The following is a 230686-nucleotide window of genomic DNA, read 5'->3' on the forward strand; positions in this document are numbered from 1 at the left end:
TTGACGGTAGATTACGGCTATCCGGCGTCTCGTTACTACGCCCCGGCGCGCGATCGCGGGACGTTACAATGTTATTATCGTCACAGCCATCACGATAATCCTTATCTGTATTTAGGGCAACAGGATATAACGGCGCATGTCGATTTCACTACGTTAGAACAACGAGGCCAAGCACGGGGGTTGGAAACTCTCGGATGGACTCAACAGGGATTATTTTTGATGGCGTTGGGATGGGGCGATCGCCTCGCGGCCCTGTCTCGGGGTGAAAATTTGGATATTTCTACGGTTCTGCAACGTCGGGAAGTCTTGCATCGGGCGATCGATCCGTTGGGTTTGGGCGGGTTTGGGGTGTTGGTGCAATGCAAGGGACTCGATGCGAACCGACGCCAACAAAGCTTGCGCGGGTTGAAAACACCGCCGATGGTCTAGGGCCGATCTCAGGTGCAATCTTAAAGTTGAGCTTAAAATTCAGAGGCGATCGCAAGTGTAATGATATATTGCGTCTGAGAAGCTTGTTAGATTTTGTAATACATTTCCGGGTTGCGGCGAAAAACCCCCGCGCAAACCGGGAATTTTCAAGGGTTCGGAGGCTTCTCGTTTGGCGGATCGCGATCTCGGCGATCGCCCGCTCTCTGCTCGGGATAGTGCCTTTTTCTCCTCAAAGATCCTAACTTCTCTCTCCCTATTCCTTCAGACAAGATTTTCCAAAATTTTCGAGCGATCCCCATTTAAAAGGTCAAGAAAACTTGAAATTTTTGGGAGCAATTTGTCAAAATTACCGTATTTTTTTGCAATTTGTAACCGTCGTATCCGTCAATGAGAACCAGCCAAAGGAGTGCAGGAGGGGCAGCTTCATAAACTTATCTAAACTAATTTTAAAATCTAAGAAGAAATGGGGGGGGAAAGCGCCATCTGCAAAAAAAAAGGCGCTACTATTTCGATCGCGGAGGGAAACAAAAGCCCGCAGACTTTACAGGAAGGAAACGTCGGAGTTAAGGAAAATCCGAAAGACCGAATTGTGGAAATTAAGGCAGTATGGAGCGCTTAAACGGCAAAGTTGGTGATTTTTGACACTTCGTCACTTCTTAAGACAAGGTAAAAATCTAAACAGCAGTTTTGGGATCGACTAGGATGCAAAGGTTAGCACTTCAACGAGTCAGACAACCGAGGTTTCAATGCGATCGCGGCGCAGAACAACGAGGGAGCCGACGGTCGTCCCCCTTCAACCTTTGAGGGTTTAACGATCCTCCTTTTCCATCAAGAATCGAAGCGAGTTCGCGTCATCGAAAGCGATCGCGCCTCGTCGAGTGCCGATGGGTCGTCGTAGTTATCATGCAAGAGGAAAGTCGAATGAGAATTGCGCTAGCAAAAGAAATCGAAGTCGGCGAGCGCCGGGTAGGTTTAATCCCCGATCTCGTGGCTCGATTAGTCAAACAAGGACTCGAAGTGGGCGTCGAAGCTGGGGCGGGAGAGAAATCCTTCTTCTCCGACGAAGCCTACGAAAAAGCTGGGGCAACCATATATGATGACAAGGCCAAATTGTGGGGCGAAGCCGGGATCGTCGTCAAGGTCGCCCCTCCGAAAGACGAAGAAATCTCCCTCCTGCACGAAGGGAGCATCGTCATCAGCTTGCTCAACCCGTTAGGGAAGCCGGAAACTATTCAAAAATTAGCCGATCGCCGGGTCACCGCCTTTGCGATGGAGACGATCCCGCGTACCAGTCGGGCCCAGAGTATGGACGTGCTTTCCTCGCAAGCTGCCGTCGCCGGGTACAAAGCGGTCCTACTCGCCGCCGCCACCGCGCCGAAATTCTTCCCGATGTTGACCACCGCCGCCGGAACCATTCGTCCGGCGAAAGTTTTCGTCATGGGCGCTGGTGTGGCAGGCTTGCAGGCGATCGCCACCGCCCGCCGTTTGGGCGCCGTCGTCGAAGCCTTTGACATCCGTCCCGCCGTCAAAGAAGAAGTGCAAAGCCTCGGGGCGAAATTCGTCGAAATCAAACTCGACGAAGACACCGTCGCCGAAGGGGGCTACGCCAAAGAAATTTCGGAAGAATCGAAAAAACGCACTCAAGAACTGGTCGCCGAAACCGTCGCCGGGGCCGACGTGGTGGTGACCACCGCCCAAGTGCCCGGGAAAAAAGCCCCCTTACTGGTGACCGAAGAAATGGTCGCCCGCATGAAACCCGGCGCGGTCATCGTCGATTTGGCTGCGGAACAAGGCGGGAACTGTGCCTGCACCGAAGCCGGGAAAGATGTCGTGGTCAATGGCGTGACCGTCCTCGGGCCGATCAACTTGCCCTCGTCGATGCCCGTCCACGCCAGCCAAATGTACGCCAAAAATATTTTGACCTTCTTGCAGATTTTGATCGACAAGACCGAAGTCAACTTGAATTTTGAAGACGACATCATCGATAACACCTGCGTCACCACGGGCGGTGAAATTCGCAATGCCCGAGTGCGCGAGGCCCTCGATCGCGTGAGTTGCTAGATCGAACGTTCGTTGTTGCCTCAATGAAGTTTTGAGGGGAGCCGACGATCGCCCCCGGGGATCGCAACCTCCGGCGATCGCCGCCCCCTCGTCCACAGGAGAATTGAGTGATATGACAGAAGCCTTGATTTCTGCCTTATTTATCTTCGTCCTGGCCACCTTTGCCGGGTTCGAGGTCATTACCAAAGTTCCGCCCACCTTGCACACCCCTTTAATGTCCGGCGCCAATGCCATTTCAGGAATTGCCATTCTCGGCGCTTTGATCGTCGCAGGCGATAAAGATTGGAACGTCACCGTCATTCTCGGCTTAATTGCCGTCGTCTTCGCCACGATTAACGTCGTCGGTGGCTTTTTGGTGACCGATCGCATGTTGCAAATGTTCAAAAAGAAAGAGGTGAAAGCATGAGCGACCTGATCCCAACGGGCATTCAGTTGAGCTACTTGGTGGCCGCTTCCTTATTCTTCGTCGGTCTGAAAAAACTCAGTTCTCCGGCGACGGCGCGATCCGGTAACACGATCGCCTCGGCGGCGATGCTCTTGGCGATCGTCGCCACCCTGCTCGATGCCAAAGTCCTCAACTACCCGATGATTTTCCTCGGCATCGCCATCGGTTCGGGGATCGGCGCCGTGGCCGCCCAAAAAGTCGAAATGACCGCCATGCCGCAAATGGTCGGCCTCTTCAACGGCTTGGGGGGTGCCGCTTCCGCCTTAGTCGCCGTCGGCGAATTCTGGCGCTATTTCGGCACCCTGCAAAACCCCGGCATCGACACCACCCTCGTCGTCCTCCTCGGCGTCCTCATTGGCGGCGTCACCTTCACCGGATCCTTAGTCGCCTTCGCCAAACTGCAAGGACTCATCAGTGGCTCCCCGATCGTCTTCCCCTTGCAGCAACCGTTTAACGCGACCCTGTTCGGCGGTTTTCTGGCCTTGAGCGTCTATCTGTGCCTCAACCCGCTCAATACTCCCATTTTTCTCACCCTCGTCGGCATTTCCCTGGTTCTCGGGGTGATGTTCGTGATCCCCATCGGCGGCGGCGATATGCCTGTCGTCATCTCCCTGTTGAACTCGTTCTCGGGTTTGGCCGCATCGGCTGCCGGGTTCGTGGTCATGAACAACATGTTGATTATTGCCGGGGCTTTAGTCGGCGCTTCCGGGATCATCCTGACCGTGATTATGTGTAAGGGGATGAACCGATCGCTGACTAACGTCCTGTTCGCCGCCTTCGGAACTGGAGAAGGAACCGTCTCAGGCGGCGGCGGTGGCACCACGGGCGATCGCGTGGTTCACAGCATCGACCCGGAAGAAAGCGCCATGATGCTCGGTTACGCGCGATCGGTGGTCGTCGTTCCCGGTTACGGGATGGCCGTCGCTCAAGCACAGCACGCCGTCCGCGAACTCGCCGACCAGTTGGAACGTCTCGGCGTCGAGGTCAAATACGCCATTCACCCCGTCGCCGGACGGATGCCGGGACACATGAACGTACTGCTCGCCGAAGCCAACGTGCCTTACGAGCAACTCTACGATATGGAAGATATCAACAGCGAATTCGAGCGAACCGATGTCGCTTTAGTCATCGGCGCTAACGATGTCGTCAACCCCGCAGCTCGCGAAAATTCCAGCAGTCCCATTTATGGAATGCCGATTCTCGACGTGGATAAAGCAAATCACACGATCGTGATCAAGCGCAGTATGAGTACGGGCTTCGCCGGAATTGAAAATGACTTGTTCTATAAGGACAAAACCATGATGCTCTTTGGCAGCGCTAAAGATGTGGTGACCAAACTCGTCGGTGAAGTCAAACAGCTCTAAGCTTCGAGCACCTGGGGCGCGCGATTCTCCTTGAAGAGACACTACGCGATCGCCTCACTTAGACAGAAACAGTACCGAAAGATCGCAGAGAAAGGCGGGCATTGAGCTCGCCTTTCTCTGTGAGAAAATCAAAAAAAATCCCTCGACTGGACGAGAATATCCGAGAGTTTGTTACAGCACTCGGGCGTCTGATGAGGGACAGTGCCGATCCCCCTATCCCCCCTTCGCCCCCCTTTGAAAGGGGGGCGAAGGGGGATTTCGGGGGGAACGAGGAAAGTAGGGGTTTGGTTACCAAACCCCTACCTAGCGAGAGGGATTTAGGCGGATCTAAATGTCTTGCATCGCAGAGGAAAATACTATATTGCTTTTTTCAAGATCGAATTACGACGAATCTTGACAATGGCGATCGAGGAGTTCGATGATTTTATCGTAGGCAAAATTATCGATCCAAGTCCGCAAGCAATTCACTAGAGGAGCTTCTCGGTCCGAGAGTCGGTCGAGTAAAGCGAATAGGGCGCGATCGTCCAAAACTAAGGCCGCTTTTCGTAACTCTTGTTTCCAGGAAGTAGATAAATCGGCGAGCAACTTCTCAATTTCTAATTCCTCCGCCGTCGGCGACGCGACAGGGGGGGAAACGGGATTGACGATCGCCTCCTCGGTCCCTCGAACCTCTTCGCTAATGGTTTCCCCCTCGATCGCGATCTCGAATGCAAACGTCGATCCTTTCTCCAGTTCCGAGGACAATTCGATCGCGCTGTCGAGGAGTTCGAGATGCTTGCGAACCAGCGCCAAACCCAACCCCGATCCCGTCGAACCCTTCGTCCCGACACGCTCCGCCGTAAAGGGATCGAAGATGCGATCGCGATTTTCCTCGGCGATCCCGATCCCCGTATCGCGCACCGCAAAGCGCAGGCGTTCCCGTAGGGTCTCCCCGGGACCATCCCCCGCCACCGGACATACTTCTAAGCTCACTTCACCGCGATCGGTAAATTTAATCGCATTTTCTAATAACTGGATTAAAACTTGAGTTAATTTAAGGCGATCGCTGCAAACGTATCGAGGCAAATTCGGCGCGGCGATCGTTTTAAACCCTAGATTTTTTCGACGCGCCTGCACCCCGAAGATCTCTTCTAACTCCTGCAACAATCGGTACAGGTCGAAGCGCTCCAGTTTCAGCAATCCCCGTCCCACTTCGATCTTGGACAAGTCGAGAATTTCATTAATCAAACCGAGCAGATTTTCCCCGTTGCGGCGCACGACCTGCAAGTGTTCTCGTTCGATCTCCGATAAATTCGGACTGTGACGCAACAGGTCGCTAAAGCCCAAAATCGCATGTAACGGCGTGCGCAGTTCGTGACTCATATTCGCCAGAAACGCACTTTTGGCCCGGTTGGCGGCTTCGGCAGCTTCTTTGGCTTGGACTAATTGTGCTTCGGCGGCTTTACGCGCGCGGATATCCTGAATTTGACCGATCGCGTAACGTGGCTTCCCCCGTTCGTCTTTGAGCAGGGAAATACTAGCCACTGCCGCAATTTTTTTACCGCCTTTATGTAAATATTGCCTTTCTTGAACCAGCGACGATTGTCGTCCCTCGAAAAGCGCTTGGAAAGTATTTGCAGAAAAATGCTCCTCGGGATCGACGATCGCGCAAACATTCAATTTTAATAATTCGTCGGCGTCGTAACCGAGTAAGTCGCACAAAGCCGGATTCACTTGAATAAAATTGCCTTGTAAATCGACGATCGCCATCGCCACCGCCGCATCGTGAAAGGCCCCGCGAAAATGCTCCTCACTCTCGCGTAATTGCGCTTCGGCGAGCTTGAGTTCGGTAATATCGACCTCGATCCCATCCCAGATCGTGGTTCCGTCGGGCAATCGTCGCGGAACCGATCTCAGTTGCGACCACTGTAGGGATCCATCCGCTTTGCGTTTGCGCATCTGCATCGAAAACACCGACAAATTGCGCCACGATTCCTCGGTGAGGCGATCGTATAAAGGACGGTCTTCTTCGGCGATTAAAGCATACAGACAACTCGGATCGGCCTTGACCTGTTCTGGCGTCAGTCCGAGCAAGCGTTCGACCCCGCCACTGATATAAGAAAAGCGATAGCGTCCGTCCGGGTCGCGCACGAGTTGGTAAATCAAACCGCGATCGAGATTGTCGCCGAGGATTTGTAACTGGGTTTCTCGTTCTTGCAAGGCGAGTTCGGTTCGTTTGCGATCGCTGATGTCTTCGACATGACAGATAGCATAAAGCGGTTCGCCGACTTCGTTGCGAACTAAACTGACCGCTAAATTGCCCCACACGATATGTCCTTGCTTGTGGATGTAGCGTTTTTCGATCTGGTAGCGATCGATGTCTCCGGCGAGCAGTTGGTAGGCTAAATCGAGATCGATTTTCCAGTCGTCAGGATGACTGATACTTCCGATCGTCAATTGTTCGAGTTCGGCATGAGAATAGCCGAGCATCCGGCATAATGCCCCATTGGCGCGTAAAAGCGTACCCTTTTTTTCCGGTTCCAAACTCGCGATCGCCATTCCAATCGGCGCATTTTCAAACGCCAGCCGAAATCGTTCTCGATTCTCGAAGAAAAATTGTTCTTTGGCGCGGAGATCGCTGGCATCGGACTGTAACCCCACAATGTGAGTTACCGTTCCCTCGGCGTCGCGAAACGGGCAAATTTGAACCTGATTCCAAAAACGAGTGCCGTCTTTACGATAATTTTCTAAAATCACCTCGCACGCTTCTCCCGTGGCGATCGCCTTTCGGAGGGTAGCGATTTGCGGTTGGTTGCGGTTTTTTCCCTGCAAGAAGCGACAATTTTGACCTTTCACTTCCGCAAAAGTATAACCCGTGAGTTGCTCGAATACGGAATTGACGTAAATAATGGGGTAGTCGGCACGAAGGGCGTCGGAAATGGTCACCCCGATGCCGACTTGGGCGATCGCCCGTTCCAAAATCGTCCACTGCTGCTCGATTTGTGTCTGTTGGCGCCTGTACGTTCCAGATTGCAGCAACTTTTCGACCCGCACCAGTAAATCGGTCGATTCAAAGGGTTCTCTGAGGTAATCGACCCCTTCGCGTTCTAAAACGATCGTCGGATCGAATGTTTCTCCGACCCCGATCCGGATTAAAATCGGGATCCGGCGAACGCGGGCGCCGAGCATCTGCCTAATCGGCTCGAAATCTGCCCCTTGCACCACGATCGCGATCGGTTCGATCGAGTCCGTTCGGTTGTGTCCATCTACGATCCAGCGTTCCGCCTCCAGGCGCCCCGCGCGAAGAGTGTAGCCGCGATCGCCCAACATGACTTGGTGTTGCTTCCAGTATGACCCGCGATCGCCCAACCATAAAATAATGGAATTGTCCGACAAAGATAAGCGAGAATTGGCGCGGGGTGAAACCATCAACGGTACTCAAACTTCAAAGTAACTTTAGTTGTATCAAATCCAGGTCCCAAGTCGCAATTCGACACTTATGCTTAGACTCTAGTTATTCTCAGCAATTCAATCGCTTCGATCTAGAAACCCCTCAGTTTCGAGCCAATGAGTTTCCCAGATTTTCCCTGAATGATTCACCCTTGCAATTCTGCAACAATTATCCACAAAAAAGAAGGGAGAAAACGACCGTCATCTCCCTCAGATACATTTCTTAATTTTTCTTGACAAAATCTTAGATTTTAGGCGATCGCCCTCCCTTGAAAACCCCTCAGCTTTGTAGGGGAGGGCGATCGCATTTCCTAGTCAATTTTCACAGATTTTTGCTCATTTTTCGGCAGGCGATCGCCGTTTGGCAAATTTTGCACCTAGAAATCGCCAAATTCCCCGATTTGCGATCGGGATATTGCCCCCTAACGATAATCCTGACGTTGAATATCGCGCAAGCGCGCTTCCGGACGTTTGAAGCGATCGAGTTGCGCCTCAAAAAATGCCCGATTGGCTTGTAAGTGTTTCGGATTGGGATCGTCTAAAGGATAGAGCAACGCCGTGCGTAACGCTTGAATTACCGCCGAGGTCACGCAATACATCGATCGCTGAAATGTAATTCCCAATTGAATTAACATATCATCTTCCCCGCGACAGTGTTTTTGATAGTAATCCACCAAATAGGGCGGCAAGAAATGTAACATATCCTGCATCAACAACGTCGGCGGAATCCCTGCAGTTCCTACGGGGAAAACATCGGCGTAGAGAATCCCGTAATGAAAGTCTTTTTGTTCGTCTGGAACTTCTTTCGCCTGGGCGTTATAAGATTTCGTTCCTCGGAAAGGCGCCGTGCGATAAAATACAGCTTCCACATAAGGTAAAGCCGCTTCGTACAGCCACATAAAACCTTTAGATTTCGGGATAATTTCGTGAACTTCGCCGCGAATGTGAGCGTGATGGTAAATCGGGCGTCCGGCGATCGCAAAAATGCCATTGACTAAGAAATTCATCGCTTCGGGAACGGTCGTTAACTTCCCTTCATCGTACAAGTCCGACATTTCAAAAAAGACCGGAGCCATCACTTCCCAGAACAATCCGAGATTGCTGTAATAAGACAATTGACGAACTTGTTCGATAAACATGTCGGGAAACGCTTTATAAAGCCCCAACATCATCGGATTCCCTTTGAAATAGGCTTTAATCGCGCGATCGGCATTGGCTTTATATTCGTCCGTATCGAGATAGGCGTCAAACTTGCCCCATCCCATATCTCGACCGTGCCAGAGCATGGCTCTCATGCAGGCTTCGGCAAATTCCATATTGACGCGATCGTGCAGCCAATGGTGAAGTAACCGGGGTAATTTTTTGTTGATTTCTCCTTTTTCAATAAATTCTAAAAGTTCGGGATGAGCCGTCGCTTCGCCGCGCCAAACTCGCAGATCGGCATCGTCTCCGGCGTAGTGATTGTGAAGGTCTAAATAATGTTGGGGAAGGAAGTATTTAAAAAAGGGTAAGGGGTTTAAAAAGACTTCTTCGGCGATATAGAGTAAATCGCGCCAGTAAAAGTCCATCGGCACTGCATAGGCTTTATAAATGCCGATAATTTGCATTAAGTTTTCCGGCGTATCCGGCAACATGGCACCCCCCGCTTCCAAACGGTGTACGATCGGGGCAAATTCATGTTGCGAGGGGGGTAAGGTCGGTTTCGTCAGGGTCGCACTCATGGCAATTGATGGGTAAATTTGAGGGGGATTAAATCTGAAAGTTGTACGCGATCGCGGGCGGAGTTGAAAGGCGATCGGTAGGGTGAAATTGGCAAACCCTACCGATGGGTTTCGGGCTTAAAATTGAACCGAGTTGAGTTGAGAAACAGTGGCGCCGCGACGCGAAAGTGTCTCCAAAGGAGAATCGCCGCGATCGATGTTTTTTCCTAAAGCGACGGGGGTCGCGATGGGCGCTTTTAACGCCAACGCCATGGCATTCGTCGTGGGTTCGCTCCAGCGTACCAACCAGGCGGGGCTAATTCCGAGAACGAAGATGGTCGCGGCTAAAATAAACGCCGGAACTCGTTCGCGCCACAGCACTTTCGGATAGTACGCCGTGGCGTTATCCAGCCGTCCGAAACAGGTGCGGTTGAGGAGAATGACGAAGTAAACCGCCGTCAACCCGGAGGCGATGATGCATAACAAGGTCGGAACCGGGAAAATGTCGAAACTGCCTTGAAAAACCATAAATTCGGCGATGAAACCGACTAAACCGGGGATTCCGGCACTGGCCATTCCGGCTAAAACGAGCAAGCCACTGGTTAAGGGTAAACCGCGCACCGGACTCATCAACCCGTTAAGGCGAGCCAGTTCCCGGGTACCGACTTTGATTTCGACGATCCCGACTAGGTAGAACAGTAAGGCGAGGATCAAGCCGTGGCTGACCATCTGGGTGACGGCGCCCAAGGTACTCAGGGCCGTACCCGCCGCCGTGGCGACCAAGATATAGCCCATGTGTCCGATGGAACTGTAGGCGACCATGCGTTTGATATCTTTTTGAGCGATCGCGGTCAATGCCCCGTAAAGCACGCTAATCACGCCGACGATCGCCAATCCGGGGGAAACCAACTCCCAAGTCCCGGGAAAGAGTTGTAAACCGAAGCGAATTAAGCCGTAAGTACCTAATTTGGCCAAAACACCGCCTAAAAGAATGGCGATCGGCGGGGACGCTTCGACGTAGGCATCGGGCAACCAGGTATGCAGGGGAACCAGGGGGATTTTAATGCCAAAACCAATTAACAGGATGCTTAATAAAATGAATTGGCTCTTTAAGGAGAGATTTTGAGTGGCGATCGCCTCCCAATCGAAACTGCTGGCGCCGCTAAGCCATCCCATCCCCAAAAAGGCCGCGAGAATCAAAATCCCCGAAATCGCGGTGTAAATGAGGAATTTCATCGCCGCATAACCGCGTTTCTCACCGCCCCAAATAGCAATTAATAAGTAAAGGGGAATCAGTTCGAGTTCGTAAAAAAGGACGAATAATAACAAGTTTTGGGCGACAAAAGCCCCAGCAATCCCGGCATTGACTAATAAAATCATCGGGTAGTAAAGCCGGGGGCGCTCGACGCCATCGCCACTGCCATAAATGGCAATCCAAGTTAGGATGGCCGACAGCGCTAAAAGGGGAAAGGATAACCCGTCGATCGCCAAATGATAGGTCAATCCCAGTTGAGGAACCCAAGGGGTAAATTCCTGTAACTGAAACCCGGAAACGCCGAGATCGAATTGCATGGCGATCGCCAAGGTCCAGCCAAAAATGAGGGTGGCGATCGCCAGCGCCACGGTTCTCAACCAGGAACTATTGGCTTTTCCCGGCCAAAAGCCGACAATTGCCGCACCGATAAGAGGTAAGCAAATTAATGTAGTTAGCATTGTTATTGGAAGTGGGGAATGGGAAGTGGGCAGTAGGGACTCAGAAGCTGCAAGCTAGGAGACAAGCTAGGAGAGTTGCTGGCGGGCAATCGGCCCGCCCTATCGTTCCTTTTCAATTCGATTTCGCGACTTGTGCGAACCTACAACCAGATGGCTAAAGTGACCAAAGTGGCAACGCCAAATAAAATGGTCAGGACATAAAATTGAGTTTGTCCCGAAACGTTATATTTCAAAGTTTGGCCGCTAAATACTGTGGCTAAACCGACGAGATTGACAAAACCATCGACGATATAGCGATCGAACCAAGAAATCAAACGGGAAACGATCGTCACCGCAAAAACAATCGTCAATTTGTACAGTTTGGCCGTATAAAAATCGTAGGCGAAAAAGTTTTGCAGGGAAGCGGAACCCAAACGCACGGGTTTTTCCCAGCGATCGCCGATATATACGAACGCCCCCAAACCGAGACCGATCGCGCTCGAAACGGACAGCAAAATCGCGGCGGCGAGATTGAAACTCAAGCCGTCGGGGAGCAGTTGCCACTGCCAGAGCAAAATAGGCACGTGCAGCGCAAAACCTGCCAAAATTAACATCGGTAACACCATCGGCCAGTGAACTTCGGGCGATCGCACGGTCATCGGTTTCGTTTTTCCGGCAAATAACAAGCCGAATTCGCGCGTCACGCTAAATGCACTCAAGCCGTTGACGAGGAGGAGAACCGCAACTAATTCCGGTCGGGTTGCCCAGAGGCGATCGGCCATTTGTAGCAACGCCCAGAAGCAGCCAAACGGCGGTAGAGCAATCAGTCCGGCACCACCGATGATGAAGGACAGACCGGAGAGGGGACGGCGAGACCACAAGCCGCCATATTGGGTTAAATCTTGGGTGATGTTGTTCCAGACGATGCCGCCGACACTCATCACTAACAGGGCCATCGCTACGGCGTAGGCGAATAAGAGCATCAAGGCGGTATCGGTTTGTCCGGTGCCTACGGCGATAAACACCAATCCCATGTAGGCGCTGACCGAGTACGAGAGGGAACGCTTCATGTCGATTTGGGCGATCGCGATCGCCGAGGCGCCCACTGCCGTGACCGAGCCAATCGCGACCGCCGCCGCCAAGCCGATTTCTGAGAGGGCTAAAACGGGTTCTAATTTAATCAATACCCACGCCCCCGTGGCGACCACCACCGAGTTTCGCAAAATTGTACTCGGGAGCGGTCCTTCCATCGCTTCGTCCAGCCACAGGTGCAAGGGAAACTGAGCGCATTTGCCCAACGGTCCGGCAATCAGTGCCAAACCTAACAAGGTGGCGACGGTCGGATCCAGTTGGGCGGTTTGGGCCCATTGCGCTAATTCCGTAAAATTCCAAGTTCCCGCGAGGGGTAAGAGGGCAACCACGGCCATGAGCAGCACTAAGTCGCCGACCCGTTTGGTTAAAAATGCATCTCTAGCCCCGGTCACCACCAAACCTTGGCTGAACCACAAGCCGACGAGGAGATAAGTCCCCAGGGTGAGGATTTCTAAAACCACGTAACTGAAGAATAGGGAATTGCACAAGATTAACGAGCAAATCCCCGCTTCAAATAAACCGAGGAGGGCATAAAAGCGCGCCCATCCCCAGTCCATTTCCATGTAGCCGACGGCGAAGATTTGGGCGAGTAGGTTGAGTCCGGTCACCAGGGCCATCGCCCCGACGCTGACGGCAGAGATTTCTAAATCGAGGCTCAGATGCAACCCGGCGGCATCTAACCAGGTCCAAGATAGGGTTTGAGGGGGTTGGTTCCAAATCCCGGGAAGGGCGAACAAGCTGTGCGTGAAAGCCAGCAAGGTCATCAAGGCATTGGCATATCCGGCGGGTCGCGGACCGATGCGACGGAGGATCCCGGGCGACCACATCCCGGAAATAATCCCCCCGATTAAGGTGTAGCAAGGTACGAACCAAACGGTTGTACCGAGGAAGTGATCCATCAGTGACGACCTCTAATAAACGGCAAAAAGCAAAGCTTACAAGAGCAAGGGAGGTCGGCGATCGCCCCTCAAACTACCCGCTTTGTAAGAAAAGTTAATTATTTTTTAATCTTGCTTTTAAGGGTACTATCCTCAAGGCGATCGATCCAAGAGATTGTCCAAAAAAATCGGTAATCTGGCGTCTAAGCTCGACTTATAGAAGGCGATCGCGACCGATTTAAGGGGGGATTTAAGGCGATCGCAGGGAATTAATAGATTTTAATTTATTGTTATTATTGTTATTATTGATTGTTTTGAGTCATTTTTTTTAAAATCGAAAAAAGAATTAACCTTTGACGACGATCGCCCGGCGATCGCCCGGAGACACCATAGGCCGATCGCGCCGTCAAACTCAAACGATAAAATCTAAAAATCTAAAAATCTAAAATCTAAAATCTAAAATCCAAACATGGGATCGAATCCAATCGCCGATAAATTCTCCCAACCCCTAGATCGCGTGGCGTGGGTCGCGATGGCGATCTTGACCGTTATCATTGCCGCGATCTTGCTCACCGGAGAACGAACCGCCCCCTCGGTCAGAGAATTTAGCTGGGACGAGCAGCAAATTGGAGCGGACGATCGCGCCTTCATCATGACCTTTTCCCGACCGATGAATCGGGAATCGGTCGAAGATCACCTCAAGATCGAACCGCCGTTACCGGGAAAAATCAGTTGGGCGGGTCGGCGGATGGCGTACACCCTCGATCGCCCCGCGCCTTACGGCTTTGAGTTCCGAGTGACCTTGGACGGCGCCCGCGATCGCTTTTCCGACCCGGACGACGAAAGCGCCCAAATCCAACCCTTTCTCAGTCGATTCCGCAGTCGCGATCGCGCGATCGTCTATCTCGGCGTCGAACCGGAAGAACGGGGGCGCTTGATTCTCTACAACCTCAGTACCGCAGACGAAACAACGCCAAGAAAAACGATTCTCACCCCGAAAGAATTGTGGGTGACGGATTACGAACCCTATCCCGAAGGCGATCGGATCTTATTTGCCGCCAGCGACCGCCTTTCGTTCTTCCAAGGTCGATTCGAGCAACAACTGTACACCGTCACCACCGGAATTCATCCCAACGTTCCCGGCGAACCGCCCCCCGATCCCAAACCGCCGGGAAAAATCGAGCGCATTTTAGACAGCCAAGAGTATCAAAACCTCAGTTTCGACCTAGCCCCCAACGGCCAGATCGTCGTCGTCCAACGGATTCCCAAAGACAATCCGGGTCAAGTCAGCTTGTGGAAAATCGAACCCGGGAAAGCTCCGGAACCCCTGGGGAACGAACCCGGTGGGGATTTTATGATTACCCCGGACAGCACGGGGGTCGTCGTCGCCCAAGGGCAAGGCTTGGCGAACTTACCCTTAGAACCGAATGCCGAACCGTTGGATTTCATGGCAAAATTCGGTCAGATCCTCAATTTCAAGCGGGACGGAAGCGCCGCCGCGATGGTCAAGTTCAATACCGACTACACGCGATCTCTGTTCCTGGTGATTCCCGCCCAAGGGGTTCAAAAAGAACTGTGGCGGACCAACGGCTCGATTTTAGACGCCCAATTTAGCCCGAATGGGGAGATTCTCTACTGTTTGCTGACGAAATTGATTCCCGGCGACGAGTATCAAGAAGAACCGTATATCGCCGCGATCGACCTCAACACCGAGCAGTTACAAACCTTAATCGTTTTACCCCAACAACGAGAAATTCAGATGAGCTTGTCCCCGGACGGGTTGGGGTTGCTCTTCGATCAAATTTTTGTCGCCAGTGGGGAGGAGAACGCTGCCGTATCCAGCGACTTACCGCGCACCAGTTCGGGAGCGACGGTCACGGGCAGTCGGCTGTGGTTGTTACCCTTGACCGGGGCGCCTCCGGAAGAAGAGGTGAAGGGAGAACTCAAACCGGAACAATTGCCGTTTAGCGGATTGCAGCCGGATTGGTTGCCTTAGAGGTCGAGACGATCGCGCAAGTTCGCCAGTTGTTGTCTGGCTTTGGTGTGGTTGGGGGTAATTCGCAAGGCGCGATCGTAAGAGGCGATCGCCTCTTCGTAGCGTTCGAGTAATTCGAGGGCCACTCCCCGGTTGTACCAGGCACTGGCCGGGCCAGTCGTTAAGCCCCAATCCCCCTGACTAGCTAAGGCGCGGTCGTAAGCGGCGATCGCCTCTTCGTAGCGACCTTCTTGCAGCAGGGCCGTGCCTTTGTTGTACCAAGCCAAGGCAAATTGATCGTCGAGGGCGATCGCGCGATCGAAGGCATCGAGGGCATCTTCGCGACGATCTAAGCGCCACAACACCGAACCGCGATTGATGTGAGCGTCTGCGGCCCGATTGTCCCCCCAACTGCCATCTCCGGCCAAGGCGCGATCGAACGATTCTAGAGCGGCTTCGTGACGGTCGGTATCTTTGAGGATCATGCCCCGACTGAGCCAAGCGAGGGAGTATTGGGGGCGCAATTCCACCGCACGGTTGAGTTCGGCGATCGCCTCGTCGTAGCGTTGTAACGCCGCCAAGCTCATTCCCCGACCGATCCGAGCATCCACATTATCCCCGTCGAGATCGACGGCGCGATCGTAAAGATCCAACGCCGCATCGTACTTTTTAGAATTGAGTAAAAATTGCCCTTCCGAAAGCAAGGATTGCAACTCGCTCGGTTCTGCTGCTGGCATCTCCGGCAGATCTTCGCTCGCAGGTTCCGGGGAGGGCACCGCCTCGGACTCCGGCTCGGGCGCCGCCGTCGGCATCGGCGTCGTCTCTTCATCGGTGATCTGACCGGAATCCCGACTGCCCGTCGGATCGGTTTGAGCCCACACTGGAGCGGTCAGACCCGTCGTCAGCGCTGCCATCATACCGATCCATTTAAAGGAGTTCCGCATCGCTCTAGCCTCTAGAAATCATCGGGTTTTCACAAACACAAAAAATTGTAACAATCTCTCGATCCCCTCGGCGCGGGTCACGATCGCCCCGGTGGGGGGGTCAAATCCGCTCCATCGTTCGGGCTTATCCCGTAGCCTCCAGGGAAGAAGACCCGGAAATCGAACGGCGATCGTCGAGAGAGGCATTTTGGCAGAGGCGCCGCGCGGGTAAAGTCACCGTCACCGTCGTTCCCACGTCGAGTTCGCTGTCAATTTCAATTTGTCCCCCGTGCAGTTCCACACACCGTTTGACAATCGCCAATCCCAACCCAGTTCCCTGAATCGTCGAAACATTGCTGCCTCGGTGAAACGCTTGGAAAATCGCCCGTCGTTCGGTGGCAAGCACCCCGATGCCGCGATCGCGAACTTGCAAGCACACGATCGCCGAGGACGTATCGTCCGCAGGCTCTAACGGCGCCCCCCCCCCCGAAATTTGGTAACGGTTCTTTTCCTGGCCGTCGCTCCCGAAATGCGCATCCTCCCGGTCGAGGTCGCGACAACTGACAGTTAACTCGATCTCTCCTCCGTCGGGGGAGTATTTAATCGCATTAGACAATAAATTGGTTAAAATTTGTTGCAATAGTTTGCCGTCGAGGATTAAATTCTGGCCGTCCCCTTCAAAGTGCAACGCGACTTCGCGGCTACGATCTCCCGCTTCGGCTACTAATGACCGACACCATTGTTCGAGATCCAAGGCCAAAGGATTGAACTCCAATTGACCCGATTCGGCCAGATCGATCGACAAGACATCGCGAACTAACTGACTCAAGTGCCCGGCGGCAGTTTGAATGCGTTGTAAATGTTTTTTTCTTTTTTCTTCATCCCACCTCGGCCAATAACATTCGAGCAGTTCTGCCGAGGAAATAATGGCTGTTAAAGGCGTTTGATATTCGTGAGAAATCATCGTCACGATCCCGGAGCGCAAAGCGTTGAGTTCTCGTTCTCGCTCCAAAGCTTTGAGGATTTCTCTTTCCGCTTGCTTTTCCTGTAACAAACGCTGGACGCGCCTGCGTAAAACTGCCCAGTGGATCGGTTTGGTGATGTAGTCCGTAGCACCCACTTCAAAGGCTCGGTCTACGGAATCTTCGTCTTCTAAACTGGTGATCATTAAAATCGGCGTACTTTTGAATTCCGAGACCGCTTGTATTTGCTGGCAACAGGCAAACCCATCTAAACTGGGCATTCGCGCGTCGAGCAACACCATGTCGGGCTTGACTTGGCGGTACGCTTCAACTCCCTCCAATCCATTACTGGCTTCGGCGACGCGATACCCTTCTTTGATCATGGCGCGACGCAACATCATGCGAGTGGTGCGATCGTCGTCCACGAGGAGAATGAGAGGGGAGTGGGTCGGTGAAAAGTTAATATTCATATTTCAAAAACTTGCCAGAATGACGAGGTTTTGAGCAATTGGTCGCTCTCCTCAAACGAGGCGATCGCCCCTCATGTCAATGGCACTCGGTAGAAATCCGTAGAACTCTATTGTCTCTGGAATCTCCCTCAATTGCCTAGATTGGAATGGGCAGCAGCGATCGCTTCTTTCTTTTTAGTATGCCCTCGCTTGTGAGTTCGTTGGCCGTTCTCGATTTCACGAGATTCGAGACACTCTACCCCACTTAACACTCAATACTAAGATCGGGTCCGGCCTTGAAGTCGTTACGGAGCTTAGAGAGATGGTGACATGAGATGGACAATTCCCACGGATTTATTTCTAAATCCTCATAACTTCCTTCTCCTAGGAGATAAGATCGGGAGGCTCCCCGAGTAACCCGTCCCGATTTGTGTGACCATGGGTAAAGCTCAGAGAGCAACCCGTCCCCTTTTTTAAGGGCAGCGTTCTCAGGGGTTCCGCTATTCCTGGGGGCTAGCTCGAATCGAGTGGGGGCAAACGGCTCAGGCAATCTCATCTTTGGCTCTACCCTTACAGATTTCCTTTCCCCAAGAGATCGAATGGCTCGACTTATCCGATCGCATAGGCGAGATCTTCTCCATTTAGAATGGCAAGATAGTGCTGAGGTAACCACCATTTTCGATGCTGATGCGACCTGCCAAAAAAGGGGACTCAAAACCTCCGAAGACCTCGGGACGATTTTCTGCCAAGCTGGGAAGCCCGCCTCGTATCCGGTAGGCTTGGGGTCAGGAAAATGTCACAATGCTGGATAAATGATTGTTAGTTTTGTCCGGTTTTCGGGAAATCGTGTAAATTTCTCCAGTCTGGCATCCGATCTCAGATGTCAGCGTCTTCGATCGTTCTTACCCAGTTCACACCGCATTTGTTGTAGCTATGGCTCCTGCCAAGATTCTTGTCGTTGATGACGATCCTGCCATCCGCAATTTGATCTATCGCTTTCTGAGTCAGCAAGAGTATCAAATGGAGTCGGCAGAGGATGGAAAAAAAGCTCTAGAGAGTTTTGAAAAATTTAACCCCGATCTGGTGATTCTTGACGTTAATTTGCCGGATACCACCGGGTATCAGCTTTGTCAGGAAATGCAAAAACGCACGGGGGTTTTTGTCTTGATGCTCACCAGTCGCACCGATGAAGCCGATAAAATTCGAGGGTTTAATTTGGGGGCGGATGACTATATCACCAAACCCTTTAGTCTGGTCGAACTCGGGGCTAGGGTGGGGGCGCTTTTGAAACGACAGCGTGTCGTCCAAACCGCCGAACAGCCGTCTCTGACCTTCGGCGCGATGTGTATCGATCCGGTGCGTCGGGAGGTGACCCTCAACGAAAAACCTGTTTCTTTAACGGCTTTGGAATTTGATTTACTTTACTTTTTGGCCAGTCATCCCGGTCGCGTTTGGCGGCGGTCGGAATTGTTACAGGAAGTTTGGGATTATGACTACGTGGGTGACCAGCGCGTGGTAGACGTTCATATCGGCCAAATCCGACGCAAAATCGAACCGGATACGGGGAGTCCTTCACTGATTCAAACCGTCCGAGGGGTGGGCTACAAGTTTGAGATCCAAAGTTCGGATCGATCGCCGGAAATGGAAGTATGAATGGGAATGTCGAGCGGTTGCGGGGGGCGATCTCTGGAACCGTCTCAATCTTTGTGGGTTTCGGTGGGTGTCGGACGGTCTTTTGGGGGCGATCGCCGTTGGCGTCCGCGATCGGGTCTCGCTGCAATTTGCCCGAGATCGATTGACTATTTTACAGGGTGCGATCGACGGCTCTAAGTAGCAATTTCGATGGTTCGATTAGGCTTTAAGGGGGTCAGCAAATTGGATAAAAATTCGAGGCATATTTTAGTAATATTCGACCTACGATGTAGATTGAGGGGATAAAGATAAAACTATAGATCGAGGCAATCGATGGGCGAATTTTTATAGATTTTTTTGTGAATTTTTTTGTAGTATTTTTTTGTAATATTTTTGTCTTTTAGATCCCCCTAAATCCCCCTCGCCAGGTAGGGGTTTGGTAACCAAACCCCTACTTTGCTCGTTCCCCCCCCTATCCCCCCAACCCCCCTTTCAAAGGGGGGTTGGGGGGATAGGGGGATCGGCACTGTCCCTCATCAGACGCCCGAGTGCTGCAAATTTTTGCTAAATTTTCTGAAAAACCGCTCTCATTGACCGCGACGATAACGAATAAGCGGCGATCGCCCAACCGCTCGCTCGATCGGACAAACGAGCGGTTTTCGAGGTCAAAAAATTAAACCGTCGCCGAGGCCAAATATTGGCGGATCTGCGCAGCGCGATCGCGCGCGCGGCGAACGCAATCGCCAACCGCTACCCCGTCACTGTAATTTCCGCACAAATAAAGACCGGGAAACTCCTGCAAACCGCGATCGATCTGCTCCCAGCGCTGGTGGTGACCCAAGCAATATTGGGGAATCGCCCGCTTCCAGAGATGAACCGCCAACACCTTCGGGTCTACATCTCGCGCGAGCAGGGTTTTGAGTAAATCTCGATGCACGACCCGAACGATCTCCTCTTTCTCTAACTCGGCGATCGCCGGATCCCCCGTCCCCCCAATAAAATTAATCAACAAATTCCAACCCTCCGGCGCCCGCCCGGAAAACAAGGACGAAGACCAAATCGTCCCCAGGGTGCGAATCCCCTGATTTCGGGGAATCAAATTACCAAAGCCATTTAACGGGCGTTTGAACGCCGAAGTCGGATATCCCAACACCACACAAGCCACCGACGGATAGACAAATCCCCGTAAGGCTCGGGCAATCTCCCCGTGGAGGGGATCGAATAAATCAGCCGTCACGTAAGTTGGGGTGGTCAAGACCACGCTGCGCGCTTCTACCCGCTTCGGACCGTCCGGCGTCGAAAACTCGGCGATGTAGGTTCGTCTTTCGGTGGGGCGCACCCGAATTAAGTGCCAGTTGAGTTGGACTGCGTCTCCGAGGCGATCGGCGATCGCCTCGGGCAAAGTCGCCAATCCCCGACGAAAAGAACCGAGCTGTCCCCGTTTGGGCTGCGGGACGTTCGGATCTGGGGTAGCTTTCGTTTTCGGTTTCTGGCGGCTCGTGCGGATTGCTCCCGCAACCAGTCCGCCCCCAGCTTCGGCCATGCGCGCCACGCGCCCGAATGCCGCTCGGGCGCTTAACTGTCGCGGATCTCCGGCATAGACTCCGGACACGAACGGTTCGACTAAGCGCCGCAGCACTTCGCGGCCCAAATGGCGCTCGAAGAAGGAGGCGACAGTTTCCTCGGAACCTACATCGGCCATAGCCGGAGGGACAAACCCCAAAGCACCGAAGAAAGCGCGCAGTTTCCCCCGCCAAGTGAGCAGTTTCGAGCTAACGATTGCCGGGGGACTCATGGGAACGGGCATTAATTCCCCCTGCCAGTAGACGAAGCGAGGGAGTTTGCCGTCGGCGAAGACTAATTCATCTTTTAAGCCGACTTCAACGGCTAATTGTAATAACTCTGGGGTCGGCGCAAAACTGTTGGGGCCTTCTTCCCAGAGAAAACCATCTCCCGATGCGGTAACGATGCGACCTCCCACCCGAGATTGACTTTCGGCGATGAGAACTTTCGCTGGATGGGCGGTGCCGCTCGATTTCTGTTGCAAGTCGAATGCAAGCGTCAGACCCGTAATGCCCGCACCGACGACGAGGGTATCGAGTAAGGTCGATGGATTCGCTGGTTCACTCATTTCAATATTGACGTTGGATGTTTAGCGGTGACATCCTCCCGACGCTGACCCTACGGGTACAGCGCGGGCTTCCCAACCTCACGATTGGGTATTCCTGACCCACGCCACTTGTCTAGGTCGTTAAACCCCGACAGACCGACTTGACAGGCGGTTTCCTTTCCCCAGAGTCCCTGGGTTACTCGATTCTCTACTTTACTACAAGCTATGGCTACGGGTTGCTGGTCTCATCCGCATTGTAGGGCTTCGCCCTTCCTGCCAGGCAGCGAATCGACAAGGGTGGGGGATCCGTGGATCCCCCACCCTTCCATTTAATGAAGAGCAGCTCGCTTCCCTATTCCATGGGGTGCGATCGCTCGAAACCGATCGCTATGCCGGATTGTGGAATAACGTTTCGAGATACACCCGTGCCGCTCGATGGTAGTTACGCGATGATTCTGGGGTGCAACTCTCCCCATTTTGGAGTAAAAACAGGGACAGAGCGGCACAAAATACGCGGTCTTGATCCCAATCGGGATGGGTTTCTAAGTATCCTTTGAGCGATTCGTGCAGTTCTTCGGGGATTTCAGCCAGGATGCTGACGTTGGCTTTCATGGGCAACCTCTCCTTGCGCGCGGGGCTGGAACAACCTCGGGTCTGAGGGTTTGCCGATTGGGGCGATTCTCCTGGGGAGATGCTACGCGAACGCCCCCGGTTCCCTCAGCCCATCGAGGCTAGCGGCTTTATTGTGCGCCGAGAAGGGGTGGGATTGTCAACGTTGCGAAATGTTAAAAGTGACGATTTTGAGTGTCAACCCTTACGAGATAATAGGGGTTTGAGTACATTTTTTGTGACTTAATTTAACAATTTGACCCCACGGAAGCGGAGGCTCGGGCGATCGCCACGAAATCCCCAACTCCACCAAAAGAGTGCAACTCGACCGGGATAGCTTGTGGAAAAGACTGTTTAATTTGTGGAAAACGACGAACCCCTTGTGGAAACCGATGTGGAATCTTTGGGGAAAACGAGGACGAAGAATAAGAATTGCAAAATTGAGCAAATCCGGGCTTGTAAAGTTATAAGACAGTTTCTTGACGGAGAACCTCTTAATTTTGTAACTTCCGATACAGACAAAATTAAGATTTAAGCAACTTCGGGGAAGATTGAGGGGGAAGCGATCGCCTTTCCCAGTGGATCGGTCATTGAGCAAGAGGGAAGGATAAGTCGATGAAAATTGAAAATCGCCAGGTCGAATTCAAACGAGTGAGAGACCGACTCGATCGCGATCGCTTTCACGCCAACACCTGGGTTTTACTCCTACAACGTCCCACCCCTTTTTGCTACGACGAAGCCTTACTTTTGTGTCGTTATAGCGAAACCGAGTGGCTGACGTGGATTCCCGAATATGGAGAAGCGATCCTACCCGAACGCCAACTTTCACCAAGTTACGAATAAATTGGATTGATTCTAGGGTTTCGGATTCTCCGATGGTGCAATGATGAGAATCCGAAAGCCACCCTACTCAACCCATTAACAACACCGTATCGATCGCGTGAATGACACCGTTATCCGCTTCGATATCCGCCGCGATTACGGTGGCATTTTTCACTTCAAAACCGTCGCTACAGTCAATCGCAATTGGCGATCCTTCCACAGAGGTGAGTGATGGCATGTCTTTGAGTTGAGCTCGAGTCAATTTACCGGGAACGACATGATAGGTGAGAATTCGGGTAAGCTGAGGGATATTTTGCAATAAAGTTTGAATCGTTCCCGGGGGAAGTTTGGCAAATGCCGCATCGTTGGGCGCAAAAACGGTAAACGGACCGGGACTTTTGAGAGTTTCGACTAAATTAGCTGCTTTCACGGCAGCAACGAGGGTCTCAAACCCCTCGTTGCTGACTGCGATATCGACAATATCCGCCATTGAGTAACCTCCGTCGATCCTGTATGGATGTTGAATTGCTTAGAAGATCTTAAGATCATAGTTGAAATTCATGTTAGTCCGATCGCTCAGATAGGAAGAATTAATGTCTCAGCCCCCCGATTTCAGAGGAGAGATCGCGGTTGCATTGGGATGGCGATCGCTGTGGGAGCAGGTTAGGTTGACGAACTTCACCGTTGAGAAGGAGAGCGCCATCTCAATGTTAAATGCTAATGTTAAATTCTTTCTCTCGCTACAAGCGGCGTTAGATTATGCTGGAAAGGAAATCGACGTGGCGATCGAAATTTTTGAGTTCTGCTTAGAATTACTTTAGGTATCGGTGGAGATGGCGGCGATCGATGGTTATTAAAATTCATAAAAAAATGAGAGAAAATGAGAAAAAATTGAAGGAAAAGATCCAAATTCTTTGCATAAAAAATAAATAAGAGAAAATAGATCGTCGAACGATTGGGCGATCGCGACGGGGAAGACTTCGGCGATCGCGAGTTGAGGGAAGCCTAGTAAATTTACGGGGCGATCGCGGGTTGCCAAGGGGTGAGGGGTGAAGTTTGGAAAAATGACCGAATCAGATTTAATGTCAATTTCTACAAAAAAATGTTAAATTTCAGAAAATGCGGTGTTTGCTGTTATTGAACGTTGAATGAATCGACCATTGCCACTCAAAAGCTCCCGACTGCGATCGCGCCCCGAGGGCGATTTTTTCTCGATCTAGTCGAGCGGGGAATCTAACATGAAAACTGTTCTCATCGTTGAAGATAATCCGATCAACGTCCAAGTTTTTTCCAAAATCTTGACCAAGCGAGGCGGTTTGGCAGTCAAACATACGGAAGATGTCGAAGAAGTGTTGCAAATTGCCCACACCAAGACAGCCGACGTCATTTTAATGGATGTGGCCTTGGCGAACAGTCGCTACCAGGGTCAACCCATCGACGGGGTGCAAATCACCCAAATGCTCAAAGCCAACCCCGCCACGGCTACATTACCCGTAATTTTAGTGACCGCCAACGCCATGGCAGGCGATCGCGAAGAACTGCTGGCGCAAAGTGGTGCAGATGGTTATATTGCCAAACCCGTGATCGACTATCAAGCCTTTTTATCAGAAATTCTGTCTAAAATCGATCCAAAATAACCTCGATCGAGACCCCCTCAATGGAGCGAGGGAAATTCGAGAGCCGAATTCGGGGCGATCGCACCAGTCCAAACCACCGAATCTACAGCCCTAGTGGCGTTGTCGTTGGTTTTGGCTAGAATCAGGACTCGACTACCCGACCCGACGGCTAAAAACGAGCATGAATAAAGATCGACGATCGCACTGGAACCAGTGGCGGCGAAGACGGCGAACGATCGCCTCCGTCTTAGTCGCCTTATTGACCTGCTTAATCTTAGTGAGTGAGGCTCGTGGAACCGCCAAACCGAGTTTTTCTCCAGAATCGGCGATCGCCGTGTCCGAGTCGGTCGAAAATGGACGGGAGCTATTCGAGCAGGGACAGTACGCGCAAGCGGCGCGCGTGTGGCAAGATGCGGCCACACGCGCCGACGATCGCCTCGATCGCGCCTTGAGTTTGACCTATCTGAGTTTGGCCTATCGCCAATTAGGGGATTGGTCCGCCGCGCGCGATACGATCTCACAAAGTTTTGAAATTTTAGAAACGTCGCCGTCGGGAGATCGCCGCGAAGCTGCCATTTTAGCGAAAGCGACCAATGCCCGAGCTTCGGTGTCGTTTGCCATCGGCGAGATCGAAGGGGCGGTTCAGACATGGGAGTTAGCGCGCGATCGCTACGCGGCCCTCGGCGATCGCCTGGGGGTACTCGGCAGTCAAATCAACCAAGCACAAGCCTTGCAAATGTTGGGAGACTACCGACAGGCGAACCTACGGTTAGAACAAGTCGAAACACAACTCCGGCAGCAGACCGATTTATCCCTCACTGCCACGGGGTGGCAAAGTTTGGCGTTAGCCGTGCAGCACGCGGGGGAATTCGAGCGCGCTCGCGAACTGCTCGAAAAAAGCCATCAATTGTTCGAGCGCCTCAATTCTCCCAATCCCCTTGCCACCAGTTGGATCGATCGGGGTAACAACGCCCATTTGCTCGGCGACGACGACGGCGCGATCGCCTACTACCAGAAAGCCGCCGCTACGGCGACTCGTCCTTTATTGCGGGTTCAAGCCAGACTCAACCACTTGCATTTACTGATCCGCCAGGATCGCGGTGCCGAAATCGAAGCCTTGCTAGCGGTTCTCGAACCGGAACTCAACGCCCTCGATGGGGGAGGACGGGAGGAAATTTACGCCCGCGTCAACTACACGATCGCCCTCTTGGACGATCGCCGACAGAGCGATCGCGATCGCCTCGCCGACGCGGGGGAACGGTTGGGGCGATCGTTTAGGGAAGCCGAACAACTCGGCGATCCGATCGCCCAATCCTATACCCTCGGCACCCTCGGAGAACTTTACGAACGTACCGGACAACTCGACAGCGCGCGATCGTTGTTCGAGCGAGCCCTCGCTCTGGCGTTGCACAGTCACGCCGACCATATTGCCTATCGCTGGCAGTGGCGTTTAGGACGGGTGCTAGGGCGCACGGGCGATCGCGACGGGGCGATCGCCGCCTATGGCGAAGCCGTCAATACCTTACAATCCTTGCGCCAGGAACTGGTCGCCATGAGTCAGGAAGTCCAGTTTTCCTTCCGCGAACGAGTCGAACCGATTTATCGCGAATTTATCGACCTGCTGCTGCAACCGAAGTTCGACGGCGGCGCGATCGCCCAAACCGAGCTCCAACAAGCCCTGAAAACCCTAGAAAACCTGCAACTGATCGAATTAGAAAACTTCTTGCAACAGCCGTGCTTGCAGGCGAAACCGCAACCGATCTCGGGTCTCGACCCCCATGCTGCGGTGATTTATCCGATCTTGCTCGATCGCCGTCTGGCGATCGTCGTTTCCCTCCCGGACGGTACCCTGAGCTATCACGAAACCCTCGTGTCCCAGACCGAAGTCGAGGAAGCGGTCGAAGGGCTGTTGCGATCGCTCAATCCGGCCCTTTCCGACCGCCAACGCCTGCAACTGTCCGAGCAACTCTATCGCTGGCTGCTCGCTCCCCTGGAGCCCGAACTCGTTCGCGCCGAGATCGAAACCCTGGTGTTCGTATTAGAAGGAGCGTTAAAAAATCTGCCGATGGGGGTTCTTTACGACGGCGAACGTTACGCGATCGATAAATATGCCCTCGCCGTGGCCCCGGGACTGCAATTACTCGGCGACACCTCCCTGACGCCCCATTCCTTACAAGTGATTGCAGGAGGACTGGCCCAAGGTCGGCGCGGCTTTTCTCCCTTACCGGGGGTCAAATTAGAATTAGAAAAAATTGCAGCCTACACCGAGACTCAAACCTTTCTCGACGAAGCGTTTACCTCGACGATGCTGCAAAAACAAGTTGACGATTTACCCTTTCGCGTCTTACATCTGGCAACCCACGGCCAGTTCAGTTCTCGTCGGGAAGAAACCTATATTGTCACCTGGGACGACCGTCTCGATCTCGAAGAGTTCGGCCAACTTTTAGAAAGTCGTCAGGAGCCGTATAAAACTCCCATTGAACTGTTAGTGTTAAGCGCCTGTCAAACCGCACTCGGCGACAAACGAGCGGCGCTCGGTTTGGCAGGGGTGGCGGTCAACTCCGGCGCCCGCAGTACGGTAGCGAGTTTGTGGTCGGTTCACGACGGCTCGACGGCGATGCTGATGGAAAAGTTTTACGAGTTTCTGGCTCGACCCCAAACGAGCAAGGCGCAAGCACTGCGTCAGGCGCAATTATTTTTAAAAGAACAGTCCCGATACGAGCATCCTTTTTATTGGGCGGCCTTCGTGTTAGTGGGGCACTGGTCTTGAGAAAATTGAGCGCTTAGAATTGAGGAGTGAAGGGGGATCGAGCGACTAGGGCGATCGCCGATCTCTACATCGGTGAAGTTGAAAAAAACTTGGAGTTTACAATCGGAATCTTTCATCTAGTCGTTAACAAAGCGTGTAAGGAAGAGAAAAATGATGAGCCGTCAGTCAAAGATTTGGTCTGCAATGCTGGTAGGAATTGGACTGAGTATCGCTCCGATCGCGACCGCTCCAGTCTTGGCCCGACCGCTTGCCGTAGAACTCGATGGATTTACCGTATTGGGCTTTTTCGAGCCTCCCGGAGAGGGGGAACCGGAACAAACCGAAGGGGCCGGAACTCGTCCCGCTTCCGTGGGGCTGTGTCCGGGCGATCGCCCGACGGAAAACGCCTCGTTAACCCCATTAGTTCCCCATCGCGACCAAGCCTTGAGTGCGCGAGAACGTCCGACCTTTTTTGTTTACATTCCCGAAACTTCGGCCCGTCAGGCGGTGTTTACCCTGCGCGACGAGGGGGAAAGCTATTATTACGAGCAGTCGATCGCCATCGAGGGCACCCCGGGAGTCATCGAAATTCCACTCCCCGCCGACGCACCGGAATTGGTGGCCGATCGCGATTACACCTGGTTCCTCAGCGTCGCCTGCGATCGCGCCTTGCGTCCCGGAGATCCGATGGTTTCGGGACATGTCAAACGGGTGGTGGCCGATCCGTCACTCTCCAATCCCTGGAGCGAGACAAGCACTTCGGTTCCCCAGGATGCCACCGCGCGGCACGCACAATTGACCCCTTATTTACAAAATCATTTGTGGTACGATGCACTCGCGATCGTGGCTCAGTGGCGCCAGGCGCCAGCGACGGACAATCAAGATCGGATTTGGGAACAACTGCTCGAATCGGTCGGTTTGGAGAAGATAGCCCGAGAACCCGGGATCCCAGTCAATACCCGTTCTTCTCCCCGCTAAAATTCTCGGTATAGATAGAGCATGTCAGTCGTGCGAGGCTTCAACAAGGATCGTTGGCAATACGGGGGGCGCGTTACTCTGACTAGTCTAATTGTCGCTACGTTAACCGTGGTGACCAGTTGGCTCGGGGTGTTTGAATCGATCGAACTGAACCTTGTAGACCGCTTTTTTCAGTGGCGGCCCCTCGAACCGCCCGATCGCCGAATTACCCTCGTCACGGTGGACGAAGCGGATATCGAATTCTTACAAAAATGGCCGATGAGCGATCGGGTTTTGGCTGAGGCGATCGCCCATCTCAAAGCTTACGAACCTCGGGCGATCGGGGTCGATCTCTATCGAAATTTGGCGGTCGAACCCGGTTCCGCAGAACTTCAAGAAATTTACCGATCGACACCTTATTTAATCGGTATTGAAAAAGTTGTCGGTAACGACATTCCCCCCGCGCCAACTTTGGCGCACTTAGGACAAATTGGGTTTTCCGATATCGTTTTAGATCCCGATGGAAAAGTACGGCGGCATTTGATGTCTATTCATCGGAACGAGGCGATGAAAAATAGTTTGTCCGTTCAACTTGCCCTGTTGTATTTGAAAGCTGAAGGAATTGCGCCGGAAATTGTCGATTCCCAGACGAAAACTTATCGTTTGGGTCGGGCTGTTTTAAAACCTTTGTCCAGTCATGGCGGTGGCTACAGTAACATCGATACCGGGGGCTATCAAATGCTCTTAAATTTTCGTGGCGATCGCGACCAATTTACCTGTATCTCCCTCACCGACGTCTTGGAAAATCGGTTTTCTGGCGAATTTATTCACGATCGCGTCGTCTTGATCGGGGCGATCGCGCCGAGTCTCAACGATATTTTTCATACCCCTTATAACTCTAAAAACACCACGTTCGACAACCGTTTGGCCATGGAAGGGGCGATCGTTCATGCCAATGCAACCAGTCAATTACTCAGTGCCGCCCTTGACGGTCGTTACCTCTTGTTGACCGTCAATCAAACTCAGGAAAAATTATGGGTTTTCCTGTGGGCGGCTATCGGTTCGGTGGGCAGTTTTGTCGTCTTAAATAGCAAGTTTTTTAAGAAAAAAAAGATCGGCATCGGTCGAATTTTACTGGCAGAAATCACCGTCGGCAATGTCGGCGCGATCGCCACGAGTTACTGGCTCTTTTTAAATGGTTGGTGGTTGCCGGGTTTTACCCCCGCGATCGCCTTGAGTGCGGCGGTGTTGGCGGTGGCTTTCGACTACACGCGACAGTGGAAAAATTTAGCTTTTATCGACGGACTGACTCAGGTCGCCAATCGGCGCTATTTTGACGAGTATTTACAACAGGAATGGCGCCGTCATGCCAGCGATCGCAAGAGCTTATCTCTGATTTTGTGCGATGTCGATTATTTCAAACACTATAACGATACCTACGGACATCTCGAAGGCGATCGCTGCTTGCAACAAGTAGCACGGGAGATCGAACGGGCCGTGCGGGCCGGAGATTTTGTCGCCCGCTACGGTGGCGAGGAATTTGCCGTGATTTTAGGCAATACCGACGCCCAAACCGCTCTCGGCGTGGCCGATCGCATCCGCACTCGCGTGCGATCGTTGGCACTTCCTCATGCGACGTCAGAAATTGACGAGGTGGTCACCCTCAGTTGTGGGGTCGCCAGTTCGATCCCCAATGGGGAAGGGGACCCCAGCCATCCGATCGCGATCGCCGATCGCGGCTTGTACGAGGCGAAGCGACAGGGCCGCGATTGCGTGTCCCTCGGTTATCCCCCCGTCGGCGATCGCTGCAACTAAGGCGCCGTGACCCGCGCCGTCAATCGGGGCGACCTGCCGGATCGTCCAAGCCCAAATACCCTCGGGGGGTCACGATCCAGTCTCCATGCCGCCGCGTGCTGCGGTTGCCGATTAACACGGTGGTCAACATGTCGATCTCACAAGTTAAGAGGCGATCGAGGGTCGTCAGCACGATGCGCTCGTCTTCGCGATACGCCGATCGCACCAACGCCACCGGGGTATCCGGCGATCGCTCCTCTAGCAGGATTTGCCGCGCGATCGCGATCTGTTCCGTGCGGCTGCGCGATTTCGGATTGTACAGTGCCACGACAAAATCCGCCGCCGCCGCCGCTCGCAAGCGCTTCTCGATGACCTCCCACGGCGTCAGTAAGTCGCTCAAGCTGATCGCACAAAAATCGTGCATCAACGGCGTTCCCACCCGCGCCGCCGCCGCGTTGACGGCGCTAATCCCGGGAAATACTTCGACTTTTGGCGTTTTACCGTCCCAACCCTTGGCGGCGAGCTGTTCTAACACCAATCCCGCCATGCCGTAAATTCCCGCATCTCCCGAGGAAATCACGGCCACTTTTAAACCCCGATCCGCTAAGGCGATCGCCCGTTCGGCCCGTTCTCGTTCTCGGGTAATCGGCAAGGATTCGACGATTTGACCGGGACGCAAAAGTGGAGAAACTAAATCTATATAAAGAGTATAACCCACGATCGCATCGGCTCCGGCGATCGCCATTTGAGCGGCGGGGGTCATCAGTTCCAGGGAACCCGGCCCGGTGCCGACAAGCCACAACTGACCCGGGCGATCGCTGTATTCCTGTCGTGCACGGGCGATCGCCACCGTCGCCGCCCCCGGTTCGCCGTCGATCCGACAGATTTGCTTGGCGACGACCAGCGCCTCGGCCCGTTCGCTGGCTCCGGCGGCCCTCAATGCTGCCGCTTCCGCCACGCTGGGGGTGCCGACTTCCGCCTCGACGATGGCGGACGGCGTGGGAACGGCGATCGCTCGTAAGTCCTCCGCCTCGAAGGTTTTCAAGGGCCAGTGGCGATCGCGGCTCAGTTCGAGTAAGCCGATTTCGTCGGCTTTGAGGGCGATCGTGGCCAGTCCGGCGATCGCCTCGGGCGCCAACCCCGCTTGGGATAAGGCCCGCTCGATGCCCGTCTCGATAACGCGAGCTGAGGTTCCCCGTTCGCAGCCGACCCCTACCCACAACACACGCGGATGCCAGTGTATTTCGGGGATCTCGGATTCGGGATGGTCCGGGACGCGGCGATCGCTTATCCAGATGCGGGCGGCGAGGTCGGCAACGGGGGGCATCGGCTTCAATCCCTCGCCGACAAAGGGATGCGACGGCGGCAGGTGCTGCTGCCAAATCTTCCAGCCGACCTCCTGCACGACTTCGACGGCTTCAGAGCGCGCGATCGCCGCACTCGCCGCATTCCAGTCCCCGGCCCCCCGTTGCCAGCCGAAGGGTTCGCCCAAAACATCCGCACCGGGCAATCCCAGGGCGTTCGATGCCCCGGTCAACACTGCCGTGGCGCCCAGTTGGCGGGCGATCGCCTCGCCGAGTCGATCGGCCCCCCGTTGATGTCCGCCACACAAGCTGATGACGTATTTACCCCCTTCGTCGATAACGACGATCGCCGGATCTTGTTGTTTGTTTTGTAATAAGGGGGCGATCGAGCGCACGACGGCCCCGGTCGCCAAGCAAAAAATAAGGGCGCGGGTCTCGCTCCAGATCGCGCTCAAATGGTCTTTGAGGGAACCGGAGTAAACGCGAGTACGGGGCATTTCGCCGAGGGCTTCGCCGACCCAAAGGGTCATCTGGGGATCTTCCCCCAGCCGTTGCAAGCATCGGACGCCTCGTGGGGTGGTCGCTATGGCTGCAATGGGTTGAAATTCTTCTAATACAGAGGCCATGGTTGGCGATCGCTCCTCAAAATAGTTTGCTCAGTTCGCAAGAATGTTTCAGCATCAAGGGTTCTCAGGGGAAACCCTCAGATGTTAGCGGTTGCAAGCGCAGCGCCCCCCTCTCAATCTGAAATCTCCAATTTCAAATCTCTCAAAATCCTGCCAAAACGCATAATAATAGGGCTTCCGTCCACTCGACGACGGCGCCGTAAGTATCTCCGGTATGACCGCCGAGTTGCTGGTTAAACCAGGCTCCGGTGAGAATGGCGATCGCGCTGCCCGCACTCGCCATTCCGATCGCCAAACTCCAGTCCCCACCGCCGACCGACCCTTGAATGACGCTCAGGGCGATCGCGATCGCCAAACCGGGCAGTAAATCCCACGGCGAGTGCATCGACTCTTTATGAAAGGCTCCTTTTCCCGTGGCTTTCAAGTACGGATAGCGGGCGATCGCCACCAATTGTCCCCAGCGTCCCCAGGTGGCGGCAGCCATCAGGGCGATCGCCCGGGAACTGTCCAAATCGTTGAGGGCGGCGGTTTTCAGCAAGATGATGGCGATCGCCGCGATCGTGCCGAAGGCCCCCGTCCGGCTGTCTGCCATCACCTCCAATCGCCGTTGCGGATCTTGCACGGCAAGTCCGTCGGCAGTGTCCATTGCCCCATCGAGGTGCAGTCCTCCGGTAATCGCGATCCAAATGCCGACGATTAAGACGCTGCGCGTTAAGATAGGCATGTCGAGCAGATGCAACAGGGCATCGAACAAGGCTAGCAAGGCTCCGACGCCCAAGCCGACGAGGGGAGCGAAGCGGGCAATACCGCGAAACTCTAGGGTCCAACTGAGCGGCACGGGCAAACAGGTATAAAAGGCGATCGCGGCGGCCATTCCCGCCCGCAGTTTTTTGGCGGTTTGGGCGATCGCTTCCCAAGGGCGAGGTTTGTATTTATTCATCTGAGCTCCTCAGTTTCTCACTACACGATTGGCGCAACTCGCCGGAGGAGTGAGCGAGGGCTAGCGCACCGATGTCAGTTGATGAGTATTCCTGCTGGATAGGGCGATTGGGTCGCGAACGGGCGATCGAATAAACCTGCAATTTTTCAGCCATTTTACGGATACCTCCCATCGGGAACCTGTGCCAGAATTGTATCGATCGTGCCGGGTCTAAATTCGATCCGGTTCGGCATCGAAACACAAAAACTTTTAAAGACCCCCTCTTGATGTCCGCCATCAAATTCTTGGAATTTTAGAGGGGTGAAGATTGTACACCAAAGGTGGTTTTTTGCAATGAGTCACGATCCATTCAATACCAGGGTGCCACCTCCTTGCATTGTGGATACTGGTATTGTCGTCAACAAACAAGATATGCTCGGAGTCCTCGGAGATTTGGGGCGAGTTCGTTACGTCCACTGGTACGGCAACCAACTGCACAGTGAAGGCGACGGTTACATTATGGAAGTGTTTGCCGATCCCAACCGCTCGACCTTGATCGCCAACCACGGGATTTATCTTAACGTCTGTAGTTTTGACTGTCTCGAACTCCAACAAGCTCCGGATTCTCAATCTTATTTTGATTTAATTCAAGAGGGGCAAGTTTTGCGCTTAATTCCATTATCTAACCCGCTCAAGGATCGCGCTGCTCGCCAAATTGAAACTTCGGCTCTCGAAGCGGTTTTACGGGAAGTGATTTCCGCCAAACTCGATGCCGAAATTGACGACGAAGGGCCGTTATTGTTTTGACAAGGGGCGGGAAACGAGGAAAGATTGAAAAGCTATCTAGATTAACCGCGAAATTTGGGTCACCATTTTACGTTTAACACCCAGGCAAAGTGCAGCCATACCGAGGCGAGGGCTGGACTGTTCGAGACGCCGCACGGCTCGGTAGAAACACCGATCTTCATGCCTGTAGGCACTTTGGCAACCGTGAAAACGCTGACGCCAGCGCAGTTACGATCGACCGGGGCGCAGATGGTGTTGGCCAATACGTATCATTTACACCTCCAACCGGGGGAACGCATCGTGGCGAAAGCAGGTGGACTGCACGAGTTCATGCAGTGGACTGGCCCGATGCTGACGGATTCCGGTGGATTTCAAGTTTTTAGTTTGAGTTCTTTACGGACGATCGCGGAAAAAGGAGTGACGTTCCGATCGCCGCGCGACGGTCGCACGATCGAGTTGACGCCGGAAAAGTCGATCCAGATCCAACACGCCCTCGGCGCGGACGTCATTATGGCGTTTGACGAATGTCCGCCCTATCCGGCGACCTGGGAGGAAGTGGAGTTAGCCACGGCCCGAACCTATCGCTGGTTGGAACGGTGCATCGCCGTCCACGACCCGCGCGATCGCGCTTTATTCGGGATCGTCCAAGGTGGCGTTTACCCGGATTTGCGCGCCGAGGCGGCCCGGTCTCTGGCGAAGTTGGATTTACCCGGCTACGCGATTGGCGGGGTCAGCGTCGGGGAACCGCCGGAATTAATTGAAAAAATTGTTAAGGTGACCACGCCCCATTTACCCGCAGACAAGCCCCGTTATTTGATGGGGGTGGGAACGCCGAGGGAAATGGTCCAGGCGATCGCGGCGGGGGTAGATTTGTTCGATTGCGTGATTCCGACGCGCTGGGCCCGTCACGGTGCGGTGTTGGTGGGCGGCGATCGCTGGAATATTAAAAATGCCCGCTTTACGGAAGATTTTACCCCCCTCGACGGGGACTGTCCCTGTTATACTTGCCAGAACTTCAGCCGCGCTTATCTCAATCACTTGTGGCGATCGCGCGAAATTTTGGTTTATACTTTGCTCTCCATTCACAATATCACCGAGTTAATGCGCTTCACCCGCCGCATTCGCGAGGCGATCGCCCGCGATCGCTTTACCGAAGAATTTGCCAGTTGGCTCGCTGCCGCTCCCTCGTAAAAAGTAAAATCAGATCGCCAACCATGTTAAAATCTGTTTCAATTATGAAATCTGTGTTGGAGAGGTAGATATCAAGATGGAAGCAGCAATGCTGTTGGCAAAACTGCCGGAAGCTTATTCAATCTTCGATCCGCTCGTCGATGTCATGCCAGTTATTCCGGTGTTTTTCTTGCTGCTGGCTTTTGTTTGGCAAGCTGCAGTCGGTTTCAAATAAATCGAATTCTCGCTTTACGGGCTTTCCTGGGGCGCCGCGATCGGCGCCCTTTTTAATACCCTGGGGTTCAATTAAGAATGAGAACGCGCGCCGATCGTCTTTTTAAACGCCGGGCGATCGCCAATTCGTTGTAGGTAATCCTTCAACGCCGGATATTCGTTGAAATCGAAATTCAACATCAAGCTCGCATAAATCAACATCGACCCCACAGCGACATCGGCTACACCAAATCGATCGCCGATCATATAGGAATGTTGCCCTAAAATTTCATCGAGCGGACTCAACAAACGCCGCGCTTCGCGATCGCGACTCGACTCGACAAACAACCCCGGACCGAGGGTTGCATTCGCAAACAGCACCCATTGACAAATTTCTGCTTCTTCCGTCACCGATCTCGATGCTCGACCGTATTTTTGGGATAAATAGATCAGAATTGCTCCCGATTCCCACAGCTTGAAATCGCCATCGACAATTCCGGGAACTTTCCCCATCGGATTGATCCCTAAATATTCCGGTTGTAAATGTTCTCCCCCCTGCATGTCGAGGAAAACAAATTCGTAATCGATCCCTAATTCTTCTAAATACCACTGCACGATCGAGGCCCGACTGCGGGCGCCACCATAGAGTTTTAACACCAATCACGCTCCTGAGTAAAAACTCTTACTATTGTAGGTTTTTGAGAGGCAATTGGGTTTTTCTCCGGGATCTCTTTCTCCTCGGGTGGCTAAAATCCTGCCAGGCAATCAAAGGGTAAAGCGACTCAAAATAACAAACCCGCCCCTTACTCGCTAAGTCATCTCCTTTCCTTCTCAAGCTTTCCTAGAGTTGCACTCACTCGAACTCAATCGGTCAGTTGCATTGCTCTCTCTTGGCTAAATAAGGAGATATTAGTCTTCAGGTCGGGTTTGTTCGTTTGACGAGACAGATGTGTAATGAAACAGCGTTTACCTCTTCAGTGAAACGAATTGAACATTAACTGTTCGATCTGCCAGGGAAGCTCGGTTGCTTCACTTATTAATGTACCATTGCTTTTCCAAAAGTCTCGTCAATGACATCAAACTTTACCAATTAATCAGTAGGCACTTTATCCTCGTTAAACGAAGATGTCAGTCCTGCGGTTTCCGCCGACGCCGAGAGGCCAGAAGAGCGCCAATTCCGCTCAAGGCCACGATCGCCCTCGGTTCGGGAACCGATTGAGATTGGCGGGCGATCGCCTCGGAAGGATAACCGACGTACAAGGGGAGCAAACTCCCGTTGACGCCGCCTCGGGCTTCTTTCCAGACGAGCGATCGCGTGGTTCCATCTCGGGTTTCTTCAACCACCGTGCGAAAGAAATTGCCGTTAAAATTGGTTTCGCGAACCCCAGCGAAAGACACCCACGAGTCAACACTTCTAAACATCAACTCCGAGGGAAAATCGGCAGTGGAATAAATATGGGCTCCCAGTACCTCCGTGCGCCCCCCATTTAGGGTGTCGATCGCCACATTCCCCCGTTCCGTTTTTAAGCCTAAAATCCACAAATTACCGCCATTATTCGTAATTTTGGCGGTTTCGTCCGATTCCACGTTGAACTGGCGCGCCCAAACATTTTGACCGTTAAACGTCCACGGGGAAGCGGCTACATCTTCGATAAACACGTCCCCCGCCCCTTCCAAAGCACTTTGGTAACTGTCGAGGATCGAATGACGCAAAACCAGGGTGCGCGAGGAAGTATGGACGATTCCTCCGGCTAAACTCGCAAATCGCTCGATCTCGACCACGTCCGAGCTTCCATCGACGATCTCGAAATAGCCGTTACCGTTGACTCGTCCCTCGGTTCCGATCAACCGTCGCACGTTCCCGCCGATGCGAACCGTACCGTTGACGGTAAACGTCCCTTCTGAAGGAAAAAAGAGGGTTTGGGCGCCCGAGTCGATCGCCGCCTGAATTGCTGTGGTATCGTCGTGTTTGCCATTTGCAAACGCTCCAAAATCCATGACATTCACCCAACGGTCGGGATTGTCCCAGGGAACCTCGGGAGTTTCGCGAATTGGCAAGTTGAGCGATCGCGGCGGACTGGGAAACAGGCTCAAGACTTCTTGAGAAACCCACTCGTCGATCTCGGATACTCCCGGTTCGACGGCTAAAACGCCATCATTTTCGATAATGCCACCATAGCCACTCGTGGTGATGTTGCGCGCAAACAGAGTTCCTTCATTTTTAATCGCGATTTGTCCCTCGTCGCTGCCGAGTAATAAAGCATCGATGAGGGTAATGGCGCCGTTATCGCTGGCGTTGTACACTGCCGGAACCCGATTGTGACTGGTCAAGCCCCGAATGGCAAGGACTTGAGACCCATTGACGAGACCGTATTGGTTTTGGTCGGTTAGCAGAATATTCTCGAAGGTGATGCTATTGACGGTAAATCCAGTGCGGATACCGACGTCAAAGCCTTCAATTTCGACATTTTTAACCAGTAACGGTCCAATTTCGTCGGTAAACCCGAAGTCCAACCCGTACAGTCCCGATCCATCTCCGGAACGGATTTTAACGTCGCGCACGGTTCCTTGATTGCTGGCATTGAATTGGATGGCGATCGCGCCGGGATTGCCGTTCCCGGTATCGACACTCAGGTTGCGGATGCCATTGCGAAATCGTTGGGCGGGTGCGGGTCCGGTGTAAATCAGACTTTGGGGATTGTCGCTGTCTTGGTAAGCGGGGGCGTCGTCCTGGAGTTTGATAACCGTACCGTTGGTGCTGGCGCCTTGTAAAATCGTGCGCTTGTAGTCGGTGGCTCCGGGGCGCCCTTCGGGCCAGGTGAGGCGATCGGAGATTAAATAGGTGCCTTCCGGGAGGTAAATGATTTTGTTGCCGTTGGGGTAGGCGTCGAGGGCGCGTTGGATGGCTGCCGTATCGTCGGTAATGCCGTCACCCACGGCGTTGTAAGGCGCTTGCGTGACATCGACGCTCGCCGCATCTTGGGGGAAGGAGATCGCTTCACTTTGGATTTGACTCAATTCGGCGATCGATTCGGCCAATTCTGGGATCGATTCGGCGATCGATCCTTCGGTCGTTTGCGCGATCGCCCTCGGAGCGATCGCCCCAATCCCAACTGCACTGAGGAACGTAGCGATCGACAATAAAGATCTAATCGATAGAGAGGTCAACATCAAAATCTTGGGAGTTCAAAAGTTAGTCATAGCATGGGGGGAATTGAGATCGATCGGGGTATGCAGTCGCGATCGCCCGAGATCGCGATCGTCCACAAATTGAAAGGTTGCTAATGGGACAATTCTCTTAATTTGTAACCTTTTGGTTGCAAGGAAATGAAAAATTTCACAGGGTGACGATCGCGCCCTCCTCCGGGTGGAAATGTTCGGCCTTTTCCCTTAACTTTTGAGGGGTTCGGGGAGCTATAAGTCCCGCGCTGTATGCGAAGCATCAGCGTCGGGATCCATGGACTCCCCGAGCTGGTCTCATCCCCACCCTACGGGAAGGGTCAAGCCCTACGATGGGGATGAGACCAGCATTTATCAGCAGCTATAGCCTGTGGTAAATTATAGTCATGCTGACTATGAACTACACTTACCGAATCGATCCAGACGCCACCGGGCAGGCTGAGCTGTTGGAGTGGATGGAGACGTGCAGAGGCGTATATAACTACGCTTTGCGCGAACTCAAAGACTGGATTGCTTCTCGTAAGTGTCAGGTAGACCGATGTTCGTTGGAAAAGGAATACATCATTCCCGCCGATGAACCATTTCCGTCCTACCACCGTCAGCAGAACGACCTGCCCAAAGCAAAGAAGCAATTCCCGCATCTGGGTAAGGTGCATTCTCAGGTGTTGCAGACCACGATTCGCAGACTGCACGATACCTGGGAAGCATTTGTGAAACGGGGATATGGATTTCCGCGTTTCAAAAAGTTCGGTCAATTCAAATCCTTTGTGTTTCCCCAGTTCAAGAACAATCCCATCAATGGCTTCACAATCAAATTGCCAAAGATCGGGGAAGTACCCATCAACCTGCATCCCCCCTTCGCCCCCCTTTCAAAGGGGGGTTGGGGGGATACAGGTAAGGGTACTTTCCAGGGTGCGAGGAACACAATGGTATGTCGTCGTCACCATTGAATCGGATATATCGGTTCCCGATATCCCGGTTCACGGTCGGGCGATTGGGATTGACCTGGGATTGGAGCGATTCTTGACCGCTTCCGATCGCTTTTTCCAAGAGCGACCCAAGTTTTTCAAGTCGATGCAAGGCAAGCTGAAATTGCTGCAACGCAGAGCGGCTCGAAAACAGAAGGGTTCTCAAAACTGGGAGAAGGCACAAATCGAAGTGGCTAGAATGCACCATCGGATTGCGAACCGTCGTAAAGATTTCCATCTGAAAACGGCTCATCAGCTTTGTGACCGGGCGCCAACCATCTTTGTAGAAGACCTCAACGTCGAAGGCTTGACCCGAGGGATGTTGCGAAAAGATTGTGTAGATGCTGCTTTCGGGCAGTTCTTGTCTCTGACGGAATGGGTTTGCTGGAAACGGGGAGTCTACTTTGCTAAAGTCAACCCCAACGGCACCAGTCAAACCTGTCCATCCTGCTTTGCTACGGCGAGCAAAGGATTGGAAGTCAGAGAGCATCATTGTCCTGAGTGTGGGTATCGAACGCATCGTGACCGTGCCGCAGCAGAGATGGTTTTGGATCGTGGACTAGAGAATGTAGTATCCCAGGGACTCTGGGGAACGGAAACCGCCTGTCAAGTCGGTCTGTCGGGGGTCTATGACCTAGATAAGTGGCGTGGGGCCCGAACACCCAATTGTGAGGTTGGGAAGCCCGCGCTGTAATCTTTGATTCAGCATCGGGAGGATGTCACTATTCAAGTCCTTGAGAATATTTCTCGGGGCAAACTTGCCCGATTTGGCTATCCAAAAGGCGTGCGAACTCGAAGCGATCGCCCCAATTGCTCTCTCGACATTGGACGCATCAAAATCCAAGGGATTGGAATCTATGCGACGGCGATCCCTTTCCTCCAGTGCGATCTTCCCCGAGTGAAAATTTGGCAAAACAACACCCAACCATTTTTCCTGCTAACTCTTCCTCTTATGGGCCTTTGCCTTTAGAGCTGGACTGAACCCCGTAGAGATCGGACAGATCCTTCGTTCCCCGTTCAGTCCCCGTACTCTCTTGTCGCAAACTGAGGAAAAATCCCAGTGGGTTGGGTGTTGTGGTTGGACGAGACAGATATGAAACGAAACAGCTTTTACCTCTTTGCTTGTTGTGCGGTGACACTTGGCTGCTTTATCTGCCAGGGAAGCCTCTCGGCTTCACCTAATAATTTAGCATGGGATTTAAAGAGGGGTGAAAAATGCAAAGAAAGTTTACGATCGCCCGTTTCAACTAGAAAAAAGCTCCTCAATTATACGGAGGACTCAAGCCGTTAGTGCCGTTCTGTGCTTGGCCGGGCGATCGCTGTTCGAGAACACCCCCGCCTGCACCACTCCAACCCCTCGTCCGCCAAAGGGAAAAACCTAGAAATTGCGGGATGACTCCTCACCGGAGCACCTCTAGAGACCGGGAAGGAATGCGCGGTAGATTGAGGGGGACTCTACGAGAAGTCGCTTCGCGCCTGCGATCGCCCCGGAATCGAATTCTAGCACTTTAGAAAAAGCGGTAAAATTCAACCATGATTGTGAAGTGCACCTACCGAATTTACCCCGATCGCCAACCAACCCAACTTCTCGATGAGTGGTTGGAAACGTTATCGGCATCCTACAGCTATGCGTTGCGCGAACTCAAAAATTGGATCGCGTCTCGCAAGTATGCGATCGATCGGTGTAGTTTGGAGTCGGAGCGCATCCTCAGTGCAAACTAGCCCTTCCCTGGCTCCCACCAACAACAAAACAATCTGCCAAAAGCTAAAAAAGAATTACCTCGACTCAAATCCGTTCCCTCCCAGGTACTACAAGCCAACATTTAGAAGGTTGCATGATACTTGGAACGAGCATGTCACCGTTGTTGCAAACCCATACCCCATTGACCAACCACGAACTCAGTCTGCAGAAACCGCTTGGAAACGACTTCATTCCCGCCAACCTCACCGGGGAAGATCTTCGCGGTGCCAACCTCCGAGGTGCTTACCTGAGAGAAGCCAACCTCACCGGGACGGATTTGAGCGAAGCGACCATTTCCTATGCCGATCTGATTAGTGCCAATTTAGCAGGGGCCAACCTCACCGGAGCTGACCTCAGCGAAAGCAACCTCAATTTAGCCAACCTCAGCGAATCTATCCTCAGTGGCGCCAACCTCAAAGGCAGCAACTTAGTCGGAACTGACCTCACCGAAGCCGACTTGCGCGGGGCTAACTTACGCGGTGCCAATTTAATCGGCGCCAAACTTAACGAAGCGAACCTCAGTGGCGCCAACTTGAGCGGCGCCGATCTCAGTCAAGCCGACTTGCGCGGGACGATCCTGCAAAAAGCGGTCTACGACTTGCGGACCCGCTTCTGTGACGGACTCGACCCCAAAAATACCGGGGCCTATTGGATTACTTCCGATATTTCCCTCCCGGGGGGCAACTTCAGTGGGGTGGATTTGAGCGGACTCAACCTCAAACGGGCGGATTTGCGCGGTGCTAATTTGCGTTGTGCGAAGTTGGTCGAAACCAATTTAGAAAGTGCCAATTTATTTCGGGCTAATCTCAGTGGCGCCGACCTCACGGGTGCCAATTTAAAAGGCGCGATCTTGCACAAGGCGGTTTACGATGTCAAAACTCGGCTCAGTGAAGGGATAGATCTGACCCTCGGCGGTGCGTATTGGATTGCGCCGAATGTTTCTTTGGCTGAAGTTAATCTCAGTGGGGTCGATTTGATTGGGGCAGATTTGCGCGGTGCCAATTTAAGCAGTGCCAATCTCAGTGGCGCGGACATGATGGGGGCAGATTTGACTCGCGCCAATTTGCGAAAAGTGTATTTGGCGGATGCGAATATGAAAGGGGCGGATTTGCGTTGGGCCGATACGATTGGCGCCAGTTTGAATCAAGTCAATCTGACCCAAGCGGATTTGCGCTGTGTCGATCTAACGCGCGCGGATTTGAGGGGGGCGAATTTACGCTTGGCGGATTTACGGGAAGCGGATTTGACGGGGGCGAGTTTAAATCAGGTGAATTTGAGTGAAGCGGATTTGCGAGGGGTGGATTTAACTCGGGCGGATTTGAGGGGCGCGAATTTAAGTGGGGCGGATTTAAGAAAGGCTGATTTAACGAAAACGAATTTACAGTGGGCGAATTTAGAGGGAACGAATTTGGATAATGTGGATTTGAGTACGGTGGTGAGGTGAGGGCAAGAGGTCGAAGGTGGACGGGGAAAGACTGGAATCTGTAGCGCCGCGATCGGATTGGCGCCAGAGTGACGGAACAGGGGTAGAGTTGCAATTCTATTTTTCGGGTTGGGCGATCGGTAAAATTACTTGTACTGTCGTTCCGTGATTCTCTTGACTTTTAACCCGAATGTAACCGTGATGACTCTCGACGATCGCCCGAGCGATCGCCAGTCCTAACCCCGATCCAGCAACCGTTTCACGCGATCGCCCGTTGTCCCGAGCCCGGGCCGGATCGACCCGATAAAAGCGCTCGAAAATGTGCGGTAAACATGCTACGGGAATGCCTATTCCGGTATCGGCGATCGTCACCCGTAAATTTTCGGACGGGTTGGACCGATTGGCGGCGGGAAGGTAGTCCAACTTCACCTCGACTTGACCGCCATTGGGGGTGTACTGAACTGCATTGCTCACTAAATTGGTCAATAACCGCGCCAAGCGATCGCGATCGCCGGATAAGGTAAAGTCCAGGTCGGCGGGTGGGGTGTATTCCCCCGATCGCCGTTCCTCCGCATTCGATTCCGGCAAGGCGTCGAGTATATCGAGTGAGAGGAAAACTTGCTTGTCGGCGGCGATCGCGCGCTGTTCTTCTACCACCTCGATCGCCAACTCGTCTAAATGTACCATTTCCCAAGTCGAGTGGACTATTCCGCTATCTTGTCGTGCCAAAAATAGCAGATCGTCCACCAATTTTCCCAACCGTCGGGTCAGTCGTTCCACCAGTAAAAGCTGTTGTCTTTGTGCACTATTGTCGAGATCGGGATCTGCCAAAGCTACTTGAACGTTGGTTTGAATCGTGGCGATCGGATTTCGTAACTCGTGAGACGCATCCGCCGTAAACTGTTTTAAATGTTGGTAAGATGCTTTGACAGGTTCCATCGCCAACCCGGATAACAACCACCCGATCGCCGCCACTCCAATCACCATTAAAATCGTCCCCACGGTCAAATCAAAAATTAATTGGCGAATCGGTTTGGTGACCTCAAACCAGGGATGACTGACTCGTAAATATCCTAAAACTTCCCGTCCGATTTGCACGCGATCGGTGACTTGTCGCAAAAGCTGACCGCTTTGCAATTGTACGGTTTCGCCGACGCGATCGGGATGGAGGGGAATGTCGAGAGGTTCCCACATCGTAGACCACAACAGTTCCCCCATCGGACTGAACCATTCGATATCGATGCGATCGTCTTCTATGGTTTCGGGAGTATTGCGAAAACTCGCGACAATATTGACACGAAAATGGTTATTTTCTCCCGCAACAGGTTCGATCGCCAGCGATCGTTCTACTACCTCGACTACATGTTTGAGGGTATCGTCGATCCGTTCGATCAACGTCGTTCGGACGTAAACATAAAATCCAGTTGCAAACAATAACAACAAAACCGCCGTAACCGTCGCATACCAAATCGCCAATCGCCGCCGAGTTGCTTGAAACATATTGGATTTTAGGTTTTATCTTTTAGATTGTATTATCTTTTGGATTGTATTATTTTTAGATCGAATTGGATTTCTCAGTTGTGATTTGCTGCACGCAAATCAACGGTCAGTTCCGTGACAGCGATCGTCCATTTATAGCGATTTTGTCTGGGCTACAGCATTTTCCTCTGCCATGCAAGATATTTACATCCCCCTAAATCCCCCTCGCCAGGTAGGGGTTTGGTTACCAAACCCCTACTTTCCTCGTTCCCCCCTTTGCCCCCCTTTCAAAGGGGGGCAAAGGGGGGATAGCGCGATCGGCACTGTACCTCATCAGATGCCCGAGTGCTGTACTTGCTTGAAGATTATGATAGTGAAATTTTATAATTATTTTTTGTTTGATGTACTTTAAATTTAGGGGATGTTTTAAAAAAGCTGATGACTTTTTTACTCATTCCGAACTTTACCAAGAACGAACTGAGTGATTTATTATATTGTTTATGAAATTCCGTTCCGATCGTGGATAGATCGACAGTTTTTTCAGATTGCTTTTGTCTTAAAGAAACAACAAGTTTCTGCAAAGCCTGTTCCAAGTCGGATTGTGAAGAGATATTAGTCGATTGTGCGGACTTTGAACTGATGCGAGAATCGGCGGACTGTGTTTGTTGTGATTTATTTTGAGACTGTAGATAGATTCGGTAAGGATTGACCGATTTATCGAGTCTAAATTCCGATCGCTTTTCACAGAATTGAGTTAAATTTTTGGCAAATTTTGACTCTTTAACAATATTTCCTACACTTTTACTGTAGATTTCTCGAAATTCAGTTCCCAATTCAATCAAATTCATCGGAGAATTCGGCGATAGTTTCTGGCGATCGCGGATAATTGCAACTAAAGCTGTAGCTAAATCGGCTTCACTTTTGAATTGACTTGTTTGAGTTGCGGTCGCTTCCTCTTCTTGTTTGACTTTTTGACTATTATTTGAAGAAACTGTTTCCGTCGTTGGGCGATCGCCCCCCAAATTTCCCTGTTTAGCAATGTATTTTTGTATATTTGTAACCGAACGCTCTAAAGATGCAAGCGTTTTCTCAATTTTCTCAATTTTTAGATCTTGAGACTTTAATTTCTGTTGAATTGAATCACTGGATCTTAATTTATCTTCAATCGGCTCGTAATCTTTTAAAGAATAAGTTTTAGTTTCGCCATGATTTAGATGTTTGAGGGTAATACGATCGCCCTTAATCCCTACCTGATAAACAATCGACCCTTGATTGAGTAATTCATTACATAAATGATCTAATAAACGATCGTTAGAACTAATAAAAACTTCCTTAATTTGGCGATCTCGAATTGATAGAGAACTGCCCATCGCGATCGCCTTTGCATCCGCCCCATCTTTCCCTTTCGGAACGTGAATTAATTGATATCCGCGACTGTAAAGCTGTCTGTCCCAATCTCCCAGAGAAGGATTCGACCAATTAGCAAAAGCGATTTTAACTTCTAACGGGTAAGCCGCTCGATCTTCTAAAAAACGATCGGTATTTTGATTTATTTTTAAATTTTCTGCATCGACTAAAATCATAGAAATTGATCGTGGCTGCTCGCGATCTTCCAGACATTCGCTGAGTTTTTCAGCAATAACCTCGAATGCTTTCGTCTGAATAAACTTATTTTCAAAAAACTGCTCTAATTTCCGAGAGAGATCGAACTCGTCTTGTCTGAAAATCGGATAAACGCGATCGTCACCAGTCACGAGATCGACGATCTCACTCTCTACTTTTTGATGGCCGTTATTGTCTTCTAAATCCTCAAAAAATTCACGATTTAGGTCAACTTCAACTTCTCTTCTTCCATCTTCCACTGGACTGCAAACCTCCCGAGCACACTTTAAGGAATATTCGCACGACGTGCCTTTTATTCTGTGAGTTTTGGAACTCAAATTATTGTTTTAGATAAAGAACGAGGGTGAAAACCCCTCCATCTCTTCAGGGTCATGACATCGAGGCACTATGCTTAGGAGTTGAGTATACTCGATCTATAAGCGATCGCGCCAATGTCCATCCTCTACGCCTTCCGGGATAATAGAAGTACAAACTCGATCGAATCCTTCAATCCCAACCCATGGCTAGAGACTTACGCGGATTTCTCCAATTCCTCGAACAACGCGGACAATTGCGGCGAATTTCCACCCCTGTCGATCCCGATTTAGAAATTGCCGAAATTTCCAACCGGGTCTTACAAGCAGGCGGTCCCGCCTTACTGTTTGAAAACGTCAAAGGATCCGATTATCCCGTCGCCATCAACTGTTTGGGAACCGAGGAACGAGTCTGCTGGGCCATGAATATGGAAAAACCCGCCGAACTCGAAACCCTCGGTGCAAAACTAGGGATGTTGCAACAACCCAAACCGCCGAAAAAAATTTCCCAGGCGATCGAATTTGGGAAACTTCTGTTTGACGTTCTCAAAGCTAAACCCGGACGTAACTTTTTCCCTCCCTGTCAGGAAGTTATCGTCGAAGGGGATAACTTAGATTTAAACAAAATTCCGATGATTCGACCCTATCCCGGCGATGCGGGACGAATTATTACCCTCGGATTGGTGATTACGAAAGATTGCGAAACGGGAATTCCTAACGTCGGCGTTTATCGCTTGCAGTTGCAATCGTCCACGACCATGACCGTCCATTGGTTATCCGTTCGTGGGGGGGCGCGTCACTTGCGCAAAGCCGCCCAACAGGGGAAAAAATTAGAAATTGCGATCGCCCTCGGAATCGATCCCTTATTGATTATGGCCGCCGCCACGCCAATTCCCGTGGACTTGTCCGAATGGTTATTTGCGGGACTCTACGGCGGTTCGGGGGTGGCGTTAGCGAAATGCAAAACCCTCGATTTAGAAGTCCCCGCCGATGCCGAATTTATTTTAGAAGGAACGATTACCCCCGGGGAAATGTTGCCCGACGGTCCGTTTGGCGATCACATGGGGTATTACGGCGGCGTCGAAGATTCGCCCTTGATTCGCTTCCACTGTCTGACTCACCGCAAAGATCCGATTTACTCGACCACGTTTAGCGGGCGTCCGCCGAAGGAAGAAGCAATTATTGCGATCGCCCTCAACCGGATTTACACCCCAATTTTGCGCCAACAAGTCTCGGAAATTACCGACTTTTTCCTCCCGATGGAAGCCCTCAGTTACAAAGCGGCGATTATCTCCATCGATAAAGCTTATCCCGGTCAAGCCCGCCGCGCCGCCTTGGCGTTTTGGAGTGCGTTACCGCAATTTACATACACGAAGTTCGTGATTGTAGTCGATAAAGAGATTAATATCCGCGACCCGCGTCAAGTGGTGTGGGCGATTTCGTCGAAAGTAGACCCGAGTCGAGATGTTTTTATTCTGCCCAATACGCCGTTTGACACGTTAGATTTTGCCAGTGAAAAAATTGGTTTGGGCGGACGCATGGGGATCGACGCGACCACAAAAATCCCCCCGGAAACCGAACATGAATGGGGGGAAGCCCTCGAATCCGACCCGGAGGTGGCGTCAACGGTCGATCGCCGTTGGGCGGAATATGGGTTAGCCGATTTGAACTTGGATGAGGTCAATCCCAATCTGTTTGGGTATGAAATTGGGTCTTGATCTTCACTCTGTGGGAATTCAATCTCGGGAATGGGGAATCGAGATCCCGACTCCCCACTCCCCACTCCCGAGTACTCAAACTCTCATCCCCTGCAAATGCGCGCGCGGATTGTAGCGACGGGTGGCGCGAATTTTTTCGTAATATTCCCGTTCCGTGGCGCTGAGATCGCCATTTTTCGGGGGGGCGATCGTAATCTTTACCAGTTGGTCGCCGCGACCGCCTTTGAGATTCGGCCATCCTTTCCCGCGCAATCGCAGGGACTGACCGGATCGAATTCCCGGCGGGATATTCATTTTCACCGTACCGTCCGGGGTGGGGACTTCGATGGAGGCACCCAATACCGCTTCGTCCGGGGTGATGGGGACTTCGCAAACGAGATTGTCTCCTTCAAATTGGAAGAAAGGATGATGTTGGAGGTCTACGTTTAAGTAGAGATCGCCGCGTTCTTGACTGTAAGGACTGTATTGACCTTTACCTCGGACGCGAATGCGCCTGCCGGGTTTGGCGCCTGCGGGGATGCGGACTTCGATGGTTTCGCTACCGATACTGAGACGTTTGGTGACGCCGCGAAAGGCTTCGCCGAAGTTTAAGGTAATATTGCCTTCGCGGTCGAGAGAGGCACTGCTGGTACTGGTGCGATCGCCGAATCCACCAAAATCGTCAAACCCCGTTCCAAAGCCACTCGGGCCGGAATTGTTGGTGCGATATTTATAATTCCAGCCGCCCCCGCGACTGCTGCTTCCTCCCCCGACGCGACCGAGTAACTCGTTGATAAATTCGTCAAAACTACTAAACTGGCTGAAATCGAAGTTGCCAAAATCGACGCCGACGCCGGATCCAGCACCGCCAGAAGGCCATCCGGCACCGCCGGAGGTACTCGCTTGCTTCCAATATTGACCGAATTGGTCGTATTTCTTGCGTTTTTCCGGATCGGATAAGATTTCGTAGGCTTCGCTGATTTCTTTAAAGCGGGCCTCGGCTTGCTTGTTGCCCGGATTCATATCCGGGTGATATTTTCGCGCTAATTTGCGAAAGGTGCGTTTGATTTCTTCGACGCTGGCGTTTTTACTGACGCCGAGGATTTGATAGTAGTCTTTAAAGTCGGTCGCAGCCATCGATCTGCCTCCTCATCGATATTCAGTTACAGCGTTTTAGGGGTTGGGGGGGTTAGATTTTTAGATTTTTAGAGTTTAGAGTTTAGATTTTTAGATTGGGGGGGCGATCGCGCGCGATCTCTGGGGGATTGGACTGTTCGCCCGTCGCGAGTCGAGGTCGAGTCGCCATTCTACGCTATCGAATTTGTTCGTTCGGGAAAGTTCGGTTCTTGCACTGGAGAACTAACGCAATTTCCGTACCTGGAGGCGATCCGTGCAAGTAGACAGCGCGATCGCCCCTCAAACAGGGACGTACTCCCCGGTGCGATCGCGCCGCCTGTCATCGCGCCAACTGGGCAATCGGCAATGCCGTCAGTCCAGCTTTCCGACCAGACAATTAGATAATCGTTCCATCCTTAATCGTGGCATTCTTCAAAACCACCACGATGCCATTGCGGATGTAGAACCCTTCGCTTTCGCGATCGGCCTCTTCCACGTGGTCTTTATTGATAATTTGCACTTTCCGACCGATGCGAGCGTTCTTATCGACGATCGCGCGGCGGATGGTGGTATTGGAGCCGATCCCTAACGGAACGCGCCCTTCTTGCAAGCCCGATTGACGTTCGGCAAAGGGTTCGTAATAGTCGCAACCCATCACCAACGCATCTTCGATCGCGCATCCGGCTTCCACCCGCGAGCGAATGCCCAACACCGAGCGATCGATGCGACATTCTTTAATAATGCACCCTTCGCCAATAATCGACTCGGTCACCTGAGTATCGAGCAGCTTCGTCGGCGGTAAGAAACGAGAACGGGTGTAAATTGGCGCTTCTTCATCGTAGAAGCTAAACGGCGGTTGCGGCTGCTTGGTCAGTGCCAAGTTCGCCTCGTAGAACGCCTGAATCGTTCCAATATCCTCCCAATATCCCTTAAATAAATACGCTTGGACATTGTAGTCCTTCGCCGAAGCGGGAATAATTTCTTTACCAAAATCCGTGCGATCGGGAGCCTCGCGCAACAGGGTATTCATGACCTCTTTGTTGAAAACATAAATCCCCATCGATGCAATATAGGGGTTTTGCTTGGCTTCTTGCTCGCTCAACCCGAGAGTGGTGGTATCCACCGCCATTTGCTTGAGGGCGTCCCCTTTGGGCTTCTCGCTAAAATCGACGACCCGTCCGGTGTCGTCGATCTTCATCAATCCGAAATCGGAGGCGCGTTTTTCGTCAATCGGCAGCACCGACAGGGTAATATCGGCCCCGGTCTCTTCGTGGCGATTGATGAACTCCCGATAGTCCATCCGATAGAGGTGATCCCCGGACAAAATTAAATAGTGGTCGATGTCCCACTCTTCAAACAGCCACAGGTACTTGCGAACTGCATCTGCAGTACCTTGAAACCAGCTCGTGGGGTTGTCCGCAGTCTGTTGGGCGGCGAGGACTTCGACAAATCCTTCGGTAAAGCCTGCAAAGCTGTAGGCTCGGGCGAGGTGACGATTGAGAGACGCCGAATTGAACTGGGTCAGGACGTAAATTTTAAGGATATCGGAGTTGATGCAGTTACTGACGGGAATATCGATCAGGCGATATTTTCCCGCGAGGGGAACGGCGGGTTTCGCCCGCATCTTGGTCAGTGGGTAGAGACGGGTACCAGCACCCCCGCCCAAAATAATCGCTAAAACTCTTTTCACAAAAAACCTCTCAACAGCATCTACTCGGTCAGTGGGTCGAGTCAGCCGTTCCAACCGGGTGGGTGAGTGTCTGGGTCAGACAACGGGACCGTCGCCCTCGACGTTCGATCGCGTTTAATTTTCTGATTCGATGGTGACACGGGTCGCTCTGACTCAGAGCGAACGGCTGACGGCAGTTCTCACCTCAAGTGTCCGATCCCCCGGAAAAGTTGACAAGGGGGTGGCGCATTTTTGAATGGCTTCCCCAGCCCTCGCGAACGCTTTCAGTCGGGGGCGATCGCCCGTCTTGGGTTCATAATAGAGGGGATCGCTGCCCTTTGTTGACTGAGAATAAGGAGAACCCGTGCTGCTATCGAAAGGCTTCGAGGTCGAAGTGTACACCGGGACGCCTCACGGCGAAATTGTCGGTCTGTCCGACAAAATTGTGGCGGCCCTCAACCGATTCGTGAGGGAGCCAGATAGTCGCAATGTGGAATATACGACGGCGCCCCTTTGTCGTTACGAGCATTTACTTTGCGATTTGGTGCGTCCGCGTCTGCGGTTGCGCGACTATCTCAAAACGTTGGGGGATTACACCCTGATTCCGGGCAGCAGCCTGTCTTTGGGTCGGAGCGATCGCTTCTACCGTTCCGATCCGGGCAATCCCTACCATACTTATATCGAGCAAACCTACGGCACGGATGTGGTCACTGCCAGCATCCACATTAATATCGGCATTGACGACCCGGAGGTGCTGATGCGTGCTTACCGTTTGATTCGGGTCGAGGCGCCCCTTTATTTGGCCTTAAGTGCCTCGTCTCCGTTCTTGGACGGTCGGGTGAGTGGATCCCATTCGACCCGATGGCAGGTGTTCCCGCAGACGCCCAAACACGTGCCGCTTTTTGAAAGTCACGACCACTTCATTCGCTGGACTGAGGAGCAACTGGCTGCGGGGACGATGCAGAATGTCCGCCATTTATGGGCGTCGGTGCGTCCGAACGGCGATCGCCGCCCGTACAATATCAACCGTTTGGAATTGCGGATTTGCGACCTGGTCGGCGACCCGATCTTGCTGCTGGCGATCGCCGCTTTCCTCGAAGCGCGCTTGTTACAGCTCTTTCAGGATCCGGGGTTAGACCCGCTCCAACGCAGTCGATTGCCCGCCTCCAACCGCGCCGAAGACTTGCTCGCCCTCACCGCCGCCAACGAGGCGGCTACCGCCCGCACCAGTTTGGATGCTAAGTTGTGCCACTGGTACGACGGCCAACCCCTCGCCGCCCGGGAGTGGATCGAACAGCTTTACCAAGAGGTAGCCCCTTTCGCTCGCCACTACGGTTTTGGGTGCTTTTTGTCTCCCGTCAAGAAAATTTTGCGCCAGGGCAATGAGGCCCAACAGTGGCTCGCCCAGATCGATCGCGGTCTCGACCCGGCGCAAGTGGTGCAAGGCGCCATCCGTCAGATGCACCAACAAGAATTGGAACTCGAAGGGCAGCTCTGTCCCCCTTGGGTGGCCTAATAGACAAGGGCGATCGGGGGTGAAATCGGGACTGCACTTTTCGCTCGCCCTGTCAAATAAGAATATCTAATCATTTAAAAAATTCCCGTTCGTATTAAAAATCCCAATCGTTGGGCGGCGGCGAAGCCGAGGGGCGATCGCCGCATCCCAGCGCGATACGATGAGATTCGTGCGCGAATCGAGAACCAGGAATTTATGCCCCAAGTTGTTCTAGTCAATCCACAAATTCCGCCCAATACAGGCAATATTGCCCGAACTTGTGCGGCCACTCAAACCCCCTTGCATCTCGTCGGACCGTTGGGGTTTGAAATTAGCGATCGTTATCTCAAACGGGCGGGGTTGGACTACTGGCCCTATGTAGATTTCCACTACCACGAAACCCTCGAAGCCTTTACCCAGTTCCACCGCTCCCTCGGCGGACGCTGGTTGGGGTTTACCACCGGGGGAACGGACAACTACATTCATTTTCAATTCCGCGATGACGATTGGCTGTTGTTCGGCGCCGAAACCACCGGGTTATCGGTAGAGGTCTTAGCACGTTGTGACGCGACCCTTTACATCCCGATGATCCAAGCGGGGGTTCGCAGTCTCAATCTCTCTGTCAGTACGGCGTTAGGGCTATTTGAGGCTCGCCGTCAGTTGGGCTATCTCGAAGGAGGCCCGCCGAAACCGCCCAGGGTTTGAGGGGAAAGCGTCGCGGCGCCCCGAGGTCTCGGTCGAGGGTGAAGCGATCGCGCTCTAAGCAGAATGAGACGATCGACCCTCGGGTTTTTCAATACGGTTGAATTTTTTTTCTAGAAATTAAATCAATCGATCTGATGAATGACATAAGTAATTTTTCAATTCCCCCGTCATGTCGCTCGAAATACAGGGGTTGGCGATCGCTACAAGCCCAAGCCCGTCAGAGGTCGAGCCATCGAAAGACCTAGTGAAAATACGTAATTGCTCCCGAGAGTATCCGGAAATAGAGGGACAGACCATTCCGCTATCGATAAGAAATTTATATACAAGAAAACCGGAGAAGTGGGAGTTTGATTGATAGATTTTAATCATCTCCAGTTCTGGAGAACGATCGCAAAAAAGCTCGATTTTCTAAGCAAAATCAAGGCGATCGCCCGGATCGATCGGCGATCGCTGCCGAGAATTATGGAAACGAGCGAGGGGGATCGTCGAGAGTTGTACGGTTGTGGTTTGAGCGGCGATCGCTTTACAGTCTCCTGTGGTGCGAACGGCGATCGACATCAAGATCGAATTCAAGATCGAAGTCCAATTTCACCCGATTGAAATTGAGATTGAAATCGAGATCCACGTTCGTCCCCAACCCGGAGATCGGTTGAAGCTCTCCTAAGTGCTAATACCGACAAAAGAGATCCGAGTCACGACCTTGCTCGATCCTGTTGCAATTAGCTCGCAGGGTAGAACTTGCTAGCAGCATGACAATTCTGTAGGGTCGCAGGCATCGAAATCGGCGGTCGGGTTTCCGTAACGACGGCAACAAGTCCCGCCACATTCATGACCTATACTCGCCGAAAATCACTGGATACCTGGTTCGAGTCAGGGTGCTACTCGGTCCAACTTGCCAGTCCGACTGGCGAGAGACAACAATCGAAACCCACGCTAGTTTAAAGAACGTAATTATCCCGTTCAGTTTTGCCAAAGAACTTGAGCTTGTCTAAATCAAAAAACCAGGGTAATCTTGCCTAAGTATCTTTTCTGTCAGTGACTTCGGTCTCATATTGATTGCGATCTCGATCGCAGACGGGTGGTACATTGATTGACTCAAGGACAGTTGAGCGCTGGTCATTAGGAGGTCGTTTTTTGAAACGAGCATTTCCGAAAAAGATGAAGCCTGTTCCCCTCTCCGTTGCCGACACTGAGGCGATCGGGGGCGAGAACAAACAGGCGGTTTCCGGCCCCCGCAGGGCGCGTACCTCGGCGGCCATGCTTGGACTTGCCCTTTCCATGGGGGCATCGAGCATCTTGCTCCCCCAACAAAGTGATGGAGCCGTTGCAGCCGAGCCGCTAGCCGCCGTCGATTCTTCGACTCCTAGAGTTCCTTCTTCCCCCGCCCAAGTTCCCGCATCGGGTGAGGCGGTCAATGAGGACGAAGTAAGAGCCTCCACAACGCCGGAGGACTCGGCGACGTCGAACTCTACAGGAGCGGTTCCGTCGGCTACGTGGGTTACACCCGTGCGGAGAATGGAAGCCGGGGTCGATACCGAGCATAGTCTTTCGGTAGAACCCAGGGAGGTCTCGAACACTCCATCCCTTCGAACTCCGTCCGCCGAAACGGCGATCGCCGAACCCGTCGATCCCCTCGGTTCCGGTGTGGGCGAAGTCACGACAGAGCTGAGATTCCAACAGGAAAACGCCTTAGAGAATTTACGCCTCAAACGCACTCGCCTGCAAAACTCCCTGGATCGGTTCGAGTCGGAGGGAGAAGCGATCGCCACCCCTCAAGAGGAACGCGAAGCCAGTGGCACCCTGACGGTCGAACCCGTCAACCCGATCGCTCCCGTGTCTCCCCTGGCGTCGGAGTCGCCGAGCGAACCGGAAACGAACCGCACCCGCGATCGCCTCCCGAGTTTGGAAGACGTCCCCACTGACAACGAAGGGGAAACTGAAGCCGTCTCTTCCGAAAGCGCGATCGTCGCCCCGACAATTGACGAACCGACGGCAACCCACGAAGAAGCCGGACGGGTTCGTGCTTCAAGTTTGCAACTCCCCAATCGGATCGAGCGCGCGTCACAAGCCGCTCGCGATCGCGCCAACGCCATCGAAGAACCGGACTTAAACAACGCCATTATTATCGAGCCGGAAGCCACCGACGTCGCCGCCTCGAAAATTTACCAAGTCAATCCGGGAGATACTCTCGACGAGATCGCACGCAATAACGGGATTTCCCCCGTCGATTTGATCGCAAAAAACCGTCTGAGCGATCCGAACTTTATCAAAATCGATCAGAAACTGAAGATTCCTCTGGTTTCTGAGGAAAGCGCCGCTCAAAAACAGCTCGACACTTCAGAAAAAGAAGAGCTGGCAACCCCTTCCCTACCGATCGGCTATAGCGGTTTCCAAGCTGCAACCCCCTCTACCGAAAACTTGGAATTTCCTGCTGCGATCGCCCGCAGCTCCGAAGTCGAGATCGCCGATGTTTCCACCGTCGAACCAGGAGATCGCGTGCAGACGACCGCATCCGCTCGCGTCGATCTGCCCTTAATTTCCGGTTTGAGTCCGTCGGAACCCGTCGGCCCGATCGCCACTCCTTCCCTCTCCGAAAATCCGATCGCCTTAGAGCTGGAAGCTCCCAAAAAAGGCGATAAAATCGACGGATTACTCTCGGATATCGACAAGTTGCGCGACAAATATCGCAACCAAAATGCCGAGTTCGGAACCGCTAGCGAAACCGAAACCGAAGAACCTGCACCAGATAACGTCGCTTTCGGCGATCGCCAAGGGCGATCGGCAGATAGCGAAGCCACCGCCAACTACTACGTTGACGGCTTGCGGGCCGAAATCGAACGCCTGCGCGAAAAATATCGCACTGAAAACGCCGAACTCGACGTTTCCTCAGACGCAGACGCCGAAAACGAATCCGCAGCGAGCCAACTCCCCGGACGGCAGCGCAACCCCGAATTCGACGGCGTGCAAGGCGATCGCTCCGTTCCCAATCCCGGAACCCAATCCACCCCGGACACCACCGCCCTTCCGGTGCCGAGTGCGGATCCTAGAGAACGCGAACAACAGACGATCGCCGCCGCTCCCCTCGATCCGGAAACTTACGCGCCGATCGTGCAACCCACCATCGGTCAGACCGTTTCCCCGTCATTGCCGCCCTTAAAAGGCCCCGAGAGCTATCTTCCCGACGCTCCAGCGCGCTTTAACGGCTATACTTGGCCTGCCCAAGGGATTTTAAGTTCTGGCTACGGCTGGCGCTGGGGACGGATGCATAGAGGCATCGACATCGCCGGACCGATCGGCACCCCGATTTATGCCGCCGCCGATGGCATCGTCACCTTCGCCGGATGGAACGCGGGCGGTTACGGTAACTTAGTCGAAATCGAACATCCCGACGGCAGTTTGACCCTGTACGCCCACAATCAACGCATTTTGGTTCGCGAAGGCCAAAACGTCTCTCAAGGCGAGCAAGTGGCCGAAATGGGCAGCACCGGATTCAGTACCGGACCCCACCTGCACTTCGAGATCCATCCTGCCGGACAAGGTGCCGTCAATCCGATTGCCTATCTACCTGCGGAATAAGCTGCGCAATAACCATAAGGGCGATTGATTGGCATTTGCTCTCTATACGCTGTTATAAGAGGGAGATCGTGTTAGCAAATGCTTCCCGGGATGGGTCCTCCACCCATCCCCCCTCCAAATGCCATTGGAGTTAAAAAATTTGATAAATCATCGAGATCTCAAAAGGGAGCCAGGTGGCTCCCTTTCGCGGTTTAGAGGTAATTTTGAGCTGTTATTTTTCGATCGCCCGTACCGCCTGCCTGAATCCCAAGACAATTAAAATATTTGACAGGGTTAAAAAGATTTCCGCACTGCCGTGTAAAACGTCAATATTGGCCAAACTTTCTCCATAAGCCACTTTTGCATAAATCCCGGCAGGAATGGTCACCGCCACAAATACTAAAGTCCCGTAAAAGCCGATCAGGGCTAACCGGGGCATTTGACCGGAACGGGTGAGAAACCATAAAAAGCCGAGGTAAGGAAAGAGGGAAATCGCAAATAAGTTGTCTTTGGACAGCATGAATCCTTAAACCATTGATTTTGCCAGACAATACCCGTCCGTTCGCCCGTCAATCGGCATCGGAATCGGTTTTTGTTTGTTGTGTTTGTCGCCAAATCCACCACGCCGCCCCACACAGGGTGCAGTTTCCTAAAACCGTCATCGACGCTTGTAAGGTGACCAGCCAAGCGAGATCGAGGGGATTGTCAAAATAATGCCAGGTACAGGCACACATGGCACTGACTAAAGCGGGTAGCATCGCCGCCGCCAGTCCCCACCAATAGCGATTGCCCGTGATTTCGCCATACCGCCAGATAAACCAAATTGCGGCTATCCATTCGATGACGCTGGAAACGTGAACCATCCAGGTTGGAATTGATAAAGCGTGCACGATCGGTATTTAGAGTTTAGAGTTTTTAGAGTTTAGAGTTTAGATCTTAGAGCTTTTTGGAACGGGCGGGCGATCGATCTGCGCGAGTCCCGCCTACCGATCGCCAGACAGTTTCGATCGGTGCCGTTATGGGTTATGTGTAGAGTCTACGAGACAACATCGATCGCAAAGGGAGCAAACGAGATCGTGGGGCAAATTCGGGCGGTATTGTGCGGCTATTACGGTAAAGGAAACGCGGGAGATGAGGCCCTGTTAGCCTCCTTATTGCAAATGTTGCCCCCGGAGGTCACCCCAGTGGTCCTGTCTGGGGATCCGCAGGCGACCCGCGATCGCTACGGCGTCCAAGCCACCAACCGGATGTCTGCAATCCGCGTCTGGCAAGCTTTGCGGCGATCGCAGGTCTTTATTTGGGGCGGCGGCAGCTTGATTCAAGACGCCACCAGCTTCACCAGTCCCCTGTACTATGCCGGATTGATGGGTTTGGCGCAACAGTTGGGCTTAACAACGATCGCCTGGGCCCAAGGAATCGGCCCGTTAGAGCGATCGTTCGTCCGCCAAATCGCCCGTCACGCCTTCCGAGGGTGTGACGCCGTCAGCGTCCGGGACGCCCGTTCCGCCCAGTTTCTCGTCGATTGGCAGGTTCCTTTCACCCTCGCCCCCGATCCGGTCTGGGCCCTCGACTCCAAACCCGTCGAGGGATTGTGGGACCTTCCGGCCCCTCGGGTCGCTGTCAACTTGCGATCGCACCGCCATTTGACCCCAGAACGCCTGGAAATCCTCACCCAGGCGATCGCTCAATTCCAAAAAGCCACCGATACCTTTATTCTGCTCGTTCCCTTTCAAGCTTCTCAAGATTTGGCGATCGCCCAAGGTATTCACGCCCGACTTCCCGAAGTCAGTTCTATCTACAATCTCGACGATCCACGGCAAATCAAAGGATTGTTTCGCGGCGTAGAAATGGCGATCGGAATGCGTTTTCACAGTCTGATTATGGCCGCCGCCGAACACTGTCGCTGTTTCGCCCTCAGCTACGATCCAAAAGTCAGCCAACTGATCGCCGATTTAGACCTTCCCGGTTGGGAATTATCCGACTTACCCGCCGATCCTGACACCATTGCCAAAGCCTGGATCGAACATTACGCCAACGGCGATCGCCTCAACGAGATCTCAATTCGTTCCCGCGTCGATCGCTCCTTAATTCATCGAGAACTTTTGTGTAAAGGCATGGAGAAATTGGGAATTCTATAAGTAAGGGACAAGGGAAAAAGCATAGCAGCAGAAAGCACAAGCGGGAACCGGGCAGATTACCCGCCCTACGGACTTACTGATTCCCACTCCCTCCTTCTCAATTTCATTCAGGAACATAAAACAATGGACGCGATCGCTCGCCTTATTCGCGACATTCCTAAAGCAGAATTGCACCTTCATATCGAAGGGACTCTCGAACCGGAATTGATGTTTGAAATCGGACGGCGAAATGGCGTAGAACTCCCCTTTGAATCCGTCGAAGCTGCCCGTCGAGCCTATCACTTTCACGATCTCCAATCTTTTCTCGATATTTATTACGCTGCTGCCAGCGTTTTACAAACAGAACGAGATTTTTATGACTTGACCTGGGCCTATTTACAACGAGCTGCCAAGGATAATATTAAACATACAGAAATCTTTTTCGATCCGCAAACACACTGCGATCGTGGGATTGAATTCGACCCGGTCATTCGTGGCATTCATCGCGCCTTAGAAGACGGTAAAACTCAACTGGGAATTACCTCCCATTTGATTTTATGCTTCCTGCGCCATCTCAGCCCCGAAGCGGCCATGAATACCTTAGAAAAGGCATTACCTTATCGACATTGGATAATAGCCGTCGGTTTAGATTCTTCCGAATTCGGACATCCACCCCGTAAATTTAAAGCTGTATTCGATCGCGCCAGAGAAGAAGGTTTTTTAAGCGTGGCCCATGCAGGAGAAGAAGGACCGCCAGAATATATTTGGGAAGCCTTGGATTTGCTCAAAGTTTCGCGCATCGATCACGGCGTTCGCTGCTTGGAAGACGAGAAACTCGTTCGACGCTTAGTCGCCGAACAAATCCCCCTCACGGTTTGTCCCTTATCTAATATTAAATTATGCGTGTTTCCATCAATGAAAGACCACAATCTTAAAAAGTTATTGGATTTGGGAATATGCGCGACTATTAATTCCGACGATCCGGCATATTTTGGCGGTTATATCGTCGAAAATTTCCAACAAGCGGCAACGGCTTTAGATCTGGACGAGAAAGATATCGAAACATTAGCAAAAAATTCGTTTAAAGCTTCTTTTTTAAGCGAAACTTGCTAATTTTTAGAGGTTGTTTCTAAAAGAAACATAAAAAATCTTGTAGGGGTTTGGTCACCAAACCCCTACAGGGCATAATAGAAATGTCGAGAACGTTGCGGTAAACCGATGGCAGCCATCGGTCGTTTGATACTCCGGCGATCGCCTCCTGTCAAACAGGGTTCTTAATGTTTATTTTCTAAACAGTCTCTTGCCGCACTGTATTACTATCAAAATAAAGATAATTTTTTATTTTAAATGCCACTCTAGCGATTTTATCAACTAGACAGGGATAGTCAGGCGATAAAATATCTTCATTCTTCAATATTTTTAAAACAGGCGATCGCCTTTACTCACTCTATTTTTGGGTTTTAAAATTGTTAGATTTTAAAATTAGAAAATCTATCCTTGACAAGATCTAGATCGATCTCAGACAATAATAAATTCTAAGAAGTCGATCGCCTAAACGAACTTTTAGCATGAGAAAGTCTGGAGTGGGACGGGTACGAGTTCGCCAACATGTCAATCCTTTGAGTAAAGCTTACCAAACTCCGGTCACGCCGCCGGATTGGTCGCAGATTTACGCCGAAATAACGAAACCTTTACATCTCGATATTGGTTCTGCTAGCGGTGGCTTTTTATTGGAAATGGCCCAACTCGAACCGAACTGGAATTATTTAGGTTTAGAAATTCGCCAGCCGCTTGTAGAAAGATCCCTGAGTATCCGCGATGAAAAAGAACTTGAAAACCTTCATTATATCTTCTGCAATGTCAATAATTCGTTTCAACCCTTGGTAAACTCTCTCCCGAAAGGAGTCTTAAAAAGAATTTCGATACAGTTTCCCGATCCTTGGTTTAAAAAGCGACATCAAAAACGGCGGGTTGTCACGCCGGAGTTTGTGGAAGAAATAGCGAATGAGATTGAATCCGGTGTCGAAATTTTTCTGCAATCTGACGTGTATGAGGTAGAAGTTGAAATGCGCGATCGCTTTGCGGAACATCCGGCATTTTTTCAGCCTCATGGCGAACGATGGTTATCGAATAATCCGTTTCCCGTGGCGACGGAACGAGAACAGTCAGTATTAGAAAAAGGCGATCCGGTGTATCGGACAATCTTTAGGAAGCGGTAGAACGAGAAAGCTTGTAGGTCGGGAGTTTCGATCGCTTAAACGTCTGTAAGAGACTGTTTATAAAGAAAAGATCGAAAAATTTAGTAGGGGTTTGGTTTCCAAACCCTAGAGAAGTAGGGGTTTGGTTTCCAAACCCTAGAGAAGTAGGGGTTTGGTTTCCAAACCCTAGAGAAGTAGGGGTTTGGTTTCTAAATCCTAGTGAAGTTTGGTTTCCAAATCCCTACCTGGCACTTCCTCTCAAACCAGGTTGTTAATGTTTATTTTCTAAACAGTCTCTAAGGGTTACTGTTTCTATCTAAAATCTAAACGCTAATTTTTTTAGGTTAGAGTACTTGAGTTAAATCCACGAGGGTAACCACATTCTGAGTTGCCATTGTTTTAGGGAAATGGGTAATCCTAAATAAACGGGAAGCCAGAAGCAAAAGGCGATCGCGATCGCCCCAATGGCAGCGATCGCTAAAACTCGTAAATAGCGGCGATCGCTATGCAACCATAAATCGACAAACCAGGCGATCGCCATAAACGAAAATACGGACGCACTCATATAATGATATAAAAATGTACAGCGAGTGACGATCGCCCAAGGTAGCCAATTTGCTAAATAATTGCCACCTAAATAAATCCCGATCCAATCGTAAGCGATCGCGGAATCTTGGGGCGATCGCCAATGCTGCCAACAGCGATAGGCGATCGCGAACATTAAAATAAAAATGGCTACTGTAGAAAGCCACGATAAAATCGGATTGCCCATGGCGTGAACGGCAAATACAACCGGGGGCGAATTTTCCGGTAAGGGGGGCAATTCCGGGTTTACGGGTAAATCGCCTCCAGCTTTTTCGTAGTAGTACAACACCGGACGCCACATCCCTACCCAACTCAACCAATTGGAACAATAGGGATGAATATCCGACCCGTTCCCCAAGCGGCGATGGTACCCAAAAATTTGGTCGTGGACTTCTATAAAATCATATTTGGGATTGAGTTGAATATGGGGAATCCAAAATAAACTATAGGCGATCGCCGGAATGACAATCAGGGTGAATATAACCGGGAAAATCCTTAAATTGGCTAACTTTTGCAAGGGGGGAACCGTTAGCATTGAAGGCGAGGATCGCCGCCACTGCCAAATTTTTGCAGCGATCCAAACGGCGATCGTTCCCAACCAAAAGCCTAAACCGTTCCACTTCACCGACGCCGCCGCCCCAAAAAATACACCAGCCAGAGTCAACCACCGCCAATCCGGTTCTCCGGATTTAAGGACGGCCCGCAAAAAAATCCATTGTCCGAGAAGTCCGAAAAAGACGAGAAATAAGTCGATCAGGGCGTAGCGAGATTCGACGAGTAAGAAGCCGTCGGCGGCGGTAAAACTGGCGGCGAGGAGGGCGAAACTGCGGCGGCGATTGAGTTGATAGGCGATCGCCCCCACAATAATCGGCAGGAACGATCCGGCGAAGGCATTCGACCAACGATAAGCCCAGGGGGTCAGTAGGGAACCTGTCAGGTCGTTGGTCGGATCGCGATCGAAGGGGAGAAACTGGCCGATCCAAATCCCAAGGGCAATCATATATTTGCCCAGAGGCGGATGGGCGTCAAAAAATGGGGTTTGGGTCAGATAATGGTTGCCAAATTTGGCAAAATAAATCTCATCAAACACTAAAGTATTAAAGCGGCTTAGCCCCCAAAAGCGCAAGGCGAAAGATACTGCAAAAATCGCCGCCATACCGAGAGGAAATGAGGCGGGATTTTCGCTAACTTTTGCAAAAATTTTGCCCATGAGTGCAAGTTATAGCGATTCTTCAGATCGGCTACAAATCCGTCGGCCCGATTCCCGGTTGGCAACGATCGCAAAATCAGATCCGGGATCGGGCGACGATCGATAATCTGTTGCACTCAGGCGATCGCTCACGTGGGGACAAAGTCTGCTGGAGTAGCACCCCGCGATCGCACCTGTAAGCAAGCGGCTGCCTGGGATTGAGGCGATTCTTCTTCCCCGTGGAATAACGGTGCAATGACGCCGAAGATCAAGCCGCCAAAAACGATAATTTCAACAATTACAAGTACGGGAGAACGAGAATTCACGATCGCCCCTCCAAAGATTACAAAATCAACACGAAACAGGCAAAAATTAAGGCTTCCAAATCCGTTGGACTTGCTGCCACCACGTTTGCGGGGTGTCATTTTCACGCATCCGCCACGACACCATCGATCGCATCAGGGCGATGCCGCCGACCCATACTCCAAGTGCTATATGTAAAATTAGGGCAATTCCAACAAAAATCCATCCCCATAAATGTATGGTATACCAAAGCTCCTGTAAATTACCTTGGGGCAACCAGTCTTCTTTCATCATACGCCCGGAAACGAAGGCAACGGTTGTGGCGAGGAGGATCAGTGTATTGGCAATCCGGTGCAAAGCGTAGCGACCGGAGGGGCGATCGAGGTGCTTGAGTTGTCGCCACGAATCGGACTGGATCAAGCGTTTGGAACCGAGATGAAAGCTATAGAGGGCGAAGGGGGGGAGGGTCAACAACAAACCCACCGCAAAGGTGCCGTGAATGTCGATGCTTCCGGGAATCTCCGGTAGCGGGAGTTGGACGAATCGGCGATCGTAGGTGTTGTAAACCAGAATCGCACTCAACCAAGCACAGAGGACGACCAGCGCATTCGCGGCGTGCAGCAGTCGCAATAGGGAGGGTTGATAGGGACGCGATCGCTCGCTCATGAATTTAACCTATTTGGGATAAACCTTCTCAAAATTGGAGAGGATAGCGTGGCGCCTCAGTGAAAGTTACCGGGCGATCGCCAATTTGATAACCCTTATACCATATTTGTCCGACCCTGCGGCTTGTCCTCGACTCGGTCCGTGACTCCAAAAGCATCGGATCCGCGATCGATCTTAAGTACAACGTTTTCTCAGCCTTCGATTTTAAAAACGCTTTGAAACCGATTAGAGGCGCGATCGCTCGCGCCTCTAACAATAGATTCGAGAAAATGCATTTTCAATCAATCGGATTGGCGATCGAACTTCAAAGGAAAAACCGAGGAAAAAATAGGCAATACCTTGGCAAACCTTGGTTGTTTTTGAAGTCGTGGAAGGTGGGCAGTGGCTCCGACCTTCCCAGATGACTTCAACGGAAATGCGATAGCACTCTCCTGATTTACCTTAACTCAAGACTCTTCAAGCGGGCTTAAATTTAAAGCATCGGGATGACTGTTTCGATTTTTAGCATCCCCTTTGACGAAAGCAATGGCCTGTCGTAAAGCAATCAGTCGATCCATCAACAAGTTTTGCGGCGGAATTAAATCGAGAATACCGAATTTTTCCAAACGTTTTTTAATTTTGCCAGTAGCTCCGACAATAAACACTTGACATCCTTTTTCGCGCGCTTCTTGAATCGCATTTTCGATCGCCAGTGAAGAAGTCACCCCTAACAAAGGAACGTCACTTAAATCGAGAATCAAAACATCGTAGTTATCCACCACCGCTTGTTCGCGAGAAATCGCCTTCGAGACTCCGAAAATCATCGGACCGCTCAAGTGGAAGAGCAACACGCGACCCTCAGCTTCTTGCAAGAGCGCTTTCTCTTCATCTTCAAGGAGAATTTCGTCATCCGCATCGGTAATCGCTTTGACATCTTTCGCTTGCAGATCGCTCAAGCGCTGAATCGTCAAGACATTGGCGACGAACACACCCACACCCACGGCGACCATCAAGTCCACCAAGACCGTCAGGGCAATCACGCCGTACATGATTAACGCACCTTTCCAAGAAACGTGATGGGCACGTTTTAAGAAACTCCAGTCAATAATATCGATCCCCACCTTGAGGGCAATTCCGGCTAACACCGCCATCGGAATCGTTTCGGTTAAATCCGCAGCCCCGAGGATGACCACCATCAGCACGATCGCGCGAGTCAAACCGGAAAGGGCAGTGCGACCGCCAGTTTGAATGTTGACCACCGTACCCATCGTGGCACCCGCCCCGGGCAGTCCGCCAAACAGACCGGACATGATGTTACCGATCCCTTGACCGATCAATTCTTTATCGGAGTTGTGGTGGGTGCGAGTCAAACTGTCGGCGATCGTCGAGGTCAGCAAGGCATCGATCGCCCCTAACATCCCGAGGATCATCGCATCGACCAACATGGTGCGAATTTGAGCCAGGGTGAAGAAGGGCATTTGCATACTGGGTAAGCCCGTGGGAATCCCTTCGCCTTGGTTGCCAATCCGACGGATGGCGTCAATGTCTCCAAAGAAGAATAGAGAAAGAACCGTACCGAGAATTAAGGCCACTAATTGCGGCGGAACTAAACGACCCCATTTCGAGGGCATCAACCACAGAATCGCGACGGTCATTACCCCCAATGTGGTTTCTGCCGGATTCATGGTCGAAATCAATTCCGGCACTTTCTGTAGGGTCGCCAACACGCCGCCCACGCTGCCATGTCCGAGGAACGGCGCGATCTGAAGCACGATCAGAATCAAGCCAATTCCCGACATGAACCCGGAAACCACGGTGTAGGGCATCAGGGTGATGTATTTCCCGAGTCCCAACGAACCGAGCAGGATTTGGAAGATACCCCCCATCATCACGACGGTAAACGCCATTGCCATACCGTTTTCCGGATTGGCTGCCACGAGGCTGGCGACGATCGCCGTCATGATCACGGTCATCGGCCCGGTCGGTTCGGAAATCAAGGTCGGCGTTCCACCGAATAAGGAGGCGAAAAATCCGACGAGGACAGCTCCATATAAGCCTGCTTGTGCGCCTGCTCCGGAGGCCACCCCGAAGGCGAGAGCCATCGGCAGGGCGATTACGGCAGCCGTTACCCCGCCAAAAAGATCGCCCCTTACGTTACTTAAATTTATACGATTGGTCAATTGCATAGGGCAGTCTCGAAATTGGAGGAAATTTGGAAGATATGACTACAGTATTATAAGTTTTTACTTATCTCAATACCTCAATAAGTTTTTATGGATCTGACTAGGGCGTGCCATGAATTAAAAAGGTTGATAAATAGAAGGCAGTATGTCAAGTCAAGAGAAGTCTAATTCATCAATAAAACAGAAACCACGATGGGCCATTCCCTTCTTGGAGATCGCCAACGGGAAAAAATAGAACCTCTTCTCCCGGGTTGAAAGGGGTCGCACGGGGGAACGGCCAAAGATAATCGTTGATTTGTCTGAGCGGTTCTCTATCGTTATCGTGCAGGGATTTCTTGGCAAAATTTACCGGAGTGGTTTGACAATTTTTGGGTTATTCATACCCGCCATACCCGGGGATCTAAAAGGGGGTTTGGAAGCAGGTTTTCGAGGTCTTAGCTGAGGATGCCGATAACGAAGATGCTGCCTTCGATTCAACCATTGTACGCGCCTATCAACAATAATGCCGAGGCCAACAAAATAGGGCAATTGCATACTAATTTTGCCTTAACGAGAGAATCAGCATTTCAGCGATCCGTCGGTCAAGATCGACCCCAATAATTCTCAACAAGCCCACAATGCGGGCAGTGATTTAAATGCTCGGACGCCTTCAAAAATGTAGCGATCGCCGTCATCTCCCGGCGATCGCTACGTTTCGATTGAGGCAAAAACCCTTAAATATGCGGGTAAATATGCGGGGGCTATGCCTCCGGGAAGCGACCTTCTTTAACTTCCGTGCTGTATTGGGCGATCGCCTCGCCAATGGTGTGCTGCAAATTGGCATAAACCTTGGCAAAGGGCGGCTGGCGATCGCTCAGTCCGAGTAAATCGTGAGTGACGAGAATTTGACCGTCACAATGGGGACCCGCACCGATGCCGATCGTCGGAATCCCGAGGCGATCGGTAATGCGCTGGGCTAGTGGTGCTGGAATATGCTCCAACACCACCCCAAACGCTCCCGCTTCTTCAAGGGCGATCGCCTCGTTTAAAATTCTTTCCCCCGCTTCCGGGGTTTTTCCTTGCTTGCGATAGCCCAACTTATGCACCGATTGGGGGGTCAACCCCACGTGACCGAGTACGGGAATTCCAACGCGAACCAGACGGCTGACTGTAGCGACCATCTCGGGATAACCCCCTTCTAACTTCACCGCTTGCGCCCCGGTTTCTTTCAAAATCCGTCCCGCACAGTGCAAAGCTTGTTCGGGACTTTCTTGATAGGTCAAAAACGGTAAATCCACTACGGTGAGGGCATTGACCACCCCGCGCCGCACGGCTTTGGCATGGTGTAGCATTTCATCGAGGGTGAGGGGTAAGGTCGTTTCATACCCCAACGACACCATCGCTAACGAGTCTCCAACGAGGATCAGATCGACTCCGGAGCGATCGAGCAACCGCGCCGAAGCATAATCCCATGCGGTGAGCGCCACAATCCGACGCCCCTGCTGTTTCCATTGGTTCAAATCCTGGGGGGTAACTGGCATAAGGAGATTTTAGATTGTAGATTTTAAATTTTAGATGGGGGACGTGGGGAGTGGGGTAGGTATTTTGGCGGGAAGTTGGAGGATGCCGATGTTGAGGAGTTGCGGGACAGTTCGCCAATGACTTATTGTCTCTTGTCTCTTCCTGCTTCAGCGCCAACCGAGCAATCGCAACAAGGGAACGAGGAGATAATAGCTAACGCCGAGGCAAAAACTGCCGAGAATTCCCAAAAGGCTGAAAAAAACGAGACTTTCCCAAAATTCAGGCCAACCGGGAGCGGTGGTTAGGGTGAGAAAGGGAAACCAGGCGGGGGCGGAAAAAGCGTATAAACCCACCATTAATAAGGTGGCGGTGCCGATCGCGCTGACGGTGGCGTGAAAAAGCTGGTAACGCGGCAATCCCAAACCGAGGGCAACCGAAGCGATCGCGATCGCGCTGAAAATCACTAACTCCGGTACGGCGATCGCCTCACCAAATAAACTCCGATTTAAGGTCAACGCCCCACAACTATATCCAAAGATCCCCATCGCCCCGGCGATGATAAAGCGGCGATGTTGTCCGAAACTCCCTGCTTCGGTCAATCCCAGGGCGGTTCCGAGTCCGGCGAAGGCAAACAGTAACACCACCGGATCGATCGCCACCTCCGCCCCGGGAAACCATTGCGCGATCGCGCCGGAGAGGCGATCGCTCAGTCGCAGTCCGACCCGGGATCCGTAAGTCAGACCGAAGCCGACACTCGCCCCAATGCTGGCGCCGAGTCCGCCCAGCAACATTCCCATCAGCGTATCCCAACAGGCGCGCCAACTCCAACCGAGGACGCTCAAGCTGGTTTGCACGACGGCGGCGATCGCCCCACCAGCGAAGCGAGTGACCCGGGCGATCGCTCCTCCTCCTCGTTTGAGCGCGGTTCCCACGACTTGCAAGGCGATCGCGGTTTGCTTCCAGGCGATCGCCCCCAGACTCGGTTTTCGCTGGCGGACGAGGGTCTGGATTCCCGAGAGATTGCCCAAAATGGCACGAAATTCGGCGACATCGGCGGGGCGCTCTTCCGGACGCCCGGCGATCGCGCGATCGATTGCGGCTCCCAATACCGGGGAAACCGCCACCGCCTGACGCCAGCGACATTCGAGGGTCATCGGATCGTCGAATTCTCCCGGCGGTTTTCCAGTCAGTAAGTGAACGCAGGTGCGACCTAACGCATAGAAGTCCGCCGTCGGGCCGACCGATCCTCCGGCGATTTGTTCCGGGGGACTGTAGCCCGGAGAAAATAAGCGGGTCGAACTCCCCTGGACGGCGCCGAGATGTTTGGCGCCGCCAAAGTCGATCGCCACGATCTGTCCGCTTGTCGCCCTCACCATCAAATTCGCGGGTTTGAGGTCGCGGTGGATAATGCGATGTCGGTGCAACTCTTCTAAAATATCGAGGGTTTGGTTGAGCCAGTCCACTACCTGAGATTCGCTAAAGCCCTGGGGATGGCGATCGAGCAGATGTTGTAAGGTTTCCCCCTCGATTTTTTCCATCACCAAACAGGGCAGCGATCGCGCCTGGGGAAAGTTCAGGTGAAGGAGAAAATAGCCGTCTGCTTCTACCCGAGGGACTCCGGGATGGCGCAAATTCATTAATACCCGCGCTTCTTGCTCGAACAGTTCGACGGCTTTCGGTTGGGTTTCGGTTAAGACTTTGAGTACGCATTGGCGATCGTCGCGACTGTCGTGAGCGAGATAGGCGATCGCAAATCCCCCGGTTCCTAATTTTTGTAAAGCCCAGTAGCGCCGCGCCACGCACAAGGGCGTGCCACAACTTTGACAAAATTGATTCCCCCCACTTTGAGGGAACGGTCGCGAACAATCGGGATTGATGCAGTGAAGCTCGGTGAACTGCATGAAAATGCTCGACAGTCAATAAATAGTTGATTCTCGATCCAATCGGGGCGATCGCAACCACGCCGTCCCCCTCCCGACTTTCGATCCCCCAGTCGCGATCCCCGGCGTCGATCCCCTTCGTAAAGATTTATTGTTATGCCCTCGGCGATCGCCCCTTCTTCAGTCAAAGACGATCCCTTTCCGTCCGCACTCCCTTTCCATACCATAAAAAGGCAATTTTAAGATGTAACAAAAAATTAAGTTTTGCTACAGGGGATAAACAATAATTATCTGAGAATAAAAGATATTTGAAGTTTATCTTATCGGATTCCTGATATATTTAATTAGCAAACGAACGCAAGCAGCCTGCTGATTCCGTGAACCCCCCCAGAGCAGGAGCTAGAGACTTACAGGTTCCACCACCTGGGAGCGCGAAAAGCACTCAAAAGGGAACTGGGAGACAGGCGAGGCTGCGGAAAGTTTAGAAGATTCCTAGGAAGGGGGATTATGTCTTACAGTTCGACTCAAACGCAGTCAAAATCCGGCTACGACGCTGGGGTAAAAGATTATAAACTGACTTACTACACTCCGGATTACACTCCCAAAGATACCGATATTTTGGCAGCGTTCCGGATGACCCCGCAGCCTGGAGTGCCGCCGGAAGAAGCAGGAGCTGCAGTTGCGGCTGAGTCGTCCACCGGGACCTGGACCACTGTGTGGACCGACTTGCTGACCGATTTGGATCGCTACAAAGGTCGTTGCTACGACATCGAACCTGTTGCCAACGAAGATAACCAATATATTTGCTACGTTGCTTATCCGTTGGATCTGTTTGAAGAAGGCTCCGTTACCAACATGTTGACCTCGATCGTGGGGAACGTGTTCGGGTTTAAAGCCTTGCGTGCCTTGCGTTTGGAAGATTTACGGATTCCGGTTGCTTACCTGAAGACCTTCCAAGGCCCGCCCCACGGGATTCAGGTCGAGCGTGACAAGATCAACAAATACGGTCGTCCCTTACTCGGTTGCACGATCAAACCGAAACTGGGTCTGTCCGCGAAAAACTACGGTCGTGCGGTTTACGAATGCTTGCGCGGCGGTTTGGACTTCACCAAAGACGACGAAAACATCAACTCGCAGCCGTTCCAACGCTGGCGCGATCGCTTCTTGTTCGTCGCCGACGCCATCCACAAAGCTCAAGCGGAAACGGGCGAAATCAAAGGTCACTACCTCAACGTCACCGCCCCGACTTGCGAAGAAATGATGAAACGGGCCGAGTTCGCCAAAGAACTCGAAATGCCCATTATCATGCACGACTTCTTGACGGCTGGCTTCACCGCCAACACTACCTTGGCGAAATGGTGCCGCGATAACGGCTTGTTGCTGCACATTCACCGCGCCATGCACGCCGTGATCGACCGTCAGAAAAACCACGGGATCCACTTCCGCGTCTTGGCGAAATGCTTGCGGATGTCCGGTGGCGACCACATCCACACCGGAACCGTCGTCGGTAAACTCGAAGGCGAACGCGGCATCACCATGGGCTTCGTGGACTTGCTGCGTGAAAATTACGTCGAACAAGACAAGTCTCGCGGGATCTACTTCACCCAAGACTGGGCCTCGATGGGCGGCGTGATGGCCGTTGCCTCCGGTGGGATCCACGTGTGGCACATGCCCGCGTTGGTCGAAATCTTCGGCGACGACTCCGTGCTGCAGTTCGGTGGTGGTACCTTGGGTCACCCCTGGGGGAACGCTCCCGGTGCGACCGCGAACCGTGTCGCTCTCGAAGCTTGCATCCAAGCCCGTAACGAAGGCCGCAACTTGGCTCGCGAAGGGAACGACGTGATCCGCGAAGCCGCGCGCTGGTGTCCCGAACTGGCTGCCGCTTGCGAACTCTGGAAAGAAATCAAGTTCGAGTTCGAGGCGATGGATACGGTCTAATCGAGATCGTTGGTGGGAGGGAAAGAGCAAGAGCGCATCTTGTACCTCCCCCGAGATCGCCTGTTAGCCGCAGGTGGACGGAGTGCCTGAAGCGTTGGCAATCGGGCGCGATCGCCTCAAAGGGAGTTGTGGATTTCAAAGTATCCCTCACTGCTGTTTGCCGCAGGGAAAGGGGGTAAGGTGGTGTATCCAAATCGAGCATTTGGCTCCATCTGATTTGAGAAGAATAAAAAACTTCGCTACAAGCAACTCACGCGATCGCCATTGACAACCGTTATGGATATCAAACAGATTGCCAAAAGTACGGCCAAAGTCCTCGCCAGCTATTTAACCTATCAGGCGATGCGAACCGTGATGGCTCAGTTAAGTGAAACGAATCCACCTTTAGCTTACTGGCTGCAAAGCTTTTCCAAAAGCGACAAAATGCAAGATGGAGAAGCCTATCTGGAAGATTTGATGCAGGCCAAACCCGATTTAGCCTTACGGATGATGACGGTAAGAGCGCATTTGGCGGAGGAAATTTCAGATTTTTTGCCGGAAATGGTTCGCACGAATATCCAACAAGCCAACATGGAACATCGACGGCAACATCTGGAGCGGATGACCAGCATTAGTGTTGGCGATCGCGATCGCGAAGACACCGCCTCCAAGCCGAACGCAGACGAGCATTCCAGTTGACCCTTCGGGTTTTGGCTCCGGCCAACCCCATCAAGCATTCATCGTAGATCCACGAGCATATCGAGTAAGCAACCCATGAAAACTCTGCCTAAAGAGCGTCGTTACGAAACTCTTTCTTATCTTCCCCCCCTCACCGACGCCCAAATTACCCGTCAAGTCCAGTACATCTTAGACCAAGGTTACATTCCGGCGATCGAGTTTAACGAAGACTCCGATCCCACGGTCTACTACTGGACCATGTGGAAACTGCCCTTGTTCGGCGCTCGCTCTACTCAAGAAGTGCTCAGCGAAGTTCAAGCCTGCCGTTCCGAGTATCCCAACTGCTTCATCCGCATCGTCGGTTTCGATAACGTGAAGCAGTGCCAAATCCTCAGCTTCATCGTTCACAAACCCGGTGGCAGTCGCTTCTAAATTCTCGCAGCCCTGAAACGGAGCGAAAATTAGATCCAGTTTAGAAAAGGGACGAAACTCCCGGTGAGTTTCGTCCCTTTTCTATGGTTATTGTTTATTTTTAGAAAAAAACGCTACACTGACCTCCTTTGTGGTTCGTGGAGTGCGGCAATTTGCACCTTTTGCAGGCACAAAACCGAACTCGGGCGATCGCCGGACCTCGATAAAGTAAATAACAGAAAGAGGTACAAACCAACTCATCCAAACCTACCTCATCCACTTACAGCAGCGAAACTCAGGAGGTCGAGAATTATGGCACTGATTCGTTGGGAACCCTTCCGGGAAATCGATAGCCTGCAACGGGAAATGAACCGCCTGTTTGAAAGTCTCTCCCCCGACGGAGAACGCACCGGAATCGCCTTTGCCCCCCCTGCCGAACTCGACGAAACCCCAGACGCATTCGATTTGAAATTAGAAGTTCCAGGAATGGAACCGAACGATCTCGATATCGAAGTCACCGCCGAAGCCGTCCGCATCAGTGGCGAACGCCGCAGCGAAACCCGCAGCGAAGAAGGTGGAACCACCCGCACTGAATTCCGCTATGGCAAATTCAGCCGCGTGATTCCCTTACCTGCGAAAATCCAAAATACCGAAGTGAAAGCCGACTACAAAGACGGCATTCTCAAAGTGCACCTACCGAAAGCGGACGAAGAAAAACATAAAGTCTTCAAAGTAAGCGTCAGCTAAGGGCAAATTCACTCCAGTAAGGGCCAAACCGTCCGTTTCGACGAGACAAGCTCGATAAATCGCGGACGGTTGGCCACCGAAACGACAACAAACGACAACAAGGGTTAAGATTCCAGAGGGGAAATGCGATCGCACTTCCCCTTTTTTTGATTTGATTGGTTTGAGTTCAAATTGTTGCAACTTGATTGTCTGGCGGAGGGGACTGCGATCTGGGGCGATCGTTCGCTGAGGGTAGTGCAAACGGTTTTGGAACCCCCTAGTGCCAGTGTCGCCTTCGAGGACTATCAAGTGATGTTGGCGAGGAAACATAAGCAAATTCCGCCTGGGTGTTCGGTGACACTCCTGGCGGATCGCGGTTTCAATCCTAAGCACCTGTGGCAACGGCTACAGATCCATCAGTGGGAATAGGTCGTGAAACTCTCGGATTGAGTTCTCAACGCTGGTGACGTTCTCACGATGAAACCTTTGACCGTAGACGACTTTTCTGCACCACTAAGGGGTTTTGGGTCAGAACGTGTGCGCGTGTAGCACCTCCGCGTCACAGATATAGGTGATGCCCGAATAATCGTCGAAAAACCGCGCTGCAACCTCATCCGAGATCTTCAAGGCGATCTCTCGATTGGCGGTGAGTATCTCGATTTTTATATTCGAGTAGAAATCGCCAACGGTGGGTTGTCCCGACGATCGCACGTTGCGACTCCCTTTACCGCCAGCAGCCACCACCGTATAACCGGTAGCCCCGGCTTCGTCGATGATCTTGGCGATCTTTTTCAGCAACAACTTTTCCGTGACAATGACGAGCTTGCTGGTTTGCTGGGTCATGTGGGTTACCTCTTGTTGTACTTAATTAACGCCTTGATTATACATCAAATACCCAAGACAGTTAATTCGCACGAATTGAACGGTGCGAATTGCCTCATCAATGGCAGAGTATTGAGTTGTACTTGCTTTGCTTTTGTACTCGTTGACATACCTCACCGTCCTCAAGGAGCGGTGATTCCTTGACACTTCACCGAGACTGGCTACTCAGTAGTGTTACCGTCTCTCCACGCCCGTTTAAAGTCTCCCAATGCCCTATGGCGACTGACTGTATTGTAGGGGAAAAATTGTCAAAGTCGTTCCGCAAGGACGGGGTTTTAGACCCAAGTTTTTTTGATAACAAACATTACTTTACCTTTTGAAGCGTAACTGTGCAATAACATCAAAGTAGCTGTGTCAGGGCCGATACAGCATTTTCCTCTGCTATGCAAGACATTTAGATCCCCCTAAATCCCCCTTAAAAAGGGGGACTTTCCTCGCTGACTGCCTGACAGAAGTAGGTGAAAGCCAAGAAGCACGAGGACATGAGCGAAGAGGGTAGAGAATCATGAGAAGCTAGAGTTACCACACAACAGCCTAAACACATGAGAACCTCTACCCATTTGTATGGTCAACTATTCAATCAATTAAGTCAACATAGCCGCGTCTGCGATTGGCGCCACTTAAAAGCGCTGGCATGGATGGTGAGTGCCTTGCTCTATAGCGGAGAATTGAATCTGGCTGCATGGGAGCCATATGTGTTGAGTCGAGCGAAGAAAGCGCAAAGTACGGAGCGGCGCTGGCAACGATTTATGGACAATAACCGCATTCGCGTGATGGCGATTTACTTACCGTTGGTGCTAGCGGCTCTGAGTGGATGGAAGCAACAGCGATTGTATTTAGCCTTGGATACGACGGTTTTGTGGGAGCGCTTTTGCATGATTCACCTGTCGGTAGTGTGCTGTGGACGGGCGGTTCCCTTGTTGTGGCGAGTCCTAGAACATGGCAGTGCCACTGTTGCCTTTGAGGAGTACCAACCGGTTTTGCGCCGTGCTCGATGGCTGTTGCGGCATCATCAGGATGTGATGCTCTTAGCCGACCGAGGCTTTGCCAATCATGAATTAATGAAATGGTTACGGCACAGCCACTGGCATTACTGTCTGCGATTACCCTGTGATGTCTTGATCCACACCACAAGACGTTATCCTTTGAAGGTTGGGACGCTTTATCCTCCCCTCGGCGAAGCCAGACTTTATCAAAATGTGGGCTTGTGGCTTGACGGCGAGCATCGCTGTAACTTAGTCATTGCAACGGTACAGGGAGCTAAAGAATCTTGGGCAGTGGTCACTGATGAACCTCCGAGCTTGCAGACACTCTGGCAGTATGCCAAAAGGTTTCAGGTAGAGGAATTATTTTTGGATAGCAAGTCGGGTGCTTTTGAGTTAGAAGACTCACGCTTGCGCTCTGCTGCCGCCCTTGAACGCCTTTATCTGGTCGCTGCTATTGCCTTGCTGTTTGCTACCTCCCAAGGCATGGCGGTGCAGATCGCTGGCTTCAGGCAACAGGTAGATCCGCATTGGCGACGTGGTATAAGCTATCTCAAAATTGGACTCCGCTGGCTGCGAGGGGTAATTCATAAAGGACGGACTTTGCTGCCTTGCGTTGCGTTGTTACCCAATGACCCTCAACCTTGTTTCGCCTCCCTCAAAGCCAAGCATCACTATTATGACCACATCTGGTTTGATCGAGTTCGCTCCATTGTTTGTAAACCTGGTCATACTGTCAATTAGAAAAGATGTGTCAGGCAGTCAGCTTTCCTCGTTCTCCCCGAAATCCCCCCAACCCCCCTTTGAAAGGGGGGCGAAGGGGGGATAGGAGGATCGGCACTGTACCTCATCAGATCGCCCGAGTGCTGTAGGGGCAACAGGTTTCTGATGTCGTTGTTGTAGAGAGCCAGGATCTCGAAGGTAGTCAATTCACTCAGAGGCACTAAATCACGAGTGGCATTGTTGCCGATGAAGAGATGTTTGAGGTTTTTGAGCGATCGCAACGGGGTAAGATCTTCACTCTGGTTGATGCTTGGCGACACTTAGGTGAGTTGAGTCAAGCCAGGCAGTGGTTGTAAGTTCTGCAACTCAAATCACTCTAGCACCAGAGTATCTTCTTAGCTTACGAGCGCATCCGCCTCGGCGCAATCTTGGGGGCCAACGATGGTTAAGAGTGGGTCAACTGTATGTTGAGTGGCAGGCGGCAGGTCCGATCGTTCTTCGCACCACTTGGTAAAGCCCTTAATTGATTGATATTTCATTAATGGATGTTTGCTAGGGGGATAAGCTGGACACTCCGAGTCCGATCGCCACAAAGGACGGCGCAAATCAGCCAACAGAGGGAATGATACTCATTTTACTCTTTGGTAAACGGCATGTCCCATTGAGAAAGGCGATCGCAATTCAGATTAACCAGAAGCGGGGATCTCCAAACAAAAAAAAGAAAAACTTATGATTTGAATTTGACATTGTATTTCAAATCCATGTTAGAGAGCGCAAAAATCTGTACATTTCAGGATAGACTTAAACACATCGAGATTCAGGTCTTAATAGATCTCGATCTATAGGAAGTCCTGCACGACAGCGACACCTTCGATCCCCATTCGGAGAACAACCCTCTCCGAACCCCCTGTCAAAAGGTTCTAGCATAACCCCTGTGTTGTAGGGGGGAAGCGCTTTACCCTTAATTTTTAAAGCTCACTTATCACAATAATCACTCCTCGTTAGAGGAGGTGGAAGGAGGTATTCGATTCGTGGATTTTTTATCCGAGTTCTTGACGAAATTCGGGGCGCAGTTGCAGTCCCCGACGCTCGGCTTTCTCATAGGTGGTATCATCATTGCCGCCTTCGGTAGCCGATTGCAAATTCCAGATGCGATCTATAAATTCATCGTCTTCATGCTGCTCATGAAGGTCGGCCTGAAGGGCGGCGTTGCAATCCGCAATGCCGATCTGGCGCAGATGCTCTTGCCCGCGCTGTTCGCCGCAGTAGTCGGGATTCTGATCGTGTTCATCGGGCGCTACACACTAGCCAACTTGCCGGGTGTCAAAACCACGGATGCCATTGCGACCGCAGGCTTGTTCGGTGCCGTGAGTGGCTCTACCCTCGCCGCCGGAATCACGGTACTGGAAGCGCAAGGTATCACATACGAGCCCTGGGCCGGCGCACTCTATCCCTTCATGGACATCCCGGCGCTCGTGACGGCGATCGTCGTGGCCAGCATTTATACAAGCAAGCAGAAGCAGCGCCGTGCCGCAGAAGAGAATCTCAGCAAGCAGGAGGCTCTCAGCAAGCAGCCCGTTGCCGCAGGCGGCTATCCCAGCGAGCCGGAGTATCCCACCACCCGGCAGGAGTATCGCAATCAGCAGCGCGGTGCCGCAAGCAATCGGGTCGAGATCTGGCCGATCGTCAAGGAAAGCCTCCAGGGGTCTGCCCTCTCGGCACTGCTGCTCGGCCTCGCTCTTGGCCTGCTAACCCGTCCGGAAAGTGTTGTTGACAGCTTCTACGAACCCCTCTTCCGAGGCTTGCTTTCGATCCTGATGCTGGTCATGGGTATGGAGGCTTGGTCGAGGATTAACGAGTTGCGTAAAGTGGCTCAGTGGTACGCTATATATGCCTTCGTGGCACCTTTGCTGCATGGGTTTATCGCCTTCGGTCTCGGCATGATTGCCCACTACGCTACGGGATTCAGCCCTGGCGGTGTCGCTCTCCTGGCCGTCATCGCCGCCTCCAGTTCGGACATCTCCGGACCGCCCACTTTGCGTGCTGGGATCCCGTCGGCCAATCCCTCCGCTTACATCGGCGCGTCCACAGCCGTCGGCACCCCGGTTGCGATTGCCTTGGGAATACCGCTCTACATCGGGCTCGCTCAGACGCTGATCAGTAGCTGATTACAGACCGGTCGCAGTCTGCCGGTGCTACCCCAGCCCGGCGACCGACCAACCCGGTGACGATGTCAAGGTCTGCGTCGTCTCCATTCAGCAGACGGGTGGTTAGAAATAGTAGACCTTTTGCCAAATTCAATGGGCGCTCTATTTAGAAGTTTATTTTTCGTCTTCTTCAGAATTTAATAAGTTCGGATTGAAGGGGTTGGTATTGTCTTCTTGAGAAGATATTGGCGGTTGAATTAACGTGTTTTCTGCGGATTCGGGACTGTTTAAAGACTGGACGAGTTCGGTGAGTTGTGCTTGTACGGAATTGAGATCGTTTCCGAGTTTAGAAATACGAGAGGCGACGACTTGTCCGCGATCGCGATCCGGGGAAGTTTCTTCTCGCCAAGCAGCGACGAGGCGATCGCCTAATTTTGTTATTCCGATATTCATTTGTTCCGTATAAACCTGTAAAAGATCCACCAATCGCGTCAGTTCTCCCTGGACTTCTACAAAGCGATCGCCCCGCGTTGTCATCCGTTTTTGTAAAGCGTCGATGGTTTTCATCACCGAATGGAAAATCTCGGCGCTTTGTTGCAGTTGCGCCACAATTTGACCCAGGGAGGCTTGGTTCGCTTCGGTGACGTCGAGAACTTGAGTGGATTTTTTACTAATCTTGCCGACTTGTTCGCCTAAATGAATCATTTCTTGACTCGTACTTTGTAGGGAGGCGATCGCCAGTTGGATCGCCTGAGTCGATTGATTTAACACTGCAGCCGATCGCGATAAATCGCGCTGAGTATTGGCTAAATGTTCCGTCGAATTCGCTAATTTATTAGCAAATTGAGTGCGTTCAAAGGTTTGCGCGGATTCGCGAAAAATAGTTGCGCCAGACATCATCGAACTGGCGGATTCCATAAAGCGATTGTACACTTGTGTCGCTAGGTGATTGGCTTCGCGATTTCCTTCAACGATTTGGTCTACTTTACCCCCTAAAGAAGTTTCGACAGCTTGACTGACCGCGATCGCAAATCGATCCCCTAAGTTATTTAATAACCCTTCTATGCGATCGACGGCTTTATCGAGAGGCGATCGCTTGCCTAATGCAGGTTCGTAAATATTGGTCAAATAGTCTTCTAAATTTCCGATCAGTTGGTATTTAGCAATTGTCGTATTTCGTAATAGATTGACAATCGTTAAAATGGCACTACAAGTGACTGCCGTCAGGCTACTAATAAAAGCAATCCCCATCCCTTGTAACGGTCGCTGAACCTGGGTAATCAAATCGTCAATACTACCTACCCCAAATTCGTTAATCGTTTGACTTAAAAGATTGAGATTGATCGTAATTCCGAGGAAGGTTCCGAGGAGTCCTAATGCGAGTAATAAATTGGGAAAAAAGCGACAGAGATAATCTAATTGTTCGTTGCGATAGAGATATTGACTGTAAACGCGATCGATGAGGGCGGAAGTATTGAGTTGTTCTAAATTGGGGTGCATTTCATACACCCGGCGTTCGAGTTCTTCGACAATTTTCGGCTTTTTGCCGCGCGGTTCTTGGTCGATTAAGTAACTGACGCGGTGACTGAGATATCGCAAATGCTGATAAATTCCGAGGCGAATTAAAATGGCGATCGCCGTCAGAATGACGAGAATAGCTGTAAAAACAATCAAATAAGGAGGAAACATTGAAGATCCTTCAAATAAGGGGGGAAATAAAGCAGAAACGACGATCGTTCCGGCGATCGCGCTGATATATTTGTACATCGTCTATCAGTTGAATTGGAATATTTTTATCTTTGTAGAGTAAAGATCGATCGATGTTAAATAGAGAGACATTTACAGACCTTATCTATTATTCCTGTATTTATTCCTGCATTTAGGAGAACGACTGTAGGGGTGAAAAACTTTTGGCTCTTTCTGAGGTTTACTAAACAATTCAGGAATCTTTTAAATTATTGAAAATATTTCTAAATCCATGAACTTACGGTAAGTTGTGACGCGATCGCACAATTTTAGTTTCAAGTTATTTTTACAGGGAGGAATTCCCAGATTCCGGGACGCAGGTCGCGCGTCCCTTTCTCGATGGATTTTAACTCTATTCTAACTCGCGGCGTCCTTCTAAAGCGCGGGCTAAAGTGACTTCGTCCGCATATTCTAAATCTCCACCCATCGGCAATCCAAAAGCAATTCGAGTTACTTTCGTAAACGGTCTTACCAATTGTCCGACATAGAGGGTTGTGGTTTCTCCTTCGACACTAGGATTAATTGCCAAAATAACTTCTTTCACTTTTTCCTGACTGACTCGGCGCACTAAGGCTTCGACGGTTAACTGTTCCGGTCCGATACCGTCCATCGGCGAAATAACGCCCCCCAAAACGTGATACAGTCCTCGATATTCGCGAGTTTTTTCTAAAGCAATTAAATCCCGCGATTCCGAGACGACACAAATGGTACTTTTATCCCGATTGGGATTGCGGCAAATTTCGCAAATGGGTTCGGCAGAAAGATGAAAGCATTGCTGACACAAACCGACTTGTTGTTTGGCTTGAATTAGAGCTTCGGCGAGGGCTTCAATTTCGGCATCGGGACGCTTTATCAGATATAAAGCCAATCGTTGAGCTGATTTGGGTCCAACTCCGGGTAAACGTTGCAGTTGCTCGATGAGGCGAGCTAAAGGACGAGTATAAACGGGAAGCCTCCTATTTAGGGGATAAAGGTCGTTTTTTATTGTAGCAATTGGGATGGGGTGTGGGGAGTTGGAAGGGAAGGGATTAGAGGTTATAGCCAACAGCCAAAAGGTAAGAAGACCCAAGCAAGAAGAGGTGAGAAGTTATTAGAAGTTGGGAGGGACGGCCTTTTTTACGATCGCGAGTTACACCCACTCGACCTATCCTTCCGGTGGAAACACTAACTCAACCAATCGATGATGGCTTTGACAACATTGACAACATTGAGAATTGCTATATTAAAATTTGGCCAATTTTGCGGAATAGTTAAAGTGGGTCTTGTAGTCTTTCTAGAGATGAAAATCAATGAGTGAGTGTAGGTTTATGAAGATCGAGAAATAATTAATTTTCAATTCATTTAAGCCATTAAAATTAGGCACTAATAAAAATAGGCACTAAAAAGGACAAGCGATCGCGGCGATCGCCGAATGTTCAATCTCGATTCAATCTACATCCTGTATGGAGGCTTAAATTTCAAATTTTTAATCTAAAATCTAAAATCTAAAATCTCAACCCAGGACGCGGCGAGGGAGTTCGATCCGAAACGTCGAACCTTGCCCGAGTTCGCTTTCGACCGTGATTTTCCCCTGCATAAGGGAGACCAAAGAATTAGCGATCGCCAATCCCAAACCCGTACCGGAATACTTGCGGGTCGTGGTTTGATCCACTTGTCGGAAAGCTTCAAAAATATGGTGGAGATCGGCTTTAGGAATGCCAATCCCCGTATCGATGAGGGCGATCGCGATCGCCTCCGAACCGATTTCGCTCACTTCAACGCGAATCGAACCGGATTCGGTAAATTTAATCGCATTGGAGAGCAAATTGGCGATCGCCTGTCGCAGGCGGAGGCGATCGTTATAAACCGTCGCATCGCTTAAATCGATGTCGATTTCCAACGCTAGATTTTTGCGATCGGCCAAATTTCTCAACTCCTCGCAGGTAGCGCGCACGAGCAAATCTAACTCGAACTCTTGCAACTTGAGTTGAGAATTGCCCGCTTCGATCTTCGATAAATCGATAATATCGTCAATTAACTGCAGCAAATGCCTGCCATTTTCGACAATCCGCTCCACCATTTGCTGTTGTTGCGCCGCAAGGGGATGGCGCCGCGATCGCAACAACACTTGAGCAAAACCGAGGGCCGCATTCATCGGCGTTCGCAGTTCGTGAGACATGGTGGCCAAAAACTGGGATTTGAGGCGGGAGGCTTCGCGCAATCGGGCATTTTGTAACTCAATTTGCTTTCGTTTGGCGTCGAGTTCCTGATTTTGCTGAGCCAGGATCTGATTCTGCACTTCGAGCAATTGCTCGCGTTGTTCGAGGATCTCGATCGAGCGGGCATTATTAATAGCAATCGCCGCTTGTTCGCCGACCGCAACCACCATTTGACGGCGACTTTCGAGATCGAAACTTTCCGAATTTTGCCAGTTACCGACCAACAGCACCCCCAACCGTCCCGCTTGCGCCGATTCAATCGGAACCGCGTAGACGGCGGCGGGAATTTCACCTACGTCTATCCCCTCACCTTCGCTACCGACGGCGATCGGGTGCTGGCGCAAGTGAGCCGTTCCCGTAGAAAACACCTCGTGCAGTAGGGAATCCTGGGTCGCCAACGGTTTACCCAGGGGTAAATGTTCCGTACCGCTTCCGGCGGCGGCGCGCAATTGCAGCACGTCGCTGTCGTGGTCGTGCAGGACGATCGCGCAGAACTCGGCGCTGGGAATCGCATTGCAGACACTTTCGACCATTAATTGCAACAACTCCGGCAAATCGGCAATCTGTTGGTTGAGCCGATTGGCTAACTGCTGCAACGTACTTAGTTGCCGTTTCTGCTCGTCCAAACTGGCAACCGTTTTGCGCAACCGTTCCCCAGTTTCTTGCGCCTCGCGATAGAGGAGGGCTTTTTCGATCGCCAAAGCGGCCCGACGGGCTAAATCTTCGGCAACGGCGAGATCGGCTTCCGTATAACATCCCGGAGTGGACGACGACGATCGACCGGACGGCCCGCGCACCAACAGGATCGAGCCGAAGGTTTGATGTCCGAAGCGAATCGGCAGGCAAATATAAGCGCTACAGCCCAGCGATCGCAGTAATTCCAACTGTTGCGGATCGACGGCGACGCGATCGAGTTCTTCCGGTTCGATCTTCAAACAATAATCCGCCGCTTCGGTCAAGTGAAACACCGCATCCGGTCTCACTCCCGTAGAGGCGCCGGGACTGGGGGAATGGGATGCCGCCAGAGATTTGAAATAGGGATAGGTGCCGTCCGCATCCACGGGATAGCGCCGTTGCAACTCCCAGACTTGCTCTTTTTTGGCGGGATCGACGTGACCCACGGCCAAGCAGCGACTGGATCGGGTCGCTCCCCGGGTCGTTCCGGAGGGAGTTTCGATCGCGTCGATCGCGCACCAGTCGGCCAATTCCGGCACGATCGCGTCGGCGAGATTTTCTAAGGTGGTTTGGTAGTCGAGGGAGGCGGCTAATAAGGTGCTGGCGCGGGATTGAAACAGGCGCGAGGCCGCGATTTGCGCTCGTTCGTCACTCAAGCGCGCTTGGGCGGCTTCGGCGGCTTGCAGGGCCGACTTTTCGCGCACGACTAATTCATCTTTGAGTTGTTTGGTGGCTTCGAGTTGTAAGCTTTGCTTGCGTAGGAGGCGATCGAGTTCCGCATTGAGGGCGCGAATTTCCGCTTCTTGTTGCTTGCGCGCGGTGATATCGCGAGAAACGGCGATCGTTTCGGTTTCTTGGATGCCGTGGCGATCGTAGCGCACCCGTCGCATGGTGGTCTCGAACCAGATGTAGGTGCCATCTTTGCGACAGTGGCGGTAAGTCAAAGTACGGGAGGGGTCGCGATGCTCCTGGGGAGACCCTGGGCGATCTCCGTTACCTGCTCTATTGTCGGCGAAATCGTCGATCGCGCAGGCGGCGAGGTCTTCGGGATGGAAAAACTCGCGCCAGTCGTGTCCGACCAGTTCTTCCGGTTCGTATCCGAGCAGGTGACGACACGCCGGGGAAGCGTACAGGTAAACCCCCTCGCGATCGTGCCGCGAAATCAGATCGGTGGAATATTCGGCGATCGGGAGATCGCGTGGTTCGCGCTCTGGCAATGCTCTTTCCCGTTGCCGATCTTTGGCAATTTCGGTAAACGCGGAAACCACCGCGTAGGGCCGGGGTTCCCCGGGATGGAATAAGGGGATGCAGTCGAGAGAAAGCCAGCAGAGCTTACCGTCGGGCTGGTGGATCCCGATGGTGCAGTCCAATTGCGATCGCCCGCTTTCCAAGGTGACTCGTACCGGGTGCGTGTCGGCGTTAAAGGGGGAACCGTCTTCGCGGATCGCCCGCCAACGGGAGTCACCGTAGGAACGACCCTCGATTTGCTCCGCCGACAGTCCTAAAATCTGTTGGGCGCTGTGGTTGCTCTCGGCGATCGTCCCGTCGGTGGAATGGACGAGAATCCCTTCTGTGAGGGCATCGACTACCGCACGGTAAAGCCGTTGTTTCTCCCGCCAGGGTGTCCTGACTGCGTTAGGTGTAGGATCGTCATTCATACGTCGGAAATCGGGCATATTTTCGGGTTGGATCGCTCCGAAATGCCCGTTGTGTTTGAGGGCAGGATGGCTCGGCACGCTCGAAGAAGATCCGATGCTCGGCAGCAGTAAACTCCACCCCGAACCGCAGCGTGTCTCGGTTCCCATACCAAAGGGGGAAAAAGCGTGCAAGTGGTGGGGGAGGGATCTGATCCGGTTTGGGGAGTTCGGGTCGTGGGGTCGTGCGTTGTTGAAGCCGTCGTCGGTCGAGCTGTTTTCGATCGCGCAATGCTCCTGGGGAGACCCGGCGCGATCGCCGATCCCCAATCCATCATTTTCTCGGAAGAATTGCAAGAGTAAGGCCATCCATCGGTACGTTTGGCGATCGGACGGGGAGAAGGATCCCTCGGCATCTTTGAGGGGAAATTGGGGGCGATTCGCGAAGGCGCTGCTAATTTCTTGCAACCCTTGGCGCAAATACTGTTTGCCCTCGAACCCCTTCGGATTGTTGTTGAGATTCTCCTTGGAGTTCGACTCGTTGCCCCCCATCCATAGGGAAAGCTGTTGCAAGCATTCGGCGAGGTAACTTTGTCGTCGTTCGATGTAGCGAATCGCTTGTTTGAAGGGATGAATATCGGTGTAGGTTCCCCACCATTCGACAATTTTGCCGTTTTTGTCGTATTTCGGGTTCGCCTGCGCTAACATCCAACGATAGGCTCCATCCCAGCCGCGCAAGCGAAAGGCGACTTCTTGGCAATCGCCGCGCTTTTCCTGGGGAGACCCGGCGCGATCGCGGGCGATCGTACTTTGGAGGTTATGGCGGTCTTCAGGATGGACCGCTTCTAAAAAAGCCCATCCCAAACTGCGCTCCGGTTCCAAGTGCGTATAGGCTTGCCAACGTCGGTTGAAATAGCCGATCGCCCCGTCGGGATTGGCTTTCCAGACGATTTGAGGTAACAGGTCGATCCAGTCGTCCTCGGCGAAAGAACGCCCTGATTTACAGTTCGGGCGATCGGCCAACCTTGAGAGTTGAGGTTCCGGATCGGCGATGGGATCTCGACGTTGTTTCATCGGTCTTTATCTGCTTGTCAACTGTTTTTAAATGACAATATGCAATTCTTTTATTTAGCCCTTGAATCGAATGAATCGAGAGTAGGGGCGATTCGCGAATCGCCCCTACGGCGATCGCGCCGGGTTTCTCCAGGAGAATCGCGACTTGACCCCGGAAAACCGATCGCTCCTTGCCAAAAGTAATCGGCAATTCAAGACCCGATTCTACACTTGGATCGATTTAAAATATAAGCTAGTTTAGTTTCATTTTTGTCTCTAAAAAATGGGTCTTCTTATTTTTTATTCCTTGTCAATAGGCTTTCCTGATTTTCATGGTTCGCTTGTTCGATTTGTGCGATCGCCCGGAAGAGCGATCGACCCTACGAACGGTTCGACAAAACCCTCGATTTAGGCCAAGTCCTCTTAACCTTTTGGGTAATTCTCCACAACTCCGTCAGTGCGACAATCAGAACGGCGATCGCTACAATTGAGCCGTTAAAATTGCAAATTCACCCTTTTGGTCAACTTCCAAAAAGAACGGCAATCCCCCCTTTGCGATCGAATTTTCTGTAGGGGCGATTCGCGAATCGCCCCTACAACCGCGATAAGGTATCATTATCTAAGGTGCCGAAACCAGGAGATTGAAAAACGAATTTCAACGTCCCAACATTTGCCGATCGCTCCCTTCCAAACCAACCCATCAACAAACGCTAAAATTACCTCAAGTCTTCTCGAATCACTTTATTGCTTTTAATTCGGGAAAAACGCGCGACCGCCCCTGAATAAAGCCAATTCGAGAGTCTTGTGGAGGCCGAGGGTCGAAGGGTTCGACTCCCGGAAGGATGGAAGATCGGCAAAAATGCCTAAGATCTAGATAACTTAACTGTATCGAGAGGGTTGCCCTCTTAACCTCTATCTGTAGGGGGAGTTTCCCAGTTCTTCAGTTCAAAGTTTCATTAAAGATAGGTGGAAAATGAGTGAAATTCGCGTGGCTCTAGTCGAAGATCATGACTTGACCCGGATCGGTATCCGAACGGCTTTGCAGCAGTCGGACGAACTGGAATTTATCGGAGATGCGCCCAACGGCAAGTCTGGGTTAAAGTTAATTCTCGATACTCATCCCGATCTGGCGATCGTCGATATTGGCTTGCCAGATATGGACGGGATCGAGGTGACCCAACGCCTCAAACAAGCTCAGGAGGACGACAAAAATCCGACCCGAGTACTAATTTTGACGTTTCAGGATAGCGAAGATGCCGTCTTGGCCGCTTTTGCTGCCGGGGCCGATTCTTATTGCATGAAAGATATTAATTTTGACGAGTTGCTAGAAGTCGTCAAAGTGACTCACGAGGGGAATTCCTGGATCGATCCGGCGATCGCGGGGATCGTTCTCAAACAGGCACGTCAATCGCAAACGGAACGAGAGACGGCGGACAATACGGTGAGCATCAAAGGTCCCAAACCGGAAGTCAGCCAAATCCTCGAAGCCTATCCACTCACCGAGCGCGAGTTGGAAGTCTTGGAGTTAATCGTGCAAGGCTACAACAACGCCGAAATTTCTGAAAAACTCTACATCACCGTGGGAACGGTCAAAACTCACGTCCGCAATATCTTAAATAAACTCTGCGCCGACGATCGCACCCAAGCGGCAGTCTTGGCGTTGCGATCGGGTTTGGTCGGCTGATATTGCGGAGGCTTCCCTCTAGAAACAACTGGACGACGATCGAGAAATCTAGAGGAATCTTGAGACAGTGGCGGGCATCTTGCCCGTCCCACCGGGGGAAAGATCGGCCCTACAGGCTCGATTCGGCGTTTATTTTGATTTTATAGATAACCCAGTTTTAGAAGGAACCGATCGCAGACGGTGGCGACGGCGGGACTTCCCGGTAAATAGGCCGACGATCCACCGTTGTAACCCGTCGATGTAGGTAAACAAAACCGGAACGACCACTAACGTGAGCAAGGTAGAAGTCGAAAAGCCGCCGATTACCGCGATCGCCATCGGGGAGCGCACTTCAGCCCCCGCCCCCAGTTCCAAGGCGATCGGCATCATTCCGGCGATCGTCGAAAGAGTCGTCATCAAAATCGGACGCAGGCGGGAGATCCCCGCCTCCACGACCGCACTAAATTGCTTCATCCCCTGCTGTTGGTTGGCGATTGTACAATCGACCAGCAAAATCGCGTTTTTGGTCACCAATCCCATCAACATCACGATGCCAATTAACGCGAACAACCCCAATTCTTTCTGCATCAGCATCAGCCCCAACAACGCCCCCCCAATCGACAAGGGCAGCGCCGCCATAATCGTCACCGGGTGCAAAAAGTTGTTATACAGCAGCACTAAAATTGCATAAATTGACAGGATCGCCAATCCCAACGCCCCTAAAAAGCGGCTGAAAATATCGCGCATGATCTTCGCATCTCCCGAAGGTTGCTCGGAAACCCCGGGAGGTAAGGGATTCATCGCAGGTAAGCCCTGCACTTCGGCTAAGGCATCCCCGAGAGAAATTCCCTGTAAATTGGCTTCGACCACGACCTGACGGGCGCGGTCGTAGCGATCGACCTGAGCCGGACCACTGCCGATCGAAACCCGGGCTACCGCCGCTAATGGCACCGTTCCCCCGGTCTGGCGGGGAATTTCCAAATTGTTAATCGTATCGAGATCCTCGCGGAAGCGTTCGGCAATTTGCACCCGAATCGGGATTTGACGGTCCGGCAAGTCGAATTTGGCCAAATTCGCCTCGTTATCCCCGATCGTCGCCAGGGAAGCGGTGCGGGCGATCGCCCGCACGGAAACCCCCAAATCTCCCGCCCTGGCAATATCCGGCTCGATTAAAATCTCCGGCTTGACCAAACTCGCCGTCGAGCTGACTTCCACCAAGCCCGCAATCCCGCGCATTTGCGCTTCTAGGGCATCTGCCGCCTGTTTCAGCGCCGCCGGATTCTCACTTTTAAGGACGATCGATAAATCCTTGCTGCCGCCCCCGGCCCCGGAAGACTGGAAACTGACCCGCGCCCCGGGAATTTGCAGGAATTTTTGACGACTTTGCTGCTCGAATTCCTGCTGGGTCACCGGGCGTTCTGCCTTCGGTTTTAAATTGACGTAAAGGGTCGCCTGATTGACCGCGCGATCGCTGCCTCCCGTTCCCGCAGTGGCTAAAATACTCGATACTGCCGGGTCGTCCTGTAATAACGCCATCGTCTGCTGCATGGTGCGATCGGTGTCTTCGAGGGTCGAACCGGGGGGCCGTTCGATATTGACCGTACTCAGTCCCGTATCCCCGTTACTGAATAAGCCTTTGGGAATATACGGCACCAATTGCAAACTGCCGATAAATAACGCCACTGCAATTAACAAGGTCGCGATCCGATGACGCAATCCCCAAGTGAGCAAACGACGGTACAACCCGAGTTTGGGGACGGCGATCGCCCCTTCGGATGTACTCGTTTTTACCTTCGGCTTTAACAAATACGCCCCTAACATCGGCGTCATCGTCATCGCTACCAAGGTCGAGAACATCGTCGAAACCGATACGGTCACGCCGAAGGGCTGGAAAAACTGACCGGGAACGCCCCCCATAAATGCCACGGGTAAAAAGACCGCTACGATCGTCGCCGTGGTCGCCAGGACCGCCAAGCCGATTTCCCGGGCCGCATCCATCGCCGCGCGATAGGGCTTTTTCCCCATCGTTAAATGTTGGTCGATATTTTCGATCGTGCAAATGGCGTCATCGACTAAGTTCCCGACGGCGAGGGATAAGGCGAGCAAGGTCATCCCGTTGAGGGTATAGTCGAGCGATCGCATCACCATAAAGGTCGGGACGATCGACAGGGGTAAAGCAATCCCGGTAATTAAGGTCGCGCGCCAGTCGCGCAAAAACAGACCGACCACGCACACGGTCAACACGCACCCCGCCACCAACGCATCGATCGACGCTTGATAAGAATCGCGAATCGCATTGGCCCGGGTGAAAATCAGCTTGAGATCGAGATCCTCCGGTAAGGTTGTTTGCAACTCGGCGACCGCTTCGCGCACCCCTTCTTCCACGGTGACCAAGGTACTCCCCGTCGATCGCAGTACCGAGAAAGAGACCACCGCGCGGGCGATTTCGCCGTTCTCCGACGGGGATTCGCCCACCTCCCAAAACCTCGCCAGTTGGCGGGCTTCGGCGAACCCGTCGCGGACTTCGCCCACACTGGACAAGGGAACCGATTCTCCCGACGGTAGGAGAATTTCATAATTGCTCAGGGTGGCGACATCCGGGGCGCTACCGAGGGTGCGGATCGTTTTTTCCCGTCCTCCGGCGTCGCTGCGACCGCCGGGAAGGTTGATATTGAGGGCGCGGATTTGGTCGTTGACTTCGGTAGCAGTAATTCCGAGGGCTTTGAGGCGATCGGGATGGAGTTCGACGCGCACTTCCCGGTCTAAACCGCCGACGCGATTGACTTGGGCGACGCCGGGAACGTTGAGTAAGGCGCGGCTGATGGTGCGATCGACCAAATCGCTCAATTCTTCGACCGATCGCCCCTCGGAACTGACCGCGTAGGTCATAATCGGTCCCCCGGCAAATTCCAACCGTTGCACGATCGGATCGTTAATATCTTGGGGCAGTTCTTGCCGAATTTGGGAAACGGCATTGCGAACGTCGTTGGTGGCGCGATCGCTATCCGTTCCTAAAACAAAACTAATGGTGGTCGTCGAGATCCCGTCGGTCACCGTGGAAGTGAGTTCGTCGATATTCCCCAATCCCGCGACCGCATCTTCAATCGGTTTGGTCACCTGAGATTCGAGTTCCGACGGTCCGGCCCCCGGTTGGGTGACGGTGACGGTGACGGCGGGAATGTCGATATTGGGGTTATTGTCAATTCCCAATTGTCCGAAGGACATCAATCCCACCACGGTCAGAATTAAAAAGGCGACTAAGGTGGGAACGGGTTTTTTAATTGCTGCGGTGGAAAGATGGAAAGACATTGGGGAATTTTTTGAGATTTTTTTAGCGTTTGAGATCGGGGGCGATCGTCGGTTAGGTATTAAAGGTCGGAGGTGAGAGATTCGCCCTCAGCAGCGCGCCGAGGTTCCCACGTCCCGACTCCCTATTCCCCACTCCCCACGATCCGAACGCGATCGCCGTCTTTGACGTAGGTCGCACCTTCGACCACGACGCGATCGCCGAGTCCCAAGCCCGATTTAATTTCGACTTGGGCTTCGTTGACGTTTAATTTCGACCCGGCAACCAGTTCGCCGACCTCCACGGTTTGGGCGCTGACAGTCTCGTCGGGATTGAGCAGATAGACGATCGACCGCTTGTCGCTTTGCGGTAAAACGGCTTCGGCGGGAACGCTGAGGGCTTGGATTGTCCCCGTGGCGATCGCGCCGCGCAGGAACATCCCCGGGCGCAGCAGGTCGCTGGCGGGCAAACTGACTTTGACGGTGGCTTGACGACTGTCGGCGTTGACCAGGGGCGCGATTTCGCGCACGGTTCCCCGGACTTTAATGCGCGGGTCGGCGTCGGAGGTGACGTTGACGGCGCTGCCGATTCTCACTTGGGGCAGTTGGGTTTCCGCGATCTCGAGATGCAGTTCGAGTTCGCCGCGATTGACGATCGAGAACAGTTTTTGCGACCCACTGGTGACGTCGCCGACCCGGGCGATCCGTTCGGCAATGATGCCGTCGGCGGGGGCACGCACCACGGTTTGGTCGATTTGGGTTTTGACTTGTTCGACTCGGGCGCGATCGTTGCGGACGCTGGCGGTGGCGCTGCTGGCGGTGGCGCGGGCGCTTTCGACTTGGGCGCTGGCGATGCTGACGTTGGCGTCGGCGCTTTTGAGGCGGGCGCGGGCGCTTTCGACTTGGGCGCTGGCGCTGGCGATTTTGGCGTCGGCGCTGCGAAGGTTCGCTTCGGCGACGCGGACGGCTTCGCGGGCGTTTTGAGCGGCGGTGCGTCGGACTTCGAGTTCTTGTTGGCTGACGGCGCCTTCGTCGGCGAGGGTTTGGTAGCGATCGCCTTCCCGTTCGGCTTGGGCGAGGTCGGCTTTGGCGCGGGCGAGATTGGCGATCGCCTGTTCCCGGGCGGCTTCGGCTTCGAGTTGTCCGGCGCGGGCATTTTCTTCGGCGGCGGCAGCTTCGGCGCGGGCGGCGATCGCTTGTTGGACGGCGGCTTCCGCTTGGGCGATCGCCGCCTGGCGTTCGCCGAGCATCGCTTGCTGGGCTTCGACTTGAGCTTCGGCCCGATCGATTTCCGACTGCAGCACCGCATCGTCTAAAATCGCCAAGACTTGCCCGCGTTCGACGTAATCGCCTTCATCGACTAAAACTTCTTGAATTTGCAAGCCCGTGGCTTGGGGCAGAATCGGTAACATATCGTAAGCGTTGACCGTTCCCGTCGCGTTGAAGGTCCGCGCGATCGTCGTCGCTTCCACCGTCGCCACGCTCACCGTTTGGGTCGCTTGCGCCTCAGTCTCCGTCGGGGCCATTTCTGCGGGCGCCGGAGTCTCCTGGGCCGTCGAGTTGACTTGCGAGAGGATTTGGATCCCTCCCAAGGTGGTCGCGATGCCGATGCCGATGCCGATCGCGATTCCTCGCCATTTACTCCCCCCCGATGCCGTTGGAGGTCTCGACTCGCTCCCCTCTTCGTCGGGATCCGACGCCGGATCGTCTACGGGGACGGCGATCGGTTCGAGGTCTTCCGGTTCGGAGAAAGCTGATTTGGTCACGAAAGTCTACCCCAGCTCTACAGACAATTGTTAACGTCGCGCAAAGAAACATTAAAAAATGTTTCGTTGTTTTAATTGTAATCTCCAGCGTTCTAAAGGCAAAGGGAGAAGGTAGGCTTTTTCCAGGGGGCGATCGCCGATCGAATCTCGGCAGGTCGGCGCCAAGTCAACGGTGGCGATCCGCCTTTGGCGTTGCGGAGCTAACGCGCTGTATGACAAAACGAGCCAGGATGCTTTATCAAAAATTTTGGGTTGAAAACCCCGCCCTTCAAGGGCGGCTTGACCGTAAAATGGGCACAGAGGATTAAACTGCCTTTCATGACACTTCGAGCGTTCCGATATCGCTTCTATCCCAATTACGAACAAGAGTCCCTCTTGCGGCGGACTCTAGGCTGCGTGCGACATCCCCCCTTCCCAAGGGGGGCGAAGGGGAGATGGCGAGGCGGTTCTCTGTGTTTGGCAAAAAGCCAAGAAGCCCTCAACATCCGATGGAGTCGTCAACGTCCCAAGGGTGCAGAACCCTCTACCGTCACGGTACGACTCGAACCCTCGGGATGTTGGCACATCTTCATCTTGGTAGACGACGATACCATCCAACCGCTTCCCCAGTCCGATAAAAGTGTCGGTGTCGATGTGGGAATCGCCCACCTCACCATCACTAGCGATGGTGAAAAGGTAGACAATCCTCGTCAACCCCCCTTTGAACCCCTTACCAAGGGGGGTTGGAGGGGATGCCTGAGACGCGCCCACAAATCCCTGTCTCGTAAGAGGAAGGGTTCTCGGAATCGAGAAAAAGCGCGTCGCAAAGTTGCTAAAATTCACGAACAAATCAAAGACGCTCGGAGTGACTGCCTGCACAAACTGACAACCCGCTTGGTGAGTGAAAACCAAACCATCGTCGTGGAATCCCCCCTAACCCCCCTTAATAAGGGGGGTTAGGGATGGTAAGAAATCACAAACTTGCCAAACACATTTCCGATTGTGCGTGGGGAGAGTTGGTTAACCAACTGGACTATAAATGCCAGTGGTATGGACGAACTCTCGTCAAGGTAGACAAATGGTTTCCGAGCAGTAAACTGTGTTCGAGCTGCGGACACAAAGCTGATTCGATGCCGTTGAGTGTCAGAGAGTGGACTTGTCCCAACTGTGGGACAGTTTACAATTGCGACATCAACGCCGCACAGAATCTTTTGGCGGTGGGACATCCCGTTACAGTAGGGGGGGTTCGCGAACCCCCCCTACTGCGAAAAACCCGTCAGGGACAGAAGCTCCGAATCTAAATCGCGAGGTTTAGGAATCACCGTCCTTCCTTCGGCGGTGAGGATGTTAAAGATAAAGAAGGAGCATCTGCCACTCCTGCACGTCCCCGAGATTTGCAATTGCGCACGAGCGAGCAACCAAGCTATGTTGAATGCTACTGAAATTCTGATTGACGCTTTTGTTCAACGGCTCAGAGACGGCTATCATCGAACCTATGGGGGGTATAAGCCGGATTATGAAGACATCATTGCTTGGGCCGGAAGCATGGCGCTGGAAAATATCGCCAACAGCGACGCCCTCTATCACAATGTCGAACATACCATCTTGGTCACGCTTGTCGGGCAGGAGATTTTACGAGGGAAACACATCCGCGAAGGCGGCGTTTCCTGCGAAGACTGGCTGCATTACATTATTTCTCTGGTCTGTCACGACATCGGCTATGTCAAAGGGGTTTGTCGTCAAGACCACGACGGACTCTATGCGACCGGGAAAAACGGTCAGATGATTCCCCTCCCTCCGGGTTCCTCCGATGCGGGTCTGACCCCTTACCATGTAGACCGGGCCAAACTGTTTATCGAGGAACGCTTCGGCGGTCACAAATTGATCGACGCGGAAACGATCAAACGCAATATCGAACTGACTCGTTTTCCCGTTCCCAAAGCGGAAGACCATCAAGATACCGTTCGCTATCCCGGATTGGTGCGCGCGGCAGATTTGATCGGACAATTGAGCGACCCGCGTTATCTCAAAAAAATCGGTGCTTTATTCTACGAATTTGAAGAAACAGGAACCAATAAAGCCCTGGGATATCGACATCCGGGAGATTTACGCAAAAACTATCCCAAATTTTATTGGCACGGGGTTTATCCTTACGTGAAAGATTCGCTCAGCTATTTAATGTTGACCCAACAAGGAAAACAAGTTGTCGCTAATTTATACTCCAACGTGTTTGTGGTCGAACATGAAAAACCTGTAGAAGAATAGTTGTCTTCTTAAATTCAGTCAAATCAAATTCAAAGGGTTGGGAATCGAGGGGGGACGGTATGTGTCGCCCTCATCGAGCATCCCCCGATTTACCTGTGGTTGCCGTGGGGTAGCGAATCGGACGGCAAGTTGGTACCGGAAGAAATTGAAAGTTGCTAGAGTGAGGGGCGATCGCCACCCCCTCCGTTTGCCCGATTGTTGCAGAGAAACAGCCCGCAAACTGACATCATGAATCGAGTTTTTTCGCCCCTCCAACAGTCTTTAATTACTTGGTTGTTAATCCTGCTGACGGGATGGGCAACCCTCAACGCCCTCAGTTATGTAGGCGAAGTGATCGCGATTCTCGTCACTGCCGGGTTGATCGCCTTTTTACTCAATTATGCAGTGATTAAACTGCAAAAGATCGTTCCGCGTCCCCTCGCGGCGATCGCCGTTTATTTGACGGCGGGATTGGTCGTCGTTTTTATCGCGCTGACCGTAGTTCCTCCGGTCTTCAACCAAGCCCGACAATTAGTCAATAACTTACCCTCTTTATTTCAATCGGGACAACAACAACTCGCCGAATTTCAAGCCTGGAGTGCGACGCATAATTTACCTTTCGACGTCGGTATTTTAGAACAGCAACTCGTCTCGCGCATCGAAGGGCAAGTTCAGGCGATCGCCGCGCGAGGGTTAGGCTTAGTGATGGGAACCTTCAGTTGGTTTCTCGACCTCATTTTAATCTTAGTCATTTCCTTCTACATGCTGATCGACGGCGATCGCGTTTGGGGAACCCTCACCGCCATGGTCTCCCCCAACATCCGCCAAAATCTCACCGAATCTCTCCAGCGTAACCTTCAGAAATTCGTCACCGGACAACTCCTCCTCGGCCTATTTATGGCCGTTACCCTCACCGTCGGCTTTTGGTTGTTAAAAGTCCCTTTTTTCCTCTTATTTGCCGTCTTTATCGGCTTGATGGAAGTCATTCCGTTCGTCGGCGCCACCCTCGGCATTGGCGCCGTCTGCATAGTCGTCGCCTTCCTCGATTGGTGGCTGGCCCTAGAAGTGCTAGCGGTTGCCGTCGCTTTACAACAAGTCAAAGATAACCTGATCGCCCCTCGGATTATGGGCAACTTGACCGGACTCTCCCCGGTCATTATTTTTGCCTCTCTCCTCTTGGGCGCCCGGGTCGCCGGGTTACTCGGCGTGATTTTGGCCATTCCCCTCACCGGAGTGGTGAAAAGCTTGCTCGAAATTGTCCTAGATCCGACGTTGCCGCCCCAAACGGGCAGTTTTTTCCACAATCCCGCCGTCGAAGCGACCCCGACGGAGGATTTAGTCGGATCTAGCGCTGCAAACTCCGAGGATCGAGGGCATCGCGCAGACCGTCACCGAGCAAATTAAACGCTAAAACGGTCAGAATAATTAATAAAGCTGGGGGCCACACCAACCAAGGTTGTTGCAGCAAAATCGAGGCGTTGGTGGCCAGAGAGAGCATATTTCCCCAAGAGGCATCGGGCTGTTGAATCCCCAAACCGATCAAACTGAGAACGGATTCGGCGACGATAAAGCCGGGGACGGATAAGGTGGCGGCAATGATGATGTAGGTGGCGGTTTGAGGGAGGACGTGACGGACGATGATGTAAAAGGGTTTGGCGCCCATCGCCCGTGCGGCTTGTACGAATTCCCGTTCTTTAATCGAAAGGACTTGTCCGCGAATCACCCGCGCCAGTCCGGCCCAGCGAATGAAGGAGGTAATTAAGACAATCAGTAAGAAGCGTTGGGCGCTACTCAATCCCGGGGGCAAAACCCCGGCGAGGACGACGAGGAGGTAAATCCCGGGAATGGTCATCAGCACTTCGACTAAGCGCATGAGGACGCTATCGACCAGTCCGCCGAAATAGCCGGAAATCCCGCCGACGAGCATCCCGAGGGGAAAAGAAATGGAAATGCCGACTAAGCCGATAAAGAGGCTGATGCGTCCGCCATAGACTAAACGGCTGAATTGGTCGCGGGCTTGATCGTCGGTACCGAGAAGGTTAAAGTGAGCTTCGCCGAGGCTGCCGAACAGGTGGCGATCGCCCGGAATGCCCCCAAACACTTCGACATCACCCCATTTAATCTGCGGCCAAATTGAAAATTTCTGTTGTGCTGCAGGGTCTTCGGTGGCTTCGTCCGTAGCTTCGGGGGTTGTCGGGGGACTCGGCGCGCTGGCTTCCCCGGGATTGGCGTCGGACTCTTTCTCGGCGGGGCCTGGGGAAGACCAGGAAATCTCCTCGGGCCACGGGAGACGAATTCTCAAAAAGGTGTATTCGGGTCCTTTGACGAACAGACCTAATTGAGAGGGGCGATCGAAGTCTTGAATTAATTCACGATCGCCCGTTTCTAAGTCGATTGCCCCTTGCCGAGTGGGATAAATATGCGGTCCGAGAAATGCTCCCGTCTTTTGGTCGCGCCAGTAAATTTGAGTCGGTGGCAGCAGGGATCCGTCCGGTTGCGAAACGATGGGATCGTAAGGGGCGACGAATTCGGCGGCGATCGCCGTTAAGTAGAACACTAATAATAAGATCGCTCCAAATCGAGCTAGAGAATTCTTTTTAAATCTTTGCCACCAATTCATCGAGTCCGAACCTCTTTAGATTTTAGATTTTAGATTTTAGATTGGCTGATTTCTGCTGTTTACTTTGCGCCTTTTGCTTCTCCCAACTGCCTCTTAACCTTCCCCAGCTCAATCATCCAAACACCACACTAAAAATAGCGCGATCGCCCCCCACCCTAACCATTGGGGAAGATGCAGGGCATGGAGAAAGGCGATCGGTTGGATGACTAACAGTTGAGTTAATAACCAACCGATAAACGTAAAAATGGCGCTAACAATCATGGCAAAACGTTTAATAACTCAACAATTTTGGCATGGCTCGCGCGATCGCCGGGGGACGCCGGAGACGGATCGCCTGTTTTCGGGTAAGTTTTCTCGTGACAGTTTTCAAAAGTGCCACTCTCGTTTAGTTTAGACCCTTGGTTGTCGGCCAAAATAAAAGTGGAATCAGTCCCCGCGTCAGCTTCGCGAGCGATCGGGCGGATCGCGGGACGGTTTCCAGTTTGCTCACTTCACACCCCTATTCAGGAGGTCGATCGCCATGAGGTTACATCATCGGATCGAATCCATTCACCGTACTGTTTTCATTCTCGGGACTGCGATCGTTCTGGGCAGTTTACCCGTTTTAGCCGAACAGGCCAATTTCGATCGCCTGACCTTAGCGCGAGGGTTCAGCCCCAGTTCGGCGATCGTTTCCGGACAAACCGGAGGGTCTACCTCCCTTCCCGCCGTGGTCGGCAAGCGCGATCGCCTCGGTAACCCCTGTTTGGGTTTTGGCGACCCCACACCGGATCATATTCTCGAATTGCAAGCGGATTTTCGCAATCTCACCGTCGCCGTCGATAGTGGCGGTTCGGATACGACTTTGATCGTTGAAGCCCCAGACGGATCGTTACTGTGTGGGGACGACACTGGATCGAGTCGCGATGCGAGCGTTGCAGACGGTCAGTGGCCCTCTGGCAGTTATAAAGTTTGGGTCGGTTCGATCGACTCTGGGGCGCGTCATAGCTATACCCTTTCCGTCGCGCGCAATTGAGGGCTTTGGTGACGCCCGAGGCGATCGCTTCTTCAATTTGCAGTGGTTGGCAAGGGCAACGAGAACGATAAGATAGAAATTGACTTATCTGCCGAAAGTGGTCAAAAAGCGTGCTGAGTACCCTCGTAACTGACTTCCGGATCGTTTTCGATCGCGATCCAGCCGCCCGCAACTGGTTAGAAGTTCTCTTCTGCTATCCAGGACTGCAAGCGCTGCTATTTCACCGCATCGCTCATTGGCTCCACCATCTGGGCCTTCCCTTCATTCCCCGTTTGATGTCCCATTTGAGCCGATTTATTACTGGAATTGAGATTCACCCCGGCGCCCAAATCGGTCGGGGGGTGTTTATCGATCATGGTATGGGTGTGGTGATCGGGGAAACGGCGATCGTCGGCGATTATTCCCTGATTTATCAGGGCGTTACCCTCGGTGGAACCGGGAAAGAAACGGGCAAACGTCATCCGACCCTCGGTGAATGCGTCGTGGTCGGCGCTGGGGCGAAGGTGTTAGGGAATATTCAAATTGGGAATAACGTGCGCATCGGTGCGGGATCGGTGGTGTTGCGCGATGTCCCGTCCGATTGTACGGTGGTCGGCATTCCGGGGCGCATCGTTTATCGTTCCGGGGTGCGAGTCAATCCTTTGGAACACGGACAACTTCCGGATTCGGAAGCGGTCGCCATTCGGGCGCTGCTCGATCGCATCGAAATGTTAGAACAGCAAGTCGAACAGATCCAACAGAAACCGAAAGTGCTGGTCGGCGCGATCGCCCCTCACGATGCTGCTGTCGAGTTCTCCCGCGCTCCCAATTGTCGCCTCCAAGACCGCGAAATTCAACAGTTTTTAGATGGGGCGGGTATTTAACAATGGGAGCGGGAATTCCCCGATTCTACCGAAGGTGAATCGTGGGATGAAAGCGACTCTTCGGCAAATCAGTGATAATCCGATCGTCTGGCTATATCGGCGATAATGTTCAAGGCGTACAAATACCGCATCTATCCAACCCACGAGCAACAAGCGACTTTAGCCAAGAGCTTTGGTTGCTGTCGTTGGTATTGGAACTATGCGTTAAATTTGTGCCAAGAGACTTATCGATCGACCGGAAAAGGTCGATCGAGGGGTTATCTTCAGGGATTATTACCTGCCCTCAAAAAGGAATACCCTTGGCTTAAAGAAGATGTCTATTCCCAATGCTTGCAAGTCGTGGCGTTGAACTTATCAACCGCTTATCGAAACTTCTTTGAGAACCGGGCAAAATTACCCCGATTCAAATCCAAGCAGGGAAGGCAATCTATCAGTTATCCTCAAAATGTTAAGTTTGAGGGAAATTACATCAAACTGCCTAAAGTTGGGTTAGTGCGTTGTCGTCAGCATCGAAGTTTTGAGGGAAAAATCAAAACTGTAACCCTCTCCAAAAATCCAGATGGTAAATATTATGCTTCAGTTTTGGTAGAGGGTAAAAAAGAACCTCCCCTTCTCTCAACTGAAGGAAAAGCCATTGGCATTGATTTAGGGCTGACCGATTTTGCGATTACCAGTGAGGGGTCGAAATATAATAATCCCAAGCATTTTAATAAACACGCGCGAAACCTCAAAAGAAAACAGCAAAAACACGCTCGAAAAAGGAAAGGCAGCAACAACCGCAATAAATCGCGGGTAAAAGTTGCCAAGATTCACGCCAAAATAAGTCGCTGTCGTGAAGATTTTCTCCACAAGCTATCCCGTAAGATAGTGAACGAAAACCAAGTGATTGTGGTCGAGAATCTCAATGTTAAAGGCATGGTTCGCCATCACAAACTCGCCAAAGCGATTAGTGATGTCGGTTGGGGAATGTTTTGTACGATGTTAAAGTACAAGGCTGAATCAGAAGGAAAAGTTTATCTAGAAGTCGATCGATTTTTTCCTTCTTCTAAAACCTGCCATGTATGTCTCAATCAAATCAAAAGCTTGTCTCTTGATGCGAGAAGCTGGACTTGCGAACATTGCCAAACCCATCATGACAGGGATATCAATGCCGCCATCAATCTCAAAAATGAAGGCTTACGGATATTAGAGTTAGGAACTCGCTCTACTGCCCTTGGAGGGGATGTAAGACGAGGTGGTAGAACTTCAGTTCTATCTAGCGCAGTCCCCAGTGAAGAGGGAAGCCGCTATTGTAATCTTTGATTCAATAGCGGTAGTTCACTTTTCTGGTTTTTTCGTGAATTTATTCTGAATTTGAATTGAGCGATCGCCGTCGGTTGGATTGGAGTTAGCAACCGACGGCGTTTGTTATGGTTGGGTGATTTTTATTGGGCGGTTCGCTTCGGCTTGAATAGGGCGATCGCCACGGCGAAGGTGCCGCCAATCGCGGCGAGGGGAATCCAAACGAGCAAGTCAAATCCTTTGGATTTGGCCAGGGCGATCGCCACTGCGGACATTACAAAATGACCCGTCATCAAGGGGTAGAAAAATGGATCGTTGACCAAGGTTTCGAGCATAAAATTTAACAAATTTGTGAAATACAATTCCCCCTTTTTCAGGGGGATTCGGGGGGTTTTCTTGACGAGATCGAAGTAAAAACCCGCCCGACTATTCACCAGATGAAGAGTTTAAGGCGCGATCGAGGATCTGGCGCGCCTCTTGCGCTTGTTCTCTAGCCGCTTTATAACGCTGATTCGCTTGAGCAAAGGATTTGAGAACTTTAAAACCGTCTTTGAGACTGGCAATATCTTCTTCACTTATCGGCTCGTCTTCAAAGAGTAAATCGATTTGCTGGCGGACTTTGAGCGCTTCAGTCCGCGACGAATCGAGTTTTTCTTTGAGCGTCACCAGACTACTGAGAATCTGAACCGCTTCGGTGACGGCTTCGTCAGGATCGGGTTCGATTTTGGGTTCTTTGACTTCGATAAATCGTTCGGGACTAAAGCCGTCGGCGAGTTTGGTGGGTAACTCTCCCGCGTCCATCAGTTCGACCAAGCGATCCATTGCTTTCGCGCGAGCTTTAGCGGAATCTCTTCCCGGAACGGTCAGGATGATTTCGGGAGATTCGGCGAGGGTGTATTGAACCATTGATATTCAGAGGGAATAGATATCGATTCTATTATCGGCATTTCCGGTACCCTTGGATCACGGCGATCGCGGCGCCGGGGTATTGTTCCGGTCAAAGCGATTAATTTTTGTTGATAACACTACTTTTGGCGGCGATCGATACAAGGCCGATCGAAATGGGCGATCGCTTCTGAGATCGAGATTTGCTTGCAGGATGGTTCTCGATCGGTGCCGATCTCCTTTTGAAGCTTTTAAATCTAAACTTAGATCGATTTTCCAATCTCACGGCGATCGGAAACAAGATGCCATATCGGGGAAAATACAGAGACCATAGGTTTAAGTCTAACTGATTTATAAAAATTCATATATTTTTACCGCCGAAATCAATCGGGAACGTTCTGTTTTAAAAAGAAGAATGCTATACTCCGATCGAACATTTCGACCGACTGCGTAAATCTTTATTTTTCCTGAAATCTAATAAACAATGAAGCTTCGATTCTTGCCTACTTCTTTGGTGACAGTCGTGGCGATCGCTTTTGCTGCCAATAGCATCCCGCTCACGTTGAAGTCCGTACAGGCTCAGAGTCCCTCGGGTTCTGAATCTGAGGCATTCTCTCAACAGGGGGCGCCGGGGGAACAACGAGTTCTCTATGTGAACCCCAACCCCGCTAAAGCGATCGCCAATGGGGTCAAAACCCAAGTCACACCGCTCACGACCATTACCGCAGCCCTGCAACAAGCGACCCCCGGAACGGTTATCGAACTGGCGCCTGGGCAGTATACCAACGAAAGCTTTCCGCTCACCCTCAAGCCTGGAGTGAGCCTGCGAGGGAACGAAAGCCAACAAGGACAAGGGGTTACCATTGTCGGCGGCGGTAACTACAACAGCCAAACCTTCGCCCGTCAGAACGTGACCATCGTTGCGGCAGATAACAGTGAAATTGTCGGGATTACGATTAGCAACCCGAATACACGAGGGACGGGGATTTGGGTGGAAAGTACCCAACCCGTGATTCGCAACAATACCTTTACCAATAACCACCGGGAAGGGGTTTTTGTGACCGGAACGGGCGCGCCACGCATCGAGAACAATCGCTTTATTAATAATGGCGGTAATGGCATATCCCTTGCCCGCCGAGCCACCGGACAAATTCAAGGAAATCTGTTTGAAAATACCGGATTTGGGATTGCGGTTGGTGGAAGTTCCGCTCCGGTTATTACTAACAACCAAATTCGCAGCAATCGTGCGGGAATTATTGCCACCCAAGATTCCCGTCCGAGTATCTCGGGAAATACGATCGAAAATAACCAACAATATGGTCTCATTGCGATCGCCAATGCCCAACCCAGTCTCGGTCAAAATACCATGCGCGCTAACGGCCAAGGCGATAGCATGTTGGCGAATGCTCCTCAAACCGTACAGGCTAGCAATCCAAGTAATTCACAACCGACCAATTCTAGTGCTATTTCTAGCAGCAATAACTCTAAAGCAATGTTTAGTTGCGTAGAAAGTGGTGCTGGATATGCCACGGTTGCTCAACGGGGAAATGCCACCATTCCTCAACCGATGATTACCTGGACACGCACGGATTTAGGCCCGGAATTAACTCCAGAACGGCGCTGTCAAATTGTCACCCAACGAATTAACGAAGTGGTCGATCGCAATGGCGGAACGCTCGATAATTTAGTCTTTACTGTCGGCCCCGTTCAGCGACAATTAGTTGTCTGTTTGGTTGATAGTATGTCGTCGAGTTGTAGCTCGAATAACATGCTATTTACCCTCAGTCGGGAAAATGCAAGAAATCCCGAAGAAGTCGTACGACGCTTAGTTACTTTTAGTGTAACTGGCTCAGGACGAGCAGTTGGCGAATCTTCCGGACGTCGAGTTCCACAAGTTCGCGCCCCTTTGTCCGAGTTTGCACAACGACTCCAACCCGAAGAAAGTTTGTGGTTTGTCGATAATTAAGCCATAGGGGAAAGTTAAGTTGTTTAGATCGCTAATTTAGGGATTTAATCGTGTCGTAAAACTCGCGATCGAACATGAATTAACTTAGCTTTTCCCAGTTTTTTATTCGAGACAAGCTTTATTTTTATTTCAGGGTGTTTCACCTGTTATTGTTATGTTGTTTATGTCCCTGACACCTCACCTGTAACATTAGGGCGAAGTTGAATTCAAATTGACAATTAAAATTTGAGATCGATTTCGCTCTTTTTCTTAGAAGAGAGGATATTTTTAGCCATGAAATTAGCATCGATCCTCAATGTTTTCGTGATAGGAACTCTTTTTGCGATCGCCGCCCCCAAGCCGATTGCTGCTTTAACTCCCGAAGAAGTACAGGAGATCGCCGAAGAAGTCACGGTCTTAATTCCCGCCGAATGGGTGAACTATTTGGGTGAACGAGAAAAAGCGAATGGTTCGGGATCGATTATTGCGAGAGAAGGCAATACATACACGGTTTTAACTGCCAATCACGTGGTCTGTGGCGACCAAAATCCCGTTTGTGAAAATTCTAATGACTTAAAAATTGTTACTCACGATGGGAAAAGTTATGAAGTCGATAATCGAACCATTAAAAAATTGCCAGATGTCGATTTAGCGGTACTCGAATTCACGAGTAATCGTAATTATAAGCTGGCTACATTAGGGAATTATCCATTAATCGACGAACAATATGTTTTTGCGTCCGGATGGCCCGCCCCCAACCGCTATTTCCCTAAACGAGAATACTTTTTCAGTGTGGGAAAAGTGCTTCCTAAAGATATTATGAATTTACTTAAAATTTTCCCTATCGAGTTGGGGTATGACTTGGTTTATACGAGTTTAACTTATGGGGGAGTCAGTGGCGGTCCAGTGTTTGACTCCAAGGGTCAAGTAATTGCCGTTCATGGAATGAATGAGAAGGAAGAAATTGAAGAGTACGGTGAAGAAAAAACCCTTTTCCTGCCAATTGGATTTAGTGCTTCAATTCCTATCAAAATGTTCTTCGAGTTAGCTCCTCAAGCTGGCATTGAGGTAGATTGGCAAGAAAGTACGACGCCACCAGATGTTCAAAAAGCGAATGTTGAGGTCGGTATTTCCTTTGTGCAACAGTTTGAAGAATTGACGTCTTTAGAATCTGGTAGTTCTACATCAGTTGACTGGGCAAATTATGCAAATCGTATGTGGCGTAGGGGGATGATTACTCAAGCTTTAATGGGTTACGATCGCGCCTTAGAAATGAATCCTAATTTTTATCAAGCTTGGTATGGAAAAGCGCTGACTTATACGTATTGGCGAAAATATGACGAAGCTTTGCAAGCTTACGATCGCGCCTTGGAAATGATTCCAGATGATGCAGACAATAAACAAAATATTGTTGCTTTACGTCAAAAGTTGGTAGATTTTCTAGAGAGTAGAGCTAACTCTAACTAAGCTGTTTGTTTTTGGATTTCTAAATATATCTTTGCAAAAAAGTGGGCAGTATGAAAGCACAAATTGATGATGTTTTCATTGAAGTTACGGGCTTAATTTTAACATTTAACAGCTTAAATAGAAAAGCCTTATTTTTTTTGTGAAGAAAATTAACAAAGCGGCGATCGCGACCCAAGTAAGATTTATTTTTATAAAAACATAAAAGCTGAATAGGGGGGATTGAAAGGTGGATTAATTGTTTGTTTGGGGTTCGAGATAACTAGATTTAACGGTCTTAAAATTGGGGGGTCGCACGGGCGATCGCAATCTCTTAAATTGCTTACGGTGAGGAGTGGTATGAAAATTTGGAAAAACCGCGATCGTATTGAAGGCGAACGCTTCGGTTTGTGGCGTTATCGCTATTTAATTTTAAGTGTAATTTCCCTGTTCGGTCCGCTATTGTGCGATCGCGCGATCGCCTTCGATAACCTTTCCCCGGAACAAGCCTTAGAACATTCAACTGCTCGGGAGGACGCGATCGCTTTATCGACCCAAGATCGAGGGGTTCTCGACAACTTACAAAGCGAAAGTGAGGCGGGGGAAACCACTCAATGGGATCGAATTCGCCCTCTGACAGTGGCGCCGCCTCCAGAATCCCTCACAGAAACCCCGGCGCCGGGAGAACGGGCGATCGCCTCGTCGGCTGAGCAGTTGGGAACGCCGAGTCGATCCCTAACGGCTCTCAATAATGGGGATTCGGGCGATCGCGACCGCTTTGACTTACAAGAGATCGTAGAAACAGGCGATCGGGTGAACCCCATCAGTCCTACCGCCGACGGCTCAATTCTCGCCCAGCGCGTCACCTTCCCCGACATTCAAAACCACTGGGCCCAGACGTTTATCGAAGCTCTCGCGGCGAGAGAAATCGTCGTCGGCTTTCCAGACGGTACCTTCCGCCCCGATCTTCCAATTATCCGTGCCGAATATGCGGCGACTCTGCGCAAAGCCTTCCCCGTCGCCAAAGTCCGCGATGCGATCGCCTTCAACGACGTTCCCACGGACTATTGGGGGTATAACGCGGTACGGGATGCTTATGAAATCGGGTTCATGGAAGGCTATCCCAATCAACTTTTCAGACCCAATCAAAATATCCCGCGCGTCGAGGCATTAGTATCCCTAGCGACCGGGTTAGATCTCGATCCAGAAGATCCGATCGAAACTATTTTGAGCAATACCTTTGACGATGCTGCAGAAATTCCTAATTTTGCGCGGAGTCAAATTGCCGCCGCGACGGAAACGGGTTTAGTCGTCAACTATCCCGACAGCAACACGCTCAATCCTAACGAAGCAGCGACCCGGGCTGAGGTGGCGGCTTTTCTCTATCAAGCTTTAGTTCAAACCGGGTTGATGCCTCCCCTGAGTGAAGCGGAAACCGCCTCGCGCTATGTGGTTCGCTATGAAGGGGCGATCGCCGATACGGATCCCTCTCCAGAACGACCCACACAAACGCAAGATCTCGCCGCCTTACGGCAAAGGTTTTTAATCGACCCCGAACCCCAAGTGCAACTGATTCCCACCGGAATTGGCGGCGCCGCACCGGGATCGAGCTCTGGCAGTCCCACAGCCTTCGGCACGAATTTCGGTCGCGCGTTTGTCGCTACAGGTTTTCAAGGCCGAACTCGCTACACCGACGAAGTGGACGGAACCGTTTCTGCCGGGTTTGGCTTGGGTAACTCCCGCGAAAACATCGGCGTCGAAGTCACTGTTTCCGTTCTCAGTTTGCTCGGCGACGATGCGGGGGAACGCGGCAGTGTCAGTTTCAAAGTTCACCGCCTGTTACCTAATGGTTTTGCGATCGCAGGTGGCGTCGAAAATGCGATCGTCTGGGGATCCACCGATGCGGGAACCAGTGGCTACGGCGTCGTCAGCAAACTGTTTCGCCTCAAAGAAAGTCCCGCCGAACCCTTCAGTTCGATCACCATGTCCGTCGGTGTCGGCGGCGGTCGCTTCCGTTCCGAAGACGACTTTCGCAACGACGAAGGATCGGTCAATGTCTTCGGTAGTGTCGGCGTTCGCGTCCTGCGACCGATGTCTCTGATTGCCGACTGGACCGGACAAGACCTCACATTAGGCGCGTCTTTCGTTCCCTTCCGCAGCATTCCTTTAGTCATTACCCCCGCCGTGACCGATATTACAGGCAATGCTGGAGATGGCGCCCGCTTTATTCTCGGTGTCGGCTACGGATATCAACTGCCGTTTTAACACAAAGCAGAACAAGAGACCCTGACAGTACGAGAGAATCACGATGAAATCTATCCAAGACCTGCTCTTAATTTCGACCTTGGGAGGCAGTTTGAGCGCTGTCGCCCTCTTGTTGTCCCCATCTGGGGCGATCGCCCAAACCAATGGTTCGGACATTCCCACGGTTCAACCCCCAACCATCGAAGCTCCTCCAGAGATCCAACCTCTGGAAGCGGAAACTCCGGTCGTCGAACCGGAAATTACCCCCACGACAGAAACGACCCCACAGGTCAGTGCACCTGTCGAACCAACGGTTACAGAGCCCACCACAACGGATCCAACCGTAACGACTGGCGATCCAGTCGTTACCGATACCACGGTAGATCCGGGAACGGATACGGCCCCTATCGATACCGGGACTGACACGACTCCCGTCGATACCACGGTAGATCCGGGAACGGATACGACCCCCATCGATACGGGAACTGACACGACTCCCGTCGATACTGGAACCGAAGCGACTCAGACCACAACGGGCGCCGAAACCTCCGGCGTTGAATCGTCCTCTTCGTCTTCCTCCTCTTCTTCTTCCGATGGTGGCGATGATGTGTCTGGCGGTCCGATTCCTTCCACGGGAGATAGCGTAGGAACCCAAGCTGTCACGGGTGGCGGCGGCGTCGAAACGGTCTTTCAAGGCGGTTCGACTTCACAAACGGCAGTGGATAGTGCTGGGGTGAGTGTCAGTTCTGAATTGAGTTCGGGGAGTTTTTCCGGTTCCGGGGGTGAAAGTATCCCCGCCAGCACCCAACAGACGATTCAAACATTACTGTCTTCTACCAATAGCGCCCAAGTTGAGGCCAGCATCCAAGCGATTACGGAAGCGTTAACCGGAACTGCAGGCGGTCCCCCGAGTGGTGTAGCGCGGGATTTAGCCAGGAAGTTGCGCGGTTTGTTGGCTCAAAAGAATATTAGCCCGACTCAATTGGTTGCGGCGGTGGAAGCGTTTAACTCGATGGTCAATCAAAGTAACGTGGAGTTTCTCAACGATCCGCCTGCGGAGTTTTTGGCGATTCATGCTGCTTTAATAGAGTTATCTACGGCAGTCAATGCGACGGCATCCAATCGCTAAAGCTGTTTCAAGGTTGTACAAAAATGATACAAGAGGTAGGGGCGCTGGCCAGCGCCCCTACCAAATCTAAGGATCGTGCGGCTATTTTGGCCGCGCTTTCATGTGGGACTTATCCCGCAGGGGCGATCGCCTCGCGAAGGCGCGCCACCACCACCGGATCTCGTTCCCGCGCGATCGCCTCGTGCAATGCCCCAGCCGCTTTATCGGTGCCAATTTCACTGAGAGACACGCAAGCGGCGTAACGCAAGGCCCAATCTTCCGTATACATTAACGCCCAGGTTAATTTATCGATCGCCGCTCCCACGATCGCCGGATCGTCGCTGTTACATCCAACTTGTCCGAGACCTCTCGCCGCCACCCGGCGGACGTTTCCCTGGCAGTGGTTGGCCATTTCGACGCCGACGACTTCGACGAGCAGATCGATCGCCCTCGGATCGCCAATCCGGGCTAACCCTTGAATCAGATAGGCTTGCACCATTTGATCGATGCAACGGTGATAGGCGGCGATCGCCCCTTCCACACTCTCGGCGCCGACCTCGACTAACCCATCGACGGCAGCTTTAGCGACCCCCGGATGATGTTGTTCCAATTGTGCGATTAACGCCGCGATCGCCTCGTCCACTGCCGTTCCGGGGTCGTTCTTCACCCCCTCGACCAACTCCGCGATCGCCGCTATCCGTTCTGGCGGGGTGATGGCGCGATCGAGTCGCGTCAACCGATCTTTCAAGCTCGAATCCGCTACAGTCATTTTTATACTTATATCTGCTGGAGGTTTTAGGTTTTATACTTGAATCAATAAATTATCGATCGCCTTCATCAACACCCGGCATTTTTGCCGATGGCTGGCCATGGCTTCGGGATCTTCCGGCGAATGTTTGAGCGCCGCTTCGAGAATCCGCTTCAAATTCAATAACTTCAAACTATTCGCGACCTTCGCCTCGACGATCGCCTGCGCCGCTTCCACGTGGGCGATCGCCCCGAGATCGAACGCTGCCGCCCAGCGCAAGTATGGATTTTCGTGGTCGAGATTGGCAATAATACGTTGTAAATAGTGAGAATCTTTCGTTTTTAAAAATAAATAGCGGGCTGCCGCACATTGAACCCGTTCCGATGGATGGCTCAAAAAAGTTTCAATTCTCTCACTCACAGACCACACTTGCAGGCTCGCCAAGGCTTCGATCAGCGCTTCGTAAGGTTGCTCCCCGCCGCGATCGAGCAGCGCCACCAACGGCGTCACCGCGCGCGGGTCGGCGATCGCCCCCAACGCTTGAATCGCCGCTTCTTTCAGTTGCGGGTCGCCCTCGCACGCCAACGCCTCGACCAGGGCTTCCACCGCTTCCGAGGCTTTCAACTGTCCCAAGGCCCGCGCGGCTTGTCTTCGCAAGGGATAGCCCCCTTGAGCCGTGCGATAGTCCTCATCTTCGAGCGCCTCACATAAAGCCGGATAGGCGGATTTTACTTGATGTTTGCCCAACCACCAAGCGGCATAGTAGCGAATTTGATTGTCATCGCACTTTAAGGCGGCGATCGCCGCTTCAGGAGAGGCGATCGGTTGGGGAGGAGAAGACGTAGCACTCATCAGTTCAATTCAAAATAAGTTCTTAAAACTAGCTCGAAAAGGTTGCCAGTTGTTGGCCGACAACTGGCAACCCGCTCGCCGATCTCGGGGCGTTACCCCACCTTATACAGGTTCGATATTGATGATTTTGCCACCGCGACGGTGGATCTCTTGGTAGGTAGTGGAGAAGCGATCGTAAGGTACGGTATACGTCCGCTTGCTGCGGCGCACGCGCGGCCCGGTGCCAGCGCCAACCAGTACCTCAATCCGGTAAACTCCACCTTCTTGCAGCACGGTTCCCCGGAACGTCCGACTCGGCGCGTAATCCACCCGATCGCTTTGGGCCGAAGACGGCATACGAATCGAATTGCTCAAGTTGAGCGCCACTTTCTTCTGTACCCGCGAATTTTTGCCGCCGACTTGGGCGTTATCGCTGTTCCCCGCACCGCGATACAGCTCGAACAAGCGCGGATAACCCACCATTCTCATCCCCGGATGGGACTGAATGTCGCGATAGTAAGGAACCACGTTATCGCCGAAGGCTTGGTCGTACTCCGGCGAATCGATATAAGCATCGATATCGGCGTCGTAGCCTTTGGCGTTGTAGAGATCGAGGTGATGTTGGATCTCGGACTGATCGTAAGGAGAACGTCCCAGTAAATGTTTGTAGTTCAGCTCGATGAAGCGAACGTGATAGTTACTGTGGAAAAAGTACTCTTTATAAAAGTCCGATTTGGCCAACGCCCGGATGAATTGACGGACATTAATTTTACCGTTACGCAGCAGGGATTCGAGGCTGGTAAATTCCGAGGAAGCATAAACTCCCTGGCGCCCGAATACTTGCTGGTAAGCGGTCCGAAAGACCAATTGCAACTCGTCTTCCGTGTAGTTGGGTCGCAGTTCGACCCGGCTATCCACGATCGAATCGAGTCCGAGCCGGGATTCAACTAACGTACTCATTGATGCGAAAGCTCCTTTGAACGATGGCGGTCTGAACGAATGCGGTCGGCGCTCAACCGTTCGGGGGGATGACCCGGCAACGATCGACCGCCAACCCGAATCGGTATGCCGATTTAGCTCAGAGCGTTAATCGCGTAGTTGAGGTAGATGTTGACTTCCCCGGCGACGTCACCACTGAGACCGTGGTTGTCGCGGACGAATTCGAGAGCGGCGACGTACCAGCTCGGAGACAAGCCGAGAGCGGCGTTGAATTCTTTGACGCCAGCCAGGACGTATTCATCTAACGGTCCGGTTCCGCCGACGACGCAGCAGTAGCTGACGACGCGCAAGTAGTTGTTGATGTCGCGCACGCACTTGGATTTCCCTTCGGGGGTGGAGGCGTATTGAGAGCCTTCCATTTGGGTGGTGTAAGGGAATTTTTTGTACACGTGCTCGGCGGCAGCTTCCGACCAGCTTTGTCCGTTTTTGGCAAAGGCGCGAGCAGCTTCGAGTCCGGCTTTGGCGCGATCGAAACGGCCAAAGATCCCTTGCATTTCGGTGTTGCTCAGGTAGGAACCGCGCAAGTCGGCAGCAGAGATGGCTTCAGTCAAAGGGGTTTTCATAGCGATTCTGATTTCCTATTTCCTAATGGGTTAGCGACGTTGTGAGTTTGAGGAAAGTGGGTGTCGGGATGGCGGAAAAGATGCGCGCGAGGCGATCTCCGGCAGACTCCCGAACCGACTTTTATTCGACGGCGCTAGCAGCGCGATCGAAGTATCCGGCTAATTCGGAAATTAAGGAGCTGCAATCCCCTTTGCTGATGCCGTTGGGATCGTTGGCGATTCCGATCGCCGCGTCTTTCATTTTTTGGATACCGGAGGCGACCGTACCGCCGGGAGTGCCTAACGCTTGGTAGGTTTCGCGCAGACCGTTGAGACAGCGATCGTCGAGGACGCTAGCATCTCCGGCGAGCATCGCGTAGGTCACGTAACGCAGGATGAAACCCATGTCGCGAATGCAAGCGGCGTGGTTGCGATGGTGGTCGCACTGTCCGCCCGCGCCGAAGACTTGCGGTTGTTCGGCGACTAAGGCGCGGTAGGCGTTAGAGACGATCGAGGAAGCGTTGCAGGTGAGGCGGTTGACGACATCTAAGCGCTTGTTGCTGTCGGCAACCATCGCTTGCAAGCCGTTGATTTCATCTTCGCTCAGGTAAGCCCAACGTTTGTCCGCTTGGTTTACGACTTTAGAAAAAGCGTCAAGCATGTTTGTTAATACTCCTAACTACAGTTTTTTTTGAAGCTCGACCCCACAGGTGGGCCTAGCGATATCCGAACAACCCGGCGATTCGTCGATTCTCCCGGGGCGATCGCCCCGCTTTCTCCTCTGACGCGATCGCTCGCTGTCAGATTGATGAGAACGATAACCTCCAGTTTATGAGAGGTGCGTTAACACGACTCAATATTTGCGTTACCGGGCTGTCGGTGGTTTCATGTGAATCTTCAGCCTTTATACCCTGAGATTTGCGATTTTTTTATTAAGAGATGTTGCGATTATGGGCGGGGATCGCAGGCAAATAGGCTCAATTCTAAGGTTGTTTGCCCGAAACCGATCGCCGTACCCCCATTTTTGTAATTAAAATTAATAAAAAAACTCATACCTTAATGTTTTAACTTTAATTTAACTTTCGTAGCTTTTGTAACAAAAATGCGGCTTTGAGGGTGATTTTGCGGGCGCCACGAGACCAAAAATGTAACGCAATATATCTCAATGTAAATTTACGTAAACTTTATGAAAACAATGAACATTTGTTACAAAAAATGCCCCAGGGGGGGAATTTGTGCATCCTGGGACAAAGCAAATAGGGGTTAACCCTTCAATCGAGACTCTTCAATCGAGAGTCAGTCCGTTTTTTGTTCCACACCAAAACCGACGAGCAGAACCTGTTCGAGAGGCTGACCCTCTGGGGGGCGTTGGTAGTTGACGATCTGACGCAGACGCAAACTCGGATTGACTAAAGTAATCGAATCCACCGAAACCACGCGGGTGTAGTGAGTAGTCATCAGCAATTCGCGGGTAAAAGCATTAAAGCGAAAGTGGGCGACCATCGGTTTAGCCTCCTCGTAGGCGCGATCGCGCAAATAATCGCCCTCGATCGCCCCGCGCTCTTCCCTCGTCGGAACGAACAGTAAATTAAGCTGCTGCGAAACCTGCTCCCCGGTTTCCGAAACTGTATCGAACTGGAGATGGTACCCCTGCAAGCGGTCAACTTGAGGGTGAGGAGGTCGTCGATTATCTTGCAACACCTTATTTTTTTGAACGGACGAAATCGGTTCGACCCGGAATTGCGTATGCGATCGCTCCACCTGCGATCGCTGTAAAAAATGATAGGTACGTTCGCTACTCCAACTCCCCACACAACACTCGAAAAAGCGTTGAAATTCTAAAACACTCATGAGGCGCGACTCCTAAACTAAATTTTCCGGTCTAGTTGAAGTTTAAAGTTGAACTCGCCGTTCGCCCGCCTCGGGAGAGGAACCCCGACGAGACCCGATGAATTATTTTCGTGAAGCCAACCCCGGCGATCGCCCCGATTTGCGCGACATTTCGACGGCGGCGACCCCAAAGATCGGAGGAATTTTTAGTGAAATTGAGAACCCGGCGGGTCAGAAGGTTCGCCTAACTTGGTAGCATCAAATCTAGATCGCTTTGACGCTCCCTGACTCGCGTTTTTCCCGTCATCGTGCGCGAGTCCGTTCGAGCCAGTCTAAAACGCGACAGGCGATCGTTCACGAAATCACTGCGCCTGGGGAACGACAAGTGCGAAGCGGTGGCATCCCCATCGGGCGTTCTTGAGGTTTTCGACTCGCACTTCAATCCTACAATTTCAGCCCGTATTAGAGCAATGCAGCTTGAGTGTTTAGCCTACAGCGTCGGTCATGCAGATGAAGGAGTCTGTGTGGGGATGCAAATGGGACCGTATCGCATCCTGCTAGACTGCGGCTTACCCGACCCCTCAGCCTTGAGAGAATTATTCCCGCCGGATCGAACCGCACCCGTAGGGGAGACGAGGCGAAGGCAACCCGTCGATTTCGTCTTAGTTGCCAACGCCCACGCCGATCGCGCCCGAGGCTTGCTCTACTTGCATCGAGCCTTTCCCAAATTGCCCATTTACGCCAGCGAAGTCACCACGGAATTAGTCCATCTCAACTGGCCCGAAGTCGAACGAGAACAGACGCGCTTTTGTCAGGCATTACCCTGGCAAACCCCGGTAGAATTTCGCGACGGACTGACCGTACAACTGTTTCGGGCCGGACATTTGCCCGGTGCGGCGGCGATCTTGTTGACCTACCTCGATCCCGACACCGGGCGCGCGTATAAAGTCTTGCATACGGGAGATTTTTTCTTATCCAATTCTCGTTTAGTGGAAGGCTTACCCTTAGAACAGTTGCGCGGTTTGGATCCGGACGTGGCGATCGTCGAAGCCAGTTACGGAACCGCGCGCTTTCCCCACCGACGGGCCCTCGAAAACGAACTCGCCGAACGGATTAATCGGGCGATCGCCGAGCAGAAACGGGTTTTGATGCCCACTCCCCCATTAGGATTGGGACAGGAATTATTGATGTTACTGCGATCGCACCATCACTTTACCGGGCGCGATCTAGATATTTGGGTCGATGGCAGCGTCGCCGACGGGTGCGATGCCTATTTAGCCCTCTTGCCGCAATTGCCGAGTTCCGTGCAGAATTTCGCCCGCCATCAAGCCTTATTTTGGGACGATCGCGTGCGTCCGCGCGTGCGCCGGGTCGTTCCCGAAGAACGCGGCGAACTGGGAAAATCCCCGTCGATCGTCTTGTGCGATCTCGCGATCGACTGGCAGCAATATTGTGCCCCCGACACCGGACCGTGGCTGGTGTTGCTGCCCGAACATCCCGGTCAACCGCACCCGGAACTGGAGCGGGCCGTGCTCGATCGCCTTCCCGTCCGCGTCGAAGTCGAAACCTATTTACTCACCGATCGCTGCGACGTTAACGGAACCACCCAACTGATTCACAATCTCCATCCCCAACACGTGCTGTTAGTTCGCGGCGCGCCGAATTATCTCGCCGACCTGAGTAATTTAGACGAATTACGCAACCGCTACCACTTGCATACCCCCCACGCCGGAACCGTCGTGGAATTGCCGATCGGGGAAATTTTGGTGCAGCCGAGTGAAGAACCGGAGGTTTACGAGGGGGAGCTGACCGAACATCCCGGCGAAATTGCCATGACCTTTCCGGAGGCGATCGCCCGCGATTCGCGCTGGCAAAATTTTGCCGATACGGGCTTGATCGAGGCGCGCTGGCAAGGGGACGAGTTAGTCATTCGCGGGTTGTCCCAACGGGAAGTTCTCTCACAAAGGAGCGCGGCGCGGTTCGACCCGGCGATCGACTGTTGCGGGACCTGTCGTTACTATCGCGGTCGTCGTTGCTGGAATCGGGGGTCGCCTCTATACGGGTTCAAGGTCACCCCGGACGGCTACTGTCCGGCGTTTGAAGCGTTACCCAGCGAGGGAGAAGTGTGGGAAGACGGAGAACCGACGCCGGAATAGGGAGGCGATCGCGCGGCGCGCCGATCTAAAACTCCCCCCGGAACTCGCAGGGAGATCCGAGGGGAGGGGATAAGGGGGTGCAGGTCGGAATTAGTCGCGATCGGAGTCGGGAGAGGATTTGGGCAGTTGTTCCGCTTCCGGACAGTCGTCGGAAATTAGAGGTTCGACATTTCCCCGAGGAACCGATGCGAGTTTTTGAGTAATGGCGCCGATACTTTCGAGACGAACCATTTCCTCCCAAGAGCAAATTTCGTCTTCTTCGTCCGTTTCGTACCGGACGGTCACCAAGTCTCCTTCGATATCCAGGATCCGGGCGCAATCAATCCAACGTTGCTGATCCCGCAAGAAAATACTGACCTCACGACCGTCGCAACAGAGTTGATAAATCTTGCGGTGTAGCATGGGTGGCTTCTCCTGAGCAGGTAACTTTTTCAAATGCGTTGTGCCGTTTTTTTCAACAGGGAGAGTGCGGGCAAAACCGAACTCTGTATGGTTTAACGCGAGTTTTCCGAGAATTTCGGATTGACTTCAGGGAATTCGAGATCGTCCATTCGTCGCCGTGACTTGTTAATATCGTCCACCTGAAATACGAGCCTCGATCTTTTTATTTGACAGTCTAGCTTAAAAATCGGCTCATATTGGGCGGGGGTGATGAAATTCAAGGAATTTAGACCGCAACGATCGCGGGCGATCGGCGGCGACAATAGGGGGAGTCGGAAGGACGAACTCAAGGGTTCGGTCGCTGGACTAACAATTGCGGATAACCGATAGAGACATCGGAGTTTGAGGGGATCGCGTTAGAGAGCGAGAAGGCTCGGACGGATCGATTTGGGCGAATTTAGCTTAATTGTAAGGCGGATCGCTCGCGTCCGAGGGAGAAATGGCGGCGGAGGGATTGAGAAACTGGGGGCGTTGGCGATGGGTGCGCTGGAGTTGGGTTTCTAAGGCGGGCCAATCTTCGCTTTCGATCGCGGCGATCGCGCGATCGAGGGTTTGACGGTAAGCGTGCAGCGATCGCAGCAAACTGTCGCGGTTGTAGCGGGCCATCATCACCCCGAGTTCGGGATTGCCGCCACCGACGCGGGTGGTATCGCGAAAGCCACTACTGGCGAGCGCCCGGGCGAGTTGTAACACGTCGGGATCCGGTTCGTCGAGACAGGCATCGATCGCACTGGCGCTGACGATGACGGGCAGGTGGGAAATCCAGGCGACGGCGCGATCGTGGGTTTGGGGGGTGCAGCGATAGATCCGGGCGCCCAAGGAGGCGACGAGGGTTTCGACCCGTTCCACGGCAAAAGTCGGCGTGGTCGGTAGGGGGGCGATCGCGTAAGGACATCCGGCGAATAAATGCCGTTGGGCCGCTTCGATGCCACTTTCGGCGGTGCCCGCCATCGGGTGCGCCGGGACGAAGTTCGGCCACAGGGGGGCGACGGCTTCGACTACGGAGACTTTGACGGAACCGACGTCGGTGATCGCGGTTTCCGGCGCGAGGTGAGGAACCAGACGGCTGACCGTGGGGGCGATCGCGGCGATCGGGGTGCAAACGAAAATGACGTGGGTCTCGGCGAGCAGGGACAGCTCGACCCCGGCGACATCGACGACGCCGCGATCCAAAGCCGTTTGGCAAGTTTGCGGACGGCGGGACACGCCGATCGTCTCGTGACCGCGATCGCGCAAATCCAAGGCGAGGGAGCCGCCAATCAACCCCAATCCGATAATGCCTATCTTCATTCAATCTCGGTGTTTGTCGATCTTCTGGAGACACGGAGCGGTCCGATCCGGATCTCATTATAACGATCGCCTCGGCACAAGAGAACCGCATCCGGGGGCGGTCGTGCGGGAGAGAGCGGGCCGTCGGCGGATTTTATCGCGGGCGAGGAATCAGGCGCTAGCATGGTAGTACCCACTCTGGTGCGGCCCGATCGCCCCTTTGGCTTTCGTCCGACACGACCCGCAGGTGCGGCGACGCCCCATCGGCTGTCGTGTCTCCTTCGATCCGACGGAAAAAGAGTGGGGTGAGGCTCCACAGGGGTGTCGTACCCGGTTGCGCCTCAGTGCGGGTAAGATGGACGGGGTGTTTCAACGAGAGGAGCGTCTGTCGTACCGCTTGTCTGTCCCGACAACTCGCTATCGCCAGTGGTCTGCTGTCGTGGAGAGATCGTCGCGATCGCCCGAGCCGGAAGGGGGAGTGGGGAGCTCCCGTCATGGGGCGGCGATCGGCAATTTTCCCCCAGCTCGTCTGTTAGTTATATTGAGAACAATTCAAGCGGTTTCTGGGTCAAGTCGCCATGACATCAGGGTTCCCCGATGGAAGCGGAAGAAATCATCAAAAAATATGCCGATGGCGTCAGAGACTTTGTTGGTTTGAACTTGACTGAAGTTAACCTGAGTCAACATCAACTCAGTGGCATTAATTTCAGTGGCGCCAATCTGAGCATCGCCAACCTGAGCGGTACCGATCTGAGCGCAGCCAATCTCTCCCACGCCAAACTCAACGTTGCCAAACTCAATAGCGCCCATCTGAGCGGAGCCAATCTCAACGGAGCCGATTTAAACGTCGCCAATCTGATTCGTGCGGATTTGCGCGGCGCTCAACTGATCCAAGCTGCTCTCATTCGAGCCGAATTAATGCGCGCCGAACTGAGCGGCGCCAACCTGACTCAAGCCAATCTCAACGGAGCCAATCTCCGCGAAGCCAAATTGAGACAAGCGTACTTAGTCAGCGCCAATCTCAGCGAGGCGGATATGAGGGGAACCAGCTTGACGGCGACCAATCTCGAACAGGCGAATTTGAGAGAAACCAATCTCAACGGCGCCGATTTGAGCGGCGCCAATCTCAGAGATACGGAATTGCGCCAAGTCGATCTGTCTCATAGCAAGCTGATGGGGGCCGATCTGAGTGGGGCAAATTTGCGCTGGGCGGATTTGAGTTGTGCCAATCTCAAAGGGGCCGATCTGAGTGGGGCGAAGTTGAGCGGGGCGAATCTGCGCGGGGCGAATTTGAGTCAAGCGAATTTGCTCGATGCGAGTTTGGTCTATGCGGACCTGACGCAAGCCAATTTAAGTCACGCCGATTGGACGGGAGCGGATATTTCCGGGGCGACCCTGACCGGGGCGATGCTCTACGGGGTATCGCGGTTTGGCTTGAAGACCGAGGGGATTACGTGCGAATGGATCGATTTGAGTCCCGAAGGCGATCGCACTCAGGTGTATCGGTTGACGCCGGAAACCACCGACGAATTTTTCCACCAAACCCTGCCGACGGTGGCGATCGAGATCGACGCGCCTCTCGACCCGGACGCCCACCTGGCGCTCGCTTTAGCCTATCACCAAATTGCCCAACGCCATGCCGGAGCGATCGCCCCGCCGAGTATCGATGTCGGGCCTCGACGCACCACCCTCAAATTTAAAATTGGCAGTGACGCCGAATTATTTGCAACCGCTTTCGTGGCGATCGTTCCGTTTAAAGACGCTCAAATGACCCAGGAAAATCTCTTGCAACTGGTGCAAACCATCGGGGCGCCCGAAGTCGATCGCCTCTTGCAAGAATCCGAAATCAAAGTGCGCGAAATTAGAAATTCCCCCACCTTCGCCCGCATCGTACAAAAAGGAAAGTTCTTTCACGCCCCCACTCAAACCATCTTGACCAATTCCAGCGATCGCCCCTTGAACATTCACCATCACCCTCACTTCGGCAAGCGCTTGATCGACTTTTCCTATGCCAATAATGGCTTCGGACCCGATTCGGTCGGTTCGATGCCGAACTTGACCCTTCCTCCAGTCAGTCTGATGGTCAATTTTATTAAAGGCTTGCATCTTTCCTCATCCGGTGTCGCCGGGTCGCAATTCCCAGGGCGCTCGACGTGAACCCGATCCCCTCTACGATCCCCTCGGGGCGATCGTTGCCTCGATTCGAGAAGTCGCCGAACCCAAGCCCGGATTTCTTATTTCTCACTCCCGGCTTTGTCAGTTTGACCGTCCCGGTATTTAATTCTCCTATGGAAACGCTTTTTGGGCGATCCCAGCCGTGACAATACCCCCTTAGACTGTCTGAAAGGTAAACCTTATGCAAGCAGAGGAAATCCTCAAACGATACGAAGCCGGAGATAAAAATTTTACGGCGATCAACTTGACGGAAATCAATCTTAGTGGTGTCAACCTCAGTGGCGCCGATTTTTCCGGCGCCAGTTTGAGCATTGCCAACCTCAGTGGCGCCAACCTCAGTGGCGCCAATTTTACAGGGGCCAAACTCAATGTCGCCCGCATGAGCGGCGCCAATCTCACGGGAGCTAAATTAAACGGCGCCATTCTCAATGTCGCTAACTTAGTCCGCGCCAATCTCAGTGGCGCCCAACTCAGTCAGGCGGCGTTGATTCGTTCGGAACTGATTCGCGCCGACCTCAGCCGTGCGATCCTCACCGAAGCCAATCTCAGTGGGGCTGACTTGCGAGAAGCCAAACTCCGACAAGTCAACCTTTCCGGGGCCAATCTCAGCGAAGCGGATATGCGCGGTTGCTCCCTCGTGGGCGCCAATTTAGAACGGGCGACCTTGAGCGGTACCGATTTGCGGCGCTCCGATCTCAGTGGGGCGGACTTGTGCGATACGGAACTGCGACACGCGAATTTAAGCCGGGTCAACCTCAGTGGCGCCAATCTCAGTGGCGCCAATCTCAGATGGGCCGATTTGAGCGGGGCGAATTTACAACTCGCCGACTTGACCGATACGAAATTGAGCGGTTCTAACTTGCTCGGCGCCGATCTGAGTAACGCGAATTTGGCCAATGCCAGTTTAGTTCATGCGGATTTAACCCAAGCCAATTTAATCCGTGTCGATTGGGTGGGAGCGGATTTGAGTGGGGCGACTTTATCGGGAATTAAACTATTTGGTGTCTCCCGATACGGACTGAAAACGGAAGGGATCACCTGCGAGTGGGTCGATTTAAGTCAACACGGCGATCGCAGTCAAATTTATCGCCTCACTCCCGATGAAGCGAAAAAGTTTTTCAACCAAACTCTCCCGACGGTTCGCATCGTTATCGATGCCCCCCTCAACCAACAAGCAAATTTTGCCCTCGCTTCCAGCTATTACCAAATCTCCAAAGAAGGCAATTTATTGAACTTGCCTCCGAGTATTGATGTGGGTTATCGCCGTACCGAACTCACCTTTCGTATTGACAACGACGAGCAGATTTTTCCCACGGCGTATTTGGCGATTTTACCGTTTAAAAATGCAGTGGCAACGCAAAAAAACATCATTACTTTGATGAAAATGCTGCAAGCTTATGCCATTAACAGCCATAGTATGGATGCGTTGCGACAAATCAAACAATTGAGTACGGCGCTCAGTCAAACTATTCATAAAGTTAATGAAATCAATCTGTCGGCAATGACAGATACCAGTGAGGAAACGCAACAGTTTTTTGAGGCGCCGACTCAGATGGCTCTCAATAATTCTAACGATCAAAGTTTGCAAGTCTATTACGATCCCAATTTTGGCAAACGCTTTTTGCCGTCTTCCGGTTCGCTCAAGCCGACCAGTACCGGAACCAATATGAAAGCTACTAAATTTTCGTTGCCGTCGGTGGAAGAATTGGTCGAATTTATCGAGGGATTTTACTATCTGCAACCGTGAGGGGCGATCGCCGAGCCTCGACTCTATCGGAAAGGGATAAGCGGTTTCTCTTTTAAAATGCATAGGAGTAGCCTCATAGCCACTCACCTCTAGCGACCCGGCGAGCGGGCGCGATCGCCGTGCTGTCGTTCTCTGTGGGGAACTCACCTCCGGGATAGGGTGGCCTCGATCCGTCAGTCCTCATTCGTGTAGGTCATTTGTTGCATCCGTGATTGAAGTAGAAGTCCACCAACAACTGCGCGCTTTCTTGCGATCGCAAGGAGAACCGTATTGGCCCCATCATTTGACGATGGCCAGACTGGTGGCCCGGGCGTTGCGCCTGGGGCGCTCGTCGTTGATTCAGACGGGTATCCCGACGGTTGGCAGTTACGGACGCCACCACCTCAGCTACCTCACTCCGGTCTTGATTTGGTCCGGTCCGGCGATCGTCGTGGCCCCGGTCGCGGTTCAGCAGCGTTTGTTATTGGTCGAAATTCCCCAGCTCCAACAGTGGATTCAAAATCGCAAGGCGATCCGAACGGGCGATCGCTGGCCGGGAGAGGACTTTGACGGGGTGCTGATCGTCTCGCCCCAAACCTGGTTGGACAACGCCCTCGCGGGTTACCCCCGCATCCCCAAAGGGATTCCGACGATTATCGATGGCGCCGACGATCTCGAACGGTGGGCGCGCGACTATCTCCGGGTCAGTCTCAATGCAGAGGATTGGCACCAATTGATGTTGGCCCGACCCGATCGCGCTGCCGCGATTCGCGATGCTCGGGTTCGCATGACTCGGGCGATCTTCCAACATCCGCCCAATCCGTATCAATGCTGTTTGCTCGAAGGCGAAGAACGCCACCTGCTCGAACAACTTTACGGGATCTTGGGCAAGAGTGGCGCCACCCGGGAGGCGATCGCCTCCCCTCGCAATTACCCCTCGGATCCCCTCGCTAACGGCACCGGGATCGCGGGCGCCAACGACGCTTTACCCCACCAGTGGGAACGCTTTTGGCAGGAGTTGAACCGCGCAGATCGCTTGCTGTGGGCGTCGGTGGATCGCGGTGCGGGTCAATTTCAACTAGAATGCACGCCGATCGAGCTGGGCCCTTTGCTCGGGCCGCTTTGGTCGCAACAGCCGTTAGTGTTAGTGGGTGGGGCGTTGGATCTCGATCGCGAGGCGACGGTCTATCGGGAGCAATTGGGCCTGGGAGATATGACCTGTGTCAAGTTCTCGCGCGATCGCCACGCCGACTCGATCCGCCTCTATTTACCGGAAGGCTTGCCGATGCCGAATACTCCGGAATATCAGGCCGCCGCGATCGCCGAAATTCGCACGATCTTATGCATGAGTGCTGCCGGAGCCGGGTTCACGGCTATTTTAGTCGAAGATATTCCCTTTAAAGGCAAGTTAGGCTCGATTTTGGCCGCAGAATTCGGTTCTCGGCTGCAAGTCGAGAAAATCACTTCCGAACCGCATGGAATTTTAGTCACGGGTTGGGAGTTCTGGTTGGAACATCAAGGCAGTCTACCCCCGCCCATGTTATTGGCGATCGCCACCTTGCCCCTGCCGTCTTTAGAAAACCCCCGGGTGGCGGGTCGGGTCGCTTATTACAAAAGTCGCCGTCTCGATTGGTTCCGTCAATATTTGTTACCGTCGGCCCTCAATACCCTGCAACGGGCGATCGCCCCGGTGCGCGAACGTCAGGGCGTTGTCGCCCTCCTCGACAGCCGCACCATCCATCGGACCTACGGTCGTCAAGTCTTAGAGGCCCTCGGTCCGTTAGCTCGCATTGACTATTTAGATGCGACCTGGTTCAACCCCGAACGATCGATTCTTTAGGGAGGAGGAGCCCTCGCGTTACCGCCACGACTCCCCACCCCCATAACTGTAGTTTTGTTAACGATCGCGCCAAGGCGGCAAATGCAGGCGCTATTATCAATGGGTAACGAGAGCGAATTGCATTCAATTATGGGTGAGGCCAAACGTCGCAAAGAAGCCCTGGGAGAACGATACGGTCAAGAACCTTACATTCTGCCTTGGTTGCCAATTACGAAAAGTCAATCCCGTCAGTTTGTCACGTGGACGACGCGCGGGGCGTGGGGTGGAATTATCTTGTTGGTCGTTCTCTGGCTGACGGTTCGCTTTATCGGTCCGGTCTTCGGATTGTGGCAAGTGAATTAGTCGGCGTGTCTCCGTCGAGCCGAGTGACTTGAGGGCGATCGCGAGAACTCAGATAGAGGTCGATCGCCCCCGCTCAAGTCCACTCAACTGAGACAAATTTGCAATCGATCCGATAAGTATTTCCAATCAATTGCGGGGAAAGGAGCGCACTCAAGGTACGGAGAATAGGGGCTGAAGGTTTCTCTAGTGAGGGTTTGACGCCGCAGTCCCCATCTCGGTTCGATCCTCCGGAACCCCGTGGTTTGCGGGTGAATCTAAAAGGGTGAAAGCAACTGAGTGTCGTTCCTGATACTTTGCTCGAGGTGAAGGTCGGGTTAAGTTGAGGGCTGAGCTAGCCCGAGCAATTTTGCGAACGGGAATGGGCATTCTAACTGATAAAGAGTTACACCACAATTGGCAAATTGTTAAGAAAATCTTAAAAAGAGCTAAAATGTGGTGTGGTGATTGGAGGACAATTGTGTTTATAAGACTCGCCGAACAACACCGTCAATTCGTCCGGGATCTAGTTATGAATTTGCAAGCTCTGGCGATCGTGCTGGAGCGACGGGGTTACTTAGCATCCTGCTATACCTGTGGCGGACAAATGAACAGCGCCTCTTTCATGGTGAGTCTGGGAGAAAATCATCTGATCCGGTTTTTGGTGTCAGATTACGGAATCACGTGGACCGAGATGCGCGACGATCGCGAACTGATGAAATTGGAAGGGGCCGAAGCAATCGGCCAATTGCAAGAATTGGCAAATTTGGTCAAGTACCAAGTCAAGCCGGAGTCGGAGCCGAACGAGATCGCCGTGGAACCGTGCGTGAAAGGGTAAATCCGTTGGTGCGACTGTAGCGATCGCCTCGGGAATCGGGGAGCCATACCGTTACCGAGGATGAAAACGCCGCTCAGTTCGAGTCGGGCGCTCGGAAAGTGCTACGCTTAAAACAGAGGCCATCGACCCGCCGACGGGCAACTCGTCCGGTCGAGGGTGAAGGGTAAAGCTCCTCCAACCGCAGAAAATTGCTGGAGTTCGGCATCTTCGTCGTCCGATTTTTTCATGTAAAAGCAGGCAATTTTACCCGAACCCTGCGGCTTCGATTTCGGCTCGTTCGATCCACTTCCAGAGCCTTGAAAAGCGCACGATCCATGAGTGACTTAGTAGAGAATCACTGGCAACACCAGTATATTGAAACGAACCGCATCCGTCTACACTGCGTGACCCAAGGTGAAGGAGACCTCGTGATTTTACTGCACGGGTTTCCAGAATTTTGGTATTCCTGGCGCTACCAAATTCCACCGTTGTCTCGTTATTTTAAAGTCGTCGTGCCGGATTTGCGGGGCTACAACGATTCGGATAAACCCCAGAGCGGCTACGATCTCGATACCCTCAGCGCCGATATTCGCGGTTTGATCGCCAGTTTGGGGTACGCCAAAGCGCACGTAGTCGGACATGACTGGGGCGGGGCGATCGCCTGGCACCTGGCGGAAAAATTTCCGTCTTGTCTCGACCGACTGGCGATTCTCAACGCCCCGCACCCGCACCGTTGGTTGCACGAAATGGCAGGAAATGTAGACCAACTGCGCCGCAGTTGGTACGTGTTTGCGTTTCAAGTTCCCGGGATTCCGGAGTGGTTGATCCACCAAAATTTAAAGGATTTCGTCAAGAAAGTTTTTCAGGAACAGGCGATTCGGAAAGGGGCCTTTACGGCGGAGTTAACGCGAATTTACCAAGAAGCGCTCGAAAAGCCGGGGGTTTTATCGGCGGCGATCGCCTACTATCGTCAGTTGATGGCTCCTCAGAATTGGCTGAGTCAGTGGGGGCGATCGCCGGATCCGGTCACCGTTCCCACCTTGGTGTTGTGGGGTGAAGAAGATTCGTTTTTAAGCAACCGCCTCACCGAAGGACTCGACCGCCTGATTAAGGCGCCGTTCACGCTCAAATTCGTTCCCCATTGCGGACATTGGATCCAGCAAGAAGTCCCGCATTTGGTGAATCGAGAATTAATCAACTTTTTGCGAACCCCCGCCAACGCCCTCAGCTAAGGGACGGCGATCGCGCCGAGAGAGTCCGCACTTCGCGCGCGATATTTTGGCGGGCGATCGCCTCGAACTGGCAAAACATCGGTTCGGTCAGGTAGATGCGATCGCGCTCTAACAACTGCCGGAGGATCTTGAGGCGCCCCTCAACATAGGCGCGATCGGACAACCAGGAATACTCCCGCCGAATTCCCTGGAGATAAATCTCGTATTCCGACGGTTCCACCCCTAAAACCGACAGATCCGCATCGAGCAGAATTTGGGTGTCGATGTCGAGATCGGTTCCCTGATGCTTTTCCGTACTCAGAATCATCCGGACGACCCGTTCCACCGTCCCCGTCGGAATCTGCAACTGTCCGAGGACGCGGCGCGCATACTGTGCACTTTGGCGCTCGTTATCCGTCGCCGTGGGATCGTAAACCGCATCGTGAAACCACGCCGCCAGTTGGATCGCGTCCAGATCGCGGGCGAGCGATCGCAATCGGTCAATCGCATTCAAGACCCGTTGTAAGTGCGCCAACGTATGGTAAAAGCGTCCCGCGCTACAGTAAGCGCTGACTAACTCGAATAAAACTTTTTTCCCCAACGCCCGATCTACTCCAAACGCGGCGATCGAACCTTCCCAACTGGCTTTCAGCGCCAAACCATCGACATATTCCATGACTGAACCTACCCCAAACCCATTGATGTTCGTGGGAAAAAGAACGACCCCAAGCGAGTGATGTTGGGTAAAATTTTAACCAAGCTCGGCGATCGCGATCTAGGCGATCGCACCCCCCAGTCCGTCTCTAGTCCCGATCTATTCTTCAACTGCACCCGTCCATGTTTAAGAAAGAACTCTGGATCGATCGCCAATTTATCAATAATTTTTATAAAGGTTCCATTTACGATTTAGTCTTTCTCGATCTCGAATTTTGGCCCGATCGCGATCGCGGGAAATCCGTGCAACGCATTTTCGGCTACACCCTGACGCGCTTGCTCAAATCCAACAAACAACAACACATTAAAATTCACCTCTTAGAATCCCGTCAGGAAGAAAAAGAACTCATTCAATTCCTGATGCGCGATCTGTCCGTCTTGCACAAAAAGATCTTTGTCGGATTTAATATCGTCCACAGCGATATTTACGTCCTCCAAAAACGGCTCAAACACTTCAAAATTAAGCCAAAAATCGATAAAATCTCCGTTTTTGACCTCGAAAACAAGCGTAAAGAAGGACTGAATCGCGGCTTAAATAACTTATTTAGTTGCTTGGAGATTCCGATCGCCAAAGAAATCGACGGCCTTTATTTCCGTCTCAATTGCAACAAAGTCTTTTCTCAAAGCCGCGATCGCGATAACATCCTCGAAACCATGTACGAATACTGCTTAGAAGATGCCCGCAATTACTTTCATATTGTCTCTAACTGGAACAATAAATTTCCCCTCATCCTTCCCGAACGCTTGCTCGAATTAGACTTATCCCATTCGGGAAGGCGATCGTCCAAACCGCGACCTAAATTAAGCGTCAAACCAACGCAACGCGATCTTTAACTGACTTCAACCTAAAACAACTCCGCCCCTTCAAACTGCTTCGTTTTAAACGCATTCGCCGCTTCCCCACAAGTGCGCGGCGTCGGGAACAACTTCTCGGGATTCGCCAACCCTTTCGGATTAAACACCTCGCGAATCCACTGCATCGTTTCCAAATCCTTCTCGGAAAACATCTCACTCATATAACATTTCTTATCTGCCCCGATCCCGTGTTCTCCCGTCAAACTACCCCCAACTTTGACGCATAACTTAAGAATTTCTCCCGCCAACTCTTCTACTTCTTCCAATGCCCCCGGCACCGCATTATCGTATAAAACTAACGGGTGTAAATTGCCATCCCCGGCATGAAAAACATTCGCCACCCGATAGCCGTATTTTTGGCTGAGATCTTCAATCTCTTTCAGAATAAATGCCAATTGCGTGCGCGGAATTACCCCATCTTGGACGTAATAATCCGGGCTGAGATGTCCCGCCGCCGCAAATGCAGCTTTCCGTCCTTTCCACAATTTCAGCCGTTTTTCCGCTTCGATCTCGGCGGTGACATGGCGCGCGCCATTGGCTTTACAAATTTCTACAACTCGGGCTTGATTGGCTTCGACTTCCGCTTGCAATCCGTCGATTTCAATTAATAAAATTGCCGTTGCATCTCGGGGATAACACCCCGTCCCTACGACATCTTCAACGGCGTTAATACTGAGATTGTCCATCATTTCCATCCCCGCCGGAACGATACCCGCCCCGGTAATCGCAGAAACTGCCGCCCCCGCATCTTCAATTCGGGTAAAATCGGCGAGTAAAACACAAACGGCTTCCGGGGCTTTGAGAATGCGCAGGGTGATTTCTGTGGCGATGCCTAACGTCCCTTCAGAACCGACAAATAACCCCGTAAGATCGTAACCGGGCATCTCGGGAATTTCGCCGCCGACATCGACAATGGAACCGTCGGGCAAAACTAATTTTAAACCTAAAACGTGATTGGTAGTGACGCCATATTTGAGGCAATGAACGCCGCCGGAATTTTCGGCAACATTGCCGCCAATCGAGCAGATAATTTGACTGGAAGGGTCGGGGGCGTAGTAAAATCCAGCCCCACTTACGGTTTGAGTGACCCAGTTATTAATAACGCCGGGTTGAACGACGACGAGTTGATTTTCGAGGTCTACTTTTAAGACTTTCCGCATTAAAGCGGTGACGATTAAAACGCAGTTTTCGATAGGAAGGGCGCCGCCAGATAAGCCCGTTCCCGCACCTCGGGCGACCCAGGGAACGTCATGACGATCGCAGATTTTTACGGCTTCGGCGACTTGTTCGGTGGTGCGCGGTAAAACGACAATGGCGGGACGTTGGCGATAACTGGTCAAGCCGTCGCATTCGTAGGTTAGCAGTTCTTCTTTGCGCCGGACGACGCCATCTTTTCCGACGATCTTCTCGAATGCTTTGATAATAGGTTGCCAATCGCGTTGGGGTTTTCGATCTTGGGCGAGCATAGGTTAATAAAGGTAGGAAATAGGGCGCTAGTTGGGAGGAGTCAAGAATAGGAATAGGGGATCGAGTTAAGAATTTTGACGGCTTTCTCGTCGGGCGATCGCCGATTCTAATTTTTCGAGACACTCGCGTTTGTGCGGTGCCAGTCGGACGGCTTGTTTATAGATAGAGATAGCTTCTTCAATTCGATCGGTTTGAGTTAAAAATTGACCGAAATAGAGATAAATTTCAGCCGTTTTGGGATGGGTGGCGATCGCCTGTCGGTAGCATTTTTCAGCTCCTTCAAGATCCCCCATTTTTTTCAGAAGTTGACCGAGGCGATCGTAAGTTTCCAGGGCATTTGCATCGAGTTCGATCGCTTTTCGATAGGCGGCGATCGCCCGAGGAAGGCGATCGAGTTGTTCTAAAAGTTGTCCGAGGCGATCGTGAATGCTGCTGCGGGTTCCTTGTTGTTCTAAGGCTTTTAATAAAGCGGCGATCGCCTCCAAATTATCACCTTTTTGACGGGCGACTTCCGCCAGATTTAACCAGGCATCCACCGCTTCCGGATGCCATAAAAGATATTCTCGATATTTAACTTGAGCGAGGTCTAAATCTTGTTGTTGCTGGCAGCGAATCGCCTCTTGATACAGCCGTTGTAAATCCCCTTGGTGACGGGCGAGTTCGTCGAGGGGATAAAGAGACCGAAGGGCTGCGGGAGTCATTTGCTGGCGGGCTTTGGCGCTAGACGGGCGATCGCTTCTCGACGCATCCCAACTGAGAATTAAAATGCCGTTGCCGAAGCTAGGATAAGCCGCACCCGATGCGGATAATTCTAATAGCACTTGACATTGGGGATGGGCGGCGACAAAGTCTTTTTGTGCTTGTTGTACGGTTTTCCAATTGGAGTTATTGAGAACGATTAAGGCGCGATCGGCCAAAATCGATTTAATCAACAGTAAGCCGACTAATTGGGAGCGATAATCGTAAGCGCAATCGTAGAAGTAAACGCCGATGCGACCGTTAATTTCTTGAGGCAGTTCTAATAAAAATTCTTCAAAATCTTGGTTTTGAAAAATAACGCGGTCTTTTAAATTAAATTGGTTTAAGTTTTGCTGTAAGAGGTCGAGAGTTTCCCCGGGGTCGTCTAGTTCGGAAAAGTTATCGACGGCATACGCTGGGCGGTCGTCGCGATCGAGGAGGGCGCCGATCAAGGTCGAACCTTGATAGGTACCGATTTCGCAATAATATTCCCCTTCCTCCATACATTCGACGGCAAAATTGAGCAGTTGCATGACCGTGGTGGTGGTCATGCTTTCGACTTGTTCGAGGACGCGATCGAAGCGAGGGGACTTGGGTTTGACCGTATCGGTTCCCCAGTCTTCGTATAATGTCGGAAGCTGGGTAATAAATTTTTGGTAATCCATCAGCTAACTCGATGAGTGCGTAAAGCGATCGCTCGAAACGGCGAGCATTTTAAAAATTGCGAAATTGTATGTTAATTTAGCATAAATTGTTGCCGCGATCGCCAAAAATCGAGGGAAAACTCTTTAACCGTTCGGTCTATAAAGGTTGGACAAATCGATCGACGCGGTGCCAGACTTTTTCGACTAAATCGGGGGTTTCGAGGTCAAACCATTCGATTTCGCGGATGCGGCGAAACCAGGTGCGCTGGCGCTTGGCAAATTGGCGGGTATGGAGGACGATCGCAGCGATCGTCTCGTCAAGAGTGACCGGGGGATCTTGGTAAAGATACTGTTTGATTTCCCCATAGCCGAGGGTATCGAGGAGGGGTAAATCGGGGCCGTATTTTTGACAGAGGGCTTCGACTTCGGCGATCGCTCCGGCGTCGATCATCTGGTGGGTTCGTCGTTCGATGCGGCGATCGCCCGTGGCGGGATCGCCATCCAAACCGATCTGTAAAATGGGATAATCCGGCGGATTTTCGCCTTGTTGCTCGGAAATGGGAATTCCGGTGACGTAATAAACCTCTAGGGCGCGCAAGGTTCGCACCGCATCGTTTGCGTGAATTTTTGTAGCGGCAACGGGGTCAACTTGTTGCAAAATGGCATAACATTGGGATTGGCCGAGGGCGGCGAGCTGCGATCGCAATTCGGCAACGGGAGGCACCCGAGGAATTTTCATCCCGCGCGCGATCGCCTTAATATACAAGCCCGTACCCCCGACCAACAACGGCACCCGTCCGTTGCGATGGTAGCGGGCGATCGCCGCTCTCGCCTGCTGTTGGTACTCCGCCACTGTGAGGGTTTCCGTCGGATCGCAAATGTCGAGCAACTCGTGGGGGACGATTTGCCGTTCTTCCGGCGTCGGCTTGGCAGTGCCGATGTCAAATTCGCGATAAACTTGGCGCGAATCGGCGCTGAGGATCCCCGTATCGAGCCGTCGGGCGATCTCCAACGCCAATGTCGATTTACCCGATGCCGTCGGCCCGCAGATAATCACTAAACCCGGCATTCGCATTTCTGGGTAGCGATCGCCCTTCCCCTCAATTTTTGCCCTCGCCTTTCTAGCTTCATCCAGTGCATCCCCCCTAAAAAATGTTCGTGAAATAGCGCTCTCGTCGCCTCTAACGGTTTTGTGCTAAAATTTTGACAGTTTTTGTATTCTAATGCTTTAAGGGGCTTAAATCCCATTATTGGAGCGATTTCCTATGACCAGCAATTACGGCGCCGAGCAAATTCAAGTTCTCGAAGGACTCGAAGCGGTACGCAAGCGACCGGGGATGTACATCGGCTCAACCGGGCCGAGAGGACTCCATCACCTCGTTTACGAGGTCGTGGACAATGCCATCGACGAGGCGCTGGCTGGACACTGTACCCATATTGAAATTGACCTCAACCCCGACGGGTCCGTGACCGTCACCGACGACGGACGGGGGATTCCCACCGACGTTCACTCGAAAACCGGAAAATCAGCCCTCGAAACCGTGATGACCGTCCTCCACGCCGGGGGCAAATTCGGCGGCGGCGGTTATAAAGTTTCCGGCGGCTTGCACGGCGTCGGCGTTTCCGTGGTCAACGCCCTCTCCGAATGGGTCGAAGTCACCGTCTGGCGGGAGAAAAAAGTCCACGTTCAACGCTACGAACGCGGCAAAGCCGTTGCGGACTTACAAGTCACGCCCATCAAAACGAACCAAACGGGAACCTCGGTGTGCTTTCTGCCCGATACCCTTATTTTTACCACGGGAACGGAGTTCGATTACAGCACGATCGCCTCGCGTCTGAGAGAACTCGCCTATCTCAACGCCGGAGTCAAGATTACCTTTAGCGACAAACGCCTCGATCTCATCAAACGGGAAGAACCCCGGGTCGAAAGCTACTGCTACGAAGGTGGCATTCGCGAATATATCAGCTATATCAACTCCGACAAGCAAGAACTGCACGAAGAAATCATCTATATCGAAGGGGAACGCAACAACGTTCAAGTAGAAGTCGCCTTGCAGTGGTGTACCGACGCTTACAGCGACAACCTTTTAGGATTTGCCAATAACATCCGTACCATCGACGGGGGAACCCACCTCGAAGGCTTGAAAGCCGTCCTCACCCGGACGATGAATTCGATCGCGCGCAAGCGCAACAAACTCAAAGAGGGCGATTCCAACCTCGGCGGCGAACACGTCCGCGAAGGCTTGACCGGAATTATTTCCGTGAAAGTCCCCGACCCGGAATTTGAAGGGCAAACCAAAACCAAGTTAGGCAATACGGAAGTACGCGGGATCGTCGATTCCCTCGTGGGAGAAGCCCTCGTCGAATATTTCGATTTTCATCCCCAAGTCGCCGACGCGATTTTAGACAAAGCGATTCAAGCGTTTAACGCGGCGGAAGCGGCCCGGCGAGCTCGGGAATTGGTGCGGCGCAAGTCGGTGCTCGAATCGTCGCCGCTTCCGGGGAAATTGGCCGATTGCAGTACGAAAGATCCGTCAGAATCGGAGATCTTTATTGTAGAAGGGGATAGTGCGGGCGGCAGTGCCAAACAAGGGCGCGATCGCCGCTTCCAGGCAATTCTGCCCCTACGCGGTAAAATCCTCAATATCGAAAAGACGGACGACGCCAAGATTTACAAAAATAACGAGATTCAAGCCTTGATTACCGCCCTCGGTTTGGGGGTCAAAGGGGAGGAGTTCGACTCGGCGCAACTGCGCTATCACCGGATCGTGATCATGACTGACGCCGACGTGGATGGGGCGCACATTCGCACCTTGCTGCTGACGTTCTTCTACCGCTACCAACGAGCGTTAATCGAGCAGGGATACATTTACATCGCCTGCCCGCCATTGTATAAAGTCGAGCGCGGACGCAGCCATTATTATTGCTACAGCGATCGCGAACTGACCAATTTAATTCAGAACGAGTTTCCCGGAAATGCCAATTACACCATTCAACGGTTTAAAGGGCTGGGGGAAATGATGCCCGTTCAGTTGTGGGAAACCACGATGAATCCGGACACGCGCCTGCTCAAACAAGTGGAGATCGAAGACGCGGCGGAAGCCGATCGCATCTTTACGGTGTTGATGGGCGATCGCGTGGCGCCCCGTCGCGAATTCATCGAAACCTACGGATCGAAATTGAATCTGACCGATCTCGATATTTAAGGCGAAGCGAGGGAGTCGTTCCGACGACGGCTTCCTTTTCCCGCCTCCCCCGAACGTGGGAAGGAGTCGAGATCCCCTCAAAAAACCAATAAAAAAAGAAGAGAACTCCGGTTCTCTTCTTTTTATCGGGTTGTTTTCCGTCATTTTTGAGCTGCTTGCGAAGCATTTGCTGTTGCTTCTTCAGTTGGCGCGCTCGGGCGCTGCCGCCTTTCCCTTTGGAGTTCCGGCCTTTGCGACGCGGAGACTCCCAGCTTTTGAGCTGTCGAGCCATTGCACGGGGCCTCTCGGTCTAATGGATGGAGAAACATGGGCGAGGCGAGACTCGAACTCGCAAGACCGGAGTCGCCACATTTTGAGTGTGGTGCGTCTACCAATTCCGCCACTCGCCCGTGGCTTCAGTTTCACCATCATAACCCATTTTTCCTTTTTTTTGCAATAGAGATTCGTAATCTTTGCTGCTCGACCAGCGATCGATTTCGCGGGCGCGCAGAACGGGTAAGGGATGGGTGAGTTGTCCGGTTTGGGCTTCTTTCAATAAAATCCCGAGATCGGTGTTGCTACTTTTATCGTAAGCCCGAGCCTGATCGAGAAAGGCGTCCAAGTTAAGTTGGGGGGACAAGCTGGGGGAACCGCCTGCCAATTTCATCAGCACGGAGCTGACGACCCGGGGATTTTGGGTGGCGAGCAAAGCCGCGCGATCGCAGGTAAACTCGGCACATCGGAGCCATTCTAAAATTTGACTTTGCAATCCTTGGGCGAGAATGGCGCCCCAAGGAGAAAGCTGTCCCGCCGCCAGGACGATTAAATTGGCCAGGGTTAAGTAAACCCCGTGTTCGCATTTGAGATGGCCCAACTCGTGTGCGATGACGGCTTGGATTTCGGCAGGTTCGAGCAGCTCGATCAACGAGGTATGCAGAACCAAAAAGGGCTGTTTGCCGCGCATGGCGAAGGTGTACGCATTGGGGATCGGATGTTGGCGCACGTACATTTGCGGCAGTTCGAGGTCTAAAACTTGGCAGGCTTCTACTAATAATTGGTACAACTCGGGTAACTGGCGATCGCCGACCAAAACGCTGGAGGCGATGTTATCCAGGTAAAAGAATTGTTCCCCCACCGAGCCGAGTAATTGCCGCACGATTAAATCGAGTCCGGGCAACTGTTTGAGGGCTTCGGTGGCCTCGCGATCTAAGGGATGACGGAAGTCATTTGCTTTGAGGCCGATCAGGGGAAGTCTAGAAAAAGCCATGCCAGTTTAATGCGTGACAACGGTGGATTCTGTCTGGGGCGAGGTTGGGCGATCGCCGCCCTCGCTCCTTACTCCGTTATTTTAGAGCGGATGACGGGGTTTTGGCTTCGGGCAGTAACGAGTCTTCGCTGACGCGCAGGCGACGAATGCGAGCGCCGACTTTTTGCAGTTTGAGGTCGAGGTTTTCGTAACCGCGATCGAGGTGGTGCAAGCCTTGAATCGTCGTGGTTCCTTCCGCCGCCAGTCCCGCCAGCACTAACGCCGCCGAGGCGCGCAAGTCGGTGGCCACCACCGGGGCGCCGGAGAGGTAAGGCACGCCACGCACGACGGCTTGATTGCCTTTGACGCGAATATCGGCACCCATGCGCTTGAGTTCGGCGACGTGACGCAGACGATTTTCAAAGACGGTCTCGCAAATGGTGCTATCGCCGTTCGCCAAGGTCAGCAAGGTCATAAATTGCGCTTGCATGTCCGTGGGAAATCCGGGATAGGGCAAGGTTTCGATATCGGTTTTGCGAATCACCTCGCCGGGAACGACCCGCACGCAATCCGGGGCTTCGACGATGACTTGAGAGCCGATTTGCTCTAATTTGGCGATCGCCGCCGTCAGGTGTTCGGGAACCACCGGAGAGAGTAACAGTTCTGAATAGGTAATGGCTCCGGCGACCAAAAAGGTTCCGGCTTCGATGCGATCGGGGATAATGCTGTAATCGACCGAGTGCAGTTCCGGTTTACCTTGAATGACGATCGTGTTCGTCCCGGCTCCCGTAATTTCGGCGCCCATCGCATTGCAGAAATTGGCCAAGTCCACGACTTCCGGCTCTTGGGCGGCGTTTTTAAGGACGGTTTCTCCTTCGGCGAGGGTCGCCGCCATCATCAGGGTTTCGGTGGCCCCGACACTGGGATAATCAAGATAGATTTTGGCGCCTTGCAGGCGGCGTTTGGCTCCGGGAATGTAAGCGCGAACCATGCCGCGATCGATTTGGACGTGGGCGCCGAGGGCTTGCAAGCCGCGCACGTGCAGGTCTACGGGTCTAGCTCCGATCGCGCATCCCCCCGGTAAGGGGACGTGGGCTTCTCCCAAGCGTGCCAACAACGGGCCGATGGCGAAGAAGCTCGCCCGCAACTGGCTGACCAGTTCGTAAGGAGCCTGATTCGTGGCGATTTTGGTGGTGTCGATTTCTAAAATATCGTCGTGACGATCGATCTTGAGACCGAAGATCCGCAGGATCTGAATCATGCGATCGACATCCGCCAGGGACGGGACATTGCGCAAGCGGCAATGTTCCGGACACAGCAGCGCACCTGCCATGACTACTAAGGCGGCATTTTTAGCCCCACTAATGCGGACGTGACCGTTTAAAGAAGAGCGGCCAGTAATTTGCAGAACGGATGTTTCTGCTTCTGGCATGGCTTGACCGTTGAGCGAACCAACAGAGGCAGTAATAGGTCTATCCTCCAAAGGGAATGGGTACTTGTACAGCTTTCAATTTGGTTCTGATTCTACCGGAAAGATTTTATATGTCCAGATTTATACCTAGAAAATTTGCCCCTGATTTCAAATAAGTTTCCGGAGAATCATCGGGCAGGTTTTTACTGCCTTAAACCCCGAACAGTACATTACCTCCTAGGGCGATCGCAACTCCCTGGCGAGAGAATTTTTACTCAAACCTCTCCCCCTCCTTTCTCTACCGCCGCCGCGATCGCGTTTTAAGAAATCGAACGATCGCCTTTGACCTATTGTTCTCGTTCTCCCGATCGCCTCAATTGATGTTTAGCCAAGATTTAAGCCGCGATCGCCCCCCAAAACAACCGTGGCGACCGCGATCGTTCCCATTGTAAAATTGGCGGGGATTGCCCCGCTTCAAAAGTTTTTTGCTCTGGGGGCTTGACATCTGCTCCTTGTTGAGTCACGATAGTAAATCGGAGTGCATAACTGCCGCGCGGAACTGGCGGAATTGGTAGACGCGCTAGATTCAGGTTCTAGTGTCTGCAAAGACTTCCGGGTTCAAGTCCCGGGTTCCGCATCCCCAAGGAGTAACGAGGCGATCGCCCGTCGGCCCCACGCCGAAAGGTTCGTCCTCGATTGCTCCTTATTTTTTTGCCTCGCTCGCTCCCTCATGCTTACCAGTCTTCAAAATCCTTTAGTCAAGCAGATATCCAAACTGCACGCCGCCAAAGAACGGCGCAAACAAGGGCAATTTCTGCTCGAAGGCACCCACCTGCTCGAAGAAGCCTGTCACGCCAACTATCCCCTCACTGTGGTTTGCGCTACCCCCGAATGGCAAGCCGCCCATCCCGAACTGTGGGATCGCGCTTGCCAGTTGAGCGATCGCGCCGAGTCTGTCAGTTTAAATGTATTGACAAAAATCGCCACTACCGTTCATCCCGACGGGGTCGTCGCCAGCGCCAACCGCCGCCAAGATGCGGCGATCTCCTTTACCGCAAGCGGGTTTTGGTTAGTTCTCGAAACCATTCAAGATCCCGGGAATTTGGGAACCATGATTCGCACGGCGGCGGCGGCGGGCGCCGAGGGATTGTGCGTCAGCGCCGATAGCGTCGATCTCGACCATCCCAAAGTCTTGCGCGCCTCCGCCGGACAGTGGTTCCGCCTTCCGCTTGCCGTTTGCGAAGATCTGCCCGCCTCAGTGCGCCAGTGGCAACAGCAACAGGTACAAGTTATCGCCACCGAGGGAACGGCGCCGACGACGTATTGGGACATCGACTACCGCCCTCCCACGGCCATCCTGTTAGGGAACGAGGGATCGGGTTTATCCGCCGATTTGTTAAAACTTGCTGACCGATCCGTCAGAATTCCTTTAAATGCAGGAGTGGAATCGTTAAATGTGGCGATCGCCGCCGCCGCCATCCTTTACGAAGTACGACGGCAGAGAGAGTTGAGTTAGAGTTTAGAGTTTAGACTTTAGCTTGAACTCCCACAGAGCGAGTGCTTTCAGTCCCCCTCGTCTGGGGACTCCTTCGATTTCATAAACTGTTCGATATCCTCCGCCGCTTCTGCCAGTTCCTCGAGTTCGAAACCCGACGTTTCGGCGGGGGACGAGGGATTGGAACGTGGAGAAGAAGAATTAGGAATCCGTTCGATCTTTTCTGGAGTCGGTTCGGAGACTTCGTCAACCAACTGAAACGTTTCTTCTAATTTATGGAGCGAATCGATAAAGGCTTTCTCGCTCGCGCGGCGTTGTTCTTGGCGATCGTTTTCCATGAGATTGACTCCCAAATTGAACCTTCACTCCCCGAAAGCGACCCGATCGCCCCCTCCAGGATCTGCTTGTAGATAGTGGCTTGATGCGGCTGTGGCGGGGCGATCGCGCGATGCTCCTGGGGAGACACCGGGCGATCGCTCCCCCAAACAGTCCAGACGCGCTGGGACGAGGCGAGTTTCCCCAGAATCCCGTCCCCAGGCTCGATCGGGTTACCCCGTATAGAGCGCGGCAACCGATTCGCCATAGCCGTTATACGGTAAAGTCGGCTGTCTTTCCCAAGAAATCGCCGGACCGTCACTGACAATCCGTTCCGTCGCTTGCGACCAGCGCGGATGGGGTTTGTTGGGGTTGACATTGGCTTCAAAACCATACTCGCTCGGCACTAAAGTATTCCAGAAGGTGGCGGGTCGTTCGGCCAAAAACTCGATTTTGACAATCGATTTGGCGCCTTTAAACCCGTATTTCCAGGGAATCACCATGCGAATCGGCGCGCCGTGTTGTTTGGGTAAGGTATGACCGTAAATTCCGGTAGCAAAAAAGGCCAGATCGTTCGCCATTTCTTCGATTCGCAAGCCTTCGGTATAGGGCCACGGTAAAGATCCCAGATGAAACCCCGGACCGGGGGTGACTTGAGAATCGTAATAAGAAGTAAACCGAACGAACTTGGCTCGATCCGTCGGTTCGACATCGGCGAGCAGCGATCGCATCGGAAAGCCGATCCACGGTACGACCATCGCCCAAGCTTCGACGCAGCGAAAGCGGTAAATACGCTCTTCTTGGGGGAATTTCTGCCGCAAGTCGTCGAGGTCGTAGGTGCGCGGATTTTTGACCAGACCGCCGACTTCTACTTTCCAGTTCTCCGTGGGTAGCGCTTGGGCCGCTTGCCAAATCGATTTGGTGCCGCCAAACTCGTAAAAGTTGTTGTAGCGCGAGGCGATCGCCTCGGCAGTAAGCGGGCGTCCGGCATCGGTAAACTGAGGATTGGGAGAGGCTTCGAGCGGTTTTGTCCCGGAGGCGAGTTGGGCCGAAGAAATCGAGCGATCTTGACAGCCGAGGGTCGGGAGTAACGTCGCCCCAATTCCGGCGGCGATCGCCCCTTTGAGGAAACGACGGCGATTGTAATAAACCGAGGGGGGTGTGACTTCTCGTTCGGGAATCGCCCAGGACGGGAGGATGCGAATCAGAACCATGACTGAAAACTTAAGGGGAGGACGGCAGGACGCGCGTTCGAGAAGCGACTCTAAAGGAGTATTGCGCGTCCGGATTCATCCAAGATCCTATAACATCGATTGAAGTGTGCGGCGATCGCGCTCTGATAGCGTTCGCGAAGCGGCTACTTTGGAGCATCGCGCCGATCCGCCCTTCGCCGTTGAATACTTGGGCTTACCCGATGCTATTTAAGGTTAAATCCCCCTCACTGGCGAGGAAAGTCCATTCCCGGACGTTGAAGGCGGCAGCTTGAACGTCGAGAACCACGCCCAACACCCGATCGCCCCCGGCGAGAATCGCCGTATCTCCGATTCCGTCTTGGTTGACATCGACTGCGCCGACGCTGATTTCCGACAAGTCAGCGATTCCGCCCAACCCGAGGCGATCGCCCTGAGCCGGGTTAAAATCGAGGACGCGATCGGCGGTGGTGGCATCGGTTCCGGCAATTTCGCCGCGCAAGATAAAATCGTCCGCATCTTCCCCGCCATAGAGGAAGTCGGAACCGAGATCGCCGATGAGGACGTCGCGACCTTCATCGCCGAACAGAACGTCATTTCCCTGACCGCCGCGCACGACGTCGTCCCCCAAGCCACCGCGACAGGTGTCGTCTCCTAAGTTGCCGTTGAGGATATCGTTACCGCTACTGCCTTCGAGTAAGTCGTTATCTTTACCGCCGCGCAGGTAATCGTCGCCGTCGCCGCCAAACAGGGTGTCTTGTCCCATATTGCCGTTGGCGGTATCGTTATTTTCGGTTCCGATGACGCGGTCGTTTCCGGCGAGCGATCGCAATCCGCCTTCCCAGAGGAGATCGTCTGCAGTCAGTTCGATTAAGTTATCGGCATCGTCCGCATCGACAAAGCGACCGATTTGACCGCCTTCGGCGGCGCGACCGACCAGTTCTTGAAAGCGACTGACTAAGTTAGTATCTTCGATAATTTCATCTTCAATCAGATTTTGCAATGCGGTTGGGGAAAAGCGATCGCGAATCTCGTTATTGTCGATAAAATTCGTAACTTCTGTTTTAACTGAGTTAAACAAATTGCGGGCGGCGATCGCCGTCTTGTTGTCGTCGATCGCCTCGTCAACGCGATCGATGAAGCGGTTGCCGATCGCCGATAAATCGACATTTTCAATCACGTTGGAGACGGCGGAGCTGACAATAAATCCGGTCGGACCTAGGGTGATAAATTGAGCGGCAGCTACGGCAATATCCGTTGGGGACGGATCGTTTTCGTCATCGCCAACCCCGGGGAGGAAATCGAAAAAACCATCGGGAATTAGATCGTCAAATACGCTCATTTTTGAACAGACCTCTATTTTAAGTTTGAGATAATTTCCATTTTGAAAAACATCAGAATTCGATCGCAGTCGGGATAATTTATTGAAGAAGAATATTTTTCATTGCCAAGATGAATTTTAGGCTTTGTTTCCGCTCAATTTCTATGTTTAGGGTAACGTTTTTTCACGAAAGTTGATGTCCGGGGTCGTCTGCGATCGCCCGCTCTGCTCGATTGCTTCACTTTGTATAGAATTTACCCCTGTCACATGGAGATTTTAGATAATGCTAAAACAATTTATGTAGCATAAGTATAAAATATGCAACGATCGCCGTCGGATGCGAGCGGAAGAAGCAACCGCCGAGTGATAAAACTTTACAGTTGTGGAAAAATTGAGAGATCGCCCCATTTTTCCTAAGAATTGCAACAATTGACGGGCGACAAATGGGGCGATCGTCAGAGCCGACGGCTTCAATATTCAATGCTTTCAAGATTGAAGCCCGATCGTAGTTGGCGAGAAAAACTCAATTTCAAACTCTAAAACTTGACCCGTGAGTGCGTTTGCATTGGTCCCCAAAAATGGCATAGTTGAAATTACCCTCGCCCCGTTGCCAATTTTCTCATGTCGGCCCGATCGCCCTACGTCCTTCCCCGTGCGGGGGATTTTTTACTCGATAGATTATTAATGTTGAAATGAATAAGCACCGTCAATTTCGTCCTTGTAATGCGGTTAGACCGGAAGTTGTCTTCTGCACGAATTATTTGGAACTGCCGGATAATTTGAGTTCGATCGAACTGTGCGGTTCTCGTCCGGTACTCGCGATCGTCGGTGGAGCGAGTAAGATCGAGCCGGAAGACATGGCACGATTGGAAGATATTTTTCTCCGGGCGATCGCTCCGGTCGCCGAACGTTTGGGCGCGACTGTCGTCGATGGGGCGACCGATGCGGGGGTGATGCGCTGTATCGGTCAGGCGCGATCGCAAATTAATGGAACCTTCCCCCTGGTGGGAGTAGCTGCCGTCGGCACCGTCGTCTTGCCAAATGAGAAACAAAGTAAGGAAGACGCGGCTCCTCTAGAGCCGAATCATACTCATTTTGTCTTCGTTCCCGGACAATCCTGGGGAGACGAATCGCCTTGGCTGTCTTACGTTGCCAAGGTTTTAGCGGGCGGTGCGCCGTCGGTGACGATCGCGATCAACGGGGGCGAAATTACCTGGCAAGATATCGCCTGGAGTGTGATTTCCGGGCGATCGATTATCGTGCTATCGGGAAGCGGTCGCACTGCGGATAAACTTGCCGGAGCGTTACGCGGTGAAGCGACGGACGTGCGCGGTCAACTTTTGGCCGACAGTGGCATAGTTAGCGCGATCGATTTGAAGTCGGGACCGGAGAACATTGCTGAAATCTTGACTCGGACGCTAGCAGATTCGTTCCCGGATGCGGTTTGAGTGAATTGAGAACGGCGATGCTCTCTCATGAGCCGCTTCGCGAACGCCTCATGTGAGAATTGGTCAATTGGGAAGGGTCTGTGATTCGGGCTAGCTGAGATCAACAGCGAGCTCGAATTCCCACGCCCGGGTTAATTGGTAGGGAAATTTTGGCAGCGATCGCGAATGATTTCATCGTCCCTGTCCTAGTTAGCGGTAGTGACGTTTGCCGCAGAACTTAATAATATAGGGCAGGTTCGATGTATTTGCTGGCCGAAACAACAATTCAACCAAAAATCGAATAGAAAATCGAGTCATTCGACTTTAGACCCTCGAAATTCCTCGATAAGTCCTTCTCAATTATTCAGAGCGAATCGATGGCCAAAAAGAATTCATATCGGGATTACTTAAAACAAGAATTTAGCGACCTGATCGACCAACTGGAATTGCCGGAATTAGAAAAACGGTTTATGAAATCCCGGTGGCTCGATCAGGTTTTGTGGTTGGAAGGGAAAGCGGATAAAACGCGCCAGTGGTCTTTGCGATTGCGCTTGACGACGATTGTCGGGGGTGTCGTGATTCCGGCTTTGGTCAGCTTGAATTTCAACGATAGTAAAATCGGTCGCTATATCGGTTGGTTTACGTTTGGGTTGAGCCAAGTGGTGGCGGTGAGTGCGGCGATCGACGAATATTTCCATTATGGGGAGAAATCGACCCAATACCGACAAACGGCGGAATCGTTAAAAAGTGAAGGCTGGTATTTTTTACAGTTGAGCGGTCCGTATCACAAATATACAGACTACAAAGACGCTTATGCAATGTTTTCGGGTCGGATTGAAAACTATATTAAATCCGACGTAGAGGCGATCGTCGAAATGGCCAAGCAGAAAGCCCAAGACGAAGAAGAAAAAGGCCAATCGAGACAGGGACAATATTTACCTGCACCGAGTTTGGCGGGGGTTCCCGCTCCCAATATGGGCAATGCGGGGACGGTGGGTATGCCGAATTATGCCGAGCCGACACCCGGGCGATACTCCGACCGAAACGCTGCGCGAACGCAACCGGAGATCGAATCGCCCTGGGGCGAACTGCCCGACGAACCGATCGCCCGAGGTCCGGGGCGCTGGTCCGAAGAGCGCGTCGAACCCGATACTTCTCTGGAGTCGCTAGGCGTTCGCGAAGCGTCTCCCCAAGAGAATCGCGGCGCGTGGGAAGAGAGAGACGGACGCCGCGAGAGGATGCAACCGGGAATAGTGCCGGAAGAAATGCCGCCGGAAATGCCACTGGAAATGCCCCCGGAAATGCCCCCGGGAAGACCGATGCCGATGGTGGATCGAGCCGATCCGCTCTTGGAAGAACCCACCACCCTCGAGGCCGATCGCACCCCCGTTCGTCAGATCGCCGATCGCGAAGACCCCCTATTGGCCGAAGACCCCCTATTGGCAGGCGATCGCCGCGCCCAGTGGGGACGACGCGACCCGCGACCCGCTCCCGTGTCACCGGAACTGCCCGTGGACGGCGAACCCGCCCCGGCGAACGTGGCTCGACCTCCCGGCAGACGGATGGCTCGGGAAGAATGGGAAGAGTTGGAACAAGTGGCACGGCGTCCCGCACGCGAGCCGCATTCCTCCCGTCCCTCACGGGGGTCTCACCCGCAAGACGATGACGATCTCTGGCACGATTTAGAGAACGCGGCGCGTTCGCGATCGATGCGATCGTAGGGAGACTGTTCCGATTCGCTCCATCAAATTCCCAGAGAGCAAGCAGCGACCCCCTAGATCTTCCGAGGCTGTGGAGGATCTAGGGGATTGTCGTTGGCCGATCGCACCAGGTTGGGAGTTGCCACGCGATCGCCTAAGAGGAAGCATTGGAAAGTCGCCAAATTCCTGAAGGGACACCGCATTGTCCTGTCCGTTCTATAACGCGCAAAAATATAACGCGCAAAAAAGAGGCGATCGCGGCTCCTTTGGAGCATCGCCGAGATCGCCTCTTACAGCTTTTGTGAAGTGACCTCAAATTGAACGATCTTCTACCAACTTGACCTCCTCGGGAGTCATATAAGGATCGCAGATTTGCCGATCGCTGTCGCTCAGTTTAATATTTGTCTTGAGATAGTCTCCCAACAAACTACATCCTTGCACTAACAGAGTTTCCGTATTCGTTTGGCGATCGCCCCCTTCCACCGTGGGCAGACTGTTGAGATCCCACAACACGATCGTTTTATCCGCACTCCCACTGGCAAGGTGTTCGCCTTCAGGACTGAACGCCACGGCCCGCACCCAATTGGTATGACCGCGCAGGGGGGTAATCTCTTCCCCTTCGCGAGTCCACAAGCGCACCGTATTGTCTTTCCCCGCCGAGGCAATTTTCTGACCGTCCGGGGAAAAGGTCACGTCCCAAACCCAATCGCTGTGACCTTCTACAACCTTGTAAGGCTTAGTTTCAAAGGCACGAGTTCCCTGACGTTTCCACAAAATAATCGTCTTGTCCCCACTGGCGCTGGCGAGCAGTTGACCGTCGGGACTGAAACCGAGAGCATTAATCCAGTTCTTATGACCTTCAAGGGTTTGCAGTAACTCCCCATCCAGATTCCAGATTTTAATCAGTAAATCGCCCCCCGCAGAGGCGAGCAGTTGACCGTCGGGAGAAAACGCCACGTCGGTCGCTTCGCGATCGTGAGCGTCTAACGAGTGCAGCAGTTGACCGTCAATCGACCAAATTTTTACCGTCCCGTCCGCACTCGCCGAAGCAACCAGATTGCCATCGGGCGCAATACTCAAGTTTTTGACCGTCGAGGTATGCCCTTTAAAAATCACTGACGGTTCCTTTTGACCACCGGAGAGGGTGGCGGCAAAATCCCACAGTTGTAACGTATTGTCGTAACTGGCGGTGAGCATGAACTTGCTGTCCGGGGTGAAATTAACGTTACGCAGTCCCGCTTGATAGCGCAAGGTTTCGAGCAGAACCGTCCCGTCTCGCTTCCACAGTCGCAAGGTGTTGTCCGTCCCGACCGAGGCAATATACTCCCCGTCGGGGGTAAAGCGCACTCCTTTAATTCCCGAGAGGTGACCTTGCAGAATTTCGATGACGCTGCCTTCCAAACTCCGCAGTTTGATCGTCGTATCGCCACTGGCGGACGCAATATACTCGCCATCGGGAGAAAAGCGGACGTTCTTGACGCCGCCACTATTGCCACGAAAAGTTTTGAGTAAGGTTCCTTCGTGACTCCAGAGTTTGACCGTATCGTCTTCGGCGGCGGAGACGATCAGTTTGCCGTTGGGGGAGAAAGCGACGCTTCTGACCCAGTTGACGTGAGCTTCTAGGGTTTTGATTTCGGTTCCGTCTTCGACATTCCAGAGCTTGAGGGTGTTGTCCGAACTGCCACTGACGAGGGTTTTACCGTCGGGGGCGAAATCGATTTCCCAAACGCGATCGCTGTGTCCCCGTAGGGTTTTTATCAATTCCCCGTCTTTGGTCCACAGGTGAATCAGGCGATCGCTACTCGCCGAAGCAATCGTGTTTCCGTCTGGAGAAAATTTGATATCGTTAATCTGCTGTCCGTGAGCTTTGAGGGTTTTAATCGGGGTACCGTCGAGCTTCCACAACGTGAGAACCCCATTTTCACTACCCGTCACCAGTTCGCTGCCGTCGGGAGCAAAGGCGACCGCCCGGGCGCGATCGCTCAATTCAAAGCTACTCATTAAAGTCCCGTCCAACTTCCACAGTTTAACCGTTTTGTCCGTACAAGCCGTGGCGATCGTCTGACCGTCCGGCGAAAAAATCGCACGGCGCACCGTATCCGGATGCTCCAACGTCAGCACTAACGTCCCGTCGCGCTTCCAGAGTTTGACCGTCCCGTCATCACTCGCCGACACGAGCAATTCTCCATTCGTCGAGAAACTGACCCCATTGACCGTATCCCCGTGACCTTCGAGGCGATTGCGTTCTTGAACCCCGTAAACCGCTTCTCGCAACGCAATCTCGGCATCTTGGGTAATTTCCGGGCTGATGGAAGACACTTCCCTCGCTTGTTTGGCGGCCTTGACACTAGAAACCAGTGCTTCTAATTGGTTGTCGGTGAGCAAGCTGGCGCGCGACAAAGCACTCAAGGCGGTGATTTCTCGTTTTTGAGCCAGGTTGCGCTGGTGAACCGCCATCCGGTGCTGTCCTTTGGCGACAACGGCTAAAACTAAGGTGACCGCCAAGCCAAACCCGATCGCCCCAATGGCAAATCCTTGTTGCTTGACTTTCGCCTGACTGCTGGCAATCACGTATTGGGTATGCAAGGCCGTCGGTTTTGGGTCTTTGGCGCCCCCTTCGGAGAGCCATTGTTCTGCCTCCTTGAGGTCGTTACCGCGCAGGAGAAAACTGGCATCTTTTTTGTGCTCCCACTCCAGCGCCCGTTGTTGCAAGCGCGTATGAGTTTTGACATGACCGAGATCCGTATCCATCGCCTCTAAGAGTTCCTCAAAGGCATTAGAAAAGTTATCGGTTTCGCGAGCAAAAATCCAGTTGAGTCTGGCTAATTCCGGATGGACTTCGGTATCGGGAGCCATCTGCCACACCACCGGAATCAAGCGCTTATTATTTTTAAGCGCGTGTTCGACTTCTTCCAAACAATAGGGCGAAGCAATCGACTCGGGACTGATGATAAAAATAAAATTATTGGCGGCTTCAATCCCTTCAAAAATTTCTCGTCGCCAGTCTGCCGTTTTGGGGATGCCGTCCCAGTCTACCCAAACTTCCCGATTTTCCTTTTTGAAGGCTTCGTAAAGTTGGGCGACAAACTCTTTATCGCGTCGGCAATAGGAAATAAAAGCTTCAAGCATAGGGGTAACTGTAGGCGCGTTCGGTCAAGATCGAGCAGATGAGGGGTGACGCCGGGGCGATCGCATTCCATGAAGTGGCGTCATTCGCGGGGCTAGCCAGTCGCAAGGGAGTTCCCAGATCTCCCTTGCCAACTGTAGGAGCGCTCTTGGGCGTTATTTTGAGACGAAGTGAATCCAGTTGTCGCCATCGGGACCGCACAACTTTTTCATCATCCCGTAAGAATAAGTCAAGCCTTTGCCACTTACCGTGGTGTCATATCCCCAGGAGAACCACTCTCCGTAAGGATCGTTGACGATCCAACCTTTGTCGTTGTAGCCGACGATCGCGATGATATGACCCGATCGCGTGAACCACCCGTGAGAAATACACGGATTGCCCGCATCCAGCCACTTCTTGACATCCCCCCACTTCGCATCCGGCTGGAAATCATCCTTGTAGCCGTAAATTTGAATTAACTTCTGCAAATCCGTGGGCGAGTGGCGCGACAAGCCATTATTCAAGCAATATTCGTACAATTCATCTTCGAGTTGTTTCCCGTAAGAATTCTTCAACGGATGGTTGAAATACCCCAAACACATCGCCACGCACGTCACGTTACACGACCCGTGCGGGTTATTGACGTTATCCAATTGGGTTAAATAGGGAACGGGCAGGTGAACCGTTTTCGGCTTCGTTTCCACCACCGTCGCCGTCGCCGTGCGCGTCGCCGTCGCTGCCGGGGCTGGCGTTACGGCAGTCGCCACCGCCGCCCCATTGCCCGAGGTGTCAATGGAATTGAGCGATAAATCCGGTTCGGGATTTCTCCAAATCTCGATAAACTCCGAATGGTTACTCAACAGTTCGGGATGGCTGCGTTCGAGTTCTTGCTGAAGGTATTGCAGCGCTTCCGCCTGGTGGGATGTACCTTCGTAATATTGAAAAACGTTAACCAGAGAAATACTCACGATCTCAATCCTCAAAATCTAAATGGTTCGCCCGGTTGTCGAGCAAAATGCCTGGTGCTGAAGCGGGCGAGCGACCCGCTCTAGGGTGTCGTTCGATCGTGCGAGTTAGGAAATCGCACTTTGTAATTCCTGCACCACGGGCCAGAAGTGATCCCAACCGTTGAGACCGCCATTGACCGCACGGCGTACCCCTTGCCAATCCCCTTCCATCGCGCGGCGATCGACTTCTCGTTCCCAGAAATACTCGACGAGGATTTTGGCGCCGACATCGGGATCTAAGGCTAATTCGGGATTGTCTTCTAAAGGAACTCCCAATTTTTGGCCGTAGTGACGGTAGTTAGCGCGACCCGTAATTTGGATAAAACCCCGTCCGTGATAGCGCACGCCGTCGCCGGGTTGGGTGTTGCCCAAATCCGATCGCCCTTCGTACATTTGATAGAAATAATCGTCCCCACCCCATTCGTTAATCGGTCGGAACCCTGCCGTTTCGACCCCAATCGTCGCCAAGGCGGCAATGACGGTGGGTTTGTTGAGAATCCCTTTGCCTTGAAGTCCGTTAATCACCCCGGGAAGGTAGGTTTGAGCGTCACTGAGCGGACAATTGAGGATTTTTGCCGTCAGTTCGGGGGTGATAATTTGGCTCGCCGGATCGAAGCCGGGAACGTCTTTGGCTTGAATTAATTGTTTGGCCAAGTCGGGACCGATGGGATCGGCGGGGAGCTTGAAGGCTTCGGCAAAACGTTCGATCGCCGATTGGGTAATCGGTCCGAACTTCCCGTCGGCGTCTCCGGCGAGTAGGCGCAAGGTCCGCAGGCGCACTTGAATCTGCATCACCAGCGCTTCGTGTTGGCCGAGTTCTTTGAGGGTGACCGATTTGCCATTGCTGTAAACATCTTGCAGTTTGATCGTGGATTTCGCCGGATTCGAGGAGTACGATGCGGTCGCGGTGGGTTTGCTCGAAGCGGTTTTCACGTTTTTACCGCCCGAGACGAAGTGAACCCAGTTATCGCCGTCGGGACCGCAAACGTTTTTCATCATCGCGTAAGTATAAGTCAACCCCGCGCCGCTACGGCTGGTGTCGTAGCCGGACGAAGACCATTCCCCGTAAGGATCGTTGACGAGCCAACCTTTTTCGTTGTAGCCGATTAGGGTAACGATGTGACCCGATCGCGTGAACCAGCCGTGAGAAATACACGGATTCCCCCCTTCGAGCCATTTTTTGACGTCATCCCATTTGGCATCGGGACGAAAATCGTCTTCGTAACCGTAGAGTTTGAGGACTTTTTGCAGGTCGTGGGGAGAATGCCGCGACAAGCCGTGATCGAGCATGAAGCGGTAAAGTTCGTCTTCGAGTTGTTCTCCCGTGTCGGGGTTGCGCAAGGGATGGCCGAAGTATCCCATACACATCGACACGCTGGTGACGTTACACGACCCGTGGGGGTTATTGACGTTGTCGAGTTGGCTCAGGTAAGGAACGTTCAGCCGAACCGTACTCGGTTGACTCGGTTGGCGCCAGAGTTTTAGAAATTCGCTCTGTTCGGAGAGCAACTCGGGACGGTGTTGCTTGATGAGTTCTTCGAGTCGTTGGACCGCTTTTTGTTGATGCGGCTCGCCTTGATAGTATTTGGCAACGTTGACGAGAGAAATACTCATTAGATCTTTTCCTTGCTGACCGGAAAGGTGTTGTTAACGTGGGGGGCGATCGCGTGAATTTTTAGAGAATTTGACGCTTTTTTTTGATTGTATACAGCTCGATCCCCAGCGTCACTACCGCTAACTAGGACAGGTCATCTATTGTCATCTATCTCTGGGTAGAGTTTGAGGGAAAGATCCGGTCAGCACGACTGGGCGATCGCCTCTGGAATGAGGGAGAAATGAACTTGGTTTTACTGTTGTTCTTCGTATTGTGCGCCAATCATTTGACGGTCAATTTCGAGGAGAGAGTATAGAAATTCTCGCTCTTCGATCGCCGCTTTGCGAATGCGCGTCATCATCGACGATGCCGTGTTTTTATTTACTTCTATTTCTCGCGCAAGCTGTCGCACACTAATCTTTGTGGGCGAATTGAGGACGAGATTGATGGCTCGAAACCATTTGGATAATTCGATATGCGTTTTATGGAATAACGTACCAACAGTTACGCTGTAAGAGGTAAAACACTGATTGCAGTGATAGCGGTTTTCATTCTTTAATGCAGTCGATTTATCCGACCCACAATAGGGACAAATAGGTTTGCCGTTCCATCGAACTTTTTCGAGAGAATCACTCAGATTAATACGATCCATTGCACCCAATTCACGATTGAAGATTTTGTCTCTAGCTAACCCGGCGATCGCCCATGACAAAACTTTCCTTTGCACGCATAACTCGCAATTTACGCTTTCGATAAAACAGCGCGAGGCAAAGGATGAAACGCCGATCTCACCGTTGCCAACGATCGGTTTAAAACCGTCGTCGAAAAGCGGGGATTTCAGTTCCAACAAACATTAATTCAGTAAAGCAATTCACTAGAAGGGGAACAGCGCACGATCGTGGATCGTGCTTACCCAAAGCCAAACTGTTGCGATCTCCCTATCCGTGGGGGGGGTGAGTGCGTGACTGTCGCGATTGGAGTCGCAGACAGCGCGATCGGGGGTTCGACCCCTTATAACATACAAATAACATAATCTGTAATTTGTATGTTATAAGGGTAAAGTACACTGATTTGGGAGAAGTGTCAATTCACCATCGCATCCTTTGGGATGAAGATTTGGCGATCCGCATTTCCCAACCCCGGCATTGTCCGCACGTCCAGCAACCGGATCGGTCACCGTTGCAAGACTCGCCACTGCAAGGCTTCTGGACCGTTGGCTGGGAAGTAGGATCGTTCTCAAGGTGCATCTTGACCCATCAGCTTGCCTGCACGGGCACTCAAGCCGATCTACAAACCGTTGAGGACGATCGAGAAAGTGGTATCAGAAGAAAAAAGACAGAGATTTGCCCAATTACTCAAGTACATCCGGGCGAATGACGGCGTCAAACAGTTTGCCGCTCGTTTGAGCATCAAATTGCCGACGTATAGCGCTTGGGAAACGGCCCGCGCTTTTCCCAGCGAACCGATGTGGCTCAAACTCCTACCGCAGTTGTGCGAGTTATCCGGTTTTGACGCGGAGAGTATCGACCGCTACTTACGCGGCGATTACGAACTCAACGACCTCATCGAAGGCGCCGCGCAAACGGGAATGCAACCGAGAGCGAGACCGATTGTAACCCTAGCCAAATTTCGAGCGTGGTTGCAAACCCTATCGTGGGGGGAATCGCTCCAAGTGTTAAAAGATGTGACCGAATGGCTGGCGGCTTTAAACCCGAATTCGTCCGAGGCGAAACGGGGGACGAGTGCTGGTAGAGTCAAAGTCAACCCTGCTTTAGATTCCCCCCCAGATCGAGGGGATGCCATCGGTGCCGACAACCCGGAAGCGATCGTCGAAACCGTACAAAGTTTACTCGATCGCCTCTCCCTCGAACAGATGGTGCAAGTGGACAACCACCTGCGCGATCGCATTTTTATCAAGTTGCAAACCCTCGGGTTACTCGAAACTCGACGCTATCAAAACAACCCGTTTTACCTGTTAATGGAAAACTACCGAATTAGCGAAGGGTTAAGTTACGAAAAATTCGAGGAAATGCTTTTAAAAGAAGGACGAGAAGCGGGATTAGATCCCCGACGAACCGCTCAAGTCATTCGCGGTCAGCTCTTGCCAAACAACCGAGAACTGCTCTGGATTGGTGTTTTTCTCAAAAAAAGCGATGGCAATCTTTACGATCACGAAGAATTAGTCGCCTTGCGCGACGGAACGCGATCGAGCCACGCTCCAGACTCGTCTAACCCGGACTCCCCGGAACCCCACGCCGAAGGCGAGACCGTAGAGAAAGACAAACACCACTACCATCACTGTTAATCAAAGATGGGGGCGTTAATTTTGATTTAACCCTCATGGAAAATGAGCGATCGTCCCGGTCACCGTCCTGACGGGAGTTCAACAACGATTGATTGAGTCGGTATGGCGAAGTACAAGTACGGCGTATTGGTCAAAAACCTTCATTTTAGGGGTGCAAAATGTTGGGATTTCATGGAGAAAATAGCGAATCGAGTCTCGAAAAAACATTTCAAAACAGTTCGGATTCCTTACTGTTTAAAGTGTTGTGTCAATTTGTCAGTTGCGAAATTCAAGAGTCCCTGACAAGTACCCGGATCGGCTTGGATTACGACGCCAAAACGATCCAGTTCGACTGTACCAGTAAAGCGGGAGCCGCTCGCTTGCTGAGAATGTCCAATTCGATTGCTTTTGCAATTTACGGGGTTAAGGAAACTCTCAAACTCGGGTTTCTCCCTAAGTTAGAAATTCTCTGCAACGGGCAACCTTTTATCCCTCGGCTCAGTCCTGAAAAATTAGTCAGTGACAATTTTATGAGTTCGAGTAATGTGAATCATTCGATTTCTAGCGCCGAATTAGCCGATTTAGATTTAGATTTAGATTTAAACGAGTTGTATCGCGATCGCGATCCCGTTTACATCACCCAAATGTTCGATCAAAAAGTTTTATTTGCTAACCAATCGGCTCTCCAATCGAACAATCGAGCTGCGGGAGAAATGGTCGGTAAAGAAATTACCGCACTCTGGGACGACGATGTTTTAAGTCAATTAATCGGACGCTTGGAACGCGATCGCCAACTGTGGCAGTACAGTTATCCCGGCTATCGTTGGTCGCGCGATCCCAACTCGCGGATCTGGCGGCGCGATCGCTATATGTTCGTCGCCAATTACAAACTAGTCGAATTTCTCGGTTCCCTCTGTCGTTTCTGCGTGATTACTTCCGCAGAAAAAATTCAAACTCCCGTATTTTGATTTGAGATTGGGGGCGTCGGGAGTCTGGAAGTGCGATCGTCTTCCCCGCGATTTCTTGCATCCTGCCTTTTGCCTTCCCTCTCCCGCCTCTTGCCTCCCGCCTCTTGCCTCTTGCCTTCCCCCCCTCACTCTCGAACAAATTCCAAAATCAAACGGTTCCCGAGCCGTCGGTTCTGTTAATTTGTTTTAGATTGATGTTTAATAGCTCCGGTACCTCCGCGACCCGTTTTCCCTGACAAACGCTCGCGGCGATCTTCCGAAGCGAAAGTGGGTTAAGAGTTATGGCGCTAATAGTTCAGAAATACGGTGGCACCTCCGTTGGGTCGGTCGAACGCATTCAAGCCGTCGCCCAGCGTGTTGTCAATACAGTGAAAGCGGGAAACTCCGTGGTGGTCGTCGTTTCCGCAATGGGAAAAACCACCGACGGTTTAGTTAAATTAGCGAAAGACATTTCCGCCAACCCGTCCCGGCGAGAAATGGATATGTTACTGTCCACGGGGGAACAAGTTTCGATCGCCCTATTAAGCATGGCCGTGCAGGAACTCGGTCAGCCTGCAATCTCGATGACGGGCGCTCAAGTCGGGATTGTCACGGAAGCCGAACATACCCGGGCGCGGATCTTGCAAATCGAAACCCAACGACTCGAACAGCAACTCGACGCCGGAAAAGTCGTGGTCGTTGCCGGATTCCAAGGGATCGCCAGTCGGCAAAGCTTGGAAATTACCACCCTCGGGCGCGGCGGTTCCGATACTTCGGCGGTCGCCCTCGCGGCAGCCCTCCAAGCCGATCGCTGCGAAATTTATACCGACGTTCCCGGGATTTTAACCGCCGACCCGCGCTTGGTTCCCGACGCCCAGTTGATGGAAGAGATCACCTGCGACGAAATGCTCGAACTCGCCAGCTTGGGCGCCAAGGTTCTGCACCCGCGCGCGGTGGAAATTGCCCGCAATTACGGGGTGATGTTGGTGGTGCGCTCCAGTTGGACCGACGATCCGGGGACGCGGGTGGTCTCGGGACTTCCCCAAAGCCGTCCGTTACAAGGTTTAGAACTGGTTCATCCGGTCGATGGGGTCGAATTTGACAGCGATCAGGCAAAGGTGGCGCTGTTGCGGGTTCCGGATCGTCCCGGGGTCGCCGCCAGTTTGTTCGGCGAAATCGGTCGGCAAGATTTAGATGTGGATTTGATCGTGCAGTCGATTCACGAAGGTAATACGAACGATATTGCGTTTACCGTGAATCGGCGTTTTCTCAATCAAGCCCAGGCGGTGGCGGAGGCGATCGCCCCGACCTTGCGATCGCACCCGAGCGCGGCGCCGGAAGAAGCGGAAGTCTTCGTCCAAGGGGATATCGCTAAAATTAGTATCGCCGGAGCTGGGATGATCGGGCGTCCGGGGGTCGCGGCGGAGATGTTCGCCGCCCTCGCCAAAGCGGGAATTAACTTACAGATGATTTCGACCTCCGAAGTCAAAGTCAGTTGCGCGATCGACGTCAAAGATGGCGATCGCGCGATTGCCACTTTGTGCGATACTTTCGAGGTCAGTTGTTCGTCACTTCCCGCCGCCGAAACCGCCCCGGTCGCGCCGACGTTATCCACCGCCGAACTTCCCCCGGTACGTGGGGTGGCCCTCGATCGCAACCAAGCGCGACTCGCCATCCGCCACGTTCCGGACCGTCCCGGGATGGCGGCGAAACTGTTCGGACTGCTCGCCGAGAAAAATATCAGCGTCGATACGATCATCCAGTCCCAACGCTGTCGCATCGTCAACGGTATTCCGACCCGCGATATTGCCTTTACGGTTAATGAGAATGACGCTAAGGATGCCCGGGAAACCTTGACCCCGCTCGTTCGCGAACTCGGCTGCGGTGAAATCGTCGTAGACGAGGCGATCGCCAAAGTCAGCGTCGTCGGTTCGGGAATGGAACACCATCCCGGGGTTGCGGCGCGGATGTTCGAGGCACTTTCGGCCCATCAGATCAACATTCAAATGATTACGACTTCGGAAATTAAAATTAGCTGCGTTATCGATCGCGACCTCGGCCCCCAAGCCTTGCAAGTCGTCCACGCTGCTTTTAATTTGGCCGGGTCGCAAAAGGTTGAAGTTCCGGCGTAAGGATCGAATCGCGGATCGATAAATTGTTGGCAGCGATCGCCACTATTTCTCTTTGGCGGGCATTTTGCCCGCCTTCTCTTTGGCGGGCGATCGCGTCTCGAACAGCGCGGAAAAGGTGGCCGAATTTTGTAAATTTATATCAAAAAATATTAAGTTTAAAGGGGTTTTGAGGCGATCGCGAGGGGCGATCGCGAGGGGAAAAACCCTATTTTTAGACGGGGCGATCGCCGTTTTTCCCTTGAATCGTTAAAATAACCACCAAAAATCGCTGCTTCAAGTCAATCCTAAAAATTGACCGATCTCCGAGTTCGTGTTATAAACTCAGACAAATAGGGCTTTTAACAAATCAAAAAAATTGCCTGCATTCTTGTCAGCAGGCCAAGCATAATTTCAGGAAAGCTACATTGCGATCGCAAAACAACGACAGTGGGCCATTATTGGCGTGATTTGAGTCAGTTTCAAAAAATGTCTCGAAGATTGTACGTACAGCATTTTCCTCTGCTATGCAAGACATTTAGATCCCCCTAAATCCCCCTCGCCAGGTAGGGGTTTGGTTACCAAACCCCTACTTTACTCGTTCCCCCCGAAATCCCCCCAACCCCCCTTTCAAAGGGGGGCGAAGGGGGGATAGGGGGATCGGCACTGTCCCTCATCAGACGCCCGAGTGCTGTATTGGCAATAATTGTCATCACAATTAATTGAATTCTTGTTAAAAATCCAGTCTGGGTAACGGGATTGAATTTCAAATAGGATCGATCGTAATGGGTAACATGAGAACCGGGCAATCGTCTTCCTGGAAGCCTCCAATTCAAGCAAAAACATCACCGCCAATCTCACCGCCAATTCCCGTTGAAAATAACCCTCAATCGGGGGAGGCGATCGGTCAAATGCCCCCCTTTGAACCCCTCGGCGCCGATTGGGCCGAACGTCATCCCTTAATGCGAAGCTTGGCGGGCGATCGCCCCAACCCGCCAGTCAACGGACATCCGCTTCCCCAAGCCAAACTCTCCGTCGGCGAAGCGGGCGATCGCTACGAACAACAAGCGGATCGCGTCGCCCGTCAAGTCGTCAGTCGCCTTAACGCCCCAACACCGTCAGTTCAAACTCAGAGTCAATTTGCGATCGCCCCGGCGCCAGAAATTACCGTCATGCGAACCGGGACGGAGAACGTCAATTCGCCAGATCTCAGCGCCAATGTCGAGCAAAATATTCAAAATTCTCGAGGAACTGGTAACCGTTTAGAAGAAGGGATCCGCGAACCGATGGAACGGGAATTTAACGCCGATTTTGGGGGCGTAAAAATTCACGCCGATGGTAACTCCGATCGCCTCAATCGTTCCCTCAACGCCCGCGCCTTTACCACCGGACAAGACATTTATTTTAAACAAGGGGAATACAACCCCAGTAATCCCCAAGGACAAGAATTGCTCGCCCACGAATTAACCCACGTCGTCCAACAAAACGGCAGCCAAGTGAGGCGATCGCCCCAAATTCAAAACACCTCAACCCCCCTCATTCAAACCAAACCCGCCCTCATTCACCATCGCAAAGGACCGGAAAAACAAGATTACGCCCGAATTTATCAAAAACAGGCCAAAGGCTTTCGCGCGATCGGTCGGCTGGACAACGACACCCAAATAGAAATTGGCGACGAAACCGAACTTTATTACAACGAAGTTTACGTCAAAATTAACGATCCACAATATGAGGGTCAGTGGATCAAAAATAGCAACTTATACTACCTCCATCCCGCCGACAGTGGGGACGAAGCGACTACCGACGCCGATCTCGTTTACCGCCAATTGTTGCTGCTCAACCAAGCCTGGAATGATTGGAAAGCGGCCATGCAAAACAGCTTATCCGCCGAATCCGTCAAGCAGCTCGTCCAAGAAGACTTAGGGGTTACTAAACTCAAAAAAATCCCCAAAAAACAGAGAACTGCCGAAATTCAGAAAATCATTAAATACGTCCGCAGCGCCAAGAAAGAAACTCCAGTTATAGAAAAAGAAGCTTACAAAAAATACAAACAACTTCAAAAAGAAACCGCCACGCTTTTACTGGAAGTCCAAAGTAGCGATGATTTCGATGACGCACAAGTGGCGATCGTTCAAGACGCTTACCAACAAGTCATCGAATTACCGGAAGTTGCCGATCGCGCGATCCGGCTTCGAGAATTTGTCCCGGTCAAATCCGGCGCCGCCAAAGCAATTTCCGACGCCCTAGAAAAGCGGACGGCACTGCTCGCTGGAACCGTTTCTTCTGCGGAATTGCAATTAGAATTTGGTCTGAGTTTGGGGCTTCCTATTGTAAAAATAGAACCGACCCTCACCATCGGCGGCAAATTATGGGTCGCCCAAGACCGCAAATTCCGCGCTAAAACCTCCGTTAATTTTAACGTCGCTTTTAAAGTTTCTGCCTTAAATAAAGAAGCGTTTAAACTTGCTGGAGATATCTTTGGAGCCGATATCGACGTTTACGACAATCCCCAACAGTGGATTGATGCCAAAGCCGATAAAATTGCCCGTTTTTATGTCAAATTAAAACATTTAGCCGCTTCGGCAATGAGCGATCCTACCCTTTATAATGAAACTGCCGAAGAGTTTGGTTTAGCCGAACAAGGACAGGATATCGCCAGCCCACCCGGACCGCGACCGAATGTTAAAGTCATCGGCGGTGGTGCCGCCGTTAGCGGCAGTGTTCCCAGCGTCGTCAGTGCGGGCATTAGCGGCACGAAACAAGCGTTGCACTCGCGCAAACCCCCGAAGGCTAAAGGCTATGAAGGGAAAGTTTTAAAAGGCAAACAAGTTATTTTTAAAGGAACCTTAGCCACCCCTGCATTTAACGGGTCGGTTACTGCAACTTGGACGACAAATCACCTCAATCCGCTTAATGACGGCAGCACAATTGACGTTCAAATTGATGGGTTTCCAGTGGAAGCGGTCGGCAGTCCACAGGGAAGTTTTCAAGCACAAATTTCGACCTTTTTATTCAAAGATGGCGATCCTTCTGTGTCATTTGAAGGACTCTTAACCAGTGGCGATTACGAAAGTGCTACGGAAGGAATTACCAGTGCAGTGAACAGTTGGGCCGATAATTTAGGGAAGAGTGCCGCACAAGCGTTATCCACCAAGATTGGAGTGAAACGCAAAGCCGGACTGGAATTGCGCTGGCAGAAACCCCCTGAATTTAGCAGCTACAAACTGCAATATCTCAAAACTTTCAAAATGGAACAGCTTTCGGTCAGTCAAACTGTGCCGACGGGAACGCCGGGAGTCGATATTAAGTTTGGCATGAAAGCGAAGCGTTACGATGCGAGTAGTGAATTTATTTTTGCTAACGGGTTGCCCTATTTAATGCAAACGTATGGCGGTTTAAAAGCTTGGGGAAAACAGAAGCAAAAATGGGAAGAGTATAAAAAACAACACGATCTCGATCTGAAAGGAATTTTCAAGCATATTCGGGAAGTCAGTGCGGAAAAATCTGATGATGAAGTTATTGCCGAACTGCTGCCCAACATGACGAATCCGAATCCTTTTCTGGATGCGGTTAAAGGGGGTGATTCGACTCAGGCGATCGCGGAAATGGAAAAAATGTTTGATGCCTCGATCGCGCAGAAAGTCGAAAAGCAAAAAGAACAGTGGGAAGTGGACGATCCCGAAGCCGCCAACGCCGCAGCATCTCAAGAAGCGAACGCCAGTCCAGAAACGGAACAAGAACAGGATAAAGCTGAAGCAGAAAACGAACAACAAGCTTTAGAAAACGAACAATTAATTCAAACTTTATTAGACGATCCCAGAACGTTTGAAGCTTACGAAAAAGACCTGTTACTCCCGGGAAGTAGTGGCGGTAAATGGGCCGATTATTATGAAATTGCTGCGGTGGCTAAAGGACTCGGGGCAAGGCTACAAATGCATCAATTAAACGGTAAAACTACCCAGCCGTTAAGTGCTTATGGAGATGGCGAACCGACGTACCATTTACTGGTTGAAGGAAACTTACATTATGCCGCTTTGATCGAGTCACAACAAGGAACGATCGCGATCGGTAATGAGTCTTACAAACGGGTACCCATTCCACCGGATGGGGATTGTTTTTATGCTTCTGTGGCAACAGCTTCGTGGGAAGACATCGCAGGTTTGCGTCAATTAGCGTTACAAAATATGAGTGCGGGCGATCGCAAAGCTTCGATAACCTCTGCGCTGCGATTGCTCGCTTTAGGGGATAGTACGGGAATTGGGGTGAATTTAAAAACGTTCTACGAAGGGTTTTTTGAAGTTTAGAATTGTGGAAATTTCATACAATAAGAGATCGTTAATACGGGGCTAATACGGAGCGATCGCCAAATCTGCCAAAGTAACGGTGAAGTTTTTCCGTTCTCCGGTTGCGACAAAAGTCACCAGCGTTTCGCAGGCGATCGCCACCGTTAGAGTGACTAAATTGCGTGCTAGCGGATAGTCACAAATATCGTCGTGAGTTGGAGAAGGAACGCGATAATTTTCATTCCAAATAATTTCGGCATAGTCACTAGCCATCCCAATATGTAACCCGGGAATATTGGTGCGATCGCAGTAATCTTTGACCGCTTGACGGGCGATACTATTGTCAAAGGTATCGACAATTACACGGGTTTTTGAATCGATTAAATCGCCACTATTTTCTGAAGTTAATTCCTTCGTTTTGGCATTAATTTTAATGCCGATCGCCCGATACAAGCTGTTGGCGAGAATCTTGGCTTTAAAAGCACCGATATCGGAACGGTAATAGGGTTGAGTGGATAAATTGCGCTCTTCCACGCGATCGCGATCGATCGTTGAAAGCTGCAAAAATCCCATACGCGCCAAACTTTCAGTTAAATTCGCGCCCAAAGCCCCCGCGCCGCAAACCGTCACCGGAAACGATCGCATTCTTGCCATTATTTCCGGCGTTCTGTACAGTTGTTCGTGAAAGAAAATAGACATGATTCGCTGATTTTAACAGGTTTAGTACGAGGCGATCGCTGGTTTGATTAACGCTGATTAACGGCCCATTTCCTAGCCTCAATTCCGATATTCGATGACGCCGACGAGGGAATGCAAATCAAAATCGCGATCGCGTCCACTCAAGCAAATCCCCGAACTGACCACGGTGAGGTCACTTTTGGCGATCGCGCTGGTGTGGCGTTCGCCGTCACCCGTCAGCCACTCCACGGTCCAAAAGTCCTCGTGGCGATCCTCAAACCGAATTAATTCGCCGCCACCGACGCGCAAAGCTTCGCGCAAACGCCCTTCGTCGCGCCGTCGCTGCCAGTGTTCGTCAAATTCGGGGGTTTTTTGGGTCACGAGGTCGTAAACCGTCCGCATTTCCGGTGTCATCCCCTTAAATTTGAGATTTTTTGGGGCGGTCAATTGGGTTAAATTTCCTCGCAATGTCTCACAAAAGATCGGATCGGCGCGGCGATCGATCGCCTCAAACCAGAAGCGTGTCCCATCCCAACGGGCGACAATCGTTTCAAAGCGATCGCCTTCCTCTACTAAATATACAGGAACGGGTTTCGCACTGCCGATCCGTTGGCGCGCATCGGACTCGTTCGCCGGATACGCCAACCAAGTTCGCCGCGTCAGGGGGTAGGCTAAATACAGGCGCATCGGCGCGAGGCGATCGAGATAAGCGTCAATTTGGAATAAATCAGCCGTTTCAACGAGTTCGGCTTCTTTCTCATTTTTGGCTTTAAAAATGCCCCATCCTTCAAAATTGGACGGTTGAATCAGAAAAGAATAAACGATTCCTGAAACGCGAGTGCAAACCCGTCCCCCACTGACACAAGGGGCGAGAAATTCGGTCTGTTGCAGTTGATTTTCTGCGGCAGCGAGTTGGTTAATTAATTTACGGATATCTGTCATTTTTAGCAACGTTATCTGATTTTAGTTTGATTTAAGCTGTGGAGCATTTAAAAGGTTGGCTTGAGAGCTAGTAAGATGCTCCCACTCCCCGCAGGCTGAAATTTCTTCCCTATTTAAATGTCGAACAAGTTATTTAACAAGTTATTTAACAATTTGTTTAACAACTTATTTGATTTTCCGATAGGCAAAATGGGTTTCGACCTTTTTTAAAAGTGGGTCGATCGTTCGAGTTTGAATTTGATGGGGTGGATTCCACTCCATCCAGATAAAATCGTCGTGTTCGCAGGGTTTAATTTGGATGGTTTTTTGGAGCCAACCTAGAAATATAATCAGTGTTTTCTCAACGGTCTGTCCTCCATGTCTTTTATAGTTTTTTACTTGATAAACTTCATGAAAACGAAAGGTCGGATCCAGGGCGATCGCCTCGGCGGGAATGGCGGTTTCTTCGTAGAGTTCGCGTAAGGCACAAGTTAATTCATCTTCTCCCGGTTCGAGATGACCTTTTGGTAAGTCGTAACGATTCGGCTTGACCATTAATAAAAAACTGGTTTGTGGTAGGTTTTGCATAACTAAAACACCGCACGATTTCACTTTAAGCATTCTCAATTTATCCCCATTGAGGATGATTTTAAAACCCAAGAAAATAACCAAAGTTAAGGCAATTGGCTCAAGTAGATCGGCGGAACGGCATCGACGAGCCAAACCCCGTTTTCGGAACGATAAAACTGATAAAAATCACGATACATTTGGGCGCTATCAATGCTAAAAATAACGGGTTTTCCATGTCTCATTCCTACTTGGCGAGCCGTTTCGCGATCGCCGGACAAGTGAACGTGATGGCGTGACATTTTGAGCAAGCCTTTTTCTAAAATAGAGGCGACGAAGCGATCGGCTGTTCCGTGATAAAGAAGATCGGGAGGAATGTGCGGAGTGAGTTGCAAGTCGATCGCGATGCTATGTCCTTGATTGGCACGAATTTTTTCCCAGATTCATCGAATAAAAACCGTTGTTTATTGTTATTTTTAACAACAATTTCTAATTCTTCGCGAGTTATCAAAAACCCATGTTTCTCGGCGAGGCTTAAAAGCTCTTCAATGTCAACCCAGCCCTCGAGTTGTATCGATAAACCAATTTTTTCGGGTTTGTGTCGCAAATGATAGCTGAGATATTTGCTAATTTGAGTTACACGAGAACTGTCCATCGATCGATTGAGATTCCTAGAGTGACAAAAGAGGGATAAACCGCTATGTTAATCCCTCTTGCCGATCGCAAACAATGCCCTCAGATCGATGGATCTGGGGCATTATTTCTTGAATAAATTTTAACGAGCCGAACTGGAGACTGGGAAAGATTGCCTTATTGGACAATTCCGGTACATAGAGGACAGGTGCATCCGGAACGGGCGTTAAAGCGGTGTTCGGCGCGATCTCCGGGGCGAAAATTGGGGGCGTTGACGTGGGTGCGATCGCCCCAAACTCCAGCCAGATCGCCGCTTACTTGCGATAAATCGATCGGGGAGTGGGAAACGGGAGTCGCCGTGGGGACGGAAGGCGCGGCGAAGGCGACCAGGGGTTTGAACAAAGCGACAATCGCGCCGATCGCGATCGCGATCGCCACGGCGAGTGGGTGGGAAAGTTTGAAAAGTTTCATACTCGTAGAAAAAAATAGACGAACGTCCTTAAATTGTTTGAAGAAAACCAATAAAAAGGGTTCCTTAAAAGTTTAACACTATTATCGCGATCGCCTAGGGCCGTCGGTTCTCGCGATCTTTTAGTGAGAATGGTAGTGGTGACCGCGATCGTGGGTTTGGATCTGTTCTGAAAGCCAGCGAGCAAACTCTTTTTCTAAGGTAAAGGCTTCTTGTTCTAATTTATTGTCTCGATAGTTTTCATTCGCTTTTTTATATTCTTTAAAATATTCATATCCAAATTTTCCTAAACTGCCGAGTTGTTCGTATTGCTGGCAGTGGGTCAGTTCGTGAGCCAGGAGAACAATTTGCTGTAAATCGCCCGGTTGGTAGGGTTGTTTGATATAAATTTTATTGCCGTAAACTTGCGCGTTTGACTGACCGACATTAATTTTAAAACTGGCAGCGACCCAATCTTCCATCAGGGTCGCATCGTAAACCACTTCCACGCGATCGACGAGATCGCCAAAGTAGGGTCTCAAGAATTGTTTTTGCGTTTCGTCAAGGGGTTGGGGGCGGGTATTGTTGGATTCGATCACTTGCGCCGCCGCTTGATAGGCGATCGCGCCCATTTGTCCCCACGCTTTTTCTAACAAGGGTTTGGGCATTTTACCCCGACAGAGTTGCCCGCCGACGGTTGCGGAAGGGGGACAGGAAGAGACGCGGGGCCGAACGTCACGATGATAGAAGGTGACGCTGAAGATCGTCAGCCCGAGAAATGCACCAAAAAGTTTAATGGGATGGGAGGTTTGCATGACCTCAAAGATTACTTAATCGTCTCTATTTATAGTTTTTCTTCCCTTGATGTAATGCCCCCGGACAAAAAGAGTTTTGAATCAATCCAAAAGCAATTAAATCCGAAAAATCACCTAGAGCGATCGCTTTTAAAGCTTCTTCAAAAAGCAAAATAAATTCAAAAAGATAGGTGATTTATTTTCTTAAAAATTGTTCCCACGCATCGATAGAAAATCCATCGACGCGAGAGAAACAACCTTTGAAATGAATCCGAGAATTGGGCTGACACGAACCAACTCTCATGGTATTACAACCCTCTTGTTGCTGAGAGTTTTTTCTCTTTGAGTTGAATTCACTCAAAAATCCTGGACTCAGAGCGATCGCCTCGGTCCCTACCCTTCCCTTGGATAGCAGCTACCGAGGGCGTCTGCGTCGCGCTTCGTCGCTATTTTCGATATCGCGGCGAATGTCGCGCAAACTTCTCCCTCGGGCCAGGGCTTTTTGATACGTTCTCAGCCCGCTACGATCGGCGTTGCGACCCAAAACTTCTCGATAAATGCGGTTGATGGCCCGTTCGGCTTCGTCGCTGTAGGCGATATCTTCGCGAACTTTTTCTAAATCCCAACCGCGCGCTAAGGCGCGTTGGTAGGTATCCATTCCCCGGCGGTCCGGTTCGCGGTCGAGCACGTCTTCATAAATTTCTTCGATCGCGTCTTCGGCGTCGCGACTGTAGGCGATATCTTCCCGAACGCGATCGAGACTCCAACCGCGTTCGAGGGCTTCGACATAATCGCGAGTGACGCGCAAACTGGGACGGCGATCGAGCATTTCGCGATAAAGGCGGCTGACTTGTTCCTCCCAACGTCGTTGTTGGCTTTCTTGCGCTTGCAGGTAGGCGCGCTGACTCGCCCGGGAACGGGAGACGACCTCGTAAATTTCGTCCGCCGCGCGATCGCATTCGGACAGGGCCGGATTGGTGAGGGCGGCGGTTCTGCCGTAAGCGCGCACGCACTCCTCTTCGAGTTGCTCGAAAAAGGCCAAATCGCAGCGATCTTTATCGTTTCCTGCCTGGTTGTAGCAATCGTCAAGTTCGCTACAAGCGCGAACGAAGCGGGCGGCGCGATCGGAATGACTCGACGGCGCGCGGTAGAGATCGGGTAAGTTCAAGCTCGCCGTCCAACTGCCTCGGGCTTCACAGCTTTGCCCTGCGGAGGCGGGTTCGGGGACGGCCACGGTGAGGGCGGACGCGATCGCGATCGCCGAGACCAAACTCAATCGGGTCCATATCTTGACTGACTTCATCGATATTCTCTCCAATCACGACGGTCAGCGAGAGAATCCAAGCTCGCGTTTCAGGCCACACCCCACCCTCGCGATCGCCCGATCCCAGAGCCATCCCCCATCAATTTTCCCCAAGATTGATGACTTTCGCTGACAAACAGTTGTTCCGCCTTTGTTTCAGACGGTTCCTCAATCTCTTTGCACGGTTCGGGGCAGGCGATCGGTAAAGAACGCAAAATTTTTTGTGGGCAGAGTTTTAAGCTGACCGATCGATGTTTTCCTAACTCATTTCTCCGGTTAATTCTACCAAGAAGAGGTCGTCTTTCTAACCCCTCTTAAACAGACCTTAAACAGAGCTTAGCCGCGATTGCCTCGGAAGACCCACGACGACCCGTGTGCTACTCCCCCCTTCCCTTTCCCGACTCCCCACCCTCAGCCGCTCCCCATCAGGGACATTTCCCCTTTTTTCCATCGGGCAGAAGCGCGTTACACAGATTCGCTCCCGTCAAATTAATATCCTCGACAATGGCATCGGTGAGAATGGCATTCGTCAAACTCGCTCCCGTCAAGTTCGTGCGCGTCAAATTCGCTTCTTTTAAATTCGCTCCATTCAAATTCGCCCCGCTTAAATCGGCATCGCTCAAATCAGCCCGTTCTAAATCGGCTTTTTCTAAAAACGCCCCTTGTAAACTGGTATTGCTCAAATTGGCATCGCGCAAGCTGACCCCTTGCATCAGCGCCCCGCGCAACATCGCCCCGCGTAAATTCGCTTGTCTGAGACTGGCACTGTTGAGATTGGTGCCGTTGAGATTGGCTTTCGTAAAATTGACGCCGACCAACTCCGCCCCAGTTAAATTAGTGCCGACTAACTGAGCTTTGGTCAGGTTCGCCCCTTCCATGTAGATGCGGGCTAAATCCGTGCCACTGAGGTTCGCTTCCTCTAAATTGGCATTGCCCAAATCGATCAAAAATAAGTTAGCGCCGAGCAGTTGGGCGCCGATCAAACTGGCTCCACTCAAATTGGTTCCGGTCAGATTGGCCCCGGTCAGATCCGATCGCTCCAAATTAGCATCGCTCAGATTCGATCCGGTTAAATCGGCAGCTCTCAAGTCAGTTTCCCTCAAATTGGCGGCAGACAGGTTCGTACTGCTGATGTCCGCTCCAATTAAATTAGCGCGGCTGAGATTGACTCCGATCAGGTCGCAGGCTTGACATTGATTGAGATCGAGTAAGCGTTGGAGATCGGCGGGGTTTTGGGCGTCGGCGACGGATCGTAACCCCAGACTGGCGGCGAGGGTCCAAACGGCGATCGCCGCCCTCCGACGGAGAACCCGACTCGACGAAGGGATAAATGTTTTCACGGAGAGAAGATCTTGGATCTGCATGACGAGGGCAACCTATGGAGTCCCGTAGTGCATCATAGCTTCACTTTTATGGACTTCCGCACCCTTGAGGTCCGATTTCCCTCGGAATTCCAGGATTTCCGGTCACATTGCTTTTTGGTGCGATCGCCCCGCCAGGGCCATCCCTTGAGTTTTGAGATCCACGACCTGTTTGGGCAAGTAAACCCGAAAACACGACCCTTTACCCAGTTCGCTCTCGAGGCTAATATATCCACCCATTAACTGGCAAAAATGACGGCCAATGGCCAAACCTAGCCCCGTTCCGCCATATTTGCGCGTGGTCGAGACATCCGCTTGCACGAACGGCTCGAAAATGCGATCGATCTGCTCCTCACTCATGCCAATGCCCGTATCGGCGACCTCGAACACGATCGCCCCCGCCCCATCCACCCGAGCGACCCCTCCCCAAGCGCGATTCTGCTTCGCAGACGCTTCGCGAACGCCCTCCCACTGAGCGACCCGATAAATGCGCAGAGCAATACGACCCGATTCGGTAAATTTGGCCGCATTACTAATCAGGTTGAGTAAAATTTGCTGCACTTTGGTCAAATCGGCGTGCATCGTCCCTACATTGCGATCGCATTCCACCTCGAATACATTTCCATTTTTCTCGATTAACGGTTGCGTTGAGGTGACGACGACATCCACTAAGCTAGCAATATCGAAGGTTTCGAGATACAGACCCATTTGACCCGCTTCGATTTTAGAAATATCGAGGATATCGTTAATTAAATTCAGTAAATGCTTGCCAGATTTGCGGATTTTATCCAAATCGGGAATAAAATCTTCATACCCCAAGTCCTCGGCTTCTTCTTCGAGAATTTCACTATAACCGACGATCGCGTTGAGGGGCGTTCGCAATTCGTGACTCATATTCGCTAAAAAGGTACTTTTAGCGCGATTGGCCGCTTCGGCCCGCTCTTTGGCGGTGCGCAAAGCTTCGAGAACTTTGAGGCGTTTGCTGCTTTCTTCTTGCAAGAGATTGGCCGCCCGGGTCAGTTCGGCAGTGCGTTCTTCGACTCGTTTTTCTAACTCGTTGTGAGCTTTTTGCAAGGCGATTTCTGCCCGTTTGCGATCGCTGATATCGGTTGAAATGCTACAGACGGCATAAGGATAGCCGGATTCGTCGTAAAGGGGGAATTTATGAGAAATATAGGTATGTTCCCCGTCCACGTGGGCGATCGCTTCTTCTAATTCCAAAGGAACGCCCAATTGTAAAACTTGACGCTCCCGTTCCCAAATGGTTTGGGCTTGTTGGCGAGGAAATAAATCGAAATCGGTTTTTCCTAAAATGTCCTGGCGCGCTCGCTCTAATAGAGTTTCGTAACGACGGTTGATTAATAAGTAACGACCTTGCAAATCTTTCAGATAGATCGTGGCGTTGGAATTGTCCAGAATCGCCTGCAAGCGGGCTTCACTTTCCCGTAACGCCGCTTCCGCTTGCTTGCGTTCGCTAATATCTTCGACCATCGCCAAACCGTAGGCAATGCTGCCGTCGGGATCGCGCAATCCCGTATAAGTCACCCGCGCCCAGCGAATTCTACCATTGCGCTCGACGAGTCGTTTTTCAATTTCATAACTTTCGATTTCCCCGGCCATCACCCGCTCGATATACGGTCTTTCTTTCTCTCGATCTTCTACATGAGTGAGGTCTTCTAGGGTGAGCTGGCTAAATTCCGAAGGGTTGTAACCGAGGAGACGGCGAAATGTGCGATTTACATGAGAGATTTGGGCGCGATCGCCTTCGCACAACACCATCGAGATCGGACAGTCATTAAAAATGCGGCGAAACCGCTCTTCACTCTCGCGCAAGGCGCGTTCCGCCTGTTTGCGATCGCTGATATCCCGGACGATCGCCTGCAACACCTTGCGTCCGCCGACTTCCATCGTCGTCAGCGACACTTCTGCCGGAAATTGAGACCCGTCCACCCGTTGGTGCAGCCACTCAAACGAACAACTCCCCATCTCCAACGCCATCTCGATATATTCCCGCGCCAAACTCAGCGAGTCCCGTCCGTTCGGTTGCATCGGCGGCGAAAACTCGCTCGGATGTTTCCCGCAAAAGCGATCGAGGGATTCGCAACCGAACAGTTTCAAGGTGGCCCGGTTGCAGTCGAAAAAAGAATCTTGATCGAGCAACATCACCGCATCTCGGGTAGCTTCGTAGAGTTGGCGAAATTTCCGCTCCGATAACTGGACGCATTCGAGATAGCGCGTTTCGACGGCGGGGAGTAAGGAGGCGTCTTCAACCGGACGCACCACGGCGTATAGGTTCCCTTCTTCCGATCGCGCGAACCGCCAGACTAAGCGCAAGTAATGTCCGTGTTTGTGGCGGTAGCGGATCTCGAAAAATCCCGGCGATCGCCCTTTTTGACGGCGGGTGATTTGAGCAATTTGTTCGAGGGTATCGGCAATATCGTCCGGGTGAACCCAGTCTAGCCAACGGTGCGATCGCAACTCCGACTCAGTCCATCCCAAGGTCTTCTCCCACGCCGGATTGACTTGTTGAAAATATCCTCGGGTATCGATAATTCCAAACAAATCCGGCGAAAGATTAAAAAAGACTTTATATTCTAAATTTTCCATTGCCAATGTTGCCCTGGTTTTAAATCAGTTTATTCGTTACTTTTTCGCTTCAACTCCACTGCAGATACGACCCTTGTTTGATTTTGGATTTGAACCCTTCGATGAAAGCGTCGAGATAATAAAGTCTAGATTGTAGAGTTCCGATTGCAATACTTGAGGTGACCCACGTCACAAAAGGCGATCGCGAAGTCCCAAGCAGGCGCGATCGCCCTTTCCCGAACACCAAGGCTTTTCTCTCCCCGAAAATTCACTCGATCCGCCTTCTTGTCCGTCCTCACTCCCCTTAACGCGCTCCGTCGATCCTTCCATTCATCCCGCCAACCCCAACCGAATCCCCCACGTCCTCGGTCCGTCGCCATCCACAATTCGGTCAGGAAATCCTTACCATACTCCTGAAGCGATCCAACTCGATCTTATACTCCGTCGGGCGATCGTGGTTCCGATCCGCTCAAAATCCCCCCATTCGAGATTTTGAACCCATTCGCCTAAGAGTTGAGCTCGATTCACGCGCCACTTGAACCCGGCCAATTACTCCGAACGGTCAAACGCCGGATGGGTTCCGCACGGGTGACGACCGAGTTCGATTATTTTCGATCGGAAGAATGCTTGCTTAAATTTCCCCATCAATTCTCAAACTTAAAGGACGTTCGTCTGTAAAGAAGAACGTCCTCAGTTGGCAATGTATCGGTCAATGAATCGATCGAATCGATGACAGTTTATGGGGTTGGAAACTGACAAGATTCGGACGCGAATTCAACTTTTCTCGAATCCTAGGGATTAGCTCATCGTCGAATGGGAGCGATCGTAGGATTCGCGGAAACTCGGATTCGGTTTACCTTGAATGTTGCTCCAATAATCGGTCGGATCGACTCCGACTTCTTCGGCACTTCGGCTTAACATTGATTGCTGCCGATTTTTGATCGTGTGGTGGTGGCGCATCATTAAAGCTCGGGCGCGATCTTGCATAGACATTTTCCCATTCTCCTGTTTTCAAATCATTTCAATAGTTAACGGTCTCAAGGCTTTAGCTCATCGTCGAACGGGAGCGATCGTAAGAGGTTTCAAATTCAGAAAGGGGTTTCCCTTGAATGGTCGTCCAATATTCTCCGGGATCGATACCAACTTCTTCGGCACTGCGGCACAACATCGATTGCTGTCGATTTTTAATCATGTGATGGTGACGCATCATTAAAGCTCGGGCGCGATCTTGCAAAGACATTTTTTGATTCTCCTGATGTTATTGATGTTTTTTGGTGGTTTTTTTTGGCTCTGTAATCACTATACAATAGAATTCTGTAAAAAATGATACAGAAACGTCAATCTTAACAAAAATTCATTATTTAGGGGGACATTAGTTGAAATGCATATCTGGCAAGCATTTGAGGGAGATCTCAGATCTTCGAGAACGCTCCAGTTTTGAAGGAAGGGCAGCGATCGCCCGGGGATCGCTAGGTCGTGGGGGGGCGCTCCGGGCGATCGCGCAGTCCTTCGCCGTCGGTCTGGATGGGGTATTTGTTCACTTTTTAATTGCCATTAATAGACCCGATCCCCAGAGAAATTTGAGAGAGTTTGAAGGGTCGGGATCGGGGTTTTCGGTGGTTCGATCGCGACCTATTCCTGATACCAACTGCTTTTAGTTTGAAGTAGTTTCAGGCGCCAACCATCGCCGAACATTTGCGGTCGAGGGGGCCGTCACGGGCGATCGCCGGACCGTTTCTCCAGGGATTCATTTGTCACGAAACGATCGCCTATCCGCCAAAAAACGCCAAAAAAATAGACTTCCCCAAGTCCTGGAGAAGCCAAGCCGAGCCAAAATCGAACGGCAGTTCCCGGCGATCGCACCGGGAGATCGTTTAAAGAGGGCGGTAAACTCGATAATTGATATTCGGGAAAATATTATCGATCGCCTCGACTTTTTCCAGCCATCCCGAATCGACCTTGCCCTGATTGAGATCGTCGTAAATTTTATTGAGGCGCATCAAATGCGATCGGGTCCGGCGCACCGCATAAGGCACCATCGTTCCCGTCCGCATAATAAACGCCCAGTCCGACGACTGCGCCAGCAACAATTCCCGCGCCGCCTGATTGAGCGCGCGTAACTCCAACTCGTCCGCAGGTTCGCGGTAACTCAGCTCGATCGCCCGTTCCGCCGCCTTGTGCAAATGCGGGTAAATCCAGGCATTCGTTTCGTTGAGCCAATACTCGTGGAACCCCTTGTAACCCCAACTCGACTGCGACGGACGGCACACTTGCTGGGTCGGTTCCGCGCGCAAATAATCCGCCAAATGGGTCATGTCGTAAGTATTTTGGTCGTACCACGACTTGCGGAACAAATAATCGATAAACCACGGGCCCTCATACCACCAGTGACCGAACAACTCCGCATCGTAAGGCGAGACAATAATCGGCGGACGCTGCATGATCCCGTGGAGGTGTTCCACCTGGCGTTCGCGGTTGAACATAAAATTCCCCGCGTGTTCCGTCGTCTTTTCCCGGGCCCAGTAGGGATCGTAAAGCGCCTTATCTCCCAAACCCAAACCGCGCCCGGTAATCTTGTGGTATTTAATTCCCGTATTTTTACGCTGTCCGTTGGGCATGATGTACGGTTTGATATATTCGTACTCCGCTTCCCAACCTAAATCTTTGTAAAACTCCCGATATTCCGGCGCGCCGGGATATCCGACTTCCGAAGACCACACCTGTTGGGACGATTCGTGATCCCGTCCGAAGGCGGCGACCCCGCACTCGGTAAAGATCGGGGCGTAAGTCCCAAACCGAGGACGGGGACGGGCGTACAGAATCCCATGTCCGTCGGTGAGGAAATATCGCAACCCTGCGTCGGCGAGCATCCGCTCGACTCCTTCGTAGTAGGCGCATTCCGGCAACCAAATCCCTTTTGGCGGACGCCCGAAATTCTCCTCGTAATGTTCGCAGGCGACCTGGATTTGCGCCCAAACCGCTTGCGGATACATTTTCATCAACGGTAAGTAGCCGTGGGTGGCCCCGCAGGTGATGATTTCGAGATTATTCGTATCTTGGAATTGTTTGAACGCGGTGACCAAATCGCGATCGTAACGCTCCCACAGTTCGCGGGCCGCATTGAATTCTGCCGCGTAATGTTCGGCTAAATAACGGATGTGACCGTTATGTGCGTTATGTTCGATTTCTAATTCGGTCAGTTCTTCCAGTTTGGCCAGATGTTCGTCGTAACGATCTTGCAGGAGTGGATCGCGCAGCATCGACACCAACGGCGGTGTCATGCTCATGGTGATTTTGAAATCGATCCCATCTTGCTTTAAACCTTCAAAGACTCGCAATAATGGGATGTAGGTTTCAGTAATCGCTTCGTAAAGCCATTCTTCTTCAAGAACGTAGTCACTTTCGGGGTGTCTGACGAAAGGAAGATGGGCGTGGAGAACTAGAGCAACGTAGCCAATAGCCATAGTGTATTGTTTTGGAGTGAGCGATAAAACTGACGCGGGTTTGGGGAAAGTTTACAGTATTTTAAGATTCTAGAATGCAACGGATTGAAACAATTTTGCCGGGGCTTCGGAGGCGATCGCCCGTTTTGTTTTGATAGTTTGCAAGACACCTACACGGCATCGATCGCGTCTTAGGGAGAAAACCCGTGAGCGGTTTTGCTCGATTGACCCTATCTTAAGCTGAAAAGCCCTCTCATCTCCCTATCTGGGGATCTTTAGGAAGTTGACCCATGCTCAAGACTAAACCCTTCATGTTTTCTTGTTTGTTAAGCGGCGCCCTGCTCGCAGGCGCCCCGGCGGCGATCGCGGAGGAAGTGCGATCGAGCGAGACCCTCGACGACCGCCGTAGCTTGCTACCGCGTGCGGAGCAACCCATCGCCCAACGCAGTCCCCGGTCTGACGTGATCTTGCGGTTGGAAGACCTCCCCGACGGCTTTCAACCGATGCCTCAGTCGGAGTTAGCGACCCTCAAGCAAGAACTGAGTCAAGACGATTTTCAGGTCGAAAACGTCTTTGCTTTTATGGAACAACAACAGTTCGAGCTGATTATGGGGATTACGACGACGATCGCCGATCCCCAAGAGCGTTCCCAATTCGATGCGGCGTTGAGCCAACCCCAACTCTTGCGCGAACTGCTCACTCAAGGTCTCGACGATACGGAAGTTCTCGACGAACGCCCCCTGACGGGATTGCAAAATATCGGCGATGTGGCGGCGGGAGTCAGTATGAAGGTCAATTTAGAAGATATTCCCGCTCGTTTGGAGATCTTGGCGTTCCGCAATGCCGATCTCGGGGCCTTCGTGTTCGTGATGTATCTCGACGGCGCCCAACCCGTCGTCCCGATCGCCGATGTGGCTCGCATCCTCGATCGCCGCGCCCGCCAGGTTGGCTCTGGCCGCCGCTAATCCGGCAAAATCTGTCTCGATGTTTGGTTTTCCCCCTCGATCGCGCTTCAAGGGGATTTTTTTTGCGTTCTCGGCTCGATACTCTCCGATCTTGGCGATCTCCTCCCCCGTCGAGGGTCATTCCACCGAGCCATAGAGGGGGTGGGCGAGATCGTTAACCAGCCGATTGAACGGATAATTCTTTTGCTTACGGCTATCGACTCCCTCGATGAAGCCACTCGCTCAACTCGTATTTTTTATTATTTTATTGTCAGTTTGAATAAAATAATAAAATATTATTTTTGAGATTTTAATTGACTTCAAATAGCAGAGATTTAATTCAATATTTCCAAAAAAATGAATCATAAAAATAATAGCTAAATGGTAAAATAGATTTGCTGCGATCGCCGATTTCCTTGATGAACGAATTTCAACGACCCATCGCTGTAGATTTATTCGCCGGAGCGGGCGGGATTAGCCTCGGCTTCGAGCAAGCGGGCTTCGACGTCCTGGCTGCAGTAGAAATCGATCCGATTCACTGCGCCACCCATGAGTACAATTTTCCGGACTGTGCGATCCTTTGTCAGAGCGTCATCGAGACGAGAGGCGAGCAAATCAGACAGGCTTCGACGATCGGCGATCGCGAAATTGACGTGGTATTTGGCGGGCCGCCCTGCCAGGGATTTTCTACAATTGGCAAACGGGCTTTAGACGACCCGCGCAATGCTCTAGTCTTTCACTTTTTACGGTTAATTGTAGAGTTACAACCGAAATATTTTGTCATGGAAAATGTCCGAGGGATGACCTTCGGAAAACATATTTCCGTGTTATTAGAAATAATCGATAAATTTAAGGCCAACGGCTATCGGATCGAGGAAAATTATCAAGTTCTCAATGCGGCGAATTATGGCGTACCGCAAAAACGAGAACGCTTGTTTTTAATCGGATCGCGCGCCGATCGCCCCTTACCGCACTATCCGGCGGCGATCGTGCGACCGCCCCAATCTAAAAGGTCTCCAACGGCTACAATGGCATCCCTGCCTGACGGGCCGACGGTCTGGGACGCGATCGGCGATCTGCCCGAAGTCGAACATTACCCCGAACTGCTCGATCGCGATTGGGCGATCGCCGAATACGGCGCCCCCAGCGAATACGCGAGCTACCTGCGCGGTCTGAGGCGCTGCCCGACCGATTACGCCTACCCGCGCCTGTTCGACCGCCAACGACTCACCGCAAGCGCGCGCAGCCAACATACGCCGGAATCGATCGCCCGCTTTGCAGCGACCCCACCGGGGGCAACCGAGCCGATCAGCCGCTTCCGCCGACTCGATCCTAACGGCACCTGCAACACCCTGCGCGCCGGAACGCCGAGCAATCGGGGCGCTTACACGTCCCCCCGTCCGATCCACCCGGTGACCCCGCGCTGCATTACCGTGCGCGAAGCGGCTCGCATCCACTCTTACCCGGACTGGTTCGGCTTCCACGCGACCAAATGGCACGGATTCCGCCAAGTAGGGAATTCGGTGCCGCCGTTGTTGGCGAAAGCTGTCGCCTCGGAGATCCGGCGGGCGCTGGCGGTGGAGGTGGAGCCGCCGCAAGGGGCGATCGCGTGCGGCGATCGCGCGTTGTTGGAATTAACGATGTCTCAAGCCGCCGAACGCTATCAGGTCGATCCGCACACGATCGAGCCGCGACTCAGACGCCCACGGCGCCCGCCCGTAGCGACAAAAGCGCCCGGTCTGGGTTAAAAGCCGCGTCCGTCGTTATCGGCAAACCAGTCTTCATCGTCTTCTTCCTCGTCTTCATCAAAGAAAAAATCGTCGTCGTCGTCGAACCACAGGGCCTCGTCGGAGAGGTCGATTTCATGCTCGTAGTAGGCGTGCGCCTCGCCGGGACATTCGAGAATGACTCGGGAATGGGTTAAATCGAGGACGTCGCGCAAGCGCGAGTGAACCGTATCGATGCGGTTGTGAATTCGCTTGTACACCACGAACCGAGGACAGATGACGATCAATTCGATCGCCTCGTCCTCGCCGGGACAGATCCACCAGTCGCAGTAACTAAACAGCGCTCTGAGGGAGCTGTCGAGTTGGTTGTAAAAGCGTTGACGGTCTTGACGGACCATCATCAGCTCCCGAGCCAAGATGATGTCTTTAGGGGTTAGCGGTTGGGGGAGGTCAGGGTTGATATTGCTCATGGCTCCAGCTCCCAGTGTCGATCTGGGTGGTCAATTTCATTATTGCAGCGATCTTTCACTCCGAACGAGGCGATCGCCGCCGGATCGGGATGCCGACGAGCATAACTATCGAGAAAAGTTTATAGTCGATCTAATTTGCTCGAAAGTAGCTCCAAGCCTTATGGGATGAGGAGATCGCTCCGATCGCAAAATTTATTTGCCATCAGAAGCCGAAAAGTCGGCAAATGTAACAGTTTGCAAAGGTATAATGAGAAGCATCTCCAAAAAACTTAAGAATATCTAAAGAATATCGAGGGCGAAACCGTCAAAATGCGAGTTGCGATCGCGGGAGCAGGCTTAGCAGGACTTTCCTGCGCGAAATATCTCACCGACCACGGTTACACCCCCATCGTCTTGGAAAGTCGAGACGTACTGGGGGGGAAGGTAGCCGCTTGGCAAGACGAAGATGGGGATTGGTACGAAACCGGGTTGCATATCTTCTTCGGTGCTTACCCCAACATGCTGCAGCTTTTTAAAGAACTCGACATCGAAGAGCGGCTGCAGTGGAAAGAACACACGATGATCTTCAACCAGCCGGACAATCCGGGAACCTATTCCCGCTTTGATTTTCCCGATCTTCCGGCCCCGTTGAACGGCATTACGGCGATTCTGCGCAACAACGACATGCTCACGTGGGCCGAAAAAATTCGGTTCGGTCTGGGCTTGATTCCGGCGATCGTCCGAGGACAAGAATATGTCGAGGAAATGGATAAATATTCTTTATCCAAGTGGATGGAGCGTCAAAACATCCCGCCCCGGATCGAGAAAGAAGTGTTTATCGCCATGTCCAAAGCCCTGAATTTCATCAATCCCGATGAAATTTCGGCCACGGTGGTGTTGACGGCGCTCAATCGCTTCCTCCAAGAGAAAAACGGCTCGAAAATGGCCTTTTTGGACGGCTCGCCCACGGAAAGGCTCTGTCAGCCCCTGGTCGATTACATCGGCGAACGCGGGGGCGAAGTTCGTTTGAACGCCCCGGTAGGCGAGTTTTTACTCGACGAGGGCGATCGCGTGAGCGGCTTTAAAATTCGCGGGGTCAACGGCGCCCCCGGCGAAACCCTGACCGCCGACATTTACGTTTCGGCGATGCCCGTCGATCCGCTCAAGTTGATGCTGCCCGAACCCTGGCGCCAGTACGAGTATTTCCAAAAACTCGACGGCTTGGAAGGGGTTCCGGTAATCAACCTCCATTTGTGGTTCGATCGCAAACTTACCGACATCGATCACCTGTTGTTCTCGCGATCGCCCCTGTTGAGCGTTTATGCTGACATGAGCAATACCTGTCGCGGCTACGAAGACCGCGATCGCTCCATGCTCGAATTAGTCCTCGCCCCCGCCCGCGAGTGGATCGGCAAATCGGACGGCGACATCGTAGACGCCACCTTGTCCGAACTCGAAAAATTATTCCCGGACCACTTCTGCGGGGACAACCCGGCGAAACTGCTCAAATACCACGTCGTCAAGACCCCTCGCTCGGTTTACAAGGCCACTCCGGGGCGCCAAGGGTGCCGCCCCTCTCAAGTGACCCCGATCGAGAATTTCTACTTGACTGGGGATTACACCATGCAACGCTATCTCGCCAGTATGGAAGGGGCCGTACTTTCTGGTAAGCTTACAGCGCAGGCGATTGTGAGCCGTCACGAGAACCGCGCCGTCTGAGCGTTAACATTTCCCCCGTTCGCGGCATGTTCCGCCTGCGAATCTCGCTCGCGAACCGTGTAGTCCGCGCTTTTATAAATCGACCCAACCCGCCTGCAATCAATGCTGCAACTGTCCGATCGCACTCGCATGAAAACACTGGCTTCCCCGGAGGACGCCTACGAGCTCTGCCGTAAAATTACTGCCAAGTATGCCCGCACCTTCTATCTGGGCACTTTATTGATGCCAGAGGTCAAAAGGCGGGCAATATGGGCTATTTACGCTTGGTGCCGTCGCACTGACGAATTGGTAGACGGTCCGCGCGCTCGTTTGACCACGCCGGAAACGTTGGATTTGTGGGAAAGTCAGTTAGAATCGATCTTCGCTGGCGACCCCCTGGAAGACCCGGATGTGGCCTTGGTCGATACCCTAGAGCATTTCGAGCTGGAGATCGAACCGTTCAGGGACATGATTGCAGGACAGCGCATGGATCTCGAACGCAGTCGCTACCAGACGTTCGAGGACCTCAAGCTCTACTGCTACCGCGTGGCGGGAACGGTGGGGTTGATGTCCCTGCCCGTGATGGGCTTCGAGAAAGCTCGCTCTAGCGCACCTTGGGAATGTTATTTACCCGAACTGCCGCCCCCGACTCAAGAGGCGATCGATTTGGGGATTGCCAACCAATTGACCAATATTTTGCGCGATGTCGGCGAGGATGCCCGTCGCGGACGGATTTATTTACCTCTGGAAGAGTTGGCCCTGTTCGATTACACCGAAGAGGATTTGATCGATGGGGTGGTGGACGATCGCTGGCAGGAGTTGATGCGCTTTCAAATTCAACGAGCGCGCAAGTATTACGCGGCGGCGGAAAAGGGGATTTTAGCCCTCAGTCACGATGCTCGTTGGCCCGTGTGGGCGGCTACGATGCTCTACAGTCAGATTCTCGACGCGATCGAGCGCAATCAGTACGATGTCTTCCGACAGCGCGCTTTTGTCCCCAATTTGAGCAAGGTGGTGTCGTTACCCGTGGCCTGGTTGCGGGCGCAAGTTCTGTAGGAGATCGCCGCGTTCGATGGCTTCCAATGTCGTTCTGTAGGTAGATGTCGCCGACGGGCAATTTTGGTATCTAGAGTTTAAACCGCCCGCTTTCGGCACGCGGTTCCCTCCGCGCGAGCCCGGGTTGAAGTAGTTTCTGAAGCGGTCGGTCGGGCGCCTGACTATCTTTTGGCGGCGCTTGGGTCTACTCTAATCTCTAGATAACTTAATAATTCGTAACTATTTTTGATTAACCTTTACAGAGTGATGTCTGACGTGAATCGAGCGATCGATTGGCCGACCCTACTAATTCAGCCCCACGACGCTGAAACGCAACAATACCTCGAAAAACTGGGGTTTCAGTCCGTGCCGCCCGTTCCCCAACTTCAATATCTCAAACTGCCGAAACAGGAGTTGGCCGATTTATTCTTAAAGCTGTCGGACGAGTTATCGGAAACAGCTCAATCCGTGTCTCGCTTTTTTATTACTCATTTATCTTTGAACTCCCCGGAGTTGTTAGTCGAGTTTTTACAAGCGCAACCGCTTAGCTGCGTGACCCATTGTGTCAGACAGGCGTGGTTTTTACGGTTGCTGGTTCGCGGCAGTATTTTTTTTGAATATCAACCGATTTTTCATTTAGCCTCGGGGGAATTGGTCGCCTACGAATGCTTGGCGCGTTCTAGAGGCGATCGTGGCGAATATTTCAGTGGCGGGCAGTTAATTGAAGCGGCGGTCACGACCCAGTTGAGCCGTCAGTTTGACGAACTCGCCCGTCAAATTTGTCTCGATTCGATCGCCCAAAAAAATACTCATCACAACTTTTTTATTAATATTTTGCCCAACGCGATCGTCGCCAACCCGCAATCGATCGCCGATAACTTGCAGCAAATTTTAGAATTAGGCTTGAAACCGGAACGGATCGTGTTCGAGCTGACGGAAGTTGAAGTCTTGGCGAAAAGTGACGAACTCTCCCAACTCATTCACCAAATCCGCGATTGGGGCTTCGGGATCGCCGTAGACGATTTGTGTGGCAGCGTCTGTGTCGATCACTACGCCATGGAATTTAGACCGGATGTAGTCAAACTCGACCGCAGACTCGTCGATGGCTGCAGTCAATATACCCTCAAACAAACTCTGATTAAAAGTTTACTCGAATCGGCCCATCAAGAAGGGATTTTAGTCTTGGCCGAAGGACTCGAACAACAAGCAGATATCGATTTTTGCCGGGAATTGGGGGTCGATTTCGCTCAGGGATTTGGCTTGGGCCGCCCGTCGCCGAACTTGCTCCAACAACCGCTAGAATTGATTCCGTTTCCCTTGTCTAAAGCCTCTTAGAACGGCGGACGAGAAAATAAGACTGGAGGATTGCCGATCGCTCCCTCCAGCCTCAAATTCTCTGCACGGGTGGCAGCACCCACGAACAAGGGAGACGGCGATTCTCCTGGGGAGACGCAGCGCGATCGCGCGATCGCGCTGCTTCCCCTTCCCCTGGCGCGCCGTCAAGGACTTACGAATTCGTCGTTTGCGTAGCCAGCATTTGCTTGAGTTTTTCGAGTTCTCCGGCCCAACGCGGATCGGGTTGCACCGCATCGGAATCGGAACCGCCACCGGAAGAACGGCGGGCTTTACCACCGCCACTGCTGCGACGAGCCCCACTGCTGGGTTTGGACGAGGAACGAGGCTCCTCATCGCCACCACTTTTGCTTTTATTGCGCGGCAGGGCTTTCTCGATTTTCAAGGCGCTGTCTTGGAAGACATAACCGTTGTATTTTTCGATAATTTCGTCAGCTTGCTCGTCGTTTTTAACGGTGAGAAACCCAAAGCCCCGGCATTTACCTGTTTTGCGATCCGTAATCACTTTGGTCGAAACCGATTCGCCAACATCTGCAAACACGGCTTGCAAATCTTTGCGATCGACTTCTTTAGGCAGGTTGCCAATGTATAAACGGATAGACATGAATGAGACCTCCTGATTTTTAGTTGCTCATTAATTCAATCAAAAACTCTTTGCCGTTACGTCGTTGCGATCGGCAGGTGCATATGTACCACGCGAACTGAGAGGGTTCTGTGCCAACTTGCTTCGTGCCAACCTCAACAACAGAAATCGCCGCCAAGCAGCAGGATATTGAATCTATCCATTTCCCGGCTTGAGAGCTTGTAGATAGAAACTTGCCTTGTTAGGTCGCCACGAAAACTTTGGGTTCTCACCTTAAAGTTTAGAGCTTGCATGTGGTTGTTTGTGTCGCTTTCCAAGGCTTTTAATAAAATCTGCTGGATAGACTGCGAGATCTTCAAGCGGTTTTTACCGAACGACGGTCACGGTCGAGTTGAACTTTCTCCCCTGGCGGTCTGTAGTCGGGCGGCCTTTAGTGAATTCCATACGCTCCAAAAAGACCGCTTTTGATTTGCCCGACCGTCAACGATCGACCTGTTCTTATTCCATCGCTTTCGATCTTGCAAAATTTAACCATTTATTAAGTTATCATAGCCTTTCGTTGTAAAGCTAGATCTAATTCAATTTTCGATCTTTTTTTTCTTCTCGACCGTGCCTTTCTGTCGGGTCGTCGGCTCGTTTCTCCCCGGAATCCGACCCGTCACGAATGCCGATCGCCCGTTCTCACTCCCAATAGGTGAAAAACCAGCCGTGGGTGGCGGCTGGTATGAATAGCTGTGTTGGAAGGAGGAAGACCTGAGACTCCGACGATCGAACGGACTCGTTCGAGTTGAGCGATGGGCCGATCTGTATCTGGCTCCCCGGCTTTCCTGTTAAGGAATGTAACATTTCTGCGGCAGGGTTGCAATGTTTCTTTACTTTGCAAGGTCGAGGGGGGATACGGCGTTCTCCGTTCTCCTTCGGAGGTGCTGAGCGAACGCGGCTGGACTAACCGCCTTGAAAGAGAGAATAGACGCCCCAGGCGATACAGAGAAAAGCCAAGATCGTAGACCAGATCGGGTGGTGGTTGTTAATCACCTGGCGCCGGGAAAGTTCGAGACGATCGAGGTCGATCCAGGGGGTGGCGCCGCGACGGAACCACCCGATCGCGATCGCGCTGCTGCCGACGAAATTGCTCGGACGAGAGCCGGAGTCCCCTAAAAAGCCCGACGGTCCGAGGATCGAACAGCCGTGAATTTTGACTAATCCCGAGGGCGATCGCAAGATCGTATCTTGAGCGAGCCAGTTGGCGACCCCCCGACGACCGAGCAGGGTTCCTTGGAGGCGGACGGGTTGGGCGTCGAGGGGTAAGGTAGCTGGATTCGAGATCGACTCGGCCCAATTTGGATCGTCCTGACGATTCGAGGGAATAATATCGGGGAAAAAGGAATTGATCCGCAGCAAAATCCCCAAGCCGATTCCGATCGCCGTACAACCGAACAACACCGCGCGATCGCCCCAGAGCCAATCTAATTCGCGCACCCCCAAACGGTCCGAAACCGCCCCGATCGCCCACAAGAGCAAGCCCAAACTGAAACCCCAGGGGGCGCCGAAGAAGGGGGCGCCTTGGAGCAGCAGCCGCGACCAGACGATTTTCGGTTTCACCTGAGTCCCGGCGTCCGGTTCGGGCCAGACCAGTTCCGGATCGAGCTTCCAGAATTGAGCGGAACGGCTCAAGCCGTAGAGGCGATCGCCCAAACTCGGATGGCTGTTGCTCAGATTGAGCCAGCCACGATAGGGATTGTGCCGATCCCAAGCGAGCAGGGGTTCCCAAGCCATCCGACCTGCCGTACTGCCGAGGGCGATCGCCTGCTGGCATCCCACCGGATTGAGGCTTTCCAAGCCTTCGAGCAAATAGCTGGTTTGTTGTTGTTGCTCGACATCGCGGGCAATCCCCACACAGAGTTTTAACAAAGCGCGGCTCAAGCCGTTGGGATTGCCCGTCAACGAGACCGCAAAGCGATCGCCGTGGACGATCCGGGCGCGCGCCAGAGGTAAGCCGAGCCAGCGCAATAGCCAGAACAGCCCGTAATTGAACGACGCCAGCCATCCGGCAGTCCGGCGCATCACCGTAGCGCGCGTCGATCGCTCTCCCGTCCAGCGATCGCCCTCCCGGGCCAATTGCCAGTAGAGGAGATAAGGCAATTGGGTCAGTACGGCAAACAGGGACATCAGGGGGACCGTCCCACTGGCTAAATGGCCTAATTCCCCGGCGTAAATCGCGGCAATTTCATCGTCGGCGAGCTGGTCGAGCAACCCCTGAGTGACGACGATGCGGCTGAAGCGCGGCAGACCGCCGTAAGTAAAGGCCATCGGGGTTGGGGTGGGTAAGACCCCTAACTTGACTGTCGGCCAGTTGCGCTGGTAGCAAAAACGCGGCACCAGGCGGCGCGCTTCGGTGCTATATTGGCCGAGTTTGCTCAGTCCCAGGGGTTTGAGACCGTAGAACTGACCGAGAATCAGGTCGAGAATCCAAGGGGAGGCGATCGCCAACAGCAGCAGCAAGGCGAACAGTTCGAGGCTGCGATCGCGGTACAACCCCTGAATCGGCCACAATAACGGTAATTTGTATAAAAGATAATTGGTGGTTTGCAGCAGCCAGTGTAAAGCTGCATCCAGGAACCAGAACCCGGCGATCGCGCCGACGACTTGGATCGCGAGCAAGCGCGCTTTGCCCCGTTCTTGGAAGCGCTTCCAGTTTTTCGCCCGAGGGCCGTTGCGCCAGGGCAGGTCGGCGATCGCCGGGGTGACCTCCGGAGTGGGCGGCGGCGTCGGTTGGCGCTCTGATGGCGGGGACGGTTGGGGTTTTCCTTGAAGCGGCGATCGCGGAGATCGCGGCGGTTGCGGTAACGGCGGCGGTTGCGGTAACGATTTGGGTTTGAGCGGAGGCGGCGGCGGCGGTCGTCTCCCTTTCCCGTGGCGCGATCCGGCTTTCTCCTTCGGAGACGGTTGGCGAACGCCGTCGCCGCGCGAACGTTTGGGCGGTGCCTGGGGAGTCGGCGAATCTTCTAAGGGGATAAACCCCGTCGGATCGGAGGGGGTCGCCGTCGGTGTCGCCGACTCGTTAAAGGGAACGAACCCCGTCGGATCGACGGATTTTTTATTGACTTTTGAATTGTTTTGTGGTATGGAAGGGGGCGAAATGCCAGCGAGGTGACGATCGCGGTGGCGTCGCGCCCATTGTTGGAGTTTACTCGGGCCCGATTGTCGGAGGCGATCGCAGTAGACGACGGCGCGATCGAACTGTCCGAGTTCAGTATAGGCGATCGTCAAACCCATTTGAGCGCGGGCGATCGTTACCGCGTCGAGTTCGGTCTCGCAAACTTTGTTCAAACAGGCGATCGCCCCGTCGTAATCCTTCTGTTTCAGCGCTGCCAAACCACTTGCAAGATCGGAGTTGTTCATAGCACTAGACGCAGACGACGAAACAGAAAACGGGCGATTCTCCTCCGGAGACGCCGGAGGCGATCGCCGAGATCTCAAAAGCAGGGCTTAAATCGCCTCCGGTTCCTGACCGGAAACCACCGGAGCCGTTGCATTCAACTTCAAATCCGGTAAATCCGCCTGAACTTGATGCATATTCCACTCATTTTTAAACAGTAGCACCGGACGCCCCCAACTGTCTTTGACCGTTGCCGTATTGAACAAGCGCCCCGCTTTCTCCAGCGCTTCCCAACCGCCAGCGACCCACCGGGCCACCGTAAACGGCAGCATTTCCAGGCGCGTTTCGACCCCATACTCGTTTTCGAGACGGTACTGCACCACCTCGAATTGGAGTTGACCGACCGCCGCCAAAATCGGATCGCGCTTCGATTCGTCCGCCGAATACATAATTTGAATGGCGCCTTCCTCGCGCAATTCGGTCACCCCTTTGCGAAATTGTTTGAATTTCGAGGGATTGGGATTTTTCAAATAGGCGAACAGTTCGGGAGAGAAACAGGGAATCCCCTCGTATTCTAATTTCGGACCGATATAAATCGTATCGCCGATCGCAAAAGCCCCGGGATTGTTCAAGCCGATCACATCCCCGGGATAAGCTTCGTCGAGAGATTCGCGACCTTGAGCGAACAGTTTTTGCGGGCGCGAGAGGCGGACATTTTTACCGCTCCGGGCGTGCTGAACCACCATATCTTTTTCAAACTTGCCACTACAGACCCGCACGAAGGCGACGCGATCGCGGTGTTTCGGATCCATATTGGCCTGCAACTTAAAGACAAAACCGCTAAAGTTCGGCTCCGTCGGCGCTACTTCTCCCACCGTACTGCGGCGCGGGATCGGTTTGAGTGCGTAATCGAGGAACGAATCGAGAAACAACTGCACCCCGAAGTTAGTCATCGCACTCCCGAAAAAGACCGGGGTCATTTTTCCGGCGTGAACTTGCTCTAAATCGAGATCTTCGCCGAGTTCTTCGATCAGTTCGAGTTCGTCTTTGAAGTGGAAGTAAAGGTCTTGGTCGAGAATCTTTTCGAGCTGGGGATCGCCGAGGTCGAGGATTGCACCTTTGGCGGTTTTGGTTCCGTGAGCAGTTCGCTCGAACAGGTGAATTTTGCGGGTGCGACGGTCGAAAACCCCTTTAAAGCGATCGCCCGTTCCAACGGGCCAATTGACCGGATAGGTAGACAGACCCAGCTCTTGTTCGATCTCGTCGAGCAGTTCGAGAGGTTCGCGGGTCGGTCGATCCAGTTTGTTGATAAATGTGAAAATCGGGATCGATCGCATCCGACAGACTTCAAATAATTTGCGCGTTTGCGGTTCGAGACCTTTCGCCGCATCTTCGAGCATCACCGCATTGTCCGCCGCCGCCAAGGTTCGATAGGTATCTTCGCTAAAATCTTGGTGACCGGGAGTATCGAGTAAGTTGATATAACAGTTACGGTAGAGGAACTGGAGCACGGTGGAAGTGATCGAAATTCCCCGTTGTTGTTCCATCGCCATCCAGTCCGAGGTCGCGTGGCGTTGGCTGCGACGCGCTTTGACCGCTCCCGCTTCGTGAATGGCTCCACCGTAAAGTAAGAGTTTTTCGGTGAGGGTCGTTTTCCCGGCGTCGGGATGGGAAATAATCGCAAAATTACGACGTCGATTGACCTCAGTTTGAAGTTCGACTTCGAGATCGGTAGGCATAATCGGTAAAACGGGACGGTGTTTGCTTACGATGCAGGTTGACAGTCTGCCGACGCTGACACGATCGCGGCTAGGGCGGATGGGTCAACCTCGCGGATATTTTAACGGCGTTGGTTTCGCAGGTCGAAACCGCGAGCGCGAGAGGAGCGATCGCCGTGGAAGTCCTCTCAATTGCGGGTCGTCACATCAAAATCATGATAGCTCGTTCGATCGCGATCGCGGCAATTCGCCTCAGTTGCGAAACAGGTTAAGTTAAGTTGAGAGATCTTTCAGTTCGGCTACGCCGACCGACGGTTAAATCTACTTTTTGATGGAGGAGCGCCCGCTTATGTACGATTCGGATAAAAGAAAATTGTTATCGCTGCTGTCTCACGGCGCAATTTTTTTGAGCACCACCTTAATTGCTATCGGTATTCCGATCGGGATTTTATTTATTTCCGACGACCCGGTGGTTAAAGAGAATGCCAAAGAAGCGATTAATTTTCATTTTAATGTCTGGTTTTATGGGGCAATTATTGCCATCTTGACCTTTATCACCTTTGGTTTACTCGGATTTATTTTAGTGCCGAGCGGTTTTGTAGTTCATTGGATTTTGACGGTAGTCGCTTTAGTGCGCGTCTTGAAAAAACCCGACGAGCCCTTCCGCTATCCGTTTATTTTTCGCTTACTGTAAAGCCCTCTATGCCTGAATGGGCTTGATGTTGGTGCGATCGCCCCGACGGACAAAGCGCGATCGCGTCCAGCCTCGGCAACTTGGAAAATATCATTCTTTAGGCACTGACTTGTTCCAAGCGCAAAATTACTCTTTTCATCGTTTCGTGACTCAAAGGAGCGATCCACTGTATTAACTTTTCTTCCGTAAAGTTTTCCCCCGGAACTTGATGCAGTTGTTGCCACCGAGAAATAATAATTTCGACGATAATTTCTTCAATCGAATCCGTATGAGTCGATCGCTCGCGTGCTAATAAATTCCAGGCTTCTTGTAAATCGGAGAGCGCGCGATCGTAATCCCCCATTAACGCCAGCAACTGACCGAGTAAGGTGAGAATTTGCGGTTGTCCCTGCACATTCCCCACCCGACGTTCGAGTTCTAAAGCGTGCCGACATAACGAGATCGCCTCTTGAGTTTGCCCCGCTTTCGCTTGACTTTCCGCCTGTTCGTAGAGTCGTTCGGACTCCATCCGTTGTTGAGTTTCATTACTTTTACTAAAAATCTCCGACGCCAACCCATGATTGACCCCATAACGGCGTTCTTCATCGAGAGAATTCAACCGACGATCTAGAGAGTCTTCATTCTCCCGACGTTCCCGCGATAAACAGGCATTTTGTTCTTTTTGTTCTTGTTTCACTCTCTCTAGAATTTTGGCTAGGGGTCGTGCTTGTGGAGATCCTAATTGTTGTAAAAGATCTAGGGATTGGGATAAAACAGTTATTGCTGTCATGTAATCATTATTCATGGCTGATAAGTACCTTTTTGGAATGGGAAAATTGCATCCCCTCGATTGGCTTCCTTCCGTGGGAGAACACGGAGATCGCCGATCGGTTCTACTTTGGGGAATCATCGAAATTATATCGCCAGATTTTATCGGATTGTTATCCGAATCTGTACCTTAGCAGATTTACTTTTACTTCTCTAGCGTTCTTACACGCTAAAAGATTTACACCTACTTTAGAAGTTAGGGAAGGGTGACTCACAAAAATACGATTGAGTTCCATTTTTACACCCTCCTCGATTCGATCTCCCCTTTCGCGTACAGCGCGATCGCCCGCCAACGCCCTACAATTGCTGCTCTTTACCTGACGAACCTTGTCTCGATGGGTTGGTCTATTTAAGGGTTTCGCCATTCGCCCTAAACTGGCTAAATTCTAACATTGGTTGCCAGAGTACGATTGAGTAAATTTAGCTAAAGTCTTAGAATGAACACGAAACTCGATCGGTTCTTTCAGGTGCGAAACAAAGGTCAGTCTAAAGGTTTAAAAATGTTGATATTTTTTGACGATGTTTTAAAAAAGTTTAAAAATTTTGTTATTGGCGGTGATTTGTAATTAAGATAACAATTTTAATCAATAACTGAGCTATGAACAGCAAAAAACTGCCGACCAAAAAAGTGATGACCCAAATCCCCGCCATTGTCCTTGTCATCCTCAGTGGACTCACCCTCATCCCCACTCCCGTCAGATCTCAAACCCGACTCACCCAAGAGATCGTCAATAATTGGACAGATATTCTTTTTTACCAGGCTAATCCCCAACTCTCCAAGCGCCAACTCCGCCCCAACGAAACCGATTTAATTCGAGAATGGAATGCGATCCAACAAATCGTTCCCGATATTTTAGTTTATGAGAATATAGCTTGTGGAAATGAACGGGGATGGACCCTTGAAGATTTCGACTTAGAACTATTCAATCGCCAAGCATTCGATCGCTATCCTCCCAACGACCGAAAAGTTATCTTCAGTTCCGAATTAAATCAAGTCGCCGATGCCATATTTTATGCCCGCAACCCCGAACTATCCGGACAGAGACTTCAATCTAATAACAGTCGATTAGCCAACGAGTGGTTACGCATTAGAACTGCGATTAGTATCTTAGATCCTTGTTATTAATGTTTAGAAACTTGAGGTTGATTTTCTATTTGTTTTATGATAAAAATGTGGTAAAATGAATAATTAATTTATTAATTTGATAAGAACATATAGCCATCCTCAATTTTCAAATTTATGGTTAGGGACACAGCAATATCGTGTCCCTACGGGGATTTGGTCGCTTTCCAATGTTGATATCAAATTCAACTGATTTAGAATTACTATATTGAATTCAATCAAATCATCGTCGATTCGATCGCCGCTTCCGCGTGGAGGGCGATCGCCTGTAAGCGGTCTAAAACCGAACCTTCGACCCCTTGCCACAAACCGCGCTGGTGGGCTTCTAACAAACGTTCGGCCATATCTCGCAACGCCCAGGGATTGTGTTCGGCGATAAATTTTTCGACTTGTTCGTCGAACAAATAAGCATTAGCAATTCCCTCATACATAAAATCCTCAACACAATTTGCCGTCGCATCGTAAGCAAATAAATAATCTAAAGTCGCCGCCATTTCAAACGCCCCTTTATAACCGTGACGCATCACCCCGGCAATCCATTTAGGATTGACGACGCGGGAACGGTAAACCCGAGCCATTTCTTCGCGTAATTGGCGAATTTTCGGCTGTTGCGATCGCGAATGGTCTCCAAAATAAGTGACCGGATTTTCACCTTTGATCGATCGCACCGCCGCCGTCAAACCGCCTTGAAACTGATAGTAATCGTCCGAATCGAGTAAATCGTGTTCGCGATTATCTTGATTGTGCAGGACAATTTGCATCTGTCCCAACCGCTTCTCGAATGCTTCCGGCGCCGAATGTCCCTTGCCGTAACCCGTGTAAGCGTAACTACTCCAATTGAGATAAGCACGGGCCAAGTCGCTGTCGTCGGTCCAGTTGCGATCCTCAATCAGTCCTTGTAACCCGGCGCCGTAAGCCCCCGGTTTCGACCCGAACACGCGGTAACGCGATCGCGCGATCGCCTCCCGTTCGTTCAATCCCAGCGCTTCCCATTTCTCCCGTTCGCGCCGGACTTGCGCCGCCAGGGGATTATCTTCCTCGCTTTCGTCCAAATTCGCCACCGCCGCCACGGCGCGATCGAATAAATCGATTAAATTGGGAAACGCATCGCGGAAAAACCCGGAAATTCGCAACGTCACATCGACCCGAGGGCGCCCCAAACTCCGGACGGGCAAAATCTCGAAATCGACCACCCGGCGAGACATTCCATCCCACACCGGACGGACTCCCAACAAGGCTAACGCTTCGGCGATATCGTCACCTCCGGTTCGCATGGTAGAGGTTCCCCATACCGACAATCCCAAGGTTTTCGGATAGTCCCCACAATCCTGAGTGTAGCGCTCGATCGCGGCATCCGCAGCACGACGACCGAGATCCCAGGCCGTTTCCGTGGGGATAGCGCGGATATCGACGGAGTAAAAATTGCGTCCGGTGGGGAGAACGTCCGGGCGCCCGCGCGTGGGGGCGCCCGACGGACCACTCGGGATGTAGCGCCCGTCGAATCCGCGCAAGAGCTGGTGAAGTTCACGATCGCACTGACGTAAGGCGGGCAGCAGAAAGCCCTCGATCCAGTCAAGTTCCCGTGCAGTCGCGGTTCCGAGGTTCGGATCGCGATCGCCAACCTCCGCCTGTTCCACGCAGCGCGCGGCGAATTCTTCGATCGCCTCGACCAGATCGCCGACACTGACGTGAGGTTTCGCCAGAAACGGGGGTAAATCCGACGGATCGATCGCCTCGGACAAGTCCGCCGTCAGGGGATCGACGTCGAGATCCCAATCCCGGGCGATCGCCCGGGTCAACCCCAACCGATCCGGACCGGGACATCGGGCGATCGCCACCGCCAAATCGCGCAACTGGCGCCCTTGGGGACAGTGGCCGAAAACGTGCAAGCCATCGCGAATTTGCGCCTCTTTCAACTCGCATAAATAGCCGTCCGCCGATTGCAGAAATTGGGCAAAGGCGCCGTCATCTTGGCCGAGTTTGGCCTCGGTCGGCGCGATCGCCCCCAAATCGGTATCGAGATGTTCTCGACGCACTAAAGCGGCAATGCGATCGCGAATCTCGCTCAATCTCGACGGGTCGAGGCTTTGCGCCTCGTAATATTCGTCGATCGCCCCTTCGAGTTGCTGCATCGGACCGTAAAGTTCGGCGCGGGTCATCGGCGGGGTTAAATGGTCGAGAATCACCGCGTGCGATCGCCGTTTGGCTTGGGACCCTTCCCCGGGATCGTTGACGATAAACGGATAGAAATGGGGAATCGCCCCCAATGCCACTTCGGGATAGCAAGTTTGCGAAAGAGCGACACTTTTACCGGGCAACCATTCCAAATTTCCATGTTTGCCCACATGGGCGATCGCCCCGACTCCAAAGCGTTCGCGCAGCCAATAATAAAAAGCCAGATAGGCGTGAGTCGGTTCCAAATCCGGCGCGTGATAATTCAAACTGGGGTCGCGATCGTAGCCGCGCGCGGGCTGGATCCCGACGAAGACATTTCCCAATTGAATCCCCGCAATCGGAATTTCCGCTCCCTCCACCAGTTCCGAGTCTCCCCAACGATCGCCGACGCCCCGACGCACGGAATCCGGCAAGGTTTCAAAATATTTGCGATATTCTTGCACGGAAACACTTTGGGCGATCGCGCGGAAATCGCGGCCTTCCGGGTCGTTGGTCACCCCCTCGGTCAAACGGCGGATCAACTCCTCCCCGGTTTCGGGAACGCGATCGACGCGATACCCGGCAGCGTGCAGGGCTTTGAGAATGGCGATACAACTGGCAGGAGTATCTAAACCGACTCCATTGGCCAAACGTCCGTCTTTAGTCGGATAATTCGCTAAAATTAAGGCGATTTTGCGCTCCGAGGCGGGAGTTTGGCGCAGTTTGACCCAATTCGCCCCTAACTCGGCTACAAAATCGACGCGATCGCCGCACGGTTCGTAAACCACCACCGGAGTTTCTAACGCCTCGTTATCCCCTTGAACCGCCTTGAAAGAAATCGCCCGGGTGATAATCCGTCCGTCTACCTCCGGTAAAGCAACATTCATCGCCATATCCCGGGGGGAAAGTCCTTGAAAACCGCTCGTCCAGCGATCGCGGTTGTCGCTGCTACAGATCGCTTGTAAAACGGGAACGTCGAGTTTTTGCCAAAAATTGGGAGTTAAGCCGCAGGTTTGACGCTGCAAATGGTCGGAATCAATCGCAAATCCGGTAGTATTGATGATTAACTGGACGCGATCGCCGTCGTCGGGTTCAAAAGCGGCGCACACTTGGGCGCGAACGTCGCGATCGCGCAGGGAAGAGACAAATAAAGGAACCGCTTTTAAATGACGTTCGGCTAGCGCCCGACATAAAGCATCCACCGGGGCCGTATTCCCGGCTAAATAGTGAGCGCGATAAAACAAAATCCCTACCGTCCCCCTTGCGGATTCGGGGTCGCCGTCGATCCCCCTCGGCGAATAGCGCCCTACCCGAGGGACGGTGACGGGTGGAGGGGGGGCGTGTTTCCCCTGCAAACAGGTATCGGCGATATACTTTAAGCCATTGACCGCGTTCTCGATGCCCCCTTCGCTCAAGTAGCGCCAAACCCGATTGACCGTGGCGAGGGGGACGTTGGAATGGCCGATCAGTTCGGGATCCTCGGCGTCGTCGCCGGGTAAAACGATCAGGTGGATGTCGTGCGATCGCGCGGTTTCGCGCAAGACTTCCAAACCGTAAGACCAATAAGCCCGTCCGCCGAGGAGTCGTAACACGATCGCCCGTGCTTGGCTCAATACCTCACTGGCATAAGTATCGATACTTAAGTGTTGTTGCAACTGCAGCAAATTGACCACCCGCAGGGCTGGAAAGTCCGACGGTAGGCGATCGACCGCTTGGGCGAGAACTTGAATGTCGGTGTCGGCGGCGGTCAGAAACACCAGAGGCGCGGGGGTTTGATCGATAAAAACGACCCCTTCTTCCTCCGGATTCCAGCCTCCAGGCGTTACGGCTAAACGGTGCATAATTTCTCGGTAACAGTGAATTTAAGTCTCGTGCGGGGTTGATGGCTCGGGCCAGCCCCTTGCAAAGGGTATCAAAGCCGGAGGAAGTGGGAACACTCGATTATTTTAAATCGCTTTTATCATGTTGAGTTAGAGAAACTCCAACCGACGAACGAGCGATCGCGCCGTTCTCCATCCAGTCAGGGACGAATCATGTTGGTCGATTTCTATTGAAGCGGAAATGACAGAGGCGCGAATCGACTCGATCGCTCGAGAAAACGCGATCGGACTCTTCCGAGATCGGAAAGAAGACCGAAGCTTTGGCCAACGGGCAGCTTGCGCTTTTTGCTAATAACAACCTGCGATTATGTTTAGTTTTGAAATCACCCGTAAAACTTTATCTTATCGAGCATTTGAGCGGTTGCGCGCCCTGGTCGAGGAACTCGGACGAGGGGAAGCCAGTGTAACGATACGGCGGAGTTGCCGCTTCGCGAACGCCCGCGAATGGGGGGGGAATTGGGATCGCGCGATCGCCGCGATTTCGGAGTCTTTTTCCGTGCTGTTGTTGGCGTGCGACGGCGAGGGAGAAAGCGACCCGGGGCGATCTCGCGTCGAGGTCGGTTTGAGTTTCGATCCGTCGGCGATCGGAGCGTTGTTAGAGCAATGGCAGGGTTCGCCCGCCTGCGAAGGACAAGCGGAGGCGATCGCGATCGCCCGCGATCGATTGCGTCCCAACGACCCCCAGCGCCAAAGCGAGTTTACCCTGTCGTTAATTGATCTACTCAGTGGCGATCGCGCCACGACTCCAACGGAGGATCGCGAACCTACAATTTCTCCTGTTTTAGCAAGCCAGGAGATCGAGGCGATCGATCCTCAATATATCGGCATTTGCCAACCCGTCGAACAAGCATTACGTCACCGAATCGAACAAGAACAATTACTCAACCAAGTCACCGCGCAAATTCGGCAAAGTTTGGAACTGCCCACGATTTTATCCACCGCCGTCGAGCAAGTGCGGCAGTTTTTAAATGTCGATCGCCTCGCCATCTATCAATTTCATTCCGTCGCCACCCAACCCCAAGACCCCGAACCTCAAATAGTCGAAGAAGGATTTAACCCTAACGCGCCTTGGGATTGGGAACGAGATTGCGACTGCATTACTTACGAATCCCGGGCTTGCGAATCGATTACCTCGGTGTTGGGACCCCAAGAAGAATATTGTTTTATCTTCGAGCCTCCCTCGCGGGATAAATACCGACGCGGCTATATTTTGACCGTCGAAGATGTCGAACAAACCTATCAGAAAACTCCTTGTTTACTCGATTTATTGCGACAATTCCAAGTTAGGGCGAAATTGGTCGTTCCGATCGTCGTTTGCGATCGCCTCTGGGGACTGCTCATCGCCCACCAATGCCACGAACCGCGTCTCTGGCTGGAAACTGAAAAAACCTTTTTAACTCATATTGCCGAACATTTGGCGATCGCCATCCACCAAGCGGAACTCTACGCCCAAGTGCATCGCCAAAAACATACCCTAGAACGCCGGGTCGCCGATCGCACCCAAGACTTACACGATGCCCTCGTCGCCGCCGAATCCGCCAATCGCGCCAAAAGCGAGTTTCTCGCCACCATGAGTCACGAATTGCGCACTCCGTTGACCTGCGTGATCGGCATGTCCGCCACCCTGTTGCGCTGGTCTTTCGGACAGTTGAGCGACAAACAGCGCAGTTATTTACAAACCATTCACGATAGCGGCGAACACCTGCTCGAACTGATTAACGATATTCTCGATTTATCCCAAGTCGAAGCGGGAAAAGCGGTGTTGAATATCAGCCGCTTTTCCTTAACCCAACTCGCCCGCCAAACGGTCCAAGCCCTCAACGATCGCGCCGCAGCCAATCAATTAAAAATCGATCTGGAATTTTCCGTAGAACCCCCTTACGATCGCTGGAGTGCGGACCGCCGTCGGGTTCGACAAATTTTGTTTAATTTGTTGAGCAATGCGATCAAATTTACCCCGGAAAACGGTCGGGTGATTCTGCGCGTTTGGTTGGAAGAAAAAATGGCCGTGCTTCAAGTTCAAGATACTGGGGTCGGGATTGCCGAAGAACATCAACCCCTGTTATTTCAAAAATTTCAACAGTTAGATACGTCTTACCACCGCCAATATGGAGGGACGGGGTTGGGATTGGCGTTGACCAAGCAGTTAGTGGAACTTCACGGGGGCTGGATCGGCTTTCAATCGGAAATCGGGGTCGGGACGACCTTTACCGTGCATCTTCCGGCCCATCCGAGCAACCCACAAGCCACGGGAAACCCGCCGACGGGGGATTCTAAGATCCCTTCGGATCCCCAAGGTCGCATCGTTTTAATCGAAGATCACGAGGAAAGTGCGACGTTAATCTGCGATATTTTAACTACGGCAGGCTATCAAGTGGTGTGGATGGTCGAAGGGGATACTGCCCTCAAGCAAATTGAAGTGTTACAACCGCAGTTGGCGATCGTCGATCTGCGCTTACCCGGAATGGATGGGTTTGAAATTATTCAATGTTTGCGGCGATCGCCCGCCACGGAACATCTCAAAATTTTAGTCTTGACGGCGAAAGTGTTACCGGAAGATCGAGAACGCTCGTTTGAAGTTGGCGCTGACGATTTTTTGACCAAACCCGTCCAAATCGACCAACTTTTAGTCAAAGTCAATGCCTTGATGTCTGCCAAAACGGCTCAGTCGTAAATCGCGCGTTCGTTACTGCTAACTATGTCTTCTCCCGTTCGATTGTTCAAGAGTTTGATCGTTTCCTGTCAGTCCCCCGTCGATTCGCCGTTAAACGACCCGGGGATTATTGCCGCCATGGCCCGAGCGGCGGTCAACTGCGGCGCCGACGGCGTGCGCGTCGATACCCCCGATCGCGTCGCCGCCGTGCGCCAGCGCCTCGGTCCCGACATCCCGATGATTGGCTTGTGGAAGCAGACGATTCCCGGCTTTGAGGTCTATATTACCCCGCAATTCGACCACGCCCGCGCGATCGCCGACTCCGGCGCCGACATTATCGCGATCGATGCCACGGTTCGCCCCCGTCCCGACGGGGAAAGCGTTCCCGGTCTAATCGCCCGCATTCACGACGAATTGGGTAAAGCGGTCATGGCAGATGTCGATACCCTGGAAGCGGCGATCGTCGCCGCCGAAGCCGGAGCCGATTTTGTCGGAACGACCCTCTACGGTTACACCGCCGCCACCCGCCACCTGACCCCTCCCGGTTTCGATTTACTTGCACAATTAATACAAAAATTGGATAGTTCCGTCATTTGTGAAGGGGGCATCGCTTCCCCAGAGATGGCCAAACGCGCCTTAGACATGGGAGCCGATGCCGTCGTCGTCGGGACGGACATCACAGGAATTGATTTAAAAGTGCAAGCTTATCGCCGGGTGTTGTAAGACGGTGGGACACCCCTGTGGAATCGTCCCCCGACTCCCCCTAAAATTAGTTGGTTCTTTTAACAATAATAATCTCCGATCCGACCACAGGCGATCGGGCGACTAAATGACCTCGACGATCGCTAATTTCTAATGTTTTAAAATCCAATCGTCGCGCTTGAGCAAACATTTTATTCGCTAATTTGTCTTGTCCCGGACGATCCAATTCGTACCAGCGATCGGCGATCGTCACTTGTAGCAAGCTGCGGAGAAAATTCGCTTGAATGGACTCGACTACCCCATCGGTATATTCATCGGCGACCGTCGCGACTTGTTTCTGAACCGCCACAATTAACTGTTGTTCCGGCGTCAACTCCGATTCCGGTGGGAATTTTGGTTGTGGTGGTGCGACCTCTTCCACAGGTTGCGGGGATTGTTCCACTGCGGGTTCTTCTACAGGCGGTAAGGGTTCCACGGGTTCGGCGGGTTCCATGGGTTCGGCGGGTTCCACGGGTTCTAAATTCGGTGCGGTTTCCGGTTGTTCTAACCCCTGTTCCGGCGGGAGTTGAACCACTTCTTTCGGTTCTAAAATGGGGGCGCGATCGCTGGAAGTCGGTTCTGGCGGTTGTCGCAGCAAATTCACCGAAACGGCAATCAGCACGACTAAGGCGGCGATCGCCCCAGTTAAACCCCAATCGGGCAGCTTTTGACTCACCGATTCCGGCAAAACTGCTCGAATTTTCCCTAAAACCTGACTCCAGACTCCAGGAGTTTCGGGTTCGGCGGGTTCCGCTTCGAGTTTTTCAACGGTGGTTTCGAGAATGGCGATCGTCTTTCGCAAACTGGCGATCGCCAACCGTTTAATTGGGGATTTTCCCCTTACTTTCTCAATTTCTGATTGAGTCGTTACTTGTTGAGAATCTGATGTATTAATAGGAGATTGAGATGGTAAATCTTCAGATTCAGGGGAATTAGTAGGATCTTTTGACATAACAATCACCAAAATAATAGTTTTACAATTTCTATAAGGAAAGTCAGAGCGTTAATTCAATAGTAAGCAATCAATGGAAAATAAGTATATTTTTATTCAAAAAGACTGTTGGTTTTTTGCAATCAATATTTTCAGCAAATCAGAGTTCAATTTTGCTTTACTTTTCCTTAAATGTATGCTATGATAAAACTTTTGTTTATGAATAAGCAGAATAAAGAAATTCATTTTCTATAGTCTTATATTGTAATTTTACTTCAAATATATTTTCATAACAATTCTGACTTTTGTTGTTAATAAGAAAATATATATCATTAGGAAGCGCTCATTAATTTTATTAATTGACGTAAAAGGCAACTAAATGTAAACTGACTGTGAACGAACTAATGAAAACCGAAAAAAAATGAGAAAAAATCCAGTCTTAAGACCTTTTTTAAAATGGGCAGGAGGTAAACGACAGCTACTTCCCGAAATCATCAAACATATACCAGATAGAGTTCTAAAAAAAGGAACTTACTACGAACCATTTTTAGGTGCTGGAGCTGTATTCTTTGCGCTTCAACCTAAGCGAGCTGTTGTTAGTGATACAAATTCAGAATTAATTAATTGCTATATTGCAATTAGAGACTCCTTAGAAGATTTAATCAATAAGCTGGGAGAACACCAAAAACAATATCAAAATTGTAGTCATTATAAACTTCAAGAAGAATATTATTATGACACTAGAAAACTAGATAGAACAAAAAAATACTTATCTTTATCATCAGTTGAGAAAGCAGCGAGAATTATATATCTAAACAAAACGTGCTATAATGGCCTGTTTAGGGTTAATTCTCAAGGGCAATTCAATGTTCCATTTGGTCGCTACAAAAATCCAAATATATTAGACGAAGCTGTACTAAGAGCAGTTAATAAATATTTGAATAGTAACGATAAAATTTCCTTATTAAATAAAGACTTTGAAATTGCTTTAAAAGATGCAAAAAAAGGTGATTTTATTTATTTAGATCCTCCTTACGATCCAGTATCAGATACAGCTTCATTTACTGGCTATGATGTCAATGGATTCGATCGCGGCGATCAAAAAAGATTAAAAAAAGTCTTTGACGATTTGACTGAAAGAGGCTGTTATGTTATGATGAGCAACTCATCAACACAGTTCGTTCATGAATTGTACGAAAATTACAAAGATTTTTTTAAAATTATTCCAGCCAACAGAATTATTAATTCTAAGGCAAAAAAAAGAGGAGCGATTGATGAAGTTTTAGTTTTAAACTATGAAGTCAATAATTGTTAGGGTATGACTAAAAAATCTGGCCAGACCAAAAATGACATCGCATGGGAAAAGTTATTCAACCATTATGATATTCTGAACGAAATAGAACGTTTTGGTTTTTATGAAATTGATTCATCGACAATAAATCAGCACAGAGAAAGTCGTTTGATGGCTAAGTTCGATCATATTGCGAATTTACCAAAAGTTTTTGAAGAGAATAAATTATCAATTTTACCCATTTCAAGATATAAATATAAAATCGGTCATTTTAAAACTCATCAGGCTATAGAAAATCAGCCTGTTGAGCCAACTAATTTTCAAATTCCAGATTTGGAAACTATAAATTATAGAAATTTATATTCTGAAAATGCAGCTCTATTATTTGCATTTAACTCAGGAATTATAGACGATCTTTTAGGAGAAAAAACTTGCTACACTATTGCAGGAAGAATGTCTACAGGTTCATTCACATTTAGAATTGAAAAGTCAATTAAAAAGCCAAATGAATCCAAGGAAGATTTAGTCGATGTGGTTAATTCTCAGTGTGAAATAGATGGAGGCTTTGAAAGCGACAATTACTTAATATTAATAGAAGCAAAAAATTATGCTATTGATGATTTTTTAATTCGTCAATTGTACTATCCATGCCGGCTATGGATAAACAAGGTAAGCAAAAAAGTCATTCCTGTTTTAATGAGTTATTCCAATGATGTTTTTAATTTTTACATTTATGATTTAAAAGATGATTTACGATACAATTCCTTGTTGATGACTGACCATAAAATTTATAAACTAGCTCCTGAATCAATAACGATAGACGATTTATTTAATATATTCCAACATATTAAAATAATTGTCGATCCAGGAAATATACCATTCCCACAAGCCGATAAATTTGAGAGAGTTATTGATTTGGTTTCTTTGCTGGTAGACAGAGATTTAACGAAGGACGAAATTACTGAAAACTATCAGTTCAATGCCCGTCAAACAAATTATTATACAGATGCCGGAAGATATTTAGGATTAATTGATAAATATTCAAATCCATTTCAACCTTCAGAAAAAATATTTAAAATAACCAATCAAGCAAAAGAGTTTTTCACCAAGAGTCATAAAGAAAAATATTTATTTTTAATGAGAAAAATTTTAGAGCATGAAGTATTTTATAAAGCTTTTGAAGCCACTAAAATGGGAGATATACCTAAAAAATCTGAAATTGTTTACAGCTTGTCAAATAGTTCTTTGAGTCCAAACACTAAAGGTAGAAGGGCATCTACAGTTAGAGGTTGGATTGAATGGATTTGGAGTCAAATAACAGATTGATTACAGAAGATTGAAAATATTACGAATCTTGTTGGTATTGTGAAAGCTCAGTAGCTTACTGGAACGTACTACAGCAAAAGCACTTGTGGAAATGCACCACAAATGTTAGGAATTAATATGCAATAGTGTCTCATCCGCCTTGGCGCGATCGCCTGTCGAAATTATGATGGTTGTTTTTGACGATTTCTGGAATAACGTTCTGCGCTATCCCCGCTACTTTGTCACGATTGTCTTGGGGATCTTCTTCGCCTTGTTCGGGTGGCTCAAACCGTTGTTGCGTAACCCCATTTCGGCGATCGCCCTGATCGGCTTCGTCGTCGCCGCCTTCATCTTCACCTTTTTCACCCTGCGGGGAATGCTCGGACTGTCCTAAATTCAGGGAAATTCCAACGAAAATCAAACAAAGGTAGACGAACTCAGGAATCCTACCTTAAGCTACGAAGTAGAACGCGAGTAAGGGAGCGAATCTCATGGCTACGGAACGTCGGGTTTCCCGTGTAGCTTCCCTGATTAAACGCGAAGTCAGCCAAATGTTACTCAACGACATCAAGGATGACCGCGTGGGCGCAGGAATGGTCAGCGTAACGGATGTAGATGTCTCGGGCGACTTACAACACGCCAAAATTTTTGTCAGCATTTACGGAACCGACGAAGCGCGCGCCGCGACAATGGCAGGTTTAAAATCGGCGACGGGCTTCGTGCGGACGGAATTGGGCCATCGGGTGCGCTTGCGCCGAACCCCAGAGGTCGTTTTCCTCGAAGATCGTTCGATCGAGCGCGGAACGCGGATTCTCTCGTTGCTCAATCAGTTAAGCGAGGAACGTGACGCCAACCATCCGGAGGACGACGGCGACGATTCGGATCGATCGCCTAACGACATTTCACCAGCAGAGGCATAGTTTGTGACAGGCGCTCAGTTTTCTCCCGCACTGCCAGATCTCGATACGCTATCTTTAGAACAACAAGTCGCTCAGATGTTTGTCGTAAGAGCATCTGGGCGTTTCTTTGACCGCCAGATCGAGTTCCCCGACTGGGAACCCCCGGCGGCGACCCTCGAACATTGGTTGCACGATCTCGGCGTCGGCGGGGTGATTCTCGTCGGCGGGAGTGCGGTGGATTTGCTGGTGCGATCGCGCTGGTTGCAAGCACGCGCTCAATATCCCCTGTTCGTCGCTGCGGATATTGAAGAAGGCGTCGGTCAGCGCTTTGCAGGGGCTACCTGGTTTCCGCCGCCGATGGCGATCGCCGCGATCGCCGATCGCGACCCGGACAAAGCCCGCCACTATGCCGAAGCATACGGCGCCACCACCGCCCGCGAAGCCCTGGCGATCGGCATTAACTGGATCCTCGGCCCGGTGGTCGATGTCAACAACAACCCCCAAAATCCGGTGATTAACGTGCGCGCCTTCGGCGAAACCCCGGAACGGGTCGCCGACTTAGCTACCGCGTTTTTACGGGGGGTGCAGCGCTTCCCGGCGCTCAGTTGTGCCAAGCATTTTCCCGGTCACGGCGATACGAGTGTGGATTCTCACGTCGATTTGCCCGTGTTGACCCATTCCGCCGAACGACTGGCGCAAGTGGAACAACCGCCGTTCGCGCGGGCGATCGCGGCGGGAGTGGACGCGGTGATGAGCGCTCACCTGCTTATTCCCAGTTGGGACGGCGATCGCCCCGCGACTTTATCTTCTAAAATTCTCACCGATCGCCTGCGCGGCGACCTCGGCTTTGACGGCTTGATCCTCACCGATGCTTTGGTTATGGGGGCGATCGCCAATCGCTACGGCGCCAACGAAGCCCCCCTACTCGCCCTCGAAGCCGGGGCAGATATTTTATTAATGCCCGTCGATCCGGCGGGGGCGATCCGCACGATTTGCGACGCGGTTGACCGGGGGCGCGTTTCCCCGGAGCGCATTCGCCAATCCGTCGAGCGCATTTGGCGCGCCAAACACAAGATTTTTGCCGAACCTGCCAATTTACCCCCCGCCAGCGAAACTACCGGAGAAGCCCTCGCTCGCTTGCAATCCCTGGCTGCTCCCGACGCCGGGGCGATCGCCACCGAGATCCTGCAAGAGTCCCAACAGGTCGGGGGTTCATTGCCGCTTTCCCTCCTGCCGTCAAACGCGGGCGCCACGCGCAATGTATTGCTGGTGGATAATTTGGTGACTTGCGGTTTTCTCGGTCGTCAAGCCCCGGCGATCGCCATCCCCCAAGCCCGAGGGTACGCCCTCCAGCTTGTAGACCTGCACACCGATTCCGACCCCCAAGGCGATCCGCCTCCGGGGTCGCCTTGCGAACCCTCGACCCAGGGCGCCACGTTGCTGCAAGTGTTCATCCGAGGCAATCCTTTCGGCGGTCCGGCGCGCGCCACCGAGTTAGCGGATCGCTGGTTAAAGTATTTATTGACAAGCGGACAACTGCAAGGGGTGGCGATTTATGGCAGTCCTTACGTGTTACAGCAGTTTTTACCCCAATTGCCCGCCGATTTGCCCTACGTGTTCTCTTACGGCCAAATGCACGAGGCACAAGCGATCGCCCTCGGTACTCTGTACGGGGTAGGGGATCCAGTTGTCAGCAAATCTTGACATTATTCAAAAAAAATGGGTCAGAGAACGTCATTGGTAGCGAGAGTAACACTCTCGCTACTTTTACTCAGACGATCGCCCCGGGTCTAGGGATCCCTCAGCTCCGACTGGCTGCCCGGTGGTAAGGGCTGTAGTGTCGATTAAATAAGCAATTGAGGCGATCGCTTCCGGAAAATTTTGCGGGCGATCGCCGGAGTTCGTGCGGGCGATCGTCCCCTCTGCGCCCTCGAATGAAGCTACACTTCGACAATAATTGAATTTAATAATGCAAGACGTAGGATTTATAAAATTTAATTAAAAGTAAATCTTTAATAATCGCCAAAACTCTTTACTCTAGAGACTTACGGGGAAAATAAATCTTGCAAGCAATCGCAAAAAGCTGGGCAAGATTCTTAATAATTCATTAATATGAATTGAGGATGCTTAGCGTGACAATAGAATTGATTCAGTATATGTTGTAACAATTCAATAAGCATCGTCTAAGATCGGCTCAGAAGCATTATTGAGAATATCTGCGTGCCTGCATGAGTGGCATCAGACTGAGCGATCGCCAAATTTAACGAACAGAACCAGATCGAGAGGCTTTTATTATGATGGCTACGTCTACCGTTCAATATTCCATCGAAGTGATTAGAGAAGAAGCCCGCAACCTCGTCAGTAAGGGCATCGTCGGCAGACAGCAACCGATTTACACCCTCTGTCAGTACATCCCCGCCCGCGAGTGGTCGATGGTAGAGTGCGAGTTAGAATCGAATAATTACTTATTGCGCGATCGCATCGGCGATTTGATGGGACGGGAAGACTGGGAGAACGATTAGGACTTGTTTAGGACTTATTGCAACTTTGGGTCTGAAAACCCGTTCTTCTAGGACAGCTTTAACAAGATTTCGGCTAAAATAGAATCAGTCGCCATAGGGCATTAGGAGACTTTAAACGGGCGTGGAGAGACAGTAAGACTACTGAGTAGCAAGTCTCGACGAAGCGTCAAGGAATCGTCGCTCCTTGAGGGCGGTGAGGTATGTCAATACTTTTAAATTAAAAAGCCCATCTCCCTAGAACTAGGGGGATGGGCTTTTGCATGGACGGAGACGAATCACTAAAGGGCGATCGGAGGCGATTGGCTCAAGTGTCCGCGTCGTTAGCACTCAAGCGCTCTAGTTCGGCCCGTAACGCCGCCACTTGAGCCGTGAGATCTTCGATTTCCTGTTGGATTTCCGGTTCTTTCCTCGTCGAAGAACTCGGCGAATCTGGGGGATTCTGTGAGGTTTCCGACGTAGATTCCGAGGGAGTCGCCCCCGGTTGGTTAAAAATCGTATCGACGAAATTGCGGGCTTCGCGCTCGGTCATTTCCCCTTTTTTCGCCAATTTTTGCGTTAGCTCGTTAAACTCTAACTGCAAGTCTGCTAGATTTTCTTCGCGTTTTTGCGCGTCTTGCAAACTTTCGAGTAAAGAGGTCGTGGCGCCAACGCCGACCCGAAAGCCAGTTTGTAAAAATTCCATCAAGTTATTGGGATTCATCGTTTTTTTGCGATCGTAATTCAAGAACGGTCGTTTGGACGGTAGAGGGTTCGCCAACCAGCTCGCTGGGGAACCCCTCGGCTAACCCAGCACGAGGCAAATCGGGGGCTTTATTCTATGCTACGAGCTAACGGCCCGTCGATCGGTAGCGATCGCTAACTCTGCGCCGCGATCGCTCATTGAATCAGAACCAAGTTGTCGCGGTGAACCACGGTATCCGCCCCAAGATATCCCAAAATCGCCGGAATTTCATCCGATCGCCGACCGCGAATCCGTTCGAGTTCGCGACTGCTGTAGTTGACCAGACCCCGGGCAATTTCTACCCCCGAGCGATCGCACAGTTGCACCGCTTCCGACGTTTCAAACTGCCCTTCGATCGCCGTTACCCCGGCGGCGAGTAAAGACTTTCCGCCTTCGCAAATCGCCTTGAGGGCGCCGCGATCGAGATAGAGTTTCCCCGTTGGAACCAGTCCGTAGGCGATCCAGCGCTTGCGGGCGTTCGGCGTGCGCGGTTGCGCCGCAAATTGGGTGCCGATCGCCTCCCCTTGTAAGATTTTGACAATATTTGCCGGATATTTCCCCGCCGCGATCGCCGTGCGTACCCCCGCACTCGTCGCGATCCGCGCCGCCTCGATCTTGGTCGCCATCCCTCCGGTGCCCCAATTCGTCCCACTTCCCCCTGTTTCCACCTGCAAGGCGGCGAGTTCTCCCAGATGTTGGACCAGGGGAATCGGTCGCGCGTCGGGATTGCTGCGCGGGTCTGCCGAATAAAGGCGGTCTACATCGGTCAGCAGAAACAACCAGTCCGCTTCTACCAAACTGGCGACCATCGCCGAGAGGGTATCGTTATCGCCGAATTTTAATTCTTCGACGGCGACCGTATCGTTCTCGTTGACCACGGGAATAACTTTGAGGTCGAGTAATTCCTGGAAAGTCCGATAAGCATTGACATACCGACTGCGCTGCACCAAATCCGTGCGCGTGAGCAGGACTTGGGCGATCGGTTGTTGCATCGTCGTAAATAAATCGTCGTAAACCCGCATCAACCGTCCTTGACCGACCGCCGCCACCGCCTGCTTGCGAGCAATATCGCGCGGTCGTTCGCTCAATCCCAGACGCGCGCAACCGACGCCGACGGCTCCCGAGGAGACTAAAATCACTCGATTTCCCTGTTGGCGCAGCTCGCTGAGGGTTTCGACCAAGGCTGCGATCGTAGAAATGGCCAAGTTCCCAGTATTCGGTTGAGTCAAGCTAGAGGTGCCGATCTTGACGACAATCGTAGACGACATAGGGGAGATTTTAGATTTTAGATTTTAGATTTTAGATTTTAGATTTTAGATTTAGGGAGTTGGGAGTTACGAAGCTTCTCCCTTCTCCTCTTTACCTTTCACCTCTCACCGATCCAAATGCAAAGACGCCCCCAAAATTTGGGAAAGCCACACTTCAAACGATCGCAGACGATAGGGGTGAAAGACATCCCCCGGATCGACCATCGGATCGACCAATATCGTAAACATCCCCAAACGGTTACCCGCCAAAACGTCCGTAAACAGGCGATCGCCGACCATCGCCACCTGTTGTACGGGTAAATTCATCGCCGTGACGGCTTGTCTGAGTTTGCGGCGCGACGGTTTAGCCGCTCCCGTGATATAAGGCAATTCTAAGGATTTAGCAATACTGCCAATCCGGTTTTCACTAATATTGTTGCTGACCAACCACAGGGGAACCAGAGGTTTGAATTGTGCAACCCACTCCTGTAGGGGTTCGGAAACCTCTCTTTCGGTAAAAGGCACTAAGGTTTCATCGACATCGAGAACCAAGCCCTTAAGCTGATAGGTGTCGAGGACTTCCGGTTGCAAATTAATAATGGAACCCCCTAACAATAGGTCGGGTTGTAAAAGTTTTCCCCAAGACATAGAATTTTACGATCGCTCTACAGCACCGACAAGCCGCCGCCAAAGCCCGTTATCAGTTTTCAACTTCCGGTAGGGCTTCGCTCTTTTAGATTCCCAGAGAAGGCGAACCCTTTACCGAGAAGTATGCCGACAAATCCTAGCACGGCCAGCTCCTCTTTTTCTAGAGCCTTTTCTAGAGCATTCGACAGTTTCCGCGATCGATCGCCCCAAAAGACGGTCCGGGGAAACCGTCAGCGAGATCGCGTCGGACGGGGTACCCACGCTTCGCCCTCGACACGATCGCTTTGGCTCGAACCGCGATTCAAAATCGATGCACCCGCAGTTGAAGCCGACAAAAGCGGCGATCGTCACTCTATTGAGAATCGCGCTCGTTCCAGATTTCAGCTTGCGCCGCTTCGTGTTCTGCCAGAGTGCGGCTGAAAACGTGGGTACCGTCGTAACGGGCGACAAAATACAAGTAATCCGTCGCTTCCGGGGATAAAGTCGCTTCCAGACTGGGCAATCCCGGGGAGCCGATCGGGGTGGGAGGCAGTCCGGCGTTGATATAAGTATTATACGGGGATGGAGTGGCAACTTCTTCGTAAGTCAAGGGGCGATCGGCAGTCTGGGTAATGCCCAAACCATATTCCACCGTCGGATCGGCGCCGAGGGGCATTCCTTCTATCAAGCGGTTGTGAAAGACCCCGGAAATGAGCGATCGCTCTTCACTAATCACCGCTTCTCGTTCGACAATACTCGCCAAGGTTACCCAGTCGAGCAGGGAAAGATCTTTTTCCCCGGCGCTTTGCTCGTATACGGGTAAGGCGACCACCTCAAACTGACCGATCATCTGGCTGACGACCGATTCCGCATCGAGGCGATCGCTCCTCAACAAATACGTATCCGGGTAGAGAAACCCTTCTACATGGGGTAAATCTTTGGGTAACCAAGGAAACAGGTCGTAAGGGACATTTTTCGTCGCTTCGACAAAGGTTTCGGCTTTGAAAAAACCCTGGTCCTCGAAATATTCGGCCATGTCCTCGATCGTCCAGCCTTCCGGAATTGTATAACTGAGTTTGAGAACATCCCCCGACCAAATTTTCGCGGCAATTTCTGTCATTGGTTCGGTGGGGTTAATTTCATAACTCCCCACTTGAAATCCACCGCCACGCTTTGTCAAACTCAACCAGCGAGCCCAAACATTCCATGCTTGAGTGGAACGGATCAAGCCTTCGGCCTCCAGGGTAGCGCCAATCTCTTGCCCGGTCGAGCCTGTTTTGACTTCGATCGTTTTAGCGGGGGGGCTTTCGGCTTCCGATTCGATAGTTTTGGGATCGATCGCCGGAGCACTGACCCAACTCCACCACACCCAACCTTGCCACGCAAAAAAAACGGAAACGACAGGAAGCAGTCCCCAATAAAAGGACCATCTTGACTTGCGTCGAACGGCTTTCATCCTGAATCTTTCCTAACTATGGATCTTCTTAATTAAAGATATTTTAGATTCTAATAACCCTTTTGCGGGGTCGTCCCGTCCCCCAAACCGATCGCAGATACGGCGGAGCCGTCGCTTCGCGAACGGAGTTTGAGCGGCGATCGCCGCTTTTTCTCAAGGCATTGCAGCGATGAAACTGAGGAGGAGGCGATCGCCGCGATCGTCTAAAAAAACCACTTATTCCGATTCGTCAAACAGACGATCTTCTAGCATTCCTTCCAAAGAAGGCAGTAGGGGTTCGAGTTCGTCTAATTCCTCTTGAGAAAGCAATTCTGGCTCGCCAGCATCGTTGACCCGCGCCAGAATAAATACGGGATCGAGAGGGGTATAAATGGCGTATTCTTCCTCTTCATCGTAGAAACTGGCTAGCCATTGCAATTCTTCGTAATCCTCCCGCGCATCTGCCGGAGGTTCTGCTTCTTCGTCATTCCAATCTTCTTCGGAAAAATCGGGCAGTTCCCCCGCGACCGTCAGCACGATCGCCGTTCGTTTTAAGGTCAAATTCTGTTCGGCGAGAACCGCTTTGGCCGTTTCAAAAATTTTATCGACGCGATCGTCATCCACCGGAATCGGTTCTTCGTCTTCGTCTTCAGCTTGCCAGGTAAAAATTTCCACGGGAGACTCGACGGGCATCAGTAAAACGTAATCTTGATCGTTGAGTTCAAAAGAATGCTCGACATAGCAAGAAAGGGAACGACCGAACTCGTCGTGGAGGATGACGGAATCATCGCGGGCTTGTCCGTTTTCTTGAGGGGATTCTGATGGGAACATGATAGATAGTTGGGAGAGTTGAATCGATACCTTGGGTATTGGAGAACGGCGACCCCCCCGGCTTGACCCCCAATCGTCGCCAAACGCCCGTGACGTAGATAGCGGGTTGGCTGGGGCTAGCCGAGCTTCATGGCAACACCAGAATATCACGGCTCAACAAATAATAATGGTTCGATTGTGGTTCGAGGATGAGATCGCTCCGGCGCCTCATGGTTGAGGGGGCGATCGCCGCGATCGCCGTGGGGAACTCTTGTGATAGCCATCGCCGCGATCGCCGTGGGGAACTCTTGTGATAGCCAACCCCCCAGAGAGCTGCTCTCGGCGGGGGAGTCCGTCGCGATCGTCACGCATCCCCGCACCAAAATCCCTGGATTATAGAAATTTTCAGGTTGAAAACCTTCAGCCAAACAACACTGTTTTCAACGTTATTTTCGTTCGATTCGATCCGGATCGGTTTATTCAAATCGCGTAATTCTAGATTACATTCCCTATAGTAATTGCTCTCGTATCGGTGTAGCGCGATCGCGCGATCGCTTGCCCTACAATTCTCCTCTTCTGAAGGTTTCGATCGCTGTGGCAAGAGAGCTTTAAAATCCGCCTCGATACAGTTGGCTTCAACGTTACCTCAACGAATGACCTTTAACATGGTACTTGAATCTCCGCCGCTTTCCTCATTCGACCCCGCTCAACAACAGTTGATGTTTGTGCTAGACCACATTGAACGCGAACTCTTTAATTCTGATGCGTATCGAACGGCACTGGCCAGCTTACAAAAAGGACTTGGAGATGCAGCAGAAAGTTCCCAAAAGTTGCTCAAATCGGTCGGAAGAGAAGCGATTCGATTAGCCCTTCAACAATTGCTGATGTATTTTAAAGAGACACGATCTGCAGCATCTGTTAATGCACCTGTCAACCCATTTGATAACGAATCCAATGGCTCAAATCAGTCAAAGATAAGGAGTTCGCCGTTTGAGCGAGAGGACGAGAAAACTGCCGCTCGCGAAATGTACCATCCGATCGATGCGAGCGAATCTTGCAATCCCTGGGACTCGAATTCAAACCGAAGGGAACCGAAAGGATCGTCGTCCCTAGGTGAAAAGTTCGGTCGGGGCTTCAACTCCGGACCGACCGGGCAATCGCCGAAAAAACGTAACCGAAAACTTACGGCTTCCGAACTCCACGAAGAAGCTCAAAAGCACTGGAAAAATTCGGTTGAACAAATTGGTACCCAACTAAAACAAGCTCGAGAACAACGATTTCTCTCGATCGAAGAATTACATCAAAAAACCCTCGTTCCCTGTCGTCATATTCGAGCGATCGAACAGGGTAATGTTGAAACTTTACCCGAAGAAGTATTTATCCGCAACTTCATTCATAAAATTGCCGACGAATTGGGTTTAGATGGAAAGAGTTTGGTGATTTCTTTGGCTCCCGCCCCTCAACCGCTCCAAAAAGTCTCCTCTGGAGGGGGCGGACTGTCTGGAGTCGGATTCGAGATCCGTCCGCTTCATTTATACTTAGGATATACCGCCTTGATGGCCAGTGCGATCGGCGGACTGGCGTGGATGCAAGAACAAGCCCAATCCGAACCTCCTGTGGAAACCGATCCGGTGTTGACTTCGCCCTCCTCCGACCCGGAAAGGACTCGGGAGTCAAGCCATACCCCCGGATTGAAGGGCGGCGATCGCCACGTTTCCATAGGTGGCGATATTGCCCCTCCCGAAGTCTTTTAGTCACTCGCCAACATGGCCTGCTGTCCTTCCGGGGAAGTGGCATAGCCTAAAAAGGCTTTAGCCACATCGTCGGGCGGGTTTTTATAAACGTAATAGAGAATTCTTTGAAACGGATAGTTTTCCGCTTGTGGTGTCAAGCCATTAATCGGGACGCTGCGAACCGTTTGCTGGTTGGCCACTTGAGCGTAAGTCGCATAACCGACCCCATTGCGTTCTAATTCTCGCAATAAAGGGGTGGTCGCGTCTCGTTCCATCGTGGTAATGTTCGGGGCGCTGCCGAAGTTGCCGCCGTTGAGAACAATTTCTTTAAAGGCTTGGTGAGTGCCACTTACAGGCGGACGGTTGATGACGCGGATCGTACCCGGCGGACCGCCAACGGCGGACCAATCGGTAATTTCTCCTTGAAATATCCCTCTAACTTGGTCGGGAGTCAAGCTAGCGGTGAAGGGATTGTTGAGACCGACGACGATCGCGATCCGATCCGAGGCGATCGCCACCGCCGCCAAACCCCGGCCTGCTTCCTCTGCCGTCAGAGGGCGCGAAATCGCTGCAATATCGCTGTTTCCGGCGATTAATGCTTGCAAACCGCGATCGGAGCCGTTGGCCGTCGTCGATACCTGAGTACCGGGGAATTTCGCCTCAAACCCCCGTTTGAGATTTTGGTTAATGGTGACCATACTGGTCGAACCGTCAATATCCACCACAGTTCCCGCCGGAACGGAGGAGGGGGCGCTAAAACCAGTGGGGGCGGTGCCACTGCCGGGAATGGGGGCAGATGGCGGTGTGGCGGGCGGTGGGGCATTCGGGGCTTGAGCCTCGGAAGAAACGTTTCCGGATATGCTGCTTTGCTGTCGGGTAAAGAACCAGTAGCCTCCGGCAGCGAGAATCAGGAAAATAACGATAAAAATAATGGCTGGCGGTCCACTTTTTTGAGCCACGATCGGATACCAAAAAAGATTACTAAAGAAGGTTGGTGCAAATGGGCGATCGCCCACACTCGAATCGAGTAAATTTTATCGCCAGTGTAGCGTGAACTCGTCGAGTTGCGGGCGATCGCCCCTCAAAAATGACCTAAAATAACGATCTCAAAAAGGGATCGCAAAAAAAAGAGGCGGGCGCCATGGCCACCTCATCGACAGTTTCAACGTTCTTTTCAGCGTTGGCAATCCCATCGGGCGATCGGGTTTCAGCCGATCCCCTCAATCACGGGATGGAAATAAAACGCCAATCCTAAAACCAAATAAGTCGCCAGCAATAACGTCCCTTCCAGCCAATCCGAACGCCCGTCCGAACTGACGGAATTCGCAATTAAGACCGCCACCGCCACCGCCACCAACTCAAACGGATTGAAATTTAAATCCATCGGTTGACCCATCAGCCAACCCGCCAGAACCAGTACCGGGGCGACAAACAGGGCAATTTGCAAACTCGATCCCATCGCTACGGAAAGGGAAAGATCCATTTTATTTTTCATCGCCACCGTAACCGCCGTGGCGTGTTCCGCCGCGTTACCGACGATCGGAACGACGATGACCCCGGTAAACAAGGCAGTCAGACCTAACATCGAGGTGGCTTCTTCGAGAGAACTGACCAATAATTCCGATTCGACGGCGACGAACAGGGTGCAGGCGAGGAGGACCCCACTCCACAGCAACACGTTGGGTTGGTGTCCCGCTTCGCCTTCTTCGGACTCGTTTTCCGCTTCGCCGACCTCGCACAAATAGGCGTGGGTTTTCATCGAAAATAACAAGGTGAGTCCGTAAACGAGGATCAACACGATCGCCACTCCGGCAGAGAGTTGCTGCATCGTGCTTTCTTCGATCCCTTGGGAGGTAAAGTCCACCGCCGTCGGCAGCAAAATGGCAATCACGGCCAAATTCATCGCCGATGCATTCATGCGGGCGACGACGGATTGAAATTCTTGCTCTTTGAAGCGCACGCCGCCCAAAAGCATCGATAACCCCATGACTAAGAGGAGGTTCCCGATAATCGATCCGGTGATGCTGGCTTTGACGACGTTGACCAATCCGGCGTTGAGGGCGACCAGGGCAATAATTAATTCTGTAGCGTTGCCAAAGGTGGCATTGAGCAAGCCGCCGAGGTTGGGTCCGACGACGACGGCAATTTCTTCGGTGGCGGTTCCCATCCACGCCGCCAGGGGAACGATCCCCAAGCAGGCGGTGAGGAAAATCGGCAAGGCTCCCCATTCGAGGAAGTGTCCCGCGATCGAAAGGGGAACAAAGACCAGTAAGCCAATGAAAATCAGATTTTTGACTGACATTAGGGTGGGTAAAGTCTCGTGAATCTGCTAAACGTCTCCAGACTAGCGGATCTTCTCGGAAAACAGGAGCCTATCCGGGAGGGGAGCGCTACGAGGCGATCGCCGCTCCGGGGGGAGTTCGCTTGAAAAAGCAGATGAGAAATCTGTATTTAAAGTTACAAAATAACGGAATTATTTGGAAATTTATATTAAATTTTTATATCAAACTATTAACTTAATAAAGAGATCGTCCATACTTTTTCATTGAATCTGTTATGTTGCTGTTAGTAGAAATATTAGGAAAAGTTCGGTAAAAGCCTAATTTCGATGATGATGCCAGAGAGAATGGACCCCGAACGGAAGGGCGGAATCGACCGACGATCCATTACAGTTTTTGACAATCGACTTTGACAGCCAGATGGCGATCGCCGCCGGAGAACCCTCGCGATCGCTTCACTTACCCAACGTCGTGCTGTCCTACGTCCGTCTTCCAGGCGAGATCGGGCTGACCATGTTCGTACCTTGAGTCCTTTTGATTATTCCGATATCTGTTCCTATCGTTTGAGTAACGATCGCCATGACTTCGATTTCTGAAACGACCTCTACTTTAAACATTCCCATGTCCGAACCCACCACAACGGTCGTGCCAGAAGCGCCGACGGAGGAATTGACCCCCGAAAGAGCGAAAACGGCCTATGGCATTTACGTCACCATCCACGGTCATTTTTACCAACCCCCTCGGGAAAACCCCTATCTCGACGCGATCGAACGCCAGCCGAGTGCGGCCCCCTTTCACGATTGGAACGAGCGCATCCATCACGAATGTTACCGACCCAACGCCTTCGCGCGGATTTTGAACGATCGCGGCGAAGTGGTCGGGATCGTCAATAACTACGAATATCTCAGCTTCAACATCGGGCCGACCCTGATGACTTGGCTCGAACGTTACGACGGCGAAGTTTACCAGGCGATCTTAGACGCCGACCGCAAAAGCGCCGAACGCCTCGACGGACACGGGAACGCGATCGCCCAAGTCTACAATCACATCATCCTACCCCTCGCCAACGAGCGCGACAAATACACCCAAATCCGATGGGGCAAACAAGACTTTCGATCCCGCTTCGGGCGCGATCCCGAGGGGATGTGGCTGGCAGAAACTGCGGTGGATTATGCCACCCTCGAAGCCCTCGTCGCCGAAGGAATTCAATTCATCGTCCTGGCGCCGTCGCAAGCCCAACGCTGCCGACCGATCGCCGCCGAAGGCGAACCGGAAACCGACTGGCACGAAGTCGGCGGCGGCCAAATCGATCCCACCCGTCCCTATCGCTGCTACTTACCGGGGGATCCCGAAGCGGGCGATTCTGCTTTGCAGACGCTGCGCGAACGCCCCTATATCGACATCTTCTTTTACGACGGCCCGATCTCTCGGGATATGGGCTTTAACGACGTACTCAGTAGCTCCCATCACCTCTGCGGTCGCCTCGGTTTGGCCGTTCACGGCGATCGCCGTCCCTCCCAACTGATCTCCGTCGCCACCGACGGCGAAACCTTCGGCCATCATAAATCCGGGACGGAAAAATGCTTGGCTTACGCCTTCACCTGCGAATTTCCCGAACGAGGCTGGACCGTCACCAACTTCGCCCACTACCTCAGCCTCAATCCGCCCACCTGGGAAGTCGAACTCAAACCCGTCACCGCCTGGAGTTGCTCCCACGGGGTGGATCGCTGGCAGGACGACTGCGGTTGTGGGGGCGGCGGCGGATGGCACCAAAAGTGGCGCCGTCCCCTCCGCGACGCCCTCGACTGGCTGCGCGACGAACTCAGCGAGATCTACGAACGCGAAGGTTGCCGCCTGTTGCGCGATCCCTGGCTGGCCCGAGACGAGTATATCGAAGTGATTCGCGATCGCGAGAGCGAAAATGTCGAAAATTTCCTCGCCCGCCATCAAACCCACTACCTCAACCCGGCCCAGCAGATCGACGCCCTGCGCCTGCTGGAAATGGAACGCCACACCCTGCTGATGTACACCAGTTGCGGCTGGTTTTTTGAAGAAATTTCTCGCCCGGAAGGGGTGCAAATCCTCCGTTACGCGGCGCGGGCGATCGAACTGGCGGCAGAAGTGGCGGGGGTCCAACTCGAACGCGAGTTCGTGCGTCGCCTCGAACAAGCGCCGAGTAATGTAGACACCTTTAAAGACGGGGCAGGGGTTTACGAACAACTCGTGGTGACCGCACAAATTAGCTTAGAGCAAGTGGCGGCCCACTATGCCATCAGCAGCCTGTTCGCCAGTTACAAGAGTCAAGAACAGGTTTACTGCTACAGCATCCACCGCCGGGATTACGAGTTGCAACGCCTGGGATCGCTGAGTTTGGCGGTCGGTCAGATTCAGTTAGTGTCGCAAATTACTCAAGAAAATCTCGATCTCGTCTTTGCTGTTTTACATTTAGGCAGTTGGGATTTTCACTGCTGCATTCAACCGTTTGTCGGACGGCGCAGTTACGTGCAGATGAAAGAACGCTTGTTCGGAACTCTGCAAGAAGCGAGCGCCGCTCATGCGATCTTGGTGATGAATGAGTATTTCGATGGGAAATCGTTCAGTTTGCGCGATTTGTTTGCGGAAGAACGACACCGAATCGTCAAACTGCTCACTCAGGAAAATCTGTTGCGCCTCGATCAGCTTTACAACCAGGTGTATCGCGACAATTACGGCGTGATGATGGCGTTCCACCGCGACGACCTCACGGTCCCGAGGGAATTGCAAGTGGCGGCGGAAATTGCTTTGAGCAATCGCTGTTTGAGCGTGGTGCGCGATTTGGAACAGGCGATGGGCGATCGCCTCACCTCGGACGGTCAAATCGCCAGCCTTTTAAACGAGTTACACGCGATCGCCACCGAAGCCAAACACATGCGCTGCCATCTGGAAGTACCGGAGGCTAAAATTGGCCTGGAACGGGCGATCGAGCGGTGTTTGTGCTATTTAATCCACGACGCCCAACCGGAAAAGATCGAGGCCGAACTGCTCAATTTACAACGGGCGATCTCGATCGGAGGGCAACTCAATATCGGCTTATCCTTAGCCCGCGCCCAAGAGTTATTTTTTAGCTGGATGCACGAGGAAGGACTCGCCCCCTATTTCGATCGCCTCGATCCGACCACCGCCGCCGCACAATCGCGCGATTTATTGCGATCGTTGCTCGATCTCGGTCAAATGTTAGGGGTTGAAAGGGTGCGGGAGTTGAATTAGGGAGTAGGGAGTAGGAAGTAGGCAAGAACTAAGAGGGAAGAAGTAAGAGGGAGGAAGCTGACTTGTCGCAATTCCCCACTTCTTCCCTCAATCTGTCTAAACTCTAAAAATCTAAACTTTAAAATCTCAAATCTAAAATTAAAATGGTCTCAATCGACCCTCAACTGAGCTTTCTCCGATGAAAGCCTTGAATTTCAGCTTGATTTTCCTATTGTGTTTGGCCTTAGTTTTGTTTTCTTTAGAAAATAGTCAGCCGACGGCGATCGCGATCGTGCGAGGAGTGGAGGTGGAAGCGCCCCTAGCCGTCGAACTGATTTTCGCAATGGGAATCGGTGCGGTCTTAGTCTGGCTATTTGCCCTGTTATCCAAACTACAAAGATATGTGACATACTCCCGGCGCTGTACCCGTAGGGTCAGCGCGGGCTTCCCAGTCTCACGATTGGGTATTCGGGCCCCACGCCACTTATCTAGGTCATAGACGCTTTATCCGAGTCATACGCCCAGACAGATCGACTTGACAGGCTGTTTCCGTTCGCCAGAGTCCCTGGCTACATAGGTTTCTATGTATCCTGCTGGCCGACTATTGTCAAGGAGTATGAGATTTTTCTGGGAAACCCTCAAAGGGCGCTGGCTACAAAATCACGCGAGCGGTTCAGCCTGTTGTACGGTATTTGGATGAGTTCGATCGATGTACTTTATGGTCAGTTGACATCGGAGAATAGCCCGCAATTGCTCCCCGCCGAAGCAGCATCATCGGACAACGCCAAAAAAGACAACGCCAAAAAAGACGCGATCGCAGTGGAAAACATCGATCGTCCCGCTTGAAGGAAGAGGAGCGATCGCCACTGCTCCCGCCAGAAAAATCTAGAATGAAACAATGAGTTCTAGTTCAACCCGGAGATCATGAGCAGTTCCCTAGCCCAAGACGCGATCGCCCTGTTAATCGACCTCGCCAAACGAGGAGAAATCGACCCGTGGGACGTCCAGGTAATCGAAGTGATCGACCGCTACCTCAGCGAACTAGTCCCGGCGGACGACAGCGATCGCGCCGAACGAGAAGTGACCTTATCCCAATCGGGACAAGCCTTTCTCTACGCCTCAATGTTAGTTTTGCTCAAAGCCGATAATTTAGCCCGTTCGGAATCTCTCCTCGACGAAGAAGGCGTCGGCGAAGAAGAAGTCGAAGAACTCGAAGAACTTTTAGATCCCGAAAGTACCCGACTCCCTCACAAACTCGAACGGCAGCTCAAACGACGCGCCGTCGCCCCCACCCCCCAAAAACGGCGGGTCACTTTACCCGAATTAATCGAACAATTACAATTAATGTCCCAGGCGATGGACGATCGCCCCCGTCGCCGCACCAAGCGCCACGCCAATTCTAAATCGACGGCGAAAGCAGTCCGCGCCATTAGCGAACTCGCCCATCAAGAAAACTTAACCGATATTGCTGCCGCCCTCGAACAATTTTTAGAAAGTCACTGGACCCAACTGAGTACCGAATGCGACTGGTTAGAACTCGACGAACTGCTCGAACGCTGGCAACTGTGGCGCGTGAAAACGGCGGACACGCCTAAAATTCAATCGGAACCGACCGACAACAAACACGATCGCGTCGGGATCTTCTGGGCTTTATTGCTGCTTTCGGCTCAATCTAAGGTGGAATTGGAGCAAGAAGAGTTTTACCAGGATTTAAAAGTTAAAAGTCTCGATCGCGCGATCGCACTCGAAGCGATCTAAGCTCGCCCCCAACCTCACTCAAATGACTCGTTACCGTCTTTAAGTCCAAGCACAACCCCCCATTCCCTGCCCAAATCCCCTGATTTGCGGCCAAAGGGAAGTTCAACTTAAATTAGATAAAGTTAATCGCCCTACGGTTAAGAGAACTAAAGATCTATGAAAGCCATGATTCTGGCAGCCGGGAAAGGCACTCGTGTCCGTCCCATTACGTTCACCATCCCCAAACCCATGATTCCCATCCTGCAAAAACCAGTGATGGAATTTCTCGTCGAACTCCTGCGCCAGCATGGGTTTGAACAAATCATGGTCAACGTCAGCCACTTGGCTAAGGAAATTGAAGACTATTTCCGCGACGGTCAGCGTTTCGGGGTCGAGATCGCTTATTCTTTCGAGGGACGCATTGTTGACGGTCAGCTTGTCGGCGAAGCCCTCGGATCGGCAGGCGGGATGAGACGCATTCAAGATTTTTATCCCTATTTTGACGATACCTTCGTGGTATTGTGCGGCGATGCCTTGATCGATCTCAACTTAACGGAGGCGGTCAAATGGCACAAGGAAAAGGGGGCGATCGCCACGATCGTCATGAAATCCGTTCCCCGGGAGGAAGTGTCGAGTTACGGGGTCGTCGTCACCGACGACGAAGGCGCAATTAAGACGTTCCAAGAAAAACCCGCCGTTGACGAAGCCCTCAGTACCGACATCAACACCGGGATTTATATTTTTGAGCCGGAAGTGCTCGATTACGTCCCTTCCGGGCAGCAATTCGATATCGGTGGCGATTTATTTCCCAAACTCGTAGAAATGGGCGCCCCTTTTTACGGGATTTCGATGGACTTCCAGTGGGTCGATATCGGGAAAGTTCCCGACTACTGGCGGGCCATTCGCGGCGTTCTCCTCGGAGAGATTAAAAATGTGGCCATTCCCGGAAAAGAAGTTGCGCCGGGAGTTTATACCGGGTTGAATGTAGCGGTTAATTGGGACAAGGTGGAAATTAGCGGCCCGGTGTACATCGGCGGGATGACCCGTATTGAAGATGGCGCTAAAATTGTCGGACCGACGGCGATCGGACCGAATTGCTGGATTTCGAGTGGGGCGATGGTCGAAAACAGCGTCATTTTTGAATATTCCCGTCTCGGTCCGGGGGTGCGCCTGGTGGATAAATTAGTGTTCGGTCGCTACTGCGTGGATAAAACGGGAGCGGCGATCGACGTTCAAGCGGCGGCCCTCGATTGGTTGATTACCGATACCCGTCAAACTCCCCCGTCGCAACCACCGATCGAACGTCAGGCGATCGCCGATCTGCTCGGAAGTGAGGGCAACGGTTCTTAAAAGCGGTTACCGCAAGTTCTCAGAGTCCCCGTCCGTTTCTCTTTCTTCTATTTTATATTTCGTGCCTTCATGCCGGGGCATACTTTACTCCGATCGCCAAGGTACAGCCTCCGGGATCGATGCGGTACGGACGGGGGAAGCACGGGTTATAGCATGTTTCAACAATTGCGATCGCGAGGGAGGGTAGGGAAACAGCACTACAGTGTCCCTACCCTCCGTGCATTTCCATCTAGGTTTTAAGATCCTCTGAACTCTCAAATTCCTTAAGCCCAATTCCCGAACCCATGACGATTAATCCTTGGATGGTCTTGCTTGTCTGCAATTGGTGCGTAGCGATCGCCTTCGCCATCTTACTCTTAAACTTTTATAAACAAATTCAAAGTTGGTTAATTGTTATCTTTAGCATCTTAACATTAACCTTTATTTTGTTTTTTATTTCGCCAAATTTGGCGATTATTGTTAGCACAATTTTATGGTTTTTATTTTTATTTCTTCCAGTTTTTGGGCTTTACTGGATTCAGTTTCTCATGTTTCGCGGATCTTACGATCGCGCCCGCCAGTTAGCGGCGATCGTGCGCTGGTTGCATCCGGCAGATGGATTAGTGGAACTTCCCCATTTATTAAAAGCATTAACCTTAGCACGAGGGGGAAAGCTTGAGGAAGCAGGCAAGATTTTTAAATCCTATAAAACACCAGAAACCGCCATTGGTAGAACTGTAACGGCGCTATTTTATGTCACCTCAGATTCGTGGGAAGATCTGTTAACTTGGATTAGAGAAAATATTCCCGATCGCCAACTGTTCGGAGTCAATAATTTAGTGATTTATTACTTGCGTGCTTTAGGCGAAACGGGAAATATTCACGAGCTATTGCAAGCTGTAGAAAGATTAACACCGGAATTTGAAAAACGTCAAAGTTTAATCCCTTTAGCATTAGCAAGGATGTATGCTTTGGCATTTTGCGGCAAGTCGGACAGTCTCGGGATTTTATTCGATCGCCCCTTACGAAGATATCCCAAAAATATCCGCCAATTTTGGATGGGAACGGCTAAGTTAATCGAAGGAAAAGAAAGAGAAGCACGCCAAATTTTTGATGCTATTCCTCACCAAAACAATACAAATTTGCAACAGGCGATCGCCCGCCGTTTATCCCAAAGTTCTCAACCCATTTCCGTACAATTAAGCGATGGCGATCGCGAGATCCGCGATGGAATTATTACCGCCGTCGAACAAGAAAAACGGTATGGAAGCGCTCTAACCGTTGCCAACAATGATGCTTATTGTAGCTATATTTTAATAGGTTTAAATTTAGCAATTTTTTCCCTACAAGTTCTGCTGGGAGGCAGCCAAAATATTCTGGTTTTAATCCAGCTTGGTGCTTTAATTCCCGAGGCAGTCTGGGAGGGTGAGTGGTGGCGTTTGATTGCGGCAAATTTCCTGCATTTTGGCCTCGTTCATCTGATGATGAATGCGATCGGACTTTTCATTATTGGTGGGTTTGTCGAAAAAACTCTGGGAACGATACGCTATTTTGGGGTTTATTTGAGCAGTGGTATCGCTTCGATGACGGTGATTACTGTTTTATCCAGATTGATAGAATTTTCTGCTAAAATCACCGTAGGTGCTTCGGGGTCGGTGATGGGCTTGGTCGGGGCGACGGGAGCTATTTTACTCTGGGGTTGGCATCGAGAAAAAGCACGCATTGCTCGTCAACGGTTCCAGCTTGTTTTATTAATGGTTGGCTTGCAAATGGCGTTCGATTTATCTGTGCCTAATATTAGTTTTATCGGTCACCTTTCGGGGGTTATTTTCGGGTTTTTAATAACTTTAGCGTTAATGAAATGGGTTAAGTTACCCGATTGATTTTTTAACAGTGATGTTGAGTGGAAATGGTAAGGAAAAATAGGGGCGATCGCGGGTGGATTGACCTTACTCAAGGGGTTTTGATGAGTTCGGCGATCTGAAAAATGGTATAAGCTGTTCGCCGTCGAGATGGGGAAGAAATTTTAGCTTGCTGGGAGAGCGAGCATCTTTCTCGCTGTTGAACAACCATATAAAAACTATTTTTCTAGATTGAATGCTTCGACGACAAACTCCAAGATTTCGCCTTGAGAACTGCCAAATTTGAGCCGATCGCCCGACTCTAAACGGAGTTCTTGATGGTGGATTTTCTGCCAACCTCGGGCATTATGAACTAAGGTGCCGTAACGGGAAAAATCGCGCAAAAAATAACAGGGACGTCCGTCAGTGGCGGAACTGTTGCGGTAGAAAATTTCGGCATGACGTTGGGAAACCCAGCGTTCTGGAATCACTAAATCATTTTCCGATCGCCGTCCGACGCTGAGCATTCCATTGCGAATCGGCCAGACTTTGCCCGTTTTATCCGGCGATCGCAGTAACGCGGTTGCTAAAGGCAATCCCATCGCCGAAGGGGTATTTTCCGGCAATTCGGTAATCAAAGAATCGATCCCGGCCATCAGTTCGCCGTCGAATTCGGGATGCAAGTAAAGAACGGGTAAGGTCCAGGCAGGTTGATTGAATTTATAAAGCGTGAGAAGCTGTTGGCGCGCGATCGCCACGGCCCGATCGATCGGGTTGCGTTCCGCTAAAGCTTGAGCGAAGGCGCGAATAAAACTGAGGGCTTCGGCGTCGGCGATCGAATCGCGCATCGCCAAAACTGCCGGGACGCCGTGATGGATCAGCACTTCGGCTAAACTGCTGCGCGGGGTCGCTTGTTGGTTGTGGCGATCGGGCCAGGCCCCCCAGCAGGCGTTGAACACGGCGAGAGTGACCCCACTGCGAACCAGGATTTGAGCTAATTCGGTTCCGGTCAGTACCGTATCGGCGTTGAGGCGCAGTTGTCCCCCCGTCGGACCGGGAACGCCGTGTCCGGCATAGAAAAAGATATTGTATTCCCCGGTTTCGAGCTGTTCGACGATGTCGCTAACACTCGGTTGAATGAGGGGAGTGACGTGACAGGGAACGGGAAGCAAGGGATCGCGATCGCCCGATCGCGCGCTGCGACTTTGCAACACTTCACTCAAGGTCGCCGCTTCCGTTTCCAAATCGAGGGTGGAATTGCTGCCGCTACCTTGCTGCGATTGCGTTTGAGCCCCCAAAACAAGCAGGATTTTTAAAGTTTGACGGTTGGGATGTTTGGCGAGGGGATCGACATCGCTGGTGGTACGGCTAAAGCGCAATTGGCGATCGAGGGAAATAGCAGGTTTCCCCGCACGCGGTTGCATGATTTCCCACGGGAGGGCCATCAGGTCCGGATCGCGGATGTCGAGTTGAATTCGCAAGGGACGGTCTTGACCGAGAGCGATCCCGAGACTTTGGGCGAAACTGCGATCGATGGCGCCGGAAAATAACCACTGCCACAGATTGAGTCCCAAATGCTGCATTAAGCGGGCGCTGTAGCTGGCGGGGGAACTGTCGGAACCGGGGAGGAGGCGATCGAGGGAATCCAAATGCGGGTTAATTTTGACGCCGCCGGGTAAGGGTGCGGGTTGCACGGAAAACATTTGCTGCCAACCGTACCAGGTCTGGCTCAACGTCTCGGGCCACGAACTATCGTGGTGGACGTAACCACTCGGAGAGGGAGCCTTGAACACCCAGATCGCAAACCGATCGGAGGTTCCGGGCGTTTTTAACGGTGCGATCGCAATCGACAAACAGGGGATCTCAGACCAAGACATTCAGACGTCAAGCGGATAGCCATAATGGGGATTGTTTACCAGTCTATCCGGTCTTGGGGGGAGAATACAGGCGTTGCGATCGCACTAGACGACACCCTGGCGGGAACTCTTCCCCACGAAAAGCCTCTCTAAGAGCAGGTGAGCTATAAGGATTCTTGACGTAACTGCTCGATCGCATAAACGGCGATCGCCATACTGGCTCGGGCTTTTTCGATCTCCGACAACTCGGACCACTCCCGAGAATCAATCCCCTCGTTCGGTTCGGCTTGCGAACGCATGGCAAAGGCAAACGGTCTGGCTAAAACTTGCAAATCTTCCAAGGCCCATTGCGGCATCACCCTGGCCACGCAAGCGATCGAGCAATCGACTAACGAGCGATCGTTGAGATCTTGTCCGCCTGCAACCGAGGCGATCGCATCGAGCCAAACTGTCGGCACGGACTGCCCGAATTTTTGGCGCAACAGTGCTTGTAGTTTTTCTAACTTTTCGTTAACGGCTGGGGTCGGCGACCAAATTCGCTCTAATTTTGCCATCCACCCTCGAGCGCCATCGCTGGCGACTTCCGCCGCTAACGGCTCTAAATCGCAGCGATCTTCGAGTTGCTGCCAATACGATTCCGAGTCCGGATCTGCCGGATTCCACGGATAGGCTCCCTCCGCTTCGGAGAGGGACTCTAACAAGTCTAAATAAGTTCGAGAATGGGCCGAAAACTCCAGGGGCTGACGGGTCATAATTAAACGTTCCTCCTGAGTCAGGGATTGCATTAGGGTTCGGTTAGGGCTAGCTACAGCAACAAGGCCCTAGGTTCCGCAAGCATCGGTCAGCCATTGTACAATCGAAGGGATCGCAGCAGCGACGAGCGATCGCCCCATCCTGTCTCGTCTCTACCGGGCGATCGCCGTGCTTTCCCCTGTTGCTGTAGCAAATTTCTGTGTAAAAAGCTCGCTTCTATCTTTATGTCCGCTCGCCCGATTTATCTCGACTCCCACGCCACCACGCCGACAGACGAGCGCGTGCTTCAGGCGATGCTTCCTTACTTTAGCGAATACTTCGGCAATCCCGCCAGTATCACCCACCAATACGGCTGGGAAGCCGAAGCTGCCGTCAAACAAGCTCGCGAAACCCTCGCTCGGGCGATCGGCGCCACCCCGGAAGAAATCGTCTTTACCAGTGGCGCCACCGAAGCCAATAATCTCGCCCTCAAAGGTGTCGCCGAAGCCTACTTTCAAAAAGGACAGCACCTCATTTCCGTCCAAACCGAACATAACGCCGTCCTCGACCCCTGTCGCTATCTCGAATCCCTCGGCTTCTCGGTTACCTATCTCCCCGTTCGCGACGACGGAATACTCGATCTCGACCGACTGCGAGACGCTTTTCGCCCCGATACGATCCTCGTCTCCGTGATGGCCGCCAATAACGAAATTGGCGTTTTACAGCCCTTGACAAAAATTGGAGAATATTGTAAAGAGCGGGGGGTGATTTTCCACACCGACGCCGCCCAAGCCTTGGGCAAAATTCCCTTAGACGTGGAAGCGATGCACGTCGATTTGATGTCCCTGACGGCCCACAAACTTTACGGCCCGAAAGGAATTGGCGCCCTGTACGTGCGGCGGCGCAATCCCCGGGTCAAACTGGCGCCGCAAATTCACGGCGGCGGACACGAACGGGGATTGCGATCGGGGACGTTGTACGCCCCGCAGATCGTCGGTTTCGGCAAAGCGGTAGAGATTGCCCTCGCGGAGATCGACGGCGAAACCCGGCGATTGCGAGATCTGCGATCGCGCCTCTGGGAAAAACTCTCGACCCTCGGCGATATTTACCTGAACGGACATCCGAGCGATCGCCTCCCCGGCAACCTCAACGTCAGCATCGCCGGAGTAGACGGACAAGCCTTATTACTCGGTTTGCAACCCGTCGTCGCCGTTTCCTCCGGTTCCGCCTGCACCTCCGCCAAAATCGAACCCTCCCACGTCCTCGCCGCCTTGGGGCGATCGCCCGAACTCGCCTACGCCTCGATCCGCTTCGGGATCGGACGCTTCAACACCGAAGCCGAAATCGATCGCGTCGCCGAGCACACGATCGCCACGGTGCGATCGTTGAGGGAAGTGGCGTTGAAATTTTAGAGTTGAGGATTGCTAGATCCCGAGTCCCTACTCCCCTCGATTACCACTCCACCTGCGATCGCTCCTCGATCGCCCTTTGGTAAACCGCCTCCGTTTGCTTGGCGATCGTTGCCCAATCGAAACGTCGCGGCAAATCCTCATAGGCATTATCAATCAACCACTGCCCGTATTCCGGATTTCGTAAAACCTCCAAAATGCCCCAGGCTAACGAGTCCGGGTTATTCGTTTGCGTGACGATCCCCGTTTTCGTATGTTGGACCACCTCCGGCAATCCTCCCGTATCCGAGACCACCACCGGAACCCGGGCCGCAAAGCTTTCGAGGACGACAATCCCAAACGGTTCGTACAAACTGGGAAACACCGCACAATTGGCGATCGCCTGGAAGCGATCGAGATCTTCGTCAGACAGAAACCCGGTAAAGTAGCACTTATCCCAAATTCCCAAATCCCACGCCAACCGCTTGAGGTGGTCCGTATTGCCCCCGCCAATAATCACAAACTTGACTTGACCGTTCATTTGGGCCAAGACCTTCGGCGCCGCATTGAGTAGAACGGACACCCCTTTTTCGTAACTCATCCGCCCCACATAATAGACCAACTGTTCGCCATCGCTGGCAAACCGACGGCGGAACGCCACCGCGTCAAACTCTTCGCGGCGGGGTTTTTTCGACGCCCGAATCCCGTTATAAATCACGTCGATTTTATCGGCGGGAATCCCCAAAACGCGCTGGACTTCATCGCGCATGTAGTGACTGCACACGATCGTCCGCCAGGAATTAAAGCCTAACTCCCCTTCTTTAGACGAGATGTAGCGGTGTTCGCTGGTGTACAAGCCGTTGTAACGTCCGTATTCCGTGGCGTGAATCGTGGCAATCAGAGGAATTTTAAACAAGTGCTTGAGGGCGATCGCCGCATCCCCCACCAGCCAATCGTGGGCGTGAATCAAGTCGAACGGGCCGAGTTCGAGCATCAATTGACCCCCGTGACGCCCTTTCGCTTCGTTCATATTGACGACCCAATGGAAGAAATCGTGACCGTCTGCCACGGGAAGCCGATGAATGTGGATGCCTTCGACCATCTCGTAAGCCGGGGCGTTCCCAAAGGCGACGGTAATCAAATGGATCGAATGACCGAGTTTGACTAATTCGGGATAGAGTTCGGCAACGTGACGGGCAATTCCCCCGATAATACGCGGCGGAAATTCCCAACTGAGAACGAGGATTTTCATCGGGCGATCGTGCAGTCCTTTGCAAAGTCCATGAGTGATTCATCTCTAATTTTAGAAAGTTTGGCGACAGTGCTAACGCTCAAAAGGATATTCACGAAGACCCTAGAGTAAGGCGCTAGAGTGGGGACTGTCCCTTTTTCCCGATTCAGGCGGGTTCGATGCCCGCCCTACGGGGTTCGCGACCGCTCAATCTTCCCGATCCAAAATCGGTTCCACCCGTTGGCGATAAACTTGCCATCGTGCGATCGCTTCCGGATCGGACTCGGCCCCGCGCTTGAGGAAAATCACCCCATCTTTAAAGCCGACCAGGCCATAAACGCCGTCGGCGACGACGCGATCGACGACGGGAATCATGGCTTTGAAACGATGCAAGTCATTGTCAAAAGCGGGTAAATATTGCTCGACTTGCCACAGGTCGGCGATCGCGTAATCGGTTTGAATCACGACCCCCGCATCATTTCGCAGCTCTAATGCCGGAAAACGCACGATTTCGCGGCGCGAGGACAGGTGCGGCACGATGTACGTCGTGGCGGACACGCTCGCATCGGGGGGGATTTTTTGCAGAAATTCGCGGATCGCAGCGCTATGTTGCCACTGACGGGGTAAGGAGACGTAAACCCACGGATCGATCGAGTCGGGAATCAAAAAATAGAGGGTGCGATTGGGGTTGGAGGTCATCGAAAACAAGATCGACAGACACAAACAACCGATCCAAAAGCGCCGCACGGACAATTCGAGCAGGTGAGGGCGTTTTTCCCACCACGTCAACCCCCGTTGACAAAGGGGCGAGACGACGGGAAAAATCCATCGGATCCAGAAGGGGCGTTGTTTTTGCGGATCTTCGCCGCGATCGATGCCTTTCGATAAACCGCGCGCGATCAGTTCGCGAACGGGGGCATCGAGCAGGTGTTGGCGAGGAGCCCACCAGAGGATCGTTCCGTAGCACAAGCCGGGAACGACGGCCATCGCGTAGCGGATGTTAATGGCGAGGGCGGATTTACCCCGTTGCAGGAAGATTTGCAGTAAGGGAAAACCCGCGATCGCCCATGAAGCGGGGGCGATCGCCGGAATGAAGGCAAAGGGCAGCCACTGCCCCAGAAAATAGCGAATTTTCCCCGTAATCGGCGTTACCAATTCCACCAACACCAACCACGGTTTACTGACGAAGGCCCATAGCAGTTCTAAGGTCGTCGCTTCGTCGCTTTCCACATATTGACCGAAGCGTTCGATCGTGAAACGGCGGGATACGTCTTCGGAAAATAAGGGCATGATTAAGTTGGTCAGCCCCAAGATATAGCCAAAACTGAGAATGCACGTGGCGATCCCCGCACGGGGGAAACGCTGGCTCAGTGCCATGTAAACGCCGACGCCGAACAAGGTGACTCCGCCATCTTCGCGCACGGCGAGAATGCACGCCGCCATCGCCCAAAATAAAACCCACCAGCGTTTTTCCATTGCCAAGAGCAAGGTAAATACGAATAAGGGAATTTGGCAGTTATCCGCAAAGTTAGACAGGGTCGGACCGATAATCGCATTGGCGGCGTAGTAGCTGGCTGTAATCATTGCCGCAACCGGGCGATCGAGGTATTCTCGCGCCAGCAAGTACAGCACTAACCCCCCTGCGGTGACCAGAACGACTTGCAAGACCGTGAGCGTCGCTGCCGTCGGAAATAAGGCATAAATCGGCAGCCAGAGTAACAAAGCTGGGGTAAAATGTTGCCCCAGGCGATGGTATGAAACTTCTGGGAATTCTCCATCGTGAACCACGTTGGTCGAAAGGGTGGAAGACAGGGAACTTTGAAAAAAGTTGCCGTGGAGTCCGTTCCAAAACACTTGATTGAAAATTCCCTGATCGAAGGAAGCGTAAAAAGTGTAGTAGCGATGGAGTGTCAGGGTTAAGGTCAATACAAAAAAGGCGATCGCCGCCCCCCATACCCATCTCAATCCCGGATTTTTCTCTGAATTGGACAACATTAGTGATTCGCGCTCAATGCAATCTGTAGTGATGTTTGGGTCATTCAACTGGACTTAAAACGCAAAGATCCTTGCAATCGTGGCTTGTTCGCCTTTCCCCTTCCACTTGGAACCGCTCCGTTGTTTTGGGGGAGACGACCATTAAGGATCGATCTCGAAAAAGGCACGATCGACAGACTCTAGAAAGGTTAACTTATAAATATAAAGAAAAACCAAAGACCGACTCTCCTATCCCGGATCGCCTTCCTCGCCCAGACGCTGCGATCTTTATCGATCTAGCCCCGAGATTGCATGAGCGTATCTATTGAACATCCCGCCAATACTCTCGAATCCCCTTTACAACTGCTGTTGTTCGTCGATCGCCGTCCGAGTTCCCGCGAGCATATCCGGCGGATTCGCAGTTATCTCAAAGCCGTCGAGACCGATCCTCCCTTCGATTTACAAGTGATCGACGTGGCGGAACAGCCTTATTTGGCAGAACATTTTAAATTGGTGGCGACTCCTGCATTAATTAAAATTCATCCGGAACCGAGAGAAACTCTAGCGGGCACGAATTTAGTGCCACAATTGGAAAAATGCTGGCCGCGATGGCAACGTGCGGTCGCCGAGTATCTCAATCAAAGGGCTCCCCTGGAATCAGAGTCTGAGAATTCGAGCGAGAATAACCATCACTCTTGGGGGTATTCCGCCGAACTGATCCGTCTGTCGGACGAAATTTTTCGTTTGAAACAGGAGAACGAAGACCTCAGCCAACAATTGCAATTTAAAGATCGTTTGATTACGATGTTGGCTCACGATTTGCGCAATCCCCTCACGGCAACTTCGATCGCCCTGGAAACGTTAGACAATCATTGTTGTTCCGAACAAGCGGATGTCGCGACGAACCCTAAATTAGTCGCTCGCTTGATCGGTCACGCACGCAATCAAACTCGCTTGATCGAACAAATGATTTCGGATTTGTTGCAAGCGGAGCGATCGCATAAGTCCGATTTTCGCATTCATCCTCAAAAGCTCGATCTCAACGCTCTTTGTCATCGGGTCATCGGCGATCTCGACGACTTATTTCGCTCCAAATCCCAACAAATTGAAACCGACATTCCCAGCGATCTCCCCCCGGTCTATGCCGATGGCGAACGCATCCGGCAAGTGTTAGTTAATTTGCTCGACAATGCGATTAAATATACCCCGGAAGAGGGCAAAATTGAAATTGCAATCCTTCACCGCACGACGCAAAAGGTTCAAGTGAGTATTTTTGATAACGGTCCGGGAATTCCTAGCGAAAATCAATCCCATATTTTTGAAGATCGTTTTCGTCTCAAACGAGACCAAAATCTAGACGGTTACGGGATCGGTCTGAGTTTGTGCAAGCGGTTGATAGTGGCGCATTACGGTCAAATTTGGGTGGATTCTTCCCTGAATAAAGGCAGTGCTTTTCACTTTACTTTACCCGTTTACCGTCGTTGACAGGAGGGTTTGCACGGTGGAATCCCGGGCGATCGCCTCACGAGTTGGGCGTCGGTCGCTATGCTTTCAAATCTAAAATCTAAAATCTATTTTTCTTTAACAATACACAAACAATTGCGCCCGTCCGAACAGCGTTCGTAAATAACGCGATCGGCCAAACGTCGGAGTAAAAACCAACCGTAACCGCCTTCTTGTAAGGTTCCTGGAAGGGGTTCGGGTAAAGCATCGGGGTTAAACGGTTCGCCGCGATCCCAAATCCGCATTTCGAGGCGATCGTCCCATAAGGTCATCTCAATGTCAATCGGCGTGGCGAGGGGCAATTCTTCGTGAGCGTGGCGGACGGCATTGGTAAAGCCTTCGGTGAGGGCTAATTTCAGGGAATAAAGTTGGTTTTCAGACCAATACCGTTGAAAATTATGTTGAAAGCAGAATCGATCGAACCACTGCTGCACCTTCGTTAAGACAGTTAGATCGCTCTCAACTGTCAGATACTCTTGCTTCAACATTGCCCAGTTCGTTTACCGATGGGGTGATGAGGTGTTAACCATTTTAGATTTTAGATTTTAGATCTTAAGTTTTGGACTTTTTTATTATTTGAATGATAACAAGATCCGGTAGATTTAGAAAATTTTAGAGGTTTTAACAGAGGATTTTTGAGAAATATCTTAATTTTTTAAGAGGGATAAAATAGGCGATCGCCTTCGATTGTAGCGGCACTTTAAGGATCTGGGGTTCCCGTTTCCCGGGACGATTCTGCTTTGCAGACGCTGCGCGATCGCCCGGTCGAATCGGGGGGGATTCGGGAGCGATCGCCCCCAGCTTTACCCAATACTTAAATGATATGGGATCGATCCTCAAAAATTAGTAAACTTTTTGTAAACCCAGCATTCAAGTTTTAAAAATCCTCATGTTTCTCTTCGAGACTCTAAAACCCAAAACCCAAAATCTAAAATCTAAAATCTAAAATTGCCACACCGCGCCCAAAAAGCGACGCCTGCCGAGGATCCCCAAGCGAATGTCAATCCGTTTGGAAAACCTCACAGGCGTCGCCAGTAAAGCCCCGTTTTGTATTTAGAACAAACCGAGGGTCAGAGATTCGGCGATCGGGAAAGTCGCGCCAATTCCCAACCAGAGGGTGACTGCGGTTCCGAACATGAACACGGCAGTGGCCACCGGACGACGGAAGGGATTTTGAAACTTGTTCACGCTTTCAATAAAAGGAACGAAAATTAAACCCAGGGGAATCCCCGCCATCATGGCAATCCCCAACAACTTGTTAGGGACGATGCGCAGGATTTGGAAAACGGGCCACAAATACCATTCTGGGAGAATTTCCAACGGAGTCGCGAAGGGGTCGGCAGGTTCTCCTACCATTGCGGGGTCGAGAACCGCCAAGCCGACGCACAGGGCGATCGTTCCCAAAATCACGACCGGGAAAACATAAAGCAGGTCGTTAGGCCAAGCGGGTTCGCCATAGTAATTATGGCCCATCCCCTTCGCTAACTTGGCGCGCAGCTTCGGATCGCTCAGATCCGGCTTTTTCAAAATAGACATAGTTAAGAGTCCTCTCCTGATTTGAAAATCGGTAGGCGCGAGCGAGGAGTGTCGCTCCCGGTACCTTGACACTCCCCAACCTAAAGGTACGGGGATTCTCGCTTCATCGGGAGTCCGACGACTTTCCCCTCGGCGAGCTTCTTGACCGCGTGCCCCACGGCTGCAAAAGTTGTTTCAAGTGTGCCGCCCATGGCGAGCCAGGTTCTGCCGTTTGGCTGCGAGAGGCTGGGTTGCGGATCGTCTTAATTCTATCCAAAAGCCGTTCCAGAAAGACGGGGCTTGTATTCCATTATTTTTGGTCTTCGAACCCCGACAGACCGACTTGGCAGGCGGTTTCCTTTCCCCAGAGTCCCCGATGCTCCTCTATTCTCTAGTCGATCGCTAGCTACGGCTACGGGTTGCTGATTTCATCGCGATCGTAGGGCTTTGCCCTTCCCGCCGGGTGAGGAATCGACAAGGGCGGGGGATCCATGTATCCCGAGGCTCACCTTGGAGGTAGAGCGCGGAACCGATCGCCCCCCGAACTCCCCCATTTCCTTAACGGTTTACAACGGACCGGAAATCCCTTGTTTGCGGATCATCAAGAAGTGCAGCAACATGAACACGGCAATCAGCCAAGGCAGGACGAAGGTGTGCAGACTGTAATAGCGAGTCAACGTCCCTTGACCGACGCTGGTGCCGCCGCGCATCAACTCGACAATCGTCGAACCGACCACCGGAATGGCTTCGGGAACGCCAGAGACGATTTTAACGGCCCAATAGCCAATTTGATCCCAGGGTAAAGAATATCCGGTTACGCCGAAAGACACGGTAATCACGGCGAGAATCACCCCAGTCACCCAGGTCAGTTCGCGAGGTTTTTTGAAACCCCCCGTCAGGTAGACCCGGAACACGTGCAGGATCATCATCAAGACCATCATGCTCGCAGACCAGCGATGGATCGAGCGAATCAGCCAACCGAAGTTGACTTCGGTCATGATGTATTGAACGGAAGCAAAAGCTTCGGTCACCGTGGGCCGATAGTAGAAAGTCATAGCGAATCCAGTAGCGAACTGGATTAAGAAGCAAACCAGGGTAATCCCGCCCAAGCAATAGAAAATGTTAACGTGAGGCGGGACGTACTTGCTGGAGATGTCATCAGCGATCGCCTGAACTTCTAAGCGTTCTTCAAACCACTGATAGACTTTGGAGTTAGATACCTCTTTTGAAAACATGAACGAAGCGTTCCGAAAGAATATTAGCCGTCGATCAAAAATGTAACATAGTCTAAACAAGGTTTTCATAAATCCCAGCCAGCCGCATCGATCCCGGGGTGGGAGAGCGCCGAGGGGAGAGACCTTTGGGGAGCGCCGACCGTCGGCGATCGCGCGTTTCCGTGGCTGCCGTTTTTGCGGCTCGTTCTCCTTCACCGGACGGCAGATGAGTATGTTTGAGACTTCGACCGTAGGTAATATGTACAAACGAGTTTTCTCCGTTGCTTTCGTCTTCGTGCTACAACTGGCTATCGCTTTCGGCTGTTGGGTCGCTCCGGCAGCAGCTCTAAGCGAAGACCAAAATTTATTCATGCAAGTTTGGCGAATTGTCAATCAAGCGTATGTAGACGAATCTTTCAACCATCAAAATTGGTGGTTTGTCCGTCAAAATGCCCTGAAACATCCGTTTAGAAATCGGGAGGAAACCTACGAGGCGATCGAAAAAATGCTCGCCCGTCTCGACGATCCGTTTACCCGCTTTTTAAGGCCCGAACAATATCGCAGTTTGCAAGTCAATACCTCGGGAGAATTGACCGGAATTGGGTTGCAAATTGCCCTGGATGGGGAAACGGGAACGATTGAAGTGGTCGCGCCGATCGACGGCTCTCCGGCTGAAGCTGCCGGGTTACAACCGCGCGATCGCATTGTGGAAATTGACGGGGTGTCCACCGTCGGTCTGACCCTCGACGAAGCGGCGGCGAAAATGCGTGGTCCGATCGGCACGACGGTGACCCTGACCGTGAACCGGGGAAGCGAGGCGGCGACGGAATCGGTGGCTTTGGTGCGCGATCGCATCGCCCTCAATCCGGTGGTGGCGGACCTAAAAACCACTCCCGACGGTCTCAAGGTCGGTTACATCCGTTTGAGTCAATTTAATGCCAACGCGACGGAAGAAGTCGGACGGGCGATCGAAGAGCTGGAAAATCGCGGCGTCAACGGCTACGTTCTCGACTTGAGGAACAATCCCGGGGGACTGCTGCAAGCGGGGGTCGAAATCGCCCGCCTGTGGCTCGATCGCGGCACGATCGTCTACACGGTGAACCGCCAGGGCATTCTCGGTAGTTTTGACGCTACGGGACAAGCCCTCACCGACGCCCCCCTGGTGGTTCTAGTCAATCAAGGGACGGCGAGCGCCAGCGAAATTCTCGCCGGAGCCTTGCAAGATAACGGGCGCGCTCAGTTGGTCGGCGAAAAAACTTTTGGTAAGGGGTTGATTCAATCTCTGTTCGACCTCGCCGACGGTTCGGGGGTGGCGGTGACCGTCGCGAAATACGAAACGCCAAATCACCACGATATCAACAAGTTGGGCATCGTTCCCGATGTGGTGGTCGCGGCGGAGGCGATCGGTCGTAACGGACTGGCGACGGAAGCGGACAATCAATATCGAGCGGCGATCGCGCGCTTGAGCGAACAAGTGGTGGTCGCCAACGCGCCCTAAATGCTCTCGCCAGCGATCCGCTTGTTAAAGTGACACATCTCTGGCTCTCAAGGCACGAGAGAGGTCTTAGGCTGATTTCAGTGACTCAAAAGAGGAATCCGTCATGTCCGTTTCTCGTGCCAACCCTTGCTGTCCGATCGATTCATTTGCCAACACCGAGACCTGTTCCCTCCGGTCTAGGATCGAGATCGGGAGCGCACGACGGGGAGATCCCCCCGCCGAACCGGGAGGGTCGATCGCCGAAGCACGCGCCCGTGCTGCCCGTTGCGCTCGCCAGGGAGAGTACGATGCGGCGATCGCCGCCTTGAACGGCGCGATCGCCTCGGGTTCCCCCCAGGCGATGGATTACAACAATCGCGGCTTGATGTATTTCTATCGCGGCGATCTCGAGGCGGCGATCGCCGATTTCAACCGGGCCCTCGATCTCGACGAGCATCTGTCTCAGGCTTACAACAACCGAGGCAACGCTTACGCCCGTCAGGGATTGCTCGTCGAAGCCCTGATCGATTACGATCGCGCTCTCGACCTCGATCCGTTCAACGGACGGGCCTGGATCAACCAAGGGATGACCTTGCGCGACTTGGAAATTTACGAACTGGCTTTAGAAAGTTTCGATTTTGCCCTAGCCCTGGGCGAACAGGCGGCGATCGCCTACGCCGAACGCGGTCGCACTTACCACGAATTAGGAGATTGGAACGCGGCGATCGCCGACTACCGCCGCAGTCAAGCGGTCCTCGATCTCGACCCTTCCCTCGACGAGGGCGATCGCCGTCGCCGTTCCCGCCAGCTCGACCGAGCTTTAAGTCAACTGCTGCCCCCCCAGCCCCCCGGGGACGAAGGATGAAGCGTCGCTCACGGGGTCGCCAGATCGGAAGCCGATTCCGCCACACTTTCGGTTTCCGGTTGTTTCCAAATAATCTGTATTTCCGTCGGATCGACCTTGTAGCTTTGCTCTTCCATTAAATTTGCCGTTTGTTCCGGGGAGAAATAACGACTGAAATCCGCTTGCAGGCGATCGACCCGACGGTTCGTCGTTTTAACTTCCGCGCGAATCTCGTCGAGTTTTTCCTGCTGGGTTTCTTGATACGGCACTAATTTAACTAAAGTGGAGACCGCCACCACGGAAACGAGCAACTGAACCGCTAATTTAGTCGTGACTTCCACGGCGATCGCCCGATGGGGATGGCGTCGTGACGGTTGGCGACGCGGACGACGTTTGGACTGACGCCCTTCAATCGGAACGAGCGGGGGTCTGGGAGGTTGGATGGCGTTCATGATCTTGAAATTCCGTGCGGATCCCGAAAAATACGAATCTTTTCGCGAAGGAGAGCGTTGAATTGAGTGGGGTTGAAGAGCATTCCTCTGAAAACTGCTCGATCGCCCGACTGTAGCGCGAGGACGAGGGGCGAGATGGCGAGCGGGGGAAGATACCTGCCGCGATCGTTCGAGGTCTGGAGCGATCGCGGCAGGCATCAGGCACGATGACGCCCCGACTCTACTTGTAGAGTTCGGTCGCCAAGCGGAAAGCTAAGATGCCCGGCAGCAGGGCAATGACCAAGGCGGTCAAGACTTGAGCTTCAGAAAGTCCCATATGTTAAACCTCCTAAAATAAGAGCGAATTCTTATCCAATTTCCGGTATATCGTCCATTTCTGGAAGAACTTGTTACAAGATGCAATATAAATCGATAAGATTCAAGTCCCCCGATCGATCCCCAGGACGGGAACCGAGGCGATCGCCCCCGCTCTTCCCTTAAGCTTCAACGGGATACAATCGAGTCATGGCAAGGGATTGCCAGACGCTCCCGCCCTGGCGATCCCCAAAAATCTCCCCCGGCTCGATCGAGCCATCGATCGGGTAGCGAGAAC

At 52.1% G+C, this 230686-nt stretch carries 182 protein-coding genes, 2 tRNA genes and 3 pseudogenes (1 of these 187 only partly in view); 92 read left to right on the forward strand and 95 right to left on the reverse strand.

The features are described 5' to 3' along the window. The 4 genes from JJD41_RS04210 to JJD41_RS04225 all read left to right on the forward strand — a co-directional run. On the forward strand, positions 1-429 hold the final stretch of the coding sequence (locus JJD41_RS04210) for a class I SAM-dependent methyltransferase (RefSeq protein ID WP_200664853.1). It extends 756 nt beyond the left edge of the window; the window shows 429 of its 1185 coding nt (coding positions 757-1185); its start codon lies beyond the left edge, outside the window; its stop codon occupies positions 427-429. 921 nt (positions 430-1350) lie between these two features. Further along, a complete protein-coding gene (locus JJD41_RS04215) occupies positions 1351-2490 on the forward strand; it encodes a Re/Si-specific NAD(P)(+) transhydrogenase subunit alpha (protein ID WP_200664854.1) in 1140 nt (379 codons plus the stop codon). A gap of 112 nt (positions 2491-2602) precedes the next feature. Next, a complete protein-coding gene (locus JJD41_RS04220; protein ID WP_168568510.1) occupies positions 2603-2896 on the forward strand; it encodes an NAD(P) transhydrogenase subunit alpha part 2 in 294 nt (97 codons plus the stop codon). Continuing rightward, positions 2893-4299, forward strand: a complete 1407-nt coding sequence (locus JJD41_RS04225; protein WP_200664855.1) for an NAD(P)(+) transhydrogenase (Re/Si-specific) subunit beta — start codon at positions 2893-2895, stop codon at positions 4297-4299. The genes JJD41_RS04220 and JJD41_RS04225 overlap by 4 nt, the downstream gene beginning before the upstream one ends. 381 nt (positions 4300-4680) lie before the next feature. Here the strand turns inward: JJD41_RS04225 and JJD41_RS04230 are convergent, their stop codons facing one another. From JJD41_RS04230 to JJD41_RS04245, 4 genes are all read right to left on the reverse strand, one after another. Beyond that, positions 4681-7707, reverse strand: a complete 3027-nt coding sequence (locus JJD41_RS04230) for a PAS domain-containing sensor histidine kinase (RefSeq protein ID WP_200664856.1) — start codon at positions 7705-7707, stop codon at positions 4681-4683. Positions 7708-8150: 443 nt separating this feature from the next. Continuing rightward, entirely contained in the window at positions 8151-9449 is a 1299-nt protein-coding gene (locus tag JJD41_RS04235) for a CO2 hydration protein (protein WP_200664857.1), read from the reverse strand. A 117-nt stretch (positions 9450-9566) separates the two neighbouring features. Beyond that, positions 9567-11141 (reverse strand): NADH-quinone oxidoreductase subunit M, encoded by a 1575-nt coding sequence (locus JJD41_RS04240; RefSeq protein ID WP_200664858.1) that lies wholly within the window; start codon positions 11139-11141, stop codon positions 9567-9569. Between the two features lie 140 nt (positions 11142-11281). After that, complete coding sequence (locus JJD41_RS04245) at positions 11282-13111, reverse strand: NAD(P)H-quinone oxidoreductase subunit F (RefSeq protein ID WP_200664859.1); 1830 nt, start codon at positions 13109-13111, stop codon at positions 11282-11284. A 448-nt stretch (positions 13112-13559) separates the two neighbouring features. Between JJD41_RS04245 and JJD41_RS04250 the strand changes: the two genes are divergently transcribed. Continuing rightward, entirely contained in the window at positions 13560-15086 is a 1527-nt protein-coding gene (locus tag JJD41_RS04250) for a hypothetical protein (protein WP_200664860.1), read from the forward strand. Here JJD41_RS04250 and JJD41_RS04255 read toward each other — a convergent pair. Together JJD41_RS04255 and JJD41_RS04260 are read right to left on the reverse strand one after the other, a co-directional pair. Next, positions 15083-15982: a tetratricopeptide repeat protein gene (locus JJD41_RS04255; RefSeq protein WP_234488501.1), complete on the reverse strand. Its 900-nt coding sequence runs from the start codon at positions 15980-15982 to the stop codon at positions 15083-15085. The genes JJD41_RS04250 and JJD41_RS04255 overlap by 4 nt on opposite strands. A 151-nt stretch (positions 15983-16133) precedes the next feature. Beyond that, a complete protein-coding gene (locus JJD41_RS04260) occupies positions 16134-17420 on the reverse strand; it encodes a hybrid sensor histidine kinase/response regulator (RefSeq protein WP_200664862.1) in 1287 nt (428 codons plus the stop codon). Between the two features lie 912 nt (positions 17421-18332). Here JJD41_RS04260 and JJD41_RS04265 point away from each other — a divergent pair. After that, on the forward strand, positions 18333-19052 hold the full coding sequence (locus JJD41_RS04265) for a response regulator transcription factor (protein WP_168568921.1): 720 nt from the start codon (positions 18333-18335) through the stop codon (positions 19050-19052). A 652-nt stretch (positions 19053-19704) separates the two neighbouring features. Here the strand turns inward: JJD41_RS04265 and hemG are convergent. Then, positions 19705-21162 (reverse strand): protoporphyrinogen oxidase, encoded by a 1458-nt coding sequence (hemG, locus tag JJD41_RS04270; protein ID WP_200664863.1) that lies wholly within the window; start codon positions 21160-21162, stop codon positions 19705-19707. Positions 21163-21528: 366 nt separating this feature from the next. Next, entirely contained in the window at positions 21529-21753 is a 225-nt protein-coding gene (locus tag JJD41_RS04275) for a DUF2811 domain-containing protein (protein ID WP_168568923.1), read from the reverse strand. Between the two features lie 612 nt (positions 21754-22365). Here JJD41_RS04275 and JJD41_RS04280 point away from each other — a divergent pair. Beyond that, entirely contained in the window at positions 22366-22593 is a 228-nt protein-coding gene (locus JJD41_RS04280) for a hypothetical protein (protein WP_200664864.1), read from the forward strand. A 67-nt stretch (positions 22594-22660) separates the two neighbouring features. On the opposite strand, the gene JJD41_RS04285 is transcribed toward JJD41_RS04280, so the two are convergent. Next, positions 22661-23062 (reverse strand): fasciclin domain-containing protein, encoded by a 402-nt coding sequence (locus tag JJD41_RS04285; protein WP_200664865.1) that lies wholly within the window; start codon positions 23060-23062, stop codon positions 22661-22663. Positions 23063-23165: 103 nt separating this feature from the next. Between JJD41_RS04285 and JJD41_RS04290 the strand changes: the two genes are divergently transcribed. From JJD41_RS04290 to JJD41_RS04310, 5 genes are all read left to right on the forward strand, one after another. Beyond that, positions 23166-23393, forward strand: a complete 228-nt coding sequence (locus JJD41_RS04290) for a hypothetical protein (RefSeq protein ID WP_200664866.1) — start codon at positions 23166-23168, stop codon at positions 23391-23393. Between the two features lie 417 nt (positions 23394-23810). Beyond that, positions 23811-24209 (forward strand): response regulator, encoded by a 399-nt coding sequence (locus JJD41_RS04295; protein ID WP_200664867.1) that lies wholly within the window; start codon positions 23811-23813, stop codon positions 24207-24209. Between the two features lie 160 nt (positions 24210-24369). Continuing rightward, the gene (locus JJD41_RS04300) at positions 24370-26958 is read left to right on the forward strand and encodes a CHAT domain-containing protein (RefSeq protein ID WP_200664868.1); all 2589 of its coding nucleotides are present in this window, start codon (positions 24370-24372) and stop codon (positions 26956-26958) included. Positions 26959-27141: 183 nt separating this feature from the next. Next, entirely contained in the window at positions 27142-27915 is a 774-nt protein-coding gene (locus tag JJD41_RS04305) for a DUF928 domain-containing protein (RefSeq protein WP_234488502.1), read from the forward strand. A 21-nt stretch (positions 27916-27936) separates the two neighbouring features. Further along, entirely contained in the window at positions 27937-29709 is a 1773-nt protein-coding gene (locus tag JJD41_RS04310; protein ID WP_200664870.1) for a CHASE2 domain-containing protein, read from the forward strand. 19 nt (positions 29710-29728) lie between these two features. Here JJD41_RS04310 and cobJ read toward each other — a convergent pair whose 3' ends face one another. Beyond that, positions 29729-31618 (reverse strand): precorrin-3B C(17)-methyltransferase, encoded by a 1890-nt coding sequence (gene cobJ, locus JJD41_RS04315; RefSeq protein ID WP_200664871.1) that lies wholly within the window; start codon positions 31616-31618, stop codon positions 29729-29731. 142 nt (positions 31619-31760) lie between these two features. Beyond that, positions 31761-32558: an adenosylcobinamide-GDP ribazoletransferase gene (gene cobS, locus JJD41_RS04320; RefSeq protein WP_234488503.1), complete on the reverse strand. Its 798-nt coding sequence runs from the start codon at positions 32556-32558 to the stop codon at positions 31761-31763. Between the two features lie 333 nt (positions 32559-32891). On the opposite strand from cobS, the gene JJD41_RS04325 reads away from it, so the two are divergent. From JJD41_RS04325 to JJD41_RS04335, 3 genes are all read left to right on the forward strand, one after another. Then, positions 32892-33344, forward strand: a complete 453-nt coding sequence (locus tag JJD41_RS04325) for a hypothetical protein (protein WP_200664872.1) — start codon at positions 32892-32894, stop codon at positions 33342-33344. A 54-nt stretch (positions 33345-33398) separates the two neighbouring features. Next, the gene (gene tgt, locus JJD41_RS04330) at positions 33399-34514 is read left to right on the forward strand and encodes a tRNA guanosine(34) transglycosylase Tgt (protein ID WP_200664873.1); all 1116 of its coding nucleotides are present in this window, start codon (positions 33399-33401) and stop codon (positions 34512-34514) included. Between the two features lie 76 nt (positions 34515-34590). After that, positions 34591-34728, forward strand: a complete 138-nt coding sequence (locus tag JJD41_RS04335; protein ID WP_168568935.1) for a photosystem II reaction center protein K — start codon at positions 34591-34593, stop codon at positions 34726-34728. A 71-nt stretch (positions 34729-34799) separates the two neighbouring features. Here JJD41_RS04335 and JJD41_RS04340 read toward each other — a convergent pair whose 3' ends face one another. After that, a complete protein-coding gene (locus JJD41_RS04340; RefSeq protein ID WP_200664874.1) occupies positions 34800-35363 on the reverse strand; it encodes a glutathione S-transferase family protein in 564 nt (187 codons plus the stop codon). Positions 35364-35834: 471 nt separating this feature from the next. Next, positions 35835-37877: a glycoside hydrolase family 55 protein gene (locus tag JJD41_RS04345; protein WP_200664875.1), complete on the reverse strand. Its 2043-nt coding sequence runs from the start codon at positions 37875-37877 to the stop codon at positions 35835-35837. Between the two features lie 395 nt (positions 37878-38272). On the opposite strand from JJD41_RS04345, the gene JJD41_RS24615 reads away from it, so the two are divergent. The 4 genes from JJD41_RS24615 (at position 38273) to JJD41_RS04365 (ending at position 42039) form a co-directional block, all read left to right on the forward strand. Next, positions 38273-38836 carry an RNA-guided endonuclease InsQ/TnpB family protein gene (locus JJD41_RS24615; RefSeq protein ID WP_234488505.1) on the forward strand — a complete coding sequence of 188 codons (564 nt, stop codon included), beginning with the start codon at positions 38273-38275 and terminating at the stop codon, positions 38834-38836. After that, positions 38799-39548 (forward strand): RNA-guided endonuclease InsQ/TnpB family protein, encoded by a 750-nt coding sequence (locus JJD41_RS24620; RefSeq protein WP_370583723.1) that lies wholly within the window; start codon positions 38799-38801, stop codon positions 39546-39548. The genes JJD41_RS24615 and JJD41_RS24620 overlap by 38 nt, the downstream gene beginning before the upstream one ends. Before the next feature lie 839 nt (positions 39549-40387). Next, positions 40388-40576, forward strand: coding sequence for a helix-turn-helix domain-containing protein (locus JJD41_RS24625; protein ID WP_234488506.1), 189 nt, complete (start codon positions 40388-40390; stop codon positions 40574-40576). A 131-nt stretch (positions 40577-40707) separates the two neighbouring features. Further along, positions 40708-42039, forward strand: coding sequence for a pentapeptide repeat-containing protein (locus JJD41_RS04365; RefSeq protein WP_200664877.1), 1332 nt, complete (start codon positions 40708-40710; stop codon positions 42037-42039). 96 nt (positions 42040-42135) lie between these two features. Here JJD41_RS04365 and JJD41_RS04370 read toward each other — a convergent pair whose 3' ends face one another. Both JJD41_RS04370 and JJD41_RS04375 read right to left on the reverse strand, forming a co-directional pair. Then, a complete protein-coding gene (locus tag JJD41_RS04370) occupies positions 42136-43518 on the reverse strand; it encodes a sensor histidine kinase (RefSeq protein ID WP_200664878.1) in 1383 nt (460 codons plus the stop codon). A 344-nt stretch (positions 43519-43862) separates the two neighbouring features. Then, the gene (locus JJD41_RS04375) at positions 43863-45359 is read right to left on the reverse strand and encodes an NYN domain-containing protein (protein ID WP_200664879.1); all 1497 of its coding nucleotides are present in this window, start codon (positions 45357-45359) and stop codon (positions 43863-43865) included. Positions 45360-45619: 260 nt separating this feature from the next. Here JJD41_RS04375 and JJD41_RS04380 point away from each other — a divergent pair, with 260 nt between their 5' ends. Further along, positions 45620-47131, forward strand: coding sequence for a UbiD family decarboxylase (locus JJD41_RS04380; RefSeq protein WP_200664880.1), 1512 nt, complete (start codon positions 45620-45622; stop codon positions 47129-47131). A 75-nt stretch (positions 47132-47206) separates the two neighbouring features. Here JJD41_RS04380 and JJD41_RS04385 read toward each other — a convergent pair whose 3' ends face one another. Both JJD41_RS04385 and JJD41_RS04390 read right to left on the reverse strand, forming a co-directional pair. After that, positions 47207-48247, reverse strand: coding sequence for a DnaJ C-terminal domain-containing protein (locus tag JJD41_RS04385; protein ID WP_200664881.1), 1041 nt, complete (start codon positions 48245-48247; stop codon positions 47207-47209). A gap of 376 nt (positions 48248-48623) precedes the next feature. After that, complete coding sequence (locus JJD41_RS04390; RefSeq protein WP_200664882.1) at positions 48624-49916, reverse strand: glucose-1-phosphate adenylyltransferase; 1293 nt, start codon at positions 49914-49916, stop codon at positions 48624-48626. Between the two features lie 343 nt (positions 49917-50259). Here JJD41_RS04390 and gshA point away from each other — a divergent pair, with 343 nt between their 5' ends. After that, positions 50260-51411, forward strand: coding sequence for a glutamate--cysteine ligase (gene gshA, locus JJD41_RS04395; RefSeq protein WP_200664883.1), 1152 nt, complete (start codon positions 50260-50262; stop codon positions 51409-51411). A 195-nt stretch (positions 51412-51606) separates the two neighbouring features. Next, a complete protein-coding gene (locus tag JJD41_RS04400; protein WP_200664884.1) occupies positions 51607-52095 on the forward strand; it encodes a tRNA (cytidine(34)-2'-O)-methyltransferase in 489 nt (162 codons plus the stop codon). A 408-nt stretch (positions 52096-52503) separates the two neighbouring features. On the opposite strand, the gene JJD41_RS04405 is transcribed toward JJD41_RS04400, so the two are convergent. Then, positions 52504-52668 carry a hypothetical protein gene (locus JJD41_RS04405; RefSeq protein WP_200664885.1) on the reverse strand — a complete coding sequence of 55 codons (165 nt, stop codon included), beginning with the start codon at positions 52666-52668 and terminating at the stop codon, positions 52504-52506. A 585-nt stretch (positions 52669-53253) separates the two neighbouring features. On the opposite strand from JJD41_RS04405, the gene JJD41_RS04410 reads away from it, so the two are divergent. Continuing rightward, the gene (locus tag JJD41_RS04410; RefSeq protein ID WP_234488507.1) at positions 53254-55671 is read left to right on the forward strand and encodes a peptidoglycan DD-metalloendopeptidase family protein; all 2418 of its coding nucleotides are present in this window, start codon (positions 53254-53256) and stop codon (positions 55669-55671) included. A 211-nt stretch (positions 55672-55882) separates the two neighbouring features. Here JJD41_RS04410 and JJD41_RS04415 read toward each other — a convergent pair whose 3' ends face one another. Together JJD41_RS04415 and JJD41_RS04420 are read right to left on the reverse strand one after the other, a co-directional pair. Then, complete coding sequence (locus JJD41_RS04415; protein ID WP_200664887.1) at positions 55883-56170, reverse strand: DUF3593 domain-containing protein; 288 nt, start codon at positions 56168-56170, stop codon at positions 55883-55885. A 49-nt stretch (positions 56171-56219) separates the two neighbouring features. Further along, complete coding sequence (locus tag JJD41_RS04420; RefSeq protein ID WP_200664888.1) at positions 56220-56540, reverse strand: DUF2499 domain-containing protein; 321 nt, start codon at positions 56538-56540, stop codon at positions 56220-56222. 186 nt (positions 56541-56726) lie between these two features. On the opposite strand from JJD41_RS04420, the gene csaB reads away from it, so the two are divergent. The 3 genes from csaB (at position 56727) to trmB (ending at position 59986) form a co-directional block, all read left to right on the forward strand. Then, a complete protein-coding gene (gene csaB, locus JJD41_RS04425; RefSeq protein WP_200664889.1) occupies positions 56727-57788 on the forward strand; it encodes a polysaccharide pyruvyl transferase CsaB in 1062 nt (353 codons plus the stop codon). 123 nt (positions 57789-57911) lie between these two features. Then, positions 57912-58880 (forward strand): adenosine deaminase, encoded by a 969-nt coding sequence (locus JJD41_RS04430; protein WP_234488508.1) that lies wholly within the window; start codon positions 57912-57914, stop codon positions 58878-58880. 470 nt (positions 58881-59350) lie between these two features. Next, positions 59351-59986: a tRNA (guanosine(46)-N7)-methyltransferase TrmB gene (trmB, locus tag JJD41_RS04435; protein WP_200667073.1), complete on the forward strand. Its 636-nt coding sequence runs from the start codon at positions 59351-59353 to the stop codon at positions 59984-59986. A 337-nt stretch (positions 59987-60323) separates the two neighbouring features. On the opposite strand, the gene JJD41_RS04440 is transcribed toward trmB, so the two are convergent. The 4 genes from JJD41_RS04440 to bicA form a co-directional block, all read right to left on the reverse strand. Then, positions 60324-61760, reverse strand: coding sequence for a dolichyl-phosphate-mannose--protein mannosyltransferase (locus JJD41_RS04440; protein WP_200664890.1), 1437 nt, complete (start codon positions 61758-61760; stop codon positions 60324-60326). 128 nt (positions 61761-61888) lie between these two features. Then, the gene (locus JJD41_RS04445; protein WP_200664891.1) at positions 61889-62065 is read right to left on the reverse strand and encodes a hypothetical protein; all 177 of its coding nucleotides are present in this window, start codon (positions 62063-62065) and stop codon (positions 61889-61891) included. Between the two features lie 46 nt (positions 62066-62111). Next, the gene (locus tag JJD41_RS04450; protein ID WP_200664892.1) at positions 62112-62708 is read right to left on the reverse strand and encodes a cytochrome b/b6 domain-containing protein; all 597 of its coding nucleotides are present in this window, start codon (positions 62706-62708) and stop codon (positions 62112-62114) included. Positions 62709-63154: 446 nt separating this feature from the next. Beyond that, positions 63155-64873, reverse strand: a complete 1719-nt coding sequence (gene bicA / locus JJD41_RS04455; RefSeq protein ID WP_200664893.1) for a bicarbonate transporter BicA — start codon at positions 64871-64873, stop codon at positions 63155-63157. Positions 64874-65062: 189 nt separating this feature from the next. On the opposite strand from bicA, the pseudogene JJD41_RS24630 reads away from it, so the two are divergent. Then, positions 65063-65367, forward strand: a pseudogene (locus JJD41_RS24630) (transposase); the annotation flags it as partial. A 243-nt stretch (positions 65368-65610) separates the two neighbouring features. Here JJD41_RS24630 and panB read toward each other — a convergent pair. Beyond that, positions 65611-66390: a 3-methyl-2-oxobutanoate hydroxymethyltransferase gene (panB, locus tag JJD41_RS04460; protein WP_200664894.1), complete on the reverse strand. Its 780-nt coding sequence runs from the start codon at positions 66388-66390 to the stop codon at positions 65611-65613. 147 nt (positions 66391-66537) lie between these two features. Beyond that, positions 66538-68271: a serine/threonine protein kinase gene (locus tag JJD41_RS04465; RefSeq protein ID WP_200664895.1), complete on the reverse strand. Its 1734-nt coding sequence runs from the start codon at positions 68269-68271 to the stop codon at positions 66538-66540. Positions 68272-68757: 486 nt separating this feature from the next. Here JJD41_RS04465 and JJD41_RS04470 point away from each other — a divergent pair, with 486 nt between their 5' ends. From JJD41_RS04470 to JJD41_RS04485, 4 genes are all read left to right on the forward strand, one after another. Further along, positions 68758-70188 carry a form I ribulose bisphosphate carboxylase large subunit gene (locus JJD41_RS04470; RefSeq protein ID WP_168568955.1) on the forward strand — a complete coding sequence of 477 codons (1431 nt, stop codon included), beginning with the start codon at positions 68758-68760 and terminating at the stop codon, positions 70186-70188. 276 nt (positions 70189-70464) lie between these two features. Next, positions 70465-70866, forward strand: a complete 402-nt coding sequence (gene rcbX, locus JJD41_RS04475; RefSeq protein WP_200664896.1) for a RuBisCO chaperone RbcX — start codon at positions 70465-70467, stop codon at positions 70864-70866. Between the two features lie 75 nt (positions 70867-70941). Beyond that, positions 70942-71277, forward strand: a complete 336-nt coding sequence (locus tag JJD41_RS04480; protein WP_168568957.1) for a ribulose bisphosphate carboxylase small subunit — start codon at positions 70942-70944, stop codon at positions 71275-71277. Positions 71278-71568: 291 nt separating this feature from the next. Next, complete coding sequence (locus tag JJD41_RS04485) at positions 71569-72003, forward strand: Hsp20/alpha crystallin family protein (protein WP_200664897.1); 435 nt, start codon at positions 71569-71571, stop codon at positions 72001-72003. 507 nt (positions 72004-72510) lie between these two features. On the opposite strand, the gene JJD41_RS04490 is transcribed toward JJD41_RS04485, so the two are convergent. After that, positions 72511-72825 (reverse strand): P-II family nitrogen regulator, encoded by a 315-nt coding sequence (locus JJD41_RS04490; RefSeq protein WP_200664898.1) that lies wholly within the window; start codon positions 72823-72825, stop codon positions 72511-72513. A gap of 581 nt (positions 72826-73406) precedes the next feature. Between JJD41_RS04490 and JJD41_RS24635 the strand changes: the two genes are divergently transcribed. Together JJD41_RS24635 and JJD41_RS04500 are read left to right on the forward strand one after the other, a co-directional pair. After that, positions 73407-74591, forward strand: coding sequence for a transposase (locus tag JJD41_RS24635; protein ID WP_234488498.1), 1185 nt, complete (start codon positions 73407-73409; stop codon positions 74589-74591). A 1010-nt stretch (positions 74592-75601) separates the two neighbouring features. Then, entirely contained in the window at positions 75602-76738 is a 1137-nt protein-coding gene (locus tag JJD41_RS04500; RefSeq protein ID WP_200664899.1) for a sodium-dependent bicarbonate transport family permease, read from the forward strand. Between the two features lie 153 nt (positions 76739-76891). On the opposite strand, the gene JJD41_RS04505 is transcribed toward JJD41_RS04500, so the two are convergent. From JJD41_RS04505 to JJD41_RS04515, 3 genes are all read right to left on the reverse strand, one after another. Continuing rightward, positions 76892-78484, reverse strand: coding sequence for a methyl-accepting chemotaxis protein (locus tag JJD41_RS04505; protein ID WP_200664900.1), 1593 nt, complete (start codon positions 78482-78484; stop codon positions 76892-76894). A 331-nt stretch (positions 78485-78815) separates the two neighbouring features. Next, a complete protein-coding gene (gene recR / locus JJD41_RS04510) occupies positions 78816-79448 on the reverse strand; it encodes a recombination mediator RecR (protein WP_168571827.1) in 633 nt (210 codons plus the stop codon). 507 nt (positions 79449-79955) lie between these two features. After that, a complete protein-coding gene (locus JJD41_RS04515; protein ID WP_200664901.1) occupies positions 79956-84044 on the reverse strand; it encodes a PAS domain S-box protein in 4089 nt (1362 codons plus the stop codon). 952 nt (positions 84045-84996) lie between these two features. Between JJD41_RS04515 and JJD41_RS04520 the strand changes: the two genes are divergently transcribed. Continuing rightward, positions 84997-85707: a response regulator gene (locus JJD41_RS04520; protein WP_200664902.1), complete on the forward strand. Its 711-nt coding sequence runs from the start codon at positions 84997-84999 to the stop codon at positions 85705-85707. Between the two features lie 129 nt (positions 85708-85836). Here JJD41_RS04520 and JJD41_RS04525 read toward each other — a convergent pair whose 3' ends face one another. After that, on the reverse strand, positions 85837-88995 hold the full coding sequence (locus JJD41_RS04525; RefSeq protein ID WP_200664903.1) for an efflux RND transporter permease subunit: 3159 nt from the start codon (positions 88993-88995) through the stop codon (positions 85837-85839). Positions 88996-89117: 122 nt separating this feature from the next. Then, positions 89118-90737: an efflux RND transporter periplasmic adaptor subunit gene (locus JJD41_RS04530; protein WP_200664904.1), complete on the reverse strand. Its 1620-nt coding sequence runs from the start codon at positions 90735-90737 to the stop codon at positions 89118-89120. Positions 90738-91055: 318 nt separating this feature from the next. On the opposite strand from JJD41_RS04530, the pseudogene JJD41_RS25620 reads away from it, so the two are divergent. The 5 genes and pseudogenes from JJD41_RS25620 to JJD41_RS04545 all read left to right on the forward strand — a co-directional run. Then, positions 91056-91103: pseudogene (locus JJD41_RS25620) on the forward strand (helix-turn-helix domain-containing protein); the annotation flags it as partial. A 90-nt stretch (positions 91104-91193) separates the two neighbouring features. Then, the gene (locus JJD41_RS25625; protein ID WP_370583819.1) at positions 91194-91676 is read left to right on the forward strand and encodes an RNA-guided endonuclease InsQ/TnpB family protein; all 483 of its coding nucleotides are present in this window, start codon (positions 91194-91196) and stop codon (positions 91674-91676) included. Between the two features lie 2 nt (positions 91677-91678). Continuing rightward, positions 91679-92017, forward strand: a complete 339-nt coding sequence (locus JJD41_RS25630) for an RNA-guided endonuclease TnpB family protein (RefSeq protein WP_370583724.1) — start codon at positions 91679-91681, stop codon at positions 92015-92017. Positions 92018-92141: 124 nt separating this feature from the next. Beyond that, a complete protein-coding gene (locus tag JJD41_RS04540) occupies positions 92142-92981 on the forward strand; it encodes an Npun_R2479 family HD domain-containing metalloprotein (RefSeq protein WP_200664905.1) in 840 nt (279 codons plus the stop codon). Between the two features lie 228 nt (positions 92982-93209). Then, positions 93210-94364 carry an AI-2E family transporter gene (locus JJD41_RS04545; RefSeq protein WP_200664906.1) on the forward strand — a complete coding sequence of 385 codons (1155 nt, stop codon included), beginning with the start codon at positions 93210-93212 and terminating at the stop codon, positions 94362-94364. On the opposite strand, the gene JJD41_RS24640 is transcribed toward JJD41_RS04545, so the two are convergent. Both JJD41_RS24640 and JJD41_RS04560 read right to left on the reverse strand, forming a co-directional pair. Beyond that, positions 94306-95580, reverse strand: coding sequence for an ABC transporter permease (locus JJD41_RS24640; protein WP_234488510.1), 1275 nt, complete (start codon positions 95578-95580; stop codon positions 94306-94308). The genes JJD41_RS04545 and JJD41_RS24640 overlap by 59 nt on opposite strands. A gap of 108 nt (positions 95581-95688) precedes the next feature. Beyond that, the gene (locus JJD41_RS04560; RefSeq protein ID WP_168568969.1) at positions 95689-95841 is read right to left on the reverse strand and encodes a hypothetical protein; all 153 of its coding nucleotides are present in this window, start codon (positions 95839-95841) and stop codon (positions 95689-95691) included. Between the two features lie 259 nt (positions 95842-96100). On the opposite strand from JJD41_RS04560, the gene JJD41_RS04565 reads away from it, so the two are divergent. From JJD41_RS04565 to JJD41_RS04575, 3 genes are all read left to right on the forward strand, one after another. After that, positions 96101-96595: a hypothetical protein gene (locus tag JJD41_RS04565; protein ID WP_234488511.1), complete on the forward strand. Its 495-nt coding sequence runs from the start codon at positions 96101-96103 to the stop codon at positions 96593-96595. A gap of 110 nt (positions 96596-96705) precedes the next feature. Continuing rightward, a complete protein-coding gene (gene cysE, locus JJD41_RS04570; RefSeq protein ID WP_200664907.1) occupies positions 96706-97458 on the forward strand; it encodes a serine O-acetyltransferase in 753 nt (250 codons plus the stop codon). A gap of 105 nt (positions 97459-97563) precedes the next feature. Further along, the gene (locus JJD41_RS04575) at positions 97564-98760 is read left to right on the forward strand and encodes an RNA-guided endonuclease InsQ/TnpB family protein (RefSeq protein WP_200664908.1); all 1197 of its coding nucleotides are present in this window, start codon (positions 97564-97566) and stop codon (positions 98758-98760) included. A 122-nt stretch (positions 98761-98882) separates the two neighbouring features. Here JJD41_RS04575 and JJD41_RS04580 read toward each other — a convergent pair whose 3' ends face one another. Both JJD41_RS04580 and JJD41_RS04585 read right to left on the reverse strand, forming a co-directional pair. Further along, positions 98883-99074: a hypothetical protein gene (locus JJD41_RS04580; protein WP_200664909.1), complete on the reverse strand. Its 192-nt coding sequence runs from the start codon at positions 99072-99074 to the stop codon at positions 98883-98885. A gap of 91 nt (positions 99075-99165) precedes the next feature. Further along, positions 99166-99645: a hypothetical protein gene (locus JJD41_RS04585; RefSeq protein WP_168568972.1), complete on the reverse strand. Its 480-nt coding sequence runs from the start codon at positions 99643-99645 to the stop codon at positions 99166-99168. 478 nt (positions 99646-100123) lie between these two features. On the opposite strand from JJD41_RS04585, the gene JJD41_RS04590 reads away from it, so the two are divergent. From JJD41_RS04590 to JJD41_RS04605, 4 genes are all read left to right on the forward strand, one after another. After that, the gene (locus tag JJD41_RS04590; RefSeq protein WP_234488512.1) at positions 100124-101590 is read left to right on the forward strand and encodes a DUF1565 domain-containing protein; all 1467 of its coding nucleotides are present in this window, start codon (positions 100124-100126) and stop codon (positions 101588-101590) included. A 273-nt stretch (positions 101591-101863) separates the two neighbouring features. Beyond that, on the forward strand, positions 101864-103036 hold the full coding sequence (locus JJD41_RS04595; RefSeq protein ID WP_200664911.1) for a tetratricopeptide repeat-containing S1 family peptidase: 1173 nt from the start codon (positions 101864-101866) through the stop codon (positions 103034-103036). 336 nt (positions 103037-103372) lie between these two features. Then, the gene (locus tag JJD41_RS04600) at positions 103373-105277 is read left to right on the forward strand and encodes an S-layer homology domain-containing protein (protein ID WP_200664912.1); all 1905 of its coding nucleotides are present in this window, start codon (positions 103373-103375) and stop codon (positions 105275-105277) included. Positions 105278-105320: 43 nt separating this feature from the next. After that, the gene (locus JJD41_RS04605; protein ID WP_200664913.1) at positions 105321-106385 is read left to right on the forward strand and encodes a hypothetical protein; all 1065 of its coding nucleotides are present in this window, start codon (positions 105321-105323) and stop codon (positions 106383-106385) included. A 109-nt stretch (positions 106386-106494) separates the two neighbouring features. Here the strand turns inward: JJD41_RS04605 and JJD41_RS04610 are convergent, their stop codons facing one another. The 6 genes from JJD41_RS04610 to JJD41_RS04635 all read right to left on the reverse strand — a co-directional run bounded on the left by JJD41_RS04610 (position 106495) and on the right by JJD41_RS04635 (position 111335). Beyond that, a complete protein-coding gene (locus JJD41_RS04610) occupies positions 106495-107133 on the reverse strand; it encodes a HEAT repeat domain-containing protein (RefSeq protein ID WP_200664914.1) in 639 nt (212 codons plus the stop codon). Between the two features lie 33 nt (positions 107134-107166). After that, on the reverse strand, positions 107167-107964 hold the full coding sequence (locus JJD41_RS04615; protein ID WP_200664915.1) for a HEAT repeat domain-containing protein: 798 nt from the start codon (positions 107962-107964) through the stop codon (positions 107167-107169). 102 nt (positions 107965-108066) lie between these two features. After that, positions 108067-108903, reverse strand: coding sequence for a phycobilisome rod-core linker polypeptide (locus JJD41_RS04620; RefSeq protein WP_200664916.1), 837 nt, complete (start codon positions 108901-108903; stop codon positions 108067-108069). Between the two features lie 113 nt (positions 108904-109016). Continuing rightward, positions 109017-109505: a globin family protein gene (locus JJD41_RS04625; RefSeq protein ID WP_200664917.1), complete on the reverse strand. Its 489-nt coding sequence runs from the start codon at positions 109503-109505 to the stop codon at positions 109017-109019. Between the two features lie 121 nt (positions 109506-109626). Then, complete coding sequence (locus JJD41_RS04630) at positions 109627-110145, reverse strand: phycocyanin/phycoerythrocyanin subunit beta (RefSeq protein WP_168568981.1); 519 nt, start codon at positions 110143-110145, stop codon at positions 109627-109629. A 635-nt stretch (positions 110146-110780) separates the two neighbouring features. Then, a complete protein-coding gene (locus tag JJD41_RS04635) occupies positions 110781-111335 on the reverse strand; it encodes a phycobiliprotein lyase (RefSeq protein WP_200664918.1) in 555 nt (184 codons plus the stop codon). Positions 111336-111432: 97 nt separating this feature from the next. On the opposite strand from JJD41_RS04635, the gene JJD41_RS04640 reads away from it, so the two are divergent. Beyond that, positions 111433-111570, forward strand: a complete 138-nt coding sequence (locus JJD41_RS04640) for a hypothetical protein (protein WP_200664919.1) — start codon at positions 111433-111435, stop codon at positions 111568-111570. 214 nt (positions 111571-111784) lie between these two features. Then, on the forward strand, positions 111785-113470 hold the full coding sequence (locus JJD41_RS04645) for an MBL fold metallo-hydrolase (protein ID WP_200664920.1): 1686 nt from the start codon (positions 111785-111787) through the stop codon (positions 113468-113470). Between the two features lie 90 nt (positions 113471-113560). Here the strand turns inward: JJD41_RS04645 and JJD41_RS04650 are convergent, their stop codons facing one another. Together JJD41_RS04650 and JJD41_RS04655 are read right to left on the reverse strand one after the other, a co-directional pair. Then, positions 113561-113872 (reverse strand): DUF6679 family protein, encoded by a 312-nt coding sequence (locus JJD41_RS04650; RefSeq protein ID WP_168568985.1) that lies wholly within the window; start codon positions 113870-113872, stop codon positions 113561-113563. Positions 113873-114313: 441 nt separating this feature from the next. Further along, entirely contained in the window at positions 114314-115201 is an 888-nt protein-coding gene (locus JJD41_RS04655; RefSeq protein WP_200664921.1) for a prephenate/arogenate dehydrogenase, read from the reverse strand. A 576-nt stretch (positions 115202-115777) separates the two neighbouring features. Here JJD41_RS04655 and JJD41_RS04660 point away from each other — a divergent pair. The 6 genes from JJD41_RS04660 to JJD41_RS04685 all read left to right on the forward strand — a co-directional run bounded on the left by JJD41_RS04660 (position 115778) and on the right by JJD41_RS04685 (position 123288). Next, entirely contained in the window at positions 115778-117337 is a 1560-nt protein-coding gene (locus JJD41_RS04660; protein ID WP_200664922.1) for a pentapeptide repeat-containing protein, read from the forward strand. Positions 117338-117536: 199 nt separating this feature from the next. Beyond that, the gene (locus JJD41_RS04665) at positions 117537-119102 is read left to right on the forward strand and encodes a pentapeptide repeat-containing protein (RefSeq protein ID WP_200664923.1); all 1566 of its coding nucleotides are present in this window, start codon (positions 117537-117539) and stop codon (positions 119100-119102) included. A gap of 208 nt (positions 119103-119310) precedes the next feature. Further along, positions 119311-120921 carry a helicase C-terminal domain-containing protein gene (locus JJD41_RS04670; RefSeq protein ID WP_200664924.1) on the forward strand — a complete coding sequence of 537 codons (1611 nt, stop codon included), beginning with the start codon at positions 119311-119313 and terminating at the stop codon, positions 120919-120921. Positions 120922-121050: 129 nt separating this feature from the next. Then, the gene (locus JJD41_RS04675) at positions 121051-121263 is read left to right on the forward strand and encodes a DUF2839 domain-containing protein (RefSeq protein ID WP_168568990.1); all 213 of its coding nucleotides are present in this window, start codon (positions 121051-121053) and stop codon (positions 121261-121263) included. Positions 121264-121720: 457 nt separating this feature from the next. Beyond that, positions 121721-122077 carry a DUF1815 family protein gene (locus JJD41_RS04680; RefSeq protein ID WP_200664925.1) on the forward strand — a complete coding sequence of 119 codons (357 nt, stop codon included), beginning with the start codon at positions 121721-121723 and terminating at the stop codon, positions 122075-122077. Between the two features lie 314 nt (positions 122078-122391). Continuing rightward, complete coding sequence (locus JJD41_RS04685; RefSeq protein WP_200664926.1) at positions 122392-123288, forward strand: alpha/beta fold hydrolase; 897 nt, start codon at positions 122392-122394, stop codon at positions 123286-123288. Here JJD41_RS04685 and JJD41_RS04690 read toward each other — a convergent pair. Next, positions 123281-123943: an HD domain-containing protein gene (locus tag JJD41_RS04690; protein ID WP_200664927.1), complete on the reverse strand. Its 663-nt coding sequence runs from the start codon at positions 123941-123943 to the stop codon at positions 123281-123283. The genes JJD41_RS04685 and JJD41_RS04690 overlap by 8 nt on opposite strands. 161 nt (positions 123944-124104) lie before the next feature. Here JJD41_RS04690 and JJD41_RS04695 point away from each other — a divergent pair, with 161 nt between their 5' ends. Next, positions 124105-124815, forward strand: coding sequence for a ribonuclease H-like domain-containing protein (locus JJD41_RS04695; RefSeq protein ID WP_200664928.1), 711 nt, complete (start codon positions 124105-124107; stop codon positions 124813-124815). Between the two features lie 11 nt (positions 124816-124826). On the opposite strand, the gene glcD is transcribed toward JJD41_RS04695, so the two are convergent. The 3 genes from glcD to miaA all read right to left on the reverse strand — a co-directional run bounded on the left by glcD (position 124827) and on the right by miaA (position 128754). After that, positions 124827-126302: a glycolate oxidase subunit GlcD gene (glcD, locus tag JJD41_RS04700; RefSeq protein WP_200664929.1), complete on the reverse strand. Its 1476-nt coding sequence runs from the start codon at positions 126300-126302 to the stop codon at positions 124827-124829. Between the two features lie 66 nt (positions 126303-126368). Beyond that, positions 126369-127706 (reverse strand): class I SAM-dependent methyltransferase, encoded by a 1338-nt coding sequence (locus JJD41_RS04705; protein WP_200664930.1) that lies wholly within the window; start codon positions 127704-127706, stop codon positions 126369-126371. 136 nt (positions 127707-127842) lie between these two features. Beyond that, on the reverse strand, positions 127843-128754 hold the full coding sequence (gene miaA / locus JJD41_RS04710) for a tRNA (adenosine(37)-N6)-dimethylallyltransferase MiaA (protein WP_200664931.1): 912 nt from the start codon (positions 128752-128754) through the stop codon (positions 127843-127845). Positions 128755-128950: 196 nt separating this feature from the next. Between miaA and gyrB the strand changes: the two genes are divergently transcribed. Continuing rightward, on the forward strand, positions 128951-130891 hold the full coding sequence (gyrB, locus tag JJD41_RS04715; protein ID WP_200664932.1) for a DNA topoisomerase (ATP-hydrolyzing) subunit B: 1941 nt from the start codon (positions 128951-128953) through the stop codon (positions 130889-130891). A 307-nt stretch (positions 130892-131198) separates the two neighbouring features. On the opposite strand, the gene JJD41_RS04720 is transcribed toward gyrB, so the two are convergent. The 4 genes from JJD41_RS04720 to JJD41_RS25200 form a co-directional block, all read right to left on the reverse strand. After that, positions 131199-131280: transfer RNA gene (locus tag JJD41_RS04720), tRNA-Leu, on the reverse strand. Beyond that, the gene (locus tag JJD41_RS04725) at positions 131259-132137 is read right to left on the reverse strand and encodes a M48 family metallopeptidase (protein WP_200664933.1); all 879 of its coding nucleotides are present in this window, start codon (positions 132135-132137) and stop codon (positions 131259-131261) included. Before JJD41_RS04725 ends, JJD41_RS04720 begins: the two co-directional genes overlap by 22 nt. A gap of 76 nt (positions 132138-132213) precedes the next feature. Then, positions 132214-133548, reverse strand: a complete 1335-nt coding sequence (murA, locus tag JJD41_RS04730; RefSeq protein ID WP_200667077.1) for a UDP-N-acetylglucosamine 1-carboxyvinyltransferase — start codon at positions 133546-133548, stop codon at positions 132214-132216. Between the two features lie 374 nt (positions 133549-133922). Next, on the reverse strand, positions 133923-134051 hold the full coding sequence (locus JJD41_RS25200; protein ID WP_255547207.1) for a hypothetical protein: 129 nt from the start codon (positions 134049-134051) through the stop codon (positions 133923-133925). A 29-nt stretch (positions 134052-134080) separates the two neighbouring features. Here JJD41_RS25200 and JJD41_RS04735 point away from each other — a divergent pair. Together JJD41_RS04735 and JJD41_RS04740 are read left to right on the forward strand one after the other, a co-directional pair. Beyond that, positions 134081-134164: transfer RNA gene (locus JJD41_RS04735), tRNA-Leu, on the forward strand. 93 nt (positions 134165-134257) lie between these two features. Continuing rightward, the gene (locus JJD41_RS04740) at positions 134258-135043 is read left to right on the forward strand and encodes a TrmH family RNA methyltransferase (protein WP_200664934.1); all 786 of its coding nucleotides are present in this window, start codon (positions 134258-134260) and stop codon (positions 135041-135043) included. Between the two features lie 47 nt (positions 135044-135090). On the opposite strand, the gene JJD41_RS04745 is transcribed toward JJD41_RS04740, so the two are convergent. The 3 genes from JJD41_RS04745 to JJD41_RS04755 all read right to left on the reverse strand — a co-directional run bounded on the left by JJD41_RS04745 (position 135091) and on the right by JJD41_RS04755 (position 137869). Beyond that, positions 135091-135360 carry a hypothetical protein gene (locus JJD41_RS04745; protein WP_200664935.1) on the reverse strand — a complete coding sequence of 90 codons (270 nt, stop codon included), beginning with the start codon at positions 135358-135360 and terminating at the stop codon, positions 135091-135093. A gap of 210 nt (positions 135361-135570) precedes the next feature. Then, positions 135571-136551 (reverse strand): protein-methionine-sulfoxide reductase catalytic subunit MsrP, encoded by a 981-nt coding sequence (gene msrP / locus JJD41_RS04750; protein WP_200664936.1) that lies wholly within the window; start codon positions 136549-136551, stop codon positions 135571-135573. Positions 136552-136744: 193 nt separating this feature from the next. Then, positions 136745-137869 carry a calcium-binding protein gene (locus JJD41_RS04755; RefSeq protein ID WP_200664937.1) on the reverse strand — a complete coding sequence of 375 codons (1125 nt, stop codon included), beginning with the start codon at positions 137867-137869 and terminating at the stop codon, positions 136745-136747. A gap of 671 nt (positions 137870-138540) precedes the next feature. Here JJD41_RS04755 and JJD41_RS04760 point away from each other — a divergent pair. Continuing rightward, complete coding sequence (locus JJD41_RS04760) at positions 138541-139296, forward strand: hypothetical protein (RefSeq protein WP_200664938.1); 756 nt, start codon at positions 138541-138543, stop codon at positions 139294-139296. A gap of 356 nt (positions 139297-139652) precedes the next feature. Next, on the forward strand, positions 139653-140996 hold the full coding sequence (locus tag JJD41_RS04765) for a DUF4231 domain-containing protein (protein WP_200664939.1): 1344 nt from the start codon (positions 139653-139655) through the stop codon (positions 140994-140996). A gap of 291 nt (positions 140997-141287) precedes the next feature. On the opposite strand, the gene JJD41_RS04770 is transcribed toward JJD41_RS04765, so the two are convergent. The 4 genes from JJD41_RS04770 to JJD41_RS04785 all read right to left on the reverse strand — a co-directional run bounded on the left by JJD41_RS04770 (position 141288) and on the right by JJD41_RS04785 (position 147394). Then, positions 141288-144104: a toll/interleukin-1 receptor domain-containing protein gene (locus JJD41_RS04770; RefSeq protein WP_200664940.1), complete on the reverse strand. Its 2817-nt coding sequence runs from the start codon at positions 144102-144104 to the stop codon at positions 141288-141290. A 153-nt stretch (positions 144105-144257) separates the two neighbouring features. After that, positions 144258-145049 (reverse strand): C39 family peptidase, encoded by a 792-nt coding sequence (locus JJD41_RS04775; protein WP_200664941.1) that lies wholly within the window; start codon positions 145047-145049, stop codon positions 144258-144260. A 105-nt stretch (positions 145050-145154) separates the two neighbouring features. Beyond that, the gene (locus tag JJD41_RS04780) at positions 145155-146702 is read right to left on the reverse strand and encodes a C39 family peptidase (RefSeq protein ID WP_200664942.1); all 1548 of its coding nucleotides are present in this window, start codon (positions 146700-146702) and stop codon (positions 145155-145157) included. Between the two features lie 233 nt (positions 146703-146935). Next, the gene (locus JJD41_RS04785; protein WP_200664943.1) at positions 146936-147394 is read right to left on the reverse strand and encodes a transposase; all 459 of its coding nucleotides are present in this window, start codon (positions 147392-147394) and stop codon (positions 146936-146938) included. A gap of 603 nt (positions 147395-147997) precedes the next feature. Between JJD41_RS04785 and JJD41_RS04790 the strand changes: the two genes are divergently transcribed. From JJD41_RS04790 to JJD41_RS04810, 5 genes are all read left to right on the forward strand, one after another. Further along, positions 147998-148987, forward strand: coding sequence for a helix-turn-helix domain-containing protein (locus JJD41_RS04790; RefSeq protein ID WP_200664944.1), 990 nt, complete (start codon positions 147998-148000; stop codon positions 148985-148987). Positions 148988-149145: 158 nt separating this feature from the next. Next, positions 149146-149934 (forward strand): hypothetical protein, encoded by a 789-nt coding sequence (locus JJD41_RS04795; protein ID WP_200664945.1) that lies wholly within the window; start codon positions 149146-149148, stop codon positions 149932-149934. Between the two features lie 281 nt (positions 149935-150215). Then, the gene (locus JJD41_RS04800) at positions 150216-152045 is read left to right on the forward strand and encodes an aspartate kinase (RefSeq protein WP_200664946.1); all 1830 of its coding nucleotides are present in this window, start codon (positions 150216-150218) and stop codon (positions 152043-152045) included. A 52-nt stretch (positions 152046-152097) separates the two neighbouring features. After that, positions 152098-152295, forward strand: a complete 198-nt coding sequence (locus tag JJD41_RS04805) for a hypothetical protein (RefSeq protein WP_200664947.1) — start codon at positions 152098-152100, stop codon at positions 152293-152295. Positions 152296-152806: 511 nt separating this feature from the next. Then, a complete protein-coding gene (locus JJD41_RS04810) occupies positions 152807-156325 on the forward strand; it encodes an eCIS core domain-containing protein (protein ID WP_200664948.1) in 3519 nt (1172 codons plus the stop codon). A 42-nt stretch (positions 156326-156367) separates the two neighbouring features. Here JJD41_RS04810 and JJD41_RS04815 read toward each other — a convergent pair whose 3' ends face one another. From JJD41_RS04815 to JJD41_RS04870, 13 genes and pseudogenes are all read right to left on the reverse strand, one after another. Continuing rightward, on the reverse strand, positions 156368-157003 hold the full coding sequence (locus JJD41_RS04815; protein WP_200664949.1) for a ThiF family adenylyltransferase: 636 nt from the start codon (positions 157001-157003) through the stop codon (positions 156368-156370). Positions 157004-157081: 78 nt separating this feature from the next. After that, positions 157082-157924 carry a hypothetical protein gene (locus JJD41_RS04820; protein WP_200664950.1) on the reverse strand — a complete coding sequence of 281 codons (843 nt, stop codon included), beginning with the start codon at positions 157922-157924 and terminating at the stop codon, positions 157082-157084. 165 nt (positions 157925-158089) lie between these two features. Then, positions 158090-158491, reverse strand: a complete 402-nt coding sequence (locus JJD41_RS04825) for an NUDIX domain-containing protein (RefSeq protein ID WP_234488513.1) — start codon at positions 158489-158491, stop codon at positions 158090-158092. 86 nt (positions 158492-158577) lie between these two features. After that, a pseudogene (locus JJD41_RS25895) lies at positions 158578-159125 on the reverse strand (RNA 2'-phosphotransferase). A gap of 155 nt (positions 159126-159280) precedes the next feature. After that, the gene (locus tag JJD41_RS04835; RefSeq protein ID WP_200664952.1) at positions 159281-159574 is read right to left on the reverse strand and encodes a hypothetical protein; all 294 of its coding nucleotides are present in this window, start codon (positions 159572-159574) and stop codon (positions 159281-159283) included. A 120-nt stretch (positions 159575-159694) separates the two neighbouring features. After that, complete coding sequence (locus tag JJD41_RS04840) at positions 159695-160366, reverse strand: eCIS core domain-containing protein (RefSeq protein WP_200664953.1); 672 nt, start codon at positions 160364-160366, stop codon at positions 159695-159697. A 25-nt stretch (positions 160367-160391) separates the two neighbouring features. Beyond that, positions 160392-160517, reverse strand: a complete 126-nt coding sequence (locus tag JJD41_RS25205) for a hypothetical protein (RefSeq protein WP_255547208.1) — start codon at positions 160515-160517, stop codon at positions 160392-160394. A gap of 243 nt (positions 160518-160760) precedes the next feature. After that, entirely contained in the window at positions 160761-161648 is an 888-nt protein-coding gene (locus JJD41_RS04845; RefSeq protein ID WP_200664954.1) for a DUF4214 domain-containing protein, read from the reverse strand. 425 nt (positions 161649-162073) lie between these two features. Further along, positions 162074-162988, reverse strand: coding sequence for a pentapeptide repeat-containing protein (locus JJD41_RS04850; RefSeq protein ID WP_370583732.1), 915 nt, complete (start codon positions 162986-162988; stop codon positions 162074-162076). A 126-nt stretch (positions 162989-163114) separates the two neighbouring features. Next, positions 163115-165616 carry a PAS domain S-box protein gene (locus JJD41_RS04855; protein WP_200664956.1) on the reverse strand — a complete coding sequence of 834 codons (2502 nt, stop codon included), beginning with the start codon at positions 165614-165616 and terminating at the stop codon, positions 163115-163117. Positions 165617-166393: 777 nt separating this feature from the next. Continuing rightward, a complete protein-coding gene (gene gifA / locus JJD41_RS04860) occupies positions 166394-166588 on the reverse strand; it encodes a glutamine synthetase inactivation factor IF7A (protein ID WP_168569025.1) in 195 nt (64 codons plus the stop codon). Between the two features lie 52 nt (positions 166589-166640). Further along, positions 166641-166835 (reverse strand): glutamine synthetase inactivation factor IF7A, encoded by a 195-nt coding sequence (gene gifA / locus JJD41_RS04865; RefSeq protein WP_168569026.1) that lies wholly within the window; start codon positions 166833-166835, stop codon positions 166641-166643. 634 nt (positions 166836-167469) lie between these two features. Next, complete coding sequence (locus JJD41_RS04870; RefSeq protein WP_200664957.1) at positions 167470-169059, reverse strand: glycoside hydrolase family 57 protein; 1590 nt, start codon at positions 169057-169059, stop codon at positions 167470-167472. A 269-nt stretch (positions 169060-169328) separates the two neighbouring features. Between JJD41_RS04870 and JJD41_RS04875 the strand changes: the two genes are divergently transcribed. Both JJD41_RS04875 and JJD41_RS04880 read left to right on the forward strand, forming a co-directional pair. Beyond that, positions 169329-170003 carry a hypothetical protein gene (locus JJD41_RS04875; protein WP_200664958.1) on the forward strand — a complete coding sequence of 225 codons (675 nt, stop codon included), beginning with the start codon at positions 169329-169331 and terminating at the stop codon, positions 170001-170003. 398 nt (positions 170004-170401) lie between these two features. After that, a complete protein-coding gene (locus tag JJD41_RS04880; protein ID WP_200664959.1) occupies positions 170402-171730 on the forward strand; it encodes a DNA cytosine methyltransferase in 1329 nt (442 codons plus the stop codon). Here the strand turns inward: JJD41_RS04880 and JJD41_RS04885 are convergent. After that, positions 171727-172179, reverse strand: coding sequence for a hypothetical protein (locus JJD41_RS04885; protein WP_200664960.1), 453 nt, complete (start codon positions 172177-172179; stop codon positions 171727-171729). The two genes, JJD41_RS04880 and JJD41_RS04885, sit on opposite strands and share 4 nt — an antisense overlap. A gap of 309 nt (positions 172180-172488) precedes the next feature. On the opposite strand from JJD41_RS04885, the gene pds reads away from it, so the two are divergent. From pds to JJD41_RS04900, 3 genes are all read left to right on the forward strand, one after another. Further along, a complete protein-coding gene (gene pds, locus JJD41_RS04890) occupies positions 172489-173877 on the forward strand; it encodes a 15-cis-phytoene desaturase (protein ID WP_200664961.1) in 1389 nt (462 codons plus the stop codon). A gap of 102 nt (positions 173878-173979) precedes the next feature. After that, a complete protein-coding gene (gene crtB / locus JJD41_RS04895; protein ID WP_200664962.1) occupies positions 173980-174912 on the forward strand; it encodes a 15-cis-phytoene synthase CrtB in 933 nt (310 codons plus the stop codon). Between the two features lie 246 nt (positions 174913-175158). Further along, positions 175159-176226 (forward strand): EAL domain-containing protein, encoded by a 1068-nt coding sequence (locus JJD41_RS04900; protein ID WP_200664963.1) that lies wholly within the window; start codon positions 175159-175161, stop codon positions 176224-176226. A 172-nt stretch (positions 176227-176398) separates the two neighbouring features. On the opposite strand, the gene JJD41_RS04905 is transcribed toward JJD41_RS04900, so the two are convergent. From JJD41_RS04905 to prfC, 3 genes are all read right to left on the reverse strand, one after another. Then, on the reverse strand, positions 176399-176848 hold the full coding sequence (locus JJD41_RS04905) for an RNA recognition motif domain-containing protein (protein ID WP_200664964.1): 450 nt from the start codon (positions 176846-176848) through the stop codon (positions 176399-176401). Between the two features lie 924 nt (positions 176849-177772). Then, complete coding sequence (locus JJD41_RS04910; RefSeq protein ID WP_200664965.1) at positions 177773-180229, reverse strand: zinc metalloprotease HtpX; 2457 nt, start codon at positions 180227-180229, stop codon at positions 177773-177775. A gap of 87 nt (positions 180230-180316) precedes the next feature. Beyond that, positions 180317-181945, reverse strand: a complete 1629-nt coding sequence (gene prfC, locus JJD41_RS04915; RefSeq protein WP_200664966.1) for a peptide chain release factor 3 — start codon at positions 181943-181945, stop codon at positions 180317-180319. A 328-nt stretch (positions 181946-182273) separates the two neighbouring features. Here prfC and JJD41_RS04920 point away from each other — a divergent pair, with 328 nt between their 5' ends. Then, positions 182274-182618 carry a DUF4870 domain-containing protein gene (locus JJD41_RS04920; RefSeq protein ID WP_200664967.1) on the forward strand — a complete coding sequence of 115 codons (345 nt, stop codon included), beginning with the start codon at positions 182274-182276 and terminating at the stop codon, positions 182616-182618. Positions 182619-182715: 97 nt separating this feature from the next. Here the strand turns inward: JJD41_RS04920 and JJD41_RS04925 are convergent, their stop codons facing one another. Further along, on the reverse strand, positions 182716-183387 hold the full coding sequence (locus tag JJD41_RS04925; protein WP_234488514.1) for a tetratricopeptide repeat protein: 672 nt from the start codon (positions 183385-183387) through the stop codon (positions 182716-182718). Positions 183388-184023: 636 nt separating this feature from the next. Here JJD41_RS04925 and JJD41_RS04930 point away from each other — a divergent pair. Next, positions 184024-184551 carry a hypothetical protein gene (locus JJD41_RS04930; RefSeq protein WP_200664969.1) on the forward strand — a complete coding sequence of 176 codons (528 nt, stop codon included), beginning with the start codon at positions 184024-184026 and terminating at the stop codon, positions 184549-184551. A 215-nt stretch (positions 184552-184766) separates the two neighbouring features. On the opposite strand, the gene cobN is transcribed toward JJD41_RS04930, so the two are convergent. Further along, positions 184767-188543, reverse strand: a complete 3777-nt coding sequence (gene cobN / locus JJD41_RS04935; RefSeq protein ID WP_200664970.1) for a cobaltochelatase subunit CobN — start codon at positions 188541-188543, stop codon at positions 184767-184769. Positions 188544-188889: 346 nt separating this feature from the next. Between cobN and JJD41_RS04940 the strand changes: the two genes are divergently transcribed. After that, positions 188890-191256, forward strand: a complete 2367-nt coding sequence (locus JJD41_RS04940; RefSeq protein WP_200664971.1) for a hybrid sensor histidine kinase/response regulator — start codon at positions 188890-188892, stop codon at positions 191254-191256. Positions 191257-191280: 24 nt separating this feature from the next. Further along, on the forward strand, positions 191281-191958 hold the full coding sequence (locus tag JJD41_RS04945) for an N-acetylmannosamine-6-phosphate 2-epimerase (RefSeq protein WP_200664972.1): 678 nt from the start codon (positions 191281-191283) through the stop codon (positions 191956-191958). A 46-nt stretch (positions 191959-192004) separates the two neighbouring features. Here the strand turns inward: JJD41_RS04945 and JJD41_RS04950 are convergent, their stop codons facing one another. Then, positions 192005-192928, reverse strand: a complete 924-nt coding sequence (locus JJD41_RS04950; protein WP_200664973.1) for a hypothetical protein — start codon at positions 192926-192928, stop codon at positions 192005-192007. Between the two features lie 400 nt (positions 192929-193328). Here JJD41_RS04950 and JJD41_RS04955 point away from each other — a divergent pair, with 400 nt between their 5' ends. From JJD41_RS04955 to JJD41_RS04980, 6 genes are all read left to right on the forward strand, one after another. Next, positions 193329-194222: a DNA adenine methylase gene (locus JJD41_RS04955; RefSeq protein ID WP_200664974.1), complete on the forward strand. Its 894-nt coding sequence runs from the start codon at positions 193329-193331 to the stop codon at positions 194220-194222. A 3-nt stretch (positions 194223-194225) separates the two neighbouring features. Beyond that, positions 194226-195524, forward strand: a complete 1299-nt coding sequence (locus JJD41_RS04960; protein WP_200664975.1) for a type II restriction enzyme — start codon at positions 194226-194228, stop codon at positions 195522-195524. Between the two features lie 163 nt (positions 195525-195687). Next, complete coding sequence (locus tag JJD41_RS04965; RefSeq protein ID WP_200664976.1) at positions 195688-195897, forward strand: DUF751 family protein; 210 nt, start codon at positions 195688-195690, stop codon at positions 195895-195897. Between the two features lie 97 nt (positions 195898-195994). Continuing rightward, positions 195995-196423 carry a 30S ribosome-binding factor RbfA gene (rbfA, locus tag JJD41_RS04970; protein ID WP_200664977.1) on the forward strand — a complete coding sequence of 143 codons (429 nt, stop codon included), beginning with the start codon at positions 195995-195997 and terminating at the stop codon, positions 196421-196423. A 3-nt stretch (positions 196424-196426) separates the two neighbouring features. Next, entirely contained in the window at positions 196427-198106 is a 1680-nt protein-coding gene (locus JJD41_RS04975; RefSeq protein ID WP_370583733.1) for a glycoside hydrolase family 3 protein, read from the forward strand. Between the two features lie 593 nt (positions 198107-198699). Next, the gene (locus tag JJD41_RS04980; protein WP_168571831.1) at positions 198700-198924 is read left to right on the forward strand and encodes a DUF4327 family protein; all 225 of its coding nucleotides are present in this window, start codon (positions 198700-198702) and stop codon (positions 198922-198924) included. A 304-nt stretch (positions 198925-199228) separates the two neighbouring features. Here the strand turns inward: JJD41_RS04980 and JJD41_RS04985 are convergent, their stop codons facing one another. The 5 genes from JJD41_RS04985 to JJD41_RS05005 all read right to left on the reverse strand — a co-directional run bounded on the left by JJD41_RS04985 (position 199229) and on the right by JJD41_RS05005 (position 203785). Continuing rightward, entirely contained in the window at positions 199229-199681 is a 453-nt protein-coding gene (locus JJD41_RS04985; protein WP_370583734.1) for a hypothetical protein, read from the reverse strand. A gap of 119 nt (positions 199682-199800) precedes the next feature. Then, a complete protein-coding gene (proB, locus tag JJD41_RS04990) occupies positions 199801-200913 on the reverse strand; it encodes a glutamate 5-kinase (protein WP_200664978.1) in 1113 nt (370 codons plus the stop codon). A gap of 105 nt (positions 200914-201018) precedes the next feature. Continuing rightward, entirely contained in the window at positions 201019-201540 is a 522-nt protein-coding gene (locus tag JJD41_RS04995) for a YqeG family HAD IIIA-type phosphatase (RefSeq protein ID WP_200664979.1), read from the reverse strand. Between the two features lie 352 nt (positions 201541-201892). Next, on the reverse strand, positions 201893-202975 hold the full coding sequence (mltG, locus tag JJD41_RS05000; RefSeq protein ID WP_200664980.1) for an endolytic transglycosylase MltG: 1083 nt from the start codon (positions 202973-202975) through the stop codon (positions 201893-201895). Between the two features lie 216 nt (positions 202976-203191). Further along, positions 203192-203785, reverse strand: coding sequence for a DUF3727 domain-containing protein (locus JJD41_RS05005; RefSeq protein ID WP_200664981.1), 594 nt, complete (start codon positions 203783-203785; stop codon positions 203192-203194). Positions 203786-204429: 644 nt separating this feature from the next. On the opposite strand from JJD41_RS05005, the gene JJD41_RS05010 reads away from it, so the two are divergent. Further along, complete coding sequence (locus JJD41_RS05010; RefSeq protein WP_200664982.1) at positions 204430-205518, forward strand: helix-turn-helix domain-containing protein; 1089 nt, start codon at positions 204430-204432, stop codon at positions 205516-205518. Here JJD41_RS05010 and JJD41_RS05015 read toward each other — a convergent pair. Together JJD41_RS05015 and cax are read right to left on the reverse strand one after the other, a co-directional pair. After that, a complete protein-coding gene (locus JJD41_RS05015; RefSeq protein ID WP_200664983.1) occupies positions 205515-206456 on the reverse strand; it encodes a phosphate ABC transporter substrate-binding protein in 942 nt (313 codons plus the stop codon). The two genes, JJD41_RS05010 and JJD41_RS05015, sit on opposite strands and share 4 nt — an antisense overlap. A 248-nt stretch (positions 206457-206704) precedes the next feature. Continuing rightward, complete coding sequence (gene cax / locus JJD41_RS05020; protein WP_200664984.1) at positions 206705-207799, reverse strand: calcium/proton exchanger; 1095 nt, start codon at positions 207797-207799, stop codon at positions 206705-206707. Between the two features lie 373 nt (positions 207800-208172). Here cax and JJD41_RS25210 point away from each other — a divergent pair, with 373 nt between their 5' ends. The 7 genes from JJD41_RS25210 to JJD41_RS05050 all read left to right on the forward strand — a co-directional run bounded on the left by JJD41_RS25210 (position 208173) and on the right by JJD41_RS05050 (position 215950). Continuing rightward, positions 208173-208304, forward strand: coding sequence for a hypothetical protein (locus JJD41_RS25210; protein WP_255547210.1), 132 nt, complete (start codon positions 208173-208175; stop codon positions 208302-208304). Positions 208305-208355: 51 nt separating this feature from the next. Further along, complete coding sequence (locus JJD41_RS05025; protein ID WP_200664985.1) at positions 208356-211022, forward strand: DUF3536 domain-containing protein; 2667 nt, start codon at positions 208356-208358, stop codon at positions 211020-211022. A 178-nt stretch (positions 211023-211200) separates the two neighbouring features. Further along, a complete protein-coding gene (locus JJD41_RS05030) occupies positions 211201-211500 on the forward strand; it encodes a LapA family protein (protein WP_200664986.1) in 300 nt (99 codons plus the stop codon). A 197-nt stretch (positions 211501-211697) separates the two neighbouring features. Then, positions 211698-211847, forward strand: coding sequence for a hypothetical protein (locus tag JJD41_RS05035; RefSeq protein ID WP_200664987.1), 150 nt, complete (start codon positions 211698-211700; stop codon positions 211845-211847). A gap of 78 nt (positions 211848-211925) precedes the next feature. After that, positions 211926-212759, forward strand: a complete 834-nt coding sequence (locus tag JJD41_RS05040) for a segregation/condensation protein A (RefSeq protein WP_200664988.1) — start codon at positions 211926-211928, stop codon at positions 212757-212759. A 156-nt stretch (positions 212760-212915) separates the two neighbouring features. Next, positions 212916-214088, forward strand: a complete 1173-nt coding sequence (locus tag JJD41_RS05045) for a sugar phosphate nucleotidyltransferase (RefSeq protein ID WP_200664989.1) — start codon at positions 212916-212918, stop codon at positions 214086-214088. A gap of 284 nt (positions 214089-214372) precedes the next feature. Next, complete coding sequence (locus JJD41_RS05050) at positions 214373-215950, forward strand: rhomboid family intramembrane serine protease (RefSeq protein WP_200664990.1); 1578 nt, start codon at positions 214373-214375, stop codon at positions 215948-215950. 197 nt (positions 215951-216147) lie between these two features. Here JJD41_RS05050 and JJD41_RS05055 read toward each other — a convergent pair whose 3' ends face one another. After that, a complete protein-coding gene (locus JJD41_RS05055) occupies positions 216148-217785 on the reverse strand; it encodes a CHAT domain-containing protein (protein ID WP_200664991.1) in 1638 nt (545 codons plus the stop codon). Between the two features lie 143 nt (positions 217786-217928). Next, a complete protein-coding gene (locus JJD41_RS05060) occupies positions 217929-218549 on the reverse strand; it encodes a hypothetical protein (RefSeq protein WP_234488515.1) in 621 nt (206 codons plus the stop codon). A gap of 192 nt (positions 218550-218741) precedes the next feature. Here JJD41_RS05060 and JJD41_RS05065 point away from each other — a divergent pair, with 192 nt between their 5' ends. Then, on the forward strand, positions 218742-219908 hold the full coding sequence (locus JJD41_RS05065) for an IscS subfamily cysteine desulfurase (RefSeq protein ID WP_200667083.1): 1167 nt from the start codon (positions 218742-218744) through the stop codon (positions 219906-219908). A gap of 40 nt (positions 219909-219948) precedes the next feature. Here the strand turns inward: JJD41_RS05065 and JJD41_RS05070 are convergent, their stop codons facing one another. Both JJD41_RS05070 and JJD41_RS05075 read right to left on the reverse strand, forming a co-directional pair. Further along, positions 219949-221136, reverse strand: coding sequence for a glycosyltransferase family 4 protein (locus tag JJD41_RS05070; protein ID WP_200664993.1), 1188 nt, complete (start codon positions 221134-221136; stop codon positions 219949-219951). 186 nt (positions 221137-221322) lie between these two features. Continuing rightward, a complete protein-coding gene (locus JJD41_RS05075; protein ID WP_200664994.1) occupies positions 221323-223110 on the reverse strand; it encodes a DUF2079 domain-containing protein in 1788 nt (595 codons plus the stop codon). A gap of 291 nt (positions 223111-223401) precedes the next feature. Here JJD41_RS05075 and JJD41_RS05080 point away from each other — a divergent pair, with 291 nt between their 5' ends. Beyond that, positions 223402-224574 carry a histidine kinase gene (locus JJD41_RS05080; protein ID WP_200664995.1) on the forward strand — a complete coding sequence of 391 codons (1173 nt, stop codon included), beginning with the start codon at positions 223402-223404 and terminating at the stop codon, positions 224572-224574. An 86-nt stretch (positions 224575-224660) separates the two neighbouring features. Here JJD41_RS05080 and JJD41_RS05085 read toward each other — a convergent pair whose 3' ends face one another. The 3 genes from JJD41_RS05085 to petB all read right to left on the reverse strand — a co-directional run bounded on the left by JJD41_RS05085 (position 224661) and on the right by petB (position 227342). After that, positions 224661-225080 carry an ATP-binding protein gene (locus JJD41_RS05085; protein ID WP_200664996.1) on the reverse strand — a complete coding sequence of 140 codons (420 nt, stop codon included), beginning with the start codon at positions 225078-225080 and terminating at the stop codon, positions 224661-224663. Between the two features lie 565 nt (positions 225081-225645). After that, on the reverse strand, positions 225646-226128 hold the full coding sequence (gene petD / locus JJD41_RS05090) for a cytochrome b6-f complex subunit IV (RefSeq protein ID WP_200664997.1): 483 nt from the start codon (positions 226126-226128) through the stop codon (positions 225646-225648). 545 nt (positions 226129-226673) lie between these two features. Then, positions 226674-227342: a cytochrome b6 gene (gene petB, locus JJD41_RS05095; RefSeq protein WP_168569071.1), complete on the reverse strand. Its 669-nt coding sequence runs from the start codon at positions 227340-227342 to the stop codon at positions 226674-226676. Between the two features lie 238 nt (positions 227343-227580). On the opposite strand from petB, the gene ctpA reads away from it, so the two are divergent. Both ctpA and JJD41_RS05105 read left to right on the forward strand, forming a co-directional pair. Next, positions 227581-228819, forward strand: a complete 1239-nt coding sequence (gene ctpA / locus JJD41_RS05100) for a carboxyl-terminal processing protease CtpA (RefSeq protein ID WP_200667085.1) — start codon at positions 227581-227583, stop codon at positions 228817-228819. Positions 228820-228922: 103 nt separating this feature from the next. Continuing rightward, entirely contained in the window at positions 228923-229663 is a 741-nt protein-coding gene (locus JJD41_RS05105; protein ID WP_200664998.1) for a tetratricopeptide repeat protein, read from the forward strand. 8 nt (positions 229664-229671) lie between these two features. Here the strand turns inward: JJD41_RS05105 and JJD41_RS05110 are convergent, their stop codons facing one another. Then, positions 229672-230094 (reverse strand): slr1601 family putative cell division protein, encoded by a 423-nt coding sequence (locus JJD41_RS05110; RefSeq protein WP_200664999.1) that lies wholly within the window; start codon positions 230092-230094, stop codon positions 229672-229674. Between the two features lie 220 nt (positions 230095-230314). Further along, positions 230315-230410 carry a photosystem I reaction center subunit XII gene (gene psaM, locus JJD41_RS05115; protein WP_200665000.1) on the reverse strand — a complete coding sequence of 32 codons (96 nt, stop codon included), beginning with the start codon at positions 230408-230410 and terminating at the stop codon, positions 230315-230317. Between the last annotated feature and the right edge of the window lie 276 nt (positions 230411-230686).

Origin of the sequence: Oxynema mangrovii CENA135, assembly GCF_016632315.1 — a bacterium.
GTDB classification, from domain to species: domain Bacteria; phylum Cyanobacteriota; class Cyanobacteriia; order Cyanobacteriales; family Laspinemataceae; genus Oxynema; species Oxynema aestuarii.

Coding starts and splice junctions, on each gene's coding strand:
- hemG (WP_200664863.1), bottom strand. CDS start 21,162: ATGAGTGAACCAGCGAATCCATCGACCTTACTCGATACCCTCGTCGTC.
- JJD41_RS04760 (WP_200664938.1), top strand. CDS start 138,541: ATGAATAAGCACCGTCAATTTCGTCCTTGTAATGCGGTTAGACCGGAA.
- JJD41_RS04870 (WP_200664957.1), bottom strand. CDS start 169,059: ATGGCTATTGGCTACGTTGCTCTAGTTCTCCACGCCCATCTTCCTTTC.
- cobS (WP_234488503.1), bottom strand. CDS start 32,558: ATGAATAAATACAAACCTCGCCCTTGGGAAGCGATCGCCCAAACCGCC.
- JJD41_RS04635 (WP_200664918.1), bottom strand. CDS start 111,335: ATGAGTGTTTTAGAATTTCAACGCTTTTTCGAGTGTTGTGTGGGGAGT.
- ctpA (WP_200667085.1), top strand. CDS start 227,581: ATGTACAAACGAGTTTTCTCCGTTGCTTTCGTCTTCGTGCTACAACTG.
- JJD41_RS24625 (WP_234488506.1), top strand. CDS start 40,388: ATGATTGTGAAGTGCACCTACCGAATTTACCCCGATCGCCAACCAACC.
- JJD41_RS04740 (WP_200664934.1), top strand. CDS start 134,258: ATGCTTACCAGTCTTCAAAATCCTTTAGTCAAGCAGATATCCAAACTG.
- JJD41_RS04820 (WP_200664950.1), bottom strand. CDS start 157,924: ATGACAGATATCCGTAAATTAATTAACCAACTCGCTGCCGCAGAAAAT.
- JJD41_RS04310 (WP_200664870.1), top strand. CDS start 27,937: ATGTCAGTCGTGCGAGGCTTCAACAAGGATCGTTGGCAATACGGGGGG.
- JJD41_RS04485 (WP_200664897.1), top strand. CDS start 71,569: ATGGCACTGATTCGTTGGGAACCCTTCCGGGAAATCGATAGCCTGCAA.
- JJD41_RS04920 (WP_200664967.1), top strand. CDS start 182,274: ATGTACGATTCGGATAAAAGAAAATTGTTATCGCTGCTGTCTCACGGC.
- JJD41_RS04765 (WP_200664939.1), top strand. CDS start 139,653: ATGGCCAAAAAGAATTCATATCGGGATTACTTAAAACAAGAATTTAGC.
- JJD41_RS04640 (WP_200664919.1), top strand. CDS start 111,433: ATGAATTATTTTCGTGAAGCCAACCCCGGCGATCGCCCCGATTTGCGC.
- JJD41_RS04465 (WP_200664895.1), bottom strand. CDS start 68,271: ATGCAGTTCACCGAGCTTCACTGCATCAATCCCGATTGTTCGCGACCG.
- JJD41_RS04370 (WP_200664878.1), bottom strand. CDS start 43,518: ATGTTTCAAGCAACTCGGCGGCGATTGGCGATTTGGTATGCGACGGTT.
- JJD41_RS04755 (WP_200664937.1), bottom strand. CDS start 137,869: ATGAGCGTATTTGACGATCTAATTCCCGATGGTTTTTTCGATTTCCTC.
- JJD41_RS04240 (WP_200664858.1), bottom strand. CDS start 11,141: ATGCTAACTACATTAATTTGCTTACCTCTTATCGGTGCGGCAATTGTC.
- JJD41_RS04615 (WP_200664915.1), bottom strand. CDS start 107,964: ATGAGTGCTACGTCTTCTCCTCCCCAACCGATCGCCTCTCCTGAAGCG.
- glcD (WP_200664929.1), bottom strand. CDS start 126,302: ATGCTCGCCCAAGATCGAAAACCCCAACGCGATTGGCAACCTATTATC.
- rbfA (WP_200664977.1), top strand. CDS start 195,995: ATGGCTACGGAACGTCGGGTTTCCCGTGTAGCTTCCCTGATTAAACGC.
- JJD41_RS04345 (WP_200664875.1), bottom strand. CDS start 37,877: ATGTTGACCTCTCTATCGATTAGATCTTTATTGTCGATCGCTACGTTC.
- JJD41_RS04780 (WP_200664942.1), bottom strand. CDS start 146,702: ATGAGTATTTCTCTCGTCAACGTTGCCAAATACTATCAAGGCGAGCCG.
- JJD41_RS04255 (WP_234488501.1), bottom strand. CDS start 15,982: ATGATGGCAGCGCTGACGACGGGTCTGACCGCTCCAGTGTGGGCTCAA.
- JJD41_RS04995 (WP_200664979.1), bottom strand. CDS start 201,540: ATGTCTTGGGGAAAACTTTTACAACCCGACCTATTGTTAGGGGGTTCC.
- JJD41_RS05025 (WP_200664985.1), top strand. CDS start 208,356: ATGACTTCGATTTCTGAAACGACCTCTACTTTAAACATTCCCATGTCC.
- JJD41_RS04880 (WP_200664959.1), top strand. CDS start 170,402: ATGAACGAATTTCAACGACCCATCGCTGTAGATTTATTCGCCGGAGCG.
- JJD41_RS04225 (WP_200664855.1), top strand. CDS start 2,893: ATGAGCGACCTGATCCCAACGGGCATTCAGTTGAGCTACTTGGTGGCC.
- JJD41_RS04410 (WP_234488507.1), top strand. CDS start 53,254: ATGAAGCCTGTTCCCCTCTCCGTTGCCGACACTGAGGCGATCGGGGGC.
- JJD41_RS04235 (WP_200664857.1), bottom strand. CDS start 9,449: ATGAGTGCGACCCTGACGAAACCGACCTTACCCCCCTCGCAACATGAA.
- murA (WP_200667077.1), bottom strand. CDS start 133,548: ATGCCAGAAGCAGAAACATCCGTTCTGCAAATTACTGGCCGCTCTTCT.
- JJD41_RS05050 (WP_200664990.1), top strand. CDS start 214,373: ATGACGATTAATCCTTGGATGGTCTTGCTTGTCTGCAATTGGTGCGTA.
- gyrB (WP_200664932.1), top strand. CDS start 128,951: ATGACCAGCAATTACGGCGCCGAGCAAATTCAAGTTCTCGAAGGACTC.
- JJD41_RS05110 (WP_200664999.1), bottom strand. CDS start 230,094: ATGAACGCCATCCAACCTCCCAGACCCCCGCTCGTTCCGATTGAAGGG.
- JJD41_RS04260 (WP_200664862.1), bottom strand. CDS start 17,420: ATGAATATTAACTTTTCACCGACCCACTCCCCTCTCATTCTCCTCGTG.
- petD (WP_200664997.1), bottom strand. CDS start 226,128: ATGTCTATTTTGAAAAAGCCGGATCTGAGCGATCCGAAGCTGCGCGCC.
- JJD41_RS04795 (WP_200664945.1), top strand. CDS start 149,146: ATGTTGGGATTTCATGGAGAAAATAGCGAATCGAGTCTCGAAAAAACA.
- JJD41_RS04665 (WP_200664923.1), top strand. CDS start 117,537: ATGCAAGCAGAGGAAATCCTCAAACGATACGAAGCCGGAGATAAAAAT.
- JJD41_RS04900 (WP_200664963.1), top strand. CDS start 175,159: ATGTCTGACGTGAATCGAGCGATCGATTGGCCGACCCTACTAATTCAG.
- JJD41_RS04725 (WP_200664933.1), bottom strand. CDS start 132,137: ATGGCTTTTTCTAGACTTCCCCTGATCGGCCTCAAAGCAAATGACTTC.
- JJD41_RS04910 (WP_200664965.1), bottom strand. CDS start 180,229: ATGAACAACTCCGATCTTGCAAGTGGTTTGGCAGCGCTGAAACAGAAG.
- JJD41_RS04275 (WP_168568923.1), bottom strand. CDS start 21,753: ATGAAAGCCAACGTCAGCATCCTGGCTGAAATCCCCGAAGAACTGCAC.
- JJD41_RS04770 (WP_200664940.1), bottom strand. CDS start 144,104: ATGCTTGAAGCTTTTATTTCCTATTGCCGACGCGATAAAGAGTTTGTC.
- JJD41_RS04250 (WP_200664860.1), top strand. CDS start 13,560: ATGGGATCGAATCCAATCGCCGATAAATTCTCCCAACCCCTAGATCGC.
- pds (WP_200664961.1), top strand. CDS start 172,489: ATGCGAGTTGCGATCGCGGGAGCAGGCTTAGCAGGACTTTCCTGCGCG.
- JJD41_RS04610 (WP_200664914.1), bottom strand. CDS start 107,133: ATGACTGTAGCGGATTCGAGCTTGAAAGATCGGTTGACGCGACTCGAT.
- JJD41_RS04545 (WP_200664906.1), top strand. CDS start 93,210: ATGAATCGAGTTTTTTCGCCCCTCCAACAGTCTTTAATTACTTGGTTG.
- JJD41_RS05045 (WP_200664989.1), top strand. CDS start 212,916: ATGAAAGCCATGATTCTGGCAGCCGGGAAAGGCACTCGTGTCCGTCCC.
- JJD41_RS04930 (WP_200664969.1), top strand. CDS start 184,024: ATGAACAGCAAAAAACTGCCGACCAAAAAAGTGATGACCCAAATCCCC.
- JJD41_RS04605 (WP_200664913.1), top strand. CDS start 105,321: ATGAAATCTATCCAAGACCTGCTCTTAATTTCGACCTTGGGAGGCAGT.
- JJD41_RS04845 (WP_200664954.1), bottom strand. CDS start 161,648: ATGAAGTCAGTCAAGATATGGACCCGATTGAGTTTGGTCTCGGCGATC.
- JJD41_RS04335 (WP_168568935.1), top strand. CDS start 34,591: ATGGAAGCAGCAATGCTGTTGGCAAAACTGCCGGAAGCTTATTCAATC.
- JJD41_RS04365 (WP_200664877.1), top strand. CDS start 40,708: ATGTCACCGTTGTTGCAAACCCATACCCCATTGACCAACCACGAACTC.
- JJD41_RS04265 (WP_168568921.1), top strand. CDS start 18,333: ATGGCTCCTGCCAAGATTCTTGTCGTTGATGACGATCCTGCCATCCGC.
- gifA (WP_168569025.1), bottom strand. CDS start 166,588: ATGTCTATGCAAGATCGCGCCCGAGCTTTAATGATGCGCCACCACCAC.
- JJD41_RS04625 (WP_200664917.1), bottom strand. CDS start 109,505: ATGAAAACCCCTTTGACTGAAGCCATCTCTGCTGCCGACTTGCGCGGT.
- JJD41_RS05060 (WP_234488515.1), bottom strand. CDS start 218,549: ATGCAATCCCTGACTCAGGAGGAACGTTTAATTATGACCCGTCAGCCC.
- JJD41_RS04525 (WP_200664903.1), bottom strand. CDS start 88,995: ATGTCTTTCCATCTTTCCACCGCAGCAATTAAAAAACCCGTTCCCACC.
- JJD41_RS04215 (WP_200664854.1), top strand. CDS start 1,351: ATGAGAATTGCGCTAGCAAAAGAAATCGAAGTCGGCGAGCGCCGGGTA.
- psaM (WP_200665000.1), bottom strand. CDS start 230,410: ATGGGACTTTCTGAAGCTCAAGTCTTGACCGCCTTGGTCATTGCCCTG.
- gifA (WP_168569026.1), bottom strand. CDS start 166,835: ATGTCTTTGCAAGATCGCGCCCGAGCTTTAATGATGCGTCACCATCAC.
- JJD41_RS04385 (WP_200664881.1), bottom strand. CDS start 48,247: ATGGCTGCGACCGACTTTAAAGACTACTATCAAATCCTCGGCGTCAGT.
- proB (WP_200664978.1), bottom strand. CDS start 200,913: ATGTCGTCTACGATTGTCGTCAAGATCGGCACCTCTAGCTTGACTCAA.
- JJD41_RS05055 (WP_200664991.1), bottom strand. CDS start 217,785: ATGTCTTGGTCTGAGATCCCCTGTTTGTCGATTGCGATCGCACCGTTA.
- JJD41_RS04280 (WP_200664864.1), top strand. CDS start 22,366: ATGAAAATTGAAAATCGCCAGGTCGAATTCAAACGAGTGAGAGACCGA.
- JJD41_RS04835 (WP_200664952.1), bottom strand. CDS start 159,574: ATGAAACTTTTCAAACTTTCCCACCCACTCGCCGTGGCGATCGCGATC.
- JJD41_RS04515 (WP_200664901.1), bottom strand. CDS start 84,044: ATGAAACAACGTCGAGATCCCATCGCCGATCCGGAACCTCAACTCTCA.
- JJD41_RS04245 (WP_200664859.1), bottom strand. CDS start 13,111: ATGGATCACTTCCTCGGTACAACCGTTTGGTTCGTACCTTGCTACACC.
- JJD41_RS04705 (WP_200664930.1), bottom strand. CDS start 127,706: ATGGATTACCAAAAATTTATTACCCAGCTTCCGACATTATACGAAGAC.
- JJD41_RS05035 (WP_200664987.1), top strand. CDS start 211,698: ATGAGTTCGATCGATGTACTTTATGGTCAGTTGACATCGGAGAATAGC.
- JJD41_RS04965 (WP_200664976.1), top strand. CDS start 195,688: ATGATGGTTGTTTTTGACGATTTCTGGAATAACGTTCTGCGCTATCCC.
- JJD41_RS04810 (WP_200664948.1), top strand. CDS start 152,807: ATGGGTAACATGAGAACCGGGCAATCGTCTTCCTGGAAGCCTCCAATT.
- JJD41_RS04925 (WP_234488514.1), bottom strand. CDS start 183,387: ATGACAGCAATAACTGTTTTATCCCAATCCCTAGATCTTTTACAACAA.
- JJD41_RS04885 (WP_200664960.1), bottom strand. CDS start 172,179: ATGAGCAATATCAACCCTGACCTCCCCCAACCGCTAACCCCTAAAGAC.
- JJD41_RS04660 (WP_200664922.1), top strand. CDS start 115,778: ATGGAAGCGGAAGAAATCATCAAAAAATATGCCGATGGCGTCAGAGAC.
- JJD41_RS04305 (WP_234488502.1), top strand. CDS start 27,142: ATGCTGGTAGGAATTGGACTGAGTATCGCTCCGATCGCGACCGCTCCA.
- JJD41_RS04220 (WP_168568510.1), top strand. CDS start 2,603: ATGACAGAAGCCTTGATTTCTGCCTTATTTATCTTCGTCCTGGCCACC.
- JJD41_RS04645 (WP_200664920.1), top strand. CDS start 111,785: ATGCAGCTTGAGTGTTTAGCCTACAGCGTCGGTCATGCAGATGAAGGA.
- JJD41_RS04580 (WP_200664909.1), bottom strand. CDS start 99,074: ATGCTCGAAACCTTGGTCAACGATCCATTTTTCTACCCCTTGATGACG.
- JJD41_RS04285 (WP_200664865.1), bottom strand. CDS start 23,062: ATGGCGGATATTGTCGATATCGCAGTCAGCAACGAGGGGTTTGAGACC.
- JJD41_RS04840 (WP_200664953.1), bottom strand. CDS start 160,366: ATGCAAACCTCCCATCCCATTAAACTTTTTGGTGCATTTCTCGGGCTG.
- miaA (WP_200664931.1), bottom strand. CDS start 128,754: ATGCCGGGTTTAGTGATTATCTGCGGGCCGACGGCATCGGGTAAATCG.
- rcbX (WP_200664896.1), top strand. CDS start 70,465: ATGGATATCAAACAGATTGCCAAAAGTACGGCCAAAGTCCTCGCCAGC.
- JJD41_RS04480 (WP_168568957.1), top strand. CDS start 70,942: ATGAAAACTCTGCCTAAAGAGCGTCGTTACGAAACTCTTTCTTATCTT.
- JJD41_RS04695 (WP_200664928.1), top strand. CDS start 124,105: ATGTTTAAGAAAGAACTCTGGATCGATCGCCAATTTATCAATAATTTT.
- JJD41_RS04490 (WP_200664898.1), bottom strand. CDS start 72,825: ATGACCCAGCAAACCAGCAAGCTCGTCATTGTCACGGAAAAGTTGTTG.
- JJD41_RS04585 (WP_168568972.1), bottom strand. CDS start 99,645: ATGGTTCAATACACCCTCGCCGAATCTCCCGAAATCATCCTGACCGTT.
- JJD41_RS05085 (WP_200664996.1), bottom strand. CDS start 225,080: ATGTTGAAGCAAGAGTATCTGACAGTTGAGAGCGATCTAACTGTCTTA.
- JJD41_RS04230 (WP_200664856.1), bottom strand. CDS start 7,707: ATGGTTTCACCCCGCGCCAATTCTCGCTTATCTTTGTCGGACAATTCC.
- JJD41_RS04300 (WP_200664868.1), top strand. CDS start 24,370: ATGAATAAAGATCGACGATCGCACTGGAACCAGTGGCGGCGAAGACGG.
- JJD41_RS05070 (WP_200664993.1), bottom strand. CDS start 221,136: ATGAAAATCCTCGTTCTCAGTTGGGAATTTCCGCCGCGTATTATCGGG.
- JJD41_RS04415 (WP_200664887.1), bottom strand. CDS start 56,170: ATGCTGTCCAAAGACAACTTATTTGCGATTTCCCTCTTTCCTTACCTC.
- JJD41_RS05105 (WP_200664998.1), top strand. CDS start 228,923: ATGTCCGTTTCTCGTGCCAACCCTTGCTGTCCGATCGATTCATTTGCC.
- JJD41_RS24640 (WP_234488510.1), bottom strand. CDS start 95,580: ATGAATTGGTGGCAAAGATTTAAAAAGAATTCTCTAGCTCGATTTGGA.
- JJD41_RS05010 (WP_200664982.1), top strand. CDS start 204,430: ATGGTACTTGAATCTCCGCCGCTTTCCTCATTCGACCCCGCTCAACAA.
- JJD41_RS04450 (WP_200664892.1), bottom strand. CDS start 62,708: ATGAGCGAGCGATCGCGTCCCTATCAACCCTCCCTATTGCGACTGCTG.
- JJD41_RS04295 (WP_200664867.1), top strand. CDS start 23,811: ATGAAAACTGTTCTCATCGTTGAAGATAATCCGATCAACGTCCAAGTT.
- JJD41_RS04685 (WP_200664926.1), top strand. CDS start 122,392: ATGAGTGACTTAGTAGAGAATCACTGGCAACACCAGTATATTGAAACG.
- JJD41_RS04600 (WP_200664912.1), top strand. CDS start 103,373: ATGAAAATTTGGAAAAACCGCGATCGTATTGAAGGCGAACGCTTCGGT.
- cax (WP_200664984.1), bottom strand. CDS start 207,799: ATGTCAGTCAAAAATCTGATTTTCATTGGCTTACTGGTCTTTGTTCCC.
- prfC (WP_200664966.1), bottom strand. CDS start 181,945: ATGCCTACCGATCTCGAAGTCGAACTTCAAACTGAGGTCAATCGACGT.
- JJD41_RS04400 (WP_200664884.1), top strand. CDS start 51,607: ATGCCCCAAGTTGTTCTAGTCAATCCACAAATTCCGCCCAATACAGGC.
- crtB (WP_200664962.1), top strand. CDS start 173,980: ATGCTGCAACTGTCCGATCGCACTCGCATGAAAACACTGGCTTCCCCG.
- JJD41_RS04960 (WP_200664975.1), top strand. CDS start 194,226: ATGACTAAAAAATCTGGCCAGACCAAAAATGACATCGCATGGGAAAAG.
- JJD41_RS04655 (WP_200664921.1), bottom strand. CDS start 115,201: ATGAAGATAGGCATTATCGGATTGGGGTTGATTGGCGGCTCCCTCGCC.
- JJD41_RS04565 (WP_234488511.1), top strand. CDS start 96,101: ATGAGGTTACATCATCGGATCGAATCCATTCACCGTACTGTTTTCATT.
- JJD41_RS04945 (WP_200664972.1), top strand. CDS start 191,281: ATGTCTTCTCCCGTTCGATTGTTCAAGAGTTTGATCGTTTCCTGTCAG.
- JJD41_RS04905 (WP_200664964.1), bottom strand. CDS start 176,848: ATGTCTATCCGTTTATACATTGGCAACCTGCCTAAAGAAGTCGATCGC.
- JJD41_RS04855 (WP_200664956.1), bottom strand. CDS start 165,616: ATGGAAAATTTAGAATATAAAGTCTTTTTTAATCTTTCGCCGGATTTG.
- panB (WP_200664894.1), bottom strand. CDS start 66,390: ATGCCAGTTACCCCCCAGGATTTGAACCAATGGAAACAGCAGGGGCGT.
- JJD41_RS04560 (WP_168568969.1), bottom strand. CDS start 95,841: ATGATTGTTAGCGCCATTTTTACGTTTATCGGTTGGTTATTAACTCAA.
- JJD41_RS04675 (WP_168568990.1), top strand. CDS start 121,051: ATGGGTGAGGCCAAACGTCGCAAAGAAGCCCTGGGAGAACGATACGGT.
- JJD41_RS04505 (WP_200664900.1), bottom strand. CDS start 78,484: ATGTACAAATATATCAGCGCGATCGCCGGAACGATCGTCGTTTCTGCT.
- JJD41_RS04440 (WP_200664890.1), bottom strand. CDS start 61,760: ATGGGCAAAATTTTTGCAAAAGTTAGCGAAAATCCCGCCTCATTTCCT.
- JJD41_RS04800 (WP_200664946.1), top strand. CDS start 150,216: ATGGCGCTAATAGTTCAGAAATACGGTGGCACCTCCGTTGGGTCGGTC.
- bicA (WP_200664893.1), bottom strand. CDS start 64,873: ATGCAATTGACCAATCGTATAAATTTAAGTAACGTAAGGGGCGATCTT.
- JJD41_RS05040 (WP_200664988.1), top strand. CDS start 211,926: ATGAGCAGTTCCCTAGCCCAAGACGCGATCGCCCTGTTAATCGACCTC.
- msrP (WP_200664936.1), bottom strand. CDS start 136,551: ATGGTTCTGATTCGCATCCTCCCGTCCTGGGCGATTCCCGAACGAGAA.
- JJD41_RS24615 (WP_234488505.1), top strand. CDS start 38,273: ATGCTGACTATGAACTACACTTACCGAATCGATCCAGACGCCACCGGG.
- JJD41_RS04955 (WP_200664974.1), top strand. CDS start 193,329: ATGAGAAAAAATCCAGTCTTAAGACCTTTTTTAAAATGGGCAGGAGGT.
- JJD41_RS04430 (WP_234488508.1), top strand. CDS start 57,912: ATGGACGCGATCGCTCGCCTTATTCGCGACATTCCTAAAGCAGAATTG.
- JJD41_RS04325 (WP_200664872.1), top strand. CDS start 32,892: ATGAGTCACGATCCATTCAATACCAGGGTGCCACCTCCTTGCATTGTG.
- JJD41_RS04980 (WP_168571831.1), top strand. CDS start 198,700: ATGGCTACGTCTACCGTTCAATATTCCATCGAAGTGATTAGAGAAGAA.
- JJD41_RS04815 (WP_200664949.1), bottom strand. CDS start 157,003: ATGTCTATTTTCTTTCACGAACAACTGTACAGAACGCCGGAAATAATG.
- JJD41_RS04690 (WP_200664927.1), bottom strand. CDS start 123,943: ATGGAATATGTCGATGGTTTGGCGCTGAAAGCCAGTTGGGAAGGTTCG.
- JJD41_RS04630 (WP_168568981.1), bottom strand. CDS start 110,145: ATGCTTGACGCTTTTTCTAAAGTCGTAAACCAAGCGGACAAACGTTGG.
- JJD41_RS04540 (WP_200664905.1), top strand. CDS start 92,142: ATGTTGAATGCTACTGAAATTCTGATTGACGCTTTTGTTCAACGGCTC.
- cobN (WP_200664970.1), bottom strand. CDS start 188,543: ATGCACCGTTTAGCCGTAACGCCTGGAGGCTGGAATCCGGAGGAAGAA.
- JJD41_RS04290 (WP_200664866.1), top strand. CDS start 23,166: ATGTCTCAGCCCCCCGATTTCAGAGGAGAGATCGCGGTTGCATTGGGA.
- JJD41_RS05065 (WP_200667083.1), top strand. CDS start 218,742: ATGTCCGCTCGCCCGATTTATCTCGACTCCCACGCCACCACGCCGACA.
- JJD41_RS05080 (WP_200664995.1), top strand. CDS start 223,402: ATGAGCGTATCTATTGAACATCCCGCCAATACTCTCGAATCCCCTTTA.
- JJD41_RS04940 (WP_200664971.1), top strand. CDS start 188,890: ATGTTTAGTTTTGAAATCACCCGTAAAACTTTATCTTATCGAGCATTT.
- JJD41_RS05030 (WP_200664986.1), top strand. CDS start 211,201: ATGAAAGCCTTGAATTTCAGCTTGATTTTCCTATTGTGTTTGGCCTTA.
- JJD41_RS04825 (WP_234488513.1), bottom strand. CDS start 158,491: ATGCAAAACCTACCACAAACCAGTTTTTTATTAATGGTCAAGCCGAAT.
- JJD41_RS04380 (WP_200664880.1), top strand. CDS start 45,620: ATGGCTAGAGACTTACGCGGATTTCTCCAATTCCTCGAACAACGCGGA.
- cobJ (WP_200664871.1), bottom strand. CDS start 31,618: ATGGCCTCTGTATTAGAAGAATTTCAACCCATTGCAGCCATAGCGACC.
- JJD41_RS24635 (WP_234488498.1), top strand. CDS start 73,407: ATGAGAACCTCTACCCATTTGTATGGTCAACTATTCAATCAATTAAGT.
- JJD41_RS04745 (WP_200664935.1), bottom strand. CDS start 135,360: ATGGAAAACGATCGCCAAGAACAACGCCGCGCGAGCGAGAAAGCCTTT.
- JJD41_RS04875 (WP_200664958.1), top strand. CDS start 169,329: ATGCTCAAGACTAAACCCTTCATGTTTTCTTGTTTGTTAAGCGGCGCC.
- JJD41_RS04950 (WP_200664973.1), bottom strand. CDS start 192,928: ATGTCAAAAGATCCTACTAATTCCCCTGAATCTGAAGATTTACCATCT.
- JJD41_RS05075 (WP_200664994.1), bottom strand. CDS start 223,110: ATGTTGTCCAATTCAGAGAAAAATCCGGGATTGAGATGGGTATGGGGG.
- JJD41_RS04575 (WP_200664908.1), top strand. CDS start 97,564: ATGTTCAAGGCGTACAAATACCGCATCTATCCAACCCACGAGCAACAA.
- JJD41_RS25630 (WP_370583724.1), top strand. CDS start 91,679: ATGGTAAGAAATCACAAACTTGCCAAACACATTTCCGATTGTGCGTGG.
- JJD41_RS04520 (WP_200664902.1), top strand. CDS start 84,997: ATGAGTGAAATTCGCGTGGCTCTAGTCGAAGATCATGACTTGACCCGG.
- JJD41_RS04620 (WP_200664916.1), bottom strand. CDS start 108,903: ATGAGTACGTTAGTTGAATCCCGGCTCGGACTCGATTCGATCGTGGAT.
- JJD41_RS05005 (WP_200664981.1), bottom strand. CDS start 203,785: ATGTTCCCATCAGAATCCCCTCAAGAAAACGGACAAGCCCGCGATGAT.
- JJD41_RS04650 (WP_168568985.1), bottom strand. CDS start 113,872: ATGCTACACCGCAAGATTTATCAACTCTGTTGCGACGGTCGTGAGGTC.
- JJD41_RS04470 (WP_168568955.1), top strand. CDS start 68,758: ATGTCTTACAGTTCGACTCAAACGCAGTCAAAATCCGGCTACGACGCT.
- petB (WP_168569071.1), bottom strand. CDS start 227,342: ATGTTTTCAAAAGAGGTATCTAACTCCAAAGTCTATCAGTGGTTTGAA.
- JJD41_RS04595 (WP_200664911.1), top strand. CDS start 101,864: ATGAAATTAGCATCGATCCTCAATGTTTTCGTGATAGGAACTCTTTTT.
- mltG (WP_200664980.1), bottom strand. CDS start 202,975: ATGAAAGCCGTTCGACGCAAGTCAAGATGGTCCTTTTATTGGGGACTG.